Raw genomic sequence first — 230,686 nt, 5'->3', positions numbered from 1 at the left:
CCGGGTATCCCGTGGCCCACTGCCGCCCCACCCGCCGGCTCGACACCCACCAGGTCCACATCGCGTGACTCCGAGAATCCCGAGAAGATGCCCGCGGCATTCGAGCCACCACCGACACAGGCCACCACGACATCGGGTAGCGATCCGGTGGCATCCAGCATCTGGCGGCGCGCCTCGGTGCCGGTCACCCGGTGGAACTCGCGCACCATCCAGGGATACGGATGTGGCCCCATCACCGAACCCAGGCAGTAGTGGGACCGCTCCACGGTTGCCACCCAGTCGCGCATGGCGTCGTTGACGGCGTCCTTCAGGGTTCGGCTGCCACTGGTGGCCGGCACGACCTCGGCGCCGAGCAGGCGCATGCGGAACACGTTGAGCTCCTGGCGGGCCATGTCGACCTCACCCATGTACACGACGCACTCCTGGCCCAACAGCGCCGCCGCCGTGGCCGTGGCCACGCCGTGCTGGCCGGCTCCGGTCTCCGCCACGAGCCGGGCCTTGCCCATCCGCTTCGCCAGCAGGGCCTGGCCGAGCACGTTGTTGATCTTGTGCGAGCCGGTGTGGTTGAGGTCCTCGCGCTTGAGCAATACCCGGACGCCGAGTTCGGCGGACAGGCGATGGCACTCCGTGAGTGCGCTCGGCCGACCTGCGTAGTCGCACAGCAGCTTGTCGAGCTCACTGCGGAAGGGCCCGTCGGCCCAGGCATCACGAAACGCCTGTTCGAGTTCCATCAGCGCAGGCATGAGGGTCTCGGGGACGAACCGGCCACCGAACCGGCCAAACCGGCCGGTTGGGTCCGGCTCACCCATCACGGCCGGATCGTCGGAGTGCTCTGGCAGCGCCACGGCGCAACCGTAGCGCTGCGCAGGGGCGGCTCCGCAGCGGGTTTCGGTGGCTTCAGTCGCCCTGTTCGGCCCAGTCGAACGGCTGGCGGCCGTCGGGTCGGGCACTTTCGGTCTCTGCTTTCTGCAGCGCGGCCGACGGATCCGCCTCGCGAGCCGCCTTGATGAAGCCGTGCACCTTCACGGGGTCCTTCCGTGACGGGTCTCCGGTGACCTGCACACCGGTGGAAACGTCCACTCCCCAGGGGCGCACGGTCGCGATTCCGTCGGCGACATTGGACGGATCGAGGCCACCGGCGAGAATCACCCGACGCCCTATGGGAATCGACTCGGCGAGAGTCCAGTCGAACACGTGCCCGGCTCCGGGAACCTCCGCGTCCAGCAGCAGGGCATCGGCACCGAACTCGTCGAGGTGCTCCATGGCCGGGTCGCCTGCGGTGAGTGCCACGAAGAGCACCTTGCAGGCCGGGCGGACCTGCTGGGCGTCGGCCGGGGTCTCATGCCCGTGCAACTGGGCACCGGACAGGCCGGCCTCGAGCACCGTGCGAATGATCTCATCCGGGGCCTGGTCACGGAACACGCCGATGGTGAGTACGTCCGGCGGGAGGCGCTTGACGATGTCGCGCACCGCGGCCGGCGTGACCTGACGCTTGCTCGGCGCGAACACGAACCCGAGGGCGTCCGCGCCCAGGCCGACTGCCATCAGTGCGTCTTCCTCGTTGGTGATCCCGCAGATCTTGATGAACATCGCTGCTCCAGGACCCGTGTACGACCGAGGGGCAGGGCGGCCGGGTCCATCCACGAATCTACTGCCGCTGCACGGCCAACTCGGCGACCGCCGCGGCCGGCTCGGCCGCTGTGACCAGGTGCTCGCCCACGAGCACGGCGTCGTAGCCGGCGCCCGCCAGCTCCTCGGCGTCGCGACGGCCGCGCACGCCTGACTCCGCGACCTTCACGACCGTGTCGGGAATCCCGGCGGCGACCCGCACCGCGCGCCGGGTATCGACCTCGAAGGTGACCAGGTCACGCTGGTTGACCCCGACCATGTCGGTTCCGGCCAGCACCATGACCCGTTCGAGCTCGGCCTCATCGTGCACTTCGAACAGGGCGCCGAGACCGAGTTCGCGCGCCAGCACGGAGAAGTCGGCCAGCTCCGGGTCATCAAGCGCCGCCGCTATGAGCAGTACGGCGTCGGCGCCCATGAGTCGCGCGTCGACCACGTCGTTGGCACTGACCGTGAAGTCCTTGCGTATGACGGGCAGGCCCACGGCATGGCGGGCGGCGGCGAGGTCTTCGGGCGAACCGCCGAAATGCGGCCCATCCGTGAGCACCGACATGCACGCTGCGCCTGCGGACTCATAGGTGCGGGCCAGCTCAGCCGGGTCGAGGTCGGCGAACAGGTCGCCCTTGCTGGGCGAACGCCGCTTGACTTCCGCGATCACGGCGAGCCGGGTGCTGCCGGCCAGGGCCGCCCGGAACCCCCTCGGTGGGGCGAGTGACGAGCACCGCTGCACGAGGGCGTCGGTCGATCGGCTGTCGGCCGCGGCCCGCTCGCGGTGGTGTTCGAGGATGCGGTCCAGGTAGGTCGCCACACGTACAGGTTCCCAGACCACGCGACGCCGGCAAATCCGATTCCGCCTCGCCGTGACCGGCGGCGACGCACGCAGGTCAGCGCGGCGACACGTCGCTGCCGGCGCCGAGTCCCCATGCGCCCTGGCGAGCAGCGAACAGGTCAGCGGAAGCAGGGCGTGCGGGGTCGCCGGTCCCGGACTCCCCGACCGCCACCGCTGCCTGCAACGCAGCACCGGTCGCCACCGCCTCGTCGGCATCGGGAACGCGAACGGTACGCCCCGTCAGGTCGGCCAGACGCTGGCGGTATGCAGCCGAGTGCGCTCCCCCACCCACTAGGAACAGCCTGCCGGCCACATCGACACCCGCGGCGTGCAGCGCATCGAGCCCCGCCAGCAGGCCACCCAGTACGCCGTCGTGGGCGGCCAGGGCCAGGTCCTCGCGGGTGGTGTCGTTCCGCAGACCGGCCAACGTGCCGGTCGCGTCCGGGAGATCGGGCGTGCGCTCTCCGTCGAAGTAGGGCACGAGGGTCGGCCGGCCGGGCCCGTGGGGATCGGCTGACAGCGCGAGACGAGCCAACTCGTCGGGCGACAATCCCAGCCAGGAGGCCACGGTGTCGGTCACCTTCGTGGCGTTGAGCGTGCACACCAGTGGAAGGAACCTGCCGGTCGCATCGGCGAAGCCCGCTACCGCGCCGCTCGCGTCGCGGGTTGGGTGCGATGCCACCGAGTAGACCGTCCCGGAGGTGCCGAGTGACACCGCAACATCGCCGTCCGCCAGTCCGAGCCCCAGCGCCGCAGCCATGTTGTCACCGGTGCCCGGCCCGACGACGACGTCGCTTCCGAGGCCCAGAGCCGCGGCCGCCCCCTCGGTCAACATGCCGGCAGGCTCGGCGGGGCCCAGGACAGCGGGCATCAGCGGAGCCCAGTGCGCCGGGTCACCGAGCTCACCGGGCGCGGCTCTCACTGCCTCGGCCAGCAACTCGCGCCGCAGTGTCGGGCGGTCGCCCGCCAGGTCGAACCAGCCGGTCCCGGACGCGTCGCCCCGGTCCGTCACCAACCGCCCGCACAACCGCAACGTCAACCAGTCGTGTGGGAGGCACACCGCGCCCACCGCGCCCAGCAAACCGGGCTCGTGGTCCACCAGCCACGCGAGCTTCGTGACCGTGAATGCCGACACTGGAACGGACCCGCACAATTGCGCCCAACGCTCTGCGCCGAGTCTGGACACCATCGCCTCGGCCTCGGCGGCCGACTCCGTGTCGTTCCAGAGTTTGGCGGGCCGCAGTGGCGTGCCGTCGCCTGCGCACACGACGAGGCCGTGCTGCTGGCCACCGATGCTGATCGCCACCACGTCACCGCGGAGTTCGCCCAGCTGGCCGACCGCCTGCACCAGCGCGTCCCACCAGGCCTGCGGATCCTGCTCCGAGCGCGGAGGCGAGGTGGCCGGGTGCTCGCAGCGGCCGGTCCCGACACGCTCGCCGGACCCGAGCTCGCGCGCTTCGGCCTTCGTCGACTGCGTCGACGAGTCGACCCCGATGACCAGAGGCGGCCCCATCAGCTGTCAGCGGACCTGGTCGACGACACGTGCCACCAGGTTCTCCACCGCCTCCTGGCGACCCGAACGGCGCGTCGGCGCCGCCGTGCCCATAGCCCGTGAGTGCATGTCGGCCAGTGTCATGGCACCGCTGCGGATGGCCGTGCCGAGCTCACCGTCCCAATCGGAGTAGCGGCCGTCGCGGGCCTCGGCGAGCTCATCTGACTCGAGCAACGCGTGGGCGACCAGCAGCGCATGGGCCATCAGGTCCATCGCACCGATGTGGGCATGGAACAGGTCTGTCCGGTCGGTCGACTGACGGCGCAGCTTCGCGTCGAAGTTGAGTCCGCCACTGGTGAAACCCCCTGCACGCAACACCTCGAGCATCAGCAGCGACATCTGTTCCAGCGACACCGGGAACCGGTCGACGTCCCAGCCGAGCCGGTCGTCGCCCGAGTTGGCGTCGATCGAGCCAAATACACCGAGGGCGCTGGCAACAGCCACCTCGTGGGCCACGTCGAAACCCGCCAGGGTGGCGTGGTTGACCTCGATGTTGAGCTTCACATCGTCGGTGAGCCCGTGGCGATCGAGAAACCCGACCACCGCCGCCGCGTCATGGTCGTACTGGTGCTTCATCGGCTCGAACGGCTTCGGCTCGATCAGCAGCGGGCCGCTGAACCCGATTGCGTGCTTGTGTTCCACCGCCATGGACAGGAAGCGGGCGAGCTGGTCCAGCTCGCGGCCCATGTCGGTGTTGAGCAGCGTGTCGTAGCCCTCGCGCCCGCCCCACAGCACGTAGTTCCGTCCGCCCAGCGCCTTGGTGACATCCAGGCAGTGCGCCACCTGCGCCGCGGCGTGTGCGAACACCTCCGGATCGGGATTGGTCGCGGCGCCGGCCTGGTATCGGGGGTGTGAGAACAAGTTGGCTGTGCCCCACAGCACCTTCACGCCGGTGCGCTGCAGGTGATTGGCCATCTCGTCAGCCATCTCGTCGAGGCGGGCACACGATTCGGCGAACGTGGTTCCTTCCGGGGCGATGTCGCGGTCGTGAAAGCAGATGAAGGGTGCGCCCAGCTTCTCGACGAACTCGAACGCCGCGGCCATCTTGTCGCGTGCCGCTCCCATCGGGTCGACCTCGGAGTCCGCGAACCACGGCCGGTCCCAGGTGCCGCTGCCGAACATGTCGGCGCCGTCGGCCGCGAAGCTGTGCCAGTAGGCGACTGCGAACCGGAGCTGCTCCGCCATGGTGGCGCCACCCACCACCCGCTGCGCGTCGTACCACCGGAAGGCCAGCGGGTTGTCGGTGTCCGGTCCCTCGAAGCGGATCGGTCGGGTGACGTCGGCAAAGAACGGCTCCATCGCCGCCACGATACGATCCCCACCCGTGCCGGTGGTCGAAGCCGCCGGCAACACCACTGGCCCGGGGGGGCTATGACCAGCCCGAAACAGCCCGATCTGCGACTGCTGAAGCCGGCCGCGGCTTGCTCAGCTCGGGCGGACCTCGAGCCGGCTCTCAGACGCTCCCCGCTTCACGTAGCCGAGGGCGACCGTCGTGTCGGTGCGTGGGTCGCGCACCGCACTGGTGAGGGTGCCCACGGGCTCGCCGTCGCCACCGCCTGACTCCAGCACGGCGTCACCCGCGCGCGCTGGTTGCGCGACCTCGAATCGGCGCAGGTTGCGCGGCGTGTTTCCGCCCCGGCTGTCGATGCGAGCCGTGAGCTCCTGGCCTACGTAGCAACCCTTGGTGAAGCTCACTGCAGCCCCGATGAGCCAGGAACCGATCTCGGCGGGGATCACATCGTCGGTCACCTCCGCCGCGGCGGTTGGCCACCCGGAGCGGATACGCAGGGCCTCGAGCAGCCCCTCGGGCGCAGGCTCGGCAGACGCAGGCGGCGAGACCGATGGCCCGAGGAGGTCCAGTCCCTCGGTTCCGGGCCACACGCACGGGCCCACCAGCACCGCTGAGGTCTGGGAGACATCCACCGAGGCGCTGGATTCCCCGCGCACCGCCACGCACTGCCAGCCATGGGCGGTGATCTCGGCATCTGTGCGCAGCAGGAAGCGGCTCAGGCGGTCCTGCACCTGTGCGCCGGAGCCTGCGTCAGTGTCGATGAACACGATGCGTTCATCGGTGCGCCACAGACGCAGCACCGCCACCATCTTGCCGCCCGGATCAAGGAGCAGCGACAGGGTGGAACTACCGACCTCCAGCGCCTCCACGTCAGCCGACAGCTGGCCCTGCAGGAACGATATGGAGTCGGGCCCCGTGACGCTCAGCACGTCACGGTTCCACTCGGCGGCCACGACTGCACCGACCGCTGGTGCCGGACTGACTTCATTCGACATGGCTGTCCCCTTTGGGGTCCGCACCCGGTGCCGCGTCGCGGCGCTGGGCCGTCATGCGCTCAGCGGCCGGAACGGCGACCAGAAGCGCCCTGGCCTTGTTGCGGGTCTCCAGTTCCTCGTCGTCGGGATCGGAGTCGGCCACGACGCCAGCGCCGGCCTGCACCGACCCGCGACGGGTTCCGTCGGCACCCGGCGGGTCGATGACCATCGTGCGTATGGCGAGCGCAGTATCGATGTTCCCGGAGAAGTCGAGGTAGCCGACGACTCCCGCGTAGGGGCCGCGCTTGGTCGGCTCCAGGTCATCGATGATCTCCATGGCGCGCACCTTCGGTGCCCCCGACACCGTCCCGGCAGGCAGGGTTGCGCGCAGCACGTCTATCGCAGAGCGGTCGGCCCTCAGGCGGCCGGAAACCTGGGAGGTCATGTGCATCACATGGCTGTAACGCTCCAGCATCATCAGTTCATCCACCTCGCACGTGCCGAAGTCGACGACACGGCCCACGTCGTTGCGTGCAAGGTCCACGAGCATGATGTGCTCGGCGCGTTCCTTGGGATGCTCTGTGAGTTCGGCTGCGAGCCGACGGTCGTGCTCCTCGGTCTCCCCGCGGAACCTGGTGCCCGCGATCGGACGCGAGATCACCTTGTCACCCATCAGCTGCACCATCGGCTCCGGGGAGCAGCCGACAAGGGTCAGCTCGGGCTCGCGAACGAAGTACATGTACGGCGACGGATTGATCTGGCGCAGTACCCGGTAGACGTCGAACGGGTCGGCTGACAGGTCGAAGTCGAAGCGCTGCGCGAGCACACCCTGGAAGATGTCTCCGGCGAGGATGTGCTCGCGTGCCACCTCGACCGCCCGCTGGTAGGCGCCACCCGTCATCGACGAAGCCACCTCCGGCAGGTCGCTTCCCGTGGGTGGTTCGACCAACGGCTCCTCGATCGTGCTCGCGCCGTCGAGCGCCATCTGGTCGAGCCGCGCAACTGCATCGTGCCAGGCGGCATCCAGCTCATCGTCGCCGGCCCCCTCGTCGACGAAGGCGTTGGCCACGAGCGTGACCCGCTGGTTGTAGTGGTCATATGCAGCCACCTCACCGATGATGGAAAGGATGGCGTCCGGCCAGCCGCGGTCATCGGTCGGCACGTCGGGCAGCCGCTCGACCTCGCGCACCACGTCGTAGCCGAGGTAGCCGACAACCCCGCTGTGAAGCGGAGGCAGCTCGACGCCCTCGCCGAAGTCCTTCGCCTCCGGCGCCCGGTAGTGCTCGAGTAGCGCCTCGAGGGTTGCCAGCACCCCCGCGTCCACTGGCAGCCCATCGGGATGCTCGCCGCTCAACTCGACCACACCGTTGCGCGCCACGATCCGCGCACGCGGGTCGCGGCCGATGAATGACCAGCGACTCCAGCGTCCGCGGTGGTCAACCGATTCGAGCAGGAAGCCCGCCCTGGCGTCGTCGTCGGTGCCGCACAGACGCAGGAATGCCGCCACCGGACTCGTGAGGTCCGCGAGCAGCACCCGCATGACGGGCACCACGCGGTGTCCTCGCGCCAAGTGGGCAAAGGTCTCGCGGTCGGGGAACACCGCCCCGTGATCACTCACGTGCTCAGGTGGGTCCGGGCGATGACGTCGTCTCGTCGTCGGTGCCGAATGCCCGGTAGAAGCAGGTATAGGACCCGGTGTGACAAGCTCCCCTGCCTTCCTGCTCCACCAGGAACAGCAACGTGTCGCCGTCGCAGTCGTAGTGGGCCGAGCGGATGAACTGGCGGTCACCCGACGTGTCACCCTTGCGCCACAGCTCGTTGCGGCTGCGGGACCAGAACACGGTGCGGCCCTGCTCCAGGCTCATCTGCAGGCTCTCGGCATTCATCCAGGCCATCATCAGCACCGCGCGGGTGTCGACGTCCTGCACGATCGCAGCCACGAGTCCGTCGTCGTTGTACTTCACCTTCGCGAGGTCGTCCTCACGCAGGGGAATCGGCGTAGCTGTGGGGGCCATGGCCCCAATCGTAGGTGCGCCCACCCCTGCGGAGCCCACTCCGATACGCGCCAGCCTCGTGCGCGTGTCAGAGGTAGAGGCCGGTGTGCTGCTCGCCGAGGCGGTCGGAGGCCACCGCGTGGAGGTCGCGCTCGCGCAGGATGATGTAGGTGTCACCACGCACCTCGACCTCGTAGACCTCTTCGGGGTTGTACAGCACGTGGTCGCCATCCTCCACCGCACGCACGTTGGGCCCCACCGCTCGCACCTCGGCCCATGCCAGCCGCCTGGCCAGCTGCGCCGTTGCCGGGATCAGGATGCCGCTGTTGGTGCGTCGCTCACCCGACCCGCCCTCGGACTGCACGAGTATCCGGTCGCTCAGCATCCGCACCGGCACCTTGTCGGCCCGCCTGGTGCTGGTGGTCGAACCACCCGCGTCCGGTTGCGCTGCGGCCTCGCCGGTGCCGAGGTCCTCTTCGGTATCGTCCAGGTTGCCTGTGTCCGGCTCAGTCGTCATCAGGCATCGAGGGTACCGGCACCACGCGATCCGCAAGGAATGGGTACCGGGCGCGCACCTCGGCCACACGCGCCGTGTCAACGGTCGCGGTCAGCACTGCCTCGCCGAGCCCATGGCCGTCGGCCACCACCTCACCCAGCGGATCGACCACCAGCGAGTCGCCCTCGTAGTCGATGTTGCCGCCCGCGCCGACCCTGTTGGCGCCCAGGACCCATGCCTGGTTCTCAATCGCCCGGGCGACCAGCAGGGCCCGCCAGTGCGACGTGCGCGCCGCCGGCCAGTTGGCAACGACCACGTAGGCGTCGGTGGCTTCCGCCAGCTGCCAGAAGTCATCCGCGAACCGCAGGTCATAGCAGACGAACACCGACGTACGAACGCCATCGATGTCGACCGTGAGCGTCTGGAACCCCGGGCCGATGCGTTGGTCTTCACCTGCATAGGAGAACAGGTGGCGCTTCGGATAGCGGTGCACGGAACCATCGGGTCCGGCCAGCACGGCCACGTTGCGGGGCAGCTCCGCTTCGCCATCGGCGATGCACACCGAGCCGACCACCCAGACCCCGAGGCTCGCGGCGTGGTCCACCAGGAACGTCGTCGAAGGGCCCTCTGGACCTTCGACGATGGCGGCGGTGTCTGCGGAGAACCCGACCGAGAACATCTCGCTCAGCACGACCAGGCGCGCACCGTCGCGGGCGGCGCCCGCAACCACCGGCCCGAGGGCTGCAAGCGTCGCCGCACGGTTCTCCCATGCAATGTCGTGTTGCACGACCGCAACCGCCAGGCGTGCCATCAGGGCTCCATGAGGGATGCGAACTCCTCGAGGTGTTCGAGGTCCGACAGGTCCAGCACCTGCAGGTACAGCCGTTCGATCCCCAGGGACTCGAACTCGCCAACCCGCTCGCGTGCTTCCTCGAGCGACCCGGCCACCCCGTTGGCGCGCAGGTCATCATCGAGCCCCCGCCCTATCGCATCGGCACGCCTCTGGAGCACCGCCTTGTCATCGGACACACACACGACCTGGCAGGCGGAACGCAGCACATCGCCGGGTTCACGCCCGATCGCCTCACATGCGGCATCGACGTTGTGTCCGAGTTGGGCGGTGGTCGCCGCGTCGGCGAATGGCACGTTGTACTCATCGGCGAACTGCGCGGCCAGCGCTGGAGTGCGCTTCGGACCGAACCCGCCGATGATGATCGGCGGGCGCGGCTGCTGGACGGGCTTGGGGAGCGCAGGGCTGTCGGTGACGCGGTAGTGGCTGCCGTGGTAGCTGAACGTGGAGCCCACCGCTGCCTCCCAGAGCCCGGTGATGATCTCGAGCTGCTCGGTGAGGCGGTCGAAGCGCTCCCCCGTCGCCGGGAACGGAATGCCGTAGTTGTGGTGCTCGTCGTCGTACCAGCCGGCGCCGATGCCCAACTCGACGCGGCCGCCCGACATGTCGTCGACACCGGCCACCGATATCGCGAGCGGGCCCGGCAGGCGGAACGTCGCGGACGTGACCATGGTGCCGAGGCGGATGGTCTCGGTGTCACGCGCCAGGCCGCCGAGCGTGGTCCATGCGTCGCTCGGGCCCGGCAGGCCGCTGATGTCGCCCATCTTCAGGTAGTGGTCGGAGCGGAAGAACGCGCTGAACCCCAACCGCTCCGCGGTGGTGGCGACCCCCAGGAGGTCGGCGTAGGCGGCGCCCTGCTGGGGCTCGGTGAATACTCGCAGGTCCACGTTGTCCTCCACCTCGAAGCGCCGGTCGCCAAAGCGGCGGGGGCGCTGCTGCTCTGCCCTACCGTTGCCCCATGACCGTACTGGAGCTGAGAACGTCCGACGGGGTGGACCTTGCAGCGGAAACCGCCGACGCCCAGGGCGACCCTGATGCATCGGTCGTGCTGCTGCACCCGCATCCGCAGATGGGTGGCGACATGCACTCACCGGTGACCGCGCACCTCTTCTCCCACCTGCCGGACTCGGGTGTGTCAGTGCTGCGATTCGACTTCCGGGGCGCTGGGCGGTCGGGCGGCGCGTTCGGTGGCGGCAGCGATGAGACCAACGACGTGAGGGCGGCAATCGCCGAGCAGTGCGCTCGTACGGAGATGCCGGTCTGGCTCGTCGGTTGGTCCTTCGGCGCCGATGTGTCGCTTCTGGTCGATGACCCCAACGTGCTCGGCTGGGTCTGTGTGACTCCCCCGCTGTCACAGCCCGGCATCGCGGACGTCGCGGGACGCGATCCCCGCCCCAAGCACCTGCTCGTTGCCGAACACGACCAGTTCCGCGATCCCGAGTCCGCGGCAGTCGCGGTCGAAGGCTGGGTCAATACCGGCGTTGCGGTCATCAAGGGCGCCGATCACTTCCTGGCGGGCCGGTTGCACTCCCTCGCCGACTCCGTGGTCGACCTGGTGCGCCCGGCACCCGATGGCGACCGCGCTGCGGCTGACCACGACTGAGCGCCGCTCATGTGGACGCGGCATGCGTGTGCACGACGCGTCAGATGCGAACCCTGATGCCGGCGTCGGCCATCGCCCGCTTTGCCTCGCCTACCGTGTGCTCACCGAAGTGGAAGATCGAGGCTGCAAGCACGGCGTCGGCCGCTCCGTCGACAACCCCTTCCACCAGGTGCTGGAGGTTGCCCACGCCGCCGGAAGCGATGAGCGGCACCGGCGCTGCCGCGGACACCTCGGCGTTGAGTTCGTTGTCGAAGCCGATACGGGTGCCGTCGCGGTCCATCGAGGTGAGCAGGATCTCGCCGGCACCGAGGCCGGCCACGCGCTCGGCCCATTGCAGGGCATCGATGCCCGTCGGGTTGCGCCCGCCATGGGTGTACACCTCGAACGGAGGGCCGTCGTGGGCTTCGGGCCCCTCGGTTTGCCGCCGCCGGGCATCGATCGCGACAACGACGCACTGGGCACCGAACTCCGATGCGATCTCGCCGACCACCTCGGGCCGATTGACCGCCGCGGTGTTGACGCCCACCTTGTCCGCACCTGCGCGCAACATCCGCCGGGCGTCCTCGATGGTGCGAATTCCACCGCCGACGGTGAAGGGGATGAAGACCTCCTCGGCGGTGTGCCGCACCATCTCAAGGGTGGTGTCGCGGTCATCGGAGGACGCCGTGATGTCCAGGAACACCAGCTCGTCGGCCCCCTGTTCGTCGTAACGGGCCGCCAACTCCACGGGGTCACCTGCGTCGCGCAGGCCCACGAAGTTGACACCCTTGACCACCCGGCCTGCGTCGACGTCGAGGCAAGGGATGACGCGCGCCACGTTCACGACGCACTCCCTGCTGCGCATGCCGCCACGGCCTGTGCCACTCCGAACGATCCCTCGTAGAGAGCCCGCCCCACGATGGCACCTGCCAGCGTGCGCCCATCCGCGGACAACGCGCCGAGGGCTTCCAGGTCCTCGAGGCGCCCCACGCCACCGGACGCGATGACGGGGATCTCACTTGATGCCAGCACTTCGCCAAGGCCGTTGACGTCGGGGCCCTCGAGCGTCCCGTCGCGGCCGATCTCGGTCACCACGAGCGCGTCGACGCCCGCATCGGCGAACGAGGCCGCCACATCGAGCAGGTCGCGTCCCGACCCTCTCACCCAGCCGCGTACCGCCACATCACGGCCGCGTGCATCGAGGCCCACGGCGACGGACCGATGCGCTGCGAGGTCGGCCACGAACTGCGGATTCTCGAGTGCCGCGGTGCCCACGACCACCCGCGACACGCCCAGGTCGAACAGCGCCTCGGCAGCAGCACGGTCGCGCACACCTCCGCCCGTCTGCACCGGCACGTCGACCGCGGACGCGATCGCGCCGATCGCCTCCCGGTTGGTGGGCTCGCCACTGCGCGCGGCATCAAGATCGACGACGTGGATCCAGGGAGCGCCCTCGGCCTCGAAGGCGCGCGCCTGGGCCACAGGATCATCGCCGTAGGTGGTCGACCGGTCGTAGTCGCCCTGGTAGAGCCGGACGCAGCGGCCGCCAAGCAGGTCGATCGCGGGGTACAGGTCCATGGCTGTCAGGCCTCCGAGCCGGCCGCGAGCGAGACGAAGTTGGCGAGCAGCGCGAGTCCCGCGGCCGAGGACTTCTCGGGGTGGAACTGGGTGGCCATCACGTTGTGGCGCTGTGCCATCGCGGTGACCTCGCCCCCGTAGTCACATGTGGCGACCACGTCGACTGTGACCTCGGGGGCGAACGAGTGCACGAAGTACATCCACGGATCTGCTCCCAGGCCGCGCAGCAGCGCGGAATCGCTGCGGACCCGCAGCCGGTTCCATTGCATCTGGGGATGCTTCACCCCGTCTGGCAGCCGGATGACGGTGCCGGGCAGCACGCCGAGGCCGCGCGCGCCCGGCGCCTCTTCGGATCCGTCGTAGAGGAGCTGCATGCCGACACAGATGCCGAGGAACGGCCTGCCGGAGGCGACGGCATCGAGGGCGACCTTGTCGAGCCGGGTCTCGGCGAGGGCTTCGCGGCATCGTCCGAAGGCACCCACGCCGGGCAGCACTACTGCATCGGCCTGCGCCACGGCGTCGGGATCCGAGGTGAGGAATGCATCGGCGCCTGCATGCTGGAGCGCCTTCTCGGCGGAACGCAGGTTGCCGATCCCGTAGTCGAGTACCGCCAATGCGGGGCGCGGGGATCCCTGTGGCCCACCTGCAGGGTCACTCACAGCACGCCCTTGGTGGAGGGCACTGCTGCGCCCTCCACCCGCACCGCGTCGCGCAGTGCACGGGCAACGGCCTTGACCGATGCCTCGATGATGTGGTGCGTGTTCTGGCCCCGCACCAGTTCGATGTGCAGCGTGAGACCGGCCGAGCCGGCGAATGCCCGCCAGAACTCCTCCATCAGCTGCGGGTCGAAGGGAGGGTCACCAAGGATCTTCTGGCCGGGTGGCTCGACCTCGTAGTGCACGAAGGGACGACCCGAGAGATCGAGAACGGCCTCGACCACCGCCTCGTCGAGCGGCACCCGAATCGAGGCGAAGCGCCTCACTCCGCGCTTGTCGCCGAGCGCGTCGGCGAGGACGGTGCCGACCAGGATGCCGGAGTCCTCCACGGTGTGGTGCGCGTCGACCGCCAGGTCGCCGTCGGCGGCGACGGTCAGGTCCATGCCGCTGTGGCGCCCGAGCTGGTCGAGCATGTGGTCGAAGAACGGCAGGCCCGTGTTGCAGTCGGTGCGGCCCTCGCCGTCGACCGTCACCGATACCGATATGTCGGTCTCGGCCGTGCGGCGGTTGCCAGTGGCGCTTCGGGGGGTGTCACTCACCGCCCAAGCATCGCAGACCACACCGGGTGCGCGGCAAGGCGGTTCCCAGGGGCGCTGTTGGCTCAGCCCAGCGAGCTGCTCAGCGCTTCGAGGAACGCGTCGTTCTCGACAGGAGTGCCGATCGTCACCCGCAGGCAATCCGCCAGGCGCGGCCAGCTGGAGCAGTTCCGCACCAGCACCCCGCGGTCGACCAGGCGCTGCCAGACATCCTCGCCGGCTACCTCGTCGGGTCGGATGAGGATGTAGTTGGCCCCCGATGGCCATTGGGTGACCGCCATGGCGTCCAACGCTTCAGCCACGCGCCCGCGTTCCTCGACGAGGTGGGCGACGCGCGCTGCCATCTCGTCTCCGAACTGAAGGGCGAGGCGCCCGGCAACCTGCTTGGCTGCGTCGAGGTGGTAGGGCAGAACCACCTTCTCGAGTTCCTCGATGAGCCAGGTCGGCCCCACCAGGTAGCCGAGGCGCAGCGCGGCAGCGGACCAGGTCTTCGAGAACGTGCGGGTGACGGCGAGCGATCGCCCCTCGGCGACCATCGACAGGGCGCTGTGGGGTGCGAACTGGCCGTAGGCCTCGTCGACCACGAGCAGGCCGTCGACCGACTCCACCATCTCCAGCACCGCTGCGATCTCCTCGGGTGCGTCCACGCCGCCGGTGGGGTTGTTGGGCGAGCACAGAAAGGTGATCGAAGGCGACTCGGTGGTGACCACCCGCTCCACCTCGGCCATGTCGAGGGTGAAGTCGTTCGAGCGCTCGCCCGAGACCACATCGGTGCCGCACACACGGGCGATGTGGGAGTGAAGCGCATAGGTGGGCTCGAAGGTCACGGCGGTGCGCCCGGCGCCGCCATAGGCGAGGCAGATGCTCTGGAGTACCTCGTTGGAGCCATTGGCTGCGAACACCCTGGCCGCATCCAGGTTGCCGCCGGCCGCGGCGGACTCGAGGCGCGCGATGTCGGCGCGCAGATCGAGCGCGGCTCGGTCGGGGTAGCGATTCCAGTCGAGGTCACCCAGTGCTGTTGCCAGCTCTGCTGTGAATCCGGCCGGTGGAGCCTCGGGCGCCTCGTTGGTGTTGAGCCTCACCGCCACGTCGAGTTGCGGTGAGTGGTAGCCGGCCATCAGGGCGACGTCCTCACGTACCTGCGGGCGTGCCATCAGTGCTCCTCGCGCGGCTGGCTGTCGCCCAGGCGCATGCGCACCGAGTCGGCATGGGCGGCGAGTCCTTCGGCATCGGCCAATGTGGCCACGGCGGGGCCGACCTGCTTCAGGCCTTCCTCGGAGACGGTGACCAGGTGGTGGTGGCGCAGGAAGTCGTCGACCGTGAGCGCCGAAGCGAAGCGGGCACTGCCGTGCGTGGGCAGCACATGGCTGGGCCCGGCCAGGTAGTCCCCCACCGACGCCGGGGACCAAGGCCCCGCAAAGATTGCGCCGGCATTGTGCACTCGCCGCGCAAGCGAACCCGCGTCGCGGCACAGCAACTCGAGGTGTTCGGGTGCCACGATGTCGGACACCGCGATGGCGGCTTCGGGCGTGTCCACCAGGACGCAGTGGCCTGAGCGCTGCAGGGTCGCGGAGATCTCGTCGCGCCGGTCCGCCGCCGCTGCCAGCCGCTCGACCGACTCCGTAACGGCGTCGGCGACTGCTTCGTCCCAGGTGACAAGCCATGCGAGACCGTCGGGACCATGCTCTGCCTGCAACAGGATGTCGATCGCAGCGAGGTCGGCGTGCACGGAGTCATCGGCCACCACCACCACCTCGGACGGCCCTGCGAACGCCGCCGCCACACCCACGTCACCCGAGACCTGCTGCTTGGCGACGGCGACCCACAGGTTCCCGGGTCCACACACCACATGGACCGGCTCGATCGACTCGGTGCCGTACGCCAGTGCCGCGATCGCCTGGGCGCCACCGACGGCATACACCTCGTGCACGCCCGCGATGCCGGCAGCAGCGAGGGTCACCGGCGCCACGGAGCCGGTGTCGCCATCGGGCGGTACGCACACCACCACCCGGTCTACCCCTGCAACGAGTGCCGGCACCGCGGTCATCAACAGGGTCGAGGGGTAGGCGGCCCGGCCACCGGGCACATAGCACCCTGCCGATGCGACCGGGCTCTGCCAGGACTCGATGTCGATGCCGTCGCCGGAGTGGGCCACGGGGTCCTGAAGCTGCGCCTCGTGATGCGCAACCACACGCTCGCGGGCCAGCTCCAGTGCGGAACGCACGTCTTCGGGGGTCGACTCGAGCGCCGCCTGGATCTCCCCGTCGGGAATCCGCAGGGAGGCCGGCCTGACGCCGTCGAAGCGTTCCGTTAGTTCTGCCAGCGCCTGATCGCCTCCATCGCGCACGGCCTGGAGGATCGAGCGGACTGCATCGGTGGGCTTCTCGTCGTTCACCGACGGCCTCGGTAGCCCTGAGGCGAGGTCGTGCACTCCGCGCAGGTCTATGCGGTTGAGGGTTCCCCGTCTGGGGGAGTCGGCGGCCACGGTGCCAACGTACCGATTGTGTGGCGGCGACCGCGAACGCTTTGTGTGCACCCCGAGGCTCGTTCGAACGCGCCGCGGTGGTAGAACCGGCAGATGTCGCTGCAGGCCGACCTCACATCGCTGTCCTCAACCCTCGACCAGATGCTCGAGCGGGTCGAATCCGCGGCCGGCGAGATCCAGGGCACCGACCGCGACGACCTGCTGGGTGACCTCTACGAGATCGAGCGCCACCTGCGCTCCGCCAACCGGCGACTCATCCGTGCGCTCAACGGGTTGCCCGGCGGCAACTGAGCCGTCGCCACCGTCGTGGATGCCCGGACGCGAGACCGGCGCCCCGAAGGGCGCCGGTCGTGCGATTCGGGCGGCGGGAGCCCAAGATCGCGTTCCAGGTGGCGGGAACCTGGTGAACCCGATTCCAGCACAATGTCGTGCCCACTGTCGAGCGCCTCCAAGCCGCTTTTGGTGGGACTTTTGGGACTATCTCACGCACCGCGTCCGAGGTCGCACGTTTGGCCGCAAACCGGCCACCGACCGTGGTTCTCGCCTGACTGTCGACGGACAAAACCAACCGATCGATTGGTTTGGAGTGGCCACACAACAGATCGCACAGTGCGGCACTCAATCGTCATGGGTCGACCGACGGGCAGAACCACGCGAGGGTGCATTCCGCACACCGGGGGCGGCGGGCGATGCACACACGCCTGCCGTGCAGGATCATCCGCAGGCTGAACTCCCCGCGCTCCATGGCGGGGACCATCGGGTTCAGCTCCATCTCGACCTTGACGGGATCGGTCTCCTCGGTGATGCCCAGCAGCCGGGACAAGCGCAACACGTGGGTATCGACCGGCAGGCCCGGAAGGCCCAGGTCGACCGAGCGCACGACGTTGGCCGTCTTGCGGCCCACGCCCGGGATCGTGACCAGGTCCTTCATGGCGCCGGGCACCTCTCCGCCGAAGTCGTCCACCAGCGTGTTTGCCATTCCGAGCAGACTTCGCGCCTTGGAGCGGAAGAACCCCGTCGATCGGATCAGTTCCTCGAGCTCCTCGGGCTCAGCGACAGCCATGTCCGCAGGCGTGGGGTACCGCTCGAAAAGCGCGGGGGTGACCATGTTGACCCTCGCATCGGTGCATTGGGCCGAGAGGATCGTGGCCGCCAGCAACTCATAGGGGTTGGAGTGGTCGAGCTCGCACGTCGCGTCGGGATACTCGACAGCCAGCAGGTCGTTGGTCCAGCGGGCGCGTCCCCGGGCCGAACGTGGCCGCCTGACGCCGTCGGGTGGATCAACCGGGTGCTTTGATCTGGGCATCGCATGACAATACGGCCCGGGGGACACAGCACTGGCAGGTACCTTGGCACCGGTGAGCAGTTCCGCGGTCCCCTCGGGCCTCCCACCGGCAGGCACTCTCGAGTGGTTGACCATCGATGGCGACACCGACGAAGCCATGCGGGCGGTCGGCAAGCACCGCTTGCGCACCATCGTCGCCCTGCGCCGGGCGCTGCCACTCGACGACACGGCCCGCGAGGGGATCCCCGCCATCACCACGCGGCCGTTCGATCCCGGACGCGACACCGATGAGCTGCTCGAGGTCAACAATGCCGCGTTCGCATGGCACCCCGATCAGGGAGGATGGGACAGGGGCCGACTGGCCGAGGCGATGTCGCAACGCTGGGTGGACCCATCCGGGATCCTCGTGCACGCCGGAACCGACGGGACGCTCGACGGATTCTGCTGGACGCGAGTGCACGACGAGTTCGAGCCCGAGGTGATCGCGGCAGGTGATCCCCCACTGGGCGAGATCTGGGTCATCGCAGCACACCCGGACAGCCAGGGCAGCCGGCTCGGCCCCGCCCTTGTTGCTGCGGGCCTCGACCACCTGGCCGAGCAAGGCCTCGGCACGGCTGTGCTCTACACCGAGGAGGCGAACGAGCCGGCACGGCGCATGTATGAGCGGATGGGCTTCCACCTGCACGAGCGACGGGGCGGCTACTCGTGAGCGCGCGCCCGAGCACGCTGTACGACGTTGACCGCGCAGCGCTGGCAACGCTGCTCGACGGCGAACCGCGCTACCGGCTGGACCAGTTGTGGGAGGGGCTGTATGCCAACGCCCTCGACCCTGCGGACATCTCCAACCTCCCCAAGGCGCTCAGGCAGCGCCTCGCCGAGGAGCTTCCGGCCGCCCTCGACCCGGCAGCCGAGTCGGTCGCCGACGGCGGTGAGACCGTCAAGTTCCTCTGGGAGCTGCACGACGGCGCCACGGTGGAGACCGTATTGATGCACTACGACCGCGACGACGGCTCCGCCGAGCGGTGCACGGTGTGCGTTTCCACGCAGGCCGGGTGTGCGATGGCGTGCAGTTTCTGCGCCACCGGCCAGGCCGGGTTCGAGCGCCACCTCACAGCCGGCGAAATAGTGGAGCAGCTGGTGCGGGCCCAACGGCGGGCCAACGAGCATCCGGGCGGCCCCAGGCGCGTGTCCAACGTCGTCTTCATGGGCATGGGCGAGCCGCTGGCCAACTACGACGCCACCTGGGCTGCGCTCACACGCATCCACGACGACATGGGTATCGGAGCACGGCGACTGACCGTGTCCACGGTCGGGCTGGTGCCGGGCATCCGACGGATGGCATCCGAGGACCTGCCGGTGAACCTCGCCGTGTCGCTTCACGCCGCCGACGACGAGTTGCGCGACCAACTCGTTCCGATCAACCGGCGGTGGCCGATACGCGAGCTGATCACCGCTTGTTCGGACTACCTCGCGGTCACCAGTCGCCGGGTCAGCTTCGAGTGGGCGCTGATCTCCGAGGTCAACGACCGCTACGAGGACGCCGACCGCCTGGCAGCTCTCGCCCGCCCACTGGGTGCGCACGTCAACCTCATCCCACTCAACCCCACGCCCGGGTACGCGGTGAAGGGCTCCTCGCGCAACCGGGTACACCGTTTCCGGGAACGGCTTGTGGATGCCGGAGTCAATGCCACCATCCGCGACACCCGGGGATCTGAAATCGACGCCGCATGTGGCCAGCTACGCGCCGGCCATGAGGCGACGCCCATCGAACGCCCGCGCCGGCGCTGAAGGCCGGGGCTGCCCGGCAGGTCTCACCTGACCAGCACGGTCAGGTGGTCAGCCCGAATTGCTCCGCGCAACTTCTCACCGGCTGCCACCCGCGCACCCGGCCAGATGACGCAACGGTCGATGGAGCCCTCCACCACAGCGCCCTCTCCCAGCACCGAATCGGCGACACGAGCGTGCGGCGCCACGCCTGAGTTGTCACCCGGGCCATGGATCGCGGCCCATGCGAGGTTGGCCTCGAGGTAGGACCGCGGGGTCCCACAGTCATACACCGGTGCATCGGTGTGCATCGTCACCAGGCGACCCTCTGCGACCTCGGGCGCCCACAGCACCTCCCACAGGCCACCCGGCACGCTCTGCAGGGCGCCGACCCGCTCGGCCGGGAGCAGCGATGCCACGACACCGCTGCGTGGCCCGAACGGCCCTGGGGTGTCGGTGAGCACCGCGATGCTGCCGCGGTCCCAGGACTCCGCGAACAGATTCAGGTCGGCGCCGTGCCAGGTGTCCGAGTTGACCACGAGCACGTCGCGCGGGCCGATCCAGTCTCGGAGTTGCCCCAGTGCTCCCGCCGTGCCGAGGGGTACCCCGGCTTCGAAGGAGACATGTGGCGGACTCCACGGGCCCGCGGGAGTGAGCACGTGCGCGCGGACCGCATCGGCACCGTGGTGCACGTTGACCGCCAGGTCGCCCGCCGCGGCCGACAGCGCGCCCAGGGCGTGGTCGATGAGGGGCCTGTCCCCGAGCGGGCAGAGCGGCTTCGGGCGTAGATCGGTGAGCGGTCGCAGCCGGGTGCCGGCTCCAGCCGCGAGTGCCACGCCTGCCAGACTGTCAGCCATGCCCACGCGCTGGTTCAACAACCGATTGCCCCAGACACTGGTGATGAGCCAGTTGCTGCTCTACCTCAATGCGTTCTGGGCGGTGCTCGGGATCTTCCTGGCAGGCGGACTCGGCATTCTCGGCCTCCTCGTGCTCGCCGGCACCGTCTACGGCGCTGCCGGCATAGCCAGTGAGAAGAAACTCGGATACAAGGTGGCGGTCGGCGTGGCGTTCCTGCCCTTCGTGCTGCGGCTGCTGGTGGCCAGCGCCCGAGTTGATGGACTGTTCGGCAACATCGCGTTCGTATTCCTCGGCTCGAACCTCGTCAACACGCTTTTCGAATACGCGCTGATCGTGCTGCTGCTGCATTCGCAGTCCCGGGAGCACCAGAAGATCTGGTTCGACTGAGCGCGAAGTGATCATGGCTACATCATGGCTTCCGATGCCCCGTGCCGGCTCGAGGGAACAGTCGCGGGGGCGCCGATCCGTGCGCCTGGCGACGCTGGCCGCCCTGCTGCTGGCAGCGGCTGCGTGCTCGACCGGTTCCGACGAACCCTCGTCGGCTGAGCCGGCGCCCGACACACCGCCTGCCTCCGCAGACAACACGCCCGAGGCCGGCTTCCCCGCCGGCTGGACACCCGCTCGCCCCGAGTGGGGCGAGTGCGCGCGGGCGGCAGGACCGGGCATGCAATGCGCCACCCTCGAAGTGCCACTCGACTGGCAAGCCCCCGACGGCGCCCAGATTGAGCTCGAGCTCGCCCGTCGTCCCGCGTCAGGGGACCGGATCGGATCACTCCTGTCGAACCCGGGCGGACCCGGTGGTTCCGGCATCGAGTACCTGCAATGGGCTCCCTTCTCCGATGCAGCCGCCGAACGATTCGATCTGGTGAGCTGGGATCCTCGGGGTGTGGGCGAATCCACACCGATCGAGTGCGACGACTCGGTTCCTGCGTTCGAAGCCCTCGATTCCTCACCCGACGACGAGGCAGAACGCGTAGCCCTCGAGTCCGCCGCAGCGACTGTGGCCGCCGACTGCGAAGCAGCCGAGGGCGAAATGCTGGCCCACGTGCATACCGCAGATGTTGCCCGCGACCTCGAGGCGATCCGGCTCGCACTCGGCGGGGAACCACTCAACTACCTCGGGTTCTCCTACGGCACCCACATCGGCCAGCAATACGCCGAACTGTTCGGGGGCAACATCCGCGCGATGGTGCTGGACGGCGTGGTGGACCCATCCCAGGCGTTCGAGGAGTTCCTGCTCGGCCAGACAGCTGCGTTCGACGCAGTGTTCAGCGCCCAGGCCGCACAGTGCGCTGCAGTCGGTGCAGGCCCATGTGGCGTCGATGACCTCGCAGCCGCGTACGACACGCTCTCGACTCGCGTCGAGCAGTCGCCGGTCGAAGCCGACGGCGGCTCCGTCGGCCCGTCCGAGCTGGCGACCGCAGCGCTCTACACGGGCTACCAGACCGACGGCTGGTCCTCGCTGGGTCCGGCCCTCGGCGAGGCACTAGACGGCGATGCGAGCGAGCTGCGCCGCCTGGCCGAGTCCTACCGAGACCTGGCCGACTACGGGCCGTACGCGGCGGTGGTGTGCACCGACTCGCAGCGTCCCACCGATCACGCCACCTACCGGGAGTTCGAGGCACGAGCGGTCGACGTGTCATCACGCTTCGGGGCAGCCATCGCCAACGAGATGCTCCCCTGTGCCACGTGGGGCGCGGAGCCACAGGGGGAAGCGAGGGCACTGAGCGCACCCGACGCGGCACCGATACTCGTCGTCGGCAACACCGGAGACCCCGCCACTCCGATCGAGAACGCCCGTGCGGTCGCCGCAGCGCTCGACTCCGGCCAGCTCCTCGAAGTCGACATGGACGGGCACACCGCGTACGGCTCCAACCGATGCGCCAGCGCGGCGATCGACGACTACCTGATCGATCTGGTGCTCCCGCCGGCCGGACAGGGCTGCTGAGCGTGGCCACCGACGGCGGTACCGGCGACCGGGTCGTGGTGTGGGACCTCGGCAACGTGCTGATCCCGTGGGACCGCCATGGGGCGATGCTGGCTGCCACGGGCTCCGACGAGGCTGCCCGGCAGCTGAGCGAGACCGTGTTCACCCTCGAGGTGAACGAGCACATCGACCGCGGTGCGTCGCCCCGGAAGGTGAACGAGATCGTCGAACGCCAACACCCGGGGCACGGCTGGGTGGTCGACGCATACGTGGAGCACTTCCACCACAGCCTCGGCTCGCTGATCGAAGGGTCCGCCCGACTGCTGGACGAGGTACGCCACTCAGGACACCGCTGCGTCGGCCTCAGCAACTGGGGGCGCATCACGTTCGAGGGAATCCCCGAGATGTACCCGGCGCTGGGCAAGCTCGAGGGCGTACTCATCTCGGGAGAGGTCGGCATCACGAAGCCGGATCCATCAATCTACGAGCACTGCGAGCAGCACTTCGGTTTCACCGCCGCGCAGGCGACTTTCATCGACGACAGTACCGCGAACGTGGCAGCCGCCCTCGCACGGGGTTGGGACGCCATACGGTTCACCGACCCCGGCCAGCTCCGCGTGGCGCTGGCCGATCGGAATCTGATCGCCTGAGCTGAAGTGGCGCATCAGCACAGCAACACCAGCGCGGGGCAAGGCGACGCCTACGCTGAGTCGGTGGCCCCCAGCACGGTGGACGACGTGCAACTCGATCTCGCGCCCACCGACCGCATCCGCTCCCCCGGCGACGTACTGAGGCTCCTCAGTGGCCTCGTCGTGCTCGGTGTCGGAATCGTGCTGGCCCTGTTCGCCAACAACACCCTCGGTGGCGCCGAGGAGGACATCGCAGCCGGACTGTCGAGCGTGCCGAGCCGGTGGGAACAGATCGTGCTCGGGGTGGTCGAGATAGCGGTCGTCACCGGAAGCATCGGGGTGGCGGTGTTCCTGGCGGTGACGCGCCGTCGGCGACTCCTCGTGTGGCTCTTCGCCACCACGGTCGCGGCGAGCGCCCTCACAGCGGCCCTCGGCTGGCTGCTCACCCGCAACCAGGTCGAAGTCCTCGCGGGCGCCGACAGCGTCCAGGCCTGGTCCGGCGCCAACCCCGACTTCCCATCGTCGGGCCTGATGGCCGGCGTCACGGCGGCGATCGTGTTCGGTTCTCCCTGGCTGACTTCCCGATGGCGTCAGTCGGGCTGGACGCTGCTCGTCGTGCTCGTCGTGCTGCGAGTCGGATTCTCCGGCGACCCGTCCGTGGACGTGGTCGCGGCGATCGGGATCGGCATCACGGTGGGCGCAGCGATGCTGCTGGTGCGCGGGGCACCCAGCCTGGAGCCGTCCGGCCGCCAGATCGTCGACGCCCTGCGCGAGGCCGGTGTCGAGCCGGTGCGCGTGCGACAGCTTCCCAGCGGCCACACCACCCTCACCTACCGCGTGCGCCGCGTCGACGGTGGCGACATCCATGTCGGGTTGCGCACCTCGCATGACCGTTCTGCCGACGCCCTGACCCACATGTGGAAGTCGCTGCGGCTGAGGCCCGACGAGGTCGACGCGCCGTTCAACACCATCCGCCAACGTGTCGAGCACGAGGCGCTTGCGGTGGAGATGGCTGACCGCAGTGGCGCACGTGTGCCGGGGCTCGTCGGCATCCTCGCAGCCGGCGAGGAGACTATCGGCGTCATGGAGGACGAAGTCCAGGGCACGCCGGCGTCCGAGGTCGATCTCGTTCACGAAACGCTGGTCGACATCTGGTCCCAGCTGGACCGACTGCATGCTTCACGCATCGCTCACCGCGGGCTGATGCTGCGCCGGGTGATCATCGATCCGTCCGGCGACGCCTGGCTGACGGGGTTCCACCGAGCGAGGCTGGCGACCAACGAACGCGAGCGGGCGCTCGACGTCGCCCAGCTCCTGGCCGACACCGCCATTGCGGTGGGCGCCAGTGCCGCGGTCGATGCGGCGGTCGATGCGCTGGGCCCCGAGACGGTCGCCGCGGCCTACCCGCTGCTGCAACCTCTGGCGCTGCCCCGCTCCACCCGAAGCGCCCTGCGGGGAAAGGGCGACCTGCTCGACGAGGTTCGATCCGCACTGCAGGAGCGCTGCGACATCGCCGACCCCGAACTGGAACGCATCGAGCGGGTGCGACCCCGCACGGTCGTCACGGTCATCGCGCTCACGGTCGCGTTCTACATCCTGCTGCCCCAGCTGGCCGACCTTCGCAGCACCGCTGACGCGTTCGTGCAGGCCGACTGGGCATGGGCTCCCTGGATCATCGCGGGCTCCGTCGCGTCATACGCATTCGCGGCGATCTCCTTCGTGGGCGCTGTGCCGAGCACCGTCCCCTACCTCGGGGCGCTCCGCCAGGAGGTGGCCGGAAGCTTCGTCTCCCTCATCGCTCCGGCGAGCTCCGGCGGCATCGCCATGGGAGTGCGATTCCTCCAGCGTTCCGGCATCGACAGCGCCTCCGCCGCGGCCTCCGTGGCACTCAACACCCTGGCGGGCTTCCTGGTGCACCTGGCCTTGCTGCTGGTGGCGGTGTTGTGGGGAGGCAGCACCACCGTTGGCGAGTTCTCCCTGCCCGACGCAACCTGGGTGCTGGCAATCGTGGCCGTGGTGCTGTCGGGGATCGGCCTCTCGTTGCTCCACCGCGGCCTTCGCGAACGGGTCCTTGGGCCGCTGCGCGAAGCGGTGCGGTCTGCCGCGAGTTCCCTCGGCGCCGTGCTGACCAATCCGGTAAGGGTGCTGCAGCTGCTCGGTGGCTCGATGGGTGTGACCCTCAGCTACCTCGTGGCGATGGTTGCAGCGGTAGAGGCGTTCGGGGCGGGGCCGACGGTCCTGCAGATCGCGGTCGGCTACCTGCTTGCCTCGGCATTCGCGGCAGTTGCCCCCACCCCCGGGGGCCTCGGAGCCTTCGAGGCCGCGATGATCACCGCGCTGACCGGTTACGGGATGTCGACCGGTGCGGCCGTGTCAGCGACGTTGTCGTTCCGGCTCGCGACCTACTGGCTGCCGATCCTGCCCGGCTGGTTCTCCTTCACGTGGATGCAGCACCACGACGAGCTGTGAGCACCGGGTTCCACCGATGCCCCGGCCTACATAGGCTGAAGCGGTGACCGAAGAGACGACCGCACCGATCCCGTCGCGTGCCGAGCACCTGCCCGAGGGCGACGCCAAGACCCAGTCGGTGCGTGCCATGTTCGATGCAATCGCCCCGCGCTACGACGTGGTCAACCGGCTCCTCACCTTCCGCATGGACGTGCGTTGGAGGCGACACGCGGTCGACCAGCTAGATGGCCGGGCGGGCGATCGCGTCGTCGACCTCGCCTGCGGCACGGGCGACCTCTGCTACGAGCTGGCCGACCGCGACATGGTGCCGATCGGCGTGGACCTGAGCTTCGGCATGCTGGCAGCCGCACCCCACCCGTTTCCGCGTCTCCAGGCCGATGCGAGCGCGCTGCCGTTGCCCGCCGCTTCGGTGGACGCAGCGACCTGCGGGTTCGCGTTGCGCAACTTCACCGACCTCGGCGCCACCCTCTCGGAGCTCGCCCGGGTGGTGCGCCCCGATGGACGCATCGCCCTGCTCGACGTGGCGACACCGCCCAACCCGTTCATGGCCTTTGGACACAACGTCTACTTCAACAAGGTCGTTCCGCGAATCGGCGGCCTTCTCAGCGATCCCGATGCCTATTCCTATCTTCCGCGCTCGGTTGCGTACCTGCCGCCACGCCCGGAGCTGCTGGGACTCGTGGCGGAGGCCGGGTTCACCGAGGTCACGCACCAGCTGCTGTCAGGCGGTATCTCCCAGCTGATCACCGCCACCCGGTCGGGTTCCTGATGGGTGGGAGCGACCCACGGATGCACTGCGCCGCCGATGCCGAACAGCCCGGCGTGCAGGATCCGTCACCCGGCGCGGAACTCACGGCCTTCGCCTCACCGCGGCGCCGGCTCTGGGGGTCCGGCGAAGCAATGCGCATCGAGGTGCCCGCCCCCTGGCCCGACAACGTCGACGTGGTCGGCGAGGCGCTCGACAGCATCGGAGGCGATGCCGACCCCGTGGCCTTCGCCGCCCTCCCCTATGACCGTCACGCTCCCGCTGTGTTCACGGTGCCCCAGAGGGTTCACGTGCACACAGCCGACGGCGAGCGGCACGTGCTGGTGGTCGCGGGCGCGACTCGGCCCGCGGAGGGATCCGCACGACACGCTTCGGCACCCGACGCAGCATCGGAGTTGTCGGTGCGGGCCGTGATGCCCGCACCTGACTGGTGCGACACGGTCGCCACCGCACGCGACCGGATACGTGCCGGAGACCTGACCAAGGTCGTTCTCGCGCGCGAGATCGAGGTCATCGGGGACCAGCGCTTCGACGCTGCCACTCTGTGGAACCGCTTGCGCGAGGTGAATCCCGCCGCGCTCTGCTTTGCGGTTGACGGGTTCGTAGGTGCCAGCCCCGAACTGCTCGTGTCGAGGCTCGGATCCACGGTGCGGGCACAGCCGATGGCGGGCACGACCCGCCGCACCGGGCACCCGGAGCTCGACCAGCGCCGCGCCGGCGACCTGCTCGGCTCGGACAAGAACCGCGTGGAGCACCAGATCACGATCGATGCCGTCCACGACGCACTCCTCGGCTGGTGTTCCTTCCTCGACGCGGAGCCGTCGCCGTCGGTGGTACCCGCGGGGCCCGTGCAGCACCTCGCCACGCTCGTGGAGGGGCACCTCAGCTCTCCGGAGCCATCGGTGCTGGAGCTCGTTGCAGCGCTGCACCCGACGCCTGCCGTCGGCGGGCATCCGACCGACGCCGCGCTGGCCCTCCAACACGAACTCGAACCCGCGGACCGTGGCCGCTACGCCGGGCCGGTCGGATGGGTGGACCGCAGCGGCAATGGCGCGTTCGCTGTGGGAATCCGCTCGGTTCAGTTGGACGGAATCCGTGCCTCGCTGTTCGCCGGCGTCGGCGTCGTGGCCGACTCCGACCCAGAGGCCGAGCTAGCCGAGACGCGTGCCAAGGCCCAGGCCCTCCTCGGACACCTCGTACGGATCTAGTCTCGAACCGGCACGCGCTCAGCCACCGGAGTCGACATCGCCGCGGAGCGGCTCGAGTGACTCGAGCGCCCACACCTCACGCACCGCGTCCAGCACCGCGGCGGCATCCGAGAACCCCGCGAAGTGGCCCTCGCCATGACGGACCCGGAGTTGCCCGTTGGGTAGACGCGCGGCCTGGTGGTGGCCATGCGACTGCGGCACGATGCTGTCGGCGAGGCCCTGCCAGCAGATGATCGGCGGGGTCACGTCCTCGAGCAGGAATCCCCAGTGACGGGAGAACAGCGCAACGTCATGTGCCACGGCACGCAGCTCGGCCGCGTTGGACAGGTCGCTGATGAACATGGCCATGAAGTCGGGCTCGGTGAGCACCTCGCGGTCCGATCCGCCGATCAGCCGGGCGAAGACCTCCAACGCCTGCTCTCCCATGGTCTCGAAGGTGCCCACGACCGGTGCCAGCGCCGACCCGAGCGGCGAACGCAGGAGCTCGAGGGTCGGAGCGAAGAAGCGCAGTAGCCGTGTGTAGGACCACACGGCGTCAGGGCCACGGGTGGGTCCGATGCCGCCGAGAAGGGTGCCCACCATGAACCGGTCAGGCATCGCATTGGCGACGGCGAGCACGTACGGACCGCCACCCGACAGCCCAGCGGCGCCGAAGCGGTCGATGCCGAGGTCGTCGACCACTGCCTCGATGTCACCGGCGAACTCGGAGATCCGTGCGTACTGGTGGTCGGTGGAGGCGCCGGTGCCGGGGCGCTCGACCGCGATTATCCGGAACCCCCGCTGGAGGGCGACCTCGTCGACGCCGGGCGGCACCTGGGTGCGGGCACCCGGCGTGCCGTGGAACCACAACACCGGGTCGCCGTCGGGATGGCCGAACTCGGCCCAGCCCAGCACGCGGCCGGGCGCCACGACCGACTCGCCCAGCACACGGGGCCGGGGCGGCTCAGCCATGGTCAGCTCGGATTCGGACAGCTTCGAGGTACTCCCCATCGCGCCATGGTAGACCGCGCAACCATTGCGACTCCGAAGCCGTCCGGCTCCGAACCGCGTCACACCGGATCGGCCGGCGGGGCCGGTCAGGGCGCTGAGTCGAGGGCGCCGGCCACCGCCTGCTGAAAGCGCCTGTGCTCCGCCACGTTGGCCTGGCGATCGGTGCGCACCACTATCACCCTCGTTCCGCCCCTTGCGATGCTGCCGGCGAGCGCCGCCTGCAACCCCGCACGCGAGTTGACCGACTCGGTCGGCAGACCGAATGCCTTGGCGACAGCGGCGGTGTCGGTGCCGTGGGGAGTGCCGAAGAGCCGCTCGAACTGCGCCGGGCCGAGCTGGTCAGCCTGGGGCAGGAACCCGAAGATCCCGCCGCCGTCGTTGTCCACCACGACGATCGTCATCTCCAGGCGGCGCTGACGCAGCGCCGTTAGTGAACTGACGTCGTGCAGGAAGGCCACGTCGCCGGTGAGCAGCACGGTTGGGCGTCCGCCGGCAGCCGCAATGCCGACTGCGGTGGAAGTGATCCCGTCGATCCCGTTGGCGCCCCTGTTGGCGTAGACGTGCACGTCCGAGCGTGCGCCTGCGAACCATTCGAGGTCGCGCACGGGCATCGACGACGACACCATGAGGTTGCCGCCCGACGGGACGGCGTCGAACACGTCCAGCGCCACGGTCGGCTCACTGGCACGCCCCCCGCCCCGGTCCGCCGCCAACGCAACCGCCTCGCGGGCGATCGACTCGGCCTCGACCCAGCCACTCCGCCACCCGACGGGGGCCGGCGCCGGTGAGGCTGCGAGCAACGAGCGCGCCGCATCGGAGGGGTTGACCGCGAACGTGGCGCTCAGCACCCGGTCCGGGTCGGGGCATCGCCCGAAACGGTCGAAACCGAACTGCGTCGGTGTTGATGTGGCCAGGAACTGAGCGGTGACCTTCGAGCTGAGCAGGCCTCCCAGCCGCACCACGACCTCCGGGCGGTGCTCGTCGGCGAAACCAGGGTGGCGAAGCAGCAGGTCGGAGGTGGTGACGAGTCCGTCGCGGGGCACCCGCATGCCCGAGGGTGCATCGGCCAGCACCGGCCAGCGGAGCACGTCAGCGAGTTCCCACAGGGCCGCCGTCTCCGCCTCGTCGGCTGCGGCTCGGACGCCGGCGACGATCAGGCCGCGACGCCCGGCGAGCGCTTCAGCAAGGCGGGCGACGTCTTCATCGATGAGCACCCAGGGCGACCCCTTCACCGACCGTTCCACCGGTTCGCGCTCTGGTGGCAACTCGCCCACAGCACCGGACAGCGGCTCGCGGAAGGCAAGGTCGAGGTGCACCGGGCCGGGCAGATTGCCCTCGGCACGGTCCAGCGCATCTCGCGCAAGGTCGCGCCACCAGGGGGCTCCGCCCGCTGTCGGTGGACCGGGCTCGCAATACCAACGGGGGGCCTTGCCGTAGAGGTCTCGCTGGTTGATGGTCTGTGGCGCCAGCACACCTTGCAGCTCGGGCGGACGGTCAGCGGTGACCACGATTAGCGGCACGGCGGCCAGGTCGGCCTCGACCACGGCCGCATGGAAGTGCACTGCGGCGGTCCCGCTGGTGCAGGCAAGAATCGAGGGGCGACCGGTCGCCAGCGCCATGCCGAGGGCGGTGAAGCCCGCCGAGCGCTCATCATGGACCAGGTGCAGGCGGACCCGGTCATCGTCATCGAGGGCCACCGTGATCGGTGTGCTTCGCGAGCCCGGAGAAACCACAGCGTGTCGCACGCCAGCCCGCACCCACTCATCCACGAGGGTCGCGCAGAAGGTGGCGGCCACGGCACCGTCGTCGTCGCCAGACGCGCCCGTCGGGCCAGCTCGTGCGCCGGGTGGCACGCCTCCGTGCGGCACCCCTCGGGATATCTGATCGTCCATGGAGCGCCACAGCCTACGGTGGGTTGTCGTGACTGACGATCCCGCCCGCGGTGCACCGATGACACCACTGGTCCTGCTGCACGGGTTCACCCAGACCGGCGAATGCCTCGGCCCCTTGGCCAGGTCCCTCGCACAGGATCGCGAGGTGCTGCTTCCCGACCTCGGCGGCCACGGCTCGGCGGCGGCACTTGCCGGTCTGGACTGCGCCGGCAATGCCGACATGGTTGCAGCGCAGGTGCCGCTCGCCGACTGGTTCGGCTACTCGATGGGCGGGCGCACGGCATTGCACGCAGCGCTCGACCACCCGGGCGCCGTGCGACGACTCGTGCTGTTGGGGGCCACGGCCGGCATCCGCGACGAGCACGAACGAGCTGAACGCGCCGCCACCGACGAGAGCCGGGCCCGACGCGTGGAGTCCGAAGGCGTGCAACGTTTCTGCGCCGAGTGGCTCGAGGCCGCGATGTTCGCCCAGCTGCCCGAGTGGGCGCGATTCGAGCGTGAGCGAACCAGCAACACCCCTGAGGGTCTCGCAGGCTCGCTCCGCAACGCCGGTACCGGGTCGATGGTGCCGGTGTGGGACAGGCTCGCCGAGCTGACCATGCCGGTGCTCTGTCTGGCGGGAGGCGACGACAGCAAGTTCGCCGAGACCGCCGAGGAGATGGCCGACGCCATCGGGGCCAATGCGGAGTTCTGCACAATCGCCGGCGCCGGACATGCCGCGCACCTGGAACGGCCGGACGACACGACCGGGGTCGTGCGCCGATTCCTCGATTCCTGACGCGGACCCGGACGGCGTCAGGTGGTTGCGATCACAAGCCCGACGGCTGCCAGGACCCCGTACGCGAGCTGCACACGACCAGTGTCGACCAGTACGGGCACGAGCGCCGGGCCACGTGCACCTGACAGGACCGCCAGCACCGGGCGCCGAGCGGGGACCACGGTCACGAGCGCGACCCCCACCACCGGCGACGATCCTGCCGCCACCATCAACGGCACCGCCAGGAATGCGGCCACCAGCAGGCCGGCGTAGAGGCCCCGGGTTGCCTGATCGCCGATCTTCACCGCCAACGTGCGCTTGCCGGCCTCGGTGTCGCCGGGAATGTCGCGCAGGTTGTTGACCACCAGCAGCGCCGTGGCGAGGCAACCCATCGCGATCCCGGCCACCACCGAGACGCCGGCGATCTGCTCGGTCTGCACGAAAGCGGACCCGACGGTGGCCACGAGGCCGAAGAACACGAACACGAAGAGCTCTCCGAGGCCCGCATATCCATAGGGCCGTGGGCCCCCGGTGTAGAACCAGCCGGCCGCAACGGCTGCGACACCCACGAGTGCCAGTCGCCAGTCGACGAACAGCACGAGTGGCGCGCCCGCAGCGAGGGTTAGCGCGAAGCACACCAGCATCGCCCGCTTCACTGCGCCCGGTGATGCCATCGAGTCCCCGACCAGCCGGGGCGGACCAACGCGCGCCCCGGGGTCGTCGGTGCCCCTGATCCCGTCGGAGTAGTCGTTTGCGTAGTTGGTCGCCACCTGCACGAACAACGCAACTGCGAGAGCACAGGCGAAGCGCCACCAGATCACACCCGCCAGGCCCTCCGAGGATCCGCCATCACCAACTGCGGCGGCTGCGCCCACGATCACCGGGGCCACGGCTGCGGGCAGGGTGCGAGGCCGGGCGCCCACCAGCCAGACACGCCATCCGGTCGGGAGGTCGGCGCGCTCGGGGCCGGAGGAACCGTGGGCGGTGGGCGACATGCGGCGCCGATGCTACCGATCGGTGCCGCGCTGCGGCACTCTGGTGGCGATGCACGAACTCGTCGCGGTGGACCTGCGGCCCGGAAAGGCCTTCATCGAAACGCTGGCGCGTGCGTGGGAGGCGGGCGATGCCGTGCTCCCCTTGCAGCAGGAAGCCCCCCTGTCGTATCGCCGGGGAGTTGCCGAGTCGCTGGGCGCCACGAGATGGGTCGACTCCTCAGGCGAGCAAACTCTGCCCGGTGGATGGCCGGTCGGCCAGGGCGATGCCCTGGTGGTCGCCACGAGCGGCACCACCGGCCACCCGAAGGGCGCTGTGCTCACCCACGACGCGGTCTCCTCCGCAGCATTCGCCACATCGACCGCGCTGGGCGTCGCCCCCGACGTGCACTGGCTCTGCTGCCTGCCCCTGTCGCACGTGGCAGGCCTGTCGATCATCACCAGGTCGTGGCAGACGGGTGCGGGCCTCACGGTCCACGATGGGCTCGACCCGGCTGCGGTCGATGACGCAGCCCGCAGTGGCGCCACCCACGTGTCGCTGGTCCCCACCGCACTCGGCCGCATCGACGCCACGCTCTGGCGGCGGATCCTGCTCGGCGGCTCCGCTGTGCCCGAAGACCGGCCCCCCAACGCTGTGGCCGGGTACGGGATGACCGAGACTTACGGTGGCGTCGTCTACGACGGCCTCCCGCTTCCGGGCGTGGAGTTGCGGATCCAGGACGCCGGGTCCCGGGCGCCGGGCGCATCCGGGCCGATCGAGCTGCGCACTGCCAGCCTGCTGCGCTGCTACCGAGACGGCTCCGTGCCGATGGATGCCGACGGTTGGTACCCAACCGGTGACATCGGCTCGGTGGACCCCGCAGATGGCCGCCTCAGCGTCGAGGGGCGCGGCGATGACCTGATCATCACCGGCGGCGAGAAGGTGTGGCCCGAGCCGGTCGAGAAGCGCCTGGAACTGCACCCGGACATCGCCGAGGCAGGCGTGTACGGCAGGCCCGACGACGAGTGGGGTGCCCGGGTGTGCGCGTGGGTGGTGCCTGCCGATGCGGGCGTGGTGCCATCCCTGGACGAACTCCGCGACTGGGTTCGGTCGACCTTGCCCACGTCGGCCGCCCCCAAGGAAGTGCTGGCGGTCGCTTCGCTCCCACGGACCTCGCTGGGCAAGCTCAGGCGTTCTAGCCTTGCGGTGTCGGTCAGTGACGACGACGAGAAGCAGGGCGGTGCTGATGGTGGCTGAGGCGGATCGGAGCGAGCGGGGGTTCGTGGCACGCTTCGACCACGTCGCGCTCGCCCTGCACCGCATGACCGATGCCTGGCCGAGCCTGGCCGAGGCACTCGGCGGACGCTTCGTCTCCCATGGCCAGGTCCCCGGCTACAGCTGGCTGCAGCTCCGCTACGCGAGCGGCTTCACCGTCGAGACGCTGCACCCGGAGCAGATCCCTGATGATGTCAACCCGGACATGCCGCCCAATCCCCACCGCTCTGCCCAGGGGGGAGAGTTCGTGCGGCGATTCCTCGACCGTCACGGACCCGGCGTGCACCACATCACGTTCGTCGTTGATGACCTCGACGCGGCCATGACGTCGATGGCCGGCGCCGGACTCGAGCCCGCAGCGGTGGAACGCTCGGATCCGGAATGGCAGGAGGTCCTGTATGCCCCACACCAGGCCCATGGTGTGATGCTTCAACTGGCGCAGACCGATGGCTCCGGCCTCGTCGCGGGCGACCCGCCCGAGGGGTTCCCCGAACTCGGATACGACCACCCGATCGCCGGATTCGGCCGTGTGGTCCACGCCGTTGTCGACCTCGAAGGGGCCGTCTCGCTGTTTCGCGACGCCCTCGGCGGAAAGATCACCTCGACCGGTGCCGCCGTCGACGGCAACCACTGGGTCGAGCTGGGCTGGGAAGGGCCAGGCCGGCTGCGCCTGCTCGAGGCGGCCAGCGACGAGATGGCCGAATTCGTCGGTGGCCGTGCGGGCCGGGTGCGCCACCTCTACTTCAATTTCGACGATCCGGCGCTGTTGCCCGGAGCGCGCAGGGTTGCAGAAGGTCGCTGGGTGGTCGACAGCGACGACAGCCTGGGCATACGGATCGTGATCTCGTCCGCGTTGCGCTGAACGGCACCGAGCGAGTCAGCCCGGAACCGCTGAGTCAGCCGGCGAAGGCCAGTGACGCCTCTGTGCCCCCGGTGCTGGTCGTCTGACCTGCCACCGAACTGGGCACGGTGGACGTGGTGTTGTCGACCCTGGTCGTCGTGGAGCCCTCCACCGACGTGGGGACCGTCGTGGAGGTGGAAGACGTCGACGTCGAGGACGTGCTCGACGTGGAGCTGGTCGACGACGTGGAACTCGTCGTCGAGCTCGTGCTGGTGGTGGTGGTCTGGCATCCCTCACCCCCACCGAGGTACTGCACGGCTGAGCCATTGCTGCCGAGTATGTCGTCGGCGGGGAACAGCAGGCCACCGTGGTACGGACCCCACGGAGCAATGGTCGGCGGCGTCGGCGGCAGGTTCAGGTCGAACTGGGTCCGCCAGCCACAGACCTTGAGCCACTTGATCGTGGTGACGCCCGGCTCCGAGAACGTGATGGTGACCTTTTCGGCGAGCGTCTGGGGCCACTGGAACGGCCAGTCGGGCATGTTCCAGATCACCGCGTCGGCCTCGATGGGTGAGCACAACGGTACCGGGGTGGTGACAACGATCTCGAAGTACCCAGGGTGCATCTTGCGGGTCCACTGCATGGAGCCGCGGCCCCCGCACTCCACTTCGTCTCCGACCTGCACCAGTTCCTCGGTCACCTCGATGTGGTCGGTGTTGCCCGAGGTCAGCGCGCCGGCGCCCGGTACGGCGGCCACGGCAAGCGCAGTCGCAGCGAGCACCAATAGAAGTGGACGTACTCCACCGGTCGACCCACGAATCATTGCCTTCCCCCCCCTCGTGACGCCACTGGAGCATATCCGATGGACGTCCACCGCAGCTGCTTTCAGACGGGTATTTCCCAACAGCGCTCGGCGAGCGCTCGCTCGCGCCCGCCCACCGGACCGCTCAGAGCAACATGCCGCCGTCGACCACGAGCGTCGTGCCGGTCACCCAGGAAGCGGCGTCGGACGCGAGGAACACCGCACCATCGGCAATGTCCTCGGGCTCGCCGAGGCGCGCCAGGGGCACGATCTGTGACATCGCGTCCTCGTTGTCCTGCCACAGGGCACGTGCCATGTCGGTCTTCACCAAACCCGGAGCTATCCCGTTGACCCGCACCCCCGGCGCCAACTCCTTGGCGAGCGACTTCGTCAGGTGGACGAGGGCTGCCTTGGTGACGTTGTAGTGCCCGATGGAGGTCTCCACGCTCATGGCTCCGATGGACGCCACGTTGATGATCGACCCGCCGTGCTCCTGCATCCACTCACGCCACGCGCACTGGGCCCACACGAAGGCGCCGCGCAGGTTGACGTCGTAGGTCTTGTCGAGCCGCGGCAGGTCGATCTCGATCATCTTGCCCATGTACGGGTTCGTGGCGGCGTTGTTGACCAGGATGTCAACCCCACCGAGCTCCTCGACCGTGGCGGCCACACAGGCCGCGGCCGCCTCGGGGTCGCCCGCGTTGGCTGCGAACGTGGCGAGCCGCGCGCCGGGCACCTCCGAGCGAATTGCTGCAGCCGCCTCGTCGATCGCATCCTGCTTGCGCGACGACAGCATCACCTTCGCACCACTCGCCGCGAATGCCAATGCAATCGCGCGACCGATCCCGCGCGAGGCGCCGGTCACCAGCGCCGTCTTGCCGTCCAGTCGGAGTTCCACAGGGCCGCCCTTCGCGTGTCGATCACCCCGGGGTCGGGGCCAGCGCGAGACGCTAGCCGGACGACCCGCGCGTGAAGTCGACCAACGCAGCCGGCACCTCGACTCCTTCGGTCCCGTCCATCGCGGTCACGGGCCGGCCCCACTGCTGCTGAAGCGGGATCGTGCCCGCCCACCATGGCCCGCCGACGTCCTCCGGCTCGTCCACGGGGTCACCGGCACGCACCTTGGCCGAGGCTTCGTCCAGGCCGACTGCGAGCACGAGCGTGCGACGGATCTCAGCATCGTTCGGCGGGCGACCGTGGCCCCATGCGGGTGCCACGTGTTCGCAAACCGCCCGCAGGGCCGCCAACTTCTCGTCGCGGTCCCGCACCTCGCGCGGCATCCCGACCACCACTGCACAGCGGTAGTTCATCGAGTTGTGGAACGGGCTGCGAGCCACCACCAGGCCGTCGAGCTCGGTGAAGGTGGCACACATGCCGCCCCCGAGCGCGGCGCGCAGCATGGCGTTGGCGAGCGCCCCGTGCACGTAGAGCACATCGTCGATGCGCCCATGGGCCATCGGCAACGCGATCGGGCCCCGGTCGGTGTTCACCGCCACGTGGCAGATCGGCGTGGCGTCGATGATCGAGCGGACCACTTCGGGGTCGTACTCGGCGCGACTGGCCCCCCGCCTCACGGTTGTGCGCTCGGTTGGACCCGGATTGTGGCTGGCCATCGTCGCACCATGGCACGGTTGCGCAGGAGCGGCACGCCAATTGCAGCGCTCGATCGTTGGCTACCGTGCGGCGATGACCAACCGTCTGGCCGACCAGACATCCCCGTACCTTCGCCAGCACGCCCACAACCCGGTGCACTGGCTGCCCTGGGGGGACGAGGCCTTCGAACAGGCCCGCGATCGCGATGTGCCCGTGCTCCTGTCGGTGGGCTATTCCAGCTGCCACTGGTGCCACGTGATGGCACACGAGTCGTTCGAGGATCCCGACGTTGCGGCCGTGATGAACCAGTGGTTCGTGTGCATCAAGGTCGACCGCGAGGAGCGACCCGACGTCGACTCGGTGTACATGGACGCGACCCAGGCCCTGACCGGCCGCGGTGGGTGGCCGATGACCGTCTTCATGGATGCCGACGGCCGACCGTTCTACTGCGGCACCTACTTCCCACCCACGCGCCGGGGAGGCATGCCGGGGTTCGTGGAGCTCATGGAGGCCGTCCACGAGGCCTGGACGGAGCGGCGCGACGATCTGGCCGAGCAGGCCGGCCGCATCACCCAGGCGTTGGGGCGCGGCCTGCGCCGGCCGGATGCAGCGGAGACCGGCACGGCAACACTCGAGCAGGCCGCGGAGCGTCTCCTGGCAGCCAACGACGCCGAGTGGGGCGGTTTCGGGTCGGCTCCCAAGTTCCCCCAAGCCCTCTCACTCGACTTCCTGATGGTGCACCACGCCCGAACGAACTCCGCTGCGGCATGGATCGCCATCACCACCACCCTCGACGCGATGGCATCCGGCGGGATGGTGGACCTCATCGGTGGCGGCTTCTCGCGCTATTCGGTAGATGAGCGCTGGCTGGTGCCGCACTTCGAGAAGATGCTCTACGACAACGCTCTGTTGCTCGGCACCTACGCACGAGCGGCCGCGGTGGCAGCGGCGCTGGGCGATACAGGCTCCGCAGCGCGCTACAGCCAGGTTGCAGAGGAGATCGTGGGCTACGTGACGCGAGACCTCTCGCACCCCGACGGCGGCCGCTTCAGCGCCGAGGACGCCGACAGCCTGCCTTCACCCGGATCCACCCATGCCGAGGAAGGCGCCTTCTACACCTTCGACCCCGTCGAGGTGGCCGGCATGCTCGCCGCACAGGGACGCGGGGACCTCACCGACGAGGCGCTCTCGTGGTGGGGAATCACCCCAGAGGGCAATTTCGAAGGTCGCTCGATCCCCAACCGGCTGCACGCCCGCGGGAACCTGCGACGCCCGGCCGACATCGAGGCGGCACGCCTGGCCTTGCTCGAGGCGCGATCGCGCCGGCCGCGGCCGGGTCTCGACGACAAGGTTCTCACCGAATGGAACGCCCTGTGGATCGATGCCCTCGCATCGGCCGGCATGCTGCTGGGCCGCGAGGACTGGATCGACGACGCCGGGCGAACGGCCCGGTTCCTCACGGATCACCTGCGCGACCCCAAAGGGCGTTGGCTTCGGTCGTGGCAGGGTTCGGGCCAACACGGCCAGGCCCGGCACCGGGCCTATGGGTCCGACCTGGCGGCGCTGGCGAAGTGCTTCGTCACCCTGTACTCGGCCACCGGGTCGAGGGCCTGGCTGGATGCCGCAGCTGCAGCCACCGACGACCTGCTGGCGCACTACGAGGACCCGGACGGCGGGATCTTCACCACCGCCGACGATGCCGAAGAACTACTCGTCCGACCGCGTGAGACCACCGACGGAGCCACTCCGTCAGCTTCGAGCACCGCCGCCGTGGTCCTCACCGAACTGGCAGCGCTCACGGGCGACTCCCGCTACACCGCCGCCGCGGAGCGAATACTGGAGGCGCTGTCGCCGGTGGCGGTCGAGGCCCCTCTGGCGTTCGGACGTCTGCTGTGCGCGCTCGACATGGCCACGAACGGCGTAACCGAAGTCGTCGTGACCGGCGACCGTGAAGACCTCGTGCGCACCGCACAGCGGACCTGGTCCCCCGCCACCGTGCTGGCCTGGGGTGAGCCCGGGACGGGTCCGCTGTGGGAAGGCCGATCCGAGACGGGGGCAGGTGGGCGCGCATACGTGTGCCACGACCACGTGTGTGACTCGCCGGTCGGCGACCCGGCCGAGCTGGCCGCCTTGCTGGTTCCAGCCCACTGAGCGGGCTGGAACCACTTGCGGGACCCGCGGGGCCCAAGAGCCTCAGTCGGGCTTGGCCGCCATCGCCGCTGCGAGCGCCTTGGCCTCTTCCTCGGTCTTGGGCACATCCAGGAACGGCTCGTCCTCGCGGTCGAGCATTCCCTTTGACACCCAGCCCCGCTTGTCGGCCCACACCACCAACGGCGGCAGGACCACGAGGGCCGACAGGAGCGCAACGCTCACGTTGATCGCCACAGTGATGCCGAAGTCCCGCAGCAGCGGAAGCGACGACAGTGCGATGACCGCGACACCGGCCATGGTCGTGAGTGCCGAGACCACGAATGCCCGGCCAGTGCGCGCACCGGCCGCGTCGATGGCCTGTTGTGGTTCGAGACCCCTGCGGCGCTCCTCGAGGTACCTGTACAGGATCAGGGTCGTGAACTCGGTACACGCCGCGACCACCAGCGGGCCACCCACGGCGGTCATGGGCGACAGCTTGAAGCCGCCGAAGTAGGCCACCAGTGAGGCCGTGCCGACTGCGATCAACACCGGCACCAGAGCCAGCAGCGAGCGCACCACGGAGCGCATCGCGATTGTCAGCCAGATGAACACGAGGGCCAGCGCCAGGTAGGTGAGAAAGATCCGGCCCTCGGTCAGGTTGTCGAGCAGTCCGATGCCCACCACGGCCAGACCCGAAGGCGTGACCCGCACACCGTCGGGCGGCGTCGAGTTCTCGCGCAGGTCCTCCACGAGCGGCCCGCGTTCCTCGAGGGAACCTTCAGCGGTCAGCATGATGATGTTCATCGCATCACCGTCCGGTGACGCGGTACTCAGCTGGATGCCCTCCGGGGCGAGGTCCCAGGCGGCCTGGACCGAGGCAGCCGACGGCGAGACATGGGCCGCACCCGGCACGTCCATGAGGTCGGACACTGTGCCGACGATCCCCGAGCCGACTATCAGTTCGTCGTCGTACTCCTCGAGCGTTTCGATCGTCAGCTGATCGATGTACTCGACGGTTTCGTCGGTGTACAGCGACTCACCGGCGTCCGACACCACATAGACGCCGACCTCCGAGCTTCCGCCGATCTCCTCTTCGAGAGTCGTGATGTTGCGGATCACCTCGGTGTCCTGGTCGACCCAGCGGATCGGGTCGGTCTGGATGTCTATGTGCTCCTCGGCGAGCACACCACCGGTGAAGATTCCGGCCGCGGCGATCATGAGGATGACGGCGAGGCCGGCGGGCAGACGGCCCAGGCCGTTCACGAACCGGGCCAACCAGCCGTCGGTCCAGCTCTTCCCATGGGTGGGCCGCTTGTACTCGCGGATGCCCAGGATCGCGAGCGGGTTCACGATCGACGAGATACAAATGGCGACGATGCCAACCGCCAGCAACAGTCCGAAATCGCGGATCATCGGGGTCTTCGAGGCAAGGATCGCGAGGAACGCCAGCACGGCGTTGGCCGTGACCACGAGCATCGGACCACCGAGCTTGCGGGCAGCCTCCTGGATCGGATGTGCAGTGCGGTCGATGATCACCTCCTCCTCGATCCGGGAATGCATCTGGATCGCGTAGTCGATGCCGACACCGAGCATCACCGGCAGGCCGGCGATGGTCACCAGCGTGAGAGGGATCCCCGCGTATCCGGTGACGCCGAACGCCCAGATGACACCAACGGTCACCACAGCGAGCGGCAGGAGCCGCCATCGGACGTTGAAGAAGATGATGAGGATCAGCGCCATGACCGCCAGCGCTATGCCGCCGAGGGTCAGCATGCCTCCGCGCAGGTAGTCGTTGATGTCCTTGAGCAGCACCGGCGCACCGGTCGTCACCACCTCGGCGTTGTCGAACGTGTAGCCCTCGGCCGCGGCCACGACGGCGTCCGAGGTCTCCCCCTCCTCCTCGATGGACTGGTTGCCCTTCAGCCGGGTGATCGACATCGCATGCGTGTCATCGGGGAAGAACGGGAGAAGGGCCTTGCGGATCTCACCACCGCCGCCGGGGTTCTCGGTCTCATAGAGGAGGAACTTCACATAGTCGGGATTGGAGAGCGTCGGTCCACCGTTCTCAGTGGCCGCCGCGAGGCGAAGCGAGGTCTCTTCCACGTAGGTGTTGCGCAGGATGGCGTCGTCGCACGCCGGATCGACGCCCGATGCCTCGGATGTGTCGGGTGGCAGAGGGTCCGGGCAGGTGGCGCCCGCGGCGGCGGCCTCGGCCTTCGCGACCTCCACGCTTTCGATCAGAGCCCCGGTTGCGGCGGCCTCGAGCGCCCGGACGAACACCGAGCACTCCGGATTCTGAGCATTGGCAGGGTCGTCGCATCCCTGCACGGGCGCGACGACGAGATCACTCGAGAAGTCGAGTGCCGCGATCGGGTCGATCAGACCGAGCACGCCGGGGATCTCGTTGATCTCGTCGGCCACCGAGCGCATGGTCTCCTCGCCGCCGTCTGCGAACAGCTCATCGACGTATGAGCCCTCGTTCATCGAGAAGACGCTGATCATCGCCTGGCCACCGAACAGCTCCTGGTACGCGACGTTGTCGGTGTAGACCTGCTCGTCCGCGTTGAGGTAGCTGTCCTGACCTGTCGCGAAATCGAGGTTGGTGATGCCATACCCCAACCCGAGCGTGAGGATCAGTCCGACCAGTGTCACCACGCCGGCTCGCTTGCCCAGATTGACGGCAAGCCATGACCAGAATCGCTGCATCCCGTGCACCCCCGTTTGAACGTTTGCGCACCCGTCGGCGCGCGGACGCCATGAAACCTACTGCGCCCAGACGCGGTGCAACTACCGCTCGTGCATTCCGACGCAGGTGTGTGTCAGCCCGAACGCCCGCTCACCAGCGGCCGCGGTGCAGGATCTCACCGACGACCGGGCGGCCGCGCCCGGCGGACTTCGAACGGCTCCGCTCACCCACTGCCCGTCGGCCGACCGCAATGGTGCCGACGCTGCGGTGCCCCTGGGGCACTCCGAGTGCGTCCGCCACGGCCTGCTCGTGGCCGAACTGGCCGAACAGGAGCGACCCGAGGCCCAGCGTCTCGGCCGCCAAGAGCACCGCCATCACCGCGGCGCCTCCGTCCACGTACCAGTAGGGAACCGCCCAGTCGCCAGGATCGTCGCCGAGACCGCTGTGGGCCTTGTCCGGTTCGGAGTATCGACGCACGTAGGCACCCGGCTCCACGTACGCCACCAGTAGCATCGGGGCCCGGAGCAGTCCGGGCCACCGGAAGCCGTCACGGCGGTGCTGTGCCAGGGTCGTGTCCCAGTAGAGGGAGGTCTGCGGGCCCTCCAGCACCACGAAGTCGAGCGCATGGGTGTTGCCGGCCGCAGGGGCACGCGTAGCGGCGTCCACCAGCGACTCCGCAGTACCCGAAGCGAGTGTGGTCGCCTCAAAGTCCCGGCACATCCGCCGGCTCGCGAGGACCTCGGTGAACGTCCGGTCCACCGTGTCTCCGATCAGTGGATGGCCGACTCAGCCGTACTTGACGAGGTCTTCGGCCATGATCCAGCCGAAGGCCACGAGGCAGTCGCCACGACTGTGGTCGAGCTCACCGAACAGCCCCTCGACTTCCCTGTCGATCTTCTCGGGCTTGGCGCTCTCGTGATCGAGTACGTGGGGCAGGTTGCCGTCGCCGACGATCGAGAAGCTCTTGTCCTGGTAGGCCCCGGACTCGATGCCGAACCGCTTCGCGAGCCTGCGCCCCCATGCTCGCTCCTCACCGCTGGCCATGTAGCCGGGGCGGGGAACGATGCCGGTCAGCGCCTTGCAGGCCTCGAAGGCGCCGGCATTGCACAGGCGTGTGCCCAACAGCACGTCTTCGTCGGGGAACGCCATCAGCGCACGGCGGAAGTTGTCCGCAACGATGCCCTTGAGTGCCGCATCACGGCGCGAATGGCGCTTCACGGCACCGAGGCCGATCAGTACGCAGGGCGTGCCACCGATGCGCTCCAGCGTGGAGAACGAGAATCCACGCAGATTGTTGCCGTCTCGGGCCAGGGTGACGAGGACCCACTCCTCGGCCTGCTTGTTGAGGAGGCCGATCTCGTGGGAGACACCTGCCTCGGCACAGAGATCGGCCATCTCGGCCAACTCGGCGTCACCCAGTGCCGTGCAGTCCTTCGTTGTCACGTCCAGCGCCATGCTGCTCCCCTGGGACGTCGGAATGGTCCTACAAGTTCACTAGGTCCGAGCGGCGAGTGCAACTCGGGGCCCGCCCTACATGACGATGGCGTCAGCTCCGAGCAACACCCGCAGTTCGCCCACGAGGCCGCCCTGGGTGCTCACACGGAAGTCATCGGGCAACCTCAGCACCTGCTTGTCACCCAGCAGGATGTGCACCTCTGATTCGCCGGGGAAGTCGCCGAACAGCTCCTTGAGGCGGTCCAGGGTCTCGGCGTCGAGGCGGTTGGGTTGAAGGTGCAGCCGCAGCGGTGGGGTCTCGTCGATCACCGGATCGAAGATCTCGATGTCCCCCGCCACGAGATTGGGGGTGTCGTCGCGGCGGTTGATCCGACCACCGAGCAACACCACGACGTCTTCTTCGAGCATGTGCCCGATGGCGGCCATCGTCTTGGGAAACACCATCACCTCGATGGAACCCTGCAGGTCCTCGAGGGTGAACACGGCCATCAGGTCGCCCTTCTTGGTCCACTTGCGCTGCAAACCCGTGATCACACCTCCGACGGTGCGGCGGGCGCCGTCCTCCAGTTCGGCCAGCTCGCTGACCGGGCAGTCGGCCTTGCGGGCGATGAGGCGCTCGAGTCCGAACAGCGGGTGGTCCGACACATACAGCCCGAGCATCTCCTTTTCGTGAACGAGCCGTTCCTTCTTGGCGAAGTCGACACCGGGGATGGCAGGGCGCTCGTCGAATGCGGGGCCGTCATCGCTGGCTCCGAAGAGCGACTGAACTCCCATGTCGTGCTCGCGGCGACGCGCCATGGTGGCGTCCACGATCGGCTCGAAGACCTGGCTGAGCCCCATGCGGGGATGACCGAGCGAGTCGAACGCTCCCGCCTTGATCAGCGACTCCACGGCACGCCTGTTGAGCACCGAGGTGTCCACTCGCTCGCAGAAGTCGAAGAAGTCAACGAAGTTGCCGTTGGCGTCTCGCTCCTGCACGATCAGCTCCACGAGTCCCTCACCCACGTTGCGCACCGCGGAGAGTCCGAAGTGGATGATCGGGGCCTCGGGATCGGCCACGTCGGGCGTGAAGTCGGACTCCGAGGCATTGATGTCGGGAACCACGACCTCGATACCCATCGAGCGACACTCGGCCAGGTAGACGGCGGCCTTCTCCAGGCTGGCCTTGACCGACGTGAGCAACGCGGAGAGGTACTCGGGGCCGTAGTTCGCCTTGAGGTAGGCGGTCTGGTAAGCCACGAAGCCGTAGCCGTAGGCGTGGCTGCGGTTGAACGCATAGTCGGCGAACGGCTCGATTATGTCGAACCACTTGTTGCCCAGCGCCTCGCCGTAGCCACTGGCCTCGCAGCCCTCCACGAACTTGACCCGTTCTCGGGCCAGAATCTCACGGGACTTCTTCCCACAGGCCTTCCTGAGCAGGTCCGCATCCGCCAGTGAATAGCCCGCGAATCGTTGCGCGACTCGCATCATCGATTCCTGGTAGATCATCAGGCCCCAGGTGGCTCCGAGTGCGTCCTCGGCATCGGGATGGAGGTACTCGACCTCCTGGCGGCCGTTCTTGCGGTCCGCGTAGTCGGTGTGCATGTTGGCCGCCATCGGACCCGGCCGGTACAGCGCCACGAGCGCCGCGACATCTTCGAACTCGGTCGGTGCGAGTGACTTGATGAGGGCGCGCATCGGCCCACCCTCGAGCTGGAACACACCGATCGTCTCAGCACTGCGCAGCAGCTCGTAGGTCGGCCCATCGGCGAGGTCGACCGCGTCGATGTCGACGTCTTCGCCACGGGTGATGCGGATCAGGTCGAGCGTGTCGGTGATGACATCGAGGTTGCGCAGACCGAGGAAGTCCATCTTGAGCAGGCCGAGCTCCTCCACGCCGCCCATCTCGTACTGGGTGACCACCGGCGCGTCCTCCGGCACCTGACCCGACTCGGGCTTGCGCTGGATCGGCAGGTACTCGGTGAGCGGCTCCTTGGTGATCACCACTGCAGCTGCGTGGATTCCGTCCTGGCGGCGCAGGCCCTCGAGGCCCTTTGCGACGTCGATCACCTGGCGCGATTCCGGGTCGACCTCGTACATGTCGCGCAGTTCTGCAGCCATCTTATAGCCGTCTTCGTACTTCTCGGTCTTCTCCAGGCAGGCCTTCAGCGGTGTGTCGCGGCCCATTATCAGCGGCGGCATGGCCTTGGCGATGCGGTCACCCACAGCCCACGGATGGCCGAGCACGCGTGCCGCGTCGCGCACGGCGGCCCGCGCCTTGATGGTGGAGAACGTGACGATCTGCGCCACGTGGTCGCGGCCGTAGCGCTCGGCGGCGTAGCGGATCATCTCGTCGCGGTAGCGGGAGTCGAAGTCCATGTCGATGTCCGGCATCGACACGCGCGCGGGGTTGAGGAATCGCTCGAACAGCAGGTCGTAGCGGATCGGATCCAGGTCGGTGATCCAGAGGCAGTACGCGACCGCGCATCCAGCGGCGGAGCCGCGGCCGGGACCGACGCGGATGTTGGCGTCGCGGGCGTGCTTGATGAGGTCCCAGGTGATCAGGAAGTAGGAGCTGAAACCCATGTCGCCGATGGTCTTCAGCTCGAACGCCAGCCTCTCCACCACCTCGTCGGGCAGCCGGTCACCCCACCGCTTGCGCGCCCCCTCGAAAGTGAGGTGCTCAAGGTACTCCGCGTCGTTGGCGAACCCCTCCGGCAGCGGGAAGTTGGGTAGCTGGGGCTTGCCGAACTCGATTTCGACGTTGCACCGCTCGGCGATCCACAACGTGTTGTCGCATGCCGAGCGAACCTCGTCGAACAAGGCACGCATCTCGCGTGCGGACTTCAGGTAGTGATGGTCGCCATGAAACTTGAATCGGTCCGGGTCGCTCATGAGCGACCCCGTCTGCACACACAGAAGGGCGTCGTGGGCCACGGCGTCACCCTGGTGCACATAGTGGCTGTCGTTGGTGGCCAGCAATGGCGCACCGATGCGGCGGGCGATCTCGAGTAGCTGCGGGTTGGTTCGGTGCTGTTCGGGGATGCCGTGGTCCTGCAGCTCCACGAAGAGGTTGTCGCGCCCGAAGATGTCCTGCAGACGTGCGGCCTTTTCCAGCGCCGGGTCGAACCCCTCGTTCATGAGTGACTGCAGCACGTGGCCGCCGAGACAGCCGGTGGTCGCGATCACTCCGTGATGGTGGGCCTCGAGTAGCTCCCAGTCGATGCGAGGCTTGTAGTAGTAGCCCTCGAGGTATGCCCGCGATGCGAGCTGGATCAGGTTCTTGTAGCCGGTGTTGTCTTCCGCCAGCAGGGTGAGGTGGTAGTAGAGCTTGCGGCCGCCCTCCACCTCGCCGCCGGAATCATCGACCTTGCCGCGGCGCGGTGGCCGCTCCGAACGGGCGTCGTGGGCCATGTAGGCCTCGGTGCCGATGATCGGCTTGACCCCCTGGTCCTTGCACTCCTTGTAGAAGGGCAGGACGCCGTACATGTTGCCGTGATCGGTGATGCCCATCGCCGGCTGGCCATCGGTGACTGCGGAGTTGACGATGTCGCCGATGCGGGCCGCACCGTCGAGCATCGAGTACTCGGTGTGTTGGTGTAGGTGGACGAAGGAGTCCGGCAAGCCCGATCACGCTCCCCGGCGGAATGACTGGCGGAACAGGGACAACTGGCGGTGGTGAATCACACCACTGTCATTCCGCCGAGTATCGCGCGATCCTGTGACACCGCGCGCCGCATGGGGCGACTGATTCGGCGGATCCGGCTCGCCAACCGCCCATTGCCCTGCTCAGAGGTAGCCCGGGCCGCTCGGGACCTGTCCCCCACCCTCGGGCAGCTGGCCGCGCATTCCTTCCAGCTGCTGGCGCATGGCCATCTGCTGGGTCACGAGCGTGGCCTGGATCCCGTGGAACACACCCTCCAGCCAGCCGACGAGCTGCGCCTTCGCCAGGCGAAGCTCGGTGCCACTCGGCAGGTCCTCACCCGAGAAGTCGAAGCTCAGATGGTCGAGCTCTTCTGCAAGCTCGGGAGACAGCGCCTCTTTCAGCTCGGCGATCGAGTTGTCGTAGATACCGCGCAGCTGGTCGCGGCTGGCCTCATCCAGCTCTGTGTTGCGGACCTCTTCGAGCAGCTGTTTCACCATCGCCCCGATACGGATGATCTTGGCCGGCGACTCGATGCCCGACTCGACCGGCTCGTCATCGCCGGGTGCGGGATCGGCAGCTGTTCCGGGCGGGGCCACTCCGTCGGGCAGGAGCAAGTCGGGTGAGTTGGCTTGCGGCTCCTGTGGCATCGGCCGAGTGTATCGACTGCCGAAGCCGGCTCGTGATGCGGCGGTCAGCGGCGAACCGTGAGCAGCGGAACTTCTACCTCGTCGGGGGTCATCGAGCCGTGCCTGCCCTTCAGCACGAAGGGGCCTGTGTCAGCAGCGTCCTCGAACGCCACCGGCTCTCGCGCCACGAGGGCCACGTCGCCCAGCCGAGCGAGCGGCGCGGGAAGGACCTTCGGTCCGAACCAACCCTGTTCGAGCACCTCCTCACACGGCACCACCCAGGCAACGTCACCATGGTGACGGCGGGCGGCGTCGAGCAGCGCCGCCTCGGAGCCCGGCAGGGCGTGGAGCCACCTGAACCGCGCCTCGCCCGACTGCGCGCGCACGTGCGAGAGCACCTCGGGGTGGGGCGGGAACACGTTTGTACCCACGTCGACCTGGCCGTGGTCCGATGTGATCACCAGCGCCGACCTTGGCGGGAGCGCCTCGATCAGGTACTCCACCATGCGGTCCACGAACACCAGCTCGGCGTCATAGAACGACGTGAGCCCGTATTCATGGGCGACCTTGTCGATTCCGTCGTAGTACGCGTATACGAACGGCTCCCCCGCCTCGAGCTGGGCCAGGATCTCGGCGACGAGCGTGCTGGGCATGCGGTAGGGCACGATCCGGCAACCGCCGAGGTGAGCGCGGGTGAACCCCGAATCGCGGAACTCCGCGCGCACGACGATCGGGGGTCGCTGGCCGCCGAAGGGAAGGTCCTGCTGGACCGCCTCGGGAGGTATCGTCTCGCGGGCATCCCCCTTGGACGTTGCCCAGCGCAGCACGTTGAGCACGTCGTCGCCCTCGGTGTGCATGCGGTACCCGATCACCCCGTGCTCGCCCGGCGGCAGGCCGGTGGTGATCGAGGTGAGGGCCGTGGCCGTGGTGGTGGGAGCGACCGTGCGAATCCGTGACGCGTTCATCGCGGTCAACCCGCGAAGCAGGCCCAGACGCTCGTGCATCTGGTGCCAGCCGAGGCCATCGAGAACCAGCATCACCACCTGATCCACACCCTCGAGCGATTCGGGGAACCAGTTCGGCGCCTCGGCCGGATCCTCCACGAGGGGAACCATGACATTGGCCGTGCACGCACCGTCGTAGTCGGGCAGCAGCGGTTCTGACGCCATTGCCTCCAAGCTACCCATCCCGGGGCCCCGGGACACACACCCCCGCAGCATTTTGCCCTCTGTCAAGGGTTGGCTCGCGCCGCACATCTGCGAGGCCGTACGATTGGAGACCGTGAAGGTGTCCACCCGAGGTGACTACGCGAGCCGAGCACTGCTGTCACTGTCGCTGCACCACGGCGACGGGCCCACATCGGTGCGCGACATCGCGGAACGCACCGGCCTGCCTCAGCCCTACCTCGAGCAGATACTCCTTGCACTCAAGGGCGCCGGGCTGGTGCGCTCCAAACGCGGTGTCGGCGGTGGCTACGTACTCGCCAAGCCCCCTGCCGAGATCACCCTCGCCCAGATCATCTCGGCGGTCGACGGCCCCATCCAGGCCGGCGATTTCGGGGAACCCCACACCGATGGCGCCTGTGACCACGAGGGCCAATGCGTGCTTCTGGCCATCTGGGCCGATGTCGGCTCCACGATGCGCCGCATCCTGTCCGACTACTCGCTGGCGGACCTGCAGGCCATGACCGAAGGGGTCGCACCGTGGCCCGGCGAAGGCGCCGGCTCACCCGCCACGTCAGCACGGAGCTGACCTGCAGCACCCGACGCGCTGCACGACTGCGCAACGCCGCTCAGCCACCCAGCACGCGGCGTGTACGGGGCGGCGCCGGCGCGATGGGGGGGCTGGGTCAGCTGAGGTCGGCCAGCCAGGCCGACAGGTCGGACGGCAGGTCCGAGGCGTAGGCGACCTCGTCGCCCGTCCCGGGATGCACGAAGCTCAGCCGGCGTGCGTGCAGAAACGGCCGCGTGATGTCGAGGTCCGGCCTGGACCCGCCATAGGTCGGATCGCCGGCGACCGGGTGGCCGATCGAGGCGAGGTGCACCCTGATCTGGTGAGTGCGTCCGGTCTCCAGCTCGCAGGTGAGCAGTGCACACTCACGGGGCTCTGCGAACTGGTGCTCCACCTCGTAGTGGGTGCGGGCGTCGCGGCCGTCGACCGCGACCGTCATCTTCTGGGGGTCGCGATGTGACCGCCCGATCGGTGCGTCGATCACGCCGTGGGAGTGGCGTGGGTGGCCGAGCACCAGCGCCGCATAGGTTCGCTGTGCGCTGTGGTCTGCGAGCTGGGACACCAGCGAGTCATACGCATCGGGGGTGCGGGCCACGACCATCAGGCCGGATGTCTGGCGGTCGAGGCGATGCACGATGCCGGGGCGCTCTGGCTCACCGACGACCGCCAGTTCCGGGAAGCGGGCGAGCAGCGCGTTGACCAGCGTGCCGTCAGCATGGCCGGGCGCGGGATGCACCACGATGTCGGCGGGCTTGTCGACCACGATGATGTCGGCGTCGGAGTGCACCACATCGAGCGGTATGGAGCCGTCGGATCCCGGCAGGACGCGCTCGCGGTGTGGTGACTCGGCCACAGCCACCACGTCGCCTTCGACCAGGCGATGGGACCCCTTGACCACCACGCGCCCTCCAACCGTGACGTTGCCCGACTCGAGCGCCGCGGCGGCCTCCGAGCGCGAGCAGTCGACCATCATCGCCACGAAACGGTCGACTCGCTCGCCCTCCGCAGCGGCAGGAACGGTCTCGGCGGCGTAGGTCCGGCTCACCCGGGCGTGTCTGCGGCAGCTTCGTCGCCCGCCGACCCGGCAGCGGCGCGCGCATCGTCGGCGTCGGAGCCGTCGGGCTCGTCGAGCTCGTCCTCTTGCGGGTCGCGGGTGGACCAGATCACCAGCAGGATCCCGCCCAGCACCACCGCCATGTCCGCGATGTTGAACACGGGCCACCACTGCAGGTCGATGAAGTCGACCACGGCCCCACTGAGCCATCCTTCCTCGGCCCGGAACGCCCGGTCGATGAGGTTGCCCAGCGCACCGCCGATCACGACCCCGAGCAACACCACCTGGACCTTGCTGCGGACCTTCGAGGCGAACACGACGAGTGCGATCACGATCACGATCACGATCAGCCCGATCCATCGCCCGGAGCCGGCACCCTGAGAGAAGGCCATACCCGTGTTCTCGGCGTAGCGGAACTGCAGCGACCCGATGATCTCGACCTTCTTGGTGGGGTCGGGCGCAAGCTCGCTGACAGCCCACCACTTGGAGAGCTGGTCCGCGACGAGCACGATCGCAGCGCTGACGACGAGCAACAGCCATCTATGGGTCGGTCTGGTTTCGGTGCTGCTCTTCGGCATCTGTCCGGCGTCCTGCACAGGGGCGGCGCCGACGCGCCGCCCGGATCAGCGGAAGCGGCTCGTCTTGTACTCGACACGCTCCCGGGCCCAAGGGATGGCCACGAGGCGCTCCTTGGGTATGTACTTGCCAGAGTACTCGCAGACCCCGTAAGTGCCCTTCTTGATGCGCACCAACGCGGCGTCGATCTCCTCGATGATCTGCTGGTTCTTGGCGGCGCGTGCGAGGTCGAAGTCGCGCTCCACGGCGAGGCTGTCGCCTTCGCCAGACTCCTCGTCGAACTGGACGTCTCCGGGCTCGCGGTCCATTGCGAGCGACTCTGCCTCGGCCTTGAGCGACTCGGCCTGCTCGGCCAGGGTCGCACGCTCCTCTGCGAGGAGGGCTTTCTGGGAGTTCAGGAACTTCTTGTCGAAGGGGTACTTGCCTGCGGGCTTCCTGCCCACCGCCTTCTTGGCCGCAACCGCCTTCTTCTTGGCCGGTGCCTTCTTGGCCGGCGCCTTCTTCTTGGCAGGTGTCTTCTTGGCCGGCGCCTTCTTCTTGGCAGGTGTTTTCTTGGCCGGCGCCTTCTTCTTCGCCGGAGCCTTCTTCTTCGCAGGTGTCTTCTTGGCCGGCGCCTTCTTCTTCGCCGGAGCCTTCTTCTTCGCAGGTGTCTTCTTGGCCGGCGCCTTCTTCTTCGCCGGAGCCTTCTTCTTGGCAGGTGTCTTCTTGGCTGGCGCCATCGCAGTCTCCTTGGCCCGGCGGGTGCAGCTTGGGGTCGCAGAACCCTAGCCGCTCGATGCGTGTCTGCCTCCCACCTCCAGGCGCGATTCAGCCGGCTGCAGACGATCCCGGCTTCAGCCGGTGTGGATCAGCGGCGCCAGCCGAAGCGGCCCCGGCCCTGCTCCTCGTCGCCACCTTCGAAGAATGCCGAGATGGCCTCGCCCTTTTCGTCCTTCGTCGACTCGTTGACCGCCTCGTCGAGCTCACGCAGGAAGCGGTCCGAGGTCTGGCCGGTGACCGGCTCGGCGTCGACCACGACCGAAGACTCCCGGGAGTTCGCATCGACTGCGGGAGCCGCTGCGTCAGCTGCCTCGGGCTCGACCGGGGCAGGCTCTGCAGGGGCCACGTCGGACCACGATCCCTCGCCCCAGCCGTCGGCACGTGCGGCCGTGGCGGTGTCGTGCAGCTGGGTGGGGTCGGTCAGGTCGACCTCGTCCTGCTCCGGTGCTCCAGCAATCGCCGGGTCGTCTGCGGCGCTGCCCTCGGCCGTCGACGGGATGTGCACGTCGGGGCGTGCGGCCATCGCCTCGGGATCCTCGGTCATGGAAACCAGTGCTGAAGCGACCGCGCCGAGCTGGTCGCGGTAGCCGGCTATGCGCTGCTCGTATCCCTCGACCACTGCGCCGAGCGAGTCGCGGCGGGTCTCCAGGGCAGTCACTATCTGCATGAGCTTCTCGCGTCCGGCACTCAGCTCGGCCGCAGCCTCGGAACGCGCCTGGGCGATGATCTGCTGTGCCTCAGCCGATGCGTCGGCGCGCACGTTGGCGGCGTCGCCGCGAGCCTCCTCGATCGTGGCATCCGCTGTGCGCTTGGCCATGAGCAGGGTGCTAGTTGCCTGCTCGACCTCCTCTGCCTCCTCTTCGGGAGAGGGCACCGGCCGCGCCGGGGCCGCCGGTGCTGCGGGCGCAGCCTTGGCGTTCTGCAGTTCCTCTTCAGCTGCGGCGAGACGGGTCTCGGCTTGCGAGGCGCGCTCCTCGAGCTGACGATGGCGCACCAGAAGCTGCGCTACAGCAGTGCCGGTCTCCTCGAGGAAGCGTTCGACCTGGTCTATGTCGTAGCCGCGGCGGCGCTCATTGAACTCCGCCTTCTCGAACAGCTCGGGTGTCAGCTCATTGAGGTCCATGAAACGAATCGTAGTACCCGCAACCTGCGGTTCGCTGAATCGCAGTTGAGCATGGCATTGACTGACATGCATCGAGATGGCGTAGGTCCAGCCGCTTGAGTGCGATTCTCGACGCGATGAGTGACGAGGGTGACTACGACGCGAAACAGCGGCGCTGACTGTGGTTTCAGGCCAGGCCGCGCAGCACGCCTGCCAGGATCTGTACCCCGATGAGCACGATCAGCGGGGACAGGTCCAGTGCGGCGCCGCCGAGGCGCAATGGGGGAATTGCCCGGCGTAGCGGCAGCAGCAGCCACTCGGTGGTTATCGAGAAGAACCGGCGGACCGACTCGAGGAACTCCCCGCCCCGCGGGATCCACGACAGGATGATGTGGCCGAGCACGAGGAAGAAGAAGACATCAAGGACAAAGACGACCAGCAGCATCAGGCGTCGTATTCATCCATGTTGCCTTCGGCGAGGCGGCGGCGATCGTCATCGGACACCTCTGCACCCTTGGGGGTCAACAGGAACACCTGCTCGGCCACCCGCTCCATCTCGCCCTCGAGCCCGTAACAGAGCCCGCTGGCGAAGTCGATGAGCCGACGCGACAGGTCCTTGTCGACTCCCTGCAGATTGATGATCACCGGCTGCACCTTCTTGAAGGCGTCGGCCACGTCCTGCACGTCGTCGAACCGCGTGGGTGAGACCACCTCGGGCTTGCTGGAGCCCGGAAGCGGGCGTACCACGCCACGATCCGCAGGCGGGGCCGCCGCAGCAACAGGAACCGGGGCGCTGGGCGGCGTGGAGATCATTCGGACCCCACCATCGCCTTCATCCCAGTCCGCCTCGGCGGAACGCCCCGGCACGCTGCGCTGAAGAGGTTCGTCGTAGTAGTCGTCGACGTCGCCTTCGACTGGATCGTTGTAGTCGTCGTCGTAGTACGGGTCCTCGCCCAGCCCGAGGAACTCACGTGCGCTGTCCATCCATTTCGACATTCTGCGGGCGTCCTCCCGAACGGTCTTGGGCGAGAGTGTAGGCGCGGCTTCCCTAGCGCGGGGGCCTCTCCCCCACCAATGCCGAACCCACCCTCACCATCGTGGCCCCGGCACTCAGCGCGACCTCGAGGTCGGCCGACATTCCCATCGACACGTCGGCCAGCCCAAGCGATCCGGCTTCGGCAGCCAGCCACGCGAAACCCTCCCGGGAGTCCTCGGGGTCACCCGGAGGACCGACACCCATCAGACCTCTCACCCGCAGCCCCTTTTCGGCGGCATGAGCCACCAGGCCTGCCGCGTCGTCGCGGTCACAACCACCTCGTCCACCGATGCCCGCGAGGTCCACCTGGATCATGACCGCGGCCCCGGGGCAGCGCTTCGCGACCTCGTCGATGACCGATGTGCGATCAAGCGACTGCCACACGGCGGTCACAGGGGCAATCATCCTCACCTTGTTCGACTGGAGCCGGCCAACGAAGTGCCAGTCGACACCGTCGAGGTAGGGCGCCTTGTCGCGCAGCTCCTGGGCATAGTTCTCCCCGAGCGACCTGTACCCAGCCGCTCGCGCCGCCATGGCCACCTCCGCCGGGTGGCCCTTCGTGACGGCCACGACCTCGACATCGGCCGTGGCCGCAGCCTCGATGCGACGACGGAGCACCTCGCCGCGCTCGGCGATCTGCTCAGCCAACCGGTCCACGAGGTCCTGGTCGACGGCGCGCTGGTCACCCATCGGCGCCGGACTCCCACCAGATCACACCGGCCTGGCGCCCGACCTCGGCTCGCGCCCGGTGTGACCAGTACTCCGTGCTCGATGCCGTGCATGCCGGCGCGCGACCCACAGGCTCGGAGGTGACACCGGCCGCCTCGAGCGAGCGGCGGACTGCGGCACGCACATCCAGAGCCGGCGTGCCCGAATGCGTTACCGAACGCACCGACTTGCCGAACCGCGCCTCCAGGCGATGCAGATCGCCGAGGGAGAACTCGTATTCGCCGGCCGAGATGCACGGCCCCAGCGTCCAGGAGACAGCTCCGGCACCGAGTGAGCGCATCCGGTCCACCACGGCCGGCAGCACGCCGGCCTCGATTCCCTTCCAGCCGGCATGCGCAGCGGCCACGACCGCTCCCGAAGGGCCAGGTGCGAACAGGAGCACCGGCGCGCAGTCAGCGGTCTGCACCGACAGCACACAGCCGGGCCTGTCGGTGACCGAGGCATCGGCGGCGGTGCCGGCACCGTCGCCGGGCGACTCGACACCGACCACCCGCGCACCGTGCACCTGTTCGAGCCAGGTCCATGGGGTGGGAGCCACTGCACTCCGACGTGTGTCGAGCGCTGCCGGCTCTTCATGGATGGAAAGGTCACCGTCGGCGCGGTCGGTGAACGAGACATGAACAGCGACGCCGCCCGGGAGGGTGAAGCGCCGCGCGTCCGCCATGGTGGCGGCTACTTCAGGAACGAGGGAACGTCGAAGTCGTCGTCGCCACCGAAGAGCTCCTCGTCCTCTGAGCCCTCGGTACCGAACACGTCGGAGAGGTCCGCGCCGCCCTCGTCGCCTTCGCCGCTCTCTGCTCGAGCCGGCTTGCGGGCCGGCTTGGCATCGTCCCAACGCTCGAATCCGGCTGCGATGACGGTGATTCGCACCTCGTCGCCGAGCTCGTCGTCGATGACCGCGCCGAAGATGATGTTGGCCTCCGGGTGTGCCACCTCGTGGATGACCGAGGCAGCCTCGTTCACCTCGAACAGCCCGAGGTCGCTGCCACCGGAGATGTTGAGAAGGATGCCCCGCGCCCCATCGATGGCGGCTTCCAGAAGCGGCGACGAGATGGCGAAGCGGGCCGCTTCGAGTGCCCGCCCCTCACCGCTTGCGTAGCCGACGCCCATGAGAGCGCTGCCTGCGTCGCTCATGATCATGCGCACGTCGGCGAAATCGGTGTTGATCAGGCCCGGCGTGGTGATCAGGTCCGTGATGCCCTGCACACCCTGCAGCAGCACCTCGTCGGCCATCTTGAACGCGTTGAGCACCGACGTCTTGTCGTTGGCGACGCTCAGCAGGCGGTCGTTGGGGATGACGATCTGGGTGTCGACCTTCTCCTTGAGCTTGGTTATGCCCTGGTCGGCCTGCACGGCGCGTCGACGGCCCTCGAAGTTAAACGGCCGCGTGACCACACCGATGGTCAGCGAACCCTGCTGCTTGGAGATCTCCGCCACCACGGGAGCGGCTCCGGTGCCGGTGCCACCGCCCTCACCGGCGGTCACGAATACCATGTCGGCGCCGCGGAGAACCTCTTCGATCTCTGCCCGGTGGTCCTCGGCCGCCTGGCGGCCGACGTCGGGGTCAGAGCCGGCACCGAGGCCGCGGGTGAGGTCGCGGCCGATGTCGAGCTTGATGTCGGCGTCGCTCATCAGCAAGGCCTGCGCATCGGTGTTGATCGCTATGAACTCGACACCCTTGAGTCCGGCATCGATCATCCGGTTGACGGCATTGCAGCCGCCACCACCGATGCCCACGACCTTGATCACGGCGAGGTAGTTTTGGGGGTTCTGGGCCATCAGGGTTGCCTCCGGGCGGGAGCACTCGTGTCGATGTTCACCTGCAGTGCACCTCCAGGGGGCCTGCACCTGAACCTCAGGGTTTACTTGAGACTATGGGGGCTGGGGTGGCGATACAACGATCCTCGACCCCAAACGCTCCACGGGCCCTGCAGCAGACCCCTCACACGTCGGGAATCGCGCAGTCCTCCAGGCGTTGGATCGTGACCCTTGACGGCACCGACACGTCGAGTCGTGAGAGGCATGCAAGTTCCACCCGGCCCGACAGGACCGCTTCGAGAGCCTGTGCCTTCTCGGGGAGCAGCACGGGTTCACCGATCACGAGCTGGGCCCCCTCGAGCCCGCCCGGGCCTGCAGCGAACGTGATCCGACCGGCTTCGTCGACGGTGACCTCGGACACCGTTGCGGCTGTGACCGGCCCGAGCGATGACAGCGCCAGCAGGGCTTCCGCTGCGCCGCTGGAGCCGATGTCGTCGAGCGCGACGCCCTCCTCGAGCCTCAGCACGGGCAGCCCGGCAGTGAAAGGCACCAGGGGCTCGACGTCGCCGAATGCGAACACCGAACCGGTCGCCATGGCGATCGCAGCGGGCTCGCCCGCGCCCGGTGCGACAAGGGCGACCGGGCGCTGCGGGGTCACCTCCAACTCCACGCGGTCGGGCCACACCACCTCGGCCGATGCGTGCGCCACCCAGTCCAGCTCCTCCACACGCTCGCGCACCTCTGCAGGATCGATTCCGAACAGCGCGCTGCCCCCGGGCAGGCCCGCGGCTGCTGACACCGCATCGGCCGGTGGTCCCTCCACCCCCGACACGAGTAGGTGGTCCATGTCGAACAGCGGTGAGAACAGGACCGCGGCCGAGGCAGTCAGCAGTCCTGCAACACCCAGTCCGATCCAGCGGATCCGCCGGCGGCGATCGCGCCCCTCGCGGGCGACCTCGTCGCGGCGCCCCGCGATCCTCGGGTGCACCTTCGCCTCCCGAGGCGCTGAGGACCCATCGCCGGCGCTCCGGCGCGGCAACCTGAGGTTGATCCCGGGAATCCGCGGCCTCGGGACATGGATACGCGGCAGCTTCAGCTTCGGCAGCCTGGGCCGGGGCAGCTTGCGCTTCTTCGCTGCCGGCTCGGTGCCGACCGGGCGCCGCGATCGAGTCGCGGTCACCTCGACGCCCCCGCGTCACGGTCGAAGCCCACGAGGCGTGTTTCGGCATGCAGTTCGACACCGCTCGTGTGGCGCACGCGGCGGATGACCTCGTGCATGAGCGCGTGAACGTCGTCGGCTGAGCCACCCTCATCGGCCTGGATGAAGTTGGCGTGCTTCGGCGAGACCTCCGCGGACCCGATCCGCAAACCCTTGCAGCCGGCCTCGTCGATCAGCCGGCCGGCGGAGTCGCCGGCCGGGTTGGTGAAGACCGAGCCGGCGTTGTGCCCGCCGGGCTGGTTCTCGCGGCGCCAGCGGACGATGTCTGCGAGCAGCGCCTCGCCGCGCTCCCGATCACCCGGCACCAGCGCGAGGTCCGCCGAGGTCACCACCTCGTGTGCGTCCAAGGCCGAAGACCTGTAGGAGAGCTCGAGTGCGGCGGCATCCACTTCGCGAGTCTCGCCGGTGCGCAGGTCCACCACGCGGACCCCGACCAGCACCTCCGACATGTCGGACCCGTGGCCACCGGCATTCATCCGGACCGCTCCACCGATGGTCCCCGGCACCCCGACCGCCCACTCGAACCCACTCAATGACTCGGCCACGCTTCGGCGCGCCACCACCGGCAGCGATGCAGCGCCGCCGGCTGTCATGGTGTGTCCATCGGTGGAGATTCGGGCGAGCCCATCACCCAACTGCACCGCGAGGCCTTCGAATCCGGAGTCCGACACCAGCAGGTTCGAGCCCCTGCCGACCACCAGAACCGCGGGCGGCTCGGCCGCGCCCGCCACTGCTTCCCCGAGAGCGCGGAGCTCGGCCTCGGAATCGACGCTGGCGAACCACCGCGCAGAGCCACCCACGCGATAGGTGCACAACGCAGCCATGCTCACCGCGGAACGGACCTCCACCCCGCTGACTGCGATTAGCTCCTCGAACGACTTCACCGCGCACTCCCGCCGCGGGCAGCCAGCACCATGTCCCCCACGTCGCGCACGTCGCCGGCACCCACGGTCATCAGCAGGTCACCTGGGCGAAGGATGTCGCAGAGCAGTTCAGCGGCGCCCTGCAGCGTGTCGGCCCACAGCGGTCGCGCTGCGCCCGAGTCGACCACTGCATCGACCAGCAGGCGACCGGTGACACCGGCGCGAGGCTGTTCTCCGGCGGGATAGATCTCGGTGAGCACCAGCACATCCGCGTCACCGAAGGCGTCTCCGAAGTCCTTCCACAGCGCTTCGGTGCGCGAGTAGCGGTGCGGCTGGAACACCACGACAAGGCGTTCCCATCCGCTTGCGGAACCCGCGGCCAGGGCGGCGCGTACCTCTGTGGGCAGGTGGGCATAGTCGTCGACCACCTCGACCTGCCCTGCGGTGCCCCGGTGCTCGAAGCGACGGTAGAGGCCGCTGTGGTCGGCGAGGGCGCCTCCAGCCTCGCCGACGTCGAGGCCGAGCTCGCCGACCGTTGCGAGGGCGCCGGCCGCGTTGAGTGCATTGTGACGCCCCGGAAGGGACAGCCGCACCCGGTGATTGCCCGCAGGTGTGCACAACGTGAAGTCGGACCCGCGGGTGTCGAGGCTGAGCGACTCGACCCGGTACCGCGCCGAGGGATCGGTGCCGTAGCCCACAGCTGCGGTCTCTGCTGCGAGTTCGGATGCCGCGGGGTCGTCCAGGCAGGCCACCACGGGTCCATCGGTCTGCTCGATGAACTCCCGGAACCCGGCACGCAAACGGTCCCAGCCGCCCCAGAACTCCAGGTGGTCGGGTTCGGCGTTGGTAAGCAACCCGGCGGCCCTCGGCCCGGAAAGGAACGAGCCGTCGCTCTCATCGGCCTCGAGCACCATCCAGCGGCCCCCGCCCAGCGAGGCAGAGCCGCCCAGGGCCGGCACCGGGGCGCCCAGCAGCCAGGAAGGGTCTGCTCCGGCGCCGCGCAGTGCCACCGCCAGCAGCGACGCCGTGGTGGTCTTGCCGTGCGTGCCGGTCACCGACACGAACGGCTGCAGTGCACCGAACGCGGGCAGGAAGTCGCGACGACGCATCACGGGCACGCCGAGGCGCCGGGCCTCGACGAGCTCCAGGTTGTCATCGGCAACGGCGGTCGAGGCAACGACCACCTCCGCGCCGGTGACGTTGGCGGGGTCGTGGCCGACTGTCACAGCGACACCCAGCGCACGCAACGACTCGAGCATCGGACCGTCCACTGCATCGGACCCGGACACCGTGTGGCCACCCTGGGCCAGCAGCGTCGCTATCGAGCTCATGCCCGCACCGCCGATCGCGACCACATGCACCCGGCGGGTGCGGGTGAGGTCGAACACGGGCATCGACGCCTGCTCAGCCACCGTGCTGCTCCAGGAGGTCTGCCACCGCGCCGGCTGCGTCGGGGCGGCCACACGCGGCCGCGGCGGCTGCCATCGCCTGTAGGCCGTCGGCCTCGACCGATACGGCTGCCACCTCGGCGACCAGACGGCCGGCATCGAGCTCGTCATCACCGACGAGGACAGCCGCACCTGCCTCGACCAGTTCCGCTGCGTTGGCCCGCTGGTGGTCGCGCGTTGCGATGGGCAGTGGCACGAGGATGGAAGGAACGCCCATCACGGCGAGCTCCGCCACTGTCGTGCCACCCGCACGGCAGACCACGAGGTCGGCCGCATCCAGCACCAGGTCCATACGGTCCTCGTAGCGCACCGGTTGGTACAACACGCCGGCGGCTCCGTCTGTGGCCGTCTCGGCGAATGCCACGCCTCCAGCCCGGCCGGGCGCGTCCCAGTCCCGCGCCCCCACGACGTGGTGCACGGCCAGGTCGGAGCGGTCGCCCCAAGCGCCGCGGACGGCCTCGGCCGTGGCCGCATTGATCCGCTGCGCGCCCAGCGAACCGGCAAAGACGGCGATCACCGTGCGGTCCTGGGGGATACCCAGCTCACGCCGGGCCCCGTCGGGGTCGGGGTTGGCAGCACGATCCAGTACTTGCTCGCGGACCGGGTTGCCGGTCACGACCGCCCGTGGCAGGTCGGTGTCGGCAAATGGCACTGCGCATGCCCTGGCGAACCTGGCCGCCAGCCGGTTGACCGCGCCCGCACGGGCATTTTGGTCGGCCACCACCATCGGGATCCGCAGCAGGACTGCGGCCAGGGCGCAGGAAGCCGCCGCGTACCCACCGAGTACCAGCACCACTGATGGCCGCATGCGCCACAACAGGCGGATCGACACCAGTGCCGCCCTGAGGAGTCCAAGGGCCGCGGCGAGGTTGGCGAGGCTCAGCCGGCGCTGCAGGCCCCGCCCCGGCAGCAGGGTCACCCCGTAGCCTGCAGCGGGCACGAGGTCGGCTTCCGGGCCCCTCGCGGCTCCTACGAAATGGATGCCGTCGCGTTCATGACCGCGGCGAACGAGCTCGTTGGCGACCGCCACACCCGGCAGCACGTGGCCTGCCGTGCCGCCCCCGGCGATCACGGCGAAGGGCCGCCTGGTTCGATCCGTGCTCAACGCGTCGCCCGCGGAGGGCGACGCCGCTCCGCGCCGCGGCGAAGGTCGGCCACCACCGCGGGCTGCGATCCAGTCCGCGATACGGCCATCAGCACGCCGACGCCGAGCAGCGACATGACCATCGCCGTGCCGCCATAGGACACGAAGGGAAGCGGGATCCCCTTGGTGGGCATGGCACCGACGGCGACGCCGATGTTGATGACCGCCTGCACGCCGAACCAAGTGGAGATGCCGAAGGAGACCAGGCGTCCGAAGAAGTCCCTGCACCTCATGCCGATCACGAATCCGGACGCGACCACTGCGGCGAGGGCGGCGATGATCACGATGCTGCCGATCAGGCCCAGTTCCTCACCGATGACCGCCAGGATGAAGTCAGTGTGCGCCTCGGGCAGGAAGCCCCACTTGCCCTTGGACGCACCCGGGCCCTGTCCCCACAGGCCACCCGAAGCGAACCCGATCTGCGATTGCAGGGCCTGGTAGCCGGCGCCATCGGCGTACTGCTCGGGCGACAGGAATGCGAGCACCCGCTGGGTGCGGAAGCCCTCCAGCATGAAGAGGCCGAGCAGGCCGACTCCGGCCAGGCCACCGCCGAGCAGCGTGACCTGTTGCAGCGGGGCGCCCGCGAGGAACCACATGGTCACGAACACGATGCCGAGCAGCATGGTGGTGCCGAGGTCGTCACCCGCCAGCACCAGTGCCGCAAGCGGAACGAACACGAACAGAGCGGACTTCAGCAGTGCGGCTTCACCGAGCTCCTTGCGGTGAATCGACAGCAGGCGTGCCAGCCAGAGGACCATCGCCAGCTTCGCCAGATCCGATGGCTGGAAGCCCAGCGGGCCCACGCGGATCCATCGGGTGGCGCCGTTGACCTCCGGCGCGAACGGCATCCCCGGGACCAACAGCACTGCCAGCGAGGCGAACGCCGCCACGAGCAGCAGCGGGGTCAACCTGTCGCGCCAGACGCGCAGCGGGATCCGCGACGCACCGAAGAGGACGACCAGGCCGATGGCCACGTAGGTCAGGTGCCGCGCCAGGACCGACCAGGTCGAGCCGAACTCCCGCTGTGCGTAGACCGAGGAGGCCGAGTACACCATCACGACGCTGAGCCCGCACAGCAACAGGACGGCCCACCGCAACACCGTCTCCTCCGGGCGGTGCCATCCGTTTGCCTTCGGCCTGCGCGGAGCCTTGGCGCGTGAGTCACCCTTGCGGGTACGAGTCGAGTCGTTGCGGCCCGGGCGTCGAGCCGACTTGGGGTCAGCCATCCTCACCCTCCTTCACCACCACCGTTTGCGAGGCTGCCATGTGGCGGCTGACCTCTTGTGCGAAGTCGTCGCCGCGCTCCGCGTAGCCGCCGTACCAGTCGAATGAAGCACAGCCGGGCGACAGCAGCACGACGTCACCGCTGCGTGCCATGTCGGACGCCGCGGCGACGGCCTCGCGCATGCTCAAAGCGATCTGCGAGGGCCTCGGGGCCATCGCCTCGATGACCTCGGGGGCCGCCTCCCCGATAGCCACCACGCCCACCACTGTCTCGGCGCCTCCCAGCGCCGACAGGTCGAGTCCCTTGTTGCGTCCGCCTGCCACCAGCACCACGCGGTCGAACCCGCTCGCGGCTGCGAGGGTGGCATGGGGCGCGGTTGCCTTGGAGTCGTCGTAGTAGCGCACGCCCCCAGTCTCCCCGACCAGCTGCACGCGATGCGGTAACCCCCCGAAGCCAGCCAGGGCACGTCTCACCGAACCGGCGTCCGCTCCCGCGGCCAGCGCGGTTGCGGCGGCTGCGAGCGCGTTCGAACGGTCGTGGGGCAAGGCCCGCGAGAGTTCTGCGACTGCCACGATGTGCTTGCCGTCGGGGCCCACGAGGTCATCGTCCACCTGGGTGAAGTCGGCACCGTCGCGGATGCCGAAGGTCCACACACGCGGACCGTCGGAGGGAGCACACGCGGACACCACCGCGTCGTCCGCGGCGACCACGGCCGTGTCGCCCTCGCCCATCCGCGTCCAGATCGACGCCTTGGCGTCTCGGTACGTCTCGAGGTCGGAGTGCACGTCGAGGTGATCCGGTGCGAAGTTCAGCCAGGTGCCCACGCGTGGCGAGAAATGGCTGCTGTGACCCAAGCGGAACGACGACGCCTCGACCACGAAGCACTCCGGGGCGGGGTCGTCGATGGCAGCGACGAGGGGCACCTCGAGGTTGCCGACGGCGGCGGTCTCGATCCCGGCTTCGGCGAGGATCGCCGCAACCATCGTCACGACCGTGGTCTTGCCGTTGGTGCCGGTGATCGCGACCACGTCGCGGTCGTCCCATGCCGATGCGAGGTCGAACTCGCTCACGACATCGACAGAGTGGGCCCGGGCGGCCTCGAAGGCGGAGTGGCTCTCCGGCAACCCGGGGGCGGGCAGCATCAGCCGCGCGGAGCCCACCAGGTCCTGGAGCCTTGCAGCGTCGGGAGCATGGTGGAACGCGACGCCGAGCTCGGCTGACAGAGCCGTGCCCGGACCGGGATCGCCGTCGTCGGTGATTACCACCTCGTGGCCTCGGGCGACGAGCGCCCGGGCGGCTGCAGTGTTGGTGATCCCGAGCCCGACCACGACCACGTCCGCGCCGCGCAGCCATGCCGGCTCGGCTGTGTGCCCCCGGGTGTCGCTCCTGCCGTCGACCGCGGCCATGTCAGGTCAGGTCCCCGGCGCGCAGGAACTCCCGGTAGAACAGCGCTATGCCGAGTGCGGTGCAGGCCCCGGTGATCATCCAGAACCTCACGATCACCGTGGTCTCCGGCCACCCGCGCAGCTCGAAGTGGTGGTGGATGGGCGCCATCCTGAACACCCGTTTCCCGGTGGTGCGGAAGCCGACGACCTGGATGATCACCGAGACGGTCTCGGCCACGAAGATGAAGCCGACGATGGGAAGCAGCAGAGCCGTCGACGATGAGAGCGCGAGCGCGGCGAGGCCTGTGCCGATGGCAAGCGAGCCGGTGTCTCCCATGAAGATCTGTGCGGGGGCCGCGTTCCACCACAGGAACCCCGCACACGCGCCCATCATCGCGGCGGCCACGACGGCCAGGTCGAGGCCGACCGAGATCCCGTATCCGGGGTGACGGAAGATCCAGTAGCCGATGAACACGTAGGCCGCGAACACGAGGGCACCCGAACCAGCCGCCAGGCCGTCCAGCCCGTCGGTGAGGTTGACCGCATTCGACGCGCCGAGGATCAGCAGGATCGCCCAGACCGCCCAGCCGACTTCGCCGATCTGCCAACCGATGTCGTCCCACCGCGTGAAGCTGATGGTCGTCTGCACGTTGGTCTGCCAGAGCATCCCGCCGGCGAAGCCGCCGGCCACGACCAGCAGCCCGATCATCTTGGCCCGCTTGTTGAGGCCCAGGTTGCGCTCCCGCGAGATCTTCAGCCAGTCATCGAGGAACCCGACGATCCCGGCGCCGAGGATCGCCGCCATCGTGATGATGCCGCGCCACGTGAACACTGCGTCGTAGAGGTCGGACACGATGTAGCCGGCAAGGGCGCCCGCCACGATCGCTACCCCGCCCATCGTGGGTGTGCCTGCCTTGACGGTGTGTCCCTCGGGTACGTCCTCGTGGATCGGCTGGCCGATTCGGCGCCTGGTGAGGCCAACGATCAGGAACCGTGTGCCCCCCCACGACACGAGGGTGGCGATGCCGGTTGCGAGAAGGAGCCGGATCACGCCGGACTGCCCCGGTCGGCAGCGCCGTCCGCGCGGAGCAACTCGCGTGCCACGTCGCGGTCGTCGAACGGCTCGGTTCTGTCAGCGAAGACCTGACCCTGCTCATGGCCCTTGCCGGCTATCAGCACCACGTCGTTGTCTCCGGCCCGGCCCAATGCGGCGGCGATGGCTGCCCGGCGGTCTGGCTCCACAATCGGCTCACCGGTGCATCCTGACCGGATCGCCTCGATGATGCGAAGCGGATCCTCCGAGCGGGGGTTGTCGCTCGTCACAACCACGTGGTCGGCTCCCGAACTGGCCACCGCCCCCATCTGCGGACGTTTGGCCTGGTCTCGGTCGCCCCCGCAGCCGAACACCACCCAGACCTCACCACCGGGTTGACGTAGGTCAGAGGCGGCCACCAGCGCTGCCTCGAGGGCGTCCGGGGTGTGGGCGTAGTCGACGACCACCGTCGCCCCCATCCGGTTGTCCACCCGTTCGAACCGGCCGGGCACCTGTGCCGCGCTGCGGAGCGCCCGAGCCACGCCGGCAGGGTCGACCCCCACGGCCACCGCGGACTCGGCGGCCGCCAGGGCATTGGACACGTTGTGTGCCCCGGCCATGGGCAGCGCCACGTCCTGGCCACGCCAACGGAACCGGGCCGGCACCTCGTGCAGGTGCAACTCCTCGAGCGTCGCCACCGAGTACCCGACGACCGGAACCTCCACGCTCTCGGCCAGGCTGCGACCCCGTGGGTCGTCCAGATTCAGGACTGCCACCGCCGAGCGACCCGCCTCGAACAGCCTGGCCTTGGCCGCGAAGTAGGCGTCGGCGGTGCCGTGGAAGTCGAGGTGGTCGGCTCCCAGATTCGTGAAGACACCTACCGCGAAGTGCACCGAGTCGACGCGGTGCAGCTCCAGGGCGTGGGAGCTCACCTCCATCGCGACGTGGGTCACACCTCTGTCACGGGCCTCGGCGAGCTGCCGCTGGACCTCGGTGGCTTCGGGCGTGGTGCGAGCGCCGGTGAGCGTGCCCATCACCTCCACCTCGTGCCCGGTCTCGGCGAGGATGTGGCCGAGCAGCGACACCACCGTCGTCTTACCGTTGGTGCCCGTGACCCCGACCACGTCGATGGCGGCGGACGGTTCACCATGGATCGCGGCCGCGGCAGGCGCCATGGCGGCACGCGCGTCGGTGACCACGAGTTGGGGCACCGCGAGGTCGAGCACGCGCTGCACCAGCAACGCAGCAGCACCCTCGACGACGGCCTGGGCAGCGAAGTCGTGGCCGTCGTGGCTGGCACCCACCACGCAGCAGTACAGGTCACCCGGTCGCACCTCGCGCGAGTCATGGGTCGCTCCGCTCAGCACCACGTCGGGATCGCCCTGCAGGCGTGCCCCACACAACGCGGAAACGACCCCGGTGGTGACGGGGCCGTCGGATGCCGTAGGGGTGGAACCGCGCTCAGCCATCGGGCCCCCGGGATTCGCCGTCGGAACTCTCGCTGGTTCCGCGGTCGGATTCCCCGCTGGTCTCGTTGTCGGACACAGGATCCTCGGAATCGCCCGGGGACGTTTCCTCGTCGCCGGCGGGCGGCACGGAAGTGGTGGCGACCGAGGCAGGCGCGGCGCGCAGCCGGGTCGACTGTTGGCCGTCCTCCCCGTCGGCGCCGGGCACTGCGCTTTCACTCGGCGCAATGCCGAGCTCGCGGATCCCGAGGCGGGCCAGCTCGGAGAAGACGGGGCCCGCGCCGGTGGAACCGGTGAGGCCGTAGTCGACGTCCTCCAACAGCACGGTGATCGACAGCTGGGGATCATCCAGGGGCAGGTACCCGGTGAATGCGTTGAGCCAGTGGTGGTTGCCATCGGGCCAGATGTAGCCGTCCTCCGCGTTGGTGCGCTCGGGCGACGGCATGCGGCTTGTGCCGGTCTTGGCGGCGGCCGGGAAGCCCGGGATGTCCCAACGCTTCGCGGTGCCCTCGGTGAGCACTGCCCCGAGCGCCTGTTCCACCTGTTCGGCGGTCTGCTCGGAGACCACCCTGCGGGGATCGCCCTGGTCGGCCTCGACCAGGGTCCCGTCGGATCGTTCGACCCGCTCCACCAGCTGTGGTGCGACGTACATCCCGTCGTTGGCAATCACGTTGTAGGCCGACCAGAGCTGCACGGCGGTGGCGGACTGCAGGGTGCCGATGGCACTCGCGGCGATGTCGGGGCCGTTCCACAGGTCCGGTTCGGGAAGCAGCCCGGTGGACTCCGCGGGGTGTGCGATGCCGGTGCGGGACCCGAAGCCGAAGTCGACGAGTGCACCGTGGAGGCGTTCCCTGCCCACCATCTGCGCCATCTTGATCGTGCCCACGTTGGAGCTGTTGGCCACGATCTCGCGAACCGTCATCGCCTCTGTGGGGTGAGGATCGTGGTCCGTGAACGTACGGTCCCAGAGCTGGATGGAGCCGGGCACGCTGATGGCCGAGTCGATCCCCACGTGGCCGTCCTCGATGGCTGCGGACACCGGCACGAGCTTGAATACGGATCCTGCCTGGTGGGCGTCGGAGAACGCCTTGGCCGACGTAGCGAGGCGGAGCTGGCCGCTCTCGGGGTCCCGCTCCACGCCGGCCACTGCCAGCAGCTCGCCCGTGTTGGGTCGACCGACGATCGCGATGCCACCGTTCGCGCCGGCAGCCTGCGCCCCCCGCAGCAGAACCCGTTCGACCTCGTACTGCAGGGTGCGGTCGAGCGTGAGATGCACCGTGGCCCCGGCGACAGGCGAACTCATGACCTGCTCGGATCCCGCTATGACCTCACCGGTCGGGCTCTGTTCGAACACCTTCGCGCCGGCAACTCCCTGGAGTTCCTCATCGAGCATGCGCTCCACACCGGCACCCGGTCCGGGCCCGTCCGTGCCGAGCGTGCCCACGATCCGCAGGCCGGACTCCCCGGCGGGATGGACCCTGACAGAGGTGTCCTCCAGGACCAGCGCGGGCAGGAGTCCTTCTTCGGTGAGGACGCTGCGCGCCTGCTCGGCCTGCTCGGGCGTGGCCGCGTCGACCAGCTTCACCCAGGGGTCGTCCGGGCCGGAGCCATCGAGGCGGGCCATCAGCTCCTCCTCGGTGGCGTCGGTGATGCCGGCGAGCGAGGCAACGAACCGTCCTTCCGCCCTGGGGTCGTCGGCCGCCAGACGCCCCAGCGCACGTGCGTCAGCGGCAATCCGCACCCGTGGGAGCGATATTGCGAGCTCGGCGCCGTTGCGGTCGAGTATCGGTCCGCGAAGTGCCGCTATGGGGAACTCCCGCACTCCCTGAACGGCGCCGGCGCCGGCCAGGCTCTCGCCGTCGGACACGATGACCGCGAACAGCTTCCACAGGGGCACCACCGCCGCGAGGGCCAGTATCGCCACAGCCACCTTCAGGCGGCGCGCAAGTGCCGCTTCCTGGGAGGCGGATCCCCTGCCGGCGCCGCCTTTCCGCCCACGCCGGGCGGGCTTCGCAGCGGTGCGCTCCCTGGCCGCCCCGGCAGGGCGACGTGACCCGGAGCGGCGATCGCCGGTTCCCTTGCCCCTTGCGGCTCGCCTCGCCCCCGAGCCGTCGCGCGAAACATCGCCGCGACGCGGTCGACCTCGTCGGGCGCCGGTACTTCCCTTCTGGCTCAACCGCGCTCCTCCGCGGCTGCGTTCGCCGGATCAACCGGCGACACGACAGCGGAGGACGGAACGGCCACGACCGCGGCCGGCTCGATCATTCCGATGTCTGCGGCCGACTCGAGGATCTGCGACGGCGCCTCGGCCTCGGCCACCTGTGCGCGCAGCTCGGACTGGCGGCGCGACTCCTCGCTCATGTCGGCGCGGACGGCTTCCAGCGCGTCCTGGCCGACGACACGCTGGGCCTGCAGGCCGACGGCAATGGCGATCATCGCCACCATCGCCACGACGATGACAGCCGCGCTCGGGGCAAGGCGGCGTTGCGAACCGGCCGACGCGGCCCGTTTCGTACCGGCTGGGCCCCTGTCGGAGCGCGATGTCCCGGGGCGTGACCGGCGAGCGTCTGGCCGTGCGGTACGACCGGGCCCAGTCCGTCGCGATCCGTTGGCACTCTTCGTACGACGGTCACGCGCCCCCTGGGGGCCGCGGGCCTTGCGACGGTCACGCGGCTTCTCATGGCCGCGCGTCGATTCGCGGACCGCAGTCAGACTCACGACGCCCATCCGACTCCCCCGTCATCACCGTCGCCGGCACCGACACCCACGAGCTCCTCGGCCGCGCGCATGCGCACGCTCCTGGAACGCGGGTTGGCCTCGACCTCGGCGTCGTCGGGCTTCCATGCACCGCGCCTCAGCAGCTTGACCGTGGGAATGGCCCCGCAGACGCACTCGAGTCCGGGAGGGCAGGTGCAGCCGCCGGTCTCGGCTTCACGGAGCGCTCCCTTCACCATCCGGTCCTCGAGCGAGTGGTATGAGAGCACCGCGATGCGGCCGTGCAGGGTCAGCGAGGACAGTGCTGCGTCGAGCGCCGTCTCGAGCTCCGCGAGCTCGCTGTTGACCTCGATCCGGATCGCCTGGAACGTCCGCTTCGCCGGGTGCCCGCCCTTGCGGCGTGCCGCTGCCGGGATGGAGTTCGCCACGATCTCGGCGAGCTGTTCGGTGTCCGCGACCGGCCTGGCGTCCACGATGGCCCTGGCGATGCGGTCGGCGAAGCGCTCTTCGCCGTAGCGCGAGATGAGGCGGCGGAGCTGGGCGAAGGAGTAGTCGTTGACGACGCCTTCGGCGCTCAGCGGTTCGCGCCGGTCCATCCGCATGTCCAGCGGTGCAGCCGCGCGGTAGGAGAACCCGCGGTCGGGCTCGTCGAGCTGGGGAGAGCTCACCCCGAGGTCAAACAGCACGGCACTTGCTCCTTCTCCGGTCCGCTCAAGGACCAGTTCGTCGATTGCGGAGAACGGGCTCCGCACGATTTCGACCCGATCGCCGAAGCGGTCGAGTCGACGTGACGCCGCCCCGGTGGCGCGGTCGTCGCGGTCGATTCCCAGCAGCCGCAGCCCGGGGTTCGCCTCGAGCAGGGCCTCGGCGTGCCCGCCTCCGCCCAGGGTGGCGTCGACATAGAGACCGTCGGGCACGTCGGAGAGAACCTCGAGGACCTTCTCGAGCATGACGGGCCTGTGCGCGAAGTCATCCGGCACCGCCACTCCCCGCTGTGGACCGGGCTCGTGCGGCCGGGCTCACAGGTGCGGTCCCCCCGCTGGGCGGGACCCCGTCCTCGCAACCCCGCCGGGATGTCTCCCCGGTCGGGACGATTGGGCGCGGACGGAGTGCGGGGCCAACCGGTGCATGGGGCGGGACCCCGCCCACCGGGGGGACATTGGCACTCTGTGAGATGAGCGGAGCCACCCCGGGCGCGGCGCGGTGGGCAGCCGGGCCTGCAGGCAGGAGTGTGGGGAGGTGCATCACAACGCCTCCGAGAGCCGGTCGTCGAGGTCGCCGCCGCCAGCCATGTCGGACTCGATTGCCAGCCATGCGTCGCGGGGGTAGATCGCGATGTGGTTGCCCATGCCGATCAAGGCCACCTCGCGGCCGAGGTCGACCCGGTCCCGCAGCCGGGCCGGGATGGTGACCCGATTCTGGCCGTCGGGGGTGAAGACGGTGACGAACGACTTGATGTAGTTGAGCTCGCGGTTCGAGTAGTCACCACTGGCGGCCATGTTGCGCAGCACCTGCTCCCAGCGGGCGGGCTGCATCATCGCCACGAAGTTGCCCTGGAGCGTAAGGACTCCGCCTTGCTCGAACGCGCTGCGGAACGACGACGGCAGCACCAGACGACCCTTGTCGTCGATGTTGTGCTCGTTGTATTCCCAGAAGTCCACGGCGATTCTCCGGCGGGGCCGGTGATTGGCCAGTGCCACCACCTGTTTCCCCTGTGCTCCACTTCGAGCCACCGTATTCCACTTGCACCCACTTCGCACGAGTTTCATGCATGAAATTTCCGCACTGCGGGCGCGCGGCACCACAGAGGGTGATATTCAGGGAGTCGGCTCTCGCGCTGGGTGGTGCCGGGTCAGGGAAGTGCGGCTACGAGGCGCTCCACCACGCCCCACTGCGTGCCGCGGTCGAGCGGCGTCGCGGGGGGTGCGATGGCTTGCACACCTTCGACCAGGCGTGCCCGAACGGCGTCGGGCAACCCGCCCATGGCCGTGGCCAGCAGGTGAGGCTCCCAGCGCAGGTAGGCGACGGTCTGGAACCTGGCATGGGTTCGGGTGCGGCGCTGGGAGACCCCGACGAGCTTCCTTCCCCCGGCCACCACCTCCCCGGGCCCGACCCCGGCGAAGCACGCGACGGCGCCGAGGCGGCGATCCCGCATTGGGCCGGCGAACACCTCCGGCGGGACGTCCGTCTCCGCTGCTACGGCCGAGCGCCAGGCATCGCCCACCCAGGCTGACGACAGACCGACATCGTCGACCCAGAGCGGGTCGTCGGCGCCCAGCACCAGGTCCACCCAGACCTGCTGCGCCGGTGCGAGGTACACCGCTCCGCCACCCGAGCGCCTACGGGCCACTTCGAGGCCGACCTCCGGGGATTCCGGAGCCGGCTGCGAGCTGCCGAGCACCAGTGCGGGTGACTGCACGAAGTTCACGCGCAGCGATCGGCCGGGGCCCACCTCGAGTGCGTGCAGGGATCCAGCGGTTCCCTCGAACGCCTCGGCGGCCCATCCGCCCTTCGACTGCAGGGCGCGGGCGACACCGTCGGCCAGCGTCACTGGCGCAGGTGTCCCCGCTTCCAAGGCGAGGTCAGTCTTCCTCGGGAGTCCCGGCGATGGCCGCCTCGCCGAAGAACGCCGTGGCTGCCGGCTCGAAGGCGGGCCCGCGGCGCAGGTGGTGGCCGCCGTCGACGCTCACCGAGGTGCCGGTGACCCACGTCGACTCGGGCCCGAGCAGGAACCTGACGAGCGACGCTACGTCGCCGACCTGCCCAGCGCGGGCAACGGGCATGTTGTCGGTGTAGCTGTTCATCACCTGTTCGTCGTCCATGACCATGGACACGAGATCGGTCTCGACGATTCCCGGGCGCACCGAGTTGACCCTCACACCAGCACGGCCCAGTTCGTCGGCCGTGTTGCGGACCAACATGTCGATGCCTGCCTTGGACACGCAGTACGGGCCCATGTACGGATGGGTCACTGCGGCTGCGATCGAACTGATCGCCACCATCGATCCGCCGCCATTGGCCGCGATCGCCGCGCCGGCGTGCTTGAAGAGCAAGAAGGTGCCCGTGAGGTTGGTGGACATGACGTCCTCCCACTCCTCGAGCGGCGTGGAGACAATCGGGCCGAGCCCGCCGCGCCCGGCGGAAGCGACCGCGAAGTCCAGGCCGCCGGTGTGCTGGGACGCACGGGCGACAGCCGCTGACACGGCCTGCTCGTCCCTGGCATCGGCCACCACCCACGACACGTGCTGTGCGCTCGGGGCAACGGACTCGAGTTCCGCCGCCGCGGCCCGCAACCGATCCTCGGTTCGGCCACAGATTGTCACTGCCGCCCCGTCCGCTGCGAGCAGTCGGGCGCACTCGAGGCCTATCCCGCTTCCGCCGCCGGTCACGAGTGCGGCCTTGCCGGCGAGGGGAGCGCTGTCGGTACCACTTGGTGCGTTCATGGGCGGGCAGCGTAGCCCCACCGGCCTACGCTGCCGGAATGGTCAAGTGGCCGCGCCGCAGACAGGCAGCACGGGTGGTCGTGTTCGATCCCGCCGGACGCGTGCTGCGGATTTCGGCGCACGATGCGGCACGTCGATCCGACGGGCACTGGTGGGAGGTCCCCGGCGGTGGAATCGACCCGGGTGAGGACACCCACCATGCGGTGCGTCGCGAGCTCTGGGAGGAAGCCGGCATCGCGGACGCCGAGATTGGACCCGTGGTGTTCACCCAGGCCGTCGAGTTCACCTTCGGCGGATGGCACTTCGACCAGGACGAGTGGATCCACGTGGCCCGCTGCAGCGGGGAGTCGACCGGCCCGAAAGGTCTCGAGGCCCTGGAGGCCATGGCGTTCGGTGAGCAGCGCTGGTGGGAGGCCGAGGACCTGATCGCCTCGGGCGAGCGCACGATCCCCTACCCGCTGGCCGAGCACCTCATCGCACTTCGGGACTGGGAGTTGCCGCCTGAGCCGATCGACATCACGCCAACCCCCGACGAGGTCACTGCGTGGCGCGGCCAACCGTGACGCGGTCGACCAGGTGCGCTGACATGAAGGACTCATCGGGCGTGCGGCCGATTCCCGCACCGTCGGGCACGATCATCCGGCCCGCCGCCGAAGTCTCCAGGGGCTCACACACCTCCGCGGCCACATAGCGGTTCGACGGGCCCAGGTCGGTGGGCAGGGTGCAGCCGGGCAGCGCTGCCACCGCGAGCGCAGCCGCGCGCCCGATGCCCAGCTCGAACATGCCTCCCACGAAGCAGTCGACTCCCCGGGCTGCGCACAGCGATACCGCTGCTCCTGCGGCGGCCACCCCGCCGATTCGTGCCGGCTTGATGCTCGCGACCCGCATCGCCCCGGCACCGATCGCGTCGGCCACCGCGTCGAGTGACACGAGTGACTCGTCGAGCGCGACGGGGGTGCCGATCGATCCCGCAGCTACCGCCATCTCGCCCCACGGGGTGCCGGGGGCAAGCGGCTGCTCGACGTATGCCAGTTCGAGGGAGTCCACTGCCCCCAGCTCGGCCACGTCCAGGGACCCGTTGGCGTCGATCGCCACCGGTACGCCAACGGCGGACCGGACCGCCTGCACCGACGCAGCGATCCGGTCCGGGCCCGAGACCTTCAGTTTCACCATCGAGGCGCCCGCGCCGACCGCCGCGGCGGCCTGCTCGGCCAGCCACCCCGGCGACTCATCTGGTGCGGCCAGCACGGCAGTCCAGTCGGTGAGTGCGTTCGGCGTGGTGCCGGCGCTCGCGGCCAGATGGGCGACAAGGGAGATCCCTTCGCGTCCCAGTCGGAGGTCGAGCAGCGCATCGGCGAGCGCCGCCGAAGCTGCCGGCGCCGCGTACCCGGCAGGCATCCGGTCGGCGAGGCATGCCGCCGCCAGCTCGCCGGTCAACGCGGTCCAGGCGGCATCGGAACTCTCCGTCACGTACCCACCGCCGGACAGCGTGGGGCACTCGGAATGACCGACGCTGCCATCCGCGTCGAGCACCGCTATCAGGATGGAATCACGCCACTGCTGTGACGAGTTGGCGCTGCGGTGCGCGGACAGCAGTTCCACGCGCACCCGGGACAGCTGGATGCCTACGGCCACGTGCGGCACCACTCGAGGTACGACACGACGTCACGCGCCACCTGCGTCGGTGGAGCCGACCCGTCGCCTCCATAGGCGGTCACCATTCTGAAGCGGATGTAATCCTCCGGTGGCACCGGGAGGTGCGGAGGGGTCGACCACCACCTGGTCGGAGCGAGCCGGATCGCCTGGCGGGCCGCCACCCACCAGAGCGACGGCCGGGGCAGCACTGCCAGGATCACGGCGAGCAGGGTTCGGAACTCCACGGTGGCGACCCTACGCGCCCTGCGTTGGCCCGGAACGGTGCGCGTCACGCTCGCAGCGATCCAGTAGCTCCCAACCGACTGCCGCTGCACCGAGCAGGGGCCCGTCCGCGCCACAACCGGCCGGACGGATCTGCGCTCCGCGTGCGAACTCGATGCGCGCCACACGGTCCAGTTCGGCCTGGGCGGCCTCGAAGAACGGCTCACCGAAGCCCAACGCGACAGATCCCGCCACGACCGCCAGTCGGAGGTCGAGCAACGAGCACACGGAGCCAACCGCCCTGCCGACCAGCCTGCCAGCACGCACGCGAACATCGAGGCCGGCCTTCCTGGCCGGCGCACCCGTGGCCTCGGCAATTGCCGTGCCGGAGACCTCTGCCTCCAGGCACCCCCTCGACCCGCACACGCACCTGCGTCCGTTCGGATGCACGATCACATGGCCTATGTGTCCGGCGTTGCCGTGGTTGCCGTCGAGAAGCCGGCCATCGAGCACGATCCCGCCGCCGACCCCGGTGGACACGACCATCGCGAGGTAGTCCCTCTCCCCCTGCGCCGCGCCGTGGCGACCCTCACCGAGCGCCAGGGCCTTGGCGTCGTTGTCGACCCGCGCATCGAGGCCGAAGCGTTCGCGCAGCCGCTCCCCGAGCGGGAAGCCGCGCCACTGTGCGATGTTGAGTGGCGACACGGACTGCGCGCCCGAGTGCGGATGGGTCGGCGACGGCCCTGTCATGGGACCACCGCAGCCAACCCCGATGCACAGCGGCTCACGCCCGCAGTCGGCCATCGAGTCCGCCAGCACACCCGCAGCCCTCGAGAACAGCTCCTCGCCATCGGCTCCGCCGGTCTCGACTCGGTGGCGGGCGAGCACGGTGCCCGAGGCGTCGACCACTCCTGCTTCGAGTTTCGTTCCGCCGACGTCGAGCGCCGCCACACAGGCGTCCATGCCCACAACGCTAGACCGGCTCCGTCTGGCACACTCATGGGGCGTTGCTCAATGTGGCTGCACCGGTGCCACACTGGCATTCCGCGATGCGGACCCGGTCCTCCACCGGAGCGAGGCAGTCGCGGGTCAACGGGGAGAGGGAAAGAGGCCCAGATGACCGTCACGTCGCAAAACCCGGGAACGCAACCGGCAGCGTCGGGCGCGTTCGGGGAAGCGTTCTCACGGATCACCGCCTCGGTGGCCCGTGCCATCCGGGGCAAGGACGACGTGATCCGCGCCGCGCTCACCTGCCTGCTCGCCGAAGGCCATCTGCTCGTCGAGGACGTGCCGGGCGTCGGCAAGACCAGCCTCGCAAAGGCGCTTTCGAGGGCACTCGGACTCGAGTTCGGTCGCGTGCAGTTCACACCGGACCTGCTGCCCGCCGACGTGGTCGGCGCCTCGGTCTGGCATGCCCACGACGGCAGCGTCGAGTTCAAGCCAGGGCCCGTGTTCACGAACCTGCTGCTCGGCGACGAGATCAACCGCGCATCGCCGAAGACCCAGTCGGCGCTGCTGGAGGCAATGGAGGAGCGCCACGTCACCGTCGACGGCGCCACCCGGGCACTGCCGCGGCCATTCATGGTGATCGCCACTCAGAATCCGCTCGAGCACCAGGGCACGTTCCCGCTGCCAGAGAGCCAGCTCGACCGCTTCCTGATGCGACTGTCGATCGGGTATCCCGGCGCAACCGAGGAGAAGGCCCTGCTGATGGAGACCCACCACGACCAGTCCCTTGAGCGGGTCGCGCGAGCCGTGTCGGCGACAGACGTTCCGGCGATGATCGACGTGGCCCGCCGGGTGCACGTGGCAGACGCAGTCGCGGGGTACGTGGTCGACCTCGCCGAGCGCAGCCGCAACCACGCCGAAGTCGTCCTGGGGGTCTCGCCCCGGGCGGCGCTCGGGTTGCTCTCCGCATCGAAGGTGTGGGCTGCCACCGATGGCCGCGACTACGTCACACCCGATGACGTGAAGAGGCTGGGCGATGCGGTTCTCTCGCATCGGATCGTGCTCGCACGCAGCGCCGTCGCCCGCGGCGCAGACGCCGGTGCCTTCGTGAAACACCTGCTCGAGAGCACACCCGTACCGGGCTGAGCGGGCGTCCGGGCCGCTGATGAGACTGTCCCTCCGCAACCTCGCGGCCTGCACCGTGACGGCGGCAGCCGCGCTGGTGGTCGCTTGGCTGTTCGGCCTGCCCGAGCTGGCCGCCCTCGCTGTCGCCGGTTGGGTGGCGCTCGGGGCCACCGCCGCCTGGGTCCGCCTGGCCCGCGCCCCGCAGCTGCGCGCCACCATCTCGCCCGCCGCCTGTGAACGCGGTGAGACCGCAGTGCTCGAGCTTCGGTTCGTGGCCGGCGCCCACGCCTCGGCGCAGGCGCGGTTGTTCGGAAGACTCGGCACGGCCGGCCAGGGAATCGTCGCCATCGGCCGCCTCGACGAGGGCCAGTCGGCACCGGTTCGCATCGAGTTGCCCACCCCGACCCGCGGGCTCGTCACGGTCGGCCCGCTACAGGTGCTGCTCACCGACCCGCTCGGGTGGTGGCACACAGAGCGACCCGCAGCGACCACCGCTGCGCTGCTGGTCAGGCCGAAGGTGCACCAGCTTGCCGACAACCTCGCCACGGGAGGTCGGATGCCCTCGCCCGGCAGCCACAGCGGCTCGGCGCTCACCGGTGCGGACGCCGACGCGGACCTCGTGGGACTCCGCCCGTACGTGCCCGGCGACGACCTGCGCCGGGTGCATTGGCGCACATCGGCGCGGCGCAACGAGCCACACGTGGTGCAGGTCGAGCCACCGGCGCGGGCTCCGGGCACGACCGTGGTGCTCGACCAGGGCCCGGACTCGACCGCCGGTGGGTTCGAGCGGGCCGTGGAGGCCGCCGCCAGCGTGCTCACCGCCGCGGCCATGGAGGGCCGGACCATACGGCTCGTGCTAACGCACCCCGCCGTTGGCACCGACGACGGCGATCACCGCGCGGAGCCGGCCGACTCAGGTGATCTCACGGCCTCCGGCCTGGCCGACCTGCTGGATACGCTCGCAACCATCGACCGGCGCCCCGGCGATCCCACGGTCGCGATCGATGTATCCGCGGGCGCCGAAGACACCGTGGTGCTGTGCACCGCATCGCGCGCGGATGTTGCTCCTGACTTCGGTGGCTGCGATGTGGTCGTGTCCTGCGACGAAGCGAACACGACCATGACCCCGCACGGTGCGCGCCTGGTGCACTGGCTCGGCGACACGAGCCTCGGCGATGCATGGCGCACCGCGGTCGAAGCCAGCTGGGCCGCGACATGAGCCCACGAAGCCCGGCCTCGGCCCTGCCACCGACCGCCGGCGGCTGGTACTGGGGTGCGGAGCTCTCGTGCCTGCTGCCCGGCCTGGCGCTCGCTGTCTCTACGGTCAGACTCTTCTCCAGCCCCGCCCCCACCCTGACCCTCGTGGCCGTGGCCACACTGGCCTGGGCGCTCGCGCTCGTCCTGCGGCTGTCCCCGTTGTCCGGAGGCGCCTCGGAGGTCGCCCACCTGCTCCTCGGCTTCGCGCTCCTCGCCTGGGTGGTGGCGCCGGCGGCCCGCTTCGGACCGCTACCCACCCCGGCGTCGCTCACAGAACTCGCGGAGTTGGTGCGCTCGGACTTCGCCGTGTTCGACCAGGACATGGCCCCGCTCGATCCGCGCGCCGGACACATGGCCGTGCTCGCCGCCCTCGTGTGGGTGCTGGCGTTGTTCTGCTCCAGCACCGCCATGCGGGTCCGCTCACCGGTGCAAGCGGTCCTGCCGCACGTGGTGGCGATCCTGGCGCTGGGCTTCGTGGCACGAGACCAGGCCCGGCCGGCCACAGCAGCCGTGCTGCTCGTCGCCATCGGCGGGTACGCGCTGGCCCAGGCGGCGTGGCGAAACGCAGCGTTTCGCTGGCAACCCCATGGCACCCATGGCATCACCCGGCCCCTCGCGGCGGGCCTGGCGATCATCATCGGAGCCCTCGCCGTCACCTCGGCGATCACGCCTCTCAGCCCGGTGCAGAACGATCCTGTGGTCGACCTTCGCCGAGGAGGGCTCGGCGACGGGGGCCCGCGCACGGTCGTCTCGCCTTTCGTTGAGGTCGGCTCCAACCTGTCCAGCCGGAGCAACGACCTGCTGTTCACGGTGCGTACCGACACCCCGGACTATTGGCGCCTCACGTCTCTCGAGGAGTACGACCCGGAGGCCGGCATCTGGGTCCTGGCCAACTCCTACGAGCCGGTCAGGGGCGGAGAGCTGGCACCCGGGGCCGAAGCGGATGCGGCCGTCGCGGACGCTGAGATGTCGATTCGCTCACTCGGGGGCATATGGATCCCGTCGCCACCGGATCCGCTCACTGTGCGCTCCGACATCGAGCTCAACTGGGACCGCGCCTCGGGCTCGCTGATCAGCCGCTCTGGCGACGTCGCCACCGGAGACGAGTTGCGCTTCGAGGCTGAGACTCCCGCCCTGGACCCGGCCACGCTTGGAGGCCGCCAGCCCGGAGCAGCCACACCGCGGTTGCTGGATGCATCGGGCACGCCCACGACCCTCGCCGCCGAGGCACAGCTGCAGACCTCGGGCCTCGACACCTACGAGTCAGCCCTTGCGCTGCAGAACTGGTTCCGCTCCGAGTTCACCTACGACGAGACCGTCGACTACTCGACCAGCCGGGACCCGCTCGCCGCGTTCCTCGACCTGCGGCGCGGATTCTGCCAGCAGTTCGCCACGGCATTCACGCTTGCAGCACGATCGCTCGGCATTCCTGCGCGGGTGGTGGTCGGCTTCACCCCGGGCAACCCGGTGCAGGGCGACCCCACCGAACTGGCCGTCTACGGACGACAGGCGCATGCATGGCCCGAGGTGCTCATCGACGGGGTCGGCTGGGTGTCCTTCGAGCCCACTCCCGGACGCGGCAACCCGGCAACCACCCAGGTCACCGGGGTACCTCCCGCCCAGGCGGCCCCGCCCGAGGGTTCCGAACAGAGCATCGACCAGCCTGACGACTCGACCACCACCACCGAGGCCACACAGCCGGAATCGGCGGGTGAGGCCAACCCCGACCAGGGAGTCGGCGACAATACCGAACAGGTCAACGCCGGCGGGGCCGAGCAGCAGGAGTCGGCCGGACCGTGGCGCTGGATCCTGCCGCTGCTGGCGGTGGGCGTCCTCGGCGCGGCAGCGGTCGTGCTGATCCGCCGTCGCGGTCCCGGCGATCCGCCGCGGCGCGAGCAGGATCCGGTGTCGACAGCTTGGTACCGGGCATGCGCACTGCTCGAGCGTGCAGGTTCACCGATCGGCGCGGCCGAGACCCCCAACGAGTACGCGCACCGTGTCAACCAGGCCAGGGCGCTCGGGGCGCTGGTGGTGCTGGCACAGCTCGAGTCGGCGCGAAGGTGGTCGTCGCGGCCGCCGGGTGCCGTCGACAGCGAAACGGCTCAGCTGGCGCTGGTCGAACTGGCCGCCCAGTTGGACACCGCACTGGATCTCGAAAGGGCGACCGAGACGGCCAGCAGCTGAGATCGGCTCGGGAACCGGTGCTCAGGACTCGTCGGTGTCCTCGTCGCGACGCAGCCGGTCGCGGGCACGGGTGCCTGCACTGTCGATGTAGTCGCGCAGGCTGTTGCGCCGGATGGCCTTGGTGGCCTCCTGCATGCCGGCTCGACCCACGCGGCGCAGGTTCCGTTCGATGTACATCGCCGTGGCGAACATGCCGAGGAACCCGACGAAGCCGAGCAGCCAGTTGATGCTCAGCAGGAGTACCGACACGGCAAGCCAGACAACGAACAACACGATCGCCCAGCGCAGCTTGCCGAACGCGTCACGGTAGACCGTTGTCTTGGAGACCTGATCTGCCAGATCGGGATCCGACTCCCTCAGCTGGCTCTCGATCTCACTCAGGATGCGCTGCTCGTCTTCAGAGAGCGGCATGGGCGGTGACCCCCTGACGTCCGATGAACTGCATGATGACACACGCTACCGCCGTTTGTGGACCCCCCGGCTCCGCCAGCGTCGAAAAATGAGGGCATTCGCAGCCTTCACCCACGGTCGACACGCGTGATCTCGAGGCTGCGGTGGTCGGTGCCCTCCACCAGGTACTCGAAGCTGCGGGGGTGGTCCCAGCGCTGGGCCATCCATTCCACCAGGGGCTCGCGCACCCAGGGATGTGCGTCACACAGCCGGCCTTCGCACTCCCCCACGGGCACCACGGCGGCCTCGGTCACGATGCCGTCGGGGTCGTGGCCCGTGCGCATCCGGCCCGACACTCCGAGCGCCCGGTACACCTCCACACGCAGGTTCCAGCCGAGCCCGGGTGCCCGGGCGGTGATTTCATAGAGCGGCCCACTCCAGGCCGTCACCGACAATCCGGTCTCCTCGACCACCTCGCGGGTGAGGCCACCCACCACTTCCTCGCCCTCGTCGATCACCCCTCCGGGAGGCGTCCAGTCGATGATTCCGCCACGGCGCACGTTCTGCACCAACAACAACCCGGGGTCGGTCGACTCTGGCCCGGCGCGACCCACCACCTTGCCCATGACCGCCGACTCGATGACGGCACCACCAACCAGCCACTCATGCACCCGCCCAGTCTGTCACGGCGAATGACCCGGCCACCGATGGGAGCCGCACCGCGTGCGGCCGTACAATCAGGGTCGTGAACGACAGCCCACAGACCGCTGGTCCGGCCTCAGGCAGCGAAGGCCTGCCCGAGCGGGGCGAAGGCCTGCCACAGACCGCGCTACCGCCCGTGGCGGCGCGGGTTCTCGCCTTCCTCTCAGTGTTCATCGGAGCGGCAGCCGGAGGGTTCATCGGCTATGCGTTCGGCGAGCTCGGTGGTTTCGGCTCTGTTGCCACGGGGTTCCTGACCCTGCTGGTCGGCCTCGGATTCGCGGGCGGAGTGGCGGTCATCGCCGTGCTCACGCTGCGCGCCCTCGGCGAGTGGCAGACGATCCGCCGCCAGGGACCAGAGGCCGTGCGCGCGGCCCGCGCCGAGCGCTCGGCGCGCAGGAGCTGAGCCGAGTTGGCGACCCCCGACGTCGATCCGGACCTGACCGCCGAGCTTCTCGACGTCGCGCTGCAAGCGGCGAGCGCAGCTGCGGAGCTCGTGCACGGCAGCCGTCCGGCCGACCTGACCGTCGAGACCAAGTCGAGCGCCACCGACCACGTGACCAACATGGACCGCTCGTCCGAGGCCCTCGTGCGCAGGATCATCCAAAGGCGCCGGCCCGCGGACGCGGTCATCGGCGAGGAGGACGGCGGCACCGCCACCGACACCGGCGTCACATGGTGGGTGGACCCGATCGACGGCACGACCAACTACGTCTATGACCACCCCGGCTACGCGGTGTCCGTGGCCGCCTGGGTCGACGGACAACCCGTGGCGGCAGTGGTGGAGGACCCGACCCACGGTCGCACCTACAGCGCTTCACGCGACATGGGTGCGTTCTGCAACGGCGAGCGGCTGCAGCTCGGGGCCCCACCGCCGCTCTCGCAGATGCTGGTTGCAACGGGCTTCGGGTACGACCCGGCGCGCCGCTCGAACCAGGGGCAGGTGGTGGCCTCGATTCTCGCCGACATACGCGACATCCGTCGGATGGGAGCCGCTGCGGTGGACCTGTGTTCGGTCGCGGCCGGCCGCGTCGACGCGTACTACGAGGTGGGCCTCTCATGGTGGGACCTGGCCGGCGGACTGCTGGTGGCCATGGAAGCCGGTGCCGCAGTGGAAGCGATCGAGGGCGGCCCGCCGAGGCCGGGATCGGTGCTGGCTTGCCACCCGGACCGAACGGCCGAACTGCGCGACCTGTTGCTCACCGCAGGAGCGAGCGGGCTCTGAGCCGCGTGATGTGCGAGACCCCGGTCAGCGGGTCTGCTGCTCGCCCGGCGTGCCGTCGGGTTTGCGCTCCACGACAGCGGCGTCGCCGACCGATGCCTCCGGGGCCGGCGGCAGCGCCTCGAGTTCGGTACCGGGTCCCGCACCATCTCTTTCGAGGGTGGCGGCGTCGCCGATGTCGACGTTGGGATTGGGCGGCAGCTGGGACAGGTCGCCACTGCCGGGTGCCGGGTCCTGGCCGCTTCGCTCGACCGTGGCTGTATCGCCGATGTCGACGTTCGGATTGGGCGGCAGCTGGGACAGCTCAGGGGCCGGCTCGAACACATTGACCGTCGGCTCCACCTCGCCGGCGCCATCGTTGATCGCCTGGAAGGTGAGCACCCCGCCGGTAACCACGGCCAGGGCCACGCCCAGGCTCACGAGCACCTTGGTGCGCCCGACTCGATGCTCGCTCGCCATCAGCCTGCGCAGGTCGGACTCGAGATCTGCGGGCGCCGCACCGAGCTGGCCGGCGAGCGCCTTGAGGTCGGCGCCCCGCAACGGAATCACCGTGCCGCGGTCGACGTGGCGCAGCTCCCACACCATCTCGAGGTAGCTGTTGAGCACGGCCTTGCGACCCACTCCGTCGCTCAGCAGCGAGATGTCGGGACCGGCCCTCAGGTAGCCCTCGTTGAGGTCGACGATCAGCTGGCTGCGCGGCGGCACGATGTCTTCCGGCGCCACGCCGTAGATCCGCCCGAGCTCTTCGAACACATCTGGTGAGACCTCGATGGCGCCGCTCTCGAGCGCCATCAGCCTCGTCGCGTCGACGTCTCCGTCGAGCTGGTCGGCGACCTGTTCGAGACCTAGTCCCTGTCGGGTGCGTGCCTCCGCCAGCAGCAGCCCAACCCTCTCAGGGGGCGCTTCGAGGACCGCAACGGGCTCGTGACCCGGAAGCGGCAGGCCCGCATCCGATGAGGTACCGCCCAGGTCCTCCATTGGGGTGTCGTTTGCCATGGGTCAGCTCCTTGGCTTCCAATCGGTCCACCCCAGCACCTACCTGAGCATTTTCTCGCACTTCTGCCCCACCACAAGGCCCAATCGGCTGGGTAATCCCCCCAGCGTCCACGCACACCTGCCGGATGCGGGCTGGATGCCGGCTGTTCCGGGGTCGGTGGTACACGCCGACGGGCCCCGGACGGACCCCCGCGCAGCTTCAGATGGCCTTTGTCCCCCGCAGCGGTCTTCCATGGGCGAGAATGCACGGCGTGGGTACGACAATCCTGACCGTCGAAGACGACGAGCGAATCCGCACCTCGGTGCGGCTCGCGCTCGAAGACGAGGGCTGGAACGTGATCGAGTCCGAAACCGGCGAGGACGCGATCGCCACGTTCGGCTCCTCCAATGCGGACGTGGTACTGATCGACATCATGTTGCCGGGCATAGACGGTTTCGAAGTGTGCCGCTCCATCCGGCGCCAGAGCGACGTGCCCATCGTGATGGTGACCGCGCGTGCGGACACCCACGACGTGGTGGCGGGCCTGGAGGCCGGCGCGGATGACTACCTGACCAAGCCTTTCGTGCCGAAGGAGCTCTCGGCGCGGATCCGTGCGATGTTGCGAAGGGCACGCACGCCCGCCCCCGGCAGTCCACACCTCGTGTTCGGCGAGCTCGAGGTGGTGCCCCAGGAAGGCGTGGTTCTGCGCGACGGCGAACCGGTGCACCTCACCAAGACCGAGTTCAGGCTCCTGGTGGAGCTCGCCGCCCAACCCGGCGTCGTGCTGTCCCGCGAGGACCTGCTCGAACGGGTCTGGGGCCATGGGGTGTTCGGCGACGGACGACTCGTCGACGTGCACATCCGGCGCCTGCGCACCAAGGTCGAACCCGACCCGGCAAACCCGACCCATGTGGTGACCGTGCGCGGGCTCGGGTACAAGCTGCAGGGTTGATGTGAACGCGCACCAGTACGCGGGGCGCGAGATTCGGTTCGGACTCCGTACCCGCATCGCGTTCGCGGTCGCAATGCTCTCGCTGCTGCTGTCCACCGCCGTCTCGCTGACGGTCTACGCGGTGGCCCGCCAGAACCTGCTCGATGCCCGCGAGGAGGTCGCGAGCCGGCGTGCCCTGCGCAACGCCACCGTGCTGTCGGGACGCAACCTCTCCGAGGCCGACAGCAACGAGCTCGAGAGCGCGCTCAGTTCCCTCAGCGATGCCGGCAAGCCGATAGTGGCCTGGGACCTGGGCGCCGGCTCTCAGCCGCTGGACCCGCGCTGGACGCTCGACCAGCTTCCGGAGGAGTTGCGCGACGCGGGCTTCACCGAGGAGGACCCCGTCATCATGCGGTTCGGGTCGGAGGAGGGGACGGTCATCGGCGTGGCCGTTCCCATCCCGGACCAGTCAGCGGCGTTCTTCGAGGTGACCGAACTCGAGGACATCACCGACGCACTCGAATCGATCCGGCTCGCCCTTGCAGCCGCCGTGATCGGCTCCACGGTGGTGGCGGCGCTTGTGGGCTACTGGGCGAGCCGGTACACCATCCGGCCGCTGACCCGCGTGAGCCTCGCGGCACAATCCGTCGCCGCCGGACAGCTCGATACCCGACTCGACTACTCCCAGTACCGCCACGATCCCGACCTGGCACCACTCGTGGCCAACTTCAACGGCATGCTCCAGGCTCTGCAGACACGCATCAACCGCGACGCCCGCTTCGCCAGCGACGTGAGCCATGAGCTGCGTTCGCCTCTCACAACCCTCAACGCAGGGCTCCAGGTGCTCGACAACAACCGCGACGAGATGCCCGAGCGCGCCCGCCAGGCTCTGGACCTGCTCGCACTGGACGTCGACCGCTTCACCCAGCTCGTGGAGGACCTGCTCGAGATCTCGCGCTTCGATGCCGGTGCGGTCCGACTCGAACTCGACGACGTGGCGCTGGCACCGATGGTGCGCAGCACCGTCGCGACGCTCACCGATGGAGGCGTTCCGGTCGAGGCAGACCCCGAGGTGGAATCCCTCGTCATTGCATGCGACAAGCGTCGACTTGCCCAGATCCTCGCCAACTTCCTCAACAACGCCGAGAAGTATGGGGGCGGCGCAACGTCGGTGTCGGTGTCGCGCCACGATCCTGACCCGGAGCACACGAGCGGCGAGCCAACCGTGCGCATCGCGGTGGAGGACGCCGGCCCCGGCGTACCTGTGGATCAGCGGGAGGCCGTGTTCGACCGCTTCAACCGTGGCGACCAGGGCGGCGCCCGCGGTGCCGACATCGGCGTGGGCCTCGGCTTGGCCCTCGCCGCGGAGCACGCGAGGTTGCAGGCCGGGCGGGTCTGGGTCGAGGACCGCGAGGACGGTGGCCAGGGGGCGAGGTTCACAGTCGAGCTGCCGCTGCTCGAGGTCCACCACGACATCTCGGATCCGGACGATCTGGCCGCCGCAACACCCGAGTCGACCAGCAACCTCACGCTCACGGGCGAGCACCGCGCGATCGTGATCCCCGGCCCGAGCGAGGAGGATGACCGGTGAGCGGCACTCCGATCATCCGCATGGTGTTCGCAGTCACGATCACCGCAATCGCGGCTGCGGCGTGCGGGATCGGCACCGACTCCGATCCGCGTGCGCTGCCCGTCACCACGAGCACGACCACCACCGAGGCACCCGGTTCCACGGGGCCGGAGAAGTTCAACCTCTACTTCGTGCAGGCGGACAGCCTCGTGCCGGTCGCCCGCCAGATACCGGCGCGTACGCCCACCGCTGTCATCGAATCGCTCCTAGTCGCGCCCGATGAGTCCGAGGGCACGGGGCTGTCGAGCTCGATCCCTGCCGCGACCCGGCTCCTGGGCCTCCTCACCGTCGACGGGTTGGTCGAGGTGGACCTGTCAGAGGACTTCGAGGACGTGGTCGGCCCGGGCCGCAGCCGGGCCATCGGCCAGATGGTGATGAGCGTCACGGCGCTCGAGGAGATCGACGGCGTGCGGTTCTCGATTGAGGGTGACCCGATCGACGTCAACTCCCTCGACCCCGAACGGGGCATCGTGAGCGTGGTCGACGCCTGTGACTACTTCGACCTCCTCGCCGAGCCCCAGGCGGAGGACCTCGAGCTGTCCTTCGCTCAGCGCACCGTGCTCGACCTGCGCCGCGAAGACCTGCGTCAGCAGTGCAACCTCTGAACCACCTCTGACACCTGCTGGATCGCCCAAGGATCTGCCTGCGCAGCGGTCGCGTATGGTGTCCCCCCATGGCTTGGGTGATCTCGATCGATGCAGGTACCACGGGCGTGCGTTCGTTCGCCATCGACGACAGCGGTGTGCCCGGCCACGTGGCGCATCGCGAGTTCACACAACACTTCCCGCAGCCGGGTTGGGTGGAGCACGACGCCGAGGAGATCTGGCAGGTCACCCAGGCCACGCTTGCCGAGGTCGTGGATGCCATCGGCGGTCAGCCCATCGCCGCGATCGGCATCACCGTGCAGCGCGAGACGATCGTGGCCTGGGACGCACGCGACGGCCGACCGCTCCATCGGGCCATCGTCTGGCAGGACCGGCGCACTGCCCAGCGCTGCGAGGACCTCGAGGCAGCCGGGGAGCTCGACCGGGTGCGCTCGCTGACAGGATTGGTGCTCGACCCGTACTTCTCGGCATCGAAGATCGAGTGGCTGCTTCGCCACGGCGGGGTCGAGGCCGACCAGCACCTGCGGCTCGGCACCATCGACTCATGGCTGCTGTGGAACCTGACCGGCGGCGAGGTGCACGCGACCGACGTGTCCAATGCGGCTCGCACGATGTTGTTCGACATCCGTGACCTCGACTGGTCCGACGATCTGTGCGACCTGTTCGGTGTGCCACGCTCGGCGCTGCCGGATCCGATGCCCTGTTCGGGAACGTTCGGCACTACCTCGGACGACTGTGCCGCGGGGGCCGGCATTGCGGTGTCGGGGATGGCGGGCGACCAGCAGGCCGCGCTGTTCGGCCAGGCGTGTCTCGAGCCGGGCATGGCGAAGAACACCTACGGCACGGGCTCCTTCGTGCTGATGAACGTCGGCAACGCCTGCCCCGAGCCCACAGACGGGATGCTCTCCACGGTCGCGTGGCAACTCCCCGGGTCGATGCTGGGCTCCCCTGAGTCGACGGTCACCCACTACGCGCTCGAAGGCGCGGTCTTCTCCACCGGCTCAGCAGTCCAGTGGTTGCGTGACGGTCTCGGGATCATCGGGTCGGCAGCCGAGACCGGCCCACTGGCTGAATCGGTGCAGGACAGCGGCGGCGTCGTGCTGGTTCCGGCATTCACGGGGCTGGGATCGCCATGGTGGGATCCGCGCGCCCGCGGCACGATCGTGGGGATAACACGTGGCACCAACCGGGCCCACATCGCCCGGGCGGTGGTCGAGTCGATGGTCCACCAGACCCGCGATGTCGTCGACGCGATGACCGCCGCGTCCGGCAGGCAGGCAGCAGAACTGCGCGTCGACGGCGGAGCAGCCGTGATGGACCTGCTGTGCCAGCTCCAGGCCGACCAGCTGGGAGTCACCGTTGCGCGCGCGGCGCAACCCGAGACCACGGCCCTGGGCGCCGCCTACCTGGCTGGCCTAGGCGTGGGCGTGTGGGCCGATGCCACAGAGGTGTCGGCCTCGTGGAGCGCGGACCGCCGGTTCGAGCCGACCGGCGACGCGGACGCTATCGAGGCGGCCCACGCAACCTGGCACAGGGGCGTGGAGCGCTCTCTCGACTGGGCCACCGACTGACCGACCCAGCCATTCGCGGCTTCGTTCAGCCAAGGGCTCCCATACCGTCCAGCATGGCGCGCTCGCGGCCGCGCACGGGCAGACGGCTGCGGCAAACCACCAGCTTCCAACCGTGGTCGGCGACCTCTGCGATGGCGAACTCATCCAGCTCCGCAGCGTCGCCGTCGGCCGTGGCCCCGAGGACGAATCCTGACAGCCACGCCTCGTTGGGCAGTTCATCGCCGTCGCCGCACAGGAGGCTTGCTGAGCCGGTGTCGACAACAGCCGCCCAGTCGGCGTGCAGCAGCCGCATGGCGCCGCCGACGAGGACACAGGCGCGCTGCGCAGGTGATTCGACGGCGGCCAGTTCCGCGGCCACCTGCAGGGCTGCAACCGCCAGGTCCTCATGGTCCCGCCCGGCCGGTCGCACGTCCTCCACATCCGCGCCGTCGATCTCGTGGATCTCCGACACCAGCAGGTCGACCAGTGACTCGTCCGGCAGGTTGATCAGCAGCTCGTCGACCGCGCGGCCAGCGCCACGGTCGATGATGTCTATACCGACCACGTCCCCGCCTACTGCACCCACGCGGGACGCTACGAGACCGAGCGCGCCGGGTCGGTCGGGCAGCCATACGCGCAACACGAACGCCGTCATGCACGACAAGCTAATGCCCGATCGTTTCGGGACTGTTTCCCGGGGTCACCGGTCGGCACATAGGAGGTCTCCGCCGACAGGCGCCTGCCTTGACCGAGCGGTCAAGTTTCCCGCTACGGTGAGCGCCGTGACGAGACGGCTCACCACGAGGGGCAAGGAGCGGAGGGCCCAGCTCCTGGCCTACGCCACGAAGCGCTTCGCCAGCGACGGCTATCACCCCACATCGGTGGCCGACATCGTCGACGGAATGGGAGTCGGCAAGGGCGTCTTCTACTGGTACTTCGAGTCGAAGGAAGAACTCTTCGTCGAGATCCTCCGCAACGCCCAGAAGGACCTGAGACGCACCCAGCAACGCGCCATCGAGGGTGTCGACGATCCGGTGCGCCGCCTCGAGCTCGGCATCCGCGCCGCGGTCCTGTGGATGGCCGAGCACCCCGAGGAACGCCGGCTCTTCGAGTTCGCACGCACCGAGGGCAGCTTCGCCCGGGCGATGAGGGCGGGTCAGTCGGTACTGGTGGCCGACGCCGTGACGCACCTGCGCGAAGCGGTCGAGTCAGGAGCGATCCCGGACCGCGACCCAGAGGCGCTGGCGCACGCCGTGCTCGGCGTCTCCAACCAGCTCACCACGGTCTACATGGGCTCCGCAGACCGCAGCCACGAGGAGGTTGCGGACCTGGTGGTCGCCATCTGCCGCAACGGCTTCGCCGGCCGCTGAGCGGCACGGCGCACCACGCGCTCAGCCCAGCTTGGTGAGCGAACGGCGCAGGTTGCGAACGGCCTGGGTTATCCGCTGCTCGTTCTCGATCAGCGCGAACCGCACATGACCCTCGCCGCCGGGGCCGAATCCGACGCCGGGCGACAACGCCACCTCGGCATCGCGCACGAGCTGAGAGCAGAACTCCACCGAACCCATGTCCTGGTAGGGCTCCGGAATCCGCGCCCAGGTGAACATCGTGCCCTTCGGTGGCTCCACCTCCCAGCCGATGCGGTTGAGCCCATCACAGAGGACGTCGCGGCGGCCCTGGTAGATGGTGTTCACCTGCTCGGGGAAGTCGGGCTCCTCGTTGATGGTGACCGTTGCAGCGATCTGGATGGGCTGGAACGTGCCGTAGTCGAGATAGGACTTCAGCTTGGCCAGCGCCGCGACGACCTCTCGGTTTCCGACCATGAACGCCACACGCCAGCCCGCCATCGAGAACGACTTGGTCATCGAGTAGAGCTCCACCGCGACTTCCTTGGCACCCTCGGCCTGCAGAATCGACGGCGGTCGGTATCCGTCGAATCCGAGGTCTGCGTAGGCGTTGTCGTGAACGAGCAGCACCTCCTTTTCACGGGCGAAGTCGACGACCCGCTGCATGAACTCCACATCCACGCATGTGGTGGTCGGGTTGTGGGGGAATGACAAGACGATCACCCGTGGCTTCGGGTGGCTGTACTCCCATGCCCGCAGCATGTTGTCGAAGAACTCCTCACCGGTGCCGAGTGGGATCTCGCGGACATTGGCCCCGGCGAACAACGGACCGAAGATGTGGATCGGGTAGCTGGGAGCCGGCACGAGTGCCGCATCGTGTGGCTGCAGCAGCGTCCACATGAGGTGGCTGAAGCCCTCCTTCGCTCCGATCGTGTTGATGACCTCGGTCTCAGGATCGAGGTCCACACCGAAGCGACGCTGGTAGTAGCCGGCGATCGCCTGGCGGAGCTTCGGGATGCCCCTCGATGCCGAGTAGCGGTGGTTGCGCGAGTTGCGGGCGGCCTCGGCGAGCTTCTCCACCGTGATCTCGGGCGACGGCAAGTCGGGGTTGCCGAAGCCCAGGTCGATGATGTCCGCTCCGCCGCGCCGCGCCTCGACCTTCAGGCTGTCGATGATCGTGAACACATACGGGGGCAACGAACTGATCCGGCGGAACTCCATCCCTGAACGCTAACCCCTATGCACCGTCGTGCTGCAGACGGTTTGCGAGCAGTGCGGCACCGACGGCCCCGGCCTCGACTCCCCACGGCACGACCTCCACGCGCACGCCACGACGTGCGACCGTCGGGTTGGCGTCGAGGCGGGCCTGCACCGCGGCGAGCCACATGTCGGCGGACCCGACGAGACCCCCGCCGAGGAACACCACCTCGGGGTCGAGCAGGTTGATGATCTGGCCGAGACCGACTGCAACCCACCGTGAGAAGTCGGCCACCACGGACATCGCGCCACCGTCGCCCGCGCGCGCCGCGGCCATGAGCTCCTCGCCGGTCGGCTCCGCCGCGTGTGCGAACGGCGCAGGGTCCAGGGTTCCGGAATCGATGGCGGACCTGACGAGCAATGCCAGGCCTGAACCCGACGCATACCGCTCCCAGCACCCGCGCTGCCCGCAGGGGCATTCCGGCCCGGATGGATCCACCACTGCGTGGCCGGGTTCGCCTGCGAACCCGTGCGCGCCACGAACCAGCCGGCCACCCACCACGACTCCGGCGCCGATTCCGGTTCCGAATGTCACCGTCACCAGGTCCTGTGCGCCCGCGCCGGGCGCGGCCATGGCCGCGAACGCAGCGCAGTTGGCGTCGTTGTCGGCCACGACCGGCAGACCGAGCAACGAACGGAGGTCGCCGGCCACGTCGACGCCCACCAGCACTCCCACATGGGCGGACGTGCGGGCGATGCCGTCGAGGCCCACGTAGCCCGCGATGCCCACACCCACCGCTGCAGGCGCACCGTGCTCCGCGGCGAGTTCCGCCACCAGGGCTGCGAGACCCCGGGGTGTCGGTTCACCGACGTGGCGCCGTCGCTCTAGGATCGTGGGCCCGTCTGCGCCGGCCGGGTCGACCACTACCGCGAGCGCCTTGGTGCCGCCGATATCCAGCCCCAGTAGTGGGGTGCCGGGGTCGCTCGGCGGGGCGCTGGCCATGTCCCCGGTCTACCAGTGCCCACAGCCACCGCAGGTGACCGGCAGCGTTCGGGGTGCCCGTCCGGTCAGGTCCGGATGACCGAGCCGAGGTTCCCGACGGCCTGGATCGCGTCGATCACCTCCGGGCGGTCGGTGATCCACACGATCTGTGTGGTGGCCCCGAGCGCCACCACGTCGAGCGGATCCACCTGGTCGAGGGCATTCGGGCCCTGGTCGGGCTCCATCACGAGCACCGGAACCGTGCCCACGTGCGGCTGCGGCCTCCGCGACTCGATCTCGCGCACCAGGGACCAGTCCGCAGCGTCCGGCACGACCGAGACCCCGCCGGAGCGCAGGTCGACTCCGGCACGGGAGTCGGGCTGGGCGAGGTTCGCTGCACGCTCCAGTGCGGCCAGACGTTCCCCCACCTGCCTCAGGCGCGCCTCGAGGTCAGCCTCGAGGTTCTGCAGGTCGATGACGCGCTCCCGGTCACCACCGATGCCGCTGCCGACCCTGCTACGGGGAGGCTGCGAGCTGGCAGGGGAGGCGGACCGTTCCGCGGCCTCCAGTTCTGCCTCCGCCACCTCGAGTACCTCGCGTGGCGTGTACCTGGAACCGGGGTCGAGCCCGAGCTCCACCGACAACCGGGTGGCGGTCAGGTCCGCCGGTGCATTTGCGCCACTGCGGCCGGGCAGGACCGCGCGAAGGCGGGCGGCCATGAGCCTCGGATCAGCGTTCATGCCCGCACCGACGGAGTCCCCGACAAGGGCTGCACCCTCGGCCAGGAGAGCCACCTCATGTTCGCTGTCCACCGCCGCCTGCTGCTGGCGCTGGTGCCAGAAGTCCTGAAGTTCGAGGAGGAGTTCGAGCCTGGCGGACGTGGCTCCCCCGTCAGGGCGCGGCGCCGGGTCCGGCTCTGCTGCGCGCGACGCCAACAGGTCCGAGTACGACGTGTGGCCGAGGCCGGCGAGCAACCGCCGCTCGGTGCTGCGCAGGTCGGCGAGCCGGCGCCGCTGGCGCCGGGTCATGTTCTCCTCGAACGCGATGCGCAGCATCTCACCGCGGACCGCCTCGACCTCCGCGGCGGCGTCTGCCAATGCGGAGCCTGAGGGATGCGCCGTATCGTGCATCGCGGCCTGCGCCGACTCGATCGCCACCTGACACTCGGCCATCAGCTGTGCGAGCGCCGCTGCCCGCCCTCTACTCGATGCCCGGCGGTCGGCAATGCCTTCCAGCAGTTCGGCGACTTCACCAGGCCTCGATCCGCCGCGTTCGGCCAGCTCCATGGCCAGCTGGTCGGCCAGCTCGCGGACGTTGGCCATCGACTGATCGACACCCCGCTCCGCCGGGCCGGCGGTCGAGGCAGGGTCGGGCACCGAGCGACCGGACCACTTGCTCGCTGAATGCGAACGCTCCTGCTCGAGCGCCCGTGCGACGAGTGTCAGCTCGCTCTGGGCGGCTCGTTGCTGCGCTCGCAGGCTCGAGATCCTCTCTGCGTTCGCGTACTCCGGAACGTCGGGGCCATCTGCACCCTCAACACCAGGGCCTGGCACCACCAGCACTGCAGCAGGCGCCGCGGTGAGTGAGTACGTCTCGGCAAAGGCCGGGTCGAGTGGAACGGTCGTCCCGTTGAGCTCCATCAGTGCCTCGAGCCCGGGAACCCTGGGCTCGGTGAGTGCCTCGAACGTCTCCTTGAGCGAATGGCGATCCGCTGCGCTCGAACCTGCGACGACGGTCACCCGCTTGTGGAGGTCTATCGGCACGGCGCCCGGGGCGCGCGCACGGAGGGTGACAATCCTCACCTGACCTCCGCCTCTCGATCCACGCGTTCCCCAGTTTCGCGACCGCAACCGCCTGCGACCAAGTCCGATACATCCAGCGTCGGGCCTTATGACCCTCCCCTATTGATGCATCATTCCACGTCTATCCGCCTCACGCGAGTAGATGACGCCTCATTGTCGCTCCGAGTGGCCTTGTCAGCACCTTCTGTCGCTCCAGAGGTGCTGTTCGGGGCGGTTTCAGCCCCGTCCTCGCCCGGATCATCTGCGCCGGTCATGTCTTCACCGGGTGGAGCGGCACCGTTGGCCGGCCTGGGACGGGCGACCGAGCCGAGGTCGGCGACCACTGTGCGTAGGGCCTGGGCCGCGTCGTCGACGAATTCGGAGTCCTCGACCATCTCTTCGGCGGCATCGAGGAACGAGCGTGCTGCACCGATCAACTCACGGGCTGCTTGCTGGAGGTGTTCGGTGCCCCTGGAGGCGTGTTCGTTGTCCACGTTCCCACTATGGCCCGCCCACGTCGCGCCTGCCTGCTCGATCGATGGACAACTGCGCTCAGCGAGGTGCGAACTCGATGACCAGCTCGGGGTGCACCACGCGGGCGCGCACAACCTTGCGGCCGCGTAGCGATGACGGAAGCATCAGGTTGCGACGGTAGGGGCCGACTGCGACAGCCAGCTCCCCGCCGGACTCGACCAGGTCCACATCGGCAGCCGACACATGGGGCAGCTGCAGGTGCAGTCTCGACAGGTCGTCGTCGTGCTCCATGCGCATCGGCACACCGGCCGACAGTGCCTCCACCGGATCCACGCCCTCCCACATGGCCTTGCCGTGCAGCGTCAGGCGGTCCACTCCGATGATCTCCTCGGCGCCCAGGCCGGCGCGCAGCACCCGCAACGGGTCGAAACCCTCGCGGATCGCGTCGAGCTGGAGAGCCTGCGCCTCCCGCCACTGCTGCACGAAGCTGCCCTCGGCATCGTCGGGAAGGATCCGGTTCACCACGACGGCGTCGCTGCGGTAGCCGAACAGCGAGAGGTAGGTCAGCGTGCGCCGCGCCTCGGCCACGACCATGCGCTCGGGTGTGACCACGATGCGCGCCAGCGTGCGCTCGGGGTCGGTCAGGAGGTCACGAACCGCGGCCAGTTGTCGATGGAACCGCTCGAGTGAGTCGAATACCTCGGGGCTGGCCACCGGCACGTCGCTCACACGGGCCAGCACCGGGCCCACGACGCGCGTGAGGCGTCGCGAGGCCGGAAACAGATGCCTGATGTACCAGTCGAGGACGTTCGGCAGCGACAGCAGCCTGATCGTCTCGGCGGTCGGCGCGCAGTCCACCACGACCACGTCGTGTTCACCTGCGGCGACCAACCTCTCGATCTCCATCAGCGCCACCAGCTCCTCGAAGCCCGGTAGCAACGCGAGTTCCTCGGCCTCGACCGCGGAGAGGCCCGCCCAGTCGAACACGTCGACCAACCATGTCCGGATGTCACCCCACGACTCCTCGACCGTGGCGAGTGCGTCCAACTGCTGGGCATCGCAGCGCGGTGCCACGGAACTGGGCTCGGATCCGATCTCCAGGTCGAAGGCGTCCTCGAGGGAGTGAGCGGGGTCAGCGGACGTCACCACCACCCGATGGCCGCGGCCGGCCAGCTCCAGCGCCGTTGCAGCGGCGGTCGTCGTCTTGCCCACCCCGCCCTTGCCGGTGAACAGCAGCACTCGCGGCCCCTGGTTCTCATCCATCAGCGTCTCCACGGGGTTCGAAAAGGCCGTGGCGCACACCCCAAAGGCCGCTGAGGGAGAGCTGCAGCATCGGCGACAGGGTTCCGAACGCCAGCTCGGGGCTCGACAACCCGGCCAAGGCCGCCGCCACCGCCACCGCCACGACCACGCCCAGGGAGGCGTTGAGCGGCACCGCCGCGGCCCTGGGGGCGCTTCCCGCGAGGAAGAACAGGCCGCCGATTCCCATCGCGTCGGTGGTGCTGCGCGCCGCGGCCAGCACGATGTCGACCACGAACAACACCGAGCCCAGCAGGAACAGCGCCATGGTGACTCCGAAGAACACACCGAGGAACCGGTCGGGATCTACCACCGCCAGGGCGGACACGGCGCTCTGCAGCGCCGTTGCCAGCCAACTGGCCCGAATGATCCACCGTCCTGGCAGCACACCGGGGAATGCCTCGTCGAGGCGGCGCTGCTTCTCGGCACGCCGTGCCTCGCGCTGCGCCTCCACCTGGGCGCGGGCTTCAGCCGCGGAGACTGCTGCAGGATTTCCGTCGCTGCGCTCAGGACCGGGCATCTGGGCCAGTCTCGCCGGTCGGCGCGCCTGCGGCCAGCGCAGGATGACTGCGCGGGTGGGGTCGGGCCCGCTCGGCGACCACAGCCGGCCGCGCTGCGACTTCGAGCGGCCTCAGCAGGTCGTCGCGACCGAGTGCGCGCGCCGCCCAGGCGGCGTGCTCGACGAGCAGTTCGTCGTCGACGCGCAGGTAGTGCGAGAGCAGTGACAACGCCGCCGGGTCGCGGCCGCACTCGCTGTTGCCGAGTGCCACGAGGGCATTGCGCCGAACGAAGCGCGGATCGCGCCCCGGGATGTACCAGGCGCCGAGCGATGCGAGCAGTTCGCTGTCCGTCGACTCGAGCAGGAAACGCAGCGTTACCCAGTCGCCGGGGCCTCCTCGGGCGTCTGACTGATCAGGGGCCTGCCCCACGCGCCGCGGCGGGTCCACCCGCTGCGACCCCGCATTGGGCGGGCAGACCTCCTGGCAGTCATCGCAGCCGTAGATCCGCACGCCCAGGGAGCGGCGGAACTGGCGCGGGAACGAACCCCGGGCCTGCAGCAACCACGAGAGGCAGCGCGACGCGTCCATCACGCCGGGCGCCACCAGGGCACCGGTCGGGCAGGCGGGAAGGCAGCGGGTGCAATTGCCACAACCACCCCGTCGAGAAGTGCCCTCCATGCCATCCAGTTCGACGTCGGTCAGAACGGTTCCGATCACCACCCAGCTTCCCTCCCCCGGCACCAGCAGGTTGGTGTTCTTCCCGAGCCAACCGAGGCCCGCCCGCAAGGCGATGGCGCGGTCCACGAGTGCGTTGTCGTCGGCAACCACGACGGCGCGGTGACCACTCTGTTCGAGTAGCTCTCCGGCAACTCCAAGCACCCCGCGCAGCTCGTCGTAGGTGTCGGTTGCCGCGTATCGCGCCACGGACGCGCTCGGCTCCTCGGGCCGGGGGGCGACGTCGCTGCGGTAGGGCCACGCCACCACCACCGCTGATCGGGCCGATGGCAACGCAGTCGTGGGATCCGACGAGCGTTGGGGGTTGCGATAGGTGAACTCCATCGACCCATGCAGGCCTGCGGCCTTGCGTTGCTCGATGACTCGTCTCGCCTCCACAAGGGGCTCGACCCCGCACACACCCACTGCTACGCATCCCGCGGAGCGCAGCGCGGCCACCACGTCATCGCGTAATCGCCGAAGCTCCTGGCGGTGCACGACGGCCTCTGGCTCGGGTGCTACCTGTCGGGGCTCGTCAACCACCAGTCCATTGTGCCCACATGGCGGGGCTCAGCCGCTCACTCCCCGGTGGCGCAACGGCGGCGCCAGGCCGCTGTGCTGGAGCCGCCGCACCAGACGCAACTCGTCGAGGCTGACAACAACCGAGCCGTCGTCTTCGCGACACAGGTGAGTGACCAGGCAGTCGTCGCAGTGGCGGCTGTGGCGACGGGCACAGTCGTCGCAACCGAACCGCAGCGGTTCGCGGTGACTCCCGCTCGCCCCGCGCCCATCTCCGAAGGTTTCAGCATCGGTGTGCGGTCCCGGTTCGAATTCCTGGTGACTTGCCATGGATCCGACCATACGACCCCCCTGTGACAGTGAGGTCGGCGTCGGGCACCACACCGGTGCCCGGCCAGGTCAACGCAGCCAGCACCCCCGATCGGCTGGGAACTGTCACCCTCTAGGGTTGGTCCCGGAGGCACGAACTCGGCGAGTGGCACGGCGGTCCATGCGCTGTTCGCGATCGGGCCTGGGCGATGCTCACAGCTCTGGCTCGGCGAACCTGCCGTCCGCACCGGGTGGGTACGCAACGGTGTACAGCACCGCCGCGACCGGCAGAGGTGCATACAGGTGGGGGAACACCATCCCCGGTTCCGGTGGGTCGCCCTCCTCCCACACGAGCCCGGACCGCAGAATCGACGCGTCGAGCACCAGCAGCTGTAGGCCCCGGGCACCCCGGTAGTGCCGGTTGGCCGCAACCGCCGCCTGCTCGGGCGTCGACAGGTGCACGAACCCGACCGTCCCCAGGCTGGGGGGAGTCCATGTGTCCGCCCCGGTGGCGATGAATTCCTCCCACTCGACGGCATCGACGATGTGCACCAGCCGCTGCCCGGTGCTGCTCACCTGGACCTGAGCCTGTCCAGAAGCGTGTGTGATGACACTGCGGTGGCGCCGCGTTCGCGCGCCCCATCGCGTACCCGCGCATCCGATGACACCACCACGACGGCGTCATCCAGAGGTGCATCGTCCACGAACTCGAGGATTCGGTCGTCGGCTTCCACACCGGCCTCGGTGAAGTGGACGCGCACTGGCAAGGGCGCGTCCACCGATGGCCGCTGCCCTTCGAACGCCCCGTCGAACACCACGTGCAGATCAGCCGCTGACTGACCCGACAGGGGCGCGAGCGCCGACACGAGGGCATCGCGTTGCTGTGCGGGCGACAACGTCGGCCAACCCTGCATCGACACGTTGTAACCATCGATGATCACGAACGTCTCGGGGCGCCGGAGGAACTCCCGGAGGCCGTCCACGGAGTCCGACGACAGGCCACGACCGGGGCGCACCGGTTTGCGACGCTCACCTTCGGTGCTGCGGTCCCGACGGCGCCGCGGTGCCTTCGGCGAGTCGGTGTCGGCCGGCACCGGGTGCGTTGCGGGGGGATCATCGATGCTCGCCCGCCCGGCCACCGTCGTGTTCAGCTCCGAGATCGCCTGCGCCAGATCACCGGCGGCATCGGCTGCCTTCGCGAGCGCGGGCGCGATTTCGGCCGCCAGTTCTTCGGCTGCGTGACCCGGGTCGACCGTGGCCGCGTTGGGCATCGGAGCTCCTTGAGCGGATTCGACGCTCGATGCACCGTCGAGGGCCCTCGTGCCTGCCTCGGCACCATCACCGCCGGCCACGTCCACGCCGGAGTCAAGCCCTGGCTCCGGCGCAGCTGCGCGAGCTTCGCGAAGCTCCTCCAGACGACGTGCGGCAATTGCTTCGGCTTCCTTCAGCTGCCGCACCGCCTCCTCGCGCTCCGCGGCGAGTCGGTCAGCCCTCTCGGCGGCTTGATCCGCCTCGACTTCCCGCTCCGCCAACTCCTTTCTCAGCGAAGCCACCTCCGCGTGGTGGGACTCGAGCTCGCTGGCCAGGCCGTCGCGCTCGGCACGCGCACGACCGAGAGCGTCCTGCAGCTGATCCGCCCGCCGCACCGCAGCGGCCTCGCGCTTCTGTGACCCCGAGCGGTCCTCATCCTCCGCGATCTGGCCCACCAGCAGTTCGAGCTCTTCCTCCCAGCCCTCCGGCCGTTCGAGAAACAGAACCGAACCCCGATCGAGCGCACCACGCCCTGCAGTCCCCAACGATTCGAGGACCCTGTCGCGGAATGGCTCGTCCAGCTCGACCCCGCGCTTCACATCGGCGAGCGCCCTGTCCGGCAGGTGGCTGAAACGCAGCAGAGGCACGAGGGCGCGCGGGGGCGCGGGAGCGTCGGGCCTGCCGACGTCCTTTCGGGCAACGGTGAAGGCGGCCTCGAGGGCCTCGCGGACGGCCTCGATATCGGGATCGACGGCTCAGCCCTCCTCAGGCGGCGCCGCGTCGTCCGCCCCGGTGCCGTCGGGCGAAGCGTCCGCATCGAGCTCGACCACCGAGTCGCCGTTGCCACACCAGCGACAGGAGACGGATTCGATCCGCCGTTGCAGCACCTGCTCGTCCTCGACGGACAGATCACCCGATATGTCGTAGTGGTGAAATGCCCGTGTACGCGTGGTGGCGGCCACGTCGAAGCGGGTCAGGTTGCCGCACGCAGTGCAGCGATATCTCTGCGGTGCACTCTCTGTGCCCCATAGTTCGTCTGGCATCGCAACATTGTGCACCCCCCACAGCTGCGTTGGTGACCCCCCTTTTGCCCTGTCGGCGCCCGCAGCCGCGCCGTCGAGCGGACCCAGCTCGACCGCAGCAACCCCGGCGCTGCCGGGAACGCCGCGGGTGCGGGCCCTTGACCTTCGAACGTGCGTTCGACAGGCTCTGGTGGTGCCCCGCCAGTCCCGACCACCCGTTCACCCTCCACCGGCACTTCACCAGTGCACCTTCGTGGTGGTCGACGTCGAAACCACCGGCACCTCCCCCGGCACCGACCTGATTGCGGAGTTGGGCGCCGTCAAGGTGAGGGGTGGCAAGCAGGTAGGCACGTTCTCCCCGCTGGTCAACCCCGGGCGTGCGATCCCGGCCACGGTGACCACCCTCACGGGAGTCACCTCTGCCATGATCACCAAGGCGCCGCGAATCGAACCGGTGCTGGCATCGTTCCTGGAGTTCCTCGGCACACCGCTTCGCGATGTCGTGTTCGTGGGCCACAACGTGGGCTTCGACGCTGCCTTCGTCGGCGCCGCGCTCGAGCGCGCCGGGTACGCCGTTGCCCCGCTGGCGACGCTCGACACCCTGATGCTGTCGCGCAGGCTGTTCGCCGACGACTGCCCCGACCATCGCCTGGGCACCCTGGCGGCAGGTCTGGAACTCGACCACGCGCCCAACCACAGGGCCCTCGACGACGCCCTTGCAACAGCTGACCTGCTCCACTTGCTGCTGGAGCGCGCAGCGGGCATGGCCGTGGCCGACCTCGAAGACCTCCGGACCCTCCCGGCGCTGGCGCGGCACCCCCAGGCCGAGAAGCTCAGGCTCACATCCAGGTTGCCCAGGAGCCCCGGGGTATACCTGTTGCGTGACCGCCACGCCCGGGTGCTGTTCGTGGGCGCGGGAGCCGATGTGCGGGCGACCGCCCGGGCCCACTTCCAACACAACGGGCGGACCGCGGTGCCACAGATGCTGGGGCCCACCCGGAGCATGGACCACAAGAAGTGCAGCTCGATGATCGAGGCACTGGTGCTACAGCGTCGCCTGGTGGACCACCTCTGCCCTCCGCACAACGACCGTTCAGCCGAGGAGGGCGCCCGGTACCTGACATGGTCAGCCGGATCCGCAAGGGTCCAGCGCACCAGGAAGCCTCTTGGCGGTCGCCGGTCGATCGGACCCGTCCGCGAGCCGCTCGCCCCTCACACCGACCCGGTGTTGCAGCGCGTCGCAGCAATGCGCCAGGTGAGCAGACGCAACGCCCTGCTGGGTTGCGACCGGCTGGTGTTGCGGGACCAGGCCCGCGCCCGCCACACGTTCGAGCGTGGCATCCTCACCCTCACCTCAGGGCCCGACGGGCTCGGTGAGCATCCGGTGGAGATGACACCGCCCACACCACAAGGCCCGGCGGCCCTGCTTCCGTTGAGCCTCGCGATGGAACTGGACACCGTGCTCGACTGGATCGACCACCACGCGTCCGACCTGGCGGTGGAGCATGCCAGCGGCGACATCGCGCTGGACCTGTGATGTGCGTGCCGCTGCTCAGATCGCGTCGTCGGCCTCGGCGTGGGTGATGGCGCGACTGGCTGCAACGAGCTTGCCGAGCACCGCTGCAGCCTGACCCTTGTCGATGGCCTCGGACACCCTGGCGACCCCTGCTTCGAGATCGTCCGCAATGCCCGTGACCACCAGGCCGGCAGCCGCGTTCAGCGCGACCATGTCGCGCACCGGTCCCTGCTCGCCTTCGAGCATGGCGTTGGCGGCGTGCGCGTTGCGCGACGGGTCACCCACCGAGATGTCGCCGAGCGTCGCCCGCTGAAGCCCGACCTGTTCGGGAGTCACCTGGAAACGACCGGTGACCTCCGACCCCGTCACCTCGACCACGATCGTGGCGTCGGTCGTCGTGAGCTCGTCGAGGCCGTCGTTGCCATGCACCACCCACGACCGGGTTGTTCCCCGGCGCTGCAGGGCACCGGCGACGAGTTCGACGCGACCCGCGTCGGACACGCCGATCACCTGATGGCCGACCCGGCCGGGGTGCGACAGTGGACCCAGCAGGTTGAATACCGTCGGCACACCGAGTTCGGCGCGTACCGGTGCAGCGTGGCGCATCGCGGGGTGGAACATGCGTGCGAACGCAAACCCCACACCGGAGTCGCGCACGCAGGCGGCGACCCCGGCACCGTCGAGCTCGACCTCCACTCCCAGGGCTTCGAGAAGGTCCGTGCTTCCCGACGTGGAGGAGGCCTTGCGGTTGCCGTGCTTGCAGACGGTCGCTCCCGCGGCTGCGGCGACGACGCTCGCCATGGTCGAGACGTTGAACGCTCCACCGCTGAGCGCCTTCGATCCGCCGGTGCCGACCAGGTCGAGTGTTGCGCCGGGATCCGGCAGCTCCAGGGGCGCAGCGGCATCCTGCATCGCTGCGACGAAGCCCGCGACCTCGCCCGGTGTCTCGCCACGAGTGCGCAGGGCCATGAGGAAGCCCGCCATCTGCACCGCAGTTGCCTCGCCGGAGAGGATGCGCTCCATGGCGCCCCGCGCCTCGGATTCGGTCAGCTCATCGCCACCGGCAACGCGACCGAGCACTCCCGGCCAGGCCCCGGCTGCTGCAAAGTCCCCCATCTGGCAATCCCTCGATCAGGTGCGGGCCGGATCGGACTTCGGCCCATGGACTGGAAGGGCCCTAGGGCCCGGTGTTGTGACTCAGGAAGCCGCGGCCCGAGCGAGGCTGCGCTGGCGACGCCTGCGCCGGATGATGCGTTGACGCTCCCGCTCGGTCGCTCCGCCCCACACGCCGTTGTGCTCACGGCGCTCGATGGCGTGCTCCAGGCAGGTCTCCTGCACCGGGCACTGCCCACAGACTTCCTTGGCGGCTTCCGCCTCTTCTTCGTCGGCTGGGTAGAAGATGCCGGGATCGAGTCCCTTGCACGCGGCGGTGGCAGCCCAGGGCGGGGCGGTCGTCGGGGGTGTCATACGGGCGCCATACTGCCCAAGTCCCATCGCGTTGACAAAGTGGTTCCCCCGACCGGCTCAGCTTCACCACAGCCCGCGCGAAAGGCGTCGGTTTTCGGGCCGGATTACCCCTCTACGCGTTGGTCGCGAGGATCAGACCCCGGTGAGGTCGCGACCAAGCTCCTCGACGATTGCGGTGGGAAGTGTGACCGAGTGGTCGTACTCGGGATGGTCGATGTGAACCACGACCGCGGTGTCACCCCACTGCTGCACCTGCTGCGGGGTCAGCTCGAAGCGGATGAAGTGCACCGCCGCGGTGACGTCTTCGCGCGTCAACTGCCCTTCATGGGCTTCGTCGACCACGCAGCGGATGCTGTCGCCGGCGGACTCGATCACCACATGGGTCTCGATCCCCACCAACCGGGGCAGCCACTCGCGCAACTCCCATTCATCGGTCAGCTCGATGAGCATCGTCGCCGACAGGGTTCCGGGGTCGGGAATCAGCGGGTTGTAGGTGTCCAGCTGCACCTGCAGGCCCTCGTCGGTGAGGATTCGCTCCGCGCGGGCCATCTCGTGGATCTGCGACAGGATCGTGTCGCGGTTGTCGAACAACAGTGAGATGAACGGCCCGACCTGGGGGCGGCGGTTCTTCTTCAGCGCGATGATGCGCGCTATCGCCTCATCGCGCGTGCGCTCGTACTCGCGCAGGTCAGAGATGTCGCCGAGGTTGAGGCGGTTGACTTCACCCATCAGCCATCGTCTCCCTCGATGCCGTATGCACGCGCCATGAGCGTGATGGGATGCACCGGGTCGGTGCCGGTCTCGAGGCGGATGCCGCCGTTGGCCAGCGAACAGTCGCCGGCCACGACCTCACTCTGCGCTGCCTCGATGCCCGAGGCCATCTTGCGGGCGACCTTCCGGCTGGCCTCGATGTTCTCCTCGCGCAAGCCCCAGGTGCCGTCGATGCCGGAGCACTCGGCCACCAACGTGATCCTGGTGCCGGTCAGCTTCAGCAGGTCGCGGCTCTTGAGCCCTATGTTCTGCGCCCGGAGATGGCAGGGCGCGTGGTAGGTGGTCGTCTCGGGCACGCTGCCGTCGAAGTCGGTGGCCAGCCCGTCGCCGCCGGCTGCCTTGTCGTCCTTGTGCACCTTCATGAGGTACTCGGCGGCGTCGTAGGTGTGCTCCGCCACGAGGTCGGCATCGGGACCGCCGACGTAGTCGACGTAGTCGTTCTTGAGCACATAGCCACATGTCGGCTGGGGGACCACCACTGCCGGATCCTCGCCGTGGCCGCGCTTGTTGCGGATCCACCGAGCCAGCACCTCGATGTTGTTGCGCGCTGCCCTGGCGAAGCCTTCGGTGTCGCCCTGGTGCAGCACCGGGGCCCCACAACACTGCTGGCCCTCGGGGAGCTCACACCCGATGCCGTTGTGCTCATAGACCGCCACGAGGTCCTTGCCCGTGGACGTGTCCTGGTACTCCACGAGGCATGTCGGGAACAGAGCCACCTTGCCGCGGGGCTCGGGCCGCACGACCCTCGGCTTGTGGCGCCGGAACCACGTGCTGAATCGCTCGCGCTTGTACGGCGGCAGGATCCGTTCCGCCGATATGCCCGTCGTCGCCTGCATGGCCCGCCGCGGACCGGAGTCAGGCACGTCGATGGCCTTGTTGACCACCGGAGCCAGCGCAGAGCCGACCTTGCCCGTCAGGTCGGTGTGCCCGAGGGCTGCGTCGGTGAGGCGGGTGCGCAGGGACCGCTTGCGGGTGCGGAAGAGCACCTGGTCGGCCCGCATCATGAGACGCGGGAAATCGAGCTCCCACTCGTGCTGGCCCGGTGTGTACGGGCAGTTGACGTAGCAGAGCTTGCACTGGAAGCACTCGTCGACCACCTGGTCCTGCTGCGCCGCGGTGAGTCGCGCCGCGTCCTGGTCGTCGTGCGCGTCGATGAACGCGAACAGCGTCGGGAACGACGAGCAGAACTTGAAGCACAGACGGCAGCCGTGGCACAGGTCGTACACACGGGTGAGCTCTCCGCGCAGGTCGGCCTCGTCGAAGTACCGCGGGTGGAACGGGTCGTATGTGGTCATCAATTCAGCTCCGCGTGCATGGCACCGCCGCGGCCCGGCGCGGAAAGGGTGCTGCTTGGTGCAGCAACCCTTCCCGCAGCGGTGCAGGACCGGTCAGGAGATGGACTCGAGGCCCTCGCCGAAGCGGCCGGCATGCGACTTCTCTGCGCGTGCCAGCGTCTCGAGCCATTCGGCGACCTCTTCGAAGCCCTCCTCGCGGGCGGTCTTGGAGAACCCGGGGTACATCTCGGTGTACTCGTATGTCTCACCTGCGATGGCCGATCGAAGGTTGTCGTCGGTGGGGCCGACCGGCTCGCCTGTGGCGGGGTCGCCAGTCTCGGCGAGGAAGTCGAAGTGCCCGAACGCATGGCCGGTTTCACCCTCGGCCACGCTGCGGAACAGCGCTGCGACGTCGGGGTAGCCCTCGACGTCCGCCTTCTGCGCGAAGTAGAGGTAGCGGCGGTTCGCCTGGCTCTCGCCGGCGAAGGCCTCCTTGAGGTTCGCCTCTGTCTGTGAGCCCTTCAGTTCTGGCATTGAGTTCCATCCTTAGCTGGATCGGTGTTGTCGCGGCCGGCGTTCGCCGACCGCCTGCCTGCGCAGCGACTTGCGCGAAACGTCATCGTAGGCGGTCGCGCGCCCGTTGGGCGCCGCGCCCCGCCATGGCATGGACGCGGGCCGTGGCCGTGGTTACCGAGCGGTAACTTCAGTGCCTATACTGACATCGGTGAGCACAGCCAAGTTCGATCGCGAAGCCTCGCTCAAGGCGCTCAGGTCAGAGAAGTTCGACCTCGTCGTCGTGGGCGGTGGGATCACAGGCGCCGGCGTGGTCCTAGACGCCGCCTCCCGCGGGATGAAGGCAGCCCTCGTGGAAGCAGGTGACTTCGCTGAGGGCACCTCTTCGAAGTCCTCCAAGCTGGCCCACGGCGGGCTTCGCTACCTCCAGCAGGGAGAGGTCGGCCTCGTCTACCAGGCATTGCGCGAACGGCGCCGCATGCTTCGCAACGCCCCGCACCTCGTCGAGACCATCCCGTTCCTCATTCCAATGTTCGGCAAGGGCGGGGTGATCCCCGCGAAGATCTCGCGCCTGCTGGGGATCGCCATGTGGGGCTACGACCTCACGGGCGGCTGGCGCATCGGCAAGCTCCACGAGCGCCTCGACCGCGACGAGACACTCACCTACATGCCGACTCTGCCGACCGAGCGGCTCGTGTCCAGCTACCTCTACTACGACGCCACCGTCGACGACGCCCGCCTCGTGCTGACCGTGCTTCGCACGGCATCGCTCGGACATGGCGCCGTCATCGCCAACCGCACACCCGCGGTGGGTATCCGCAAGGACGACGAGGGCCGCATCAACGGCGTCACCGTTCGTCCGAGCGGGCCCGGAGCCGACGAGGAGTTCACCATCGACACCCGAGCGGTGGTCAACGCCGCCGGCGTGTGGGTCGACGACATCCGTGAGCAGGACGAGGGCGACAACCCCGACTCGATCCGCCCCGCCAAGGGCATCCACATCTCCGTGCCCTGGGACCGGGTACGCAACCAGGTGGCCGTGGTCGTGCCCGTGCCCGGCGACCGACGCTCGGTGTTCGTGGTGCCACACGGGGGCCTCACCTACATCGGCACGACCGACACCGACTACGAGGGCCCGGTCGATGACCCGCAGTGCACCCCCGACGACGTCCGATACCTGCTCGATGCCATCAACTTCTCCATCGAGGGCACGCTCACGACCGAAGACGTCGTAGGCACGTGGGCCGGCCTGCGGCCACTGGTCAAGTCGGCCTCGAGCGGCCGCACGGCGGACCTCTCCCGGATGCACCGCGTGCTGCGCTCGGACTCCGGACTCGTGACCATCACCGGCGGCAAGCTCACGACCTACCGCGAGATGGCATCGGACGCAGTCGACGAGGTGATCGAAGAGGTCCTCAGCGGCGACGTCGGATTCGCGGGCTACGGGAACTCGGTGACCGCGCGGCTGCCCCTCATCGGCAAGGCCGGCCACGACACCCTCAACTCGGCAACGAGCGCCTTCCCGTCGGTCGACAAGGGCGCTCTGGAGCACCTGGGCGGCCGCTACGGCGGCGAGGCCCGGGCGCTCATGGCGATGATCGAACAGGACCCCAGCCTCGGCGAGCCCTTGGTGAACGGTCTCCCCTACCTGTGCGCCGAGGCGGTCTACGCGGCGCGCCACGAAATGGCGCAGAGCATCGACGACGTGCTGTCGCGCCGGACCCGGGCACGCATCTATGGGCGCGACGACTCCGCAGCGGCCGCCCGCCGCACCGCCGAACTGATGGGCGCCGAGCTCGGTTGGGACGCCGACCGTGTGGAAGCCGAGGTTGCCGGCTATCTGGCGTCCATTGACCACGAGCGCGAAGCCGGCGGGCTTCCCGAGACCCACCTGGCAGACCTCGTCGGCACCTGAGGCCGGTAGCGTCTCGCGGATGGCCAACGACTCCGGACTTCCCGCCCACGAACTCGGCCCCGGCGCGCCCACTGCGCCCATTGCGATCGAAGGTGGCGCGGCCGGCGCCGCAGCGCTCAGCGCCACCCCGGCCGTGCACGTGCCCGACAATCTCGTGACGCGCCTGGAACGGACCGGCGCCGCGGTGAGTTCCGACGACGCCGCTGTGGTCGAGGCCAGTCGTGACTGGTGGCCGCTCGCAATGACATGGGCGGTCGATGGCAAGGTTCCGGCCAGGGGCGCAGTTCTCGTGCGCCCGGATGCCGACGATCAGGTCGCCGCGATCCTGGCCGCCTGCAACGAAGCCGGCGTGCCCGTTACCGCCGCCGCCGGTCGCTCCGGGGTGCTGGGCGGCTCGGTGCCCGTGTTCGGCGGCGTGGTGCTCGACCTGTGCGGACTGGCAGGCATCCGCTCGGTCGACGACGAGTCACTGGTCGTCGACGTGGCCGCCGGCACCTTCGGTGACCGCTTCGAGGACGATCTGCGCCGGCAGCACGGACTCACCGTCGGGCACTGGCCGCAATCGATGACCCTGTCGACGGTCGGAGGCTGGCTGGCCTGCCGGGGTGCAGGCCAGTTCTCCACCCGCTACGGCAAGATCGAAGACATGGTCGTGGGCCTGGACGTGGCACTTGCCGACGGCACGACCATCAGCACTGGTGGCGCACCGAGGTCCGCCACCGGCCCGGACCTCAACCAACTCTTCGTGGGCTCGGAGGGCACGCTCGGCGTGATCACCTCTGCACGGCTGCGGGCACATCCAGCGCCTTCTGCCAGTGTCCGTGGCGCCTGGTCGTTTCCCGGCTTCGCGGACGGGCTCGACTTCTGCCGCCGGATCCTGCGCCGGGGAGCCACCCCCGCCGTGCTACGCCTCTACGACGGCGTGGAGTCCGACCGCAACTACGCCGTCGGCACCGACCGCAACGTGGTGCTGGTACTCGACGAAGGCGATCCGGTTCTGATCGACGCGGTCCATCAGGTTGCCTGCGAGGAGGCACGGGCCCTTGATGGAACCGCCGCCGAGGTGCTGGACGACGGCCTCGTCGACCACTGGATGGGCAAGCGCAACGATGTGAGCCAGCTGGAACCGCTGATTGCGGGTGGGCTGGTGGTCGACACCATGGAGGTGTCCGGGCCGTGGTCCGTGCTCACCACAGCGTATGAATCGGCAACAGCGGCGATGCTCGAGGTTCCCGGCTGCCTCGCCGCTTCCGCGCACGCCAGTCACAGCTACACAGACGGCGCATGCCTCTACTTCACGTTCGCAGGCAAGCCGGCCGAGGACACACTCGAGTCGAAAGCCGAACTGCACCGCCAGATGTGGGCGGCCGGTCAATCGGCGACGCTCGCCGGGGGCTGTTCGGTGTCGCACCACCACGGCATCGGCCTGCATCGGGGCGAGTGGCTCCGCCAGTCCCTCGGCCCGGCGCACGACGTGCTGGTGTCGATCAAGGACGCCCTCGACCCCAACGGCATCCTCAACCCCGCGAAGCTGGGCCTCCCCTCCCCCTTCGGCACTGCGGACCTCCCCTGACCCCGCTCGCCCGGCCCCGCTCGCAGTTCTGTTCGCGCTGAAGCACCCACAACGTGATTCAGCACCAGCAAAGTGGCGGCAGGTCGGGTTCGGCTGGCCAGGGATGCTGTCGTGGTCAGTCGAGTAGCTCGACTTCGTCGCCTCTGGCGACCGAGCTGGGGACCGTCACGTTGGCGTAGATGCCGACACACTGGTCGAGTTCGGCGACGATGTGGCGCAGGACCGCACGGTCCTGCGGTATGTCGTCGGTCACCTCGCGGGTGACCATCACACACCTGGGACACGCGGCCGTGAGCTCCAGTTCAGCGTTGCCGATCCTCAGGCGGCGCCCCTCCCAACCCAGTTCCGGATGGCCCTGTTCGTCACCCGAATCGATGAGGATGCTCGGCCGGAACCGGCGCACGTCGATGACCGAGTCAGGCAGCGCCTCCGACAGCGAGCGCAGCGCGGAGGTGGTCATCAGCATCAGCGGGAAAGCATCCACGTAGCTCCCCGGCGGCGACTCGAACTCGATGATCTCCGGCGGGAACACCGAGAGGTCGGGCAGTGGCTCGTCCTCGGTGCGCCCGAAGATGCCGCGCAACTCCTCGAGCATGTCCTCGCTGTCAGGAGCGCCCCGGCGGTAGTGGTCGAGGTCATCGGCTGGCATGAGTGGCCAGAGCGACACCTCGTGACCGAGGGCGGCCGACAGCTTCTCGTTGACATCCGAGTCGGACGATCCAGTCGCCATGCCGTCGGGCAGGGCGATGGTGACCGGTCCGCCGGGCTCGGCGTAGTAGGAGGCACCCAGCTTCATGAGGCCACCGATCTTCTTGGCCCCGCGGATGCCGCCACGCTCTTCGTCGCGGACCGCCCAGCCCCGGTCGCCTGCGACGCCGGCCGCCACCAGGTCGACGCTGTCGACGACCTCGCCCAACATCGACTTCACGGGGTACCGCCAGAGCTGCTCCACCTGCATGGCCGGGGACCCTAACCGCTGCGACCGCTCGCCACGGCTGACCTGCACCCTCTGGGGGCCCTCCCCGGGGCTCTACCCCTGGGCTCTCCCCCGGGCTCCCCCCGGGGCTTTCGTTGGTGCTGGATCACGCATGGCGTGATCCAGCACCAACGGAACGAGGCTGCAGCACTTGATCAGCAGGAAGCTGCGCGTCCCGGCTGGGGTCAGTGGGACTTGCTGAGGGAGCGCACGTTGACCGCGATCGGCCCCTTGCGGCCCTTTTCGACCTCGAACGCCACCTGGTTGCCCTTGGTGAGCACCTGTGCCGGCTCACCCTGGACTCCCGAGATGTGCACGAAGAGGTCCTTGCGGCCCTTCACCTTGATGAACCCGAATCCCTTGCGCCTCGAGTAGTGCGAAACCCGTCCGGTGAGTTCGCCGTCACCCGGGTCCGGGTGGGCCTGGCCCTTGCCCTTGTCACGCGACTTGCCCGGCCGGGCTCGGTCGTCGGAGGGCGTTGCTCCCATCCGCCTGGAACCATCGTGGCGGTCGTCGGTGCGCTTGTGCTCGGAGTGCTTGCGCGCCGGCTGGTCGTGGGAGTCGCCGCGGTGCTCGTGACGGTCCTCGCGTTGCGCCCGTGCCTGCTGCGGCTTCTTGCGCTCCTGCCTGCGGGCTTCTGGGCGCTGGCGCTCGGCTGCGGGCCGTGCGGGCCCGCCCGGCTGCTGCGAGTGGATCTCGCGGACCTCGGCTATGTCGGGATCGGTGACCCCGACGGGCAGGCCCAGTGACTTCTGCATCTTGCGGGTTGACTTGGCAGCCGACGGCTCCACCATCGACAGCACCATGCCGGAAGCGCCGGCGCGCGCGGTGCGGCCGGAACGGTGCACGTAGGTGGCGCCGTCCTCCGGTGGATCGAAGTGCACGACTGCGCCGACGTCGTCGACGTGGATGCCGCGGGCTGCGACGTCGGTTGCCACAAGCGCCTGCACCTTGTCGTCGGCGAACGCCTTGAGGGCGCGGGTGCGCTGGGCTTGGCTGCGCCCCCCGTGGATGGGGGCCGCGTCGATCCCGTTCTTGCCAAGCTGGCGCGCAAGGCGATCAGCACCATGGCGGGTGCGGGTGAACACGATCGTGGACCCGGCCGCGTCGATGAACTGGGCAACGTGCGGGACGCGTTCGGTGCGCTGCACCGACCAGAACATGTGGTGGGCCAGCGTCATGTCGGGCTCGGCCGAGCCGACCTCGTGGCGGGCGGGGTCACGCTGGAAGTCACGGGTGAGCTTCGCCACCGGTCCCTCGAGCGTCGCGGAGAAGAGTTGGAGGTGACGGTCAGGGTGGGTGGCGCCGACGATTCGCCGCACTGCGGGCAGGAAGCCCATGTCGGACATCCGGTCGGCTTCGTCGACGACGACATGGTCGACGTCATCGAGAGTGAGCGCATCGGACTCGAGCAGGTCCTCGAGCCGGCCGGGGCAGGCGACCACGAGCGAGGCGCCCCGGTCGAGAGCTCGTCGCTGCGGGTTGTACCCGACACCGCCGTACACGGCGGCCACGCTGTGGCCCATGGCGGACGCGAGCGGTCGCAGTTCATCGGCGATCTGGTCGGCCAGCTCACGGGTGGGCGAAAGGACGAGGGCCGTCGGGCGGCGCCTGGAACCCTTGTCCATGCGGGCCACGACGGGGATTCCGAATGCGAGCGTCTTGCCCGAGCCCGTCGGCGCACGGCCGAGGATGTCACGCCCGTCGAGGGCGTCGGCCAGCACTGCGGCCTGGATCGGGAACGGTTCGGTGATTCCGCGCTCTGCGAGTGCGGAGACGATCTGGCGCGGCGCGCCGAGATCGTCGAATGAGGTGACGGTGGACATCTTCTTCTCTCTGTTTCAACTGCTCGACAACATCCTCGAGCAGCGGAGCCTTACTGTGCCGAAACGGCGGGCTCTGAGACCGAAGATCGGGCGGCGCTTCGCCTCTGGCGGCGCTCACCCACATCGCGAGACCCTCACGGAACGTCCGTGCGGTGTCATTACTGTACAGGAGCGGTCGTGCAGGACGCGAACCGCCGCTGAGAGGCAGCTCTGTTGGTGCTGGATCACGCCTGGCGTGATCCAGCACCAACGAAGCGACCCGGACGCGCGATCCTCTATGGCCGTGGCCGACCAACCCGTGCAGAGTCTCTCCCCCACCCAGGCGATGTGGCGCGGGGCGGTGACAGCACTGGTGGTGGCACTCCCCGTGGCGGTGTTCAATCAGCTGCTGGTGAACTCGGGGGACATCGGCGAGGGGTCACCCGTCACCCTGTTCCTGTGGCTGCTGATCCTCTTCGGCGCCGCCGCCGGCGGATGGGGAGTCCTGCGACTCTGCCCCGAAGCGGCGCTGTCACACGCCGCGGGAAGCGGCGCGATCGCGTACGCCGTTGTGCAGGGCATCGGCATCATCAGCCGCATCTGGCGGGGCGAGTCACTTTCGTGGGTGGCGTTCCCCCTGCTCGCACTGCTGATGGCCACCGCCGCGATGCTGGGTGGAATGTTCGGACGCCGCTGGAATCGCACGGGCAGCACAACCCCTGACGACGCGTCCTAGAGTCAGCCCAACCGATGCCACAGGAGAAGCAGCATTGAGCATCCTCGTAATCGACCTCGGCACGTCCAGCGTGAGGGCATCCGTGGTGCATCCCGATGCCACGGTGAGCCACGAACTGTCCGGGGCGACCCTTCCCGACACACCGGCCGAGGGTCTGGTGGAGTTCGACGCCGCCGCGTACGGCGCCGCCGCGCTCGACTGTGCCCGGCAGGTGATCGACGAGCACGGTCCCGTCGAGGCCGTCGGCATCGCCAACCAACGCGCCACCACGATCGTGTGGGACCGCACGACCGGTGAGCCCGTCGCTCCGGCGCAGGGTTGGCAGGACCTCCGCACGGTGGGCGACTGCCTCGTGCTCGCCGCCGAAGGCTTCAGGTTCGCGCCCAACGAGTCGGCCACGAAGCTGGCCAACATCCTCGACGCAGTTGATCCCGACAGACAGCGCGACCTGTGTTTCGGCACGCCCGACTCGTGGATGGTTTGGCTGCTGACCGAGGGCGCCCACCATGTGACCGACCTGTCGAACGCCGGTATCTGGGGGCTGATGGCGCCTGACGGATCACACATGGACCCCGCCAAGCTGGAGCGGCTGCGTATCCCGGCATCCACCCTGCCGAGGGTTGTCGACAGCACCGGCAACGTCGACTCCGCGACCGCCCTGCCCGGTGCGCCTCCGATATGCGGCATCGCAGGTGACCAGCAGGCATCACTCATCGGACAGGGCTGCGTGCGGCCCGGGGACGCCAAGGCCACCTTCGGCACCGGCGGGATGCTCGACGTGTGCATGGGTCCTGAACGCGCCGAGTTCGACCGGCGTGGCAGCGCGGGCTGCTTCCCCATCGTCGGCTGGCGCGACGCCTCGGGCCCCACGTGGGGCATCGAGGCCGTGATGCTGTCCGCCGGCACCAATGTCGAGTGGCTAGTGGAGGATCTGGGCCTGATCGGTTCGGCCGCGGAGTCAGAGGCGCTGGCGGCGAGTGTCGAGTCCACCGATGGCGTCACCTACGTGCCGGCTCTGCTCGGGTTCGGCACCCCGTACTGGGACTACGGGGCACGCGGCGCGCTCCTCGGCGTGACGCGCGGGACGACCGCCGCCCACGTGACCCGGGCGGTGCTGGAGGGTGTGGCCCACCGCGGCGCCGACCTGCTGGAAGCTGCTCGCAAGGATTCGGGCATGCCGATCGAGAAGCTGAGGGTGGATGGCGGCATGTCGACCAACGACGTGTTCGTACAGGCACTGGCGGACGCCACCGGCGTGCCCGTGGAGGTGTCTGCGGTGCGGGAGGCCACCACCCTGGGCGCCGGTTTCCTCGCCGGCCTCGCCACGGGTACATGGGGCGGCTGGGCCGACATCGCAGCAACCGGGTCGCCGCGGGCGACCGTGGAGCCTGCTTCGGAGCCGGATCGTGGCCGCTGGGCCGAAGCGGTCCGACGTGCCGGTCACTGGCACGAAGACCTGTCCGCTCTGGATTTCTGAGCCGACGGCAGCGACGCAGCCGCCCTGCTGAGACATCAACGCGAACGGTGCTCTGATGCGCTGGGCCTCATGATCCCTGCACGGGGCCGTTCGGCTCATTGTCGTGGGCCGGTGGTCCCTCACGGCTCCAGAAGGCATCCAGTCCGCCGAAACCTTGACCATGAGCGATCAGCACACCTACCAGACCCGCAGCATGGGAACCCATTGGGCCACCGTCTCCGCCCGCACGGCAGCAGTGCTTCGGGAGCGCCGGTTGCAGATCGCCCTGGACTCCAACGGCCATCACCGCATCACGATGGCCTGAAGCCGCGCTGATCGGTGCCGTGCGGAGCGCGGCCAACCGGCACCGATCAGCAGCTTTCTCCAACTGAGAGACCCACAACCCATACCCCCTTCCACCAGTGCAGCGACGGCCCGGCTTCCCCTACCGGGCCGTCGCCGCGTTTTGCCCGCGGGCATTGGGGCCTCGCTGTGAGACACTGGTTGCGCCGGTGAGCCGTCCGGGTGACCGCGGCACGTGGAGCGATCCACGGGTCGAGGAAGGTCGGGACTCCACAGGGCAGGGTGCTGGCGAGAGCCAGGTCGGAGCGATCTGACGGTAAAGGGCAACAGAGAGCAGACCGCCGATGGCGACCCCTCGGGGTCGCACAGGTGAGGGTGAAACGGTGCGGTAAGAGCGCACCAGCGTCGGAGGTGACTCCGGCGGCTGGGCAACCCCCACCCCGGAGCAAGGCCATGCAGAGGGCACGGACGGCCCGTCCACCACGGCAACGTGGCAACCCTCGGGTAGGCCGCAAAGATGGATGGTCACCGAACCGGATCCCCGCAAGGGACCGGGGAACAGAATCCCGCCTACAGGACGGCTCACCGGCACAACTAACCAGGACCCTTGGGGTTACAGGGCTTCCGTTCGACAGTTCACCTGGACTCCACCGAGTTGTGCACGATTCGCGCAGGCCGTGGAGAAGTCGATGCGTTCTCTACCGCGGCTCTCGTGCGGTCATCGTCAGTCGGCGGTGCTCGGTTCCAGGAAGTACACTTGTGGATGCAAGGACCTAGCCACCTGCGCGCTGGGTCCCGGTTCCCTCTGGTCAGCCCGCGCGGTAGGGCCGACGAAGGAGGTTCCGATGAGAGTCCATTCGAGTCAGGGCACCTCCCGCTTGATTCTCGGTGTGCTGCTGATGGCGTTCATGGCACTCGCCCTCGTCGCAGCGGCCTGCCACTCGGTCGGCACAGGCGGGCCGAGCGCTCCCAATCATCCGATCGGTGTGCTCGAGAGTGTGTCTGGCCTCAACGGGACGGTGAGAGTCACCGGCTGGGCAACGGACAACTGGTCCGGGCTAGGCAACGGTCTCGTCGCGCCGGCGGGGCCGCGGGTGCCGGCAACCGTCGTCGCAGTGCTCAACGGCAGTTGGGTGCCAAGCGCGTTCACCGCCGCTGGAGTCCGCCCCGACGTCGGAGCCATCCTCGACAGCAACTCGGTGTTTGCCCGATACCGCCAGCCCGGGAACGCCTATGGCTTCGACTTCACTCACCGCGCCACCCGGCCCAGCAACCGTGTGCGTGGGAGCGGTCAACTCCGCCTACCCCAACCAGACCATGACCGCCGAGCAAGCCGCCGCACAAGGTCGTGGTCTTGGAACATACGCCGATCACAGCTTCATCGGCTGCGCATCGACCACCGTCACCTGAGTGCTCGCCTGCGCCTGGTCGGCTTGACGTCGGCCAGCGCTGCGAACGCAGCAGCGCCGCCGGGCCGACGCCGTCGTCGTGGGGCGGCTCGAAGCCGACCCCGTCAACCGGTCGACCGAGGTTGGCCCCGATGCCGTGAACGGTGACTTCGGGGGTGTCTGGGGCAACAACCCTCCATCCGAGGTCGAGGTCATGGGCGAACAGGTGACATCGGCGCGTCAGGTCCGCATTTGCCTTGTGGACTGGCCGACCGGCTCCGGATGCTCCACACTTGGGTCGGAGGAGCCGGACACTTGGGTCGGAGGAGCCGGACACTTGGGCCGGAGCGGGCGGCGGGGCTGCAGTAATGGTCGAGTTGAACCGATCGGGGCGAGCAGGAGGACCACACAGTGGGCGGACCTCCCTTCGCGACCGCCTTGAGATAGGGCGGGGCGGCGACGAGCGACTCATGTCCATGGAGGGACTGCGCGGTCTGGCGGTGCTGCTCGTCTTCTTCGTCCACTACGCAGATCTGGTCTCCCCCTGGATGTCCGACAGCGGCTGGATCTCGGTGTTCGCCGAGCGGGTCGGCGATGCCGGCAACAGTGGCGTTGATCTGTTCTTCGTGCTCTCCGGCTATTTGATCTACGGCAACCTCATGAAGCGCCCACAGGCCTACAGGCCCTTCATCCGACGTCGGGTGAGGCGGCTGTACCCGACCTTCCTCGTGGTGTTCGCCATGTACGTGGCGCTGTCGTTCGCCGTGCCGTCCGAATCCGAACTACCCGGATCCCTCGTCGAGATCCCGGCATACCTGCTGTTCAATCTCCTTCTGCTGCCGGGCATCGTCCCCGTATCCGCGTTCATCACCGTTGCCTGGTCGCTGAGCTACGAGTTCTTCTTCTACCTGACAGTGCCCCTTCTGATCTCGAAATTCGACATGCGTGAGCGCTCACCGGAGTGGCGGTGGCGTTTCCTCATGCGTTTCGGAGTGGCAGTCCTGTTGCTCGGCGGTCTGATATCCGGCACACACCCCCGGATGGTGATGTTCTTCGGGGGCATGTTGCTCTGGGAATGGATGACCAATCGCTGGCCCAGTCGGTCAGATCACCCCGAAGCCCGCCAGGTAGTGAACCGTCTGTCGATAGCCGCGCTGGTCGTGGGCGTGCTGTCGCCACTGGTGCTCACATCGGACTTCCTGCTGCAGCTACCCAGGATCGCGGTCCTGGCGGTGGCTTGGCCTTTGCTGTGCGCAGGCTGTTTCGCAGTTGACGGAGCTTGCCGGCGCTGGTTCAGCTGGACGCCGCTTCGACTGCTCGGCAACATCAGCTACTCCTACTACCTCATGCATGCACTGGTGCTTCAGGCGCTCTTCTTCGCCCTCGAGTTCGTCTGGGAGCCCACCGCCGACGCTTCCTGGCTGTACTTCGCAGGGATGGTGCCGGTGTTCGCGGCAACCGTTGCCGCGTCGGTTGTCCTGTTCCTGTTGGTCGAGAAGCCCCTGTCGCTGGATTCGCGCACTCTCCGATTGATCGGTCGGCGCCGCTAGTCCAACTCGCAGGGCTGACGATTTGCCGGCCGTTGGGAGTCCGGCCGACGCAGCGCCGTTGGTTCGATCAGATCCTGCCCGGCCGGTGGTCGAATGTGGGCTCGAGGAACTCGTACACCACCGCTGTCCGACGAACTGACTCGGGCACGGTCACTGAGCACCGTGGGATCCATGCAACCACCGTTTCAGCATCGCGGGCCGGGCAGGCGCAGCACCCGAGATCCAGGTGAACCTGTCGCTCAGCCGAGTGCCTTTATATAGATCTTCTGACCCGCCGGGGCTTGGGCGGCGAGGTTGGGCACGGCCGCCGCAGGCGTCATCACCGCGGCAAGATCGGGATCGACAGCGCGGTCGAACGACTGGCCGTTGGCTTCCAGATAGCCATAGGGGGAGCTGACCTGGTTGAGCATAAACTGCACCGAGCCGACCGGCTGACGCACTCCGAACGGGTCGGCGAACTCCCCGACCGCCTGCCAGCGTCCGTTGAGGTTGCACTCGTAGAACTGGCCGAGCTCACCGACGAGAGGCACGGAGCTTCCCCCGCCTGACACGCGGAATCGAGCATACGGCCGATACTTGGATACGCAACTGTTTCGCGAAAGGTAATCGGGACCGCCTGTTTCGCGGGTTCGATACGCGCCACCATCTGAACCATGAACCGCAAGCGCTGGATCATCGCCGGAATCGCCATCGCCGTGGTCGCCATCGTGGCGTTGGCGGTGTTCCGTCCCGACAAGCTGTTCCTGGACAACAAGGTTGACGAAGAACTCGACGACGACGTCGCGGCACTGATCGCCGCCGAGTCGGGCGCCGACGAGCCGGCAGACACCACGACCACCACTGCTGCGTCCGGGGACGACGTGGGTGATGCCCCAGCCGAATCAACCACCACTTCTCCGATCGAACCGGAGGTGCTCGGCCAGGGCGACTTCGTCTCTCAGGGCGGCCACACCGTCAACGGATCCGCCTTCATCGTGGAACAGGACGGTGGGCGCCTCCTCGTGCTACCGGAGCTCGACTCCGAGAACGGCCCGGACCTCCAGCTCTACCTGTCGCCCGAGTCCACGGGCTCGGTGGACGGCGGTGTGAAGATCGGGCCGCTCAAGGGCAACATAGGCACCCAGAGCTACGAGCTACCCGACGACCTCGATCTATCGGCACAGACGAACGTCGTCATCTGGTGCGAGCGCTTCAGCACGCCGTTCGGCACCGCGACGCTCGCCTGACCCCCCGGCCAGCAAGGCAGTCTCAGCGGGTCATGGCGCCCGCGAACAGCGGCATTCTGTCCACAAGCCCTGCGGTCTCGGACGCCGGTGCCGCTGCCATGTGTTTCCCCTTGGGTCCCCGTCCATCCGGGCCGACTGCGCCGGCGGGCTCCGAACCCGCCCAACGACCATCGAACCAGCTGGAACACTCTCACGTAGACTATAGGAAATGAGAGTACTCTTTGCTAGAGTCTTTTCCTGGTGCCACAAGTCGCACCGGAGTGTCAGTTAATTTCGCAGCGCAAACACTAGAGGGTCGGAGCGGACGTGTCGTCGATCGACATCATCCTGATGGGGATGCTCACCGAGGAACCCCACAACGCCTACGAGATCAACAAGATCATCGAGGCCCGGCGCACCCGCACTTGGCTGAGGATCAGCACCGCCGCCGTCTACCGCAACCTCCGGCGCCTGCACGAGGAAGGCCACCTCGAGGCCACGACCACCCGCGACGGCCTCAAGCCGCACAAGACGGTGTTCAGCATCACACCCGAGGGCCGCGACCACTTCGTGGAGCTGTTACGCGAATCCGCCCAGGGCCAGGTCGGCCTTCACTTCGACTTCGACGCCTGGGTTGCCCACATTCATCACCTCCCCGCTCCGGAAGCCCTCACACTGCTCGATGGCCTCCGCCTCCAACTCGCTGCGATTCGCGACGAACTGGCAGCGGTGTCGACACACCACGCCGGCAGCCTGCCCACCGGAGCGGCTGCGCTCGTGGAGCTACGCCTGAAGATGCTCGAAGTCACCCTCGACTGGGTCGACGGCTTTGAGACCGGCCCTTCCGGCGACCTGCTGCACAATGGGCCACCGTTGTTGCGGAGCCAGCTCGCAGGCCCGGCACCTGCTGCTGGGGAGGCGATGCCGTGACGGCTCTGGTCCGCAGCATTCGCGGCATGGCGGAACGGGAGCGATCGCGTTTCCTGGTGGACCACCACGTCAAAGGGCACGACAAGGGCACTCTCCTGTGGGAACTCACCTGCATCGGATCAGGGCTCACGTTCATCGGCTCCCGGGCCCTCACGCCGTCTCGTCGCGACCCCGACACGACACCGGTGCCACCGGGCAGGCCTCACAGTGGCCCCGGCTCCGCCGATAGCAACATCAGCGACCACGCCACCGAACATGCCGACGGCTCAGCCGCCCAGGGCATGCCTGTGTGGTGGTTCGTTCCCGACCAGCTGCGCGGTGTCCACAACGCACCGGTGGTGGTCTATCTGCACGGCTTCAGGGGCCACGGAGGTGCCACCGTGGTGCACGAGATCGACCCCGACGCCACAGGCAGCGGGGCGACGAGATCGAAGCTTGGCATCGAGCCTTGGCCACGCGATGACCTTTCCCGGCGGCAGATCCCCGAGCACATCCACATCGTGCTGGTCCGCCCCGACGGCCACATCGGCTGGACGCGTCCGATCGACGAGGCCGAACGCCTCGGCGCCCACATGGACCGCTGGCTGGTGCGTACTCCAGGCTGACACCGGCCCGGGCACCTCGGGCCCGCCCACAAGGAGAAGTAGCCATAGATGAGCTTCACGATGGCAAACGATGCCGGACGTGCCGTACTGGCCGACGGGGATGACCTCTACGACATCGCCACGGTCACCGACGGCCGGATCGGCCCCGACCCCATGGCGGCGATAGCGGCCTCCGACGAGTTGCACTCGATCTCGCTGGCCAACCACGAGCCGACTGGATCGCTGGCCGGCGCCCGGCTGGGCCCACCCTCACCGCGGCCGGTCAACTGTTTCGGCATCGGACTCAACTACCGGTCCCACATCGAGGAGACCGGCGTGGCCGGCTCCGATGTGCCGGTGGTGTTCACCAAGTTTCCGAGCTGCATCTCACCGCCTCACGCCGAGGTGCAGCTCGTCGGCGACTCGGTGGACTACGAAGCCGAACTCGTGGTCGTGATCGGCAAGGGCGGCCGCGACCTCCCAGCTGAGGCGGCCTGGGACTGTGTGGCCGGGCTCACAGCCGGCCAGGACATCTCTGACCGGGCGCTGCAGTTCGCGGCCAATCCCCCACACTTCGACCTCGGCAAGAGCCGCGACGGCTACGGGCCGATCGGTCCGGTGCTGGTTTCGCCGGACAGCTTCGCCGACTACGACGACATCGCTCTCGAGTGCCGCGTCAACGGCGAGGTCCGCCAGTCCGCCACCACCGCGCAACTGATCCACGATGTGCCTGCGCTGATCGCCTACATCTCGGCCATTCTCACACTCTCGCCCGGCGACCTGATCTTCACGGGCACACCTGAGGGCGTCGGCGTTGCCAGCGGAAACCTGCTGCGCCCGGGTGACGTGATCGAGACCACACTCGCCGGCATCGGAACCATGACCAACCGCTGCACCTGAAGGGCGCAGGCTGCTTCAGGAGTCAGGCGAAGAAGTTCTTGATTCCGTTGAGGAACATCTGGAAACCGAGCGAAGCGAGGATCAGTCCACCCAGCCTGGCCAGGATCGAAATCGTCGCGGGCTTGAGGCGCGCGAGCACTTCGCCGAAGTAGCGGTAGAAGGCGAACGTCACGACTGCCACGGCAGCGATGGCGATGGCCATCGCCATCAGTCCTTCCCACGAGGTGTTCTGTGAGGAGAGCGTGATCGCGGTGGTGATCGCCCCCGGACCCGCGATGAGGGGGAGCGCCAGCGGGATCATGAGCCCGTCACCTTCCTCCGGACCCTGTTCGCGTTCGGACTCGCCCTGGGCCTTGCTCGCACCGCCGCCATAGAGCATCTCGAAGCCCATTGCGGCGATGATGATGCCGCCCACGGCGCTGAACGCGTTGAGGTCGACCCCGAGAGCGGTCAGCAGCTCGTTGCCGACAAGCGCGGCGACTCCCAGGATGACCGTGACGTACAGGGCGAGCCGGGATGCGCCCGCGGTACGGCTGAGTTTCTGCTCCTCGACCGTCTTGTTGAAGAACAGCAGCTTCACGGGGTCGAACGGTGACGTGATCACCAGCATGCCGACGGTGGCACGCAGGATGAAGTCGAGGTCAACGCTCTGCACGGCGACGACGTTAGCCCAGCCCGCCAGAGAGCCGATTCAGCTGCCTCGTCATCGTTGTCGCCCATCCCGATAGCTGTCTGCAGTCGGCCCACCGGTAGCCTTGCTGCCCATGCCCGCGAGCGACCTGGCCATAGAAGCGCGCGACCTCGGACGACGATTCGCAGAGCACGAAGCCGTCGCAGGCGTCGAACTGGAGGTGAGCCACGGCGAGACCTTCGGCTTCCTCGGTCCCAACGGCGCGGGCAAGACCACGTGTGTGCGCATGCTGGCCACACTGCTCCGCCCGACCAGCGGTTCGGCCCGTGTGGCCGGGTTCGACGTGTCGACCGACGCGGCCGCGGTACGACTCCGGATAGGCGTAGCCCTGCAGGCAACCGCCACGGACCCCAAGCAGACCGGTCGCGAGTACCTCGACCTGCAGGCCCGCCTCTACGGACTGCGGTCCGCGCAACGGCACCGCCGCATCGATGAGCTGGCCGAGATGGTCGAGATCGGCGACGCCCTCGACCGCCGGATCGGCACCTACTCCGGCGGCATGGCACGGCGAGTGGACCTGGCCGGCGCCCTGGTGCACCAGCCACAGGTCGTCTTCCTCGACGAGCCGACAACCGGGCTCGATCCAGCCAGCCGCATCCGCGTGTGGGACGAGATCACGCGCCTCAACACCGAGCAGGGCACGACCGTGTTCCTCACCACGCAGTACCTGGAGGAAGCCGATGCCCTGGCCCGCCGGATCGGGATCATCGACCAGGGTCGCATCGTGGCAAAGGGCCGCCCGGTCGACCTGAAACGGTCGCTCGGCCACGACGTGATCGTGGCCGATGTCGATGGCGATTGCAGCACCGCGGTGGCGGCCCTCGACGGCACCCCCGGGGTGGAACACGTCGAGTCACGCGGTGGCGAGGTACTCGCACATGCAGCCGACGGGCCGGCGACCATCGGCCCCGTCGCCGTTCGGCTGCACGAGGCCGAGGTACCGCTGCGCAACCTGAGCCTGCGCACCCCCACCCTCGACGACGTGTTCCTCGAACTCACCGGCAACAGGATCAACCCCGATGACGAGACCGGCGAGCAGGTACCGGTGGAGGTCGGAGCATGACCGGCGATGCACCGACCCCTGCTCTCGAAGAACCCGAGCAGCGTTCCGACGCGGGCGACGAGCCAGTACGTGCTCGACGGGCCGGGCTGCTCACCGACATCCGCTCGATCGGCCTCCGGGGCCTGCGTGCGGCCTGGCGCGACCCCGAGGCGGTCATCCCGCCGATCTTCGTGGGCGCGTTCTTCTTCGCCATCAACGTGGGGTCACTCCAGTCGCTCGCGGAGAGCACTGATCCGGGTTTCGACTTCAAGGCCTTCCAGCTCTCCACCGCCATCGTCCTCACGGTCACCGGCATCACGCGGGCCTACGGGCTGACCCTTGACATCCAGAACGGCTACTTCGACAAACTGGCTCTCTCCCCCGTGCGCAGACCCGCGCTGCTGCTCGGCCACATGATCGCTGACTTCGTGCTCGCCATGGGCCTGGCCGCGGCGGTGTCATTGGTCGCAATGGCGGTTGGAGTGCGCTTCGAGACCGGCGTGGCCGGATTCGCGGCCTACCTCGTGTTCGCCGGGCTGTGGAGCGTTGCCTATGCAGGAGTGCCATACGCGCTCGCACTCAAGACCGGCAACCCGACGGTGGTCAACCAGTCGTTCCTGGTCTTCTTCCCGTTCGCGTTCCTCACCAGCGCCCTGGTTCCAGAGGAGGCACTCACAGGCTGGCTGGCCACCGTGGCGAAGTTCAATCCGGTGACCTACCTGCTGCGCGGCATGCGCTCGCTCGTGTCCGAGGGGTGGGACATCGTGCCGATCGCCCAGGGCCTCGCGGCCGTGGTTGGCGTGGGCCTTGCGAGCCACACCGTCGCGTTCTTCGCGCTCCGCGGGCGCACAAACGCCAAGTAGGCCGCCTATCTGCCCCTGACCGGCTCAGCAGCTCATCGCGTGGGCAACCAGTCGGCCACCGCGGCGCCGATCTCGTCGGGCGAGTCCTCCTGGATGAAATGGATGCCCGCCACGGTCAGCTCCGTCTGGTTGTCCCAGGTCCGGCAGAACTCGCGCTGAGCGCCGGTGAGGATCGCCCCCGGCTCGGCGTTGATGAACAACTTGGCGATGCCCGACTCCGGTAGCCACTCGCTGTAGGACTGCACGATCTGCACCACATCCTCGGGCTCCCCTGCGAGTGGGATCTCGCGGGGCCACGTGAGCGTGGGGCGGCGGTTCGCGGGCTCGAGGAACGGGCGGCGGTATTCGTCGTGCTCCTCGGGGGTCAGGTCACGCATGATCGATGCCGGCAGCACCGCCTCGACGAACAGGTTCTGCTCGATGACCATCGCCTCGCCGTCATCGGAGCGGAAGGCCCTGAAGATGTCGGTTGCCGCGTCGGGCCACATCTCCCACTCCACCGGCTGCACGATCGCCTCCATGTAAGCAATGCCCGCCACCCGGTCCCGGTTGCGGTTGGCCCAGTCGAAGCCCAGCGCTGAGCCCCAGTCGTGGACCACGAACGTGACGTGGTCGCCCAGGTCGAGCTGCTCGAGCAGGCCATCGAGGTAGCTCCTGTGATCTACGAACCGGTATGAGCCCGGACCGACGTCATCGAGCTTGTCGGAGTCGCCCATGCCGATCAGGTCAGGCACCAGACAACGTGCCTTGCCGGCCAGGTGCGGAACCACGTTGCGCCACAGATAGGACGACGTCGGATTGCCGTGCAGGAACACCACTGGGTCTCCCTGACCCGAGTCGTGGTAGGCCATCTGCTTGCCATCCACCTCGATGACGCGCTTCTCCAGCCCTTTGGCACCAATCGGCATTGGATCCCCCCTGGGTCGTGGCCACAGCAACGACCCGCTGTCGCAGGCCGGTCGAGAAGGCACCCTAGCCAACCATCCCCGAGAGCCGCCGCGCGACCGCCACCAGCACTTTGTCGTCGGCTGCACGGCAACGAACGGCCTTTGAGCGCTTGGGGTTCGCCCTGCCGGTCATGAGCACCCCGATGAACCCGGCGATGGGCCCCACGGCTCATCGGAGTGGTCCTGTGGTCCCTTCCGCCTCCAGAACCGCGCAGATGTCCCGATCATCTGTACATGAACGACATGACCTCCGTAAACAACCGCCGGACCCGTCGAAGCGCCTTCACCGGCCCTTCAGCCCGCCCCGCAGCCGTTGTGCGCCGGCGTCGAGTCCAGGTCGGCTACGACGAGCACACCGGCGACTACCGGCTCTCCATCGTCTGAGCACATTCCCCGGTCGGCGGCGTTCGGAGCGCGGCCAACCCGCCGGCCGGGCAGTTCCCCACACACCAGCCACCCTCATCACAAGGCAGGTAACACCAGAGCAACTGCAACACCCCACCCCCAAGAGACTGCAGCCCGGCACAACCCGCCGGGCTGCGGTCGCGCAGCACTAGGCCCCGCGTGGCCACACCTGGGGAGTCGAGGCGTTGTCGGAGAGGGCCTCGCCCTCGGTAAGCACAACCTGGAAAGGTGACACGGGCAGGCCCGGCCGGAAGGCGACTCGTACATCGTCGCCGCAGTAGCGAACCGACACCGCTCGGCGCCATTGCGTCGAGGACGTGTTGGGGCCCGCTCCGTGCAGCGTCCGTGCGTCGTGGATGCTTAGGTCGCCCGGTTCCATGTCCACGCACATCACGTCGGGCCCATCCAGGTCGATCTGCGGAACCGCCTCGCCCGGAGCACCCGTGATCGGGTCATCGCTGACGAACATGGTCGGCGTGAACTCCCGCCCCCACAGGTGGGATCCCTTCACGAAGCGCAGCGCGCCGGTCTGCGCGGTCACAACGTCCAGTGGCGCCCAGAAGGTGGCGAGCTGGGTGCCTGTGAGGTGGAAGTACGGCAGATCCTGGTGGAAGCGGGTGTCCTCGGCGGTACCCGGTGCCTTGATCAGGAAGCTGTCCTCCCACAGCCACACCGACCGGCTGCCCATCAGCGCTGCGGCAATGCCCGCAAGGGGCGACTCCAAGGCGAATGCCTTTGCGTCCGGGTCCGTGCGCCAGTGGTCGGTTCCCGCGCGGAACCGACCACTGCCGCCGGCGCCGCCGTCAGCCATCTCGCTGAGGTCAGCCGTGCCATCACCCTCCCACGCCCGCTGCACGGCGGGCTCGACCCGCTCGAGCCACTCAGGTGGCACCGCCCCGCGGAGCACAACCACACCGTCCCGACGGTAGGCCTCGACTTCCTCGGCGGTCGGCATTCTGGGTGTCGCTGACAACGTATCCTCCTGGGGTCCGGTGCACCTGCGCGTGGGAGCGCACCTGCAGGCGGCTTCCGGGCACCTGCCCATCTGGCAGGATCACGGCGTCGGTGATCATCGCAGAATTGACCGACCGGAGGAACCCATGGGCGGAAGTGAACTCGTCGTGCAGCGCAGGGGCGGATTCGAAATCCTGCCGGCACATGCACCGCAGGCCGTGCCAGTCGACCTGCCCGGACAGGTGCCGGGCACCGCCCTGCACCTGTCCGAGGGCCTGTCCAACGCGTGGTTGCTGACCACACCGGCAGGCAGGGTGGTGATCAACACCGGAATGGGCTTCGAGGCCCCGGTGCACCGCCGCAACTTCGACGCCGTAAGCGACGACCCCGTTGTCGCGGTGGTGTTCACCCAGGGGCATGTGGACCATGTCGGCGGCGCAGATGCCTTCATCGAGGACGGCACGGAGGTCATCGCGCAGCGGTCCAACGCGGCCTGCCAGGCCGACGACGCCCGAATCCACCGCTTCCGTGTGCGGCGCTCGGCGATCTTCTGGGCAGAGGCCGTCGCGCGAGCCGACGCCTACATGCGCGAGCAGCGCGAGGCGGGCGACCCAGCAGAGGTCGAGGCCGTACCGGGCGGCCAGTCGACCCCCACCGCGACCCGAACATTCGAGGACCGACTCGACCTCGACTTCGGCGGCACACGCGTGGAGTTGCTCTCGGTCCCCGGCGGCGAGACGGTCGACTCGCTCGTCGTGTGGTTGCCGCAACACCGCACGGCGATCGTCGGCAATCTGTTCTCAGCGCTCTTCGGCCACGTGCCCAACCTCGTCACCGTCCGCGGTGACAGGCCGCGGGACGCACTGGCCTTCCTCGACTCGCTGCGGCGGGTACGGGAACTGCGCCCGGAACTGCTCTGCACGGGCCACTTCGAACCCATCCGCGGGGTCGAGGTAGTTGACGCCGAGCTGGAGCGCATAGAGCGTGGCGTTCTCTGGCTGCACGACGCCGTGGTGGACGGCATGGAGCGCGGCACCGACCTGTGGACGCTGATGCGCACCATCGAGATCCCCTCGGAGTACGACCTCGGTGAGGGCTATGGGTGCGTGCGCTGGGCCGTGCGGGCCATCTGGGAGCTGTACGCCGGATGGTTCCGCCACGAGTCCACGACCGAGCTCTACGGCGTGCCCCACACCGAGGTGGCGCTCGACCTGGTGGAGTTGGCGGGAGGAGTTGAGCCCGTGGTTTCAGCGGGGCGGGCAAGGCTGTCGGCCGGCGAGCCTGAGGCGGCATTGCACCTCGTGGAGGTCGCCCTGGGCGCGGAGCCCGAGGATCCGGGCGCACTCTTGGCCGACATCGAGGTGCACGAGGCACTGCTGGAGCGCAGCGGCCGCGAGAACTTCTGGGAGACCGGCTGGCTGCAGCACAGGATCGACACGTCCCGGGCAAAGCTCGCCGAGCAGGCCGGAGGTGACACCGGTGACTGAGACATCAGGTCCCGACGAGAGGGTGCGCATGGCGCTCGTGGGCTGTGGCGCGATCTCACCGATGCACCTCTACGGACTCGAGCAGTCAGGAGCGCCGATCGACATCGTCGCCGCGGTCGACCCCGACCCGGAACGCGCCCGCGCAACTGCTGAGGCCACCGGTGCCGCCGCGTTCGGCTCGCTCGACGAAGCCCGTGCAGGCGTGGAGCTCGACGCCGTCGACCTGATGCTCCCGCACCACCTGCATGAGGAAGTGGCGGTGCAGTGCTTCGAAGCGGGCCTGAACGTGCTGCTGGAAAAGCCCCTCGCACCCACGTTGGAGGCATGCGAACGGATTCTGGCCGCCGCCGCGGCAGCGGGCACGGTGTTCATGGTGGCGGAGAATGCCCAGTACTGGCCCGAGGTGCTCGCCGTGGCAGCCGAGCTGGAGGACGGCACGATCGGCGAGGTCGTCACGGCCCGGGCCGCCACGTTCTTCCCTCCCCTGCCCGACTTCTACGGCGAACCCGGCGCTGGCAACGAGACGGGGTCGGCGGGGTCGGCGGGTTCGGCAGGATCGCAGGGGCCGGCAGGAGCGGAGCCCGCCGAGCGTCCATGGCGGTTCGACCAGGAGGTGGCAGGCGGCGGCATAGCCATGGACACCGGTTCGCACTGGCTGCGGCCTCTGCACATGTGGCTGGGCCGGTCCACAGAAACGGTGGCGGCGCTCGGCCATCCGTTCCCGGGCATGGAGAGTGAGTCGCTGGTGCGCTCGCTCATCCGCTTCGACTCCGGCGTGGTGGCATCGTTCGACGCGCTGCTGACCGCGGCGCCGGTGGCACCCGAACCGCTGTTCAAGGTCACCGGCACCGACGGCGAGTTGACCATCGATGCTTCCGGCACGGTCACCCGCTACCGGTCCGGCGAGCGGCGGGGCCAGGTCGTCGCTGAGTTCGATGGCTACCTCGGCTCCTACGCGGGCCAGTTCAGCGACTTCGCCGCAGCCGTGCTCGGCGGCCGCTCACCGGCCGCAGGTGCAGACGCAGCGCTGGGCGAGCTGCGTTGCGCGCTAGCCATGTACCGCTCGGCCGAGAGCGGCCGGTGGGAGCCCGTCTGGCCCTGACCGGCGCGGCACCCCCGCCGCCCGCGGCCTGTGCAGTACCCCACTGTGCTGCACCACTCATCCTCCTTTCGCGAGGAGTCACGCGTCGCATCGACGCGTGGTTCCTCCGAGAACCGGGATGAGTGTCACAGCACGGACTTGGAAGGCACCAGGAGGGGCTGTCTGGATCGCAGGCAGGACCGGTGCCAGACTCGGTGGATGGCTGGAATGCTGGGGGCAAGTTCGTTTCGTGCGCGCATCGGCGCGGTGGTGGTCGGGGCTGTGGCTCTGGCGAGTGCCTGCGTGCCGGGGCCGACTGGTCCCGAAGGCGGGGTCCCCCAGAACCCGCCGTTCGGAGTCAACGGCGCCGTGCAGGAGCCGGGCGCCGAGGGCGGCGAGGTATGGGTGGCCGACATCTTCGGCGCCCAGCTGATCCGCTTCGACGCCGAAACCGGCACGATCGCCGAGCGATACCCGACCGGCAGCATCTGCGCGGTCGACGATGTTGCGGTCATGGCCGACGACTCTCTGGTCGCAACCTGCCCGAGCACAGGTCTGGTGGTCCGGGTTCCCCGCGGTGGCACCCCCGAAGTGCTCGCAAGGCCCGGCAAGGGCGTCAACCCGATCGTGGCGGAGCCGGGCGGCACATCGGTGCTGGTCGGGTTCGGCACCGAAGACCACGACGAGCTGATCCGAATCCACCTCGACGGCACCACCGAGGTGGTCGCCGATGACCTGCCCACGCTCAACGGATTCGGGTTCGGTCCCGATGGACTGCTCTACGTGCCCACTGGCGGCGCCGGCGGCCTGCTCGGCACGGGTGGACTCGCCACGATCGACCCCGCCACGGGCGCCTTCACGGACATCCCGCTCATCTTCTCGGAAGCGGGCAAGACAGGCCTCGACTTCGCCTGCGGAGTCGACGTCGGCGCCGATGGCACGGCGTACGTCGCACAGTGCGCCAACCCGTCGGCCTACGCGGTGGACCCGTCAACCGGCGAGGCGACCCTTGTGGGCCGCTCCCCGCTCCCGATCGCCGACAACATCCTCGTGCTCGACGACGGCCGGGTCATCCTGTCGGGCTTCTTCGGCGGGCAGGCGGCCGTGTTCACACCCGCCGGCGGCGGTTGGACCCCGTCGGTGCTAACCATCGGTTCCTGACCGACCGGTCAACGCCCGCACCACGAGGGGACGCTCATGGTGGCGGCAGGTGTGCCGTCTCGTTGAACGAGCCGAGACCCCCACGGGCACGGCCATCACGGCCGCCGCTCACGCTCAACCGGCAGATCGAGGCATTGTCGAGCCGCATCCGCCAGGTGGCTCCCTCGCCGACGCCGAGCGCCCAGATCACGCCGGCCTTGATGGGTGAGACATGGCTCACCACCACCAGCGTCCCGCCTCCAGCGCGAGGCGCCCATTGTTCAAGGCCGGCCGCGACCCTCTCCGTGACCGAAGCGAGGGTCTCACCGCCGGGCGGGCTGAAGGCCGGGTCGGTTCGCCACTGCTGCCAGACCTCCACCGGTACCTCGTCGAGGGGCTTGCCGTCCCACTCGCCGTAGTCCATCTCGATGAAACGCTCGTCCACGAAAGCGGCCGTGTCGTGCTCACCGCAGGCCTCGATGATTGCAGCAGCCGTCTGCATGCAGCGGGCCAACGGGGAGGACACGACCGTGATGTCGCGTCCGGCGCGCTTCGCGACCTCTGCCCCGAGCGACTCCGCCTGGCGCCGGCCGACCTCGTCGAGGTCGGGGTTGTGGTGTCCTGACAGGCGCGCCTGCGCGTTGACCGCGGTGCGGCCATGGCGCACCAGCAAGACTTCACAGCTCGTTTCGTCGTTGCGCCACGCAGTCATGACCCTGTGCCCTCCGGACCCACTACCGATCGATCCAACTGGCCCGTGCGCCAGAACACCGACCGGCGCCCGGGGTCTGACAGGCCGAAGCGCCCCCAGGCCCAGATGGCCATGGCCACTCCGATGAGCTCGAGCACCAGCGCCCACCAGCCGCGCGCCAGTTCGGGGGCATCTCCCCCACCGAACGAGAGGCCGAGGAATGGCCACCAGAACGTCTCGGGCAGCGTGAACGCCGCGTCCAGCACGAGGTGCAGGTACATGCCGATGGGCAGGCCCAACCACTGGCGGCGCACCAGCCTGCGGTTGCGGGTTGCCAACATGACAACACCCAACACCACCGTGGGTGCAACAAGGGCGTGGAGCGGGCCGGCTCCGAAAGGGGCCTCCAGGACCGGGATCACTGCGCCGAGTGCGACCAGCCGGTAGTCGATGGCGGGGCTGCGGAACACGATGAAGGTGATCACCACCGCTCCGGCAGCGAACCAGATCAGCACGTCACCGACCTTCGGAGCACGGGACCATGAACCTCAGCGGACGAGGATTCGCCCGCAGTCGGGGCAGTTGACCAGTGAGTCATCAGGAGCACGGCGGACTGCCTCGAGCTCGGCGGAGGGGATCTCCAGGTGGCAACCCTCGCACCGTGATCCCGAGAGTCTTGCTGCGCCAATGCCGCCGAGGCCCTTGCGCAGCAGCTCGTACTGCTCCATCACTTCGGCGCTGAGCGGCTCGGCGGCGGCTGACCGGCCCGACTCGACCTCCGCGATCTCGGCATCGATCTCGGCCTCGGCCGCTACCAGGGCGGACTCCGCATCACCGATCGACGTGTCGGCGGTCACCGCAGCGGTGCGTTGGTCCGACAGTTGGGCATCGAGCGGTTCGGCCACTTCCATCTGCTCGAGCGCCTGCTCCTCGAGGGTCTCCTGACGCTCCTTCAGCATGGCGAGGTCGGCCTGGTAGGCCTCGAGTTCCTTGGCCGCGGTGATGGTTCCGCCGTAGAGCATCTTGTCGACCTCCTTCGCCTTCTCCTCGACCGTGGCCGCCTCGTCTTCGGCGGCTTTCTGTGCGGCGCGCACCTCGGACAGCTGAGCAAACGTGGCCTCGACCGATGCGTCGGCCTCTACCTTGGCTGACCTGGCCGACTGGAGCTTGTCGCGCTCGGGCAGCGTCTCGCGACGGTGGCGCAGTTGGTCGAGCCTGGTGTCGATCTCCTGGACGGTCAGGAGGCTGTCGAGTGATCCCACGGCGGGCAGGCTACCCGAGCACGGCGGACGCCATGGCCGTCGATCCGCTCAGCCGCCGGGGTCTGGTGCGGGTGCGGGGTCGGGAGCGGGCGCCGGATCCGGGGCCGGCTCGGGGGCCGGTTCCGGCGCAGGAGCGGGAGCCGGAGCAGGAGCAGGAGCGGCGGGAGCCGGCTCGGCCGGGAGCGCAGGCAATGCAGGTGCGGCGGGTGAGGGCTCGTCAGCGTCATCGCGCGCCCGGTCGGACGGGCCCCACGGGTCGGGCATCGTGCGGCCACCGCCGACGCGGCCCGGGCCGACGAAGTCCAGAACCGGCGCGCCTTGGAGGTAGCCGGCCATGAAGCGCTGCCACACAATGCCCGCGGTCCGGCCACCCTGGGGGTTGCTGCGCAGGCCGGTCCGCTGGTCCAGCGGATCGCCGATCCAGACCGCAGTTGCGAGGTGAGGCGTGAAGCCGGAGAACCAGGCGCCCACGTTCTTGCCGGCGTCGATCTCCACGGTGCCGGTCTTGCCGGCCGCCGGCTGGCCGTTGGGAAGGCGGCATCGAGTGCAGGTGCCACCGGTGACCACTGCTTCCATGGCCTGGACGGCCTGGCGGGCATTGTTCCGGCTCACCACCTGCTCGTTGGGCGGCGCCCACTCGAACAACACGTTGCCGTCGCGGTCGGTGACCTTGCTGACGAAGTGGGCGGGGTTCTTCTTGCCGTCATGGACGATCGTGGCGAACGCATTGGCCATGCCAAGCGGCGTTACAAGGGCGTCACAGCCGATCGTGAAACACGCTGGGCGAACGTTGTTGGGGTCCAGCGGCTCGGGATTGAGGCCGAGCCGGATACCCATCTCCTTGGTCGCCTCGAACCCGATCGAGTTCTGCACCCGCATCCATGCGCAGTTGTTGGAAGCCTTCACGTGCGCAGCGAGCGACTGCACACCCTTGGACGGACAGTTCTTCGGATAGCTCCCGCCGCTCTTGACCCCGAGCTGCTTCTTCACCTTCGACGAAACGGGGTCACCGGAAATGCGGTCATTGATGGTGTAGCCCTGCTCGAGCGCTGCCATGAGGGTGATCGGCTTGAAAGCGGAGCCGGAGCTGTAGCCGCCATCGCCCGAGCGCGGCCCACGCACCGGGTCGCCGATCTCGATCGGTGTTCCATTGATGATGACCTCACCGACGATCGCCTTGACCGCTCCGGTGGAGGGCTCCACCGCCGCCAGGCCGACAACCGTCTGCGGATCCCGCGACGCGATCGGATTGTCTGCGGCGGCTGCCTCGGCCAGGGCCTGTGCGCGGGCGTCGATGGTGGTGGTGATCCGCAGGCCGCCATTGAAGACCAGGTAGCGGCGCTGCTCGATCGTGGGCGCCAGCCACTCCGCCTGGAGCAATTCGTCGCGTATCTTGCGTTCGAGGTATGTGAGCGACTGACTGTCACGCGCTGCCGTGCGGCCGTAGATCTGGGTGGGCAGCGGGAAGCTGTCGATGAAGTCGAACTCGGCCTGGTCGATCAGGCCCTCGTCCTGCATTCGTGTGAGCGCCACCCGGCGCCGCGCCTTGGCGGTCTCGGGATTCGCTATCGGGTCGTAGTTGGCGGGATTGCGGATGAGGGCGGCCAGCAGCGCTGCCTCGGCGAGGTTGACTTCGGCGGCGGACTTGTCGAAGTAGGCGCGCGCCGCTGCTTCGACTCCGTAGGCGCCCTGTCCGAAGTACACCTGGTTGAGGTACTGCTGAAGGATGATGTCCTTGCACTGCTTCTTGGTGGCGTCGGGACCACAGAGCTGGTCCTCCAGCTGGATCGACAGAGACGCTTCCTTGATCTTGCGCTCTATGGTCTGGTCATCACCGACCAGGTTGAGCTTCACGAGCTGCTGGGTGATGGTCGAGCCGCCCTGGGAGACCTGGCCGGCCTCGGAATTGGCCTTTATCGCGCGCAACACCGAGCGGGCCGAGACGCCGTCGTGTTCGTAGAAGTCGGCGTCCTCAACTGCAAGCACCGTGTTGCGCAGTTCCTCTGACATGTCGCTGAGCGGTACCACGATGCGGTTTTCCGTGCCCCGCAGCGTGCCGACGGGCTCGCCGTTGGCGTCGAGCACCGTGGAACCCTCGGGCAGCTCCGGAAGGCGGAAGTCGGTGCGCGGCGTGAATACCACCGCTTCGGGGAGCTTCGAGATCTCGGGCACGACCTGCGACGCGATGAGCCCGATTGAGACGACGCCCAGAGCCGTGATCGCGACGAAGCGCAGGAGAAGCTGTATTGAGCGGCGCATCATCCCTCATCGGCGGAGTCGTACGAGTATCAAGTTACCCGGTCAGCCATTTTCCGGGTACTCAGCAGAGGTCCGAGACTTGATGTGGCCCGGTCGCCTGAGAGTGCTCTGTGGTTGCACCCCATGAGCCGCGCTGTTGGCGCACGGGACGGCCAGCCACTGAACCGCAGCCCGCGGCAGCTGCTCAGTCCGCTGCAAACGGGTTGGTGACCCGGTCCCTCACCGACGCTGCGATCCATGCACGGTCGGGCGGCCGTTGACTGATGCCGGCCACGGGCACTGCTCCGTCCAGCTCGACCGAGCCGGGATCCAGTTCGATGTGCGCGAATACGGCGTTGTCGTGGGACAACCAGCGCGCCGCGCCCGTGCGGTCATGACGCTGCTCGGCCGATGCCACCCACTCCCGGGAAGCCATCACGACCGCAGAGTCGGGGGCTGGCAGACCTGTGTCGATGACCAACGGCTCGGCTCCACCCGGACCCGGGATCCGGGTGCGCAGTTGGCCCCCCACCACCTCGTGCTCGAGGGCGACGGGGTCGGCGTCGAGACCCTCGGCCATCAACACCGGGTGGTCGGCAAGTGCCTCCAGCACCAGTGTCGCGGCGCGCTGGCCATCGTGGACGTGCGTGGTCCATTCGGCACGCAAACCGGACTCTCCTGCCGCCGAGTGGTCCTGGACCCGATGGACCTCGAGGCTCAGCCAGTACTGACCTGCATCGTCGGATTCAGCCAGCCGCACTGCTGCCGGCCGCAGCGATCCGGAAAGACCGAGCGCGGCGATGATCCCGCCGACGTCATCGCGGGCCACGCTCCAGTGGAGGCTGAGCGCGGGCGGTGAGCCCTCGACTGTGGAGCGGATCACGGGCCGGGTCTCCCCGGAGGCCACCGACTCGGCCACCATCGCGGCGAGCGAGCCGTAGAGAGACTGTTTCAGCTCCGCGAGCGAGTCGACGGTGGCCTTCTGCACCCGACCGTCGGTTTCGGTCACGTTCCACCACGGCCCGATGGCGAACTCGAGGTGGTTGAGGTACATCAACACGTGGGCGGGCTCGGGGTCGACGAACGCCATGTAGTCGCTGCGGTCATCGAGGCTGACTCCCCCGACCGGGATCGAGATCATCGACGCGCTGTGCACGTTGGCGTTGTAGAACACCCGGTCGCACACCCCGTTGCTCCAGTAGATGAAGTCGTTGCAGGCGGTCCACTCATGGGTGGCCTGCACGAAGCTCCGCTGGTCCTCGTCAGGTACGGCGAACTCGCAGTCGAACAACAGCTCGTCGGTGAGTACCCGTGGAGCACCCGGACCCGCCTGGGCGTCGGGATCGGCAGGTCGGGTACGCATCATGTGGGTGCGTACGACTCCGCCAGCTCCGCGTGCGTGCTCGAACGGCTCGGCCGGTGCCTCGGGGCCTATCGGATCCATCGAGCCGTCCGCTGCGCGCGCAGCGAGGATCATGAACCGTGGCACCCCGCTGCCATCGTCGACATAGGTGGACCACTCGGCGCGGATCCCTGTGGTGATACCGCTGACCTCGTAGATGTTGAGACTCAGCCAGTACTGCGGTTCGGGATCCGACTCAAGGAAGCGCAGCTTGGCCAGGGTGAATGCCGGGGGCAGGTCCGCGAAGGCGGCGAAGTCGGCGACCTTGTCGTCGGGCACGACATAGTTGACGAAGACAGACGGCGGATCATCGGCGACTGTGAACTCGATGATCGGTTGGGCACGCCCTTCGGAGATGCGCGCGACCTCCGCGGCAGCGATGCGTCCGTAGCGGTCCCGACGGCGCCGACTCGCCTCGGATTCGGGCCGTGCGCTCAGAATTCCTCGTCGAAGGCGACGTCGCCGTCGACGCCCACCTGGTATGCCGACACGGTCCGCTCGAAGAAGTTGGTCAGTTCCTGCACGTCCTGCAGCTCCATGAAGTGGAACGGGTTCTTCGACCCGTACTGCTTGGGCAGTCCCAGCGTAACCAGGCGCTGGTCGGCGACGAACTGCAGGTACTCGCGGGTGTCGGCGAGCGACATGCCGGCGATTCCCTGTGAGAGCAGGTCCTCTGCGAAGGCGTACTCGACCTCGATCGCCTCGCCGATCATGTCGTGTACCCGCTGGTGCAGGTCGTCGTCGAACAGGTCGGGTTCCTCACGGCGCACCTGTTCGATCACCTCGAACGCGAAGTTCATGTGAGCCGACTCGTCGCGGAACACCCAGTTGGTGCCGGCCGCGAGGCCGTTGAGCAGGCCCTTGGAGCGCAGGAAGTAGACGTACGCGAAGGCCGCGAAGAAGAACAGTCCCTCGATGCAGGCAGCGAAGCAGATCAGGTTCAGCAGGAACTGCTTGCGGTGCTCTCGGGTCTCGAGTGCTTCGAGGGAGTTGATCGACTCGATCCAGCGGAAGCAGAAGTCGCCCTTCTGGCGGATCGAGGGGATGTTCTCGATGGCAGCAAAGGCCTCCTTGCGGGCGTCGTGGTCGGGGATGTAGTTGTCGAGAAGCGTCAGGTAGAACTGGACGTGCAGAGCCTCTTCATAGAGCTGGCGGCTCAGGTACATCCGCGCCTCGGGGGCGTTGATGTGCTTGTAGAGATTCAGAACCAGGTTGTTGGACACGATCGAATCACCGGTCGCGAAGAAGGCCACGAGGCGGCTGATCAGGTGACGCTCGGCAGGAAGCAGCTTGCGCTGGAGGTCGACGATGTCATCGGAGAAGTCGATCTCCTCGACAGTCCAGGTGTTGCGGATTGCGTCCCGGTACATGTCGTAGAACTGCGGGTACTTCATCGGACGCAGGGTGAGGCGGAACCCGGGGTCGAGCAGGCTTGCACCATCGGTGAGCCCACCGGGGACAGCTTCGGGTTCGGGCTGACCCGCAGGGGTCGGTGAGGAGGCCGGCAGCGGCTGGGCGAGGGCGTTGGACTCTGCGAGGGACATTGGTCTGGTTCGTCTCCGGTTTCGGCGGGGCTCGGGTGGGGTCGGGGGTGGGTTGTCGACTGACGGGTGAGACAGGGGCGCCCGGTGGGGCGCGGGGACTACTACCGGCCGAAGGCCGGAACTGCACTACTGACAGGCCTCGCAGGACTCCGGGTTCTCGAGAGAGCAGGCGACTGCTTCCGCGTCGGAGTACTCGGCCGGCTCGGCGGGCGGCTGCTGGGGCTGGCCGCCGGTGGGGCCCGACGGCCCCTGGGGCGGAGTGCCTCCCCCACCTTCGGCACCACCGGTCTTGTTGATCCGGGTCGCCGGGCGGGAACGCAGGTAGTAGGTGGTCTTGAGACCCGCCTTCCACGCGTGCAGGTACATCGAGGAGAGCTTCCCGATCGTGGGCGACTCCATGAACAGGTTGAGCGACTGCGACTGGTCGATGAAGGCGCCGCGGGCAGCCGCCATGTCGATGAGTGACCGCATCGGCAGCTCCCATGCGGTGCGGAAGATCTGGCGCACATCCGCGGGTATCGCCTCGATGTCCTGGATCGATCCTTCGTGGCGCTTGATCGCCCCGATTACCTCCTCGGTCCAGAGGTTGCGGGCCTGCAGCTCGCGCACCAGGTAGGTGTTGATCTGCAGGAACTCACCGGAGAGCGTCTCGCGCTTGAACAGGTTGGACACCTGAGGCTCGATGCACTCGTAACAGCCGGCGATCGAGGCGATCGTGGCGGTGGGCGCAATTGCGATCATCAGCGAGTTGCGCAGGCCATGGGTGGCGATCCGCTCGCGCAGCGGCGCCCAACGCTCGGCGTCGCTCGGCGTGATTCCCCAGAGGTCGAACTGGAGGTCGCCGGCGGCGGCACGGGTCTGCTCGTAGCCGGGGTGCGCCCCGTCGGCCTCGGCCAGCTCGCTCGATGCCCACAGGGCGTTGAAGTAGATCTCCTCGGAGATGCGGGTGGACAGGTCGCGGGCCTCGTCGCTGTCGAAAGGCATCCGAAGCCTGAAGAAGACGTCCTGCAGGCCCATCATCCCGAGTCCGACCGGACGCCACTTGGTGTTCGAGCTGCCGGCCTCGTCGGTCGGGTAGAAGTTGATGTCGATCACCCGGTCGAGGTACGGCACTGCGGTGCGCACCACCTCGGCCAGCCGGTCGAAGTCGAATGCCAGGTTGCCGGCCTCGTCGGGGCGCACCATGGCGCCGAGGTTGACCGAGCCGAGGTTGCACACCGCTGTCTCGGCCTGGTTGGTGACCTCGAGGATCTCGGTGCACAGGTTGGACAGGTGCACGACCCTGCCGGGGTCGCCTGGGGCGCCGCCGGTCTGGTTGCACTTGGTGTTGGATGCGTCCTTGTAGGTCATCCAGCCGTTGCCGGTCTCGGCAAGGGTGCGCATCATGCGGCTGTAGAGCTGGCGCGCGGACACCTGGCGCTCGTAGAGGCCCTCGGACTCGGCCTGCAGGTACGCCGCTTCGAACTCGTCGCCGTAGAGGTCGATGAGGTGCGGCACCTTCTTGGGGTCGAACAGGCTCCACTGCCAGTCCTGCTCGACGCGTTTCATGAACAGGTCGGGCACCCAGTTGGCGATGTTGAGGTTGTGCGCACGGCGGGCGGCGTCGCCGGTGTTTTCCTTGAGCTCGAGGAACTCCTCGATGTCTGCGTGCCAGCTTTCGAGGTAGACACATGCTGCGCCCTTGCGGCGGCCACCCTGGTTGACCGCAGCGACCGATGAGTCGAGCGTCTTGAGCCAGGGAACGATGCCGTTGGAGAGGCCGTTGGTGCCCTTGATCAACGAGCCGCGGGCACGGATCCGGCTGTAGGACAGGCCGATCCCGCCGGCGTGCTTGGAGAGCCGGGCGATATCGCGGTAGCGGTCATAGATGGCGTCGAGGTTGTCCTCGGGCGAGTCGAGCAGGTAGCAGCTCGACATCTGCGGGTGTGTCGTGCCGGAGTTGAACAGCGTCGGCGAGCTGGGCAGGTAGTCGAGGCTGGAGATCAGCTGGTAGAAGGTGATCGCGTCCTCTGCTGTGGTGGACAGGCCGCAGGCCACACGCATGAGGAAGTACTGCGGGGTCTCGGTGACCTCACGGGTGACAGGGTGCTTGAGCAGGTACCGGTCATACACAGTGCGCAGACCGAAGAACCCGTAGAGCCAGTTGCGCTCGGGCAGGATCGCGTCGTTGAGCTTGCGGGAGTGCTTGGCCACGAACTCGGCGGCCTCGTCTCCGATGAGTCCTTCGCGGTGGCCCATCTGGATCGACTGGCTGAACGAGTAGACGTCCTGGTTCTGGACCTCCTTGTCGATCACCGTGGCGAGCAGTCGGGCCGCGAGGCGGGAGTAGTTGGGCTCCTCTGAGATCAGCCCTGCTGCGGTGCGGATGGAGAGCTCGTCGAGTTCCTCGGTGGTGGCACCATCGACGAGGCCGGAGATGGTGCGGGTGGCCACCCGCATCGGGTCGACGTTGTCGAGCCCTGCGGCGCATCGTGCGACCGCCTTGACGATCTTGTTGACGTCGACTGGTTCCTGGCTGCCGTCGCGCTTGCGAACCCGCATGCTCGAGCCGGTCGGCGTGTCGGCGACACCCGGGGAGGACTCCCCTGACTCGGCACCGACCACTACCGGGTCGGTGGAGTCGGTAGGTCGCTGATTGGCCTCGTTGGCTTCGTCGGTTGTGTTCTCGCCAATTCGCTCGATCAACGACACTGTCGGGTCCCCTCTTGGTGAATGCTGTCGGGTGTCTGAAGCCCGGTTGCGCTTCCCCCCGGTGGCAACTGGGCTTCCTGGATTTCAGCGTGGTCACATGACCACCCTCTGTCATGGTTCGGAGATTCAGACACCACATGTTGTGGATCCGAGCCCCGCCTACCCCAAGATCTTGGGGGACAGGGGTGTAATTACAGCCATGTGAGCATGGGGCCGTCAAGCATTTCCAAAACCTCGCTCCGCGTAACCAAAACCGCCACGCGCAGTGTTCACCGGCCCGCGCAAAGTGGATCAAGCCACATGGAGACGCATCCACACAGGCTGAAATGGGTGGTGATTCCGTGCCGCGAGGCACGCCTGAGACGCTCACGCCAAGGACGTGACAACCACGTCCGCGTCGACAAGACTTCGCCACGACGGCTGCCACGAGGGACAGCCGCGACGGCGGGGCAACGATGCGCAAAAGGAACGACCGACGACGCTTCAGGACCTGGCCGCTGGGTGCCATGGCCGCATTCGCACTTCTCGTCTCCGCCTGCGCCCTGCCCACCTCTCCCGCTCCAGTGGTGGCCGACCAGCCCGAGGGCCGCGGCATTGTCGAAGGCGTCGAGGTGGCGCCGAGCGAGGCCTGCCTCGTCTCGATCGACGCGGCCGATGCCCCACCGCCCGGGCTGAGCAACCTGAGCATCGAATCCGGTGGAGTCACACGCAGCGCGATCCTGCGGGTTCCCCAGGGCGACGGTCCACACCCCGTCCTGGTCAGCCTGCACGCCTTCACCCAGAGCCCCGACCAGTGGGAGCTCTACTCCGGACTCGCTGATGCGGCGCTGGCGCGCGGTTATGTGGTGGCGTCGCCGCTCGGCAGCCAACCCGGGCCCCGTTGGGCCGTGCCCGGCGGCCTCGAACTCGGAGCCGACGACGTCGGGTTCATCGCGGATCTGCTCGACCGCATCGAGGACCGGGTGTGCGTTGACCGCAACGCCGAGTTCGCAGCCGGCTACTCCGCGGGAGCGGCCATGGCACAGGCCCTGTCATGCACGATGCCGTGGCGCTTCACAGCCGTTGCGGGATCGGGCGGCATGAACCTCACCGAGACATGCCCCGGCTCGCCTCCCACCGATGTGATGACGCTGCACGGAACCGCGGACCCGATCGCACCCCCGGGCGGCTCCTACGTCGTGTTCTCACCGCCGCTGGGATTGCCCATTCAGACTGTCGCCTCCACCAACGCAGCGCGCGCCGGCTGTGATCCGACCGCGGTCGAATCGACGCCGGTGGACTCGGTGCTGGCATCCACGTGGGGTGGTTGCGACGACTCACACCGGGTGACCCACTGGCAGATGCTGGGCGCCGGCCACACCTGGGCCGGCGCGGATTCACTCGCCAACGACCTGGTGACGGGCACCACGCTCGACACGTTCTCGGCCACCGAGGTCGTGCTCGACTTCTTCGACGCCGCCTGACCTGCGACCCCCGCGAACAGTGGGGGCTGCGGCGCGGCCTGATCAGCTCAGCGGCCTTCCGGCCCGTCTTCGTCCCACGGAGGCGGATACACCTCATCGTCGGTGTCCGATGCATCGATGGGACCGTATTGCGCCTCGTACTGGTTGACGTTGTCAGCGATCGCCCTCGCCACGCTGAAGATCACCGATGGAGGCACCCGCACCCTGGCGGTGTGGGTGAACGCCGCCGCTCCCGGTTGGGCGGGGGCGAAGAAATCCAGGGTGAACTCGTGCGCTGTGTGCCACACGGTCGCGAAGTTGGAGTAGGCGCCCGATGCAAGCTCCGGGTCGACCGTGAGTTCCACGTGTTCGGCGCCGTCGGGCAGTGGCTGGTCTGGTCGGTCCTCGGTCATGCGGACCGCAGCGTAACCGTGATGCCCCGCAGGCGGAGCGGCGCCGATCGGCAGCTGCATTCGGCGGTAGGGTCCGGCGATGTCCGAACCAGCGCCGGGATCACCAGGTGGCCCCCTTTGGGACCCCGAGGCCATCCCCGCGGCCACGATCATCCCGCTTCGAGACGGACCCCATGGCCTCGAAACCCTGATGCTGCGGCGCGACTCGGAGCTGCGTTTCGCCGCGGGCATGTGGGTATGGCCGGGAGGTCGGCTCGACCCGGAAGACTTCGCCGGTGGTGCGGCGCCCGACAATCCCACCCCTGACGACCTGGAGGCCGCCGCCCGCGTGGCCGCGCTGCGCGAGGCCGACGAGGAGGCAGGCATCACCATCGAGCCGGCCACGATCCGGCGTTGGTCCCAGTGGACTCCCCCGCGCATGGAGACCGGCGAGGCACCCAGGCATCGATTCACCACGGCGTTCCTGGTCGGCGTTGCGATCGGCGACACCGACGACGTGACCGTGGACGACGGCGAGATCCGCGAGCACCAGTGGGTGTCGCCCGGCGGCATGCTCGAAAAGCACGGAGCCGGCGAGGTCACGATGGCGCCGCCAACCTTCATCACGCTCTGCCACCTCGCCACGCATCGCAACCCGGCCGAGGTGCTCATGGCGGCCCCGTCCGCGGTCGGCGACATCGAGCACTTCGCGACGCGGGTGGGCTCCACCGAGGGCGGATGGGCGGCTCTCTACCACGGCGACGTGGCCTACGAGGCCGGCGCAATGGACGCCGAGGGTCCGCGTCACCGCCTGCACATGGACTCGCTGCCGTGGAGCTACGAACGGTCCGACTTCACGGGGGAGTCGTCATGAGCACACAGCCGGGTGGGCCGGCATGACCGAATACGACGGCACGCCCGATGACCCGGTCCAGGTTCCCGAGTCGATCACCTGTGTGGACTGCGGCGGCACCTGCGGACTGCTGACCCGACCGGACACCGACGACTACGACAATCCGGTTCCGTTCCGTGTCAGCGACGTGGTCGCCTATCGCTGCGCCGACTGCAACGACCGCTGGGACATCGTCCTCGAGTGACCGCCGGACATCCGCGCGGGATCCCCGATTGACGTCCGCGAGTGACCGGACGGAACGACCGCGGGTGTCGGTACAGGCGAGCGGCTGTGCTCAGCCACTCATCCCGATTTCCCGAGGCCCCTCGCGTCAGATCGACGCGTGGCTACTCGAGCAAGGAGGACGAGTGGCGCAGCACGGGAACATGCGGGCGCCGTTATCTGGTTCCGGGGTCGTGGGGGCCCACCGCTACGCTGGGTCGGCCGGAGGCCGCTTGCCGCAGCCGCCGTGACGCCGTCGCCCCAGCGCCAGCGCACACCCCTGCGAACACCTCACACCACCGCGAACAGCCCACACCCCTGCGAACACCCCACACCACCGCGAACAGCCCACACCCCTGCGAACACCCCACACCACCGCGAACAGCCCACACCACCGCGAACAGCCCACACCCCTGCGAACACCCCACCCCACCGCGAACAGCCCACACCCCTGCGAACAGCCCACACCACCGCGAACAGCCCTCACCCGCGAGCACCCACGATGACCGACAACGACCCAGCAGACCAGCCGTATCCGAGCGTTCCCACTAGGGCTGACTACCCCGCGATCGAGCGCGAGATGCTGGATCGCTGGGAGCAGCAGAACACGTTCGAGCGCTCTGTCGAGCTGCGGTCGGCCGCCGACGAGTTCGTATTCAATGACGGGCCGCCGTTCGCCAACGGCCTCCCCCACTACGGCCACCTGCTCACCGGCTACGTGAAGGACGTGGTGCCGCGCTACCAGACGATGCGCGGGCACCGGGTCAACCGTCGGTTCGGTTGGGACTGCCACGGCCTGCCCGCCGAGATGCACTCCGAAAAGGAGCTCGGCGTGTCGGGCCGGTTGGCGATCACCGAGTACGGCATCGACCGCTTCAACGACCACTGCCGCAGCTCGGTCATGCGCTACACCAACGAATGGGAGCGCTACGTCACCCGCCAGGCCCGCTGGGTCGATTTCAGCCACGACTACAAGACGATGGACATCGACTACATGGAGTCGGTGATCTGGGCGTTCAAGCAGTTGTTCGACAAGGGCCTCGTGTATGAGGCCTATCGGGTCATGCCCTACTCGTGGGGCGCCGAAACCCCGCTGGCCAACTTCGAGATCCGACTCGACGATGCCACCCGGCCCCGACAGGACCCAGCGCTGACAGTCGCATTCGAGGTCGACCCGCAGCGCGCCGGGGTGCTGGCGGACCAGCCCGGCGACGGCCCGATCGAGATCTGGGCCTGGACGACCACACCATGGACACTTCCGTCAAACCTCGCCCTCGCGGCCGGCAGCGGCGTCGACTACGTACTCGTCGCCACCGGCGATGGCGACCGAGCGGGCCGACGAGTGCTTCTGGGCGCCAACGCAGTCGACAAGTACGAGGACCAACTCGGCGAGGGCTACACCGTGATCGCCACGATCAACGGAGCAGAGCTGGCCGAGGTCGGCTACCAGCCGCTGCTGCCCTATTTCGCAGGCCACCCGAACTCGTTCCGGGTGCTTGTGGCCGACTGGGTGAGCGACGAGGACGGCACCGGGGTCGTCCACCTCGCTCCCGGCTTCGGCGAGGACGACCAGGCGACGTGCGAGGCCGCCGGCATCCAGTTGGTCGTGCCAGTGGACGACTCCGGCCGCTTCACCGCCGAGGTGTCGGACTGGGAGGGCGAGAACGTATTCGACGCCAACCCCGAGATCGCCCGGGCGTTGCGCGAGCAGGGCAAGCTCGTGCGCCACGACACCTACGATCACAACTACCCGCACTGCTGGCGCACCGACACGCCGATCATCTACAAGGCGGTCAACTCCTGGTATGTGGAGGTAACCGCCTTCCGCGACCGTTTGGTGGAACTCAATCAGGAGATCCATTGGATCCCCGAGCACGTGCGCGATGGCAGCTTCGGGCGCTGGATCGAGGGCGCGCGCGACTGGTCGATCAGCCGCAACCGGTTCTGGGGCTCACCGCTGCCGGTGTGGCGCTCCGACGACCCCGAGTGCCCGCGCACCGACGTCTACGGCTCCCTCGACGAGATCGAGGCCGACTTCGGCGTGCGGCCCACCGACCTGCACCGGCCCTACATCGACGACCTCGTGCGCCCCAACCCCGATGACCCAACCGGCAAGTCGATGATGCGCCGCGTGCCCGAGGTGTTCGACTGCTGGTTCGAGTCGGGCTCCATGCCATACGCCCAGGCGCACTACCCCTTCGAGAACCACGACTGGTTCGAGTCGCATCTGCCTGCGGACTTCATCGTGGAGTACATCGCGCAGACCCGCGGCTGGTTCTACACGATGCACGTCCTGTCGGTGGCTCTGTTCGACAAGCCGGCCTTCTCCAACGTGATCTGCCACGGCGTGGTGCTCGACCACGAGGGCCGAAAGCTCTCCAAGAAGCTGCGCAACTACCCCGACCCCGAAGACGTGATGGCCTCGCACGGTTCCGACGCGCTGCGTTGGCACCTGATGGCCTCGCCGATCCTGCGCGGCGGCGACCTACGCATCTCCACCGACGCGTCCGACTTCTCCGACGTCGTTCGCCTGGTGCTCAACCCGATCTGGAACGCCTACTCCTTCTTCACCCTGTACGCGAACGCCGACGGCTACACCGCGAGGGTACGCACCGACGCGCAGGGCCAGCTCGACCGATACATCCTCGCCAAGACCGCGGAACTGGTGGAGTCCGTCACCGCCACGATGGACGACTTCGAGATCGCGCCGTCGTGCGCGGAGATCCTGTCCTTCCTCGACGCGCTCAACAACTGGTACATCCGACGCTCGCGTGAGCGGTTCTGGGCACCCGGCGGCGGGGACGACAACGTGTCGGCCCAGGACAAGGAAGACGCCTACGACACGCTCTACACGGTGCTGCTGACCCTGATGAAGGTGGCGGCTCCCCTGCTCCCGCTCGTGGCCGACGAGATCTGGCTCGGGCTGACCGGCGGCTCGGCAGGCTCCGGCGACGCCTCCAACACCGACTCGGTGCATCTCCAGGATTGGCCAGACGTGTCCGACTGGCCACACAACCACGCGCTCGTTGCTTCGATGGACCGCATCCGCGATGTGTGCTCGACCGCACTGGGGCTGCGCGAGGAGCGCCGCTTGCGGGCCCGCCTGCCCCTGCAGCGCCTCACCGTCGCCGGCGTCGGGGTCCACGACCTCGAGCCGATGACCCACCTCGTGCGCGATGAGGTCAACGTCAAGCAGGTGGAACTGACAGACGACCTCGACTCAGTCGGCACCTTCACGTTGAAGCCCAACGCGAAGGTGCTCGGTCCCCGCCTCGGCAAGACGGTCCAGGAGGTGATCAAGGCAGCCAAGTCAGGCGACTGGGAAGCCAACGACGATGGCACTGCCACCGCGGGCGGACACTCACTCGCCGAGGGCGAGTTCGAGATGACCTTGCAGCCCCGCGAGGGCGCCGCGGCTGCGGCCCTGCCCGGCAACGACGCCGTCGTCGAACTCGATGTGGAGGTCACGCCGCAACTCGCGGCCGAGGGCATGGCCCGCGACGTGGTGCGCCTGGTGCAGCAGGCGCGCAAGGACGAGGGCTTCAAGGTGACCGACCGGATTCGTTGCCACATCGACTCCACGTCCGATGTCATCGAGGCCGTCGAGGCACACCGCGCCTGGGTGTCAGACACCGTTCTTGCCACCAACCTCACCCTCGCCGAGGGCGTCGACGATGACGCCCTCGCACGCGTCGAGGGTCATCCGGTCAACATCTCCGTCCAGCGCGCCTGAGCCAGCCGGCTCAGGCCTGCGGTGCAGCGAGCGCCTCGCGCAACACGAGCGCCTCGGCTGCCGCGGAGTCGACCACGTCGGTCACTTCCAGCATCCGGCCCTGGTCGACGAGCACCAGGATCACGGTGCCTCCGACGCCCGGGCGCACCAGCACGTTCGTCGCCACGGGGTGGAGTGACTCGATGGCCGGGCGGCCGGGACGGTCGACCACGACCAACAGGCGTCGATCCGTGCGCCCAACCGCTGCGGGCCAGGCCTTGACGCGCCCGCAAGCCACGCCACCGAGGCTCTCGCCCGGTGCCAGCGCCTGGCCCAGGCCCGTGAGCGCTTCAGTGCTGCGCATCACCGACTCGGTGTTGAGCATCGCCACGAGAGCTGAGAGCTCGGCACTGCGGCGCTGGGCGTCGTCAACGGGCGGGGTCGGAACCGCAGCCGGGTCGACGGGACCCCCGGTTGCAGCGGGTTGTGGCTGCGTCTCCTCGGTACCGGGCGCCACCCAGCCTTCGGCGGCGTTGGCGGTGCGCCCACCCCGTGCCCGCCGGCGTGGGAACCTCGACTTGGCAGCAGCGATCCGGGCACGACGGCCCTTCGCGCGGTCGTCTCCGGGCACCTGGGGTTCGCCGGTGCCGCCGGGGACCTGCGGCGCTTCGCCGGGCCGGACGTGGTCCGGGGGCACTGCGCCGGAGTCGCCTGATGCCATTGCAGGACCAGGCACGATCGGCGGCTCGGCGGGTGGCTGCATCGGCGGAGCCGGCGAGACGATCTCGGCCTCCTCGACTGCGGGGAGGTCCACCACCTCGGTGGGGGTCGGCTCCGGCACGATCTCGGCCTCCGCGACGTCGGGGGGTGGCTCGTAGGCGGCGGGCTGGGCCATCGCGGGTGGGAATGGGACATCCGGCGCCGGCGCCGCCTGCGGCTGCACGGGCGCCACAGGTGGCTGGGGTTGCGGCCGGACCTGCTCGGCAATCGCCGGTGCGGCCACTCCCGAGCCGGCGGCCGACTCATAGAGCGCCATGAGGGCCGCTGCTTCCGGGGACTCGGGATCGAGGGCGTAGACGGTCTCCCCGTCCCAGACGGCAACACCCAGCACTCCGGCTCCGGCCACCGACGCGGCCGCTGCCGAGACTGCATCGTGCTGCGTTGTTGCCGCGGACACGGCGACCAGGCGAGCGGGGTCGAAAGGCGGCGGTGAGAATGCGGCCGGGGCAGCCGTCGGGACTGCGACTGGCGGCTGGACAGCCGCGGGGACTGCGACCGGCGCCGGCACCGAAACCGGCTCGGCGGTCGTGACGGTCGGCAACGGACGTGCGCCCACATCGCCTCCGGAATCGCCGATGGCTTCCAGCGGCGGCACCTTCGCCGCCACACGCGCGGGCACCCATGCCGCTGTGATGCCGACGAAGAGCGCGACCGCAGCGATGGCCACGACGGTCATCACCGGGATGCTGAAGGTGTCGAGCCCGAGCGACGCCAGCAGCTGAACGGCTGCAGCGGCTGCACCCACTCCGATCACCAGACCGAGCACCGTGCCCACGGAGGCCAGGGCCGTGCCCTCGAACAGGACCATACGAAGCACCTGGCGCCGCGAAGCGCCCGATACCCGCAGCAGGCCGAACTCACGACGGCGTTCACCGACCGACAGCACGAGCGTGTTGATCACGCCCACCAGAGCCTGAAGCAACGTGAACAACAACATCCACTGGATGACTCGCTGGAAGCCCCGCAGCAGGTCTGCGCGCTGGTCCACGAACTGCTCGGGAGTGAGCACGGCGGTGACACCATAGGAGCCTGCGAGTTCCTCCACGCCCGCCGCCGCCTCCGGGGTGCCGTCGGTGCGGAGCAGCGCGGCGAGGTCGATCGTCGCCGGCACCTGGCGGGTGAGAACCGCACGGTCGGTGACCGCGTCGCCCAGCAGCGCCTGGCCCGTGTCGTACACACCCGTAATGGTCGGATCCTCGAACCCGCCGCTGGTGAACACTACGGGCAGGGTGTCACCCACGCTGTAACCCGTACGTTCGGCGAGCGACGCGGAGATCCAGATCGTCGTGTCGGTGAGCGGCCCCGGCGCGGATCCTTGCCACTGCGGAGCGACCACATCGAGCGCTGTGTCGCCATCGAGGCCGGTGAGACGCACACCGAACTGACCGACGGTGCCCCGGCCGAGTTGCCAGCCGCTGACCCCGTCGACACCGTCGACGAACGACAGTTGCTCGACGAGATCGCTCGGGAGGCCACCACGCGTGAAGGTCTCGGAGTCGACAACCAGGTCTGCGGTGACCAGCTCGTCGACCGCTCCGTCGACGGAATCGGTGAACGAATTGAGGAACACGGCGAGGCCGGAGACCACGGCTGCGGCGAGCAGCACGGCGGCGGTGGTCGAGGCCGTGCGACGCGGGTTGCGTGCAGCGTCGCGTGCAGCGACGCGGCGAAGCGGCCGGGGCCTGAACGGCACGACCGACATCACCAGCGACACGGTCTGTGCGAGGAGCCAGGGCAGGGTGCCGAGAAGCAGCACCACCACGGCTGTGACGGATGCGGCCACGACGACGCCCACAGGTTCCGCACCCGCCAGCAGCGCAACCCCGGTGGCGAGCGCTGCGAACACGACAGCGCGACCAACGGAGGCTCCGAAGCCCGCCCACCGCGCAGCCGTGGGAGAACCGGCCTCGGTGACGGCTTCGACCGGCGACACCTTGCATGCCGATGTAACCGGTCGCCAGGCCGCGACGAGTGTGGCCACTACGCCGACACCCACGGCAATGAGTACTGCGCGCGGGGTGAGGTACGGGCCGGCAGTGGGCACCGACGTGCCCAACGAGCCGAGCGCCCTCTCGATCAGGCCGGCGAGCAGCAGTCCGAGCGGAATGCCCACCACGGAGGCAACCAGCGCGAGCAGTCCGGCCTCCGCGAACGCGGCGCGGCGCAGTTGGCCGACCGATGCCCCGACGAGCCGGAAGCTCGCGAACAGGTGTCGCCGTTGGGAGTGCAGCAGGCTGAGGCTGTTGGCAACGGTCATCATGCCCACCGCCAGCGCCAACACGCCGAAGCCGGTGACGAGCGCCCGCACCAGGGCGAAGCTGCGGGTCAGGCTCTCCTGTGCGTGCAGTGCGGCGGTGTCGGCATCGACCACTTCCACACCCGGTGGTGCAGCGGCGGCGATGCGGGCGGCGACGCCGTCGGGGTCGGCCCCTTCGGTGAGGGTGACGGCAATCCGGTTGTCGTCCACCGGACGGTCGAACACCAGACGCGCCTCCGGTGTGGTCAACACCACGAGGCTGGCGCCTTCCGACGGTCCGGCTGCGGCGGCGTCGACGACGCCGGTCACCGTGTACTCGCCATACTTGCCCTTGCCCGCGACGACGACGGTATCCCCGGTGCCGATACCTGCCTGCTCGGCTGACCGGGCATCGATTGCAACTTCGGTGTCCGCGAGTGGGGGCACGCCCTCCACGAAGCTGAGCCCGGACACACTCGGGTCCTCAGGCCAGTTGACTCCCAGTGGTTGCTCGGACAGACCTGGGGTCACGAGCGGGGTGCCCTCGGAGTCGAGCAGGATCGCAACGTCCTCCAGGCGGTGCGACACCGAGTTGACCCCGGGTATGCCCGCCGTGATGTCGACCAGCGAGCTCGGCACCAGCCGCCGCACCTGCTCGAGGCTCGACTCGTAGGCGACCTCGCCTTCGATCACCAGGTCGGCGTCGTCGGCCGACACGGTGGCCAACTCGTCGAGACCGGCGCCGATTCGGTCGAGCAGCCCCAGAGCGCCTGCGAGGTATCCCACGCCCAGGGCAATGGCCACACCGGCGAGCAGAAGCCGCCGCCGCTGGCGCAGCAGCGCCCGCAGCACGGGACCACCGAATCGCCGGCGCCCTGTCCGGCTCGCGCCAGCCGGTGCAGATGTGACCATGAGCACAGAGAGTACCGCCGACCCCCCGAAACGACGTGATCGCGACCGATGCTGGGCACGATTGCCCAGCGGCGGCCAGGTCAACCCCTTGCTGCCTCGAGAAGCACGTCGACGTCGCTCGACAGCAGCGCACCCATGGACCCGTCGCCGTCGACCACCAATGCCCACCACTGGCGGCCGTCGCCGAGGCGACCGAGGACCGTCGACACCGACTCCCCCGGCGAGACCCTGGGAAGTGTGACGAGCGACTCGGCCACCGACGTGGCAGGCACCGCTGAGCGCTGTGCCGGCGGGATCCGCCCGATGGCGTCACGGGTGACCATCGCACTGACCGTGGCCCGGCGGTCCGTCAGCGGCACGAGCGGAGCCTGGGAGTCGCGTGCCAGCGCGGCCTCGGCATCCGCAACGGTCGCGGTCGGCCCGAGCGGCACCGGCAACGGCCTACGGACGCGCGAAACGGGCATCTCGAGCAGCGTCGGCGCCGGCGCCGATGCGGCCCACTCCGAGCGGGCAGCCACGAACAGGAACAACGACAGCGCGAGGATCCACAGCCCCGACCACACCGACACGCGGATCGTGAGCCACAACCCGACTGCACCCATTGCCCCGGCGAGGATCTGTCCCCACAGGGCAGCGACGCGCGTGGCGCGGATCTTTCGCTGCATTCGCCTCCACAGGACCGCCCGCAGAATCCGCCCACCGTCGAGCGGGAAAGCCGGCAGCAGGTTCGACACCGCGAGCACGGCGTTGATTCCCGACAGCCAGACCAGCAGGCCGAACATCACTTCGGAACCATCGACCTGGCGGACTCCCCACGCGAGCACGCCGGCCACCAGCGCCGTGAGGGCACTCATGGCCGGGCCTGCGAGAGCGATGCGGAACTCGGCACCGGGGTTGTCGGCGTCGCCTTCCAGCTTCGCCACGCCACCGAACAGCCAGAGGGTTATCTCGGCGACCTCTACATCGTTTCGTTGTGCCACCCAGCTGTGGCCGAGCTCGTGCAACACCAGCGACCCGAGGAAGGCCACGACGCCGACGATGCCGGCAAACCAGTACGCGGAGTCGGGATGTGCGGGCGCGATCGACGGCAGCGACACACTGGCGAGTGACCAGGCGAGCACGATGGCGATCACGAACACCCACCCATTGACTCCGATGGGCACGCCGAAAAGACGGCCGAGGGTGAGGTGCGATCGCATCGCCGACAAGGGTAACCAGAGGCCCGACGGCCCACGTTTCGCACCTGAGAGGCTCCCGCGTACATGTCGGTGGCTTTGGGATCGGCGACGCGCGTGGCGACAATGGAACACGTGTCCCCCATCCCTGGCGCACAGGACGCCGCACTCGAGGTCCTCGAGCGCCGAGCTGAACTCATCACCACCCGGCCGCGCACCGACGCCGAACTGGCCGAACTGGCCGAACTGACCTCGGCACTCGAGCGCCTGTTGGCAGAGCCGGCCACGGTGGATCGGGTGCAGCTGGAGGGCCCCGATGCCGACGAGCCGCTGGCGAGGCACCTGGCGGCGATGGAACCGGTTAACCCGGTGGCCGACGAGACCGACCTGCTGGACCGCTTCGCTGAGGATCGGCGGGTGTTCGTGCTGCGCCACCGCGCCCTCGGGAATCTGCCCGCCAACGTGGTGTGGGTGGCACTGCGCAAGGGCATTCCGAACCGGCTGGGCGAGGTGCTCGACCCGGAAGCTCCGACGGTCGAGCCGGCTGATGCCGACACGGCCGTGTTCTATTCGATCTGGAACGTCCAGCCCGGCCTGGCCGGCATGGGTGGTGGCCGCGAGCTGATCGAGGGCGTTGTGGCGCGCCTGGCCGACGAGCTGCCCTCGCTGCACACCTATGTGACGTTGTCGCCGGTGCCGGGGCTGCGCCGGTGGCTCGAGTCGGCCGGCTTCGAATCCGAGCGGGCCCCGAGCCAACTTGATTCCCTGGCCGCGCGTTACCTGTCCTCGATGAATGCCGACGGCCGGATGCTCGACCCCGTGGGGCGCTTCCACCTCGGCAACGGGGCAAGCCTGCACCGGGTCTGTGAAGATGCTGATCCCTCGGAGCTCGGGATCTCGCGCTCCTGGGGGGTGATGGCCAACTACCGCTACGAACCCGAGAACCGGGCGGCTAACCGGGCCGCGCTCACGGCACGCAAGCCGGTACTGGGCGAGCAGCCGCTCAGGCTGCTGGGCCTCAGTCCATGACGACCCACGCAGCCGCCATGGCGGCGTCGTGGGTGATCGACAGGTGAACAGACCGGGCGAGCGCCTCGGTGACCCCGGCCGTGACTCCGAGGACCGGCCGGCCGTCGGGGTCGGCCACTATCTCCACGTCTGACAGCACCACGCCCTGCGGGAGCGCGCCGGGCACAGCGGAGAGCACTTCGATGACGAGTTCTCTGGCCAGCAGCCGGGCGGCCATCCCGGGGTGCGGATCACGCCGCGCCACCAGCAGGGCCCGCTCGCTGGGGGCGAAGGATCCGAGCGCAACCTGTCGACCCCCGAAGCGGTCGATCACTGCATCGACGGGCTCGGCGCGAAATGCGCGACGTTCGGAGGCAGCACTCAAAGGTCCGGCGTCGCCTCGAGTCGGCCCGACGCGATCTGCTCGGTGAACGCCCGGAAGTACTCCTCGTTGCGGTCCGCATAGCGACTCGCGTACTCGGTGACCGACCGGTCGAAGCTGTCGCCCTTGCCCAGGTAGGCCGACAACGCGACCGGATCGCCCGTGCGCGCATGGCCGCGCGCAAGGGTCACGCCGCACACGACTGCGTAGTCACGGAGTCGCTTCTTGCTGGAGCCCTCGACTTCGACGGAGCCCTTCCAGTCCTTCAGCTGCCGGACATAGAAGTCGGGGCCGCCGTCGATCGTGGTCCACCCGAGGAACGGATCGCTGACTGCCTGCACCAGCCTCTGACCTTCGACGACACGCCTTCCGCCATTGCCATACGGGCTGGCCGGGAGGTAGTCCTCCAACACCGAACGCCCTGCTTCCTTGAACTGGAGGAAGAACGGGTCACTGCGATCCTTGCCCTCCATCAACAGGATCAGGCAGCGGGTTCCGACACTGCCGACGCCGACCACCTTGATGCCGGCCTCAACGGGGGTGAAACGGTCGAGCAACGCCCGTCGATGGTCCGCGATGCTCGCGCGGTAACCCTCGAAGGCCATCTCGGCGGCCCGTTCGAGTTGTGAGGCCTCCATGGTCTGCTCGAGCTTCGAGAGCGGGAACAGCACCGGCGGAGTGGATCGGATGCGGTAACGGCCCCCCGATTCGACGGTCAGCTTGCGCAACGCCTGGGTGGAGTCCTTCGTCATGGCCCTGTTGGCGAACTTCGCCACCCGCTGACCGGCCTTCGAGCCGCCGGTCTCCTGGATCCGGCGCTGGAGGTCGGCGACGTCGGCGCGGTCGTAGTGAAGCTCGAGCACACCCATCTCCGCGTACACAGCCATGGCCATCCGATATGCGGCCACCGACCGGTTGGCGATGCCACGCTGGGCCTTGCGGCCGAGTCCGTTGTGGCGGGCCGCGATCACGAACGACGCGGCAAGCCGCTTCACGTCCCACTCGAAGGGCCCCCTCAGGGTCTCGTCGAAGTCGTTCGCGTCAAATACAAGGCGGCGCTCCGGCGAGCCGTAAGCACCGAAGTTGGACAGGTGAGCATCGCCGCCCAACTGCACCTGCAGCCCGCTCACGGGATTATCCGCCAGGTCGGCGGCCATGACGGCGGCCGACCCCCGGTAGAAGGTGAACGAACTCACCGACATGCGGCCCCGCCGCACCGGCACGAGGAACCCCAGACGCGTTTCGTTCTGGGCCTCGACGATGCGCACGGCATCGTCAGGGCTCCTCAGGTCACCGAGCTCGGCGTTGGCGCTGCGCTGCGCCACCTGGCGGGCGGCGCGACCGCTACGGGCGCGTTCATCCACCGTGGGGTGCTGTGAGCTCAGCGACATCACAGATTCCCATCGGCACCGGGCACAGCTGCACCGCGGGATCCCGGACCCGGCGGTGAGCTGTGCGGTGCCGCTGCGTCAGACCGCTCGGACGTTGAGCGCCTCCGGGCCCTTGCGGCCCGGTCCGACCTCGAACTCGACTGCCTGACCCTCTTCGAGGGAGCGGTAGCCGTCACCGGCGATGTTCGAGAAATGGACGAACACGTCGTCCTCTCCCTCGCGCGAGATGAAGCCGTAGCCCTTCTCGTTGTTGAAGAACTTCACGGTTCCGTTTACGACACTCATTGCACTTGCTTTCTGTCATCCCCGGGACCGATGGCCCCGGGTAGTTCGCCGGGAGTACTTCGCCCGACGCATTCATGTGCACAAGGTTAACCACCTGACGTGCCCGCACAAGCGCACCATCTAACCGAGCGCCCGCAGAGCGGCTTGCGCGGCAGGATCCGAGGCCTGCAGAAAAGGCGTCATCCGCGCTGGGTGCGATACTTGCCGCCGATGACACCCGCCATCGAACTGGACCACCTCACCAAGTCGTACGGCCGCACCCGCGGTGTCGTGGACCTGACGCTCGAGGTTGCCAGCGGGCAGGTGTTCGGATTCCTCGGTCCCAACGGGGCGGGCAAGTCCACCGCAATGCGCGTGCTGCTGGACCTGCACCGACCAACCTCCGGCGCCGCGCGGGTGTTCGGGCTCGACTCCCATGGAGACAGCCTCGAAGTGCGCCGGCACGTTGGATACCTCTGCGGCGACGTGGCCCTGTATGACTCGCTCGGGGTCATGGAGCATCTCGAGTGGTTGGGTGAGCTGCGCGGCGGCGTGGACCGCAGCGTCATCCGCTCGCTGGCCGAGCGATTCGATCTGGACCTGTCGCGAAAGGTCGGCGACCTCTCCAAGGGCAACAGGCAGAAGGTCGGCCTGGTGCAGGCGTTCATGGGCAGGCCCGACCTGCTGGTGCTCGACGAGCCCACCTCAGGACTCGACCCACTGGTCCAACACGAGTTCCAGGCCATGGTTGCCGAGGTCGCTGATGAGGGCCGCACGGTGTTCCTGTCGTCTCACGTGATCGACGAGGTGGACCGCACCTGTGACCGTGTTGCGATCATTCGCGAGGGCCGCCTGGTCACCAATGAGTCCATCGAATCGCTTCGCTCCCGGTCGCTGCGCACCGTGCGCGTCCTGTTCGAATCGCCGGTTGACCCGGCGGCGTTCGAGGCGCTCGCGGATGTGACAGACGCGCGAGTGGACGGCAACGAGCTCACGGTCACCACGACCGGTGATGCCGACGCGCTGGTCAAGATGGCTGCGCGGCACCACGTAGTCGACCTCGTCAGCGAACGGGCGGACCTGGAGGAGATCTTCCTCGCCTACTACGCACAAGAGGATCCGACCGACACAGGCGGCGGTGGGCGGTGACCGGGCTCGCAATAACGGGCCGATCGCTCCGCGACCGCCGCGGCTCACTCATCTGGTGGGCCGTGGGCATCTTCCTCTACACCGCGATGATCATGGCCGTCTGGCCGGTCATCGAGGACAACAAGGAGTTCGAGGAACTCGCCAAGAGCTACCCGGAAGCACTCAAGGCGATGATGGGCGGCCCCGACGCATTCGACGCCTTCACCACTCCGGCCGGGTTCCTCGACACCTACCTGTACTCGATGATCCTGCCGTTCATACTCGTGGGCCTCGCTGTCGCCATGGGGGCGGCGCTTCTCGGAGGCGACGAGGAGGACGGCAAGCTCGAATTGCTGCTGTCCTACCCGGTGACCCGCACGTCGGCCGTCGGCCAGAAGGCACTGGCAATGACCACCGCGGTCGTCGCCATAGCCGCACTGGTGGTGCTGCTGATCTTCGCGGTGGGATCGCTCGTCGACCTGGATGTCGGCATCGCGGGTCTCCTGTCCGCCACCCTGGGCACGGCTCTGTTCGCACTCCTGCACGGCCAGATTGCGATGCTGGGCGGAGCGGTACTCGGCCGCCGGGGCGTGGCGCTGGGCGTGGGCTGGGGTGTCGCTCTGGGCGGGTACCTGCTCAACGTGTTGTCGGGGATCGACAGTTCGCTCAGCTGGCTGCGCTGGCTCTCACCGCTGCACTACGCAACCGCCAACACACCACTCAACAACGGGCCGCCCGTGGAATACCTCGCACTGCTGGCAGCGCTGGTCCTTGCGACCACCGCGACGCTTGTGGCGTTCCGCCGCCACGACCTGCGCTGATCACCGCCGAAGGCCCGCAGGCACCCCAGCGGAGTCAGTCGACGCCCGACTGTGGGGTCACGACGACCGGGCAGGAGGCATTGCGCACCACGAAATCCGACACCGAGCCCAGCACGGCACGCTTGAGCCCGCTGCGGCCCCGCGACCCCATCACGATCGCCGTGGCATCGACCTGCTGCGCGTAGGCGCAGATGGCCGGCCCAGGGTCTCCCTGGAGCATCCGGCGCGGTGCGTTGTCGAGGCCGAGCCGTTGCGCCTTTGCAGCGAGGGCACGTTCGGTCTCGGCCACCGCAGCTTCGTGCTCAGCGGTGAATTCCTCTTCGGTCATCACGGGCCCCGCATGGCCAGAGGCACCGTGCAGGTCCGCCGGGTCGGGTCCGTCCACGACCATCACGACCTCGAATTCGGCTGAACCTGCCAGAAGGGCATGGCCCTGCTCGATCGCTGAGACCGACTCCTCTGAACCGTCACTGCACAACAACACCGGGTTTGCCATGGATGGCATCCTACCGGTGGCCACGCGAAGCCCCGGCGCAGCCAGACCCTCACCGGCGCAGCCAGACCCTCACCGGCGCCGCGGACTGTCGCTTCAGTTGCTCCGATGTGGCGTCATCCTGCGCGCGCCCCGGCCTGCCCACCGCACAGCAACCACCATCGTCAACACCATCGGGAACACCTCGAGCCGCCCGATGATCATCAGTAGCGCGAGCGTCATCCGTTCACTGACCGAATAGACGGCGAAGCTCGACGCGGGACCGGCCTCACCCAGCGCCGGGCCCATGTTGCCCATTGCGCTCACCGCACCCGAGAACCCGGTGAGCACGTCGGTCCCCTCGAAGGTCACCAGCACCGAGGCGGCCACGACCACCACGATGTACAGCAGCACGAACCCGGCTATGCGCCCCACAACCTGCTCATCGAGCACGTCGCGGCCCTGCTTGATCGGCATGGCAAGCCTCGGCCGCTCCGAGCGGCGCAGCTCGCGCCAGGCCACCCGCGCCATCACCTGGGCGCGCAGGACCTTCATCCCGCCCGACGTCGAGCCGGTCATCCCGCCGACCCACATGAACAGGAACAGCACCGCCTGCGCGGCGGGGGCCCATGCGGCGAAGTCCCCCGCCGATCCGGCGCCGTTGGCGTTGCCGAATCCGGTGGAGGTGCCGAGGGTGACCACGTTGAAGGCCGCCATGCGGAACGCTTCGCCGAAGCCGTCGCCGTCGATCGCCAGGATCGCCGTGACCACCACGATGCCGAGCGCCATGCCACCGATGTAGAGCCGGAACTCGGAGTTCCTCGCATACAACCCCGGACGCCCCTTGACGGCGTTGTAGATGAGGGTGAACGAGGAGCCCCCGATGATCATCCCGATGATCACGACGAACTCCACCGCAACCGAGTCGTAGGCGCCAATCGAGGCCGCGTCGGGAGCGAACCCGCCGGTGGACGCCACGGCCAGCGACAGCCCCACCGAATCGAACCAACCGATGCCGGTGGCCAGCAGCGCGATCGACGAGGCGACCGTGAAGACCAAGTACACGAGCCACAGCCGTTTGGCCGTCTCACTCACCCTCGGCGCCAGTCTGTCCGAGGTGGGGCCAGGGGCCTCCGCCTTGATCAGCTCCAGACCGCCCACGCCGAGGAACGGCAGCACGGCGACGGCCAGCACGATGATGCCCATTCCGCCGAACCACTGGGTCAGCTGGCGCCAGAACAGGATCCCCGATGACGCCTCCGCGAAGTCGGCGCCGGTGAACACGCTGGAGCCCGAGCAGGTGAACCCCGAGATCGACTCGAACAACGCCGCGTCGAATGTCGCGAGCTGTCCGGCGAACAGGTACGGAATGGCACCTGCGAACGAGGTCACGATCCACGACACGCTCACCGCCACGAACACCGCCCGCGGAGGCAGGTCGGTGGGCACGCGCGTGGTGCGCCGAAGGGCCTCGCCCGCCGCCATGGTGACCAACCCCGACGCAACCAGGTCGAATGTGGCGTGGCCGCGCTCGATCACGTCCACCACGGCGCTCACCAGCATGCCTCCGCCTGCGAACAGCAGGGACAGACCGACCATGTGTGGTGTGAGGTACGCGAGCTTTCGGCTGCGCTGGATGACCTCTTTGCTGTCGGTGCGCCGCCTGCCACCGGTACGAGACGCGCGCCGCGGGCGCGGGTCGCTCACCAGGCCTTCACCCCTCGGGCGCTCGTCTTGGCGTCTCACCGCCGACCCGTCCGACGGTTCTTCAGCGAGCGCAGCCGCCGCAGCGGCCAGATGAGCACGGCAACCGACCCGTCGAGCAACGGGTACAGCTCCACTCGACCGGCGAACATCAACACCAGCAGGATCACGAGCGCGGGACGACCCAGCGCGGCCAGCGGCTCACCCACGCCGAGTTCACCGAGCGCCGGGCCGTAGGTAGCCAACGCGCTGAGCGAACCACTCATCGCTGTCACCAGATCGGTACCGGCCATCGTCAGTGCCACGAACCCGGCAGCGGCGGCACCTATGTAGAGCACCTGGTAGCCGAGGATGCGACTCATGCGCGGTTCGTCGACTGCTTCGCGCCCGACACGGACCACCCTCACGACGCCGGGGCGCAACTGTGTGTCGAGCTCGCGCCACAGATAGCTGAACAGCGCCATCCCGCGCACGATTCGGAACCCCCCGCCCATGGAACCCGACATGGCACCGAGCCCGATGAGAAGCACGAGGATCCACTGCGGCCCCGGCGCCCATTCCGCCCAATCGGCCACCCAGTGACCGGTCGAGGACACGGCCGAGGCGGCAGTGAAGGCTGAGATGCGCACGCTGGACAGGAAGTCATGGCCCGGGCTCTGCACCGCCGCGATCACCGCCGTTGCAGCTGCGATCAGCCCGCAGTAGGCCCAGAGCTCCCGCGAGCCGATGAGGGCCCGGGAACGTCCGCGGAGCACCGACCACACGACCGCGAGCGACAGCCCCCCGAGGAACATGCCCGCCACACCCATCCACTCGATCAGCGCCGAGTCGAAGAACGAGAAAGAACCGGCGTGGTTGGCGAAGCCGCCGGTACTGATCGTGGTGAACGCATAGGTAACTGCGTCAAAGGGCCCCATACCGCCGATCAGGAACAACGTGGCGCCCACCCCGGTGAGTCCGCAGTAGAGCAGGAAGTAACGGGACAACACGCGGCGGACATGACCCGAGTTGAGGTGCGGTGATTCGGTGGGCAGGCGGGCTCGCGGATCCGAGGGGCCGGACACACCGAGGAACGGCAGCACCGCAATCACCGCCGCCAGGGCCCCGAATCCGCCCAGCCACTGGGTGGTCGCCCGCCAGAACAGGATCCCCCGGGTCTGTGCCTCCGGGTCCTCGATCACGGTCAGGGCTGTGGTGGTGAATCCGGCGGTCGACTCCATCAGGGCTTCGCCCGGGCGCGTGATCGTGCCGGTGACTCGGTAGGCCAGGATCGACAGCGCGATCATCGACAGCAGGCCGATGCCCACGGTACGCAACGACCTTCGTGGTGTCAGCCGTGATGGCACCGGCACCCGCTTGGCGCTGAACACGCCGATTCCGACCGCCAGGATCCCCACAACGGCGAGGCCGACCGAGTCGGTGCCGCCGTCGGTCAGGTCGACGAGCGCTGCGGCGATCAACCCGATTCCGCACACCAGGACCGACACGCCGGCGACGGCGATCTCGGCCGACGCCTGGCGGATCTTGAGTCCGGATATCTCCTCGGGAGCCGCGTCGGCACCGCTGGGGCGCCTGAAGGTCTTCACGCGAAGAGCTTGCCGACCAGTTCCGCGCGGTCCGGCATGGCGAACACGACCACATGGTCACCGGCAGCCAACTCCGAGCGACCGCGGGCTATCTCGGCAACTCCGTCTCGCACCACCGCGCCCAGCAAGACGTCGGCAGGCAGGTGCATGTCGGATACCACTGCGCCGTCGACCTCGGAGCCCTCGGCCACCTCGTACTCCAGGATCTCTATCGCCCCTTCGAGGAACGTGGCGACCCCGGCGATCTCTCCGCGCACGATGCTGATCACACGGTCAGCCGTGGCCGTGCGGGGTGAGGTCGCGGCGTCGATCCCGATCTCGTTGAGCAACGGCAACAACTCGAGGCGGTGGGCGATCGCTATCGTCTCCCCCGCTCCCTGGGAGTTGGCGAACAGGCACGAGATGATGTTGGCGTCGTCTTCGCCCGTGAGGGCCGCCACCGCATCGAACTTGCCGACCTCAGCATCGAGCAACACTTCTACGTCGGTGATGTCGCCCTTGAGGACAGTGACGCGGTGCAGGCGCTCGGCGAGCTCGCGGGCACGCTGCACATCGCGCTCGATGATCATCACCTCCGAGCCGCGGCGCACCAGCGGGGTGGCAACGAGTTCGGCGGTGCGCCCACCGCCGAGCAGCAGCACGCGGCGCGGCGCCCTCAGCGGCAGGTCGAGCAGTTCCATCAGGTCGCGGCGGCCCTTGCGCTTGCACAGCACCCGCACCATGTCGTCCGCGCGCAACTCGTGGTTGCCGCGCGGGATGACGGTCTCGCCTTCCCGGGAGATCGTGCCGAAGAGGAACTCCCAGTTCGGCTCGTGTTCTGCGGCGACCTGGTGGAGTGTCTTGCCGACCAGTGACGAGGTTGCCGCCAGCCGGGCACCGACGATGAGCACTTCGCCCTCGGCCAGGTATTCGACCTCACTGGCCCCAGGGAGCTCCAACAGCTGCAGGATGTCGCGTGCAGCCTCTTCGTCAGGATCGATCACGCGCGCGGCGCCCACCTCCTCGCGGAGGTCGGCGGCGTCGTCGCTGCGGAGCTCGGCCGACTCGAGGCGCACAAGTGAGCTGGGCACCCCGGCCTGCTTGGCCACGAGCGCAGCCATCAGGTTCACCTCGTCGTTGTTGGTGACTGCCACCAACAACTCGGCGCGGTCGACCCCTGCCTGGGCGAGCACACTCGGGTGGGTGCCGCTGCCGCGCACCGTCATCACGTCGAGTTTCTCCTCGACCGCCCGCAGCCTGAGCGGATCGTTCTCGATGACCGCGACGTCGACACCCTGGCGGCTGAGCCGCTCTGCCACGTACGAGCCGACCTCGCCGGCACCCAGGACGATTACATGCACTACGACATCATGCCGCGTCCACGTACCGTTGCGGCCCATCGCGGCCCCTTGGGCGCGCGGTTGGCCGTGGCGACCGTCAGCGCTCAGCCAGGGGCTGAGCGCTCGAGCTCGGCCAACTCGGCCTCGAAGTACTCAGCTATCAGGTGTGCCTCGGGGAGCGTGTCGGGACAGAACATCACGCCCACGTCCAGCCTCCCTGACATCGAGAACACGGTGACGTTGAGGCTCATGCCCATCAGCAGAGGACCCATCGGGAACAGGGCCTCGACGCGACCCCCGGCTACGTATAGCGGGAAGTCCGGCCCGGGCACGTTGGACACAACCACGTTCACCGCCGGCGGAGTGCGTGAGGCGAGCCCGGCGCCCGTGTACATGCGTGCGGCGAGCGCGATGAGGCCGGGCGGTGTGGTCTCGGTCAATCCCATGATCTGGTGGGCGGCCATCGCCTCGCGCATCTCCTTGGCGGATTGCGTCGACTCGTGGATGGCGAGCAGGCGCTCGGCGGGGTCGTCGATGTCGGTTGCCAGGCTGGTGAAGATCGAGCCGACCTTGTTGCCGACCTCTCCCTCCTCGCCCTGCACCCGCAACGACACGGGGCACTGCGCGATCAGCGTGGCCTCGGGGAAGTCGTCGATCTTCATCAGGTAGCTGCGCAGCGCCCCGGACACGAGAGCCAGCACCACATCGTTGAGCTTCACTCCGTAGGCGTCCTTGAGGGCCTTGACCCGCTCGAGGTCGAGCCTCGCAGAGGAGAAGTAGCGACGGGGGGTGGGATCGCTGTTGAGCAGCGTGCGGGGGGCTGTGAGCGGCAGGCTCACCTGTTGGTCACTGCGCAGGATCGGCACCGCGGACGCGATCTGCTGCACCGACTGCCGGGTGAACCTCGCTACCCGGAACGGCGTGCGCACCGCCGTCCGTAGCGCCGCGCGGGCAAGCATCTCCGCCTGGCTGGGCTCCCGGGAGTCCAGGATCTCCTGGTGCACCTCGGTGGAGGACACGCGGGGTTCCGGCTCCAGGTCGAGCAGCACCTCGGCCAGGCCCGCGCCTGACGCTCCGTCGACGATCGCATGGTGCATCTTCTGGAAGATCGCCACCTTGCCGCCCTCGAGACCTTCGATGCACCAGGCCTCCCAGAGCGGACGGGAGCGGTCGAGCTTGTAGGAGGCAAGGCGGCCGATCACATCGCCGAGTTCCTTGGGCCCACCGGGCTTGGGCAGCGCGATGCGGCGGATGTGGTAATCGGGGTCGAGGTTCGGCTCCTCGATCCAGCTCGGGCGGTCGAGGCCGAACGGCACGTCGACGAGCCTCCACCGCAGCTGCGGGATCTCGGGGATGCGCGTGATCAGCAGCTCGCGGAAGCGCTCGAACGTCCACCCGTCGGGCGCTGATTCGGCATCGACGATGATCAGGCCCGACACGTGCATGTGCCAGTTGGGCGTCTCGCCGTAGAGGAAGGCTGCGTCCTGCCCACTCAGTTGCTTCATCGTCCCCCACCTCCGTCGGATCAGCAGCCATGTTGCCACCCCACATGACCCGCATGCCGCGACATCGCCATTCGGGCTCGCGCCAACCCGGCAAGTGGAAGACTCCGGTGCACGCGTTCCGCGCCGGCACCCCACAGATCGGAGCAGTCCATGAAGATGATCAAACGACTCACAGCGTTGGTGCTCATCACCGCTGCAGCGATTGCCGCCACGTTCGTGATCGGGATGCGCACCAAGTCGCCACCGGTACTGAACGCGGTCAGATCGATGAACCGGCGCGTATTCAATCCGAAGCAGATGGAGACGGCGGGTAGTCCCGGGGCCTCCGCTTCCGTGATCCGCCACACCGGACGGCGTTCCGGCACCACCTACGAAACGCCGATCGTGGCAATCGACGGCGGCGAGGACTTCGTGATCGTCCTGCCGTACGGAACGCAGGCGGACTGGTTCCGCAACGTCACCGCCAGCGGGTCAGCGGAGATCGTCCATGAAGGTGAAGCCTGGGAACTCGTGGACCCCCGGGTCGTGTCCGTGCAGTCAGCCGACGAGGTGTTCACCGACGCCGACAGGCGCACTCACTCGCTGTTCAACGTGACCGAGGCACTGCGCCTCCACAAGGCCCGACTGGTCGGATGAACCCGAGCTAGTCCATCCAGGGGCCGACGCCACCGATTCGGTCGCACGCCACCCTCACCACCACCGCGCTCGGCGAGTCTCGCATCGCCAGCGGGTGCTTCTCCAGGCCCGCGTACTTCCGCGCCAGTTCGTCCATCAGCTCGGGGCTCGGACCGGGTTCGATCGTGGCGGTGCCGTGGATGACGAGGTGGCGCTGGAACCCCCTCTCGCTACGCTCGGTGTCCTCGACCGAGAGGATCACCTTCGGATCACGTGCGAGGTTGCGGGCCTTGACGCTGGCGGAGTCGGTGCCGAACAGGATCTCGTCGTCCTTCACGACCACCCACACCGTGGAGACCTGGCCTGAGCCGTCGGGATTGGTGGTCCACACGTGGGCTACCGCGTCGGTGCCGAGCAGTGCCTGTGCCGGTGCCGGGATCGAGTCCATGAAGCCTCCCGAGGGAATGAAGTGTGGCCTTCACTCTGCATGCCAGCGCCCCGCCTCTCCACGGCTGTGTCGAAGCGATTGGAGCATCTGGTGGTGCCACCTGACCGCCCGGCCGGGAAGTTTCCGGCCAACCGCCCGCTGGTACGGTCCGGTCCATGGATGTCACACCGGTTGCGGGCGCGCTCGGAGCTGTGATCGAGGGAGTCGACCCGCGCGACCCCGGCGACGACTTCCCGGCGGTCTACAACGCTCTGCTCGAGCACGAGGTCATCTTCTTCCACGGCGCCTCGCTCGACGAAAGGGAGCACCTCGAGTTCGGCGCCCGATTCGGCACACCGAGCATCTTCCCGGTCGCACGGATCATGGGCGCCACCGAACCGACGATGACCGTCATCGAAGACGGCCCCGACAGCCCCAACGCGGCCGACGCCTGGCACACCGACGTCACCTGGACCGCCGAGCCGCCCAAGGCGGCGTTGCTGCAGATGGAGACCGCACCTGAGCGCGGCGGCGACACGCTCTGGTGCTCGACAACCGCTGCCTACGAAGCCCTGAGCCCCTCGATGCAGGAGTTCGTGTGCGGGCTGACGGCCACGCACGACAACGAGGGGTTCATCGCGAGCGTCGAGAAGAAGGCAGGCGACGCGGCCCGCGAAATCGTGGAGGAGATCCGGCGCGACTACCCGCCGGTGGTGCACCCGCTCGTTCGCACGCATCCCGAGACGGGCAAACGGGCGTTGTTGTACGCACAGAGCTTCCTGGTGCGGATCAACGAGCTCACCGAGTCCGAAAGCGATGCTCTGATCGAGTTCCTCGGCCACCACGTCAACGAGCCACGCCTGCACTGCCGCTGGCACTGGGCCGAGGGCGACCTGGCCGTCTGGGACGAGCGGTCGACCCTGCACCGTGCGGTGGGAGACCACTTCCCACACGTGCGAGTCGTCCGGCGCCTCGAGATCGACGGGGACGCGCCGTTCTTCCAGGCCGGCTGAGCAGTCCGGCGGTTGCACGCCGGCGCCGCATCAGCCGAACAGTGCCCGGTTCTCCTCCGCCTCGGCGATGAGCGCATCGGCGTCGGACTGCAGCAGGAACCCTGCCTCCACAGCCTCGGCCGCCGACGCAGCGAAGGCGGCGATGTAGTCGTCGGCCGTTCCGTGCAGCTCGACGATCTTCGGCTGGTCGAACGGGATGGTCGTGCCGAACAGGGTGCAGAGCGCGATTCCCTCGTCGGCGAGCGCGGCGGGCGGATCGCCGATCGGCGCGTTCACGGGAACGTCCACCAGCGGCGTGCGGATGCCACCGAGCGCGATCATGTTCTCGTCGCGAACGATCTCGAGTTCGTCACCGTCGGCCATCTCCAGCCTCGGCGACTCCGGAGGCGCCTCGCCACCGCCCACCCAACTCACGAAGTGGTTGAGGCCCGCCTGGTACACCTCGTGGTGCGGTCCGATGTTGAAAGGCTCAGTGCAGCCGAGGACCGAGCCGACCATCGGGTCACGCGGACCGCCGACCAGCGCGCGGATCTGGTGGGCATCGGCATGCGCGGTTCCTGCAACCTCCCAGGTGCGGATCATGTCGGTGTCGGGCTGGCGGGCGTTCGCGTAGCCGAGCATCGTGAGATCGGTCTCCGCCAGCAACATGAACACCGGGATGTCCAGGTCCGTGCGGATCAGCACGCCTTCTTCGATGATGCGGTCGCCATTCTCGTCGGTCTCGACCTCGCGCAGTCCCGACAGGGGCGATGCGCCGGCGCCACGCGAATGGATGATGAGACCGTCATAGACAGGGTCGATGGGGTGGATCGCGTTGGCATAGGTCGTGAGGAAGAAGGCGGACTGGGATTCACCGACTCCAATCACCTGCTCTGCTTCGAGGCCGCCCAGCAGCGCCGGGTCCTCGGTGATCGCACGCCCCACCTGGCTGAAGATGTCATAGGCGTAGGCGTCGCCGGGGTGGCTGAGCGTTCCGTAGCGATCCGGGTCGGTGTTCTTGAGCCCGCTGTTGTCAGTGGCGCCGCCGCTGTCCTCCGCACCCGCCGCGGCTGCGGCTTCCTCATCGATTGCGGCATCCAGAAGGGTCTCGCCACCCTCTATCCCCTGCGCCTGTGTGCTGACGAGGACGTACGCATGACCCTCCCGGCCGACTTCTTCTGACAGATAGGCCCAGTCGGGTGATGCCTCGAGCGCGCTCACATTGAGCCACTCCACCAGCACGGTGCCACTGAACTCCTCAGCGGGGGGCCGGTGCACGATCGCCCGGGTCAGATACTCCGCTTCATCATCCGGCTCCGCTTCCCACATGCCGTCGGCCGGGGTCTCGGCCGCGTCGAAGCTGCTGGCAGTGCCGCCGATGAAGAACTCCTCGGTGGTGTACCCGTCGGGCGCGGGCGCCGCAGGCTGTGGGAACACGATTGTGTCGCCCTCGATCGGGCCGGTGACCGTCTCCGCGGACCGGCCTTCGTAGGCAACCGTGTCTGCTGCTTCGCCGGTCTGCTCCGTCGCGGATGACTCCCCCTCACCGCCATTGCCGGAGGAGTCCGACGTGCAACCGATCGACGACGCTGCGACGAACGCGAGCACCGCGGCCAGCAACCACCACCGGCCCCTGCTCCCCCCGGGCTCCGAACTGGCCGCCAAGCGTTCCGTGATGGTTTCCATCGGGGCATCCTTGCGTCTACGCAGGCAGTGGCGCCACCGCCACGCCGCTCAGGTGACCTCGCGTCGCACCTGCGCGAAGGCATCGAAGTAGAAGCCGTAGCGGTCGTAGAGCTCGGCCGGGTCCAGCCCGAAGTCACCCTGTAGGTCATAGACGACACGACCGTCCTTGCCACGCGGATTGCCCGCCACGTAGCTGGCCAGGTTCTGGCGTGCCTCGGGCGTCACGTCGACTCCGGCGGTCTCGATCACATGGCTGGCCATCGCCAGGTCGTCACGCATGAACTCACCGAACTCCACGTCCACGCGCTGGGCCCCGGGGATGAGGTGGGCGTCGCGGACCGAGGCACGGAGCAGGCGCTTGATCCGATCCACCCAGTACTCGGCCAACCCGTCGGCATCGATCTCCTCGCGGCGGTTGCGATCGCCGTAGGCGAGCATCGTCAGTGCGGACTGGAGCACCGCCACCGGGTCCCGCAAGGTGAATGCCACGGTTGCATCAGGAAACGTGTCCATGAGCGGGCCGAGCTGCTCCAGGTGCTGAGGGGTCTTGAGCACCCAGCGCCTCGGCCCGCGCAGGAAGCTCAGCACGCGCAGCTCCTGTTCGAGGAACTGGTAGTGCCGCCGCTGGTCGAGGGCCAGATAGTGGTCCCTCCATTGCGGGACCCGGGCATGCCACTCCAGCGTGTATGCGCAGAAGTCGAGGTCGAGCAGTTCGCAGTCCTCCTCGATGCTCTCGGGTGGTCGGTCGTGCATGAGCTTCACGAGCGGGTCAGCCGCGTCGGTGAGCTCATGGGTCACCTTGGCGCGCAGATACCGCGGGTCGACCCCGTCACGCCCGGGGCCGTCACCCATGACGGGAATCGGCTCCTGCACTTCCCACCAGGGCATCGAGCGAAACCTGTCATCCGCGGCCAGGAGATTGACCAGGTGGGTCGTGCCTGATCGCGGCAGCCCCACCACGATCACGGGCGGTTCCAGTTCCACCTCGAGCGCCTCGGGATAGCGACGCACGAAATCGTCGAAGCGCAGGCGTGCTGCCAGACAGCCGACCAGCCGACGCCGCACCAACAGCCGCCCCATGCCCATCAGGCCGTCATCGGCCTCTACCGCGTCGAGCTGCGCGCCCAGCCGGTCATACACGGTGACGTCGTCGATGCGATCGAGGCCGGTGCGCGCCTGCGCATCGGCCACCACATCGTCCAGGTCCAAGGACACGTCGAGTGTGAGCCCCCAGTCGTACACGGACTGCTGCGCGGGACTGCGACGCGGCTCGCGGAGGTCATCGATACGAACCTCTTTCACGGTCACGCCCCCTGTTCCTTCACCAGCGGTGTCGGCCGGCATGCCGACCCCGGCACACCGGACGCCCGGCGGGGCGGAGCGTAACCTATGACGCCGGGCGGCCTGCTCGGCCGGCCAACGTCGACGACCACAGGGAGAGACGATGCGTGCCGAGGACTTCTTCCATTCCGGTTTCGTGGTGGACGACTTCGAGGGGACCCTGGAGCGGCTGACCGGGCTGTTCGGTTACCGGTGGGGCGAGGAGATCCGCATCGAGAGCACCTTCACGCTTGCCGACAACCAGCCCGCAACGGTCGAGAGTGCGTTCTGCTACTCACTCGGGGAGCCACGGGTCGAGGTCCTGCGGACGATCCCCGGCACGGTGTGGGAGCCCGCCGACTCGGGCATACACCACCTGGGCTACTGGTCGGACGACGTGCAGCTCGATTCGGCAGCGCTGGTCGCTGCCGGCTACGAGTTCGAACTGTGCGGCCCCGGAGGGCACGACGAGGCGCTGTTCGCCTACCACCGGCACGCCAACGGCCCGCGCATCGAACTCGTCAGCCGCGACGTGGCACCGATGTTCGAGCAGTACTGGGCCGATGGCCGAAATCCATTCGGATGACCTGCGACCCGGGATCCGAGCGGCCGAGACCCCGTCCGACCGCGTCCCCTGTACAGTCACGCGGGTTGCCGACAGCAAGGAAGCCACGATGACTGACATCGAGGACATGGGACCGATCGACTGGGTCCTGATCGAATTCAGCGGACCCCTCACGGGCAAGGCCGCTCCCCCGCTACTTGACCTGGTCGACCGGGGCCTGATCCGCGTGCTCGACATCATGTTCATCGCCAAGCACGACGATGGCAGCGTCGAGGCCATCGAGATCGAGAACATGCCAGGCGACGAAGCAGTGCACGTGTCGGTGTTCGAGGGAGCCGGTACCGGCTTGCTCGGAGAGGACGACCTCGATGCGGCCGGTGGGGTGCTGGAACCGGGCACCCGGGCAATCATGCTCGTCTACGAAAACAGCTGGGCGGCGCCGTTCGCCAAGGCCATCCGTGAAGGCGGCGGGCAGTTGGTCGACTCCGGGCGCATTCCCGTGCAGTCGATCCTCGCCACCCTTGAGGAGCTCGAGGCCGAGTCCGCATAGGACCGAGACGCAGCGATACTCGAAGATCAGCACACGAACGACACGAGGAGCAGGACATGATCAGACGACGCGGAGGACTCGTTCGCACGGTGGGTCGCACGGCCGTGGTGGCCGGCACGGCCAGCGCAGTGGCCGGAGGCGTGCACCGGCGCCAGTCACAGAAGTGGGCCGACAAGGACCAGGAGGCCCAGGCGCAGCAACAGGCGGTCTATGACCAGGGGGCTGCCGACGCGATGGCCGCCCAGCAGCAGCAGGCACCGGCGCCGGCCCCCGCGGCAGATGCCGAGGACGAGCAGATCCAGCAGCTGAAGAAGCTGGCGAGCCTTCATGACCAGGGCATCCTGAGCGACGAGGAGTTCGCGGCCGCCAAGGCGAAGGCTCTCGGAATCTGAGAGACGCGCTGCCCGAAGCGGGCAACAACGACCCCTACTCCGCTCTGGCGGCCGACTACGACTGGTTGGTGGACGACGCGACCTCATCGCTCGGCACAACCACACCCGGGGTGCGCATGGCCTTGCGCGCCCTGCACCCGGCAAGCCGCGTGCTGGACGCAGCATGCGGGGCCGGATTTGATGCCGCGGCCCTGGCAGGCCGCGGGATGGAGGTGACCGCCACCGACGCCAACGAAGCGATGGTGCGAGCAACACGCGATCGGCTCGGGGCGGCCGGCCTCGTCGCCCGGGTCGAGCGCGCGAGATGGGCGGAGCTGGGATCGCTTCTCGATCCCGGTGGCTTCGACGCGGTGCTGTGCTGTGGTGGCTCACTCGGCCACGCCGGCTCCTCGCTCGACAACCTGCTGGCCACGTTCTGTCGCCTGTTGACACCCGGAGGTGTGATGATCACCGACTCACAGCACTGGGAAGCCGTGATGGCGACCGGCGACCACGTGGTGGTGGATCCGCGCCCGGTGCAACGGAACGGAGCCACCTGCCGGGCCACCTACCACTGGCGGGCAAGCGGTTCTGCGGACAGCGCTTCGGTGTGCGAAATGGACGTCGTGCTCGAGATCGAGGCCGCGAATGACACAACAGTGCGGTCACACTCCCTGCATTTCAGCCCGTTCTCCACCCGACGACTGCTCGAGGCGACCCGCGGGGCCGGATTCGTGGTCGAAACATGTGATCCGCGGGCGGACGACCACCGGTATTCGCTCGTCGCGCGGAAGCCCGCTGCCTGAAGTCGGGTCCGGCCACGTTGCCCACGGCCTGGGGTGTCGTGCCTTCATCTCGCCCCCAAACGGCAGTCGCCCTGGACCAAGGGCTGAATCGGGAGCCACCGGACCGCCTTGCCGCAACGGTGCTGGCGGCACGGGCGCTCGCGGCGTAGACAGTCCCCATGACGGATGCGCCCCTGCCCGTGCCCTTCGGCTGGTTCCAGGTCGGGTTTCCCAGCGATGTCTCACCCGGCGACCTGATGGCGCTGCAGTACTTCGGACGCCACCTCGTGCTCTGGCGTGATGAACACGGTTACGCCCACCTCAACGACGCCCACTGTCCTCACCTGGGTGCACACATAGGGTTCGGTGGCTCCGTGGCCGGCGACAGCGTGGCGTGCCCGTTCCACGGGTGGCGTTTCGGCGCTGATGGCTCCAACACCCACATCCCCTACAGCGGGCGCACCAACCGGTCGTGCAACCTTCGGCCGTATCCCGTGATCGAGCGCAACGGGCTGCTGATGGCATGGTTCCATCCCGATGGCGTCGACCCGATGTGGGAGATTCCCGACGTGCCGGAGTTCGCCGATCGAGACACCTACACCGAGCCCGTTCAGCGCGACTTCCATGTGTCTGCGCCGTGGCAGGAGATGGCAGAGAACGGCGCCGACTCGGCGCACTTCGGATTCGTGCACGGCCAGGAGCACGTGCCAGAGATCGACTCGTTCGAAACCGACGGCGCCCACTACAGGATGGAGAGCACCCAGCGTTGGCCCACCGCCAACGGTGTGGTCGACGGGCATGTGACCGCAGAGAGCTGGGGCCCCGGGTTCAGCATCGTGCGGATGGTCGGCATCATCGACACCGTCAGCCTCGGGTGCAACACCCCGGTGACCGACTCCAGCAGCCACCTGCGCATGAACTTCGCGACGCGCCGCTCGGACGACGAGGCCATGACTCGACTCGTGACCGATACGTTCGTCGACCTGCTCGCCGAGCAGATCGGAGAGGACGCCAACGTGTGGGAGCACAAGGCCTACGTGGAGCGACCAGCCCTCGCCGACACCGACGGCCCCATCATGCAGTTCCGAGCCTGGGCCTCACAGTTCTACGCCTGACCCCGCCGCGCCAGACGACGCGGGCAACTACGCGAACGCCGAGTGGAAGGTCGAGACAATCGGTGTGAGGCGGTCCTCGAGTTCGTGGTCGGGGCACCGCAGGAAGACCTGGAAGTCGGTCACCCCGGCCTCGTTGAGTGCCAGAGCTGACTCGAGGGCCTGCTCTATCCCCGCCACGCCCGCATCGGCTGGAACGGCGAGCGCGCCCTGCACCTGGAACCCGGCCGGGTCCCGGCCGGCCTCGGCAAGCGCCTCGCGGATCCGAGCGATGGCCGGGGCAGGGTCCTGTGCGTCATCGCCCCACGGAATCCAGCCGGACCCGAACCTCAGGATGCGACGCAGCACGGCGTTGTCGGCCCGGCCCCCGTGAAGCCGCCCGCTCACCCAGATGGGCACGCCTCCGGCTTGCACCGGCTTGGGCGCCTGGTGGATCCGCTCGAAGGCGAGCCGGTCGTCGCTGAAGCCAGCCGCCTGTTCGGTCCAGAAGGTCTGCAACACAGCGAGCGTGTGGTCGAGCAGCTTGCCGCGGCCCTCGAAGGCGAGCCCGGCCGCCTCATACTCCTCTCGTTGCCACCCGACCCCCACGCCGAGGTCGAGGCGGCCACCGGAGATCGCGTCGATGGTGGCCGCGGTCTTGGCGAGCACTGCGGGGCGGCGCAGCGACGCAATGAGGATGCCGGTGGCAAGCCTCACCCGCGTGGTGCGACCGGCAACCGCCGCCAGCACCGTGAGCGGCTCCAACCACGCGCCGTCAGGGCCGGTCGGTTGACGGCCGCCCTCGACTCCACCGGATGACGGATCGCCGTAGGCATCGAGGTTCTCCCCGAAGGCGATGTGGTCCGACACGATCACCCGGTCCACGCCCGCACGTTCGATCGAGACCGCCCGGTCGAGAAGTGGCTCCCAGCTTTCGGGCGACTCGGCGGCGAAGTTGAGCAGGTTCATCGAGAGTGTGGGCGTGATTCCGCCTGACGTCGTGGCCATGGCCAGACGATAGGCATCGCACGGCTCACCCGGGGAGGCCTACCGCTCAACCACGCTGGTGCCATACGATCCGGCGATGCTCGACCTGCTGCACATCGCCCCCCTCTTCGAGCAGGCCGCCGTGCACCACCGCAGCCGAGCGAGCAGCTGCGAGAGAGACTGAGGAAACCATGGGCTCCCCCGACCTGGACGTGTTCGACCTCGACAACCTCGAGGATCCCTACGACCTCTATGCACGGCTGCGGGAGGACTCGCCGGTGCACCACATCCCCGGGATGGACCTGTTCCTGGTCTCGCGCTACGCAGATGTGAAGGAGGCAGCAGGTCGCAAGGAGGATTTCTCGTCGCACCTGACCGCCTTCGTGCAGGCGAATGCCACAGGCAGTGGTGGCTCCGAGCTCGTGGACTTCGGCGCGTCGGCCTCGACCGTTGCCGATGTGCTGGCCACTGCGGACCCCCCCGACCACTCCCGGCAACGCAAGGTGGTGGCGCGGACCTTCCGCGAGGTGAACACCGCCGCCCCGATGATCGAAGAACTGGCTTCGGCCATGCTGGCGCCGCTGGTGGAGGCAGGCTCGATCGAGTGGATGGACTCACTCGCTTCGAGATTGCCGGTGCACGTGATCGCGGCCCTACTGGGCCTGCCCGATGAAGACACGCCCCGACTGAAGCAGTGGTCCGACGATGGCGTCGAGCTGCTCAGCGGTGTCGCCTCAACAGAGCGCCTGGCGCAGTGCGCTGCGTCGGTGTTCGGATTCGTGAAGTACCTGCGCGAGAACCTCGCTGATGCAGGGCCGGGTGGCTCGGCGGGCGATGCCATCCTCGGCACGCTGGCAGAGGCGGTGCAGGATGGGAGCCTCTCCGACGCGGAGGCGACCTCGATGGCGCTGCAGCTGGTCTCGGCCGGGTCGGACTCGACCGGCAACCTCATCGGTAGCGCGGCGCGCGTGCTGGCCTGCAACCCTGACATCCAGGCCCGCGTAAGAGCGGACACATCCCTCCTAGAGCCGTTCCTCGAAGAGGTGGTGCGCCTCGAGAGCCCGTTCAGGGGACACTTCCGGGTCGCCAGCCGCGACACCGAGTTGGCGAGCGTGAGCATCCCCGAAGGGGCCCGGCTGTTCCTGATCTGGGCGTCGGCCAACCGCGACCCGGAGGCATTCGACGCCCCGGACTCGGTCCTCCTCGACCGGGCGAACCCGCGGGACCACTTCGGGTTCGGGTGGGGTATCCACCACTGCCTCGGCGCCCCGCTGGCCCGTCTGGAGGCCCGGATCGTCACCGAGGCCCTCATCCGTACGACAAGCGACATCCGCCTTGACCCGACCGCGCCCGCGCCGGCGCACATCCCGAGCCTGCTCGTGCGCCGGCTCGCACACGTGCACCTGGTCCTCGATCCCGCCTAGAACCACCAATCCCCCACGGCCGTCGGGAAGACTCATGGCGTGCCCGTGACCACCGCCGAGGACCGCGCCGAGATGCGACGGCTCACTGAGCGGTGGTTCGTGAGCCGGGGCGTGCCCCACTTCATCGAGGACTACACCGCGTCCGACGACATCTTCACCCGGGCATGGCCGGTGCTCACCGTCGTGTTCGTGTCCCAGATGGTCAACGGCGTATCCGACGACCTGCCCACCTGGGCCAACGTGCTCGTGGTGGTCGGCGGTGTGGTGGCACTGGTGCTCACGCTGGCTCTGCTCAACCGCGCCCGCGGCCGACCCTGGTACCGCCGCCCTGACAAGATCGGAGCACGGGAGCTGAGCGCCTTCGTGCTGGTGCCGAGCGTGCTGCCGGTGCTGTTCGGGCTGCAGTGGGCCACCGCTGCGCTCACGCTCGGATTCAACCTGTTGGTTCTGATCGTCGTCTACGTGGTGGTCTCCTACGGACTGCTGCCCATGACCCGTTGGGCGATTGTTCAGCTGTTCAGACAGCTGGCCAACGTCGCCAACCTGATGATCCGGTCCCTGCCCCTCCTCTTGATCTTCACGATGTTCATGTTCGTGAACGCAGAGATGTGGAGGGTCGCTACCGACATCCCCGGCGACTTCTACGCGGCCGCAGTCGCGTTGCTGGTGGTCACCGGCTCGCTGTTCATGGTGATCCGGCTGCCTCAGGAGGTCTCGGCTGCCGGGCACTTCGATCGCTGGTCCGAAGTCGGGCCGCTGCTGGATGGCACCCCGATCGACTCGCTCGGCGTCGACGGATTGGAGGACCCGCCGCACGTGCCCCCGCAGTCGCGTCGTATGCGGCTGAACGTGGGCCTGGTGTTCTTCACGAGCCAGTCGATCCAGATCATCTTCGTGACCCTTGCGATCTTCGTCTTCTACGTGGTGCTAGGGACGTTCCTCGTCAGTGAGGACACCATCGCCCTGTGGACCGGCGACCAGTTCTCCGGAGCCGTGGCGGAGTTCACGCTCTGGGAGAACCAGATCGTCCTGACCGGCGCACTGCTGCGCTGCGCGGCCTTCATCGCGGCGATTGCCGGGCTCCAGTTCACGGTCTCGGCCCTCGTTGACAAGTCCTACCGCGAGGAGTTCGTGGAGGAGAACCTTCTCTCCATGCGCCGCAACTTCGCAGTGCGTGCCGCATACATGGCCCGCCTCGGCGACCGTGACTGAGTGGCCGGCCGGTATGGGGCTAGCCCAAATTCGCCGAACTAACATGCCATGGGAACGCTCGAACATGGCGCTGAACGACGGTTAGCGATGCTGTAGTTCCTCAGCCTTGTGCAACCACTGCTTGGCAAGTTCTCCAGCTGTCATAGGCTTAGCAAAGAAATAGCCTTGACTGTATTCACAGCCCAAGTCCTGCAACCGCTGATGTTGTTCGACCGACTCTACCCCTTCAGCCACGGTCTCTAGGTTCAACGCCCCTGCCACGTCAAGGATCGCCCTCACGACCGCATCACCCTCGCTGGAGAGAACAAGTTCCTGAGTGAAAGCGCGGTCGATCTTCAACTTGTCGATCGGCAACCGCCGCAATTGCGCCAGGGACGAGTACCCAACACCGAAGTCGTCAATTGCAAACTTGGCGCCCAGCCTGCGCAGCGTTGCCATCTTCTCGGCGACAGCCGTCGGATCGTTTAGGAATACTCCCTCCGATATCTCGATGGTCAGATCTTCCATCTGCAGGCCTGACTGTTTGACCGCAGCGTTGATCGCTCCGAGGGGGTCGCCCTGGTTCAAGTGCACACCGGATATGTTGACAGCCAGATTCAGCTGGATGTCATCCCGTGTGTTCCAGCTCGCAACCTGGCGTGCCGCGTGAGTCATTACGTAGCGATCAATCTGAATAATCAGTCCCGTCTCTTCGGCTACACGGAGGAACTCAGAAGGTTGCATCAGCCGCTCGCCAGATCGAAGTCTCACGAGTGCCTCTACCCCGGCAATACGACCGCTGCCTGTATCGACAATAGGCTGGTAGCGAAGCTCCATATTTTCGGCATCTATAGCACGCACTATTGTATCTTCGATGGCCTGGCGCCTATCTATGGCAGATCGCATCCTTGCATCACTGAGTACAATTTGCTCACCAACTGCCTTGGCTTTATACATAGCCTGATCAGCTTCCATTAGCAGTTCTTCCGAATTATCGTGTTCCGCCCTTGCGAATGCTATTCCGATGCATGCACCTACGGTCAGGTCGACGGGGTCGCAGGAAATTGGCGCCCGCACAGCTTCCAGAATTCGGTGGGCGACATCTCTCGCAGCGGCCGAGTCGGTCTCCGTAAGGAGCATGCCGAACTCATCGCCGCCTATCCTGCCCGCCAACCCGTTGTCAGGACACTCTGCCTCTATCCTCGACGCTATTTCACGTAGAACGGCGTCTCCAGTTCGGTGCCCGAAATTGTCGTTTATGTCCTTGAACTCAGATAGATCAATAAAGAGAAATGCCACATCATCATCCCGGCTACCTCTCATTGCTGAAGACAGACCACCAGTTAACGCCGCACGGTTGGCAAGACCCGTAAGAGGATCAGTGCGAGCCTCAGATACTAACGAGTCGGTTATCCGGTCCCGTTCGGCGGCTACCTCAAGTATGCCTGGAATCATACCAGTGAAGCTGGAGGGTATGGCCGGAGCATTAGCAGACTTTGCCACTACATTCGCTTGACCCAGCGTCCACTCACCAGAAGACTCCCGATCGATAACTTGGGCTAGATAGTTTCGGACGTCTGAAGTGCGCCTGCCCTGGGCAATACGTTCTAGAGCCTCCGCTTCGATTTTGGTGAAGCGGTGTCCTGCCTCAAGTGTTTGTGTTGCTTCTGCGAGCCGACGCTGGACGTCTCTCTCATTCTCCTTCCCGAGCAAGAATAGAAGCGCCAAGCTCACCAACGGAAGGAACACGATCAAGAGTTCGAGTTGAATACTGATTTTGTTATCAGACGCATTTTGCCGCACCTCTGCGAAGGCGTTGTCGACGAGCCTTCTAGAAGTCGACCTCAGGGGTGGGGCCAATGTCTGACCGGCAGAATAATCAAAGTCACCGGACTCTGATGCTCTATCGAGCAATACAGCGACCTCGTCGTAGGCTCCTACGAGGTCGCTGTATAGGACATCGTTTCTTGGATCTGACAGTTTAGAAATATCGTCGCCGGCGATGTCGACCTGTCGACGCGCCAGAGAGTACGACAGGGCGATCTCTTGGATGGTAGGTCGCCGATGCTGCTCACCAACCAAGACAGGGTCGGTGTCGGGACCGACGGCCTCCTTCTGCTTTAGGGTAGAGCCGTCCAGCAGGTCAGCAATAGACTCGCTGTCAAGACGAAGATCGGAGACACCGCCGCTGACATCCCTGGTTAGTTCGCTGTTTGAGGAGATTTCGCTAGCGACCGAGTAGAGCCGAAACGCGGCAAGAGCAGTTGCCACCAAACTACCCAGTAGGAGGACTAAAAGAATGCCTCGAACCCGGGATTTTGGAGATCTTTCAGATCGACTTGGTCCACGCACCTGAGGTCTCCTAGTCCCCTGGTCCGTTCAGGACCTCTATCGTCTCCACAGACCAGACCCAAGCGTCCTCGATGGCGCCCTGCGAGCTCCAATCAGGGAATATTATACGGGCAGGCCCACCTTCCTCCAGCGGAATCGAGCCACCATTTTCACGTGTGGCGATGACAGCGTCGCCCTCAATGAGGTCAGAGATAGGGATATCATAGGAGTATTCATTGAGGGCCACTATTTGGACTTCTGCATCTGTACCCCACCCCAAGTGATCGACCACTGCCTCTACTGTTGGCCCCTCGAAGGTGGTTCTGGCCTCAACAAACGGCTCATATACTTCGGTCCGGACCATCTCTATTTCTTCAAGCTCGCCCAATGAGTGAGTTGAACTACCCCCACCGTTCGTGAACACCAAGTCTGCGTCCACCGAGTGCGGCTGCAATCCCTCCACGCGTTCGAACTTGGAATCGCCGGAATTACTGCATCCGGCGGCCAAGCTGACAAGGAGGATCATTATCACTAGTGCTCTAATACGCATAGCTCCTGGCACACCTTTGTGAACGGTCGGTATCATCGGATAGGAAGGGAAGCGATCTTCTGGGCTCATGACAGGATTACTGGTCAGCGCTGCTTGTGAGGTTTTGGGGACGCCGGAGGTTGGGCTGGCTGGCACAAGCTCTTTCTTTGCCGACCGCCGCGCAAGTTGCAGCTTCCTCTTGGGGCGATGGCAAGCAAAGAAGGTGATGCTGCGAGTTGGGTAATCCCCCGGGTTGGGAGTGCCTTCGACCGAACGACAACACGAAACCACCGAAACTCCGCCCACGACACGCAAGTGAAGGCAGTCCAGCTGACGGCTGACAGCCAGTTGGAGCACTGTGCCCGGACAAACTCACAGCGGAGCTGGACCTAGCTGCACCCCTATCGTGTCTACGTTGGGGCTCGGAGCAAGGCAGCAGATCAAGCTGCCCTCCAGGAACTGCTCCAAGCGCCCTAGCACTCAGTTCCATAGGTCTAGCTTAGAGGGTTGGCAGGGCGACTGTTGCGCTAGAACGCTACACAACTAACTAGAACACTACACAACTAACTAGAACGCTACACAACTAACTGTTAGTGGTCATCGATTTCGAACGGTGGTTGTCCCCCGAAGAGCTCGGAATTCCAGTTCGCGCGGTGGATTGGTCAGCGTGCGATCTCTTTGGAACTGACTCAAACTCGGTGGGCGTGGAGGGACTCGAACCCCCGACATCTTCCTTGTAAGGGAAGCGCTCTAGCCAACTGAGCTACACGCCCGGAGCGAGAGAGCGTATCGCCGCTCGGCGCGGTTCCCGAAAGAGCGTGCCCGCCGCCCTGGCGACCTCCTTGGACCGATGCGCGTTGTTCGCCCGGACGGCATGGCCGGTCGACCGCCGGTCGGCTCCACCTTCGGCATCTGGCGCCTCGGTTCACATCGGAGCCCACCCTGCCGATCCGTGGGGGGTGACGGAACACATCGACGACCCGGCTCCGACGGCGCGTGCCGCCGTTTGGACAGGCTTGGCCGCCGGTGTCGTCTACCTCGGCTGGCGGGCCGGCTGGACCCGAAGCGGCACGGACGCGTGGTTGTTCTGGCCCCTCTGGCTGGCGGAAGCAACGACCCTGCTGTCACTCGTCCGCTTCGCGGCGGAAACCTGGCGGCTGCGCTTCGACCAGCCCGTGTCTCCGGAGCGCCAACACACCGTAGACGTAGTGGTGATTGCCCGCGACGAGCCCACCGAGGTGCTGCGAGCCACACTGATCGGGTGCGTGGCGCTGCAACACGAGCACCGCACCGTTGTCTTGGACCCTCTGTGCCGCCAACAGGTGGCCGATCTGGCCAGATCACTCGGCATCGAGGTCATGTGTCCCCGGGGCCTCGACGCCTCGGCCGAGCCCGAAGTGCACCTGAACTCCGTGCTGGACCGACTCGACGGTGAGCTGATCGCGGTTCTGCGCGGTGACGACGTTCCACTGCCCGAGATGATCGGAGCACTGCAGGGAGACTTCGCAGATGAGACCGTGTGGTGTGCCCAGGGCCGCCAGGCGGTGTACGGCCCCTCAGCCGGCGACTACGACGGTGGCATCGACGAGCTCGCACTGTTCTTCGGCGTGATGCAGCCCGGCAAGAACCACCACGGGGCCGCCTACTGGTGCGGCTCGGGTGCCCTGCTCCGCCGTGAGGCGGTTGACGCACTCGGCGGGGTGCCGGTCCAGACGGACACCCCCACGTTCCAGATGTCGCTTGCAGCGCACGCGGACGGGTGGACCTCGACGTTCCATGGCGAGCCGACGGCGCTGACCCTCGCGCAAGCCGACGTTGAGGGCTTCGTCGCCCGCCATGCTCTATGGGCCGCCGGCAACATCCAGTCGCTGCGCACCCCGAGCTCACCGCTGTTCCCCGGCGGACTCAGCAGGGGGCAGCGCCTCTCCTACCTCGGCACGATCGCGACCTACCTGGCCGGGCCCCGCCGCCTCGCGAGCGTGGCCGTACTGGTGGCCACCCTCCTCACCGGCCGCCTGCCGATCGTCACCGACCCATGGATGCTGGTCGCCGCGTGGGCGCTGTGGATGGCGCTGTTCACACTCGCTCGCAGACGCCTGGCGCGTGGACTGAGCCCCGAGCTAGGACGCTCGCAGGACCACTGGCTGCTGATGGGCGCATACACGACCGCATGGTTGGGGTTGGCAGTTCCCCGTTCGGTGTCCGCCTCTCTGCGCACTCCCCCGCCGACCGCCGGCCATCGCCACCTCCGACCTCGGATCAGGGCCAGACTCCTGGTCACCTCGGGGGCCTCAATCGCGTTGGCGGCACTAGTCCGTGCGGTCAGCGCGGCGGGACCCTCCTTCCTGCCGGAACTACCCACGGCGGCCACAACCGTGTCACTGGCCGCAGCGCTCGCCCTTTGTGCGACCATCGGCGGCGTGCTTCTCAGGGCCGCGAGGCGCACGCGCAGGGGCCGCCCCCGCTTCGCTGTCGAGAGCACGGCACGAGTGGGCGGCGTGACGGTCGACCTCCTCGAGGTGTCGGAGCGCGGAGCGTCCGTTCGCATGCCATCGGCGCCGCGGATCGGTTGCCCCTTCGTGGTCGGTCTCCGCATCCCCGGACTCGACGGCACCGTCCACCAGGCAACGGTGGCGGCCGAGGTCCGCGCCGTGCGGCCGACACCGCCGCCCGACATCGGGCACATCGTGGGCCTGTCGTTCACGCACCTCTCGGCGACCGCACGAGACCGCCTGGCCGAGTACTGCCGGGTGCTGCTCCCTGCGCGCAACGCCGCTGTGGCGTTGGACGACGGGCCCATGCCGAGATCCGGTAAGACGGCCCCGAACTCGTTGGCATCGGACACAGGCGCCGACGATCTGGGATCGGCCGGCCGCGCCGGCTGACGGTCGGCCCAGCGATCAGCTGGGCAGCTGGCCCGGGCGGTCGATCAGCCCTGCACGGGCCAGGGCCGTCCATGCAGAGGCGGTGTCGGCAGACAGCTCCGGTGCCTGGCCGGGCGGGAACCAACGGGTCTCAAGGATTTCGGCCGAGGTCGGGCGAGCGGTGTCGGGGTCGACCCATGGAGCTGGCCGGGCGAGGAACACGACATCGACGCGGCGAAGTTGCGGCAGCACGATCACGGCGGGCTCCCCCACCAAGATCACCTCCAGGCCCGACTCCTCACGCGCCTCGCGCACTGCGCAGACCTCCGGAGCTTCGCCCGGCTTCGCCAGCCCGCCCACTGTCCCCCACCGCCGGTTGTAGCTGTGGCGCACCAGCAATACCGACCCGTCGTCGCGACGCACGATGCAGAGCGCGCCAACCGTGTACTTCGGCGAGAACGCCCTCACGACGGCACGACGCATCCCCCGCGGAAGCCGGCCGAACGCCCAGAGCACCGCAACCATGAGCCTGCGTCGCATCAGTCGACCTTCCTCGCTGCGAGCGCCGCCTCGTGGAGCTCCGGCGTGCATGCCGACACGGGCGTGCGCCTGGCCTCATGGTCGAGGACTACGAGGTCGCGACCGTGCACGTCCGCGATGTGGCCGCCCGACTCCGTCAGCACGAGCATCGCGCCCATCCAGTCCCAGGGACCGAGCGCGTCGAATGTGCAGTCGATGGTTGCGTCGACCGACCCATCGGCGACCGCACAGATGTCGAGCGCAGTCGCGCCGAGTGACCGGTACTGGCGCCAGCCCAGGTAGGGGGCGATGCCGTTGAGGACCACCAGGGAGTCGGCCATTTCCGTGGTCTCGGCGGCTTGGATCGCCTCGCCGTCGCGCCAGGCACCCATGCCGCGTACTGCGGTGTAGCGGGTGCCGGTCGCCAGGTTCACCACCAGTGCTACCCATGGGCCCTCGGCGTCCAACGCACAGAGGCTGCTCGCGTACCAGGGGATGCCACGCGACGCGTTGGTGGAGCCGTCCACCGGGTCCACCACCACGACCAACTCGGCATCGCCCCGGGTCAGCCCGGACTCCTCCGACAGCACGCCAACCCCCGCCTGGCCGAGCACGCCGAGCACGGCCTCGTCGGCCACCAGGTCGAGGCGGTACTGACCCGGTCGTTCGCCCTTGGCCCGCAAGGCTCCGACCCCGGCGTTGGCCGCCCGGTGTCGGGAGAGCGCCTCGGAAGCCGCTGAGGCAGCGGCGTCGAGCAGAGCCGACACTTCCGATTCGGAGGGTCCGGGGGCCATCGGCGCAGGCTACCGGTGGCCGGGTCAAACATATGGAGCTTTGCCAAACGCCGCGGGACTGGCACTCTTGTTGGCGATGGCAATGATCGATGTGGCCGGCTTCGTGTCGGACCTGAAGAACCACGCAGCAGACCACGGCTTCCATGTGCACGATGAGCGGCACTTCGTCGAGACCTATTCGATGCGACAGTCGTTCGAGGTGGACCTGCACCCCGAAGAGGCGTGCGGCGGCCCACTGGAGTTCCACCTGTCGGTCGAAGTCGACCCCAGGGCCATGCTCGCGTTCGAGGACGCACTGCTCCCGCTGCCGGAGGGCGAGGAGCCCGAGGAACGCTTCGAGATCCCGATCACGTTCAACTGGTCCCTCCCCCCGGTGCCCAACGGCCCCGACCTGCTCCTGCTGGCCACCGAGCTGGCAGGCATCGGTGGCCCAGACCTGCCCGTGGAGGTGTCGGCGGTCGACTCGTTCCAGATCGTCACGGACCCGTCCGTGCGCACCCTGTCGGTGATCGCCCGGGTCAACGTGGGCATGTGGCAGGTCTACATGGGCGAGGAGATGCTCTGCGACGTGCTCGAGCGTTGCCTCGAGGTGAGCCGCTTCCTGCTCGAGTCGGCACCCGCCTGGATCGACGAACCCTGAGACGTATGCGCTGACAGCCGGACATAGATGGAATATTCCCGGCCTAGCTGCATCCGTGGGGAAAATGCCGGCGAATAGCAGTACATGGACGATCACCGGGGCTGCCCAGAATGCGGGCGACGACCGCAGGGACCTCGATGAGCACGGCCCTTGCACTTCCGCTGACCGGCGATGGTGGCTACTCTCCGAAGGTGTCGTCCACCGAGACCCTCGACGAGTCAGTCGTCGCCGCGTTTGCTGCCGGTGAGCAAGCGGCGCTGAAGTCGCTCTACGACTCGACTTCGCGGCTGGTCTACTCGTTCTGCCGACGTAGCCTCGGAGCTGAGGCCGCGGCAGACGTTACCCAGGAGGTCTACGTTTCCGCGTGGCAAAGCCGCGCGCGATACAGGCCCGATTCGGGAACACTGACCGGCTGGCTGATGGGGATCGCCCGCTTCAAGACGATCGACGCCCTCCGTGCCCAGGGGCGCCGCCCACAGACCGCCGATGGCGAGGAGCCGGAGGAGCTCGGTTCCGACGAGGAGAGCATCGAGGCGATGGGCCAACGGATGCTTGTCGCCGAGGCGCTCGACCAGTTGCCAGAGCGGGCACGCCAGGCGGTCGAGTTGGCCTTCTGGTCGGACATGACTCACGCTCAGATCTCGGAGCAAACGGGCGTTCCTCTCGGTACGGTCAAGAGCGACATCCGACGCGGCCTCGAGCGCCTGCGCGAACACCTGGAGGGCTTCGATGCCAGTGGATCCTGAAGATCTCACCATCGAGACCCTGCGTGCCGTGTCTGTAAAGGACCGCCGCCGCAACGATCCACCACCGGACCTGTTCGGCGCGATCGAGGCCGAGGTGTTCGGCAGAGGTGGACCGGCCGGCAGCACGAGAGCGGGTCCGCGTCCGGGTCAGTCACCTTCCGGGGTTACCGATCTCGCCGCGCACCGACGGCGTCGGAACAGCCGTATGGACAACCGCACACGCAATCTGGTGGTGCTGGGCGCGGTGGCCGCTGCGGCGGTGCTCATTGCGGGCGTGGTCACCACACTGAGCAACCAGGTACCCGACCAGGAGGTCGTGGCTTCGGCCGACATGGAGCTGCTCGCCGGCGCGGGCAGCGCATCTGCTGAACTCGTCGACCGCGACGACGGCACCTACCTAGTGGTCGACGTGGCCAACCTCTCCCCAGAGGAATCAGCAGACTTCTACGAACTGTGGCTGCTCGCTCCCGACGTGAGCGAGATGGCCTCGGTCGCCCGCTTCAGCCAGGACAGCACCACCGTCGAGGTCCGGCTGCCGGGTGATGTCGACCCGAACGTGCTTCCGGTGGTCGACATCTCCAGCGAGCTCGACGACGGTGACGACACCCACTCCGGTGCCAGCATCCTTCGCGGCACCCTCGCCTGACCCGGGCCTGACCTCACCCCCGCCGGGCGCTGTGTCGGCGTGGCTGGCCCGGCACCCCAACCGCCAGGTTCCAGCCGTTGCCGATGGAGTATCCGAGAGCGGCGCCTCCCACCACGTCGAGTGGCAGGTGTGCAGACACCTGGATCCGGGCGAGCCCGACCACGCAGGCGAGCAACCAGGCAAGCGCCCGCGCCCGCCGTGACAGGTAGGGCGACAACAGCGCCGCCACCGAGAACGCCACCGCGGAATGGCCGGACACGAAGCCGAGCCCCTCATGTGGCGTGCCGGCCCTGTTGGCGAACTCGCTGAGCATCGAGAACGGCCGGCCACGCTCGACCGCACCCTTGAGCACCTTCGCCGCCTGCCACGAGACCACCCCGACGACGACCGAGCCGGCTGCCGGCCTCCAGCGGCGAAGGTGTCGCCATGTGAGCCCACCCACGACGAACGGCCCGAAGAGCGATCCGAGCTGCATCGGAAGCCACAGCACGAACTCCAGGTTGCGCGGCCCACCGTTGAGGGATTCGAAGAGCCGCTCCTCCCACTCTGGGAGGCCTTCGACTGCAACCCAGCTGGTCGCACCCAGCACTGCGACTCCCCCGCCGATGCGCACAAGCAACCCGGGTGGCCTCACCAGATGGTCGGGCTGCGGCCAGGCGGTACCAGGTTCGGCACTGGAAGCCGGCCCCTGCATGGCCGGTCGGAGCTCGGCTGCGGCGCGGTCCTGCATCGGGATCACGGTAGCGGCGCTGAAAGCAGGCCTTGCATCGGTGTGCGCGCACCATCCGGGTAGCGTCGTTGGCGACCCGCCCGTCAACCATGACCTCGACCACTCCCACCACCGGCCCGCCCCCCGGCAGAGACCACCCCGACTCGGCGACGGCTGCACGCGGAGCCGGCCACGAAGAGATGTTCGACCCCGCCGAGGCGGTGTCTGGCTACGAACGCTCACCCGAGGACCTGCTGAGGCTTCTGGTGTCGGTCACCGTCGTGATCGTGGTGGTGCTGGTCACGAAGCTGCTGAGCGACGCCGTTGGCGGATTCCAGAGGGACTTCGTCGCCCTGCTCGCCGTTGGCAGCACCCAGTTGGTCCGCATACTCGAAGGCCTGTTGGCGCTCATATCGCTCAGCCTGGCCCTCCTGACGCTGCTACTGCCCCTGCTCACGAAGCGGCTGCGCACGTTCGGCTACGTGCTGGTAGCCAGCATCGTCTGCTCGCTCGTAATAGGATCGATCGACTCATGGCTCGGATTGAGCGGCGCGATCAACGAAGTGGCACGCGAAGCAGGGCTGGACCGCGGCGGCCTGCCCGATGCAACCGAAGTGGCGCAGAACTCCGCCGCGATCGTGGTCTTCTCCCCGTTCGTCACGCGGCGGTGGCGCCAAACCCTGTGGTCACTGTTCGGTGCCATGCTGCTGCTGCAGGTGGTCATCTCACTGCATCCTCCGGCGGCGACCGTGGTGGCCCTGGCGGTGGGTCCCGCGGTCGGCAGTGCCACACTGCTGCTCTTCGGCCGACCCACCTCGCGCCCCACCCGCACTGCGATCACCGCAGCCCTGGCCGCGGCCGGCCTACCGGTCACCTCGCTGGAGCCGGCCTCGGTGGACGCACGCGGGTCGACCCCGTACTTCGCGACCGCTCAGAGCGGTGAGAAGCTCTTCGTGAAGGTGCTTGGAGCCAACGAGAGGGCCGCCGACCTGCTCTTCCGCCTGTACCGCCGGCTAAGGCTGCGAAACGTCGGTGACGAACGCCCTGACTCATCGCTGCGCAGGACGGTCGAACACGAGGCGCTGGTGTCGTTGCAGGCGCGCGATGTGGGCGTGCTCACCCCGCGCATGCGGGCCGTGGCCAGCGTGGGCCAGGACTCGTTCCTGCTGGCCTACGACCTGATCCCCGGCCGATCCCTGGACGGGGTCGAGCCCCGTGAAGTCACCGACGAGGTTCTCGCAGCCCTGTGGGAGCAGGTCTCGATCCTCAGGACACACCGCATCGCACACCGCGACCTGCGACTAGCGAACGTCTTTATCGACGACGACATGACTCCCTGGATCATCGACTTCGGCTTCGCCGAGGTGGCGGCATCCGATTCGCTGCTGCATGCCGATGTGGCGCAACTCCTTGCCTCGCTCGCCGTCGCAGTCGGCCCCCGCCGTGCGGTGTCCAGCGCCATCGAGGGAGTCGGCGAAACAGGCGTGAGCGACTGCGTCAGCCGGCTGCAGGTCGTGGCGCTGAGCGGTGCGACCCAGACCGCCCTCAAGGAACACCCCGGACTACTCGGCGAGCTACGCGCCGAGGTGATCTCGCAGTGCGGCATCGACCAGCCCGAGATGGATCCGCTCACGAGATTCCGACCCGGTTCCGGAGGAGTGCTCGCCACGGCCGCGCTCCTTCTGTACGTGGGCGTGCCGATGGTGATCGGATTCGACGACATGGCCGACGTGGTCTCAGCCGCCGACTGGAGCCACATGGGTACGGTCGTGGCAGCAACCATCGCCCTGCTGGCGTCGCTCGGATGGCAGCTCTACTCGATGGCGCCGGCGACACTGCCTGCGTGGCCGACCCAGCTCGCGGCGCTCGCAGCCCGCTTCGCCTCCACCACCGCGCCGTCCAACGCGGGCGGCAACTCCCTCACCGCCCGGTACCTGGAACGCCATGGGCTGACCAACTCACAGGCAGTCGCAGCAACTGCCCTCGGGCGGGCGGTCAACGTGGGGGCATGGCTGTTCCTTCTCGTGGTGTTCCTCTTCTGGGCGGGGCGAAACACTTTCGAGTCGGTCGACGTGGACCGGCCCGAAGCCCTGTGGGCAGGGCTCGCAACTGTGGCCGTGCTTGCCGGTCTCTCCCTGTTGTTCCCGGCCGTGCGCCAGCATGTCTCACACTCCACCCAGCTGGGGACGGCCGGGGTGCGCGCCGGACTGGCGCAACTGAGCGGATCACCATCACGGCTCGCCACGACCGCCTCGGCCGCACTGCTGCTGGCCGTGGCCAGCCTCGTGGCGCTGCGGAACTCGCTGGAGGTGTTCGCTGATGCTCCAGTCGCCACGGTGGGCGTGATCCTCTTCGCAGCCTCGGTCGCGGCAACCGTGGTACCGACGCCCGGCCACGTGGTCGCCACCGAGGTCCTGCTCGTGGCGGGGCTCGCCGCGGCCGGAATCGCGCTCCCCGAGGCGGTCGCAGCGGTGCTGTTGTGCCGGCTGTTCACGTTCTGGCTTCCGATTGTGCTCGGAGCACCGGCGCTCCACCTGCTCCGCCGCTCCGACCGTGTCTGAGACCGTGCCGACAAGAGTTCACGCGATGTTTGCAGCAAGGATGCCGCACACATGGAGAATCACTTCCTGGCACCGATAGTCTCTTGCGGCGCCAAAGGTCGCCGCCGCCGAGACACGACGACGGACACGAGCAGGAGGTCGGGTGCCACAACTGGAAGCCGTCATATTCGACACTGACGGCGTCATCACCCAGACCGCTGCGGTGCACTTCTCTGCATGGAAGAGCGTTTTCGACGGCTTCCTGGCCGAGCATGCGACAGGCGACGCCGCCGAGCCCTTCACGGACGCCGACTATCGCCACCATGTGGATGGGATCGGCCGCTACGACGGGGTGGATGCCTTCCTGCGCTCGCGTGGGTTCGAGCTGCCGCGGGGCAACCCCGAAGACCCACCCGGGGACTCCACGGTCTGTGCAGTGGGCAACACGAAGAACTCGGCGTTCGAGGCCGCGGTCCACGAGCACGGGGTGCTCCCCTACCTGACCACCCGCCGCTTCATCGAGTCGCTGCACGAAGCAGGAATCCGCACTGCGGTGATCTCGGCATCCAAGAACTGCGAGATGGTGCTTCATGCGGCCGGGATGGACGACCTGTTCGAGGCGCGTGTAGACGGACTGGTGCAGGCTGAGATGGGATTCCCCGGCAAGCCGGCTCCCGACGTGTTCCTCGAAGCCGCCAGCCGACTGGGCGTGAAGCCGGGTGCCGCCGGAGTTGTGGAAGACGCAATCTCGGGCGTGCGCGCAGGTCGCGAGGGCGACTTCGGGCTGGTGATCGGACTCGACCGCACCCGCAATGCCGACCCGCTGGGGCAATACGCGGACATCGTGGTGCCCGACTGCGCAGACCTCGAGGTGGTCGCCGTCGGCGACGCATACGGCGTCCGACGGGCGATTCCCGCCCGAGCGGTGTTGGCCGACCTTCCTGTGGCCACTGAGGACCACGACATCACGCGCCAGGTCGCGGGGCGCACCGTGGCGGTGTTCCTCGACTACGACGGCACACTCACACCGATCGTGGACCGGCCAGAGGACGCAACCATCGACCCCGCCACGCGCGCTGCGCTCGAAGCGCTGGCCGAGAAGACCGTCGTCGGCGTCGTGAGCGGACGAGACCTGCCCGACGTACTCGACATGGTCGGCGAGGCACCGATCTGGTTCTCCGGCAGCCACGGCTTCGACGTGCGCTCCCCCGACGGGAGCCGCCAGGAGTTCGAACACGGAGCGGCAGCGCTACCGGCACTTGATGCCGCCGAGAGAGAACTGGCCGACCCGATCGGGGCGGTCGAGGGCGCATGGGTGGAGCGCAAGCGCTTTGCGATCGCGGTGCACTATCGCGCCACGCCCGACGAACTGGTAGCCGATGTCGAGTCGGCTGTGGCAGCCGCGGCAGACGCACATCCCGAGATCCGCATGACCGGCGGCAAGCGCATCTTCGAGCTCCGCCCGGCGATCGAATGGGACAAGGGCAAGGCCGTGCGCTGGCTCGTCGAGGCAGCGGGCCTCGACCCGGCCGACGCGTTGGCGATATTCATAGGCGACGACGTGACCGATGAAGACGGCTTCGCCGAGGTCCGCTCGCGGGGCGTGGGCATCGTGGTCGGCACCGAGGACCGCACCACGGCAGCCCATGACCGCCTGGATGACCCGGATGCGGTACGCGTCTTCCTCGAGCAACTCACCGCTGAACTGGCTGAGCCATGAACGAGTTCCTCTGGAGCTACTCGGGATTCGTGGCCGAGCACGAGGGCCAGCGTGAAGCCCTGTGCACCCTGGGCAACGGATACGTCGCCACCCGCGGCGCGCTCGCGGAGGCGGAAGCCGACGACCGCCACTACCCGGGCACCTACCTGGCCGGAGTGTTCAATCGCATAACCACGAATGTCGAGGGTCGTGAGGTCACCAACGAGAGCCTCGTCAACGCGCCCAACTGGCTGCCGCTGCGGTTCCGTGCCCTAGGGGGATCGTGGTTCTCCGCCGAGGCCGACACCGTGGAGTCGCACGACCTGGAGCTCGACCTGCGCAGGGCGGTGCTCACCCGCAAGAGCCGACTACGAGACTCCGACGGCCGAACGCTCTCGATCACCGAGCGACGCTTCGTCAGCCTGTCGGACCCGCATCTGCTCGCAATCGAGTCGACCTTCGTACCCCTCGACTTCTCGGGGCCGGTCCAGATCGAGTCGGCACTCGACGGCACCGTGCAGAACACCGGCGTCGCCCGCTACAACGACCTCGGCACCGACCACCTGGAACATGTGCAGTCTCATGCGCTCGACGACGACTCGATGCTGCTGGAGGTACGCACCAATGACTCCGGGGTAGCCATCGCAGAGGGGGCCCGCACGAGGGTGTTCGACTCCCGCGGCGAGAGGCTGCCGGCCACCGCGACCTGTGAGGCCACCGAGCGGCACGTGCGGATGCTGATGGAAATCGAGGCTGGCGAGGGCCGGGAGATGATCGTCGAGAAGGTCGTCTCGATCTACTGCTCCCGCGATCAGGGCATCTACTCCCCGGCAGTCGCTGCAACACACGCGATCAGCGTCGCCGAGGGCTTCGAGGAGCTGCTCCAACGCCACGTGAGGTCTTGGTCCAACGTATGGGATCGAAGCCGGATAACCCTGAAGGGCGACGTGGGCCACACCGCCCGGGTGCTCAACCTGCACATCTTCCACCTGCTCGCCACCGTGTCGAAGAACACCACCGAGATCGATGCCGGAGTGCCCGCACGCGGGTTGCATGGCGAGGCCTACCGAGGCCACATCTTCTGGGACGAGCTGTTCATCTTCCCGTTCCTCACCCTGCGGGTGCCGGAGCTCACCAGGGCGCTGTTGCGCTACCGCGCCCGCCGGCTCGGCAGGGCCCGCGAGGCAGCCGCTGCGGAGGGCCACGAGGGAGCGATGTTCCCGTGGCAGTCGGGCAGCGACGGCAGCGAGGAAACCCAGGAGCTTCACCTCAATCCGAAATCCGGCCACTGGATCCCCGACGCTTCGCGGCTCCAGCGCCATATCAACGCAGCTGTGGTGCTGAACGTGTGGCGCTACTGGCAATCGACCACCGACCTCGAGTTCATGCGCTTCTGGGGTGCGCGCATGGTCCTCGAGATCGCCCGCTTCTGGGCGAGCCTGGCCACCTACAACCACGCACTCGACCGCTACGAGATCAAGGGCGTGATGGGGCCCGACGAGTTCCACGAGGGCTACCCCGACCGCGACGAGCCCGGCCTCGACAACAACGCCTACACGAACGTGATGGCAGTCTGGTGTCTGTGCCGGGCGTTCGACGTGCTCGAGATCCTGCCGTCGACGCGCCGCGCGGAGCTGATAGAGACGCTGGGCATCTCCGACGACGAACTCGACCGATGGGGCGACATCAGCCGCAAGATGCGGCTGTGCTTCCACGACGACGGCATCCTCAGTCAGTTCGAGGGGTACGCCGACCTCAAGGAGCTCGACTGGGACTCGTACCGCTCTCGCTACGACTCGATCGCTCGCCTGGACCGGATCCTCGAAGCCGAGGGCGACACACCGAACGCATACAAGCTCGCCAAGCAGGCCGACACGGTGATGCTGTTCTACGTGCTCAGCACCGATGAGCTGGGCGAGATCTGGGAGCGGCTCGGCTACGAGCTCGAACCCGACGCCCTGGCCCGCAACATCAACTACTACGAGGAGCGCACCTCGCACGGCTCCACGCTGTCGATGATGGTGCACGCCTGGCTGCACAGCCGGCTCGACCGCGAGAAGTCCTGGAGCCTCTTCCGCTCGGCGCTCGAGTCCGACATCAACGACGTGCAGGGTGGCACCACGCGCGAGGGCATCCACATGGGCGCCATGGCAGGCACCGTCGACCTCATCCAGCGCTGCTACGGCGGCATCGAGACCCGCCGCGACGTGCTCTACATCAACCCGCGCTTGCCAGAGGAGCTTCACGAGCTGGCCTTCGGGATCAACTACCGCCGCCAGAACATCCGGCTCGAGTTCAGTCACGACCATATCCTCGTGCGGCTCTCCGACGACACCGGACACGAGGTCCCGGTTGCGATCGACGTACTCGGCGAGTTCGTGGTGCTCGAACCCGGTGACACCTTCGAGATGAGACTGGACTGAGCCGGTACGGTACCGAGGTCGCGACAACATGGAATCACGGCTGTCCACTGCGGCTGGAGCCACCAGATGAACGAACCGGCACCCATCACGATCACGAGGGCACAGCAGCGATTCGCCTCGTGGATGACCGACGTGCTCGTCTACATCGTGGTGCTCAACCTCTTCGTCGAGTTCTCCGACGCGGTCGTGATCGACTCCTTCTGGATCTCGATACTCACAGCCGTTCTGCTCAAGGCCCTGCTCGACGTCATCACCGGCCTGGAGCACCGCACCTCGGCCTTCTTCAGGGAGCTCGGCGGAGCGTGGAGGGCCGTCGGCCTGCTCGTGACATTCCTCATCCTGTTCCTGTCGAAGTTCGTCATCCTCGAATCGGTCGACATCGTGTTCAGCGAACACGTGGAACTGGGCGGGTTCCTGCAGGTGGTGGCCCTGATAATTGCCCTGATGGCCACCCGGCGGGCATTCGACGAGGTGTTCCGGCGACTCGGTGACGTCGAGTCGGCCTCCACCCTCGGGGCCTAGGTTCCGATCGTCATGTCGGCGGTCCTGGCGATCGGGATCGAGTGGTAAGGGGACCGGATCATCACACCGGACGAGTCGTCGGTCTCGTCGGGTTTCTCGGGTACGTGGCGCTTGCGGCCCAGCAATGCACCGGCCACACCGATGACCGCGACGACGAAATTGAGTATGAACGCTGCGCTCAGGCCGTCTGTGAACGCGACCCGCACGATGCCCTCCACCTGGTCCGCGGTGGCCGGCGACAGCTCAGTGAGCTTCTGGGCTGCTTCGTCGGATCCGGCCAGCAGCCCCTGGATCTCCGACTTGTCGGCCGACGACAGCTGACCTCCGGCCGCTGCCACCGCGTTGTCGTAGCCGTCGGTCTCGAACACCTTGAACACGAAACCGCTGACCGCAATGCCGAATACCAGCGCCACCATTCGTATGGCGGAGATCACCCCAGAGGCGAGACCCGCCTTGTCATCGGTGACGGCATTCATGGCCGCTGTGGTCGAGATGTTGTAGGCGAGCCCCTGGCCAATCGCGGTGACGCCCAGCGCCGTGACCACCAGCCCGAGTCCGGTGTTGGCGTCGCTGAGCACCAGTGGCACGCACGACGCGGCGACGATCACCATGCCCACGAACATCGGCCAGGTCGCACCCCACTTCTCGAACACCTTGCCCGAAACCGGTCCCATCGCAGCGAAGGGAACCGTGTACGCGAGGAACACCGCGCCGGCTGCCAGCGCGCTGTAGTCGAGTGCGTACTGCACGTAGAGGGTGACGAAGAACATCATGGCGCTGAACACCCAGTTGCCCGTCCACGCGACAACGGCTGCGCCGGCGTACTCCCGCGTTCGAAACAGCGTGAAGTCGACCAGCGGATCACGCGACCTCCGCTCGAGCAGCACGAAGGCGCCGCCCAGCGCCACCCCGAGTATTAGGGGCAACCACGATGCCAGCACCGCAAACCCTTCGTTGGATGCGGTCTGGAACGCGAAGGTCGCCATCACCAATGCCGCTGTGATGGCCACGAACCCGGGCCAGTCGACACGCTCGGCCTCCGGATCGGTCGACTCCTCGACGAACATGAGGGTGAACACGACGCCGGCGATCGCGAGTGGCACGTTGACCACGAAGAACCAGCGCCAGTCGAGCGAGGTGGTGAAGACGCCGGCGATCAGCGGGCCGATCGACTGCCCGATCGTGCCGATGCCGGTCCATACCCCGATGCCGACTCCACGGCGCTCCTTGGTGAACGCATAGCTGACGATCGACAGTGACGTGCCGTAGAGCATCGACGCCCCTACGCCCTGCACCACGCGCGCCGCGATCAGGAATCCAAGCGTCGGGGCCAACGCACAGGCTGTGGAGGCTGCCGCGAAGATGACCGTGCCGGCCAGCACGATCTTGCGGCGTCCGACGATGTCGGCGAGCCGCCCGAGCGCGATCAGGGGCGCCGAGAACGCCAGGAGGTACGCGTTCACCGTCCACTCGAGGGTGCCGGTCGAGCCCCCGAGGTCGCGCCCGATGTCGGGCAGAGCGACGGTGACCCCGAAGAAGTCCAGGGTCAGGATCAGCAGCGGAAAGGCCATCGCGGTGACGGTCCACCACGGGCTGCGCTTCGCCGCCCTGTTCACGTCGGCACTGTAGCCCGCGAACCCGTGCACGGAGCGGAGCACCCGGTCCGGGACGGCAGCGGCATCAGGTCAAAGCACTGGCAGGCAGGCTCAGTTGGGCTCCACAACCGCCGTCTGTGAGCAGGTGGCCGCTGTGGTGTTGACCGGGTTGCACCGGGCCTGCACGGGAAGGCCGAGATCGGCGATGTAGCCGTTGTTGGCCGGCTCTCCCACCGGGTGGTCGGTGTGCACCATCTGCGCTCCTGAGCCCAACGCCGTGTCGCGACGCGCCGGATCGAGGATGGCCCCCGGTGCGGGGTTGGCGTCCGCGCGGGTCCGCACGATGTAGCCCTGGGCCACCGCGGACGCGATTGCCGAACCGTCGCCGGGGTCGTTGATCTTGAGAACGGCACCGTCAGGTTGGCCCTGCCCAGAGCTGGTGAACATCGCGCGGCCGACGAGGCCCGCGTGGCCCACGAGGTACTCGTCACGCAGGTCTGCGTTGTCCATCGCAACGAGCATCTTGCCCCGGGATTCGGCCAGTGATGGCCATCCGGCTGTGGTGATCGCCGTGTTGAGGTCGGCAGCTCCACCGCGCACGGAGTCGGGTGTGATCAGCCGGTCCCCCACCGCCCCATTGAGTTCCGCGTCGACTGCATCGAGCATCGCCGTGTCGAACGGCAGGATCGGGGTGGCTGGAAGACCCTCGGGAAGGCTGCCGCCCTTCATCTCGAGCATAACCATGATCGGTGTGTGGCCAGGGTGGACGTCGGACCACGCCCGGATCTCACCGAGGCACTCCTGCAGGGTGGCGCAGTGAGTGCGCCAGTCGAGGTCCGCTATGTGGATCACCTTGAATCCGGGCTGGCTCAGGTTGTCGGGCAGGAACGGGTCGCTCCAGCCGATGACCGAGGCGAGCGCGGGGGCCGTGAAACGTCCGCCGTCGGGGTCCGCGTAGATGTCGAACTCGAAGGTTCGGATGCCGCGTTCGAGTTGCTGTGTGATCGACGCGTGGGTGTAGTTGAGAGCGGCCGGATTGCCGAGCCCGGCCGCGATCTCGGGGAACGCCGAGGCTATGCCGGCCAGGAAGCTGGCAGCTGGAGCGCCGGGTGCGATGTGGTAGCTGTTGTGCGATCCGACCAGCTGGATCTCGTTGAGGTCCACCAGGTCGTCGCCAACGGGCGTGTCCGGCCAGCCGACAGGGATCGTGGTGGTCGTCACCGGCACATCGCGCGGATCGGCCTCCGCTGGGGCCAGCGCTGCGCACGCACCGGCCGTCAGAGCGACTGCGCCCGCCAACAACCCGATCTTCGTCTTCGTCGCCATGTCGCCCCCGGTTAGCCGTGGGCGGAGATTACATCCCTTGCCGGCCGGACCGCTTGGCCCGGCCGGCATGGTCAGGTCAGGGGGTGCTCGAAGAGCTGGTCGGAGTCGTGGTGGTCGTGCTCGACGTCGTCGACGACGTGGTGCTCGAGGTGGTCGACGACGTGGTGCTGCTGGTCGTCGAGGATGTCGTCTCCGAAGTCGTGGTGGTCGGGTTGAGGTCCACGCCCGGCGGCACGAGCACAGCGTTGATCCCGTGCACAACGCCGTTGCTCGCCACGAGGTCCGGGTCAACGACCTCGGCATTGTTGACGGTCACCTTGTCACCTGACACCACGATGCTCAGGCTGCTGCCCTCGACCGAGTTGAGGCTCTCGGTCTTGAGGTCCGAGGAAGGCAGGTTGCCGGCCACGACGTGGTAGTTGAGGACGGTGCGCAGCAGCTGCGGATCGTCCTGAAGCGTCTGCAGCTGCTCGGGCGGCAGCGCCGCAAAGGCGGTGTTCTGGGGAGCGAACACCGTGAAGGGACCTGCCGAGCTGAGAGTCTCGGACAGGCCCGCATCGGTCAGCAGGCTCGCAAGTGTCGAGTAGTTCGGATTGTTGGACAGCACCTCCATCACGTTCTGTGACGGCGGGGCGGTGAGGTCGAGGCCCGGCGGCACCAAGACCATGTCGATGCCTTGGATTATGCCGTTGGTGGCCTCCCAGTCAGGCTTGATGATCTTGGCGCCGTTGATGGTGGCCGAGTCACCGGAGCCTTCCACCGTGAGGTCGGGGCCGTCCTGTGTGGGGATGCTGGCGGGCAGGTCCGCCACCTTCAGTGCGCCGGCGGTGATGTGGTACTGCACGACCTGGCGGAGCTTGTCGTTGTCGGTCTCGAGGACCTCCATCTCGCCGGCAGGCAGGGCCTCGAAGGCCTTGTTGTCGGGAGCAAACGTGGTGAACGGACCGGTCTCGGAGAGCAACGAGGTGAGGCCGGCCTTCTCGATGAGACCTGCGAACGTCGTGTAGTTGGAGTCGCCCGCCAGGGTCTCGGGAATGGGCTTGGTCTCGTCGTCGCCTCCGAACAGCAGCCACGCGCCGACGCCCAGGAGCGCCAGGACGACCACCACGATGGCGACGATCGGCCAGGGGTTGCGCTTGCCGGGCCAGAGGACGCCCACGCCGGGCACCTCGACGCCCGCGACGGCGGCACGGGCCGCGTCGACGTCGCCCGCGCGTACGGAGAACTCGAACTCCCTCAGCTGCTCACCCGTGAGGTACTGCGAAAGCATGGCCAGGTCGCCGTTGTCGAGCGCCTGCTGGATGAGCGGCAGGTTGCCGTCCTGCAGCATCTGGGGCAGGCCCACTAGTGCGGGCGGCATCTGTTGGGCGGGTGGGGGGTTGGACATCCGCTGGTCCCTTCGGTTCGCGGCTCAGTGGCGCAGTCGACTGGGTACGAGCCTACAGGCGCGGCCGGGGCGATCGGGGTACACCTACGCGGTCGTTTCAAGCCTGCGCATGCCCGCAAGCGGCCAAGGGCCCGTGACGCCCATGACACAGACTGTCGGCAACACATACGTGGGACCTCGACAGGCGGATGTGGTTCCCCAGCAAGGGGCGCTCACGCGCACCTGCGCCGAACTGCCATGATTGGAGGCGTTGCGTGGTTGAGCACAGGCTGGGCCGATCCGTCGACGAAGGGGGCGTACTTGACGAACACGCCGATCAAGCGCATGCGCGTGTGGTTTGCCTGCTTCCTCACCGCGACCCTCTCGCTGGTCGCCGCCGCCTGCACCACGGCAGCCGGCGGCGGGCCTCATACCACCGTCGCGCCGGTCGGCCCGCCTGCGGTGTTCTCCTTTTCCGCCACGAGGGCCTCAGGCCCGAGCCCGCTGACCACCGCGCTCACCTGGTCGGTGCCGATACCCGAGTCGACCCCGTTCACATGCCTGATCGACCTGGATGACGACGGAGCTGCGGAGATCTCCGTCGCTGAATGCACGAGCAGCTCGATGCGATCGGTCACGTTCGACAGCGAGGGCACCCACACGGTTCGGCTCAGTGTCACCGACGGGGAGACCACGGCAACCAGCGACGCCGTCAATGTCACGGTCGGCCCCGCCAGCGCCGACACCTACGACATCGACCTGCGCCTCGCGCCGGGGATCAGCCCATCGCAGCAAGCTGTGTTCGAGGCAGCGGCCAGTCGGTGGGAAGAGGTCGTGCGCACAGGTTTGCCCGCGATCGAGTTCACGGCTCCGGCCGACTACTGCGGCACCGGCAGCCCGGCGTTCAGCGGCGAGGTCGACGACCTCCTGGTCGACGCCGATGTCTCCCCCATCGATGGCCCGGGCGGCGTGCTCGCCAAGGCGGGGCCATGCCTCGTGCGGTCCGCCGGAGGACTGCCCGTGTTCGCTGCGATGCAGTTCGACTCCGCCGATGTCGCCGACCTGGAGACCGACGGCGTCTTCGAAACAGTGGTGGCACACGAGCTCGGCCACGCCATCGGATTCGGCACCGTGTGGGACTCGTTGCTCGTGGGTGCAGGCTCGGGGCAGCCCCGCTTCGCGGGCCTGGTGGCGCGGGGAGCCTGGGACGCACTCGAAGGCGGCTCGGGCGTGACCGTTCCGGTGGAGGGCGGCGGTGGTCCGGGGACCGCCGATTCCCACTGGCGCGAAGCCGTCTTCGAGAGCGAGCTGATGACCGGCTACATCGATCCCGACCCGAACCCCCTCAGTGCCGTCACCATCGGGGCGCTTGCCGACCTGGGCTACGGGGTGGACCTGGGTGCCGCCGACTCGTTCGGCACCCCCGCACTGCACGCACACGGCACATGGGAGTTCGAGCTCCGCTCCGAGCCGTTGGCCCTCCACGAGGAGCTGCTGCACCCCAAGGGGCACGTTGGCGGCTGACAAGGCACTGGGCCTGCGGTTGGCGGACTTCACCGCCACGCCGATGTCATGCGACCGAGCGACGATGATTCGAGCCGGCCTCGGCATCGAGGTCGTCACCGGGAGGCGATGCACCCACCGTCGCGCCCGGCGGGCCAAGAAGTTGCGCTCTTCAGGTGCCCCGGGATCCCGATCAAGCCTCAGCCTGCTGTCGGACTCTGTTGCGTGCCACGCAACTATGGGTCACAATGTCGAAGTCGCGATCGCCCGCGACACAGCCACGCCTTGGGTCGGAACGAGCAAGTCTCCCGACTCCCCCGGCACGCCTCAAGACCACACTGAGGCCTGCCGGGGTTCGGCGTCGGCAGCATGCTGCTCAATCGTCGGACCCGAGTCGCAGAAGGGCTACCTCAGCACTGTCCAGTCGGGCAGACAGTTAGGTGATCTGGTCTCTCAGACGCTCGTTCTCTGCGATCAGGTGTTATCGGATCTCAACTCTTTGGCCATAGTCGGCCAAGAGGTCCGCGCGCACTGCGGCGTCTCCTGCAGCGAGATCGGCCAATCTGAACAGCACTGACCTGATGTGGCGCACGCCGTCAACAGAACAGTCATCCATTGGGACGGTGCGAGTCGCGTAATGGGCCTCGTTGACATTGTGGATCAACTCGAGCAGCCCCAACGAAGCGGCAACGAATCTGGCTCCGTTCGGCGGCTCGTCATCCGAGCCGATAGCCATTGCATGCGCCACATACCTGGCCACATCCAAGCGTCCCAGTTCGGTTTGTTCGCTCCACCAGTACGCCGGAACAGGCCATGATTCGTAGTCAGGATCCTGGGGCAGCAACCTCGACAGAACTGGCCTAGACGCAGCGCTGAGGGCCTCGATCTCCTGGAGGTCCATGTCAGCTTCGACCAAAGCCGACCAGGTTCTGGACACGTACTCCTGGGATTCCCCGGCCGGTCACTCAACTCTGCTCGCACCTGGCGCAACCATTGGGCCCATGGCTCTGGGTCCTCATGGGCGCGCCAGCGCCCAAGGGCGTCCAACCCTCTCGCATCCCCCTGGTCCTCCCAAACACGGGACCCCGATTGAGGCAACTACCCAGCCTCTACCTGACTGCTCCTTTGAGCGAGTTCGCGTTCCAGCTCCTCGACCCTGTTGCTGAGCGCCTCGAGCCTCGTGTCCAAATCGCTGCTCTGCGCACCAAGTGCCTGCGCGATCTTGCCCGACTCCCAGCCGAAGAAGGACTCGATGGTCCGCCATCGGTCCATGTCCGCCACGATGAGGCCACTGACCCACCGCGACACGGTCGCCTTGCTCACGCCCGCCACCTCAGCCAGCTCCGACTGCCCGCCCCGGGGCCGCCCAGCCAAACCCTCTCGCAGGATGATGCCGAACTCTCGACGTCTCGCTTCGCTGCTCATGCGACCAAGGTTACACAATGAGCAACCGCTACCCCCGTCGCCGGCCGCAACACGACCGGTCCGTGGCAGATCGACGTCATCAGGCACGCCAGTGGTGTGTGCCAGCACACGATCGAGCCCGTCCAGAACTGCAACGACAACAGTGGGCGAGCCCGCAGGGGCGTACACGAACCAGCATGGACCACCCTTTTGCTGCCCCGGGCGAGACCTACCATTGCCCGATGCCTCTCACCCGAACGCGACGAGCAGGAGCGAGCGAAACCAGCCTCGCGGCCATGCAGACCTACGCTGCCGGTGCCACCCAGGTGACGGCCACGCTCTCTCTGGAGGGCGATCTGCCGAACGATGCCGCGATGGCCGCTCTCCAACAGGTTCACGACCGCCATGAGATCCTCCAGCAGCGGCTCACCGAGGACGAGGACGGATGGGTATTCGAGGGACCGGTTCCCTTCACCGAGGTGCTCCTCGAGACCACCGAACCCGACGACGGGGAGACCGACGACGTCACCTCCATCTCCTCCGCCATCGACGACCGCCTCCCACTCGAGGGCCCTCTGTACAGATGCAGCTACACGGCCCCGACCGCAAGCCGTGGAGGGAGACTGACGGTCACGGGCCAACACGCGGTCCTCGACGGCGACAGCATCCTGGCGTTCTGTCGGCAGTTCGTCGCGGCAACGGCGTCGCGCCTCCCATCGGGGACCTTGGCCATGCCGGACCCCATCGAGGTTGCGTTGGGACCCGGCGTCGTGACCGCACCCAAGGCCCCTGTTCCGTTGATGGCCCCGGTTGCGGACAGGGTCGCGGCGACGGAGCGCTCCACCGGTGTCGCCGCCTGGGAGCTCGATGAGGCGAGGACGGCAATGCTGCACGACCGCAGTCATGAGGAGAGGACGACGGTGGGCGCGGTCCTCGCGACGGCGCTGGCCCGGGCGGCGAGGACGCGGCTCGGCGCCGAGCACCCCACGGTCAGCGTCCCGGAGGATCTGCGTCACCGGACGACACCACCGCGTTCGGACGAGGTGATCGGCCTGTCGATCGCAACCCCGACCTTCCAGCCGTCCGACGGCGGGATCTGGCCCGCAGCCCGGGCCCTCCACGATGACCTGACGGCCGCGCCGGTCCCACGCAGTGGGGCCGTCCCGGTGGCCGACGTGATCGCCGGGATCCGACAGACTGCTGACGCGTCCATCGCCGGGGTCTCCACCGTGGCGATGAGCAATCTCGGTGTGGCCGACTTCTCGGTCGCGGGCGGACCGGTGGAGGTCACGTCGTTCCGGCTCCTCACCTGCATGCGCTGGGGGGCCTGCGCCCTCCTGCTCGAAGCGTCGACGGTGAACGGTCGGATGATGGGAAGCTTCGGATGGTGTCGTCCCCTCGTCGGCGACGCGACGGCAAGGGCCATGATCGACGAGGTGGAAGCCACGATCGAGGAGGCCATGTCATGAGGTTCGAGGATCGGGTCACGCTCGTCACCGGCGCCCGCACCGGCGTGGGTGCGGCCACCGCAGCCCGTCTGGTGGCCGAGGGCGGCGCGGTCACGCTCGTCGGCCACGACCACCCTGACCTCCACGCGGCAGCGAGCCGACTCTCCGCCCAGGGTCCCGGGCAAGCCATGGCCGCGCCGGCGGACGTGGCCCGCGAGGGGGAGGTCGACGCAGCCATCGAGGCCACCGTGGCGGCCTTCGGCCGACTCGACGGGGTTGTCACGTCGGCCGCGGTGTTCGAAGCGGCCGACGCTGTACCCGTGGAGGAACTCCAGTTCGCCGAATGGCTGCACGTCATCGAGGTCAACCTCGGCGGCACGTATCTGACGGTCAAGCACGCCCTTCCCCACATGGAGGCCGACGGTGGGTCCATTGTGTTGCTCGCCTCCATCGCCGCCCTCACGGGGGTGGGTGGGCATGCCGCCTACACGATGAGCAAGGGGGGCATCGTGGCGCTGACACGCCTGATCGCGGCGGAGTACGCGCCGCAGGTGCGGGCCAACTGCATCTGCCCCGGCGGAATCGACACCCCGATGACCCGCGCCCTGCGACCGGACGCGAAAGGCCCGATGCCTTCCGACAGTCCCCTGCAGCGAGTGGCCGAGGCGGAGGAGATCGCCTCGACCGTGGCCTTCGCCCTCTCCGACGACGCCTCCTACATGACAGGGGCCACGCTCGTGGTGGACGGCGGCTCGACCATCCACTGATGCTCGACCTTCGGGGTCTGCCGCCCGGACGGACGGCTGAGCGGGCGATAGCGGGTTCCTCCAGCGCGCCGACGCAGCGCAGGTAGCGGTGACGGGCTCCGGCAGCCCCTGCATGTCGTGGCGCGTGCAGTGGGCTGCGGGTGGGCTGTCACGTCGCTCGCCGGCGGGTCCCCAAAGGTTTGGCCGGGCAGCATCGACCCGGGACCGGACCCGCCACCCCCCTCGGGACCAGGGGACTGGTGCAGGAGGTTCATGCCGCCGCCTCGGCCTGCGACTCGAGGTACACCCGGCGGGCTCGTGCGTTCATGCCACCCCTGTACGCCCAGTGGGTACAGCGTGTCGAATGCGTCGGTGAGGCAGTCGATGCGAACGCGGCAGCGGTCACCGGCCGGCCGTGCCTGCAGTTCGCGGTCGGTGTAGGGGTGGACCCGCGGCTTTGCTCGCGATGACCTGCTGGTCGATGATTCGGTTGTGCAGGACGGCGAGGTCGCGGTCTTCTCGGCATGCAACGTGGAGCCACCAGCCGGGGCGGGACCGTTCGCTGGCCGACCCCCTATCGGTAGACCTGCGGGCGCATCCTGATGTCGAGCACCATGAGTTCTAGGACAGCGACGCTGCCGACGAGTTTCCTTGATATAGAGCGGTTTGTGGGCCGGGTGGGGATCGAACCCACGACCGAGCGATTATGAGTCGCCTGCTCTGACCACTGAGCTACCGGCCCAGCGGGCAGCGTATGCGCGCTGGAGGCGCTGGTAGGCACCCGGACGGATCAAGGCCTGTAGGCCGTCACCGAGGTGTCGGCACCGTCCCATGAGTAGGAGTCGTGGGTCATGCCGGTCAGTTCGAACTTGATCCTGGTCACCTTCTTGCCGCCCTTGCGTCGCTGCAGTGACGACTCGACCTCGACGGACCCGTCGGATGCCGTCGTCAGGACCACGGTCTCCTCGGTCCAGGACACGCGACCCTTGCCGTCCACCCGCTTATACCTGATCGCCACTTCGACCTCGGCGCCGGCAACCGGCTGATCCGCAGCGTCGGCGAGGGTGAGCGTCGTCGAGGCTGCCCAGAACCGACCCCACCAGAACGTGACTGCGGAGGGAGTCGACATGGCCGCCGTTGCCTCTGCCGCCGGCGGAGCAGTCGTCGTGGTGGTCGAAGTCGTGGTCGTGGTTGTGCTCGTCGTCGTGGAGGTGGCGGTGGTCGGCGCCGTTGTCGTCGTGGAAGACGTCGGCGTCGATGTTGTTGTGGTCGAGGTCGAGGTCGAGGCGGAGGAGGTGGTGGTCGGGGCTGCTGTGGTGGTGGGGGCCTTCGGGCCTACGAGGCCGGCCGAGGTTTCCTGCATGATCCCGGAGACCATGTCGGTGGTGTATTCGGTCGCGGAAACGGTGGGCAGCGCTACCAGCGAAATGAGCAGCGCGTACTCCACCGCCGCGATGCCGCGGTCGCTCCGACGGACCCGCCGCTCGCGCAAGCCCTTCAGCTTCTCGATTCCCCGTTTCGTCATTGCACTCATGTCAACTGCCCAGTATCTGTCGAGCTCCCCGAGACAATTGTCGGCTGTCGCGGGGCGCGCTTCATGGGCCGATATGCCCTCAAATCCCGGGACTCCGGACACCTCGCGGTAGGCCTTTTGGCCCGTCGCCGCCTGTTTGCACCGTTCCCCCAAACGCAAAGGACCCCGGATCGCTCCGAGGTCCGAATCGCGCACTTCTCAGCTCCGGGGGTGGGGCTCGAACCCACGACCTGCGGATTAACAGTCCGACGCTCTGCCAGCTGAGCTACCCCGGAAGGCACGTGTCGGGCGGCGCTGGCCGGTCCCGACGGCTCACCGAATGTAGCAGCGGCCCAACGCCGTTCACGAAACCGTTGCGGGCATCCCGACGGTCGCGAAACGGCGGGCGGAACCGGCGCTGCGAGCCGACAATCAGTCCGTCGCGGCGGGAATTCTCACGACCAGACGCGCGCCGCCAAGCGACGGAGATTCCTCCATGGACACGGTCCCCGAATGGCGTGCCGCCACAGCCGCGACCAGCGGTAGCCCCAACCCCGACCCGCCCGTACTGCGGTCCCTCGCCTCTCCAACCCGCACGAATCGCGAGAACACCCGCTCGCGGTCCTCGGGCAGCACACCGGGCCCGTCGTCTTCCACGACCAGGCTGGCCTGGCCGTCGCCGGTCGGCCCCACAGTCACAACCACCCGAGCAGATGCGTAGCGGCAGGCGTTCTCCAGCAGGTTGCGGGCAACCTCGTCGATGAGCCCGGGCACACAGGTCACCGCCACCGATTCGAGCTCGACCACGACCGGCACGGTGCAGTCACCGGTACTACCGAAGCGCTGCACCGACTCCCCCACCAACTCGGCTAGGTCGCGGCGCTCCTCGGTACCGACCCTTCGCTGCTCATCCAGTCGGGCCAGGTCGAGCAGGTCGGCTATCAACGCTTCCATCCGGTCAGCCTCAGCCACCACGTCACCGGCGGCCCGGCCCCACGATCCGTCGGGGTCTTCCACCTGGGCGATCTCCGCAGCCGCCCGGATGGTCGACAGCGGACTGCGCAGCTCGTGTGATGCATCGGCCACGAACCGCTGCTGGCGCTCTGCACCCGACTCGATGCGTTCGAGCATCTGGTTCATCGTGCCCGCCAACTCGGCGATCTCGTCATCGGAGCCCGGCACCGGAACGCGCTGGTCGAGCGACGCCGATCCGATACCGCGCACCCGAGACGAAATGGCGTGTACGGGCGCCAGGGTGCGCCCCACGAGGAGCCAGGTCGCGGCACCGAGCAAGACCACAACGGTCGGCACGATCACGATCAGGGCGTTTCGAACGGCCCGCACGTTGGCCCGGGCCTCCGCTACGGTCTCCTCGCCCAGCGAGCCGAGCGTGTCGGCCCCCTCGGCCAGTTCCAGCTCCCCCTGCTGGACTGCCTCGATCAAGCCCCTGGGGTCAACCGGCGCGAGTGCTGGTTCGCTGCCATCCGCTATCGGGTCATACACGTCGATCACGTCGCCGACCTCGGCATCGAGAAGTACTTCGGCAATCACCTGTTCTAGGTCGGGGTCGAACAGGACCCCCTGCACGAGGGTCCCATCGGTGCCGAACACGCCCTCCAACTCGAGGCCCGATTCGGTCTGCACCTCCACGAACACACTGTCCTCGAAGGTGTCCCCCAGCTGTTCGGCGGCGATGCCCACCGCCGCATCGACGGTCTCGCGCGTGGAGTCCACCAGCTCCCGCTCGACCAGGGCGAGCAACGCCACCGACGCCACCACGAGCACTACGGCGTTGACGGTGGTGGCGAGCACCGTGATCCGCACACGCACCGAACCCCACCAGCGGGACCGCCCCTCCGGCCTGCGGTCGGTCACCCCCGCGCTCACGTCGCCGCCGCCCTATAGCCCACTCCTCGCTGGGTGTGGATCGTGCGCACGCCGAATGGCTCGTCGCACTTGCGGCGCAGGTAGCTGACATACACCTCGACGGTGTTGGGGTCGTGCTCGGCGTCCATGCCCCACACCCGCTCGAGAATCTCCTGCTTGCCGACCGGGTCGCCCCCTGCGCGCAGCAACACCTCGAGCACCGCGAACTCCCTCGGGGTCAACTCGATCGCCTCACCGTCGCGGCTCACCGTGCGGCTCGCCGGGTCGAGTCGCAACGAGCCCGCCTCGAGCATCGTGGGACGCGGCTGGGCCCCGCGCCGAGCTAGGGCCCGCAGGCGCGCCAGCAACACCACGAACGAGAATGGCTTGGACAGGAAGTCGTCGGCACCCGTGTCGAGTGCCTCGGCCTCGTCCCACTCGCCGTCCTTGGCGGTGAGCATCAGGATCGGTGTCCAGTTCTCGTCCTCACGGATCTGGCGGCACACCTGGTAGCCGTTCAGTCCCGGCAACATGATGTCGAGAACGATCGCGTCATAGGTGCCCTCTCGGGCACGCCACAGCCCGGTGTCGCCGGCGTGCTCGACGTCGACCGACACACCCTGGCCCTCGAGGCCTTCCTTGACCACCTTGGCCAGGCGCACCTCGTCCTCGATCAGCAGAACTCTCACAACCCAAGTGTCGCAGCGAAAGCTTGGAAAACCCTGAGAACCGCGGCAGCTCTCAGCGTCTCCTCAGCCTCGATCCGTCACCGTCGAAGGCGTCCGATCACGAATCGACACAGGAGGAGACATGGATACCAACCACGATCCATCAACACACGGCGATGACGCCCCCGCTACGACACGGGTCCGCGGCCACCGCAAGCTGTTCGGTGCCATTGGCATCGCAGCGGTCCTGGCCCTCGGCGGGTCCGCCGCGGCAATCGGCGTCGGAGCCCAGGAAGGGACCCCACAGGACGAACCTGCCGGGGCACCCGCTGCCGAGGGCGAGACGGCCCCCCAGCCCGCTGACGGGGTGGTGGGCGACGACGAGTACGAGGCGCTCGAGCAACAGTTCGAGCAATGCCTCGAGGACGCGGGAGTCGACCTCGACGCAGCATTCGAGATCGAGGAGTCCGGCACCGACGACGAGATCGAGGCCGTCTGGGAGATGATCGACCCGGCCCTCGAGGAATGCGAGAGCGTATTCGACGGTGTGATGCACGAAGACGACGTGGCCTGGGAGCAGTGCCTGGCCGACTCGGGCATCTCACTCGACGAACTCGAAAGGGCCGAGGAAGAAGCTGTGGCCGGTGGCGCCACCGAAGAGGACCTCGACGCTGTATGGGAGCAGCTCGAGCCGAAGTTCATCGAGTGCGACATCGCCGTGTTCGGCGAGGAACTCGAGGACTTCGAGGGCTGTCTCGAAGAGGGCGTCGAGTACGACGACCTCTACGAAGACGAGACGGGCGAGCCAACCGAGGAGGAACCGGCCGGCGAGTCAGATTCCTGAGCCGATACTGTCGACAACGGTCCCCGGTCGCATGGTCCAGGCCATGCGCCGGGGCTCGGCCGCGTGCGGGCCACGAGAGGCCGGTCGCCGGGTGATCGGACCCCGGCCTCAGTCGGAGTTGAGGTAGTCCTCGAGCTTCTGGCGCCGGTGTGGATGGCGCAGCTTCGCGAGGGTCTTGGACTCGATCTGGCGGATCCGCTCGCGGGTCACACCGAAGCGCTGGCCCACCTCTTCGAGTGTGTGCTGCTGGTCGCCGTCGAGTCCGAAGCGCATGCGCACCACTTCCTGCTCGCGGGGAGACAACTCGCTGAGTGCATCGGTGATCTGCTCCGACAACGACCTCGCGGTCGCCACATCGGCAGGCATGGCCGCATGCTGGTCCTCGATGAAGTCGCCGAGGAAACTGTCGTCCTCCTCACCGACCGGCGAGTCGAGCGACAGCGGGTCCTGGGAGATCCGCATGATCTCGCGCACCTTCGGCACCGGCAGGTCGGCCTTGTCGGCCAGCTCCTCGATCGTGGGGTCACGCTCGAGCTCCTGGGCCATCTGGCGCTGCAGGCGGTGCACCTTGTTCATCGACTCGACCATGTGCACCGGGATCCGGATCGTGCGGGCCTGGTCGGCGATGGCACGGGTTATCGCCTGGCGAATCCACCAGGTCGCGTAGGTCGAGAACTTGAAGCCCTTGGTGTAGTCGAACTTCTCGACTGCACGCATCAGTCCGAGGTTGCCCTCCTGCACCAGGTCCAGCATCGGGAGTCCACGGCCCAGGTAGCGCTTGGCGATCGACACGACGAGTCGGAGGTTGGCCTGGGTCAGGTCACGTTTGGCCCGCTCGCCATCGCGGGCCTGGCGGCGCAGAGCTGCCCTGGCGGCGGCATCCAGCTTCTCGATGTCACCCGACGCATTGAGGTCGGCCAGCCGCTCCTCGGCTTGCACACCGGACTCGATCCGCTGCGCCAACGACACCTCTTCTTCGGCGGTGAGCAGCGACACGCGGCCGATCTCGCGCAGGTACATCTTCACCGGATCGGCTGTGCCACCGGCACCCGTCGGCGCCGGGGCGGTCTTGCGGCCCTGACTCAGCCGCTCGACGCGCCTTGCCGCCGCGGCCTGCGAAGGAGACTCCTGCTCGGCTGCGTCATCGTGGTCATCGTCGGCATCGAGGTCTTCGGCCGGATCCACCTCGGTCTGCACGGTGATGCTCCTCTTGGACCAGAAGTCACGGGTGGCGTCGACGACCTCGTCGGTCATCTCGCGGCGAAGCGCGCTGAGCGCGTCGTCGAGCAACAGCTGGTTGGAGTTGGTGGCTGCGCGCGCCTGCAGGGCCTGCACCTCTGCTTCCGGCACGTCATCCCACATCGTCAAAGAACCGACTCCTGCTCTGGTTGGGCGCCGACGTCACGAGGATGTCTCGCTTGGTCCGGCCCATTCGCCCCCAGTGTCGTCACCGGCCTGATCGGCCGGCCCCGACCGCCGGAGCTTCAGCCAATCTAGCAACTCGGCGACCGTTTCCGACTCGGCTCTCGGACGCCTCAGGTCGTCGATCGTGACCTTCAGGTAGCCGATCGCGTCCGCATACGCGAGGGGATCCTCGGCCCCCCTCGCCTCCATCTCCAGCTCGACCAGCTCCACACGGGCGGCTTCGGTCGCGAGGCGGGCCATCACGTCGGTGGTCTCGACCGCCAGGTCCTCCACCGACAGGCGCGACAGCTCCTCGGCCACCTCTGGCGACGCACTCGCCATGGCTTCGGCAACCGTCGGAGCCGCCTCGATCGCCTCCCATGCGGCACGGGCCGTGGGATCGGAGAACAGCGCCGCGTCGAGCAGGGGCAAGGCCACCTCGCGTTTGTGGACTGCCAGGCGGATCGCCTCGCGTTCGGCTCCCTGGGGCATCGGGTCCAGCCCAACTGCGCCGCTCGGAGCATCCATGTCGCTGTGGGGCGGGGGCTCATCACGCGGTGAAGGCCGACGCTGGGGCTGTTCCCTGGGGCGTCGTCGCACCTCGCCGAGCCGCTCGCGCAGCCTTGCCACCTCGATCCTCGTGGCGTCGGACAGGTCCATCAGGTACTGGTCGACCACCAGTGAGTCCGGATGCTCGACGATGACACCGAGCGCGTCGTCGGCGCCCCGTGCACGCCCCTCGGCCGACTCGAGGTCGGCTGCCGCCAGCGCCCGCTGCACCCGGAACTCCAGGAACGGACGGGCACCTTCCACAGCCGCGGCAAGGGCAGCCGGATCCTCGCGCGCAAGCTCGTCGGGGTCGGTGCCGCCCGGCATGTCGACGACCCAGAAGCCCACGTCGTGGGTCTTCTCCCACTCGTACACACGCTCTGCGGCGGACTGTCCGGCCTCGTCGGCGTCGTAGGCCAGCACGATCCGGCGTGTGAAGCGCGACAGCAGCTGCACGTGCTCCTCGGTGAGCGCCGTGCCGCAGGTCGCCACGGCACGCTCGATCCCCGCCCGGGCGAAACCGATCACGTCGGTGTAGCCCTCGCATATGACGACTTCGTTTGCAGACACCACGTCGCCCTTGGCCCAGTTGAGCCCGTAGAGGGCACGCGACTTGTGGTACAGCACGTTGTCACGCGAGTTCTGGTACTTCGGGCCGTCGGTATCGGGCAGCTTGCGACCGCCGAAGCCGATCGGGCGGCCCTGCTCGTCGTAGATGGGAAACAGCACCCTGGCCCGGAAGAAGTCCTGCAACCGGTTGCGGCGGTTGAGCATCCCCAGCCCTGTCGCTTCCAGATCCGACTGCGACAGCTTCAGCGAACGGGTCAACTGGTCCCACCCGTCGGGTGCCCACCCGACCTGGTAGCGACCGACCTCGTCGGCTGTGAACCCGCGGTGGCGCAGGTATGCCCGCGCCTGGGCGGCATCGGATCCCGTGCGGAGCCGCTCGTGGTACCACTCGACCGCCCGCTCCATGACCTCGTAGAGCCGCGTCTTGCGCTTGCGTTCCTCTCCGCCGCCCCGCTCGGTGTATCGCAGCGGGATGTTGGCGCGCCCCGCGAGGCTCTCCACCGCATCCACGAAGTCGAGGTGCTCGATCGCGCGCAGGAACGTGATCGCATCACCGGACGCCTTGCAGCCGAAGCAGTGGTAGAGACCCTCGGTGGCATTGACCGAGAACGAGGGCGACTTCTCGGCGTGGAAAGGGCACAGGCCCACCCAACGCTGGCCCACGCGTCGAAGCTGGGTGTACTCCCCCACCAGTGCGGCCATGTCGGTGGACTGGCGCACGCGGGCGACGTCTTCGTCGACGATGCCCATCGAGCCCCTTTCTGCGCAGCCGGCCCTTCGGCCCCTTGGTCGCCTCGGCGAGTGCTGCCGGCCGGGCTGGCCGGCAACCAGATTGTGGAACCGGAGTATTGCAGTCCGGGCGGATGCCGCGAGCCGCGGTTTGCGCCCTCGGCCGCTTCCGTGGGCCGGCGGGCGACCGCGGTCAGGCCAACCGCTCGCTCAGGTAGTCGACTACGCCCGCGATCGGCACCCGGTCCTGCTCCATGGAGTCGCGCTCGCGCACCGTGACAGCCTGGTCCTCGAGCGTGTCGAAGTCGTAGGTCACACAGAACGGCGTGCCCAGCTCGTCCTGGCGGCGGTAGCGGCGCCCGATCGACTGGGTCTCGTCGTAGTCACACATGAAGTGCTTGCGCAGCTCCGTGGCCAGCTCCGAGGCAGGTCCGCCGAGCTCGGGCTTCTTGGACAGCGGCAGTACGGCCACCTTGTAGGGCGCGATGCTCGGATGGAAGCGCAGAACGACACGCTTCTCGCCGCGCACCTCCTCCTCGTCGTACGCCGCCATCAGGAATGCCATCGCCGTGCGGGTGGCCCCCGCAGCAGGCTCGATCACATGGGGCACCCACCGGTCACCGGAAGCCTGGTCGAACCACTCAAGGCGCTCACCGGAGTGCTCAGCGTGCTGGCTCAGGTCGTAGTCGCCACGGTTGGCGATGCCCTCGAGCTCGTCCCATCCCCAGGGGAACAGGTACTCCACATCAGAGGTGCCTGACGAGTAGTGCGACAACTCGTCGTCGTCGTGGGCCCGCAGGCGCAGCCGATCAGCCGGCATCCCATGGTCGAGGTACCACTGGAAGCGGTGCTCGCACCAGTACTCGTACCAATGTGCCGACTCGTCGGGATGGCAGAAGAACTCCATCTCCATCTGCTCGAACTCACGGGTGCGGAACACGAACTGCCCGGGCGTGATCTCGTTGCGGAAAGACTTGCCGATCTGCGCGATCCCGAACGGCGGACGCACCCGTGTGGTGTCGATCACGTTCTTGAAGTTGATGAACATGCCCTGGGCCGTCTCGGGGCGCAGGAACGCAGTTGCCGACGCGTCCTGCACCGGACCGGCCTGGGTCTCGAACATCAGGTTGAACTGTCGCGGCTCGGTGAACGTGCCCCGCTTCCCGCAACTCGGGCACTGCTCGGGGTCATCCAGCTTGTCGAGGCGGAACCGGTTCTTGCAGTTGGTGCAGTCCACCAGCGGGTCCGTGAAGTTGGCGAGGTGGCCGGAGGCCTCCCATACCTGTGGCGGCGACAGGATGGACGCGTCGAGGCCGACGATGTCGCCCCGCTCCTGCACAATCGACTGCCACCAGGCATCCTTGACGTTTCGCAGCAGCAGTACTCCGAGTGGCCCGTAGTCGTAGGTGGAGCGGAATCCGCCGTAGATCTCCGCGGACGGGTAGACGAACCCGCGCCGCTTGGTCAGGTTGACGATCTTGTCGAACAGCTCGGGGTTGGCCTCGGCAGACATGGCCGCTCAGGCTACCGGCACCGGATGGAATGCCAGAAACGACAAAGCTGTGCAACCGACCACGATGTCCCAGGACATCTCTGCATTGTCGCTAGCGTCTGGACCCAGCCGATGACCCGGAGATAGCCGTGACCGACCCGAACCTGATCCCGAATACAGGCCCGCGACTGGCCGAACCCTGGAAACGCATCGTCGCCCTGCTGCTGGATGGACTCGGGCTCGGACTGGTGGTCGGGCTGCCGGTGGCCCTCATGGTCGACAGCAGCACGATGAGCCTCAACTCGAGCCGCGCATCAGCGGACTTCGGCTCCTCGCTTCTGGGAGCACTGATCACCAGCGTCGTCTACTTCCTCTACTACGCCCTGATGATCGGCAACTTCGGAAAGACAGTGGCCGGCATGATCCTCGGCATCCAGGTGATCGGCACAGACGGCTCACCGGCCACCATCGAACAGGGATTCAGGCGCTCTGCGTGGACCCTTCTGGGCATTGTCCCGGTAGCCGGAGGCCTGGCGCAGATCGGACTCGTGATCTGGGGTCTGGTGAACCTGTTCAACGACCCGTTGCGCCAGACGCCATGGGACAAGTTCGGCGCAACGATGGTTGTCGACGGCTGATACACGCCCCGCGGTGGCACCACCGTCCGGCCGATCGTGTTCAGAACCATGGCGATGTCCGCCACTGGCGCCGCGCCGACCGTTAGCGTCGGGAACGAGCACCGACCGGTTAGCAGCGACCGGCCTCGACAGCTGACCGCACCCCCCAATCGCCAACATCGGTTTCCAACACCCGGAGGACCCGACATGAGTGACCCGAACCAGCCGCCGCCGCCAGGGGGTGGCGCTCCCCCGCCAGCACCCCCACCAGGAGGCGGAGCTCCCCCGCCAGCACCCCCACCAGGAGGCGGAGCTCCCCCGCCGGCACCCCCGCCAGGTGGCGGCGCTCCCCCGCCAGGTGGTGGCGCTCCCCCGCCAGGAGGCATGCCACCTCCGGCGCAGCCCTACCAGCCCGGTGGCGGCGGCCAGCGACTCGAGGTCGGCGCTGCCGTGTCCTACGGCTGGAACAAGTTCAGCGAGAACGCCGGCCAGTTCATCCTTCTGGTACTCGGAGTCTTCGTCGCCCTGATCGCTGTCAGTGTCATCAGCCAGTTGGTGATCATCCCGACGATCGGGGGTGACGACAACAGCGTCGGCATCATGTTCTGGCTTGCGTTCGCCGTGACGTTCTTCCTCCAGTTCGTCGTGGGCTTCGCAGTCCAGGCCGGTGTCTACCGTGCCGGGCTGGGTGTGACCCAGGGACGGGCGCCGTCGTTCTCCATGTTCACCGACGGCACCAACTTCGGGGCCTACATCCTCACCGTCATCGTGGTGGGGCTCGGAGCCATGGTCGGCTACCTCCTCTGCATCATTCCCGGGATCATCTGGCTCTTCTTCACGGTGTTCGCCCCGCTGCGAGCGCTCGACAGGGGGGAGGGTCCGGGCGACGCGATCAAGGGCTCGATCGACATGGTGCGCGACAACATCGGCCAGGTGTTGCTGATCATCATCGTGAGCTACCTGATCTACATCGCAGGTGCCCTGCTCTGCGGCATCGGCCTGCTGGTCTCCATCCCGGTGGCGCTCGTCGCCATCTGCTGGACCTACCGGGTCATCAACGGCGAACCGGTCGCTCCTTAGCGACCGCAATCCTGCACAAGCTGTACCGACGGGGGCCTCCGGGCCCCCGTCACCCGTTTTGTCAGCTCTCGTGGATCACCCGGATTGCGCGGAGACGCCGCTCGATGTGCGTCTCGAGCAGTGCCGAAGCCAGGGTCTCCACATCGTGCACTGCCGCGCCCTCGGGCAGGTCCAGCACTGCGTTGAGTCCACCACCGAGAACGGCACGAACCACGGCGAGGGTCTCGTCCGAGATCACCCGACCACCACCGCAGGCCGAGCAACGAAGCCCGGCGGCCTCCGGTGCGCAGAACAGCCGGTCAGACGGCTCTCCGCACACCACACAGCGGTCCGGGTCGGGCGCCACGCCCTCCGCGTCGAGCAGCTTCAGATAGAACGCCGCCACAACTGCAGGCGGATTCGACTCCTCGATCACGCCGAGTCCGCCCACGAGCATGTCGTGCAGGCGGTGGCTGGGCTCGCGTTCCTGCGCAAGCTGGTCTATGGCCTCCAGCAACGCTGCCGCATGGCCCATGCGCGACAGGTCCGAGCGGGTGCGTGGGTGCGCCTCTGCTGTTTCTGCCTGAGCCACTCCGTCCAGATCCCCGCGGCCCTCGTAGAGCTGCACATTGATCACCGAACCAGGCTCCAGGCGCGATCCGAACTTGGATCCCGTGCGCCTCACACCCTTGGCGACCGCACGCACCTTCCCGGTGCTGCGACCCAGCAGCACCACAACGCGGTCGGCCTCGCCGAACTTGTAGGTTCGCAGCACCACGGCGGTGTCCCGGTACAGCGCCATGGCCCGACTTCAGCCCGACTTGATGCCGCCGAAGCGGCGGTCGCGGTTCTGGTACTCGGCGATGGCGTCGTAGAGGTGCTCGCGGCGGAAATCGGGCCACAGCACTTCGGTGAACACCAGCTCCGAATACGCGATCTGCCACAGCAGATAGTTGGAGATCCGGTACTCACCCGACGTGCGGATCATCAACTCCGGATCGGGCATCTTGGGGTCATAGAGATGCTCGCGGATCTTCTTCTCGGTCACCTTGCCCGGCTTCACACCCTCTGCGACGAGCGCGTTGACAGCATCGACCAGTTCGGCGCGGCCGCCGTAGTTGAACGCCATGGAGAGGGTCATGCGCTTGTTGCGCTTCGTCATCTCCTCGGTTTCGGTGATGTGGCGAAGCACGCGCTTCGGAACCCGCCAGTCACGACGGCCTATGAACTGCACCTTGACTCCCTCTTCGTGCAGTTCGTCGCGGTGCTCCATGAGCAGGCGCTCGTTGAAGCCCATCAGGTAGCGCACCTCGTCAGCCGGGCGCTTCCAGTTCTCCGTGGAGAACGCGTACACCGTCATCCACTTGATGCCGGCGTGCATCGCTCCCCACAGCGTGTCGAACAGCGCCTCTTCGCCTGCTGCGTGACCATCGGTGCGGGGCAGGCCCCTGCGCTGGGCCCAGCGGCCGTTGCCGTCCATCACCAGTGCGACGTGGTTTGGGATCCGCTCGGGGTCGAGCTCATCGAGGTTCACCGAAGCACCGTACCCGACCGCTCGCGACACCCCCGCGCCGCCCCATCAGGGCCCCATGGCCCGCCACTGGCCCTCCCCCTGCCCGCCACACCGGAGCCAGCCGTGTGCAGGATGCCTCATCCTTGTTTCCCGAGGAGTCTCGCGTCGGTACGACGCTCAGCTACTCAGGAACAGAGGCTGAGCGGCAGAGCACACTCGGCTAGTTGGGCTGACTAGTCGGGCTGACTGGCCCGGCGGAACGGGCTTGGGTCGGGGGCGGGCTGGGAGCCAGGCCGACGAGTGGCGCCGCGGGTCAGTAACCGAGGCGGTCCAGGGAGCGGGGGCTGCGCTGCCAGTCCTTGTCAACCTTCACCTGCAGCTCCACATAGGCACCCTCGGGCAGCTGCTTGCGCACCCGGGTGCCCACCTCCTTGAGCACCGCGCCCTTCTTGCCGATCACCATGCCCTTCTGGGACTCGCGCTCCACGAGGATCTCCACCCGTATTAGTGGCCATTCCCACTCCGTCACCCGGGTGGCTATCGAATGTGGAAGCTCCTGACGCGTCACCGCCAACAGCTGCTCCCGCACCAGCTCGGCCACATGGAACTCGTCTGTCGTGTCGCTGACCGAGCCAGACTCGTACCAGCGTGGACCCTCGGGGAGCCGTGATACGAGGTATTCCACCAAGGCATCGACACCATCGCCGGTCCGCGCCGAGATCGGGAAGTACTCACTGAACTCGGTACCCGATGCAATGGTCAGCTGCTGTGCGATGCGGTCACGGCCTGCGCGGTCGCACTTGTTGAGCACGAGCACCGCATCGGGGCCGACCCGCTCGGCGAGGAACTGGTCACCCTTTCCGAGTCCTTTCACCGCGTCGACCAACAGGCAGACCACGTCGACACCGCCGGCGGCATCACCGGCCGTCTGGTTGAGGCGCTCACCCATCAATGTGCGGGGCTTGTGGATTCCGGGGGTGTCGATGAACACCACCTGGGAGTCGTCGCGATCGAGGATCCCGCGGATCTGGTTGCGGGTGGTCTGGGGCTTGTTGGACGTGATCGAGACCTTCTCGCCGAGGATCTGGTTGAGCAAGGTGGACTTGCCCACATTGGGGCGCCCCACCAGAGCCACGAAACCCGACCTGAAACCTTCGGGCGTCTCGTCCTGTGACTGGGTGAGGCCAGCCTCGGCCATCATCACTTCGAGCCGGTCCCCGGCGCCCTCAGGCAGCTCCGCCACAGCGGATTGCCCGTCGGCCGATTCAGGGTCGACTGGCTCTTCGTCTGCTGGCTCTCGGTCAGCTGATCCGGGGCGAACTGTTTGTTGGTCGAGTGGCTCGTCGCTCACGACACGGCTCCGATCACGAGGCCTGCTGTCGGGGCAGGTACATCCGTACCCGTCGGATCCGCCGGCCGTCCACGCGCTGCACCACCACGCGCACGCCGTCGAACTCGACCGCGTCGCCCGGCTCGGGAACCCGTCCGAGCGTGCCGAACACCAGTCCGCCGACCGAGTCCCAACCTTCCTCGGGAAGCTCGAGGTCGAGCTCCTCGTTGAGGTGCCCCACGTTGAGCGAGGCGTTCACCAGCACCTCGTGATCGGACAGGTGCTGTACCGGGTCGGCATCCACGTCGAACTCGTCAGTGATCTCACCCACGAGTTCCTCGAGCAGGTCCTCAAGGGTGACCAGCCCTGCGGTGCCGCCGTACTCGTCGACCACGATCGCGATGTGAACCGAGTCAGCCTGCATCTCCGCCAACAGCTCGGCGACTCGCTTGGTTTCGGGCACGAAGTGGGCGTCGTGGGTCACTTCGGCGACATGGTCTCCACCGCGCCCGGCCCGCTCGGCAGCCACCACTTCCTTCACGTTGATCACGCCGACCACGTCATCGACGCCTTCACCCACCACAGGCAGGCGCGTGAACCCGCGCTTGATCGAGAGATCCACCGCTTCGGTCACCGTGGCGTGGCGCTCTATTGCCACCATGTCCGGACGCGGAATCATCACCTCGCGCACAATCGTGTCTCCGAAGTCGATGATCGACTCGATCAGTTCACGCTCGGATTCCTCGATCACGGCAGCCTCGGCCGCTTCCTCCGCGAGAGCCAGGATCTCCTCCTCGGTGACGAACGGCCCGCGACGCAAGCCCTTGCCGGGGAGGATCACGTTGGCCACGCCGATGAGCGCACGGGCGGGCCAGCGCATGATGACGCCGATCCACTCAACCAGGGGTGCGGTCAACAGGGCCGCCCGGTTGGGGTGCTGGAGTGCCCAGGTCTTGGGTGCGGCCTCAGCGACTGTGAAAAGCACCACGACGTTGAGCAGGATGCCGATCGCCACGCCGAGCGCGCCGAAAAGGCGGCCCGCCAGCAGACCGACGAGGGCCGACTGCACGACCTGCACCACGTTGACAGTGAGGTAGACCGCATTGAGGTCGCGCTCGAGGTTGTCGACGATGCGCTCCAGACGCTCGGCACCCTTGCGACCCTGATCGACCAGTGCTGCTGCGCGGGCTCTGCTCATCCTGGTGATAGCGGTCTCTGCAACAGCCAGCACCGCGGCCACGAGCACGAGCACGATGGTGACTACAAGCAGCCACACGTCGCCGGTGTTCACGACTGAATCCAGGGGTCCAGCGCCGGAGTGACTCCGAAGCGCTCCATGAGTTCCCGCTCGCGATTCCACATGCCGTCACGCTCGCGGGGGTCGCCGTGGTCCCAGCCCGCCAGGTGGAGCGACCCGTGAACCACAAGCAGCCGGCATTCGTCGGCCATGCTTCCCGCATGAGACGGCGCCTGACGTGCCGCAACCGCGGGGCACACCAACACATCACCGACCAACTGGGTGACTTCGTCGCCGTCAGCCGCTGCAGCGGCCGGATCGACGCCATCGATCGAGAAGCTGAGCACGTCGGTCGCGCCTTCTCCGCCGAGGTGGGTTTCGTTGAGCTCGGTGATCTCGGCCTCGTCGACCAGGTGCAGCCCCGCGCTCGCCGACCCAGAGGCTCCCTCGGCTTCCAGCACGGATGCCATCAGGTCGGCCAACTCGCCCGGCGGAGGCACGGCGATAAGGTCATGGGAGGAACGGTCCTCCCACTCGACACTTGGCCGCGTCACGATCCGGACGCTTGCGAGTCGGCCTTCGCATAGGCGTCCACGATGTCCTGCACGATCCGGTGGCGCACCACGTCGCGCGCGCCGAGGTGCACGAAGCCAACCCCATCGATCTCACCGAGGATCCCTTCGAGGCGCTCGATTCCCGAGCGGCCGCCCGGCACGTCGACCTGGGTGGCGTCGCCCGTGACCACCGCCTTCGAGCCGAAGCCGATGCGGGTGAGGAACATCTTCATCTGCTCAGGCGTGGTGTTCTGCGCCTCGTCGAGGATTATGAAGCTGCCATTGAGCGTGCGGCCTCGCATGAAGGCCAGCGGCGCGACCTCGACGGTCCCCCCCTCGAGGTGCTTCTGGGCGTTTTCCGCTCCGACCATGTCATGCAGGGCGTCGTAGAGCGGCCGCAGGTACGGGTCGACCTTGGCCATCATGTCGCCGGGCAGGAATCCGAGCCGCTCGCCCGCCTCGACCGCGGGGCGGGTAAGCACGATCCGCTCGACTTCGCGGGCCTGCAGGGCCCTCACGGCCATCGCCACGGCCAGCCACGACTTGCCGGTGCCGGCGGGGCCGATCCCGAACGTCACGGTGTGGTCTTCGATCGCTTCGAGGTATCGCTTCTGGCCGCTCGTCTTCGGGCGCACGCTCGCACCCCTGGAAGTGCGCATCACCTCGGTGGTGAGCACGGCCGTGGGGCTCTCATCGGCGCGTATCATGTCGATCGTGCGGTCAAGCACGCTGGGAGACAGCGACTGGCCGGCCTCCAGAAGCGACACCAGCTCGCCGAACAATCGGCCGACGGTCGCCGACTCGGCACCGTCGATGGTGACATCGTTTCCGCGCACCGTTATGGAGGTCGACTCGAAGGCCGCCTCAATCACATCAAGTAGTTCGTCGCGGGTGCCGAGGAGATCACCCATCAGGTGATTGCCCGGCACGTGCACACGCACCCGTTCACTCATCGTGAAGATGAGTGTACCGGTGGGTCAGCGGTCAGCTGTAGGCGTATTCGCGCCTTCGCGCAGGTCTGCGGCTGGTTCGGCGGGCGTGGTGATGTCGAGCGTTCCCGGTGCGATCCGGCATCGCTCGATGAATTCATCGACCTCGGTCTCCTTGAGGCGGATGACCCGCCCGAATCGGTACGCGGGCAGCTGTCCATCATCGATGAATCTGTAGAGCGTGCGCGGGGTGACCCCGAGCCTCTCTGCCGCCTTTGCCGTGTTCAACCAATTGATGTCCGCCGAGCTCACGAGGCCGACACTAGCCCGAGCGGTGCCATGTTGCCGTGATCCTGACTAGCGGGTCGGTTGGGGCTCGACGTTCGGCGGAAGCGCAACCCAGTGGTAGCCATGGGTGGAGTTTCTACCACTTTCAGTGACTTTAGACATGGGTAAATACCCCTGCCGCTGAAATCGCCCGCAGCTCGACCGCTGTTCGACTCGACCGCTGTTCGACCCTATGGGCCGCCGGGATTCGTTGTCCGGGCGATCAGCCCATGCGCAGGCCGAGCTCGGTCAGCCTGCGGTCAGCAGCGTCGTATCCGACTCCGAGAATGCAGGCGATCGCCCGCATGTCGTCACGTCGGATGGTCAGCACACGGCCGTTGAAGTCCTGGCGCTGCACCTGGATCATGCGCAGATACCGGGCGAGCATCTCGGACTCGTTGCCGTTGAGGTGCTCGAGGCGGGTGAGATCGATCTTCGCACCGAGTCGGTCGAGCTCTGCTGCGGTCTCCGCTTCCTGTTCCAGGGTGGGCAGCAGCTGGTCGACGGGCACCTTGTAGAAGATCGCCAGCCTCTGGAGCCTCGGCACCGAGATGGCTCGCTCACCGCGTTCGTAGGCGCCCAACACGGATGCCTTGAATTCCTGGTCGGAGGACGCTTCGACCTCCTGCAGGGACAGGTGCTTCTGGCGGCGAATACGCCGCAACCGCTCTCCAACTGCCTTGCCGTAACCGTCCTGGATCTCTTCGTCCAGCGAGTCGTCTGCCATCTCCACGCCTTTCCAACCCCACCACTCTGCGTGGCTCTATCCCAGTTTGGACGGAGCCGCTGAGCGGCGTCAAACACTCAGGGTGGGAATCATGACAGAACTGTCAGTCACAGACCAAGCCTGAGAGCGGTCAGTCGGGCCGCTGTTGCGACCGCCGCGGTTTCGGTGCGCAGCACGTTGTCCGACAGCCCGATCAGATCCCGCCCCTCACGCTCGCCGTCAGTCCAACCACCCTCCGGGCCGACCAGGACGGTCGTGTCAGCAACTGTCAGCGCCCGGCCACCGGCGTCCGCGAGCACACCTGCGACCTGCGTGAAGTCCGCAGTAACCACTTCTGGCAACCAGAGCCGCCGCGACTGACGGCACGCCTCGAGTGCGGTACGCCCCAGCTTCGCCACCTGCTTCGCGGCCCGGTCCCCCGACCACTTGACAACCGAGCGCTGGGTGCGCAGCAGCACGATCCGGTCGACTCCGAGTTCCGTCAGCTTCTGCACGGCCCACTCCGGACGATCGCGCTTCGGAGGGGCGAAGCCGACCGTTAGCTGTGGATCGAGCCTCGCCTCCGCATACGCATCTGACATCGGCTCGAGGGCACCGCCGACCAGCCGGCACATTCTCCAGCCGCCGGCGCCGTCGGCTGCGCAGATCTCGTCGCCGTCGGCGAGGCGCAGCACACGCCCGAGGTGGTGCGCGTCATCGTCATCCAACTCCGGGGCGTGCAGGTCCTCCACGAAGACCTGCGCAGCGGACTGCCGCCACGAATGCGAGTGTGCCGCGGGTGAACCGTCGGCGCCCACGTCTCTCAGGAGAACGCGGACTTGATCCGCGACATCAGGCCGTCGGACGGTGGTGCGACATCGTCGCCGCGGTGCTCCGCCAGCTCGCGCAGCAGCCTCTCGGATTCCTCGTCGAGCTTGGCCGGGATCTCCACCTCGGCCACGACCACCAGGTCGCCCCGGCCGCGCCCGTTGAGTCGGGGCACACCCTTGCCCCTCGCACGGAACAGCCGACCGGTCTGCGTGCCGGCCGGGATCTCCATGTGCTCGGGCCCGTCGGGCGTATCGATCGTGATAGCCGCACCGAGAGCCGCCTGGGTGATCGGCAACGTGAGGCGGAACACGAGGTCGTCGCCCTGGCGCTCGAAGTGTTCGTCGCGCTCGACCCGAAGGCGCACGTAGAGGTCGCCTGACGCCCCGCCACGGGCGCCAACAGCGCCACGGCCGGTGAGCCTCAGTGTGGAGCCGTCGTCGACTCCGGCAGGCACGTCGACGGTGAAAGTCTTGTCGGTGACTATGCGCCCCTCGCCCTTGCAGGTCGAGCACGGCTCGGGGATCACCTGGCCGGAGCCACCACAGCGCCTACAGGGGCTGGCGGACACGATCTGGCCGAGCACCGTGTTGCGCACCGCGCGCACCTCTCCGGTGCCGCTGCACTCGCTGCAGGTGTCAGGGGTCGTGCCGGGTGCCGCGCCTGTGGAGTCGCAGTCCTCGCAGAGCACCGCAGTGCGAACGCTCACATCGGTGGCGGTTCCGAAGAGGGCCTCGGTGAACCCGAGGTTGGCCGTCACCTCCAGGTCGGGACCGCGGTTGGAGCTTGCGCGGTCGCGCTGGCGACCACCACCGGTGAAGGGACTGCCGGCGCCGAAGAACGCATCGAACAGGTCGCCGAGGCCTTCGCCCTGGCCGAACGGGTCACCGAAGTCGAAGCCCTCGGCGTCACCGAATCGGTCATAGCGCTCGCGCTTCTCGGGGTCCGAGAGCACCTCGTACGCGGCGGCGAGCTCCTTGAATCGATGCTCGGCGTCGGCATCGCCCGGGTTGGCGTCTGGGTGAGACTCGCGCGCAAGGCGACGGTAGGACCTCTTGATCTCCTCGGCCGAGGCGTCCTGGGACACCTCGAGGATCTCGTAGAAATCAGCCACGCGAACAGTCCCTTCCTGGCACACACACGACTCTGTGCGGGCTTGGCATCTTGGCAGCCATCAGCCCTCGCTCAACAAACGGCTGAGGCGGCGGCTGACCTGCGACACGGCAGAGACGGTCTCGGCGTAGTCCATCCGGGTGGGCCCGAGCACGGCGATAGCTCCCGCGGGGCCCGTGTCGGACTCATATGGCGCCACGACCAGCGAGCATTCGGCCAGCGGTTCGACACCGGTTTCGGAGCCGATCGCCACGGTCAGGCCTCCGTCGACGATCTCCTGCAGGAGTCCGATCACCACGAACTGCTTCTCGAGCACCGTCAGCACGCCCTCCACGGTCTCACGGGTGTCGAACACATTTGCTATCCGGCTTGCGCCATCCACATAGACGTGCGCGCCCTCGGCCTCGGCGGCCTCGCCGATGGCGGCCGCCGCGAGGATCGCAAGCTCGGCGCCGGGCAGCGACGAGTCGAACGCGTGGCCGGCCACCTCCGCCAGCGGCCCGCCCACCAACTCATCCGCCAGCGCCTTCTGTGCGTCGGCCAGCCCGCCTGCGTCGACTCCCGGTGCGGGTATCTCGAAGGTCCGCTTCACCACCGCACCTGCGGATGTGACCGCTACCACGAGCAGCATGGTGGGGGCCAGGTCGACCAGTTGCACGGAGCGGACAGTCGCCGCTTCTCCGCCCTGTTCGGTGACCACGGCGGCTGTGCCGGTGAGGGAGGAGAGCAGGCGGCTCGTCTCGCGCAGCATCTGTTCCAGCTCGCCATGGGCGGCGGCGAAGAACTCCGAAACGCGAGCCACGCCGGCCGGGCTCATCGCGAGTTCGGGCGACATGTCGTCGACGTAGAACCGGTAGCCCTTCTCGGTGGGTACCCGGCCCGCGCTCGTGTGGGGTTGTTCCAGGTAGCCCTCGGTCTCGAGGTTCGCCAGTTCGCTTCGCACCGTCGCCGGGGACACGGACACATCGCTGCGCTTGGAGATCGTGTTGGATCCGACCGGTTGCGCGGTCTCGACGTACTCCATCACGACTGCCCGCAGGATCGCGGACTTCCGGTCATCGAGTGCCATCGGGTGCTCCGGGTCGGGGCGGCTCAGCCGCCGAAGGACGTTGGCACTCAGTCTACGCGAGTGCCAGCCGCTGCGATGAGGCAGCCCGTGAGAGTGTTGGCATCCACCTCAGCCGGCCCGCCGAGCCAGGTCAGTCATCCAGGCGCAGCGCACGGATGAAGGCATCAGAGGGGATCTCCACCGCGCCCACGTTCTTCATCCGCTTCTTGCCCGCCTTCTGCTTCTCCAGCAGCTTGCGCTTGCGGGTCACGTCGCCGCCATAGAGCTTGGCGGTGACGTCCTTGCGAAATGCGCGCACGGTCTGGCGGGCGATGATCCGGCTGCCGATGGCCGCCTGGATCGGCACGTCGAACTGCTGGCGTGGGATGATCTCGCGCAGCTTCTCGGTCATCTTCTTGCCGTACTCATCTGAGTTCTCGCGGTGAACGATCGTGCAGAACGCATCGACCGGATCGCCATGCAGCAGGATCTCCACCTTCACGAGGTCCGCCGGGTCGTATCCCGTCGGCTCGTAGTCGAGGCTGGCGTAACCCTGCGTGCGGCTCTTCATCTGGTCAAAGAAGTCGATCACCACCTCAGCGAGCGGCAGTTTGTAGTGGAGGTCAACCCGCTCGGGTGACAGGTACTCCATGCGTGTCATCTCGCCGCGACGGCCCTGGCACAACTCCATCAGCGTTCCGACGTATTCGCTCGGAGCGATGATCGAACAAGTCAGCATCGGCTCGCGGACCTCTTCGATCGATCCCGGGTCGGGCAGGTCGGCCGGGTTGTCGACCAGGTGTTCCTCGCCGTTCGTCGTGGTCACCTCGTACTCAACGGACGGAGCGGTGGCGATCAACGAGAGCCCGAACTCGCGCTCGAGACGCTCGCGGATGATCTCCATGTGCAACAGCCCGAGGAAGCCACACCGGAACCCGAAGCCGAGCGCACCCGAGGTCTCCGGCTCGTAGGTGAACGAGCTGTCGTTGAGCCGCATCTTCAGCAGCGACTCGCGCAGGTCCTCGAAGTCGTCGCCCTCCACCGGGTACAGGCCACAGAACACCATGGGCTTCGGTTCGCGGTAGCCCTCCAGCGGCTCCTCGGCAGGTTCTGCCGCGTCGGTCACCGTCTCACCCGAGCGGGCCTCGCCAACGTCCTTGATGCCGGCGATCAGGTAGCCGACCTCGCCGGGGCCCAGCGTGTCGACCGGCGTGTTGTCGGGTGTGCGCACACCGATCTCGATCGCCTCATGGGTGGCGCCCGCCTGCATGAACCGCAGCTTCGAGCCCGTGCGCAGATGCCCGTTGACCACCCGGATCGAACTCACCACGCCCCGGTACTGGTCGAAGTGCGAGTCGAAGATCAGGCCCTGTGTCTCGGCATCAGGGTCACCCTCGGGCGGCGGAATGCGGTCGATGACTGCGTCGAGCACGGCGTCGACACCTTCACCGGTCTTGGCGGAGATCCGCAGGATGTCATCCGCGGGGATGCCGAGCACCGACTCGATCTCTGCTGCGTACTTGTCGGGCTCCGCGGCCGGCAGGTCGAGCTTGTTGAGCACCGCCACGATCTCCAGGTCGCTTTCCAGCGCCAGGTAGCAGTTGGCCAGCGTCTGGGCCTCGATGCCCTGGCTCGCATCGACGACCAGGATCACGCCTTCGCAGGCCGCCAGGCTGCGCGATACCTCGTATCCGAAGTCCACGTGGCCCGGCGTGTCGATCAGGTTTATTACGTGGTCCTTCCAGTCGAGGCGCACTGACTGGAGCTTGATGGTGATGCCGCGTTCGCGCTCGATATCCATCGAGTCAAGGAACTGGTTGCGCATGTCGCGGGCCTGCACGGCGCCGGTGATCTCGAGCAGCCGGTCCGCGAGCGTCGACTTGCCATGGTCAATGTGGGCGATGATCGAGAGGTTGCGGATGTACGAGAGGTCGGTCACTGGTCGGTTCCGTGCGGCGGGGCTTTCCAGTCTGGCGCAGCACACTGCCGGTGGCGACATCGCCGATCTGGTGGCCGGCACGCCCCTTCGCTATCCTCTGTCGTTCGTCCAAACCCCCACTGGGCACACTCCAACGAGGAAATTGCACCCGATGGCCAACATCAAGAGCCAGATCAAGCGGAACCGTCAGAACGATCGTGCGAAGGAGCGCAACCGCGCCGTTCGCAGCGAGGTGCGCACGCGCATCAAGGCTGCCGAGACCGCAATCGAAGAGGGTGCCGACAACGCCCAGGAAGTGGTCGCATCTGCAATCAAGCGCATCGACGTTGCTGCACAGAAGCGCGTCCTGCACCGCAACACGGCCGCACGCGCCAAGTCGCGGCTGATGCACAAGCTCCACGCAGCCAGCTGACCTGCCGCCCGGGCGGGCGAGTACTGCGGCCGGTTCAGCGCCGGCCACCGCCTGACAGCGCGGAGAGCCGCGCCACCAGCAGCTCCAACACCATCTCGGGTGGTGCTCCCGTTGCGCCCCGCAACTCCACGTCGGCCCGGTGCAGCAGCGTCGTTGCCCTCGCCAGCTTGGCCGAGCCCATTCTGGAGCTCTGGTCGAGCGCCTTCTTGGCCGGGAAAGTGGACCCCTTCATTCCGAGCAGGGCTGCTGCCGCCTTCTCGTCGTGTACTGCGGCGCCATCGAGGCGCAGCATCCGCTCGAAGTGGTTCTGCAGCGTGACCATCACCTGAAGCGGGTGGCGCTGGCCACCGGCCATCATGCGGCGCACCAACTCGACGGCCTGCGCGGTACGCCCCTTGTCGATCGCGTCGGTGAGGTCCCACGGCGGCACGCCCCCGCTCTCACCCAGCAGCGGCTGCACCTGCTCCACTCCGACCCGGTCCTCTCCCGGGTTGGCGGCTGCGACCAGTTCCAGCAGGGCGGGAAGGCGACCGACGTCTTCGCCGAGGGTGTCCTCCACAAGGGCACGGGCCTGACGATCGAGTTGTACGTCGGCACCGTCGAACTGCTCGTCGAACCAACCGGAGCGACGCTTGCCCGAGGGTGGTGTCGTGTCGACCACGTCACCGCCACGGCCCTTGACGGCGTCGGCGAGCTTCTTGGGAACCGGGTTGGACCGCGCTCCCGATGTGATGGGCTTGTCCCACACGAGCACCAGGCTCACGTCGTCGGTCACGTCGTCCACCAGGTCGATCAGCAGCTTCGACTCGGCCGCGGGGAACCGCCCCAGGTTGCGTGCAACCACCACCCGGCCACCGAACATCGACACCGTGGTGGCCGCCAACGCGACGGCCGACAGGTCGTAGTCGTCGCCGCGGAACTCATCGAGCACCTCGTTGCGGTCGGCGTCACCGAGCTCAGCGGCCACTGCTTCGCCCGCCGCCTGCTCCAACAGCACGGCGTCTGACCCCTTGAGCAGCGTGATGGTCACCTAAGTGCTGCCTCGGTAGCCAGGGCAGCGGTCACGTCCATAGCCCGGCGCGCCGCATCGGTGTGCGAAGTCCGCACGAAAACGGCGCCGGCCGCGAGGGCGGCAACCACCGTCGCCTCCAGGGATCCGCCTGGCTCCATCCCCTCGTCATCCGGGCACACGGCGACGGTGTGGCCCGCCGCGACCAGTGCCGGGACCGTCGTCGATGGGCACTCGAGCACCAGAGTCGACGGTTCGACCCCCGCTTCGGTTGCCAGACGGGCAGCCTCGGCGAGTTCGTCCGTGTCCACGCCCGAGATCCAGACGGAGCCCTTGGTCGCCAGGGCGTCCTCAGGTGACTCCAGCAGCTCGGCCGAGGGGAACAACGCAACCGCCCCAGGAGGATGGTGGGCCGGGTCGGCGCCCGGCACGAATACCGGAGCCACGAGCAGATCCTGCGCCCCGACGACCATCACGGCGCCAATCTACACCGGGCGCATGACACCGCAGACTGGAGTCCCTCACGCACAGATCGGTGGGGATCCCCTCGCGAGGGGCCGGCTCTCGCCAACCACCAGCACAGCACCCAACCGACCAGCCAGGTCCACCAATGCGGGCGTTGACTCCGCTGCGGAGACCAGGGCCACGCGTGTCAGGCCCTGCCGCCAGAGGCCTTCCTGGATGGAAACCGCATCCTGTGGACCGGGCCCACCTCCCACCTCCAACACCCAGCTCTCGTTGCACGACCGCAGCGTCGCTCCCCCGTCGAGCTCCAACGACCCACCGGTCAGCGGCAGCGGCGGACGCACCAACAGCAAGATCGGCAGTGCGGCCACGAGCACGCAGCGGCCAGCGGCCGAATGACCCCGATGGCGCCAGAGCGCGGTCGCTGCAGCCAGACCTGCCCCGATCGCGACCCATCCGGCGATCGGCAGTGGCGGAGCCGACAGCTCCGCGATGCCCGCGGCCACGGTGTTGACCCACCACACCGCCACGCGCACAGGCAGCTGGAGCACCCATGCCAGCTCTTCACGGACCACTCCGGCGAGCAGTCCCGAGGTCATGCCAAGCGTCATCACGAGCCCTGCGGCCGGCTCCGCAAGCAGGTTCGCCGGCACGGCCAGCACCGAGGTCGGACCGAACGTGGCAGCCATCACCGGCACTGCGCCGGCCTGGGCGGCGAGGGTCACCCCGAGCGGGCGGGCCAGCCACTCCGGGCCCGGCACCAGCCGCCAGATCCGTTGGGCACACAGCACCAGACCCGCGGTTGCCGCGAGCGAGAGCCGGAACCCGACCGAGTGCACGAGCATCGGGTCCGCCACGAGCAGGCCCGTGGCGGCGAGGCACAACGTGCGAACTCCGGGCACCGTGCGACCTGTGGCGGCAGCCGTGAGGCCGAGCAACGCCATCGCTGCCGCACGCAGTACAGAGGGCTCGGCCCGGGTCACGAGCACGAACCCGACGATGGCCAACGCACCCAGCGCCCACCGCCAGCGGAACGTGACCCGAGAGGTGAGGGGCGACAGTGCAACCAACACGAACACGAGGTTCTGGCCCGATACCGCGAGGAGGTGCGTGAGCCCCGACGCGCGGAACCGGAACTGCGTGAGCTCGTCCTGGCGTCGGTCGTCTCCCACCACCAGACCCACATAGAGGGCACGGTGCTGCTCGGACATGGAGCCCGACCCTCTCCACAACAGCTCGTGCACACCGTTGGCGGCGCGGAACCAGATCCTCGTACCCGACACGCGCTCCGCCTCGCTCACCCGGATGCGGCCGGCGAGGTGGCGCGACAGCACCCAGCCCCGCGGCGCCCGATCGAGATCCGACACGGCGCCCGACAGCGCCACCCGGTTCCCCATCCGCAGTGCCCGCACGACACCCTCGGTGTCACGGTCGAAGTCGGCCATGTACCGGCGGCCGTCGACGGTGACCTCCACCCTCGTGCCGAACCGTCCCGACTCCGGATCTGCCGCCAGTTGAGCCGTGCCGTCGACCCGCTCAGGCAGCGGTAGGTCCAGGCCCGCAAGGTCCTGGTCGGCCCGCAGCGCTACCAGCGCCACCATTGCGACGGCGAGCGCCCCGCCGACCAGCCACCGCGGGCCAGACCTGCGGGCTGCCGCGACCACCAGGGCACACGCTATGAGAGTCGGCGGAAGCCACGCTGGCACGGCGGCCCCGAACAGTGCCGCAGCTGCGGCGGACACGGCAGTGACCACGACGCCGGCTTGGCCGGCCATCGCATGCAGCGCCTCACGCATGGCGGGCGTGCAGACCTCCATCTCAGCGCACCGAGACGAGGCCCTCCAGCGCTTCCAGCTTCGCCTCGCCGATACCGCGCACTTCGAGCAGGGAGTCGACCGAGCCGAACGGCCCTTGGCGCTCGCGGTGGCTGATGATCGCGGCCGCGGTGGCCGGTCCGATCCCGGGCAACTCCTCCAGGGCGGCTGCATCGGCCGAGTTCACGTCGACCAAGGACTGGCTCGAGTCACCGGGGGTGACTCCGAGCCCGCCCTCGACCAGCGGGGCACCGACCTCCTCTCCGGCCGCGGGCACGTACAGGCGGGCGCCGTCGTTGAGCCTGGCAGCGAGGTTGAGGCGACCCGGATCCGCGCCGGGGAGGCTCCCACCTGCTGCGTCCATGGCGTCGCCCACCCGGGCACCGACCGGCAGTTCGGTGAGCCCCGGCAGCGCAACCGCGCCCGCCACGTGCACGACGATCTGCTCGGTCGGCTCCGTGGGGACAGGATCCTCTTTCGCCGCACTGCCCGGGCCGGGGTTCACCGGTCCGTCGCTGCCCGATCCGGCGTCCAGCGGTGCGGCTCCCTCAGCGAGGGGTATCCGGTCCTCGATCAGGGCCGGCCGCGCCAACCAGTGCCACCCACCCCAGCCGACGAGCACGCCGGCGACCAGTACCGCCACGACCGCCCGCGCATTCATGGACCCGGGCAGCATCTCTGACACCCGGCCCAACAGAGAGCCTGCCAAGGGCGTGGCCGAGCTGCCGGCTCCTCGGCGCAGCAACTCATCCAGCGGCGAGTGAGCCGGATCGTCGCCTGCGGCTGTGTCCTCGGCCTGCGGTTCGTTCAGTTCCTCTGCCGCCACACGCCGCAACCTACGGACACGTATGGCTCAGGTCACCGGGTCGCGCGGCCCGTTGACACCAGGTCAGCGTCTGCTGTTCAGAACAGTTCGCCGGACAGCCGCTTGCGCCACAAGGCGCGCAGGCCGTCGTCGGAGAGGACCTCGAGCAGGTCGACGAAGCTCTTGCGTGCTTCATCGTCGGCCTTCACCTTGCCCAGCAGCTCACCAAGTTGGCGCTCCACCTCGGCGTCGCCACCCTCGGGGGCTCCACCAGTTCGCGCCAGCGCTGCCACACGGCGCACAGCGGCCGTCTCGGGAATCCGTGAGAGCAGCGCCGTCGCGTCGTCGGTGTCGCCACGTCCGACCAGGATCTCCGCCAACCCCACGATCGCGTCCTCGTTGTCGTTGTCGATCTCCAGCGCCGAGCGCAGGGATGCCTCATCGCCGAGTGCAACCAGCCTGGCGACCTCCTGCTCCTCGGGGCTCGAGGTCAGCTTGTTGACGAACGCCCGGACCTCGGACTCGGGCTGGGCGCCGATGAAGCTGTCGACCACCTTGCCATCGACCAGTGCATGCACAGCCGGGATCGACTGTGCCTGGAACGCCTGGGCGATCTGGGGGTTGGAATCGACGTCGACCTTGGCGAGCTCGACACGACCCGCGGTCTCCCCGATCACCTTCTCGATGATCGGCCCCAGGGTCTTGCAGGGACCACACCATTCCGCCCAGAGGTCGACGACAACCGGGACCGTCGCGGAGCGTTCGATCACAGCGGTCTGGAAGGTTGCGTCGGTTACATCGGCCATCTGACCATCCTACGGCGGGCCGGAAGCCGGTCCGATCCGCGGGGACTAGCGTGGCCGGACCGACCAACGCGAGGAGGCGAGGATGGCCGGCGACAACGCCAGCCCCGAAGGCGTGAACACCGAGCAAGTGACGGCATGGTTCGCTGACAACGTTCCGGCCTGCTCACCGCCGCTGGACTTCCGGCTCATCGCGGGTGGGCACTCCAACCTCACCTTCGAGGTCACCGACTCCATCTCCGGCCGCTGGGTGCTGAGGCGCCCACCGCTCGGCCAGGTCCTCGCCTCCGCCCACGACATGGGCCGCGAGCACAAGATCATCTCGGCTCTGGCCGGCACCGACGTGCCGGTTCCCGCAACCATCGGGCTCTGCACCGACGAGGCGGTCAACGGCGCCCCCTTCTACGTGATGGACTTCGTCGACGGCACCGTGGTGCGCAACCAGTCCGATGCCGAGGGCCTCGATCCCGACCAGCGCCGACGGGCGGGTGAGTCTCTCGTCGACGTCATGGCCGCAATCCACACCGTCGACGTCGACGCGGTGGGCCTCGGCGACCTCGGCCGCAAGCAGGACTACATCGCCCGCCAGCTCAAGCGCTGGTACGGCCAGTTCGAGAAGTCCGACGGCCAGGTGACCGGTGGGCTCGACCTGCCGTCGGTGCACGCAGCGCACGACCTGCTGTCATCCAGCATCCCGGCCCAACAGGGCGCCGCGATCGTGCACGGCGACTACCGGCTCGACAACTGCATGCTCGGCACCAGCGGCGAGGTCAATGCAGTACTCGACTGGGAGATCTGCACCCTCGGGGATCCGATGGCCGACGTGGGCCTCCTCTGGGTCTACTGGACCGACCCCGGTGGGGACGCCGTGCTCCCGCAGGCCTCGCCCACCTCGCTCGAGGGGTTCCCCACCAAGGCCGAACTGATCGCCCGCTACGCGGCGGCCTCGGGTCGTGACGTCTCCTCGCTCGACTTCTACATCGCATTCGGCTTCTGGAAACTCACCTGCATCATCGCCGGTGTGTACGCGCGCTACGCGGGTGGTGCAATGGGAGACGTGCCACCCGAACAGATCGACGGATTCCGCCACATGCTCGATGCGCTTGCCACCCAGACCGAGCAGGCGTGCGCGGAGGTCCGGTGAAGGAACTCCTCGAAGTCCACGAGCATCCGTCCCTGTCGGAGCCGGTGATGGTCGTCGCTCTCGAAGGCTGGATCGACGCCGGCATGTCGGCCGCAGGGGCCATCTCCACCGTCGCCAGCTCCACCGACGCAAGTGCGGTCGCCTCCTTCGACGCGGACCGGATCATCGACCACCGCGCCCGCCGACCGGTGATGCAGATCGTCAACGGCCTGATCACCAACCTCGAATGGCCCGCCACCGAGGTGCACGCCGGGGTCGATTCGAGCGGCAACGACCTGTTGCTGCTGCAGGGCGCCGAGCCCGACTTCGAATGGCAGGCCTTCACGCGCGCCGTCATCGAGCTGGCGGAGGACTTCGAGGTGGCCCGGATCGTCTACCTCGGCGCATACCCGGCCCCGGTGCCCCACACCCGGGGCGTCAACCTCGCTGTCACCACGTCGTCGCCCGACCTCTCCGACGAGCTGCGCGGCTATGTACGCGGCTCCCTCGCGGTTCCGGGGGGAATCCACGCGGTCATCGACGTGGAGGCCAACTCGGTCGGCATCCCCACGCTCGGGCTGTGGGCACAGGTTCCGCACTACATCTCATCGATGCAGTACCCGGCGGCCAGCCTCGCCCTCGTCGACGGCCTCCGTGACGTGGCCGGACTCGACATCGACGTCGGCGAGCTCGCAGGCGACGCCGCCGGCACCCGCGACCGCCTCGATGCGCTCGTGGCCGAGAACCAGGAGCACCAGGAAATGGTGCGCCAGCTCGAAGAAGTGTTCGACACGACGTCTCCCGACGACGAACCACCCACGCCCATCGGCCTCGGCGAGATGCCGAGCGGCGATGAACTGGCTGCTGAACTGCAGGAGTTCCTGCAACAGCGCCCCGAGGAGGACTGACCATGCTCGTAGACGCCCCACTCGGGCCCGACCTGTCGCTCGCCCCGCTCGCGGCGAAGAAACTCGAAGAGGCCGGCTTCGGCGGCGTGTGGTCAGCCGAGATCAACCACGATCCCTTCATGCCCCTGATGCGGGCCGCCGAGACGACCAGCACACTCGAGCTGGGCACCGGAATCGCCGTGGCCTTCGCCCGCAACCCGATGCTCGTGGCCAACATCGGCTACGACCTGCAGAAGTTCTCCGAGGGCCGATTCATCCTCGGACTCGGCTCCCAGATCAAGCCCCACATCACCCGCCGTTTCTCGATGCCCTGGTCGCGGCCCGCGGCACGCATGCGCGAGTTCGTCCAGGCCACCCGCGCCATCTGGGACTGCTGGCAGGAAGGCACGAAGCTCGACTTCGACGGCGAGTTCTACAACCACACGCTGATGACCCCGATGTTCGATCCCGGCCCCAACCCCCATGGCGTGCCGAAGATCTACCTGGCCGGCGTGGGCGAGCTGATGACCGAGGTCGCAGGCGAGACCTGCGACGGGTTCCTCTGCCACGCCTTCACCACGGAACGCTGGCTGCGCGAGGTCACGATTCCGGCCCTCGAACGGGGAGCGAAGAAGGCCGGCCGGAGCCTCGACGACATCGAAGTGTCAGGACCGGCGTTCGTCATCACCGGCAAGAATGAAGCCGAGATGGCCCAGTCCCGCGAGATGACCGCCGGCCAGATCGCCTTCTACGGCTCCACACCCGCCTACCGCGGGGTGCTCGACCTGCACGGCTGGGGTGAACTCGGCGACGAACTGCACGCCATGTCCAAGGAAGGCCGCTGGGCCGAGATGGGCGGCGCCATCGACGACGAGGTGCTCAACACGTTCGCAGTGGTCGCCGAGCCCTCGGGCGTGGCCGGAGGGCTCCACACGCGCGACGGCCACGGGCCCGACGCCAGCAGGTTCTGTGCACCGGCGGCGCCAGCCCCCGGGACGTGGGGTCCGGGCCCGGACGGCCTTC

The 230,686-nt window shown here is 68.1% G+C and carries 211 protein-coding genes, 3 tRNA genes, 1 other RNA gene and 4 pseudogenes (1 of these 219 cut by a window edge); 78 read left to right on the top strand and 141 right to left on the bottom strand.

Annotated elements, in window-relative coordinates; genetic code table 11:
- The 11 genes from trpB to GY812_15465 all read right to left on the bottom strand — a co-directional run.
- Positions 1-809, bottom strand: partial view of a tryptophan synthase subunit beta gene (gene trpB / locus GY812_15515; GenBank protein MCP4436889.1) — the 5' portion only. 352 nt of this gene lie to the left of the window's left edge; 809 of the gene's 1,161 nt are visible here — the first part of the coding sequence; it begins with the start codon at positions 807-809; its stop codon lies off the left edge, out of view.
- A gap of 88 nt (positions 810-897) precedes the next feature.
- Positions 898-1,590 carry a phosphoribosylanthranilate isomerase gene (locus GY812_15510; GenBank protein MCP4436888.1) on the bottom strand — a complete coding sequence of 231 codons (693 nt, stop codon included), beginning with the start codon at positions 1,588-1,590 and terminating at the stop codon, positions 898-900.
- A gap of 58 nt (positions 1,591-1,648) precedes the next feature.
- A complete protein-coding gene (locus tag GY812_15505) occupies positions 1,649-2,671 on the bottom strand; it encodes an indole-3-glycerol-phosphate synthase (GenBank protein ID MCP4436887.1) in 1,023 nt (340 codons plus the stop codon).
- A complete protein-coding gene (xylB, locus tag GY812_15500; protein ID MCP4436886.1) occupies positions 2,511-3,968 on the bottom strand; it encodes a xylulokinase in 1,458 nt (485 codons plus the stop codon). The genes GY812_15505 and xylB overlap by 161 nt, the downstream gene beginning before the upstream one ends.
- 6 nt (positions 3,969-3,974) lie before the next feature.
- The gene (gene xylA, locus GY812_15495; GenBank protein MCP4436885.1) at positions 3,975-5,306 is read right to left on the bottom strand and encodes a xylose isomerase; all 1,332 of its coding nucleotides are present in this window, start codon (positions 5,304-5,306) and stop codon (positions 3,975-3,977) included.
- A gap of 126 nt (positions 5,307-5,432) precedes the next feature.
- On the bottom strand, positions 5,433-6,293 hold the full coding sequence (locus GY812_15490; protein MCP4436884.1) for a folate-binding protein YgfZ: 861 nt from the start codon (positions 6,291-6,293) through the stop codon (positions 5,433-5,435).
- Entirely contained in the window at positions 6,283-7,812 is a 1,530-nt protein-coding gene (locus GY812_15485; GenBank protein ID MCP4436883.1) for an anthranilate synthase component I, read from the bottom strand. Before GY812_15485 ends, GY812_15490 begins: the two co-directional genes overlap by 11 nt.
- 82 nt (positions 7,813-7,894) lie before the next feature.
- Positions 7,895-8,287, bottom strand: a complete 393-nt coding sequence (gene hisI / locus GY812_15480) for a phosphoribosyl-AMP cyclohydrolase (GenBank protein MCP4436882.1) — start codon at positions 8,285-8,287, stop codon at positions 7,895-7,897.
- Between the two features lie 67 nt (positions 8,288-8,354).
- Positions 8,355-8,783: a co-chaperone GroES gene (locus tag GY812_15475; protein ID MCP4436881.1), complete on the bottom strand. Its 429-nt coding sequence runs from the start codon at positions 8,781-8,783 to the stop codon at positions 8,355-8,357.
- The gene (locus GY812_15470; protein ID MCP4436880.1) at positions 8,773-9,564 is read right to left on the bottom strand and encodes a carbon-nitrogen family hydrolase; all 792 of its coding nucleotides are present in this window, start codon (positions 9,562-9,564) and stop codon (positions 8,773-8,775) included. Before GY812_15470 ends, GY812_15475 begins: the two co-directional genes overlap by 11 nt.
- Positions 9,565-9,572: 8 nt before the next feature.
- Positions 9,573-10,652, bottom strand: coding sequence for an LLM class F420-dependent oxidoreductase (locus GY812_15465; protein MCP4436879.1), 1,080 nt, complete (start codon positions 10,650-10,652; stop codon positions 9,573-9,575).
- Here GY812_15465 and GY812_15460 point away from each other — a divergent pair.
- Positions 10,604-11,215 (top strand): hypothetical protein, encoded by a 612-nt coding sequence (locus GY812_15460; GenBank protein ID MCP4436878.1) that lies wholly within the window; start codon positions 10,604-10,606, stop codon positions 11,213-11,215. The two genes, GY812_15465 and GY812_15460, sit on opposite strands and share 49 nt — an antisense overlap.
- 40 nt (positions 11,216-11,255) lie before the next feature.
- Here the strand turns inward: GY812_15460 and hisF are convergent, their stop codons facing one another.
- The 6 genes from hisF to hisD form a co-directional block, all read right to left on the bottom strand.
- Complete coding sequence (gene hisF, locus GY812_15455; protein MCP4436877.1) at positions 11,256-12,038, bottom strand: imidazole glycerol phosphate synthase subunit HisF; 783 nt, start codon at positions 12,036-12,038, stop codon at positions 11,256-11,258.
- The gene (gene hisA, locus GY812_15450; GenBank protein MCP4436876.1) at positions 12,035-12,772 is read right to left on the bottom strand and encodes a 1-(5-phosphoribosyl)-5-[(5-phosphoribosylamino)methylideneamino]imidazole-4-carboxamide isomerase; all 738 of its coding nucleotides are present in this window, start codon (positions 12,770-12,772) and stop codon (positions 12,035-12,037) included. The genes hisF and hisA overlap by 4 nt, the downstream gene beginning before the upstream one ends.
- A gap of 5 nt (positions 12,773-12,777) precedes the next feature.
- Positions 12,778-13,431, bottom strand: coding sequence for an imidazole glycerol phosphate synthase subunit HisH (hisH, locus tag GY812_15445; protein MCP4436875.1), 654 nt, complete (start codon positions 13,429-13,431; stop codon positions 12,778-12,780).
- A complete protein-coding gene (gene hisB, locus GY812_15440; protein MCP4436874.1) occupies positions 13,428-14,027 on the bottom strand; it encodes an imidazoleglycerol-phosphate dehydratase HisB in 600 nt (199 codons plus the stop codon). The genes hisH and hisB overlap by 4 nt, the downstream gene beginning before the upstream one ends.
- 62 nt (positions 14,028-14,089) lie before the next feature.
- On the bottom strand, positions 14,090-15,178 hold the full coding sequence (hisC, locus tag GY812_15435) for a histidinol-phosphate transaminase (GenBank protein ID MCP4436873.1): 1,089 nt from the start codon (positions 15,176-15,178) through the stop codon (positions 14,090-14,092).
- Entirely contained in the window at positions 15,178-16,509 is a 1,332-nt protein-coding gene (gene hisD, locus GY812_15430) for a histidinol dehydrogenase (GenBank protein ID MCP4436872.1), read from the bottom strand. The genes hisC and hisD overlap by 1 nt, the downstream gene beginning before the upstream one ends.
- 93 nt (positions 16,510-16,602) lie before the next feature.
- On the opposite strand from hisD, the gene GY812_15425 reads away from it, so the two are divergent.
- Positions 16,603-16,800 carry a hypothetical protein gene (locus tag GY812_15425; GenBank protein ID MCP4436871.1) on the top strand — a complete coding sequence of 66 codons (198 nt, stop codon included), beginning with the start codon at positions 16,603-16,605 and terminating at the stop codon, positions 16,798-16,800.
- Between the two features lie 334 nt (positions 16,801-17,134).
- On the opposite strand, the gene nth is transcribed toward GY812_15425, so the two are convergent.
- Complete coding sequence (gene nth / locus GY812_15420) at positions 17,135-17,953, bottom strand: endonuclease III (protein MCP4436870.1); 819 nt, start codon at positions 17,951-17,953, stop codon at positions 17,135-17,137.
- Between nth and GY812_15415 the strand changes: the two genes are divergently transcribed.
- Complete coding sequence (locus tag GY812_15415) at positions 17,922-18,503, top strand: GNAT family N-acetyltransferase (GenBank protein MCP4436869.1); 582 nt, start codon at positions 17,922-17,924, stop codon at positions 18,501-18,503. The two genes, nth and GY812_15415, sit on opposite strands and share 32 nt — an antisense overlap.
- A complete protein-coding gene (rlmN, locus tag GY812_15410; protein ID MCP4436868.1) occupies positions 18,500-19,582 on the top strand; it encodes a 23S rRNA (adenine(2503)-C(2))-methyltransferase RlmN in 1,083 nt (360 codons plus the stop codon). Before GY812_15415 ends, rlmN begins: the two co-directional genes overlap by 4 nt.
- A gap of 23 nt (positions 19,583-19,605) precedes the next feature.
- Here the strand turns inward: rlmN and GY812_15405 are convergent, their stop codons facing one another.
- Complete coding sequence (locus GY812_15405; protein ID MCP4436867.1) at positions 19,606-20,415, bottom strand: NDP-sugar synthase; 810 nt, start codon at positions 20,413-20,415, stop codon at positions 19,606-19,608.
- On the opposite strand from GY812_15405, the gene GY812_15400 reads away from it, so the two are divergent.
- The 6 genes from GY812_15400 to GY812_15375 all read left to right on the top strand — a co-directional run bounded on the left by GY812_15400 (position 20,414) and on the right by GY812_15375 (position 27,415).
- Positions 20,414-20,803 carry a hypothetical protein gene (locus GY812_15400; GenBank protein ID MCP4436866.1) on the top strand — a complete coding sequence of 130 codons (390 nt, stop codon included), beginning with the start codon at positions 20,414-20,416 and terminating at the stop codon, positions 20,801-20,803. The genes GY812_15405 and GY812_15400 overlap by 2 nt on opposite strands.
- Positions 20,804-20,837: 34 nt before the next feature.
- The gene (locus tag GY812_15395; GenBank protein MCP4436865.1) at positions 20,838-22,364 is read left to right on the top strand and encodes an alpha/beta hydrolase; all 1,527 of its coding nucleotides are present in this window, start codon (positions 20,838-20,840) and stop codon (positions 22,362-22,364) included.
- A 2-nt stretch (positions 22,365-22,366) separates the two neighbouring features.
- Entirely contained in the window at positions 22,367-22,993 is a 627-nt protein-coding gene (locus GY812_15390) for an HAD family phosphatase (GenBank protein ID MCP4436864.1), read from the top strand.
- A 63-nt stretch (positions 22,994-23,056) separates the two neighbouring features.
- A complete protein-coding gene (locus tag GY812_15385) occupies positions 23,057-25,441 on the top strand; it encodes a flippase-like domain-containing protein (protein MCP4436863.1) in 2,385 nt (794 codons plus the stop codon).
- Positions 25,442-25,568: 127 nt separating this feature from the next.
- On the top strand, positions 25,569-26,210 hold the full coding sequence (locus tag GY812_15380) for a ubiquinone/menaquinone biosynthesis methyltransferase (protein ID MCP4436862.1): 642 nt from the start codon (positions 25,569-25,571) through the stop codon (positions 26,208-26,210).
- Entirely contained in the window at positions 26,210-27,415 is a 1,206-nt protein-coding gene (locus GY812_15375) for an isochorismate synthase (GenBank protein ID MCP4436861.1), read from the top strand. The genes GY812_15380 and GY812_15375 overlap by 1 nt, the downstream gene beginning before the upstream one ends.
- Before the next feature lie 18 nt (positions 27,416-27,433).
- Here GY812_15375 and GY812_15370 read toward each other — a convergent pair whose 3' ends face one another.
- Both GY812_15370 and menD read right to left on the bottom strand, forming a co-directional pair.
- Positions 27,434-28,405, bottom strand: a complete 972-nt coding sequence (locus GY812_15370) for an alpha/beta hydrolase (protein MCP4436860.1) — start codon at positions 28,403-28,405, stop codon at positions 27,434-27,436.
- Positions 28,406-28,491: 86 nt separating this feature from the next.
- On the bottom strand, positions 28,492-30,297 hold the full coding sequence (menD, locus tag GY812_15365) for a 2-succinyl-5-enolpyruvyl-6-hydroxy-3-cyclohexene-1-carboxylic-acid synthase (GenBank protein ID MCP4436859.1): 1,806 nt from the start codon (positions 30,295-30,297) through the stop codon (positions 28,492-28,494).
- A 28-nt stretch (positions 30,298-30,325) separates the two neighbouring features.
- Between menD and GY812_15360 the strand changes: the two genes are divergently transcribed.
- Positions 30,326-31,075, top strand: a complete 750-nt coding sequence (locus GY812_15360; GenBank protein ID MCP4436858.1) for an alpha/beta fold hydrolase — start codon at positions 30,326-30,328, stop codon at positions 31,073-31,075.
- Positions 31,076-31,092: 17 nt separating this feature from the next.
- On the opposite strand, the gene GY812_15355 is transcribed toward GY812_15360, so the two are convergent.
- Positions 31,093-32,049, bottom strand: coding sequence for a 1,4-dihydroxy-2-naphthoate polyprenyltransferase (locus GY812_15355; GenBank protein MCP4436857.1), 957 nt, complete (start codon positions 32,047-32,049; stop codon positions 31,093-31,095).
- Between the two features lie 49 nt (positions 32,050-32,098).
- Here GY812_15355 and GY812_15350 point away from each other — a divergent pair, with 49 nt between their 5' ends.
- Positions 32,099-33,283, top strand: coding sequence for a long-chain fatty acid--CoA ligase (locus GY812_15350; GenBank protein MCP4436856.1), 1,185 nt, complete (start codon positions 32,099-32,101; stop codon positions 33,281-33,283).
- A 25-nt stretch (positions 33,284-33,308) separates the two neighbouring features.
- A complete protein-coding gene (locus GY812_15345; protein MCP4436855.1) occupies positions 33,309-34,163 on the top strand; it encodes a hypothetical protein in 855 nt (284 codons plus the stop codon).
- Positions 34,164-34,197: 34 nt separating this feature from the next.
- On the opposite strand, the gene GY812_15340 is transcribed toward GY812_15345, so the two are convergent.
- From GY812_15340 to GY812_15330, 3 genes are all read right to left on the bottom strand, one after another.
- Positions 34,198-34,923 (bottom strand): hypothetical protein, encoded by a 726-nt coding sequence (locus tag GY812_15340; GenBank protein ID MCP4436854.1) that lies wholly within the window; start codon positions 34,921-34,923, stop codon positions 34,198-34,200.
- Between the two features lie 166 nt (positions 34,924-35,089).
- Positions 35,090-35,842, bottom strand: a complete 753-nt coding sequence (locus tag GY812_15335) for an SDR family oxidoreductase (protein ID MCP4436853.1) — start codon at positions 35,840-35,842, stop codon at positions 35,090-35,092.
- Positions 35,843-35,894: 52 nt separating this feature from the next.
- Entirely contained in the window at positions 35,895-36,557 is a 663-nt protein-coding gene (locus GY812_15330) for a pyridoxamine 5'-phosphate oxidase family protein (GenBank protein MCP4436852.1), read from the bottom strand.
- Positions 36,558-36,630: 73 nt separating this feature from the next.
- Here GY812_15330 and GY812_15325 point away from each other — a divergent pair, with 73 nt between their 5' ends.
- Positions 36,631-38,688, top strand: coding sequence for a thioredoxin domain-containing protein (locus GY812_15325; GenBank protein MCP4436851.1), 2,058 nt, complete (start codon positions 36,631-36,633; stop codon positions 38,686-38,688).
- Between the two features lie 42 nt (positions 38,689-38,730).
- Here the strand turns inward: GY812_15325 and GY812_15320 are convergent, their stop codons facing one another.
- The 6 genes from GY812_15320 to GY812_15295 form a co-directional block, all read right to left on the bottom strand.
- Complete coding sequence (locus GY812_15320; protein MCP4436850.1) at positions 38,731-41,373, bottom strand: MMPL family transporter; 2,643 nt, start codon at positions 41,371-41,373, stop codon at positions 38,731-38,733.
- 130 nt (positions 41,374-41,503) lie between these two features.
- Positions 41,504-42,112 (bottom strand): nitroreductase family protein, encoded by a 609-nt coding sequence (locus GY812_15315; protein MCP4436849.1) that lies wholly within the window; start codon positions 42,110-42,112, stop codon positions 41,504-41,506.
- A 27-nt stretch (positions 42,113-42,139) separates the two neighbouring features.
- Positions 42,140-42,808 carry a hypothetical protein gene (locus GY812_15310; GenBank protein ID MCP4436848.1) on the bottom strand — a complete coding sequence of 223 codons (669 nt, stop codon included), beginning with the start codon at positions 42,806-42,808 and terminating at the stop codon, positions 42,140-42,142.
- Between the two features lie 75 nt (positions 42,809-42,883).
- Complete coding sequence (gene dnaE / locus GY812_15305) at positions 42,884-46,411, bottom strand: DNA polymerase III subunit alpha (GenBank protein ID MCP4436847.1); 3,528 nt, start codon at positions 46,409-46,411, stop codon at positions 42,884-42,886.
- 165 nt (positions 46,412-46,576) lie between these two features.
- On the bottom strand, positions 46,577-47,080 hold the full coding sequence (locus tag GY812_15300) for a DUF2587 domain-containing protein (protein ID MCP4436846.1): 504 nt from the start codon (positions 47,078-47,080) through the stop codon (positions 46,577-46,579).
- A gap of 44 nt (positions 47,081-47,124) precedes the next feature.
- Positions 47,125-48,228, bottom strand: a complete 1,104-nt coding sequence (locus tag GY812_15295) for an alkaline phosphatase family protein (GenBank protein ID MCP4436845.1) — start codon at positions 48,226-48,228, stop codon at positions 47,125-47,127.
- Positions 48,229-48,340: 112 nt separating this feature from the next.
- Here GY812_15295 and GY812_15290 point away from each other — a divergent pair, with 112 nt between their 5' ends.
- Positions 48,341-48,811: an Rrf2 family transcriptional regulator gene (locus GY812_15290; GenBank protein ID MCP4436844.1), complete on the top strand. Its 471-nt coding sequence runs from the start codon at positions 48,341-48,343 to the stop codon at positions 48,809-48,811.
- Positions 48,812-48,908: 97 nt separating this feature from the next.
- Here the strand turns inward: GY812_15290 and GY812_15285 are convergent, their stop codons facing one another.
- The 23 genes and pseudogenes from GY812_15285 to GY812_15175 all read right to left on the bottom strand — a co-directional run bounded on the left by GY812_15285 (position 48,909) and on the right by GY812_15175 (position 71,745).
- Positions 48,909-50,054, bottom strand: a complete 1,146-nt coding sequence (locus tag GY812_15285) for an RluA family pseudouridine synthase (protein ID MCP4436843.1) — start codon at positions 50,052-50,054, stop codon at positions 48,909-48,911.
- The gene (lspA, locus tag GY812_15280; GenBank protein ID MCP4436842.1) at positions 49,832-50,422 is read right to left on the bottom strand and encodes a signal peptidase II; all 591 of its coding nucleotides are present in this window, start codon (positions 50,420-50,422) and stop codon (positions 49,832-49,834) included. Before lspA ends, GY812_15285 begins: the two co-directional genes overlap by 223 nt.
- Before the next feature lie 411 nt (positions 50,423-50,833).
- Positions 50,834-51,115, bottom strand: a pseudogene (locus tag GY812_15275) (DNA-binding protein).
- A 152-nt stretch (positions 51,116-51,267) separates the two neighbouring features.
- Positions 51,268-52,302, bottom strand: a complete 1,035-nt coding sequence (locus GY812_15270; protein ID MCP4436841.1) for a hypothetical protein — start codon at positions 52,300-52,302, stop codon at positions 51,268-51,270.
- A 166-nt stretch (positions 52,303-52,468) separates the two neighbouring features.
- A complete protein-coding gene (locus tag GY812_15265) occupies positions 52,469-52,726 on the bottom strand; it encodes a YggT family protein (GenBank protein MCP4436840.1) in 258 nt (85 codons plus the stop codon).
- On the bottom strand, positions 52,726-53,277 hold the full coding sequence (locus GY812_15260; GenBank protein MCP4436839.1) for a cell division protein SepF: 552 nt from the start codon (positions 53,275-53,277) through the stop codon (positions 52,726-52,728). The genes GY812_15265 and GY812_15260 overlap by 1 nt, the downstream gene beginning before the upstream one ends.
- A 52-nt stretch (positions 53,278-53,329) precedes the next feature.
- A complete protein-coding gene (locus GY812_15255; protein ID MCP4436838.1) occupies positions 53,330-54,007 on the bottom strand; it encodes a YggS family pyridoxal phosphate-dependent enzyme in 678 nt (225 codons plus the stop codon).
- Positions 54,000-54,710 (bottom strand): polyphenol oxidase family protein, encoded by a 711-nt coding sequence (locus GY812_15250; GenBank protein ID MCP4436837.1) that lies wholly within the window; start codon positions 54,708-54,710, stop codon positions 54,000-54,002. The genes GY812_15255 and GY812_15250 overlap by 8 nt, the downstream gene beginning before the upstream one ends.
- Before the next feature lie 8 nt (positions 54,711-54,718).
- The gene (ftsZ, locus tag GY812_15245; GenBank protein ID MCP4436836.1) at positions 54,719-55,825 is read right to left on the bottom strand and encodes a cell division protein FtsZ; all 1,107 of its coding nucleotides are present in this window, start codon (positions 55,823-55,825) and stop codon (positions 54,719-54,721) included.
- A gap of 163 nt (positions 55,826-55,988) precedes the next feature.
- On the bottom strand, positions 55,989-56,792 hold the full coding sequence (locus GY812_15240) for an FtsQ-type POTRA domain-containing protein (GenBank protein ID MCP4436835.1): 804 nt from the start codon (positions 56,790-56,792) through the stop codon (positions 55,989-55,991).
- A gap of 188 nt (positions 56,793-56,980) precedes the next feature.
- The gene (gene murB, locus GY812_15235; protein MCP4436834.1) at positions 56,981-57,907 is read right to left on the bottom strand and encodes a UDP-N-acetylmuramate dehydrogenase; all 927 of its coding nucleotides are present in this window, start codon (positions 57,905-57,907) and stop codon (positions 56,981-56,983) included.
- Positions 57,904-59,298 carry a UDP-N-acetylmuramate--L-alanine ligase gene (gene murC / locus GY812_15230; GenBank protein ID MCP4436833.1) on the bottom strand — a complete coding sequence of 465 codons (1,395 nt, stop codon included), beginning with the start codon at positions 59,296-59,298 and terminating at the stop codon, positions 57,904-57,906. Before murC ends, murB begins: the two co-directional genes overlap by 4 nt.
- Complete coding sequence (locus GY812_15225) at positions 59,291-60,439, bottom strand: UDP-N-acetylglucosamine--N-acetylmuramyl-(pentapeptide) pyrophosphoryl-undecaprenol N-acetylglucosamine transferase (protein ID MCP4436832.1); 1,149 nt, start codon at positions 60,437-60,439, stop codon at positions 59,291-59,293. Before GY812_15225 ends, murC begins: the two co-directional genes overlap by 8 nt.
- Positions 60,436-61,704 carry a putative lipid II flippase FtsW gene (gene ftsW, locus GY812_15220; GenBank protein ID MCP4436831.1) on the bottom strand — a complete coding sequence of 423 codons (1,269 nt, stop codon included), beginning with the start codon at positions 61,702-61,704 and terminating at the stop codon, positions 60,436-60,438. The genes GY812_15225 and ftsW overlap by 4 nt, the downstream gene beginning before the upstream one ends.
- On the bottom strand, positions 61,697-63,109 hold the full coding sequence (gene murD / locus GY812_15215; protein MCP4436830.1) for a UDP-N-acetylmuramoyl-L-alanine--D-glutamate ligase: 1,413 nt from the start codon (positions 63,107-63,109) through the stop codon (positions 61,697-61,699). Before murD ends, ftsW begins: the two co-directional genes overlap by 8 nt.
- Before the next feature lies 1 nt (position 63,110).
- Positions 63,111-64,139 (bottom strand): phospho-N-acetylmuramoyl-pentapeptide-transferase, encoded by a 1,029-nt coding sequence (locus GY812_15210; protein MCP4436829.1) that lies wholly within the window; start codon positions 64,137-64,139, stop codon positions 63,111-63,113.
- Positions 64,136-65,604, bottom strand: a pseudogene (locus GY812_15205) (UDP-N-acetylmuramoyl-L-alanyl-D-glutamate--2,6-diaminopimelate ligase). The gene GY812_15210 and the pseudogene GY812_15205 overlap by 4 nt, the downstream one beginning before the upstream one ends.
- Entirely contained in the window at positions 65,583-67,511 is a 1,929-nt protein-coding gene (locus GY812_15200; protein ID MCP4436828.1) for a penicillin-binding protein 2, read from the bottom strand. Before GY812_15200 ends, GY812_15205 begins: the two are co-directional and overlap by 22 nt.
- A 248-nt stretch (positions 67,512-67,759) precedes the next feature.
- Positions 67,760-68,032, bottom strand: a complete 273-nt coding sequence (locus GY812_15195) for a hypothetical protein (protein MCP4436827.1) — start codon at positions 68,030-68,032, stop codon at positions 67,760-67,762.
- 269 nt (positions 68,033-68,301) lie between these two features.
- Positions 68,302-69,252 carry a 16S rRNA (cytosine(1402)-N(4))-methyltransferase RsmH gene (gene rsmH, locus GY812_15190; GenBank protein MCP4436826.1) on the bottom strand — a complete coding sequence of 317 codons (951 nt, stop codon included), beginning with the start codon at positions 69,250-69,252 and terminating at the stop codon, positions 68,302-68,304.
- Positions 69,253-69,546: 294 nt separating this feature from the next.
- Positions 69,547-69,963 carry a hypothetical protein gene (locus GY812_15185; GenBank protein MCP4436825.1) on the bottom strand — a complete coding sequence of 139 codons (417 nt, stop codon included), beginning with the start codon at positions 69,961-69,963 and terminating at the stop codon, positions 69,547-69,549.
- A 191-nt stretch (positions 69,964-70,154) separates the two neighbouring features.
- A complete protein-coding gene (locus GY812_15180; protein ID MCP4436824.1) occupies positions 70,155-70,853 on the bottom strand; it encodes a hypothetical protein in 699 nt (232 codons plus the stop codon).
- A gap of 31 nt (positions 70,854-70,884) precedes the next feature.
- Positions 70,885-71,745, bottom strand: coding sequence for an SDR family oxidoreductase (locus GY812_15175; protein MCP4436823.1), 861 nt, complete (start codon positions 71,743-71,745; stop codon positions 70,885-70,887).
- A gap of 38 nt (positions 71,746-71,783) precedes the next feature.
- On the opposite strand from GY812_15175, the gene GY812_15170 reads away from it, so the two are divergent.
- Positions 71,784-72,308 (top strand): NUDIX domain-containing protein, encoded by a 525-nt coding sequence (locus tag GY812_15170; GenBank protein MCP4436822.1) that lies wholly within the window; start codon positions 71,784-71,786, stop codon positions 72,306-72,308.
- Here the strand turns inward: GY812_15170 and GY812_15165 are convergent.
- The 3 genes from GY812_15165 to GY812_15155 are packed head-to-tail and all read right to left on the bottom strand — an operon-like array spanning position 72,283 to position 74,565.
- Entirely contained in the window at positions 72,283-73,380 is a 1,098-nt protein-coding gene (locus GY812_15165) for a hypothetical protein (GenBank protein ID MCP4436821.1), read from the bottom strand. The genes GY812_15170 and GY812_15165 overlap by 26 nt on opposite strands.
- Positions 73,371-73,625, bottom strand: a complete 255-nt coding sequence (locus tag GY812_15160) for a hypothetical protein (GenBank protein MCP4436820.1) — start codon at positions 73,623-73,625, stop codon at positions 73,371-73,373. The genes GY812_15165 and GY812_15160 overlap by 10 nt, the downstream gene beginning before the upstream one ends.
- Before the next feature lie 10 nt (positions 73,626-73,635).
- Positions 73,636-74,565: an ROK family protein gene (locus tag GY812_15155; GenBank protein MCP4436819.1), complete on the bottom strand. Its 930-nt coding sequence runs from the start codon at positions 74,563-74,565 to the stop codon at positions 73,636-73,638.
- A gap of 153 nt (positions 74,566-74,718) precedes the next feature.
- Between GY812_15155 and GY812_15150 the strand changes: the two genes are divergently transcribed.
- The 3 genes from GY812_15150 (at position 74,719) to GY812_15140 (ending at position 79,116) form a co-directional block, all read left to right on the top strand.
- Entirely contained in the window at positions 74,719-75,696 is a 978-nt protein-coding gene (locus GY812_15150) for a MoxR family ATPase (GenBank protein MCP4436818.1), read from the top strand.
- Between the two features lie 535 nt (positions 75,697-76,231).
- Positions 76,232-76,894 carry a DUF58 domain-containing protein gene (locus GY812_15145; GenBank protein ID MCP4436817.1) on the top strand — a complete coding sequence of 221 codons (663 nt, stop codon included), beginning with the start codon at positions 76,232-76,234 and terminating at the stop codon, positions 76,892-76,894.
- Positions 76,891-79,116 (top strand): transglutaminase domain-containing protein, encoded by a 2,226-nt coding sequence (locus tag GY812_15140; protein MCP4436816.1) that lies wholly within the window; start codon positions 76,891-76,893, stop codon positions 79,114-79,116. Before GY812_15145 ends, GY812_15140 begins: the two co-directional genes overlap by 4 nt.
- 21 nt (positions 79,117-79,137) lie before the next feature.
- Here the strand turns inward: GY812_15140 and GY812_15135 are convergent, their stop codons facing one another.
- The gene (locus tag GY812_15135) at positions 79,138-79,527 is read right to left on the bottom strand and encodes a DUF3040 domain-containing protein (protein MCP4436815.1); all 390 of its coding nucleotides are present in this window, start codon (positions 79,525-79,527) and stop codon (positions 79,138-79,140) included.
- A gap of 107 nt (positions 79,528-79,634) precedes the next feature.
- Complete coding sequence (locus tag GY812_15130; protein ID MCP4436814.1) at positions 79,635-80,177, bottom strand: NUDIX hydrolase; 543 nt, start codon at positions 80,175-80,177, stop codon at positions 79,635-79,637.
- Between the two features lie 74 nt (positions 80,178-80,251).
- Here GY812_15130 and GY812_15125 point away from each other — a divergent pair, with 74 nt between their 5' ends.
- On the top strand, positions 80,252-80,611 hold the full coding sequence (locus GY812_15125) for a hypothetical protein (GenBank protein MCP4436813.1): 360 nt from the start codon (positions 80,252-80,254) through the stop codon (positions 80,609-80,611).
- A gap of 6 nt (positions 80,612-80,617) precedes the next feature.
- A complete protein-coding gene (locus GY812_15120) occupies positions 80,618-81,430 on the top strand; it encodes an inositol monophosphatase (protein ID MCP4436812.1) in 813 nt (270 codons plus the stop codon).
- Positions 81,431-81,454: 24 nt separating this feature from the next.
- Here GY812_15120 and GY812_15115 read toward each other — a convergent pair whose 3' ends face one another.
- Positions 81,455-82,423, bottom strand: coding sequence for a helix-turn-helix domain-containing protein (locus GY812_15115; protein MCP4436811.1), 969 nt, complete (start codon positions 82,421-82,423; stop codon positions 81,455-81,457).
- A gap of 242 nt (positions 82,424-82,665) precedes the next feature.
- Between GY812_15115 and GY812_15110 the strand changes: the two genes are divergently transcribed.
- From GY812_15110 to glpK, 4 genes are all read left to right on the top strand, one after another.
- A complete protein-coding gene (locus GY812_15110) occupies positions 82,666-83,355 on the top strand; it encodes a response regulator transcription factor (protein ID MCP4436810.1) in 690 nt (229 codons plus the stop codon).
- 1 nt (position 83,356) lies between these two features.
- The gene (locus GY812_15105; GenBank protein MCP4436809.1) at positions 83,357-84,925 is read left to right on the top strand and encodes a HAMP domain-containing histidine kinase; all 1,569 of its coding nucleotides are present in this window, start codon (positions 83,357-83,359) and stop codon (positions 84,923-84,925) included.
- Positions 84,922-85,569 carry a GerMN domain-containing protein gene (locus GY812_15100; GenBank protein ID MCP4436808.1) on the top strand — a complete coding sequence of 216 codons (648 nt, stop codon included), beginning with the start codon at positions 84,922-84,924 and terminating at the stop codon, positions 85,567-85,569. Before GY812_15105 ends, GY812_15100 begins: the two co-directional genes overlap by 4 nt.
- Positions 85,570-85,637: 68 nt before the next feature.
- Positions 85,638-87,140 (top strand): glycerol kinase GlpK, encoded by a 1,503-nt coding sequence (glpK, locus tag GY812_15095; GenBank protein MCP4436807.1) that lies wholly within the window; start codon positions 85,638-85,640, stop codon positions 87,138-87,140.
- Between the two features lie 25 nt (positions 87,141-87,165).
- On the opposite strand, the gene GY812_15090 is transcribed toward glpK, so the two are convergent.
- Positions 87,166-87,774, bottom strand: coding sequence for a hypothetical protein (locus GY812_15090; GenBank protein ID MCP4436806.1), 609 nt, complete (start codon positions 87,772-87,774; stop codon positions 87,166-87,168).
- Positions 87,775-87,901: 127 nt separating this feature from the next.
- Here GY812_15090 and GY812_15085 point away from each other — a divergent pair, with 127 nt between their 5' ends.
- On the top strand, positions 87,902-88,489 hold the full coding sequence (locus GY812_15085; protein MCP4436805.1) for a TetR/AcrR family transcriptional regulator: 588 nt from the start codon (positions 87,902-87,904) through the stop codon (positions 88,487-88,489).
- Positions 88,490-88,510: 21 nt separating this feature from the next.
- Here the strand turns inward: GY812_15085 and GY812_15080 are convergent, their stop codons facing one another.
- The 11 genes from GY812_15080 to GY812_15030 form a co-directional block, all read right to left on the bottom strand.
- Positions 88,511-89,686, bottom strand: coding sequence for an aminotransferase class I/II-fold pyridoxal phosphate-dependent enzyme (locus GY812_15080; protein ID MCP4436804.1), 1,176 nt, complete (start codon positions 89,684-89,686; stop codon positions 88,511-88,513).
- A 16-nt stretch (positions 89,687-89,702) separates the two neighbouring features.
- Positions 89,703-90,665, bottom strand: coding sequence for an ROK family protein (locus GY812_15075; GenBank protein MCP4436803.1), 963 nt, complete (start codon positions 90,663-90,665; stop codon positions 89,703-89,705).
- A 65-nt stretch (positions 90,666-90,730) separates the two neighbouring features.
- Positions 90,731-92,446, bottom strand: a complete 1,716-nt coding sequence (locus tag GY812_15070; protein MCP4436802.1) for a hypothetical protein — start codon at positions 92,444-92,446, stop codon at positions 90,731-90,733.
- A gap of 110 nt (positions 92,447-92,556) precedes the next feature.
- Positions 92,557-92,919 carry a hypothetical protein gene (locus GY812_15065; protein ID MCP4436801.1) on the bottom strand — a complete coding sequence of 121 codons (363 nt, stop codon included), beginning with the start codon at positions 92,917-92,919 and terminating at the stop codon, positions 92,557-92,559.
- Between the two features lie 58 nt (positions 92,920-92,977).
- A complete protein-coding gene (locus GY812_15060) occupies positions 92,978-94,162 on the bottom strand; it encodes an ArsA family ATPase (GenBank protein ID MCP4436800.1) in 1,185 nt (394 codons plus the stop codon).
- Positions 94,155-94,718, bottom strand: a complete 564-nt coding sequence (locus tag GY812_15055; protein ID MCP4436799.1) for a hypothetical protein — start codon at positions 94,716-94,718, stop codon at positions 94,155-94,157. Before GY812_15055 ends, GY812_15060 begins: the two co-directional genes overlap by 8 nt.
- Positions 94,705-95,955 (bottom strand): tRNA epoxyqueuosine(34) reductase QueG, encoded by a 1,251-nt coding sequence (queG, locus tag GY812_15050; protein ID MCP4436798.1) that lies wholly within the window; start codon positions 95,953-95,955, stop codon positions 94,705-94,707. The genes GY812_15055 and queG overlap by 14 nt, the downstream gene beginning before the upstream one ends.
- 27 nt (positions 95,956-95,982) lie before the next feature.
- A complete protein-coding gene (locus GY812_15045; protein ID MCP4436797.1) occupies positions 95,983-96,261 on the bottom strand; it encodes a hypothetical protein in 279 nt (92 codons plus the stop codon).
- A 192-nt stretch (positions 96,262-96,453) separates the two neighbouring features.
- Entirely contained in the window at positions 96,454-96,816 is a 363-nt protein-coding gene (locus tag GY812_15040) for a DUF952 domain-containing protein (GenBank protein MCP4436796.1), read from the bottom strand.
- On the bottom strand, positions 96,813-98,138 hold the full coding sequence (locus GY812_15035; GenBank protein ID MCP4436795.1) for a hypothetical protein: 1,326 nt from the start codon (positions 98,136-98,138) through the stop codon (positions 96,813-96,815). Before GY812_15035 ends, GY812_15040 begins: the two co-directional genes overlap by 4 nt.
- Positions 98,139-98,246: 108 nt before the next feature.
- Positions 98,247-98,534: a hypothetical protein gene (locus GY812_15030; GenBank protein ID MCP4436794.1), complete on the bottom strand. Its 288-nt coding sequence runs from the start codon at positions 98,532-98,534 to the stop codon at positions 98,247-98,249.
- A 172-nt stretch (positions 98,535-98,706) separates the two neighbouring features.
- Between GY812_15030 and GY812_15025 the strand changes: the two genes are divergently transcribed.
- Entirely contained in the window at positions 98,707-100,050 is a 1,344-nt protein-coding gene (locus tag GY812_15025) for a hypothetical protein (GenBank protein ID MCP4436793.1), read from the top strand.
- Between the two features lie 15 nt (positions 100,051-100,065).
- Here GY812_15025 and trpD read toward each other — a convergent pair whose 3' ends face one another.
- The 5 genes from trpD to GY812_15000 form a co-directional block, all read right to left on the bottom strand.
- Entirely contained in the window at positions 100,066-101,145 is a 1,080-nt protein-coding gene (gene trpD / locus GY812_15020) for an anthranilate phosphoribosyltransferase (GenBank protein MCP4436792.1), read from the bottom strand.
- Between the two features lie 81 nt (positions 101,146-101,226).
- Positions 101,227-101,496 (bottom strand): WhiB family transcriptional regulator, encoded by a 270-nt coding sequence (locus GY812_15015; protein MCP4436791.1) that lies wholly within the window; start codon positions 101,494-101,496, stop codon positions 101,227-101,229.
- Positions 101,497-101,628: 132 nt separating this feature from the next.
- Positions 101,629-102,225: a DUF3501 family protein gene (locus tag GY812_15010; protein MCP4436790.1), complete on the bottom strand. Its 597-nt coding sequence runs from the start codon at positions 102,223-102,225 to the stop codon at positions 101,629-101,631.
- On the bottom strand, positions 102,225-103,562 hold the full coding sequence (locus tag GY812_15005) for a hypothetical protein (protein ID MCP4436789.1): 1,338 nt from the start codon (positions 103,560-103,562) through the stop codon (positions 102,225-102,227). Before GY812_15005 ends, GY812_15010 begins: the two co-directional genes overlap by 1 nt.
- Before the next feature lie 93 nt (positions 103,563-103,655).
- On the bottom strand, positions 103,656-104,075 hold the full coding sequence (locus GY812_15000; GenBank protein ID MCP4436788.1) for a rubrerythrin: 420 nt from the start codon (positions 104,073-104,075) through the stop codon (positions 103,656-103,658).
- A gap of 190 nt (positions 104,076-104,265) precedes the next feature.
- On the opposite strand from GY812_15000, the gene GY812_14995 reads away from it, so the two are divergent.
- Positions 104,266-105,969 (top strand): glycerol-3-phosphate dehydrogenase/oxidase, encoded by a 1,704-nt coding sequence (locus GY812_14995; protein MCP4436787.1) that lies wholly within the window; start codon positions 104,266-104,268, stop codon positions 105,967-105,969.
- A gap of 19 nt (positions 105,970-105,988) precedes the next feature.
- Positions 105,989-107,542, top strand: a complete 1,554-nt coding sequence (locus GY812_14990; GenBank protein MCP4436786.1) for an FAD-binding oxidoreductase — start codon at positions 105,989-105,991, stop codon at positions 107,540-107,542.
- A 115-nt stretch (positions 107,543-107,657) separates the two neighbouring features.
- Here the strand turns inward: GY812_14990 and GY812_14985 are convergent, their stop codons facing one another.
- From GY812_14985 to GY812_14975, 3 genes and pseudogenes are all read right to left on the bottom strand, one after another.
- Complete coding sequence (locus GY812_14985) at positions 107,658-108,500, bottom strand: MOSC domain-containing protein (GenBank protein ID MCP4436785.1); 843 nt, start codon at positions 108,498-108,500, stop codon at positions 107,658-107,660.
- Between the two features lie 203 nt (positions 108,501-108,703).
- Positions 108,704-109,006, bottom strand: coding sequence for a cold-shock protein (locus GY812_14980; GenBank protein MCP4436784.1), 303 nt, complete (start codon positions 109,004-109,006; stop codon positions 108,704-108,706).
- A 90-nt stretch (positions 109,007-109,096) separates the two neighbouring features.
- A pseudogene (locus GY812_14975) lies at positions 109,097-110,344 on the bottom strand (DEAD/DEAH box helicase).
- 283 nt (positions 110,345-110,627) lie between these two features.
- Here GY812_14975 and GY812_14970 point away from each other — a divergent pair.
- The 5 genes from GY812_14970 to GY812_14950 all read left to right on the top strand — a co-directional run bounded on the left by GY812_14970 (position 110,628) and on the right by GY812_14950 (position 115,756).
- On the top strand, positions 110,628-111,059 hold the full coding sequence (locus GY812_14970; protein ID MCP4436783.1) for a hypothetical protein: 432 nt from the start codon (positions 110,628-110,630) through the stop codon (positions 111,057-111,059).
- 34 nt (positions 111,060-111,093) lie between these two features.
- Positions 111,094-112,536 (top strand): glycerol kinase, encoded by a 1,443-nt coding sequence (locus GY812_14965; GenBank protein MCP4436782.1) that lies wholly within the window; start codon positions 111,094-111,096, stop codon positions 112,534-112,536.
- Between the two features lie 160 nt (positions 112,537-112,696).
- Positions 112,697-112,840, top strand: coding sequence for a hypothetical protein (locus tag GY812_14960; protein MCP4436781.1), 144 nt, complete (start codon positions 112,697-112,699; stop codon positions 112,838-112,840).
- Between the two features lie 188 nt (positions 112,841-113,028).
- Positions 113,029-113,407: RNase P RNA component class A (rnpB, locus tag GY812_14955), an RNA gene on the top strand.
- Positions 113,408-114,676: 1,269 nt separating this feature from the next.
- Entirely contained in the window at positions 114,677-115,756 is a 1,080-nt protein-coding gene (locus GY812_14950; GenBank protein ID MCP4436780.1) for an acyltransferase, read from the top strand.
- A gap of 239 nt (positions 115,757-115,995) precedes the next feature.
- Here the strand turns inward: GY812_14950 and GY812_14945 are convergent, their stop codons facing one another.
- Entirely contained in the window at positions 115,996-116,307 is a 312-nt protein-coding gene (locus tag GY812_14945) for a tail fiber protein (protein ID MCP4436779.1), read from the bottom strand.
- 102 nt (positions 116,308-116,409) lie between these two features.
- On the opposite strand from GY812_14945, the gene GY812_14940 reads away from it, so the two are divergent.
- From GY812_14940 to GY812_14925, 4 genes are all read left to right on the top strand, one after another.
- A complete protein-coding gene (locus GY812_14940; GenBank protein ID MCP4436778.1) occupies positions 116,410-116,982 on the top strand; it encodes a DM13 domain-containing protein in 573 nt (190 codons plus the stop codon).
- Between the two features lie 306 nt (positions 116,983-117,288).
- On the top strand, positions 117,289-117,891 hold the full coding sequence (locus GY812_14935) for a PadR family transcriptional regulator (protein ID MCP4436777.1): 603 nt from the start codon (positions 117,289-117,291) through the stop codon (positions 117,889-117,891).
- 26 nt (positions 117,892-117,917) lie between these two features.
- Positions 117,918-118,496, top strand: coding sequence for a hypothetical protein (locus GY812_14930; protein ID MCP4436776.1), 579 nt, complete (start codon positions 117,918-117,920; stop codon positions 118,494-118,496).
- Between the two features lie 48 nt (positions 118,497-118,544).
- Positions 118,545-119,375: a fumarylacetoacetate hydrolase family protein gene (locus tag GY812_14925; protein ID MCP4436775.1), complete on the top strand. Its 831-nt coding sequence runs from the start codon at positions 118,545-118,547 to the stop codon at positions 119,373-119,375.
- A 22-nt stretch (positions 119,376-119,397) separates the two neighbouring features.
- On the opposite strand, the gene GY812_14920 is transcribed toward GY812_14925, so the two are convergent.
- On the bottom strand, positions 119,398-120,030 hold the full coding sequence (locus tag GY812_14920; GenBank protein MCP4436774.1) for an NAAT family transporter: 633 nt from the start codon (positions 120,028-120,030) through the stop codon (positions 119,398-119,400).
- A 109-nt stretch (positions 120,031-120,139) separates the two neighbouring features.
- Here GY812_14920 and GY812_14915 point away from each other — a divergent pair, with 109 nt between their 5' ends.
- Positions 120,140-121,129: an ATP-binding cassette domain-containing protein gene (locus GY812_14915; protein ID MCP4436773.1), complete on the top strand. Its 990-nt coding sequence runs from the start codon at positions 120,140-120,142 to the stop codon at positions 121,127-121,129.
- Positions 121,126-121,971, top strand: a complete 846-nt coding sequence (locus tag GY812_14910) for an ABC transporter permease (protein MCP4436772.1) — start codon at positions 121,126-121,128, stop codon at positions 121,969-121,971. The genes GY812_14915 and GY812_14910 overlap by 4 nt, the downstream gene beginning before the upstream one ends.
- A gap of 32 nt (positions 121,972-122,003) precedes the next feature.
- On the opposite strand, the gene GY812_14905 is transcribed toward GY812_14910, so the two are convergent.
- A complete protein-coding gene (locus GY812_14905; GenBank protein MCP4436771.1) occupies positions 122,004-122,879 on the bottom strand; it encodes a haloalkane dehalogenase in 876 nt (291 codons plus the stop codon).
- Between the two features lie 273 nt (positions 122,880-123,152).
- Here GY812_14905 and GY812_14900 point away from each other — a divergent pair, with 273 nt between their 5' ends.
- Positions 123,153-123,302, top strand: a complete 150-nt coding sequence (locus GY812_14900) for a hypothetical protein (protein MCP4436770.1) — start codon at positions 123,153-123,155, stop codon at positions 123,300-123,302.
- 169 nt (positions 123,303-123,471) lie between these two features.
- Here GY812_14900 and GY812_14895 read toward each other — a convergent pair whose 3' ends face one another.
- Positions 123,472-124,296, bottom strand: coding sequence for a phytanoyl-CoA dioxygenase family protein (locus tag GY812_14895; GenBank protein ID MCP4436769.1), 825 nt, complete (start codon positions 124,294-124,296; stop codon positions 123,472-123,474).
- Between the two features lie 127 nt (positions 124,297-124,423).
- Between GY812_14895 and GY812_14890 the strand changes: the two genes are divergently transcribed.
- The 3 genes from GY812_14890 to GY812_14880 all read left to right on the top strand — a co-directional run bounded on the left by GY812_14890 (position 124,424) and on the right by GY812_14880 (position 128,006).
- Positions 124,424-125,764, top strand: coding sequence for an MBL fold metallo-hydrolase (locus GY812_14890; GenBank protein ID MCP4436768.1), 1,341 nt, complete (start codon positions 124,424-124,426; stop codon positions 125,762-125,764).
- The gene (locus GY812_14885; GenBank protein ID MCP4436767.1) at positions 125,757-126,866 is read left to right on the top strand and encodes a Gfo/Idh/MocA family oxidoreductase; all 1,110 of its coding nucleotides are present in this window, start codon (positions 125,757-125,759) and stop codon (positions 126,864-126,866) included. Before GY812_14890 ends, GY812_14885 begins: the two co-directional genes overlap by 8 nt.
- Before the next feature lie 198 nt (positions 126,867-127,064).
- On the top strand, positions 127,065-128,006 hold the full coding sequence (locus GY812_14880; protein ID MCP4436766.1) for an SMP-30/gluconolactonase/LRE family protein: 942 nt from the start codon (positions 127,065-127,067) through the stop codon (positions 128,004-128,006).
- A gap of 34 nt (positions 128,007-128,040) precedes the next feature.
- Here GY812_14880 and GY812_14875 read toward each other — a convergent pair whose 3' ends face one another.
- The 7 genes from GY812_14875 to GY812_14845 form a co-directional block, all read right to left on the bottom strand.
- Complete coding sequence (locus tag GY812_14875) at positions 128,041-128,697, bottom strand: histidine phosphatase family protein (protein MCP4436765.1); 657 nt, start codon at positions 128,695-128,697, stop codon at positions 128,041-128,043.
- Positions 128,694-129,191 (bottom strand): hypothetical protein, encoded by a 498-nt coding sequence (locus GY812_14870; GenBank protein MCP4436764.1) that lies wholly within the window; start codon positions 129,189-129,191, stop codon positions 128,694-128,696. The genes GY812_14875 and GY812_14870 overlap by 4 nt, the downstream gene beginning before the upstream one ends.
- Before the next feature lie 33 nt (positions 129,192-129,224).
- A complete protein-coding gene (locus GY812_14865) occupies positions 129,225-129,938 on the bottom strand; it encodes a hypothetical protein (GenBank protein ID MCP4436763.1) in 714 nt (237 codons plus the stop codon).
- Between the two features lie 48 nt (positions 129,939-129,986).
- Positions 129,987-132,197: a hypothetical protein gene (locus tag GY812_14860; GenBank protein MCP4436762.1), complete on the bottom strand. Its 2,211-nt coding sequence runs from the start codon at positions 132,195-132,197 to the stop codon at positions 129,987-129,989.
- Between the two features lie 184 nt (positions 132,198-132,381).
- Complete coding sequence (locus tag GY812_14855; GenBank protein ID MCP4436761.1) at positions 132,382-133,857, bottom strand: hypothetical protein; 1,476 nt, start codon at positions 133,855-133,857, stop codon at positions 132,382-132,384.
- Positions 133,858-134,012: 155 nt separating this feature from the next.
- Entirely contained in the window at positions 134,013-135,122 is a 1,110-nt protein-coding gene (locus GY812_14850) for a ribonucleotide-diphosphate reductase subunit beta (GenBank protein MCP4436760.1), read from the bottom strand.
- Positions 135,123-135,248: 126 nt separating this feature from the next.
- Entirely contained in the window at positions 135,249-137,663 is a 2,415-nt protein-coding gene (locus GY812_14845; protein ID MCP4436759.1) for a ribonucleoside-diphosphate reductase subunit alpha, read from the bottom strand.
- Positions 137,664-138,319: 656 nt separating this feature from the next.
- On the opposite strand from GY812_14845, the gene GY812_14840 reads away from it, so the two are divergent.
- Positions 138,320-139,276 (top strand): hypothetical protein, encoded by a 957-nt coding sequence (locus tag GY812_14840; GenBank protein MCP4436758.1) that lies wholly within the window; start codon positions 138,320-138,322, stop codon positions 139,274-139,276.
- Positions 139,277-139,323: 47 nt separating this feature from the next.
- Here the strand turns inward: GY812_14840 and GY812_14835 are convergent, their stop codons facing one another.
- Positions 139,324-139,728 carry a DUF3467 domain-containing protein gene (locus GY812_14835; GenBank protein ID MCP4436757.1) on the bottom strand — a complete coding sequence of 135 codons (405 nt, stop codon included), beginning with the start codon at positions 139,726-139,728 and terminating at the stop codon, positions 139,324-139,326.
- Positions 139,729-139,747: 19 nt separating this feature from the next.
- Here GY812_14835 and GY812_14830 point away from each other — a divergent pair, with 19 nt between their 5' ends.
- From GY812_14830 to GY812_14820, 3 genes are all read left to right on the top strand, one after another.
- The gene (locus GY812_14830; protein MCP4436756.1) at positions 139,748-140,521 is read left to right on the top strand and encodes an NUDIX domain-containing protein; all 774 of its coding nucleotides are present in this window, start codon (positions 139,748-139,750) and stop codon (positions 140,519-140,521) included.
- Positions 140,522-140,543: 22 nt separating this feature from the next.
- Positions 140,544-140,744 (top strand): hypothetical protein, encoded by a 201-nt coding sequence (locus GY812_14825; protein ID MCP4436755.1) that lies wholly within the window; start codon positions 140,544-140,546, stop codon positions 140,742-140,744.
- A gap of 519 nt (positions 140,745-141,263) precedes the next feature.
- Complete coding sequence (locus GY812_14820) at positions 141,264-144,494, top strand: isoleucine--tRNA ligase (protein MCP4436754.1); 3,231 nt, start codon at positions 141,264-141,266, stop codon at positions 144,492-144,494.
- Positions 144,495-144,504: 10 nt separating this feature from the next.
- On the opposite strand, the gene GY812_14815 is transcribed toward GY812_14820, so the two are convergent.
- Together GY812_14815 and GY812_14810 are read right to left on the bottom strand one after the other, a co-directional pair.
- Positions 144,505-148,401 (bottom strand): FtsX-like permease family protein, encoded by a 3,897-nt coding sequence (locus tag GY812_14815; GenBank protein MCP4436753.1) that lies wholly within the window; start codon positions 148,399-148,401, stop codon positions 144,505-144,507.
- 80 nt (positions 148,402-148,481) lie between these two features.
- Entirely contained in the window at positions 148,482-149,600 is a 1,119-nt protein-coding gene (locus GY812_14810; GenBank protein MCP4436752.1) for a site-2 protease family protein, read from the bottom strand.
- A gap of 111 nt (positions 149,601-149,711) precedes the next feature.
- Here GY812_14810 and GY812_14805 point away from each other — a divergent pair, with 111 nt between their 5' ends.
- Positions 149,712-150,605, top strand: a complete 894-nt coding sequence (locus tag GY812_14805; protein ID MCP4436751.1) for a hypothetical protein — start codon at positions 149,712-149,714, stop codon at positions 150,603-150,605.
- Here the strand turns inward: GY812_14805 and GY812_14800 are convergent.
- The 3 genes from GY812_14800 to GY812_14790 form a co-directional block, all read right to left on the bottom strand.
- The gene (locus GY812_14800; protein ID MCP4436750.1) at positions 150,595-150,918 is read right to left on the bottom strand and encodes a holo-ACP synthase; all 324 of its coding nucleotides are present in this window, start codon (positions 150,916-150,918) and stop codon (positions 150,595-150,597) included. The genes GY812_14805 and GY812_14800 overlap by 11 nt on opposite strands.
- Positions 150,919-150,965: 47 nt before the next feature.
- Positions 150,966-152,357 carry a DUF2252 domain-containing protein gene (locus GY812_14795; protein ID MCP4436749.1) on the bottom strand — a complete coding sequence of 464 codons (1,392 nt, stop codon included), beginning with the start codon at positions 152,355-152,357 and terminating at the stop codon, positions 150,966-150,968.
- A 78-nt stretch (positions 152,358-152,435) separates the two neighbouring features.
- On the bottom strand, positions 152,436-152,642 hold the full coding sequence (locus GY812_14790; protein MCP4436748.1) for a cold-shock protein: 207 nt from the start codon (positions 152,640-152,642) through the stop codon (positions 152,436-152,438).
- 210 nt (positions 152,643-152,852) lie between these two features.
- On the opposite strand from GY812_14790, the gene GY812_14785 reads away from it, so the two are divergent.
- Together GY812_14785 and GY812_14780 are read left to right on the top strand one after the other, a co-directional pair.
- Positions 152,853-153,770: an ABC transporter ATP-binding protein gene (locus GY812_14785; protein MCP4436747.1), complete on the top strand. Its 918-nt coding sequence runs from the start codon at positions 152,853-152,855 to the stop codon at positions 153,768-153,770.
- Positions 153,767-154,570: an ABC transporter permease subunit gene (locus GY812_14780; protein ID MCP4436746.1), complete on the top strand. Its 804-nt coding sequence runs from the start codon at positions 153,767-153,769 to the stop codon at positions 154,568-154,570. The genes GY812_14785 and GY812_14780 overlap by 4 nt, the downstream gene beginning before the upstream one ends.
- 34 nt (positions 154,571-154,604) lie before the next feature.
- Here GY812_14780 and GY812_14775 read toward each other — a convergent pair whose 3' ends face one another.
- From GY812_14775 to GY812_14755, 5 genes are all read right to left on the bottom strand, one after another.
- Positions 154,605-155,066 (bottom strand): universal stress protein, encoded by a 462-nt coding sequence (locus GY812_14775; GenBank protein MCP4436745.1) that lies wholly within the window; start codon positions 155,064-155,066, stop codon positions 154,605-154,607.
- Between the two features lie 93 nt (positions 155,067-155,159).
- Positions 155,160-156,788, bottom strand: coding sequence for a TrkH family potassium uptake protein (locus GY812_14770; GenBank protein MCP4436744.1), 1,629 nt, complete (start codon positions 156,786-156,788; stop codon positions 155,160-155,162).
- A complete protein-coding gene (locus GY812_14765) occupies positions 156,785-158,332 on the bottom strand; it encodes a TrkH family potassium uptake protein (protein MCP4436743.1) in 1,548 nt (515 codons plus the stop codon). The genes GY812_14770 and GY812_14765 overlap by 4 nt, the downstream gene beginning before the upstream one ends.
- A complete protein-coding gene (trkA, locus tag GY812_14760) occupies positions 158,329-159,672 on the bottom strand; it encodes a Trk system potassium transporter TrkA (protein ID MCP4436742.1) in 1,344 nt (447 codons plus the stop codon). The genes GY812_14765 and trkA overlap by 4 nt, the downstream gene beginning before the upstream one ends.
- An 83-nt stretch (positions 159,673-159,755) precedes the next feature.
- Positions 159,756-161,156, bottom strand: a complete 1,401-nt coding sequence (locus tag GY812_14755) for a wax ester/triacylglycerol synthase family O-acyltransferase (GenBank protein ID MCP4436741.1) — start codon at positions 161,154-161,156, stop codon at positions 159,756-159,758.
- Between the two features lie 150 nt (positions 161,157-161,306).
- Here GY812_14755 and GY812_14750 point away from each other — a divergent pair, with 150 nt between their 5' ends.
- Positions 161,307-161,792 carry a nitroreductase family deazaflavin-dependent oxidoreductase gene (locus tag GY812_14750; GenBank protein ID MCP4436740.1) on the top strand — a complete coding sequence of 162 codons (486 nt, stop codon included), beginning with the start codon at positions 161,307-161,309 and terminating at the stop codon, positions 161,790-161,792.
- Between the two features lie 7 nt (positions 161,793-161,799).
- Here the strand turns inward: GY812_14750 and GY812_14745 are convergent, their stop codons facing one another.
- Positions 161,800-162,219, bottom strand: coding sequence for a TIGR03618 family F420-dependent PPOX class oxidoreductase (locus GY812_14745; protein MCP4436739.1), 420 nt, complete (start codon positions 162,217-162,219; stop codon positions 161,800-161,802).
- Between the two features lie 155 nt (positions 162,220-162,374).
- Between GY812_14745 and GY812_14740 the strand changes: the two genes are divergently transcribed.
- Positions 162,375-163,211, top strand: coding sequence for a taurine dioxygenase (locus tag GY812_14740; protein ID MCP4436738.1), 837 nt, complete (start codon positions 162,375-162,377; stop codon positions 163,209-163,211).
- Positions 163,212-163,241: 30 nt separating this feature from the next.
- On the opposite strand, the gene GY812_14735 is transcribed toward GY812_14740, so the two are convergent.
- On the bottom strand, positions 163,242-164,876 hold the full coding sequence (locus tag GY812_14735) for a hypothetical protein (protein ID MCP4436737.1): 1,635 nt from the start codon (positions 164,874-164,876) through the stop codon (positions 163,242-163,244).
- 48 nt (positions 164,877-164,924) lie between these two features.
- Positions 164,925-166,220 (bottom strand): sulfotransferase, encoded by a 1,296-nt coding sequence (locus GY812_14730; GenBank protein MCP4436736.1) that lies wholly within the window; start codon positions 166,218-166,220, stop codon positions 164,925-164,927.
- A gap of 100 nt (positions 166,221-166,320) precedes the next feature.
- On the opposite strand from GY812_14730, the gene GY812_14725 reads away from it, so the two are divergent.
- The 5 genes from GY812_14725 to GY812_14705 all read left to right on the top strand — a co-directional run bounded on the left by GY812_14725 (position 166,321) and on the right by GY812_14705 (position 169,582).
- Entirely contained in the window at positions 166,321-166,782 is a 462-nt protein-coding gene (locus GY812_14725) for a VOC family protein (GenBank protein MCP4436735.1), read from the top strand.
- A gap of 106 nt (positions 166,783-166,888) precedes the next feature.
- Entirely contained in the window at positions 166,889-167,311 is a 423-nt protein-coding gene (locus GY812_14720) for a DUF1269 domain-containing protein (GenBank protein ID MCP4436734.1), read from the top strand.
- 56 nt (positions 167,312-167,367) lie between these two features.
- Positions 167,368-167,703, top strand: coding sequence for an SHOCT domain-containing protein (locus GY812_14715; GenBank protein ID MCP4436733.1), 336 nt, complete (start codon positions 167,368-167,370; stop codon positions 167,701-167,703).
- A gap of 68 nt (positions 167,704-167,771) precedes the next feature.
- Entirely contained in the window at positions 167,772-168,488 is a 717-nt protein-coding gene (locus GY812_14710) for a class I SAM-dependent methyltransferase (GenBank protein ID MCP4436732.1), read from the top strand.
- Positions 168,489-168,646: 158 nt separating this feature from the next.
- Positions 168,647-169,582 carry a Rieske 2Fe-2S domain-containing protein gene (locus GY812_14705; protein MCP4436731.1) on the top strand — a complete coding sequence of 312 codons (936 nt, stop codon included), beginning with the start codon at positions 168,647-168,649 and terminating at the stop codon, positions 169,580-169,582.
- Between the two features lie 27 nt (positions 169,583-169,609).
- Here GY812_14705 and GY812_14700 read toward each other — a convergent pair whose 3' ends face one another.
- Entirely contained in the window at positions 169,610-170,566 is a 957-nt protein-coding gene (locus GY812_14700; GenBank protein ID MCP4436730.1) for a TIGR03619 family F420-dependent LLM class oxidoreductase, read from the bottom strand.
- A gap of 170 nt (positions 170,567-170,736) precedes the next feature.
- On the opposite strand from GY812_14700, the gene GY812_14695 reads away from it, so the two are divergent.
- Positions 170,737-171,969 carry a cytochrome P450 gene (locus GY812_14695; protein ID MCP4436729.1) on the top strand — a complete coding sequence of 411 codons (1,233 nt, stop codon included), beginning with the start codon at positions 170,737-170,739 and terminating at the stop codon, positions 171,967-171,969.
- 39 nt (positions 171,970-172,008) lie between these two features.
- The gene (locus GY812_14690) at positions 172,009-173,181 is read left to right on the top strand and encodes a hypothetical protein (protein ID MCP4436728.1); all 1,173 of its coding nucleotides are present in this window, start codon (positions 172,009-172,011) and stop codon (positions 173,179-173,181) included.
- An 81-nt stretch (positions 173,182-173,262) separates the two neighbouring features.
- On the opposite strand, the gene GY812_14685 is transcribed toward GY812_14690, so the two are convergent.
- The 3 genes from GY812_14685 to GY812_14675 form a co-directional block, all read right to left on the bottom strand.
- Positions 173,263-175,431 (bottom strand): EAL domain-containing protein, encoded by a 2,169-nt coding sequence (locus GY812_14685; protein MCP4436727.1) that lies wholly within the window; start codon positions 175,429-175,431, stop codon positions 173,263-173,265.
- A 91-nt stretch (positions 175,432-175,522) separates the two neighbouring features.
- Positions 175,523-176,110 carry a molybdopterin-dependent oxidoreductase gene (locus GY812_14680; protein ID MCP4436726.1) on the bottom strand — a complete coding sequence of 196 codons (588 nt, stop codon included), beginning with the start codon at positions 176,108-176,110 and terminating at the stop codon, positions 175,523-175,525.
- A 609-nt stretch (positions 176,111-176,719) separates the two neighbouring features.
- A tRNA-Val gene (locus GY812_14675) sits at positions 176,720-176,793 on the bottom strand.
- 186 nt (positions 176,794-176,979) lie between these two features.
- Between GY812_14675 and GY812_14670 the strand changes: the two genes are divergently transcribed.
- Positions 176,980-178,905, top strand: coding sequence for a hypothetical protein (locus tag GY812_14670; GenBank protein MCP4436725.1), 1,926 nt, complete (start codon positions 176,980-176,982; stop codon positions 178,903-178,905).
- A 15-nt stretch (positions 178,906-178,920) separates the two neighbouring features.
- On the opposite strand, the gene GY812_14665 is transcribed toward GY812_14670, so the two are convergent.
- Positions 178,921-179,424 carry an NUDIX domain-containing protein gene (locus GY812_14665; GenBank protein ID MCP4436724.1) on the bottom strand — a complete coding sequence of 168 codons (504 nt, stop codon included), beginning with the start codon at positions 179,422-179,424 and terminating at the stop codon, positions 178,921-178,923.
- The gene (locus tag GY812_14660) at positions 179,424-180,197 is read right to left on the bottom strand and encodes a hypothetical protein (GenBank protein MCP4436723.1); all 774 of its coding nucleotides are present in this window, start codon (positions 180,195-180,197) and stop codon (positions 179,424-179,426) included. Before GY812_14660 ends, GY812_14665 begins: the two co-directional genes overlap by 1 nt.
- A gap of 76 nt (positions 180,198-180,273) precedes the next feature.
- Here GY812_14660 and GY812_14655 point away from each other — a divergent pair, with 76 nt between their 5' ends.
- The 3 genes from GY812_14655 (at position 180,274) to GY812_14645 (ending at position 182,229) form a co-directional block, all read left to right on the top strand.
- A complete protein-coding gene (locus tag GY812_14655) occupies positions 180,274-180,837 on the top strand; it encodes a hypothetical protein (protein ID MCP4436722.1) in 564 nt (187 codons plus the stop codon).
- A gap of 137 nt (positions 180,838-180,974) precedes the next feature.
- On the top strand, positions 180,975-181,583 hold the full coding sequence (locus GY812_14650; protein ID MCP4436721.1) for a sigma-70 family RNA polymerase sigma factor: 609 nt from the start codon (positions 180,975-180,977) through the stop codon (positions 181,581-181,583).
- Positions 181,584-181,611: 28 nt separating this feature from the next.
- Positions 181,612-182,229, top strand: coding sequence for an anti-sigma factor (locus tag GY812_14645; GenBank protein MCP4436720.1), 618 nt, complete (start codon positions 181,612-181,614; stop codon positions 182,227-182,229).
- Between the two features lie 13 nt (positions 182,230-182,242).
- Here GY812_14645 and GY812_14640 read toward each other — a convergent pair whose 3' ends face one another.
- Positions 182,243-182,959, bottom strand: a complete 717-nt coding sequence (locus GY812_14640; protein ID MCP4436719.1) for a phosphatase PAP2 family protein — start codon at positions 182,957-182,959, stop codon at positions 182,243-182,245.
- 89 nt (positions 182,960-183,048) lie between these two features.
- Between GY812_14640 and GY812_14635 the strand changes: the two genes are divergently transcribed.
- The 4 genes from GY812_14635 (at position 183,049) to GY812_14620 (ending at position 190,122) form a co-directional block, all read left to right on the top strand.
- Positions 183,049-185,499 (top strand): phosphotransferase, encoded by a 2,451-nt coding sequence (locus tag GY812_14635; GenBank protein MCP4436718.1) that lies wholly within the window; start codon positions 183,049-183,051, stop codon positions 185,497-185,499.
- Positions 185,500-185,641: 142 nt separating this feature from the next.
- Positions 185,642-187,198, top strand: a complete 1,557-nt coding sequence (otsB, locus tag GY812_14630) for a trehalose-phosphatase (protein MCP4436717.1) — start codon at positions 185,642-185,644, stop codon at positions 187,196-187,198.
- On the top strand, positions 187,195-189,600 hold the full coding sequence (locus GY812_14625; GenBank protein MCP4436716.1) for a glycoside hydrolase family 65 protein: 2,406 nt from the start codon (positions 187,195-187,197) through the stop codon (positions 189,598-189,600). The genes otsB and GY812_14625 overlap by 4 nt, the downstream gene beginning before the upstream one ends.
- Positions 189,601-189,666: 66 nt before the next feature.
- Positions 189,667-190,122 (top strand): hypothetical protein, encoded by a 456-nt coding sequence (locus GY812_14620; GenBank protein ID MCP4436715.1) that lies wholly within the window; start codon positions 189,667-189,669, stop codon positions 190,120-190,122.
- Here the strand turns inward: GY812_14620 and GY812_14615 are convergent.
- The 3 genes from GY812_14615 to GY812_14605 all read right to left on the bottom strand — a co-directional run bounded on the left by GY812_14615 (position 190,119) and on the right by GY812_14605 (position 194,430).
- The gene (locus GY812_14615; protein ID MCP4436714.1) at positions 190,119-191,738 is read right to left on the bottom strand and encodes an MFS transporter; all 1,620 of its coding nucleotides are present in this window, start codon (positions 191,736-191,738) and stop codon (positions 190,119-190,121) included. The genes GY812_14620 and GY812_14615 overlap by 4 nt on opposite strands.
- Positions 191,739-191,828: 90 nt before the next feature.
- Entirely contained in the window at positions 191,829-193,043 is a 1,215-nt protein-coding gene (locus GY812_14610; GenBank protein ID MCP4436713.1) for a hypothetical protein, read from the bottom strand.
- 76 nt (positions 193,044-193,119) lie between these two features.
- Positions 193,120-194,430, bottom strand: coding sequence for a fasciclin domain-containing protein (locus GY812_14605; protein ID MCP4436712.1), 1,311 nt, complete (start codon positions 194,428-194,430; stop codon positions 193,120-193,122).
- 300 nt (positions 194,431-194,730) lie between these two features.
- Between GY812_14605 and GY812_14600 the strand changes: the two genes are divergently transcribed.
- Positions 194,731-195,933 carry a hypothetical protein gene (locus tag GY812_14600; GenBank protein ID MCP4436711.1) on the top strand — a complete coding sequence of 401 codons (1,203 nt, stop codon included), beginning with the start codon at positions 194,731-194,733 and terminating at the stop codon, positions 195,931-195,933.
- Between the two features lie 1,077 nt (positions 195,934-197,010).
- On the opposite strand, the gene GY812_14595 is transcribed toward GY812_14600, so the two are convergent.
- Positions 197,011-197,337 (bottom strand): helix-turn-helix domain-containing protein, encoded by a 327-nt coding sequence (locus tag GY812_14595; GenBank protein ID MCP4436710.1) that lies wholly within the window; start codon positions 197,335-197,337, stop codon positions 197,011-197,013.
- Positions 197,338-197,612: 275 nt separating this feature from the next.
- On the opposite strand from GY812_14595, the gene GY812_14590 reads away from it, so the two are divergent.
- Together GY812_14590 and GY812_14585 are read left to right on the top strand one after the other, a co-directional pair.
- A complete protein-coding gene (locus tag GY812_14590; protein MCP4436709.1) occupies positions 197,613-198,785 on the top strand; it encodes a hypothetical protein in 1,173 nt (390 codons plus the stop codon).
- Complete coding sequence (locus tag GY812_14585) at positions 198,782-199,531, top strand: SDR family oxidoreductase (GenBank protein ID MCP4436708.1); 750 nt, start codon at positions 198,782-198,784, stop codon at positions 199,529-199,531. Before GY812_14590 ends, GY812_14585 begins: the two co-directional genes overlap by 4 nt.
- Before the next feature lie 648 nt (positions 199,532-200,179).
- Here GY812_14585 and GY812_14580 read toward each other — a convergent pair.
- The 5 genes and pseudogenes from GY812_14580 to GY812_14560 all read right to left on the bottom strand — a co-directional run bounded on the left by GY812_14580 (position 200,180) and on the right by GY812_14560 (position 203,578).
- Positions 200,180-200,252 (bottom strand) — tRNA-Ile (locus GY812_14580).
- A gap of 411 nt (positions 200,253-200,663) precedes the next feature.
- Positions 200,664-200,810 (bottom strand): annotated as a pseudogene (locus tag GY812_14575) (oligopeptide transporter substrate-binding protein).
- A gap of 436 nt (positions 200,811-201,246) precedes the next feature.
- Positions 201,247-201,319 (bottom strand) — tRNA-Asn (locus GY812_14570).
- Positions 201,320-201,455: 136 nt separating this feature from the next.
- Positions 201,456-202,910, bottom strand: coding sequence for a HAMP domain-containing histidine kinase (locus GY812_14565; GenBank protein MCP4436707.1), 1,455 nt, complete (start codon positions 202,908-202,910; stop codon positions 201,456-201,458).
- A complete protein-coding gene (locus GY812_14560) occupies positions 202,907-203,578 on the bottom strand; it encodes a response regulator transcription factor (protein MCP4436706.1) in 672 nt (223 codons plus the stop codon). Before GY812_14560 ends, GY812_14565 begins: the two co-directional genes overlap by 4 nt.
- 121 nt (positions 203,579-203,699) lie before the next feature.
- Here GY812_14560 and GY812_14555 point away from each other — a divergent pair, with 121 nt between their 5' ends.
- A complete protein-coding gene (locus GY812_14555) occupies positions 203,700-204,401 on the top strand; it encodes a hypothetical protein (GenBank protein MCP4436705.1) in 702 nt (233 codons plus the stop codon).
- A gap of 108 nt (positions 204,402-204,509) precedes the next feature.
- On the opposite strand, the gene rpoD is transcribed toward GY812_14555, so the two are convergent.
- From rpoD to GY812_14540, 3 genes are all read right to left on the bottom strand, one after another.
- Complete coding sequence (gene rpoD, locus GY812_14550; protein ID MCP4436704.1) at positions 204,510-205,655, bottom strand: RNA polymerase sigma factor RpoD; 1,146 nt, start codon at positions 205,653-205,655, stop codon at positions 204,510-204,512.
- Positions 205,656-205,802: 147 nt separating this feature from the next.
- Positions 205,803-207,674 (bottom strand): DNA primase, encoded by a 1,872-nt coding sequence (locus GY812_14545; GenBank protein MCP4436703.1) that lies wholly within the window; start codon positions 207,672-207,674, stop codon positions 205,803-205,805.
- Positions 207,675-207,846: 172 nt separating this feature from the next.
- The gene (locus GY812_14540) at positions 207,847-209,166 is read right to left on the bottom strand and encodes a glycine--tRNA ligase (protein ID MCP4436702.1); all 1,320 of its coding nucleotides are present in this window, start codon (positions 209,164-209,166) and stop codon (positions 207,847-207,849) included.
- A gap of 128 nt (positions 209,167-209,294) precedes the next feature.
- Between GY812_14540 and GY812_14535 the strand changes: the two genes are divergently transcribed.
- Both GY812_14535 and GY812_14530 read left to right on the top strand, forming a co-directional pair.
- Positions 209,295-209,783: an RDD family protein gene (locus tag GY812_14535; GenBank protein MCP4436701.1), complete on the top strand. Its 489-nt coding sequence runs from the start codon at positions 209,295-209,297 to the stop codon at positions 209,781-209,783.
- Positions 209,784-210,146: 363 nt separating this feature from the next.
- Positions 210,147-210,842 carry a hypothetical protein gene (locus GY812_14530; protein ID MCP4436700.1) on the top strand — a complete coding sequence of 232 codons (696 nt, stop codon included), beginning with the start codon at positions 210,147-210,149 and terminating at the stop codon, positions 210,840-210,842.
- Between the two features lie 61 nt (positions 210,843-210,903).
- On the opposite strand, the gene recO is transcribed toward GY812_14530, so the two are convergent.
- From recO to lepA, 12 genes are all read right to left on the bottom strand, one after another.
- Complete coding sequence (recO, locus tag GY812_14525) at positions 210,904-211,623, bottom strand: DNA repair protein RecO (protein MCP4436699.1); 720 nt, start codon at positions 211,621-211,623, stop codon at positions 210,904-210,906.
- Between the two features lie 9 nt (positions 211,624-211,632).
- Positions 211,633-212,301 (bottom strand): di-trans,poly-cis-decaprenylcistransferase, encoded by a 669-nt coding sequence (gene uppS / locus GY812_14520; GenBank protein MCP4436698.1) that lies wholly within the window; start codon positions 212,299-212,301, stop codon positions 211,633-211,635.
- A 346-nt stretch (positions 212,302-212,647) separates the two neighbouring features.
- A complete protein-coding gene (locus tag GY812_14515; protein MCP4436697.1) occupies positions 212,648-213,535 on the bottom strand; it encodes a GTPase Era in 888 nt (295 codons plus the stop codon).
- Positions 213,536-213,698: 163 nt separating this feature from the next.
- Entirely contained in the window at positions 213,699-214,955 is a 1,257-nt protein-coding gene (locus tag GY812_14510; GenBank protein MCP4436696.1) for an HlyC/CorC family transporter, read from the bottom strand.
- Positions 214,952-215,455 carry an rRNA maturation RNase YbeY gene (gene ybeY / locus GY812_14505; GenBank protein ID MCP4436695.1) on the bottom strand — a complete coding sequence of 168 codons (504 nt, stop codon included), beginning with the start codon at positions 215,453-215,455 and terminating at the stop codon, positions 214,952-214,954. The genes GY812_14510 and ybeY overlap by 4 nt, the downstream gene beginning before the upstream one ends.
- Positions 215,452-216,408, bottom strand: coding sequence for a PhoH family protein (locus tag GY812_14500; GenBank protein ID MCP4436694.1), 957 nt, complete (start codon positions 216,406-216,408; stop codon positions 215,452-215,454). Before GY812_14500 ends, ybeY begins: the two co-directional genes overlap by 4 nt.
- A 24-nt stretch (positions 216,409-216,432) precedes the next feature.
- Complete coding sequence (locus GY812_14495) at positions 216,433-216,681, bottom strand: helix-turn-helix domain-containing protein (GenBank protein ID MCP4436693.1); 249 nt, start codon at positions 216,679-216,681, stop codon at positions 216,433-216,435.
- A gap of 253 nt (positions 216,682-216,934) precedes the next feature.
- The gene (locus GY812_14490) at positions 216,935-217,438 is read right to left on the bottom strand and encodes a transcriptional regulator (GenBank protein MCP4436692.1); all 504 of its coding nucleotides are present in this window, start codon (positions 217,436-217,438) and stop codon (positions 216,935-216,937) included.
- A 107-nt stretch (positions 217,439-217,545) separates the two neighbouring features.
- Positions 217,546-218,235, bottom strand: coding sequence for a 16S rRNA (uracil(1498)-N(3))-methyltransferase (locus tag GY812_14485; protein MCP4436691.1), 690 nt, complete (start codon positions 218,233-218,235; stop codon positions 217,546-217,548).
- Between the two features lie 5 nt (positions 218,236-218,240).
- Entirely contained in the window at positions 218,241-219,359 is a 1,119-nt protein-coding gene (gene dnaJ, locus GY812_14480) for a molecular chaperone DnaJ (GenBank protein MCP4436690.1), read from the bottom strand.
- Positions 219,360-219,419: 60 nt separating this feature from the next.
- Positions 219,420-220,427 (bottom strand): heat-inducible transcription repressor HrcA, encoded by a 1,008-nt coding sequence (hrcA, locus tag GY812_14475; protein ID MCP4436689.1) that lies wholly within the window; start codon positions 220,425-220,427, stop codon positions 219,420-219,422.
- Positions 220,428-220,557: 130 nt separating this feature from the next.
- Positions 220,558-222,405, bottom strand: coding sequence for an elongation factor 4 (lepA, locus tag GY812_14470; GenBank protein MCP4436688.1), 1,848 nt, complete (start codon positions 222,403-222,405; stop codon positions 220,558-220,560).
- A gap of 91 nt (positions 222,406-222,496) precedes the next feature.
- Here lepA and rpsT point away from each other — a divergent pair, with 91 nt between their 5' ends.
- Positions 222,497-222,757, top strand: a complete 261-nt coding sequence (gene rpsT / locus GY812_14465) for a 30S ribosomal protein S20 (protein ID MCP4436687.1) — start codon at positions 222,497-222,499, stop codon at positions 222,755-222,757.
- A gap of 34 nt (positions 222,758-222,791) precedes the next feature.
- Here the strand turns inward: rpsT and holA are convergent, their stop codons facing one another.
- From holA to GY812_14440, 5 genes are all read right to left on the bottom strand, one after another.
- Positions 222,792-223,787, bottom strand: a complete 996-nt coding sequence (holA, locus tag GY812_14460; protein ID MCP4436686.1) for a DNA polymerase III subunit delta — start codon at positions 223,785-223,787, stop codon at positions 222,792-222,794.
- Positions 223,784-224,242, bottom strand: a complete 459-nt coding sequence (locus GY812_14455) for a hypothetical protein (protein MCP4436685.1) — start codon at positions 224,240-224,242, stop codon at positions 223,784-223,786. The genes holA and GY812_14455 overlap by 4 nt, the downstream gene beginning before the upstream one ends.
- Positions 224,243-224,287: 45 nt before the next feature.
- The gene (locus GY812_14450; GenBank protein MCP4436684.1) at positions 224,288-226,048 is read right to left on the bottom strand and encodes a ComEC/Rec2 family competence protein; all 1,761 of its coding nucleotides are present in this window, start codon (positions 226,046-226,048) and stop codon (positions 224,288-224,290) included.
- A 1-nt stretch (position 226,049) separates the two neighbouring features.
- The gene (locus tag GY812_14445) at positions 226,050-226,871 is read right to left on the bottom strand and encodes a ComEA family DNA-binding protein (protein ID MCP4436683.1); all 822 of its coding nucleotides are present in this window, start codon (positions 226,869-226,871) and stop codon (positions 226,050-226,052) included.
- Between the two features lie 77 nt (positions 226,872-226,948).
- Positions 226,949-227,656 carry a tetratricopeptide repeat protein gene (locus GY812_14440; GenBank protein MCP4436682.1) on the bottom strand — a complete coding sequence of 236 codons (708 nt, stop codon included), beginning with the start codon at positions 227,654-227,656 and terminating at the stop codon, positions 226,949-226,951.
- Between the two features lie 82 nt (positions 227,657-227,738).
- Here GY812_14440 and GY812_14435 point away from each other — a divergent pair, with 82 nt between their 5' ends.
- The 3 genes from GY812_14435 to GY812_14425 form a co-directional block, all read left to right on the top strand.
- Positions 227,739-228,797, top strand: coding sequence for a phosphotransferase family protein (locus tag GY812_14435; protein MCP4436681.1), 1,059 nt, complete (start codon positions 227,739-227,741; stop codon positions 228,795-228,797).
- A complete protein-coding gene (locus GY812_14430) occupies positions 228,794-229,684 on the top strand; it encodes a PAC2 family protein (protein ID MCP4436680.1) in 891 nt (296 codons plus the stop codon). Before GY812_14435 ends, GY812_14430 begins: the two co-directional genes overlap by 4 nt.
- A gap of 2 nt (positions 229,685-229,686) precedes the next feature.
- Positions 229,687-230,686 (top strand): LLM class F420-dependent oxidoreductase (locus tag GY812_14425; protein MCP4436679.1); only part of this gene is annotated, 1,000 nt, incomplete at its 3' end.

This window comes from Actinomycetes bacterium, assembly GCA_024222295.1.
Classification (GTDB): domain Bacteria; phylum Actinomycetota; class Acidimicrobiia; order Acidimicrobiales; family Microtrichaceae; genus JAAEPF01.
The sequence above is the reverse complement of the archived record's forward strand: the minus strand, read 5'-3'. Positions and strand labels throughout refer to the sequence as shown.

What these genes read in the sequence shown, in the direction of transcription:
- xylA (MCP4436885.1), bottom strand. Translation starts at nt 5,306, where the DNA reads ATGGAGCCGTTCTTTGCCGACGTCACCCGACCGATCCGCTTCGAGGGA.
- ftsW (MCP4436831.1), bottom strand. Translation starts at nt 61,704, where the DNA reads ATGGCTGACCCCAAGTCGGCTCGACGCCCGGGCCGCAACGACTCGACT.
- GY812_14835 (MCP4436757.1), bottom strand. Translation starts at nt 139,728, where the DNA reads ATGCAGCTGCCGATCGGCGCCGCTCCGCCTGCGGGGCATCACGGTTAC.
- GY812_15355 (MCP4436857.1), bottom strand. Translation starts at nt 32,049, where the DNA reads ATGTCGCCCACCGCCCACGGTTCCTCCGGCCCCGAGCGCGCCGACCTC.
- rpsT (MCP4436687.1), top strand. Translation starts at nt 222,497, where the DNA reads ATGGCCAACATCAAGAGCCAGATCAAGCGGAACCGTCAGAACGATCGT.
- GY812_15370 (MCP4436860.1), bottom strand. Translation starts at nt 28,405, where the DNA reads ATGGGGAGTACCTCGAAGCTGTCCGAATCCGAGCTGACCATGGCTGAG.
- GY812_15465 (MCP4436879.1), bottom strand. Translation starts at nt 10,652, where the DNA reads ATGCATCAGGGTCGCCCTGGGCGTCGGCGGTTTCCGCTGCAAGGTCCA.
- GY812_14795 (MCP4436749.1), bottom strand. Translation starts at nt 152,357, where the DNA reads ATGTCGCTGAGCTCACAGCACCCCACGGTGGATGAACGCGCCCGTAGC.
- GY812_14890 (MCP4436768.1), top strand. Translation starts at nt 124,424, where the DNA reads ATGGGCGGAAGTGAACTCGTCGTGCAGCGCAGGGGCGGATTCGAAATC.
- hisI (MCP4436882.1), bottom strand. Translation starts at nt 8,287, where the DNA reads ATGGCCCCCACAGCTACGCCGATTCCCCTGCGTGAGGACGACCTCGCG.
- GY812_14810 (MCP4436752.1), bottom strand. Translation starts at nt 149,600, where the DNA reads ATGCGATCGCACCTCACCCTCGGCCGTCTTTTCGGCGTGCCCATCGGA.
- GY812_14905 (MCP4436771.1), bottom strand. Translation starts at nt 122,879, where the DNA reads ATGCCGATTGGTGCCAAAGGGCTGGAGAAGCGCGTCATCGAGGTGGAT.
- GY812_15400 (MCP4436866.1), top strand. Translation starts at nt 20,414, where the DNA reads ATGCCCACGCGCTGGTTCAACAACCGATTGCCCCAGACACTGGTGATG.
- GY812_14910 (MCP4436772.1), top strand. Translation starts at nt 121,126, where the DNA reads ATGACCGGCGATGCACCGACCCCTGCTCTCGAAGAACCCGAGCAGCGT.
- GY812_15075 (MCP4436803.1), bottom strand. Translation starts at nt 90,665, where the DNA reads ATGGCCAGCGCCCCGCCGAGCGACCCCGGCACCCCACTACTGGGGCTG.
- GY812_15045 (MCP4436797.1), bottom strand. Translation starts at nt 96,261, where the DNA reads ATGGCAAGTCACCAGGAATTCGAACCGGGACCGCACACCGATGCTGAA.
- rsmH (MCP4436826.1), bottom strand. Translation starts at nt 69,252, where the DNA reads ATGCTCGAGAAGGTCCTCGAGGTTCTCTCCGACGTGCCCGACGGTCTC.
- GY812_14585 (MCP4436708.1), top strand. Translation starts at nt 198,782, where the DNA reads ATGAGGTTCGAGGATCGGGTCACGCTCGTCACCGGCGCCCGCACCGGC.
- GY812_14450 (MCP4436684.1), bottom strand. Translation starts at nt 226,048, where the DNA reads ATGGAGGTCTGCACGCCCGCCATGCGTGAGGCGCTGCATGCGATGGCC.
- GY812_15325 (MCP4436851.1), top strand. Translation starts at nt 36,631, where the DNA reads ATGACCAACCGTCTGGCCGACCAGACATCCCCGTACCTTCGCCAGCAC.
- GY812_15265 (MCP4436840.1), bottom strand. Translation starts at nt 52,726, where the DNA reads ATGCTGCTGGTCGTCTTTGTCCTTGATGTCTTCTTCTTCCTCGTGCTC.
- GY812_14755 (MCP4436741.1), bottom strand. Translation starts at nt 161,156, where the DNA reads ATGAAGCAACTGAGTGGGCAGGACGCAGCCTTCCTCTACGGCGAGACG.
- hisC (MCP4436873.1), bottom strand. Translation starts at nt 15,178, where the DNA reads ATGGCACGCCCGCAGGTACGTGAGGACGTCGCCCTGATGGCCGGCTAC.
- GY812_15310 (MCP4436848.1), bottom strand. Translation starts at nt 42,808, where the DNA reads ATGGCGCTGGACGTGACAACGAAGGACTGCACGGCACTGGGTGACGCC.
- GY812_14830 (MCP4436756.1), top strand. Translation starts at nt 139,748, where the DNA reads ATGTCCGAACCAGCGCCGGGATCACCAGGTGGCCCCCTTTGGGACCCC.
- GY812_14545 (MCP4436703.1), bottom strand. Translation starts at nt 207,674, where the DNA reads ATGGGCATCGTCGACGAAGACGTCGCCCGCGTGCGCCAGTCCACCGAC.
- GY812_15475 (MCP4436881.1), bottom strand. Translation starts at nt 8,783, where the DNA reads ATGACGACTGAGCCGGACACAGGCAACCTGGACGATACCGAAGAGGAC.
- GY812_14730 (MCP4436736.1), bottom strand. Translation starts at nt 166,220, where the DNA reads ATGCCGGCCGACACCGCTGGTGAAGGAACAGGGGGCGTGACCGTGAAA.
- GY812_15010 (MCP4436790.1), bottom strand. Translation starts at nt 102,225, where the DNA reads ATGGGTGAAGTCAACCGCCTCAACCTCGGCGACATCTCTGACCTGCGC.
- GY812_14750 (MCP4436740.1), top strand. Translation starts at nt 161,307, where the DNA reads ATGAAGATGATCAAACGACTCACAGCGTTGGTGCTCATCACCGCTGCA.
- GY812_15255 (MCP4436838.1), bottom strand. Translation starts at nt 54,007, where the DNA reads ATGGGTGACCAGCGCGCCGTCGACCAGGACCTCGTGGACCGGTTGGCT.
- GY812_15295 (MCP4436845.1), bottom strand. Translation starts at nt 48,228, where the DNA reads ATGGCGTCAGAACCGCTGCTGCCCGACTACGACGGTGCGTGCACGGCC.
- recO (MCP4436699.1), bottom strand. Translation starts at nt 211,623, where the DNA reads ATGGCGCTGTACCGGGACACCGCCGTGGTGCTGCGAACCTACAAGTTC.
- GY812_14925 (MCP4436775.1), top strand. Translation starts at nt 118,545, where the DNA reads ATGAGCTTCACGATGGCAAACGATGCCGGACGTGCCGTACTGGCCGAC.
- GY812_14940 (MCP4436778.1), top strand. Translation starts at nt 116,410, where the DNA reads ATGAACCGCAAGCGCTGGATCATCGCCGGAATCGCCATCGCCGTGGTC.
- GY812_14880 (MCP4436766.1), top strand. Translation starts at nt 127,065, where the DNA reads ATGGCTGGAATGCTGGGGGCAAGTTCGTTTCGTGCGCGCATCGGCGCG.
- GY812_14625 (MCP4436716.1), top strand. Translation starts at nt 187,195, where the DNA reads ATGAACGAGTTCCTCTGGAGCTACTCGGGATTCGTGGCCGAGCACGAG.
- GY812_14620 (MCP4436715.1), top strand. Translation starts at nt 189,667, where the DNA reads ATGAACGAACCGGCACCCATCACGATCACGAGGGCACAGCAGCGATTC.
- GY812_15005 (MCP4436789.1), bottom strand. Translation starts at nt 103,562, where the DNA reads ATGACCACATACGACCCGTTCCACCCGCGGTACTTCGACGAGGCCGAC.
- GY812_14665 (MCP4436724.1), bottom strand. Translation starts at nt 179,424, where the DNA reads ATGCGACGCAGGCTCATGGTTGCGGTGCTCTGGGCGTTCGGCCGGCTT.
- murD (MCP4436830.1), bottom strand. Translation starts at nt 63,109, where the DNA reads ATGGCCGCGGTCGACGGCAGGAGCGACACCCGGGGGCACACAGCCGAG.
- GY812_15110 (MCP4436810.1), top strand. Translation starts at nt 82,666, where the DNA reads ATGCACGGCGTGGGTACGACAATCCTGACCGTCGAAGACGACGAGCGA.
- GY812_15170 (MCP4436822.1), top strand. Translation starts at nt 71,784, where the DNA reads ATGGTCAAGTGGCCGCGCCGCAGACAGGCAGCACGGGTGGTCGTGTTC.
- GY812_14950 (MCP4436780.1), top strand. Translation starts at nt 114,677, where the DNA reads ATGTCCATGGAGGGACTGCGCGGTCTGGCGGTGCTGCTCGTCTTCTTC.
- GY812_14650 (MCP4436721.1), top strand. Translation starts at nt 180,975, where the DNA reads ATGAGCACGGCCCTTGCACTTCCGCTGACCGGCGATGGTGGCTACTCT.
- xylB (MCP4436886.1), bottom strand. Translation starts at nt 3,968, where the DNA reads ATGGGGCCGCCTCTGGTCATCGGGGTCGACTCGTCGACGCAGTCGACG.
- GY812_15155 (MCP4436819.1), bottom strand. Translation starts at nt 74,565, where the DNA reads ATGGACGCCTGTGTGGCGGCGCTCGACGTCGGCGGAACGAAACTCGAA.
- nth (MCP4436870.1), bottom strand. Translation starts at nt 17,953, where the DNA reads ATGGCTTCGTCGGTGTCGCCATCGATGGTCAACCACTCGAGAGTGCCT.
- GY812_15175 (MCP4436823.1), bottom strand. Translation starts at nt 71,745, where the DNA reads ATGAACGCACCAAGTGGTACCGACAGCGCTCCCCTCGCCGGCAAGGCC.
- rpoD (MCP4436704.1), bottom strand. Translation starts at nt 205,655, where the DNA reads ATGACCGACGAGGTCGTCGACGCCACCCGTGACTTCTGGTCCAAGAGG.
- uppS (MCP4436698.1), bottom strand. Translation starts at nt 212,301, where the DNA reads ATGGACGGCAACGGCCGCTGGGCCCAGCGCAGGGGCCTGCCCCGCACC.
- GY812_14655 (MCP4436722.1), top strand. Translation starts at nt 180,274, where the DNA reads ATGGCAATGATCGATGTGGCCGGCTTCGTGTCGGACCTGAAGAACCAC.
- GY812_15000 (MCP4436788.1), bottom strand. Translation starts at nt 104,075, where the DNA reads ATGCCAGAACTGAAGGGCTCACAGACAGAGGCGAACCTCAAGGAGGCC.
- GY812_15055 (MCP4436799.1), bottom strand. Translation starts at nt 94,718, where the DNA reads ATGCCCGGTCCTGAGCGCAGCGACGGAAATCCTGCAGCAGTCTCCGCG.
- GY812_14540 (MCP4436702.1), bottom strand. Translation starts at nt 209,166, where the DNA reads ATGTCTGCCGAGGCCAACCCCGAGCTGTTCGACAAGATCGTCAACCTG.
- GY812_14695 (MCP4436729.1), top strand. Translation starts at nt 170,737, where the DNA reads ATGGGCTCCCCCGACCTGGACGTGTTCGACCTCGACAACCTCGAGGAT.
- GY812_15375 (MCP4436861.1), top strand. Translation starts at nt 26,210, where the DNA reads ATGGGTGGGAGCGACCCACGGATGCACTGCGCCGCCGATGCCGAACAG.
- GY812_14660 (MCP4436723.1), bottom strand. Translation starts at nt 180,197, where the DNA reads ATGGCCCCCGGACCCTCCGAATCGGAAGTGTCGGCTCTGCTCGACGCC.
- GY812_15080 (MCP4436804.1), bottom strand. Translation starts at nt 89,686, where the DNA reads ATGGAGTTCCGCCGGATCAGTTCGTTGCCCCCGTATGTGTTCACGATC.
- GY812_15150 (MCP4436818.1), top strand. Translation starts at nt 74,719, where the DNA reads ATGACCGTCACGTCGCAAAACCCGGGAACGCAACCGGCAGCGTCGGGC.
- GY812_15490 (MCP4436884.1), bottom strand. Translation starts at nt 6,293, where the DNA reads ATGTCGAATGAAGTCAGTCCGGCACCAGCGGTCGGTGCAGTCGTGGCC.
- GY812_14845 (MCP4436759.1), bottom strand. Translation starts at nt 137,663, where the DNA reads ATGCGGGTTCGCAAGCGCGACGGCAGCCAGGAACCAGTCGACGTCAAC.
- GY812_15060 (MCP4436800.1), bottom strand. Translation starts at nt 94,162, where the DNA reads ATGGATGAGAACCAGGGGCCGCGAGTGCTGCTGTTCACCGGCAAGGGC.
- GY812_14490 (MCP4436692.1), bottom strand. Translation starts at nt 217,438, where the DNA reads ATGGCAGACGACTCGCTGGACGAAGAGATCCAGGACGGTTACGGCAAG.
- GY812_14825 (MCP4436755.1), top strand. Translation starts at nt 140,544, where the DNA reads ATGACCGAATACGACGGCACGCCCGATGACCCGGTCCAGGTTCCCGAG.
- GY812_14850 (MCP4436760.1), bottom strand. Translation starts at nt 135,122, where the DNA reads ATGTCCCTCGCAGAGTCCAACGCCCTCGCCCAGCCGCTGCCGGCCTCC.
- GY812_15270 (MCP4436841.1), bottom strand. Translation starts at nt 52,302, where the DNA reads ATGGACCTCAATGAGCTGACACCCGAGCTGTTCGAGAAGGCGGAGTTC.
- GY812_14930 (MCP4436776.1), top strand. Translation starts at nt 117,918, where the DNA reads ATGGCGGAACGGGAGCGATCGCGTTTCCTGGTGGACCACCACGTCAAA.
- GY812_14530 (MCP4436700.1), top strand. Translation starts at nt 210,147, where the DNA reads ATGCCACCTCCGGCGCAGCCCTACCAGCCCGGTGGCGGCGGCCAGCGA.
- GY812_14635 (MCP4436718.1), top strand. Translation starts at nt 183,049, where the DNA reads ATGACCTCGACCACTCCCACCACCGGCCCGCCCCCCGGCAGAGACCAC.
- glpK (MCP4436807.1), top strand. Translation starts at nt 85,638, where the DNA reads ATGGCTTGGGTGATCTCGATCGATGCAGGTACCACGGGCGTGCGTTCG.
- lspA (MCP4436842.1), bottom strand. Translation starts at nt 50,422, where the DNA reads ATGCCGAAGAGCAGCACCGAAACCAGACCGACCCATAGATGGCTGTTG.
- GY812_14740 (MCP4436738.1), top strand. Translation starts at nt 162,375, where the DNA reads ATGGATGTCACACCGGTTGCGGGCGCGCTCGGAGCTGTGATCGAGGGA.
- GY812_14595 (MCP4436710.1), bottom strand. Translation starts at nt 197,337, where the DNA reads ATGAGCAGCGAAGCGAGACGTCGAGAGTTCGGCATCATCCTGCGAGAG.
- GY812_14610 (MCP4436713.1), bottom strand. Translation starts at nt 193,043, where the DNA reads ATGGCGACGAAGACGAAGATCGGGTTGTTGGCGGGCGCAGTCGCTCTG.
- GY812_15330 (MCP4436852.1), bottom strand. Translation starts at nt 36,557, where the DNA reads ATGGCCAGCCACAATCCGGGTCCAACCGAGCGCACAACCGTGAGGCGG.
- GY812_15195 (MCP4436827.1), bottom strand. Translation starts at nt 68,032, where the DNA reads ATGGTGGCGATGATCGCCATTGCCGTCGGCCTGCAGGCCCAGCGTGTC.
- GY812_14515 (MCP4436697.1), bottom strand. Translation starts at nt 213,535, where the DNA reads ATGATGGCCGAGGCTGGCCTCACCCAGTCACAGGACGAGACGCCCGAA.
- trpD (MCP4436792.1), bottom strand. Translation starts at nt 101,145, where the DNA reads ATGGGGGACTTTGCAGCAGCCGGGGCCTGGCCGGGAGTGCTCGGTCGC.
- GY812_14985 (MCP4436785.1), bottom strand. Translation starts at nt 108,500, where the DNA reads ATGCAGGTGGAGCAGCTCTGGCGGTACCCCGTGAAGTCGATGTTGGGC.
- GY812_14435 (MCP4436681.1), top strand. Translation starts at nt 227,739, where the DNA reads ATGGCCGGCGACAACGCCAGCCCCGAAGGCGTGAACACCGAGCAAGTG.
- GY812_15285 (MCP4436843.1), bottom strand. Translation starts at nt 50,054, where the DNA reads ATGGCTCAGTGGGGCCGTGGTCGACTTCATCGACCTGCAGTGGTGGCC.
- GY812_14790 (MCP4436748.1), bottom strand. Translation starts at nt 152,642, where the DNA reads ATGAGTGTCGTAAACGGAACCGTGAAGTTCTTCAACAACGAGAAGGGC.
- GY812_14980 (MCP4436784.1), bottom strand. Translation starts at nt 109,006, where the DNA reads ATGGGAGCAACGCCCTCCGACGACCGAGCCCGGCCGGGCAAGTCGCGT.
- GY812_15485 (MCP4436883.1), bottom strand. Translation starts at nt 7,812, where the DNA reads ATGCGGGTGCTGCTCGCGGACCTCACGAGTCCGGTGGCGGCATTCCTG.
- GY812_14680 (MCP4436726.1), bottom strand. Translation starts at nt 176,110, where the DNA reads ATGAGCCCAGAAGATCGCTTCCCTTCCTATCCGATGATACCGACCGTT.
- GY812_14990 (MCP4436786.1), top strand. Translation starts at nt 105,989, where the DNA reads ATGGCCAACGACTCCGGACTTCCCGCCCACGAACTCGGCCCCGGCGCG.
- GY812_14775 (MCP4436745.1), bottom strand. Translation starts at nt 155,066, where the DNA reads ATGGCAAACCCGGTGTTGTTGTGCAGTGACGGTTCAGAGGAGTCGGTC.
- GY812_14875 (MCP4436765.1), bottom strand. Translation starts at nt 128,697, where the DNA reads ATGACTGCGTGGCGCAACGACGAAACGAGCTGTGAAGTCTTGCTGGTG.
- GY812_15405 (MCP4436867.1), bottom strand. Translation starts at nt 20,415, where the DNA reads ATGGCTGACAGTCTGGCAGGCGTGGCACTCGCGGCTGGAGCCGGCACC.
- GY812_14735 (MCP4436737.1), bottom strand. Translation starts at nt 164,876, where the DNA reads ATGGAAACCATCACGGAACGCTTGGCGGCCAGTTCGGAGCCCGGGGGG.
- GY812_14500 (MCP4436694.1), bottom strand. Translation starts at nt 216,408, where the DNA reads ATGAGTGAACGGGTGCGTGTGCACGTGCCGGGCAATCACCTGATGGGT.
- GY812_14820 (MCP4436754.1), top strand. Translation starts at nt 141,264, where the DNA reads ATGACCGACAACGACCCAGCAGACCAGCCGTATCCGAGCGTTCCCACT.
- GY812_15510 (MCP4436888.1), bottom strand. Translation starts at nt 1,590, where the DNA reads ATGTTCATCAAGATCTGCGGGATCACCAACGAGGAAGACGCACTGATG.
- lepA (MCP4436688.1), bottom strand. Translation starts at nt 222,405, where the DNA reads ATGTCGCCACCGGCAGTGTGCTGCGCCAGACTGGAAAGCCCCGCCGCA.
- GY812_15135 (MCP4436815.1), bottom strand. Translation starts at nt 79,527, where the DNA reads ATGCCGCTCTCTGAAGACGAGCAGCGCATCCTGAGTGAGATCGAGAGC.
- GY812_14915 (MCP4436773.1), top strand. Translation starts at nt 120,140, where the DNA reads ATGCCCGCGAGCGACCTGGCCATAGAAGCGCGCGACCTCGGACGACGA.
- GY812_15380 (MCP4436862.1), top strand. Translation starts at nt 25,569, where the DNA reads ATGTTCGATGCAATCGCCCCGCGCTACGACGTGGTCAACCGGCTCCTC.
- GY812_14700 (MCP4436730.1), bottom strand. Translation starts at nt 170,566, where the DNA reads ATGGCCACGACGTCAGGCGGAATCACGCCCACACTCTCGATGAACCTG.
- GY812_15350 (MCP4436856.1), top strand. Translation starts at nt 32,099, where the DNA reads ATGCACGAACTCGTCGCGGTGGACCTGCGGCCCGGAAAGGCCTTCATC.
- GY812_15145 (MCP4436817.1), top strand. Translation starts at nt 76,232, where the DNA reads ATGCCCTCGCCCGGCAGCCACAGCGGCTCGGCGCTCACCGGTGCGGAC.
- GY812_14440 (MCP4436682.1), bottom strand. Translation starts at nt 227,656, where the DNA reads ATGGCCGATGTAACCGACGCAACCTTCCAGACCGCTGTGATCGAACGC.
- GY812_15250 (MCP4436837.1), bottom strand. Translation starts at nt 54,710, where the DNA reads ATGGCGGACGCGCGGCGCTTCACCCTCCCGGGCGGCGTCGCTGTTCAT.
- GY812_14860 (MCP4436762.1), bottom strand. Translation starts at nt 132,197, where the DNA reads ATGCGCCGCTCAATACAGCTTCTCCTGCGCTTCGTCGCGATCACGGCT.
- GY812_14900 (MCP4436770.1), top strand. Translation starts at nt 123,153, where the DNA reads ATGAACGACATGACCTCCGTAAACAACCGCCGGACCCGTCGAAGCGCC.
- GY812_15320 (MCP4436850.1), bottom strand. Translation starts at nt 41,373, where the DNA reads ATGCAGCGATTCTGGTCATGGCTTGCCGTCAATCTGGGCAAGCGAGCC.
- GY812_14960 (MCP4436781.1), top strand. Translation starts at nt 112,697, where the DNA reads ATGAGCGATCAGCACACCTACCAGACCCGCAGCATGGGAACCCATTGG.
- GY812_14815 (MCP4436753.1), bottom strand. Translation starts at nt 148,401, where the DNA reads ATGGTCACATCTGCACCGGCTGGCGCGAGCCGGACAGGGCGCCGGCGA.
- GY812_14745 (MCP4436739.1), bottom strand. Translation starts at nt 162,219, where the DNA reads ATGGACTCGATCCCGGCACCGGCACAGGCACTGCTCGGCACCGACGCG.
- GY812_14840 (MCP4436758.1), top strand. Translation starts at nt 138,320, where the DNA reads ATGGCCGCATTCGCACTTCTCGTCTCCGCCTGCGCCCTGCCCACCTCT.
- menD (MCP4436859.1), bottom strand. Translation starts at nt 30,297, where the DNA reads ATGGACGATCAGATATCCCGAGGGGTGCCGCACGGAGGCGTGCCACCC.
- GY812_14720 (MCP4436734.1), top strand. Translation starts at nt 166,889, where the DNA reads ATGGGACCGATCGACTGGGTCCTGATCGAATTCAGCGGACCCCTCACG.
- GY812_14705 (MCP4436731.1), top strand. Translation starts at nt 168,647, where the DNA reads ATGACGGATGCGCCCCTGCCCGTGCCCTTCGGCTGGTTCCAGGTCGGG.
- GY812_15260 (MCP4436839.1), bottom strand. Translation starts at nt 53,277, where the DNA reads ATGTCGAAATGGATGGACAGCGCACGTGAGTTCCTCGGGCTGGGCGAG.
- hrcA (MCP4436689.1), bottom strand. Translation starts at nt 220,427, where the DNA reads ATGGCACTCGATGACCGGAAGTCCGCGATCCTGCGGGCAGTCGTGATG.
- GY812_14590 (MCP4436709.1), top strand. Translation starts at nt 197,613, where the DNA reads ATGCAGACCTACGCTGCCGGTGCCACCCAGGTGACGGCCACGCTCTCT.
- GY812_14555 (MCP4436705.1), top strand. Translation starts at nt 203,700, where the DNA reads ATGGATACCAACCACGATCCATCAACACACGGCGATGACGCCCCCGCT.
- GY812_15140 (MCP4436816.1), top strand. Translation starts at nt 76,891, where the DNA reads ATGAGCCCACGAAGCCCGGCCTCGGCCCTGCCACCGACCGCCGGCGGC.
- GY812_14785 (MCP4436747.1), top strand. Translation starts at nt 152,853, where the DNA reads ATGACACCCGCCATCGAACTGGACCACCTCACCAAGTCGTACGGCCGC.
- GY812_15030 (MCP4436794.1), bottom strand. Translation starts at nt 98,534, where the DNA reads ATGCCAGACGAACTATGGGGCACAGAGAGTGCACCGCAGAGATATCGC.
- GY812_14605 (MCP4436712.1), bottom strand. Translation starts at nt 194,430, where the DNA reads ATGTCCAACCCCCCACCCGCCCAACAGATGCCGCCCGCACTAGTGGGC.
- GY812_15115 (MCP4436811.1), bottom strand. Translation starts at nt 82,423, where the DNA reads ATGGCAAACGACACCCCAATGGAGGACCTGGGCGGTACCTCATCGGAT.
- GY812_15015 (MCP4436791.1), bottom strand. Translation starts at nt 101,496, where the DNA reads ATGACACCCCCGACGACCGCCCCGCCCTGGGCTGCCACCGCCGCGTGC.
- GY812_14640 (MCP4436719.1), bottom strand. Translation starts at nt 182,959, where the DNA reads ATGCAGGACCGCGCCGCAGCCGAGCTCCGACCGGCCATGCAGGGGCCG.
- GY812_14725 (MCP4436735.1), top strand. Translation starts at nt 166,321, where the DNA reads ATGCGTGCCGAGGACTTCTTCCATTCCGGTTTCGTGGTGGACGACTTC.
- GY812_15090 (MCP4436806.1), bottom strand. Translation starts at nt 87,774, where the DNA reads ATGACGGCGTTCGTGTTGCGCGTATGGCTGCCCGACCGACCCGGCGCG.
- ftsZ (MCP4436836.1), bottom strand. Translation starts at nt 55,825, where the DNA reads ATGGCCCAGAACCCCCAAAACTACCTCGCCGTGATCAAGGTCGTGGGC.
- GY812_14715 (MCP4436733.1), top strand. Translation starts at nt 167,368, where the DNA reads ATGATCAGACGACGCGGAGGACTCGTTCGCACGGTGGGTCGCACGGCC.
- GY812_15505 (MCP4436887.1), bottom strand. Translation starts at nt 2,671, where the DNA reads ATGCCGACGAGGCGGTGGCGACCGGTGCTGCGTTGCAGGCAGCGGTGG.
- hisA (MCP4436876.1), bottom strand. Translation starts at nt 12,772, where the DNA reads ATGGACCTGTACCCCGCGATCGACCTGCTTGGCGGCCGCTGCGTCCGG.
- GY812_15425 (MCP4436871.1), top strand. Translation starts at nt 16,603, where the DNA reads ATGTCGCTGCAGGCCGACCTCACATCGCTGTCCTCAACCCTCGACCAG.
- GY812_15395 (MCP4436865.1), top strand. Translation starts at nt 20,838, where the DNA reads ATGCCCCGTGCCGGCTCGAGGGAACAGTCGCGGGGGCGCCGATCCGTG.
- GY812_15300 (MCP4436846.1), bottom strand. Translation starts at nt 47,080, where the DNA reads ATGCCACAGGAGCCGCAAGCCAACTCACCCGACTTGCTCCTGCCCGAC.